General features: G+C 70.6%; 214 protein-coding genes, 2 pseudogenes and 1 riboswitch (2 of these 217 running past the window's edge). Of the genes and pseudogenes, 111 read left to right on the top strand and 105 right to left on the bottom strand.

Going from position 1 to position 228,487, the window contains the following annotated elements; translation table 11 throughout:
• From ASD90_RS02075 to ASD90_RS02050, 6 genes are all read right to left on the bottom strand, one after another.
• Positions 1-755: the 5' end (the start) of a PQQ-dependent sugar dehydrogenase gene (locus tag ASD90_RS02075; RefSeq protein WP_056750974.1), read on the bottom strand. It extends 2,590 nt beyond the left edge of the window; only the first 755 of its 3,345 coding nucleotides appear in the window; it begins with the start codon at positions 753-755; its stop codon lies off the left edge, out of view.
• A gap of 143 nt (positions 756-898) precedes the next feature.
• The gene (locus tag ASD90_RS02070) at positions 899-2,011 is read right to left on the bottom strand and encodes a sugar phosphate isomerase/epimerase (RefSeq protein WP_056750971.1); all 1,113 of its coding nucleotides are present in this window, start codon (positions 2,009-2,011) and stop codon (positions 899-901) included.
• A gap of 95 nt (positions 2,012-2,106) precedes the next feature.
• Entirely contained in the window at positions 2,107-3,339 is a 1,233-nt protein-coding gene (locus tag ASD90_RS02065) for a Gfo/Idh/MocA family protein (protein ID WP_056750967.1), read from the bottom strand.
• Positions 3,340-3,444: 105 nt separating this feature from the next.
• The gene (locus tag ASD90_RS02060; RefSeq protein ID WP_056750964.1) at positions 3,445-4,506 is read right to left on the bottom strand and encodes a substrate-binding domain-containing protein; all 1,062 of its coding nucleotides are present in this window, start codon (positions 4,504-4,506) and stop codon (positions 3,445-3,447) included.
• 85 nt (positions 4,507-4,591) lie between these two features.
• Positions 4,592-5,680 carry an ABC transporter permease gene (locus ASD90_RS02055; RefSeq protein WP_056750958.1) on the bottom strand — a complete coding sequence of 363 codons (1,089 nt, stop codon included), beginning with the start codon at positions 5,678-5,680 and terminating at the stop codon, positions 4,592-4,594.
• Positions 5,677-7,161, bottom strand: coding sequence for a sugar ABC transporter ATP-binding protein (locus tag ASD90_RS02050; protein WP_056750955.1), 1,485 nt, complete (start codon positions 7,159-7,161; stop codon positions 5,677-5,679). Before ASD90_RS02050 ends, ASD90_RS02055 begins: the two co-directional genes overlap by 4 nt.
• A 154-nt stretch (positions 7,162-7,315) precedes the next feature.
• On the opposite strand from ASD90_RS02050, the gene ASD90_RS02045 reads away from it, so the two are divergent.
• Positions 7,316-8,521, top strand: coding sequence for an ROK family transcriptional regulator (locus tag ASD90_RS02045; protein ID WP_056750953.1), 1,206 nt, complete (start codon positions 7,316-7,318; stop codon positions 8,519-8,521).
• Between the two features lie 26 nt (positions 8,522-8,547).
• A complete protein-coding gene (locus tag ASD90_RS02040; protein WP_369793546.1) occupies positions 8,548-9,360 on the top strand; it encodes an HAD-IIA family hydrolase in 813 nt (270 codons plus the stop codon).
• Positions 9,361-9,369: 9 nt separating this feature from the next.
• Here the strand turns inward: ASD90_RS02040 and ASD90_RS02035 are convergent, their stop codons facing one another.
• From ASD90_RS02035 to ASD90_RS02015, 5 genes are all read right to left on the bottom strand, one after another.
• Positions 9,370-11,007, bottom strand: coding sequence for an HAD family acid phosphatase (locus ASD90_RS02035; protein WP_056750948.1), 1,638 nt, complete (start codon positions 11,005-11,007; stop codon positions 9,370-9,372).
• 137 nt (positions 11,008-11,144) lie between these two features.
• The gene (locus ASD90_RS02030) at positions 11,145-12,926 is read right to left on the bottom strand and encodes an NAD(P)/FAD-dependent oxidoreductase (RefSeq protein ID WP_056750945.1); all 1,782 of its coding nucleotides are present in this window, start codon (positions 12,924-12,926) and stop codon (positions 11,145-11,147) included.
• A gap of 115 nt (positions 12,927-13,041) precedes the next feature.
• Positions 13,042-14,220 (bottom strand): helix-turn-helix domain-containing protein, encoded by a 1,179-nt coding sequence (locus ASD90_RS02025; protein ID WP_056750943.1) that lies wholly within the window; start codon positions 14,218-14,220, stop codon positions 13,042-13,044.
• An 85-nt stretch (positions 14,221-14,305) separates the two neighbouring features.
• The gene (locus tag ASD90_RS02020; protein WP_056754236.1) at positions 14,306-14,806 is read right to left on the bottom strand and encodes a DUF1992 domain-containing protein; all 501 of its coding nucleotides are present in this window, start codon (positions 14,804-14,806) and stop codon (positions 14,306-14,308) included.
• 22 nt (positions 14,807-14,828) lie between these two features.
• Positions 14,829-15,170 (bottom strand): META domain-containing protein, encoded by a 342-nt coding sequence (locus tag ASD90_RS02015; protein ID WP_056750939.1) that lies wholly within the window; start codon positions 15,168-15,170, stop codon positions 14,829-14,831.
• Positions 15,171-15,252: 82 nt separating this feature from the next.
• On the opposite strand from ASD90_RS02015, the gene ASD90_RS02010 reads away from it, so the two are divergent.
• From ASD90_RS02010 to ASD90_RS24650, 3 genes and pseudogenes are all read left to right on the top strand, one after another.
• A complete protein-coding gene (locus tag ASD90_RS02010) occupies positions 15,253-15,480 on the top strand; it encodes a hypothetical protein (protein ID WP_056750936.1) in 228 nt (75 codons plus the stop codon).
• A gap of 89 nt (positions 15,481-15,569) precedes the next feature.
• Positions 15,570-16,625: pseudogene (locus ASD90_RS24120) on the top strand (DUF222 domain-containing protein); the annotation flags it as partial.
• Positions 16,626-16,647: 22 nt separating this feature from the next.
• Positions 16,648-16,749 (top strand): annotated as a pseudogene (locus tag ASD90_RS24650) (hypothetical protein); the annotation flags it as partial.
• Positions 16,750-17,196: 447 nt separating this feature from the next.
• Here ASD90_RS24650 and ASD90_RS02000 read toward each other — a convergent pair.
• Entirely contained in the window at positions 17,197-18,072 is an 876-nt protein-coding gene (locus ASD90_RS02000) for a CPBP family intramembrane glutamic endopeptidase (protein ID WP_056750930.1), read from the bottom strand.
• Between the two features lie 61 nt (positions 18,073-18,133).
• Between ASD90_RS02000 and ASD90_RS01995 the strand changes: the two genes are divergently transcribed.
• Together ASD90_RS01995 and ASD90_RS01990 are read left to right on the top strand one after the other, a co-directional pair.
• The gene (locus tag ASD90_RS01995) at positions 18,134-18,625 is read left to right on the top strand and encodes an N-acetyltransferase (protein WP_235506349.1); all 492 of its coding nucleotides are present in this window, start codon (positions 18,134-18,136) and stop codon (positions 18,623-18,625) included.
• Positions 18,626-18,697: 72 nt separating this feature from the next.
• Positions 18,698-19,090, top strand: a complete 393-nt coding sequence (locus ASD90_RS01990) for a hypothetical protein (RefSeq protein WP_056750927.1) — start codon at positions 18,698-18,700, stop codon at positions 19,088-19,090.
• Positions 19,091-19,109: 19 nt separating this feature from the next.
• Here ASD90_RS01990 and ASD90_RS01985 read toward each other — a convergent pair whose 3' ends face one another.
• Positions 19,110-19,433, bottom strand: coding sequence for a hypothetical protein (locus ASD90_RS01985; RefSeq protein WP_157622942.1), 324 nt, complete (start codon positions 19,431-19,433; stop codon positions 19,110-19,112).
• A gap of 115 nt (positions 19,434-19,548) precedes the next feature.
• Between ASD90_RS01985 and ASD90_RS01980 the strand changes: the two genes are divergently transcribed.
• The gene (locus tag ASD90_RS01980) at positions 19,549-19,932 is read left to right on the top strand and encodes a VOC family protein (protein WP_056750921.1); all 384 of its coding nucleotides are present in this window, start codon (positions 19,549-19,551) and stop codon (positions 19,930-19,932) included.
• An 18-nt stretch (positions 19,933-19,950) separates the two neighbouring features.
• Here ASD90_RS01980 and ASD90_RS01975 read toward each other — a convergent pair whose 3' ends face one another.
• Together ASD90_RS01975 and ASD90_RS01970 are read right to left on the bottom strand one after the other, a co-directional pair.
• A complete protein-coding gene (locus ASD90_RS01975) occupies positions 19,951-20,157 on the bottom strand; it encodes a hypothetical protein (RefSeq protein ID WP_056750918.1) in 207 nt (68 codons plus the stop codon).
• A 53-nt stretch (positions 20,158-20,210) separates the two neighbouring features.
• Positions 20,211-21,053, bottom strand: coding sequence for a uracil-DNA glycosylase (locus ASD90_RS01970; protein ID WP_056750914.1), 843 nt, complete (start codon positions 21,051-21,053; stop codon positions 20,211-20,213).
• Positions 21,054-21,185: 132 nt separating this feature from the next.
• Here ASD90_RS01970 and ASD90_RS01965 point away from each other — a divergent pair, with 132 nt between their 5' ends.
• Positions 21,186-21,674: a sigma-70 family RNA polymerase sigma factor gene (locus tag ASD90_RS01965; protein WP_056750911.1), complete on the top strand. Its 489-nt coding sequence runs from the start codon at positions 21,186-21,188 to the stop codon at positions 21,672-21,674.
• Complete coding sequence (locus tag ASD90_RS01960; RefSeq protein WP_056750907.1) at positions 21,671-22,363, top strand: zf-HC2 domain-containing protein; 693 nt, start codon at positions 21,671-21,673, stop codon at positions 22,361-22,363. The genes ASD90_RS01965 and ASD90_RS01960 overlap by 4 nt, the downstream gene beginning before the upstream one ends.
• 217 nt (positions 22,364-22,580) lie before the next feature.
• Here ASD90_RS01960 and ASD90_RS01955 read toward each other — a convergent pair whose 3' ends face one another.
• From ASD90_RS01955 to ASD90_RS01930, 6 genes are read right to left on the bottom strand one after another with little or no spacing between them, the layout of a single operon-like run.
• Positions 22,581-23,618, bottom strand: coding sequence for a glycoside hydrolase family 43 protein (locus ASD90_RS01955; protein WP_082588425.1), 1,038 nt, complete (start codon positions 23,616-23,618; stop codon positions 22,581-22,583).
• Positions 23,615-25,927, bottom strand: a complete 2,313-nt coding sequence (locus ASD90_RS01950) for a family 43 glycosylhydrolase (RefSeq protein WP_056750904.1) — start codon at positions 25,925-25,927, stop codon at positions 23,615-23,617. Before ASD90_RS01950 ends, ASD90_RS01955 begins: the two co-directional genes overlap by 4 nt.
• A 9-nt stretch (positions 25,928-25,936) precedes the next feature.
• Entirely contained in the window at positions 25,937-26,764 is an 828-nt protein-coding gene (locus ASD90_RS01945; protein WP_056750901.1) for a carbohydrate ABC transporter permease, read from the bottom strand.
• On the bottom strand, positions 26,761-27,729 hold the full coding sequence (locus ASD90_RS01940; protein WP_082588424.1) for a carbohydrate ABC transporter permease: 969 nt from the start codon (positions 27,727-27,729) through the stop codon (positions 26,761-26,763). Before ASD90_RS01940 ends, ASD90_RS01945 begins: the two co-directional genes overlap by 4 nt.
• 2 nt (positions 27,730-27,731) lie before the next feature.
• Complete coding sequence (locus tag ASD90_RS01935) at positions 27,732-29,096, bottom strand: ABC transporter substrate-binding protein (protein WP_056750897.1); 1,365 nt, start codon at positions 29,094-29,096, stop codon at positions 27,732-27,734.
• Positions 29,093-30,628 (bottom strand): alpha-N-arabinofuranosidase, encoded by a 1,536-nt coding sequence (locus ASD90_RS01930; protein WP_056750894.1) that lies wholly within the window; start codon positions 30,626-30,628, stop codon positions 29,093-29,095. The genes ASD90_RS01935 and ASD90_RS01930 overlap by 4 nt, the downstream gene beginning before the upstream one ends.
• A 193-nt stretch (positions 30,629-30,821) precedes the next feature.
• On the opposite strand from ASD90_RS01930, the gene ASD90_RS01925 reads away from it, so the two are divergent.
• Positions 30,822-31,835 (top strand): LacI family DNA-binding transcriptional regulator, encoded by a 1,014-nt coding sequence (locus ASD90_RS01925; protein WP_056750891.1) that lies wholly within the window; start codon positions 30,822-30,824, stop codon positions 31,833-31,835.
• Positions 31,836-31,890: 55 nt separating this feature from the next.
• Here ASD90_RS01925 and ASD90_RS01920 read toward each other — a convergent pair whose 3' ends face one another.
• Positions 31,891-32,472: a DinB family protein gene (locus ASD90_RS01920; protein WP_056750889.1), complete on the bottom strand. Its 582-nt coding sequence runs from the start codon at positions 32,470-32,472 to the stop codon at positions 31,891-31,893.
• 26 nt (positions 32,473-32,498) lie between these two features.
• On the bottom strand, positions 32,499-33,170 hold the full coding sequence (locus tag ASD90_RS01915) for an alpha/beta fold hydrolase (protein ID WP_056750886.1): 672 nt from the start codon (positions 33,168-33,170) through the stop codon (positions 32,499-32,501).
• A 53-nt stretch (positions 33,171-33,223) separates the two neighbouring features.
• On the opposite strand from ASD90_RS01915, the gene ASD90_RS01910 reads away from it, so the two are divergent.
• Positions 33,224-33,472: a DUF2630 family protein gene (locus tag ASD90_RS01910; RefSeq protein WP_056750883.1), complete on the top strand. Its 249-nt coding sequence runs from the start codon at positions 33,224-33,226 to the stop codon at positions 33,470-33,472.
• Between the two features lie 3 nt (positions 33,473-33,475).
• On the opposite strand, the gene ASD90_RS01905 is transcribed toward ASD90_RS01910, so the two are convergent.
• From ASD90_RS01905 to ASD90_RS01870, 8 genes are all read right to left on the bottom strand, one after another.
• The gene (locus ASD90_RS01905; RefSeq protein WP_056750878.1) at positions 33,476-35,302 is read right to left on the bottom strand and encodes a glycoside hydrolase family 3 protein; all 1,827 of its coding nucleotides are present in this window, start codon (positions 35,300-35,302) and stop codon (positions 33,476-33,478) included.
• Between the two features lie 40 nt (positions 35,303-35,342).
• Positions 35,343-37,007: a glucoamylase family protein gene (locus tag ASD90_RS01900; protein WP_056750875.1), complete on the bottom strand. Its 1,665-nt coding sequence runs from the start codon at positions 37,005-37,007 to the stop codon at positions 35,343-35,345.
• A 20-nt stretch (positions 37,008-37,027) separates the two neighbouring features.
• The gene (locus tag ASD90_RS01895) at positions 37,028-37,927 is read right to left on the bottom strand and encodes a carbohydrate ABC transporter permease (protein WP_082588423.1); all 900 of its coding nucleotides are present in this window, start codon (positions 37,925-37,927) and stop codon (positions 37,028-37,030) included.
• A 2-nt stretch (positions 37,928-37,929) separates the two neighbouring features.
• The gene (locus ASD90_RS01890; protein ID WP_082588422.1) at positions 37,930-38,940 is read right to left on the bottom strand and encodes a carbohydrate ABC transporter permease; all 1,011 of its coding nucleotides are present in this window, start codon (positions 38,938-38,940) and stop codon (positions 37,930-37,932) included.
• A 4-nt stretch (positions 38,941-38,944) separates the two neighbouring features.
• A complete protein-coding gene (locus ASD90_RS01885) occupies positions 38,945-40,231 on the bottom strand; it encodes a sugar ABC transporter substrate-binding protein (RefSeq protein WP_056750871.1) in 1,287 nt (428 codons plus the stop codon).
• A gap of 69 nt (positions 40,232-40,300) precedes the next feature.
• Positions 40,301-41,380: a LacI family DNA-binding transcriptional regulator gene (locus ASD90_RS01880; protein ID WP_056750869.1), complete on the bottom strand. Its 1,080-nt coding sequence runs from the start codon at positions 41,378-41,380 to the stop codon at positions 40,301-40,303.
• Between the two features lie 314 nt (positions 41,381-41,694).
• Positions 41,695-42,207, bottom strand: coding sequence for a hypothetical protein (locus tag ASD90_RS01875; protein ID WP_056750866.1), 513 nt, complete (start codon positions 42,205-42,207; stop codon positions 41,695-41,697).
• Positions 42,204-42,542, bottom strand: a complete 339-nt coding sequence (locus tag ASD90_RS01870; protein WP_056750863.1) for a VOC family protein — start codon at positions 42,540-42,542, stop codon at positions 42,204-42,206. Before ASD90_RS01870 ends, ASD90_RS01875 begins: the two co-directional genes overlap by 4 nt.
• 118 nt (positions 42,543-42,660) lie before the next feature.
• Between ASD90_RS01870 and ASD90_RS01865 the strand changes: the two genes are divergently transcribed.
• The 5 genes from ASD90_RS01865 (at position 42,661) to ASD90_RS01845 (ending at position 48,287) form a co-directional block, all read left to right on the top strand.
• The gene (locus ASD90_RS01865) at positions 42,661-43,584 is read left to right on the top strand and encodes a sigma-70 family RNA polymerase sigma factor (RefSeq protein WP_056750862.1); all 924 of its coding nucleotides are present in this window, start codon (positions 42,661-42,663) and stop codon (positions 43,582-43,584) included.
• A 75-nt stretch (positions 43,585-43,659) separates the two neighbouring features.
• Positions 43,660-44,661, top strand: coding sequence for a patatin-like phospholipase family protein (locus ASD90_RS01860; RefSeq protein WP_235506347.1), 1,002 nt, complete (start codon positions 43,660-43,662; stop codon positions 44,659-44,661).
• Between the two features lie 118 nt (positions 44,662-44,779).
• Positions 44,780-45,799 (top strand): DNA polymerase IV, encoded by a 1,020-nt coding sequence (locus tag ASD90_RS01855; RefSeq protein ID WP_056750857.1) that lies wholly within the window; start codon positions 44,780-44,782, stop codon positions 45,797-45,799.
• A 33-nt stretch (positions 45,800-45,832) separates the two neighbouring features.
• Positions 45,833-46,630, top strand: a complete 798-nt coding sequence (locus ASD90_RS01850) for an arylamine N-acetyltransferase (protein WP_200958516.1) — start codon at positions 45,833-45,835, stop codon at positions 46,628-46,630.
• Between the two features lie 58 nt (positions 46,631-46,688).
• Positions 46,689-48,287, top strand: coding sequence for an MFS transporter (locus ASD90_RS01845; RefSeq protein ID WP_056750855.1), 1,599 nt, complete (start codon positions 46,689-46,691; stop codon positions 48,285-48,287).
• 20 nt (positions 48,288-48,307) lie between these two features.
• Here ASD90_RS01845 and ASD90_RS01840 read toward each other — a convergent pair whose 3' ends face one another.
• Positions 48,308-48,715 (bottom strand): VOC family protein, encoded by a 408-nt coding sequence (locus ASD90_RS01840; RefSeq protein WP_056750851.1) that lies wholly within the window; start codon positions 48,713-48,715, stop codon positions 48,308-48,310.
• Between the two features lie 121 nt (positions 48,716-48,836).
• The gene (locus ASD90_RS01835; RefSeq protein WP_056750848.1) at positions 48,837-50,258 is read right to left on the bottom strand and encodes a triacylglycerol lipase; all 1,422 of its coding nucleotides are present in this window, start codon (positions 50,256-50,258) and stop codon (positions 48,837-48,839) included.
• A gap of 171 nt (positions 50,259-50,429) precedes the next feature.
• On the opposite strand from ASD90_RS01835, the gene ASD90_RS01830 reads away from it, so the two are divergent.
• On the top strand, positions 50,430-51,062 hold the full coding sequence (locus ASD90_RS01830) for a hemerythrin domain-containing protein (RefSeq protein ID WP_056750844.1): 633 nt from the start codon (positions 50,430-50,432) through the stop codon (positions 51,060-51,062).
• Positions 51,063-51,113: 51 nt separating this feature from the next.
• Here ASD90_RS01830 and ASD90_RS01825 read toward each other — a convergent pair whose 3' ends face one another.
• Positions 51,114-51,914 carry an inositol monophosphatase family protein gene (locus tag ASD90_RS01825; protein WP_056750841.1) on the bottom strand — a complete coding sequence of 267 codons (801 nt, stop codon included), beginning with the start codon at positions 51,912-51,914 and terminating at the stop codon, positions 51,114-51,116.
• Positions 51,915-51,940: 26 nt separating this feature from the next.
• On the bottom strand, positions 51,941-53,515 hold the full coding sequence (locus tag ASD90_RS01820) for a helix-turn-helix transcriptional regulator (protein WP_157622940.1): 1,575 nt from the start codon (positions 53,513-53,515) through the stop codon (positions 51,941-51,943).
• 492 nt (positions 53,516-54,007) lie between these two features.
• On the opposite strand from ASD90_RS01820, the gene ASD90_RS01815 reads away from it, so the two are divergent.
• From ASD90_RS01815 to ASD90_RS01805, 3 genes are all read left to right on the top strand, one after another.
• Positions 54,008-55,168, top strand: coding sequence for a GNAT family N-acetyltransferase (locus ASD90_RS01815; protein ID WP_056754220.1), 1,161 nt, complete (start codon positions 54,008-54,010; stop codon positions 55,166-55,168).
• A 120-nt stretch (positions 55,169-55,288) separates the two neighbouring features.
• Positions 55,289-55,861 carry an SRPBCC domain-containing protein gene (locus ASD90_RS01810; RefSeq protein WP_056750836.1) on the top strand — a complete coding sequence of 191 codons (573 nt, stop codon included), beginning with the start codon at positions 55,289-55,291 and terminating at the stop codon, positions 55,859-55,861.
• Complete coding sequence (locus ASD90_RS01805) at positions 55,858-56,889, top strand: NAD-dependent epimerase/dehydratase family protein (RefSeq protein WP_056750833.1); 1,032 nt, start codon at positions 55,858-55,860, stop codon at positions 56,887-56,889. The genes ASD90_RS01810 and ASD90_RS01805 overlap by 4 nt, the downstream gene beginning before the upstream one ends.
• A gap of 26 nt (positions 56,890-56,915) precedes the next feature.
• On the opposite strand, the gene ASD90_RS01800 is transcribed toward ASD90_RS01805, so the two are convergent.
• Positions 56,916-57,668, bottom strand: a complete 753-nt coding sequence (locus tag ASD90_RS01800) for an SDR family NAD(P)-dependent oxidoreductase (protein WP_056754217.1) — start codon at positions 57,666-57,668, stop codon at positions 56,916-56,918.
• Positions 57,669-57,957: 289 nt separating this feature from the next.
• Between ASD90_RS01800 and ASD90_RS01795 the strand changes: the two genes are divergently transcribed.
• A complete protein-coding gene (locus tag ASD90_RS01795) occupies positions 57,958-58,323 on the top strand; it encodes an antitoxin (RefSeq protein ID WP_056750830.1) in 366 nt (121 codons plus the stop codon).
• An 87-nt stretch (positions 58,324-58,410) separates the two neighbouring features.
• Here ASD90_RS01795 and ASD90_RS01790 read toward each other — a convergent pair whose 3' ends face one another.
• The 3 genes from ASD90_RS01790 to ASD90_RS01780 are packed head-to-tail and all read right to left on the bottom strand — an operon-like array spanning position 58,411 to position 61,198.
• Positions 58,411-59,310: a DUF4097 family beta strand repeat-containing protein gene (locus ASD90_RS01790; protein WP_056750827.1), complete on the bottom strand. Its 900-nt coding sequence runs from the start codon at positions 59,308-59,310 to the stop codon at positions 58,411-58,413.
• An 11-nt stretch (positions 59,311-59,321) separates the two neighbouring features.
• The gene (locus ASD90_RS01785; RefSeq protein ID WP_056750824.1) at positions 59,322-59,963 is read right to left on the bottom strand and encodes a response regulator transcription factor; all 642 of its coding nucleotides are present in this window, start codon (positions 59,961-59,963) and stop codon (positions 59,322-59,324) included.
• On the bottom strand, positions 59,951-61,198 hold the full coding sequence (locus ASD90_RS01780) for a sensor domain-containing protein (RefSeq protein WP_056750821.1): 1,248 nt from the start codon (positions 61,196-61,198) through the stop codon (positions 59,951-59,953). The genes ASD90_RS01785 and ASD90_RS01780 overlap by 13 nt, the downstream gene beginning before the upstream one ends.
• A gap of 254 nt (positions 61,199-61,452) precedes the next feature.
• On the opposite strand from ASD90_RS01780, the gene ASD90_RS01775 reads away from it, so the two are divergent.
• The 4 genes from ASD90_RS01775 (at position 61,453) to ASD90_RS01760 (ending at position 63,852) form a co-directional block, all read left to right on the top strand.
• Positions 61,453-62,004, top strand: coding sequence for a DoxX family membrane protein (locus ASD90_RS01775; protein ID WP_056750818.1), 552 nt, complete (start codon positions 61,453-61,455; stop codon positions 62,002-62,004).
• A 159-nt stretch (positions 62,005-62,163) separates the two neighbouring features.
• Positions 62,164-62,631 (top strand): hypothetical protein, encoded by a 468-nt coding sequence (locus ASD90_RS01770; RefSeq protein WP_056750815.1) that lies wholly within the window; start codon positions 62,164-62,166, stop codon positions 62,629-62,631.
• A 31-nt stretch (positions 62,632-62,662) separates the two neighbouring features.
• Entirely contained in the window at positions 62,663-63,373 is a 711-nt protein-coding gene (locus ASD90_RS01765; RefSeq protein WP_056750813.1) for a dienelactone hydrolase family protein, read from the top strand.
• A 131-nt stretch (positions 63,374-63,504) separates the two neighbouring features.
• On the top strand, positions 63,505-63,852 hold the full coding sequence (locus ASD90_RS01760) for a YciI family protein (protein ID WP_056750810.1): 348 nt from the start codon (positions 63,505-63,507) through the stop codon (positions 63,850-63,852).
• A 2-nt stretch (positions 63,853-63,854) separates the two neighbouring features.
• Here ASD90_RS01760 and ASD90_RS01755 read toward each other — a convergent pair whose 3' ends face one another.
• Positions 63,855-64,463, bottom strand: coding sequence for a helix-turn-helix domain-containing protein (locus ASD90_RS01755; protein ID WP_056750808.1), 609 nt, complete (start codon positions 64,461-64,463; stop codon positions 63,855-63,857).
• 48 nt (positions 64,464-64,511) lie between these two features.
• Between ASD90_RS01755 and ASD90_RS01750 the strand changes: the two genes are divergently transcribed.
• A complete protein-coding gene (locus ASD90_RS01750) occupies positions 64,512-65,417 on the top strand; it encodes a class I SAM-dependent methyltransferase (protein ID WP_056750805.1) in 906 nt (301 codons plus the stop codon).
• Positions 65,418-65,556: 139 nt separating this feature from the next.
• Positions 65,557-66,003 (top strand): hypothetical protein, encoded by a 447-nt coding sequence (locus ASD90_RS01745; RefSeq protein ID WP_056750801.1) that lies wholly within the window; start codon positions 65,557-65,559, stop codon positions 66,001-66,003.
• On the opposite strand, the gene idi is transcribed toward ASD90_RS01745, so the two are convergent.
• From idi to ASD90_RS01725, 4 genes are read right to left on the bottom strand one after another with little or no spacing between them, the layout of a single operon-like run.
• Positions 65,996-66,640: an isopentenyl-diphosphate Delta-isomerase gene (gene idi, locus ASD90_RS01740; protein ID WP_056750798.1), complete on the bottom strand. Its 645-nt coding sequence runs from the start codon at positions 66,638-66,640 to the stop codon at positions 65,996-65,998. The two genes, ASD90_RS01745 and idi, sit on opposite strands and share 8 nt — an antisense overlap.
• A 5-nt stretch (positions 66,641-66,645) precedes the next feature.
• Positions 66,646-67,731, bottom strand: a complete 1,086-nt coding sequence (locus ASD90_RS01735) for an NAD(P)/FAD-dependent oxidoreductase (RefSeq protein WP_056750795.1) — start codon at positions 67,729-67,731, stop codon at positions 66,646-66,648.
• Positions 67,728-68,279, bottom strand: a complete 552-nt coding sequence (locus tag ASD90_RS01730; RefSeq protein WP_056750791.1) for an isoprenylcysteine carboxyl methyltransferase family protein — start codon at positions 68,277-68,279, stop codon at positions 67,728-67,730. Before ASD90_RS01730 ends, ASD90_RS01735 begins: the two co-directional genes overlap by 4 nt.
• Positions 68,280-68,286: 7 nt before the next feature.
• Entirely contained in the window at positions 68,287-69,357 is a 1,071-nt protein-coding gene (locus ASD90_RS01725; RefSeq protein WP_056754214.1) for a type III polyketide synthase, read from the bottom strand.
• Between the two features lie 93 nt (positions 69,358-69,450).
• On the opposite strand from ASD90_RS01725, the gene ASD90_RS01720 reads away from it, so the two are divergent.
• Complete coding sequence (locus ASD90_RS01720; RefSeq protein WP_082588419.1) at positions 69,451-70,269, top strand: UbiA family prenyltransferase; 819 nt, start codon at positions 69,451-69,453, stop codon at positions 70,267-70,269.
• A gap of 23 nt (positions 70,270-70,292) precedes the next feature.
• Here ASD90_RS01720 and ASD90_RS01715 read toward each other — a convergent pair whose 3' ends face one another.
• The gene (locus tag ASD90_RS01715; RefSeq protein ID WP_056750785.1) at positions 70,293-70,694 is read right to left on the bottom strand and encodes a PPOX class F420-dependent oxidoreductase; all 402 of its coding nucleotides are present in this window, start codon (positions 70,692-70,694) and stop codon (positions 70,293-70,295) included.
• A 367-nt stretch (positions 70,695-71,061) separates the two neighbouring features.
• Here ASD90_RS01715 and ASD90_RS22760 point away from each other — a divergent pair, with 367 nt between their 5' ends.
• Entirely contained in the window at positions 71,062-73,254 is a 2,193-nt protein-coding gene (locus ASD90_RS22760; RefSeq protein ID WP_082588418.1) for an ATP-dependent DNA ligase, read from the top strand.
• 3 nt (positions 73,255-73,257) lie between these two features.
• Here the strand turns inward: ASD90_RS22760 and ASD90_RS01700 are convergent, their stop codons facing one another.
• The gene (locus ASD90_RS01700; protein WP_235506346.1) at positions 73,258-73,599 is read right to left on the bottom strand and encodes a hypothetical protein; all 342 of its coding nucleotides are present in this window, start codon (positions 73,597-73,599) and stop codon (positions 73,258-73,260) included.
• 126 nt (positions 73,600-73,725) lie between these two features.
• Here ASD90_RS01700 and ASD90_RS01695 point away from each other — a divergent pair, with 126 nt between their 5' ends.
• Positions 73,726-74,760 (top strand): methyltransferase, encoded by a 1,035-nt coding sequence (locus tag ASD90_RS01695; RefSeq protein ID WP_056750775.1) that lies wholly within the window; start codon positions 73,726-73,728, stop codon positions 74,758-74,760.
• Here ASD90_RS01695 and ptsP read toward each other — a convergent pair.
• From ptsP to ASD90_RS01670, 5 genes are all read right to left on the bottom strand, one after another.
• Entirely contained in the window at positions 74,744-76,450 is a 1,707-nt protein-coding gene (gene ptsP, locus ASD90_RS01690) for a phosphoenolpyruvate--protein phosphotransferase (protein WP_056750772.1), read from the bottom strand. The two genes, ASD90_RS01695 and ptsP, sit on opposite strands and share 17 nt — an antisense overlap.
• A 5-nt stretch (positions 76,451-76,455) precedes the next feature.
• On the bottom strand, positions 76,456-76,725 hold the full coding sequence (locus ASD90_RS01685) for an HPr family phosphocarrier protein (RefSeq protein ID WP_056750769.1): 270 nt from the start codon (positions 76,723-76,725) through the stop codon (positions 76,456-76,458).
• A gap of 76 nt (positions 76,726-76,801) precedes the next feature.
• Positions 76,802-78,859 (bottom strand): fructose-specific PTS transporter subunit EIIC, encoded by a 2,058-nt coding sequence (locus tag ASD90_RS01680; RefSeq protein WP_056750766.1) that lies wholly within the window; start codon positions 78,857-78,859, stop codon positions 76,802-76,804.
• 55 nt (positions 78,860-78,914) lie between these two features.
• Positions 78,915-79,859: a 1-phosphofructokinase gene (gene pfkB, locus ASD90_RS01675; protein ID WP_056750763.1), complete on the bottom strand. Its 945-nt coding sequence runs from the start codon at positions 79,857-79,859 to the stop codon at positions 78,915-78,917.
• On the bottom strand, positions 79,856-80,617 hold the full coding sequence (locus ASD90_RS01670; RefSeq protein ID WP_056750758.1) for a DeoR/GlpR family DNA-binding transcription regulator: 762 nt from the start codon (positions 80,615-80,617) through the stop codon (positions 79,856-79,858). Before ASD90_RS01670 ends, pfkB begins: the two co-directional genes overlap by 4 nt.
• Positions 80,618-80,875: 258 nt before the next feature.
• Here ASD90_RS01670 and ASD90_RS01665 point away from each other — a divergent pair, with 258 nt between their 5' ends.
• Complete coding sequence (locus ASD90_RS01665) at positions 80,876-81,802, top strand: alpha/beta hydrolase (RefSeq protein WP_056750755.1); 927 nt, start codon at positions 80,876-80,878, stop codon at positions 81,800-81,802.
• Between the two features lie 324 nt (positions 81,803-82,126).
• Positions 82,127-82,315 carry a hypothetical protein gene (locus ASD90_RS01660; protein WP_056750752.1) on the top strand — a complete coding sequence of 63 codons (189 nt, stop codon included), beginning with the start codon at positions 82,127-82,129 and terminating at the stop codon, positions 82,313-82,315.
• A gap of 19 nt (positions 82,316-82,334) precedes the next feature.
• Here ASD90_RS01660 and ASD90_RS01655 read toward each other — a convergent pair whose 3' ends face one another.
• From ASD90_RS01655 to ASD90_RS01645, 3 genes are read right to left on the bottom strand one after another with little or no spacing between them, the layout of a single operon-like run.
• Complete coding sequence (locus ASD90_RS01655; RefSeq protein WP_157622938.1) at positions 82,335-83,975, bottom strand: DUF4389 domain-containing protein; 1,641 nt, start codon at positions 83,973-83,975, stop codon at positions 82,335-82,337.
• Between the two features lie 5 nt (positions 83,976-83,980).
• The gene (locus ASD90_RS01650; RefSeq protein WP_056750746.1) at positions 83,981-84,466 is read right to left on the bottom strand and encodes a hypothetical protein; all 486 of its coding nucleotides are present in this window, start codon (positions 84,464-84,466) and stop codon (positions 83,981-83,983) included.
• A complete protein-coding gene (locus tag ASD90_RS01645) occupies positions 84,463-85,911 on the bottom strand; it encodes a cyclic 2,3-diphosphoglycerate synthase (protein WP_082588555.1) in 1,449 nt (482 codons plus the stop codon). Before ASD90_RS01645 ends, ASD90_RS01650 begins: the two co-directional genes overlap by 4 nt.
• A gap of 175 nt (positions 85,912-86,086) precedes the next feature.
• Here ASD90_RS01645 and rocD point away from each other — a divergent pair, with 175 nt between their 5' ends.
• The 3 genes from rocD to ASD90_RS01630 all read left to right on the top strand — a co-directional run bounded on the left by rocD (position 86,087) and on the right by ASD90_RS01630 (position 88,409).
• Positions 86,087-87,346: an ornithine--oxo-acid transaminase gene (rocD, locus tag ASD90_RS01640; protein WP_056750740.1), complete on the top strand. Its 1,260-nt coding sequence runs from the start codon at positions 86,087-86,089 to the stop codon at positions 87,344-87,346.
• Between the two features lie 44 nt (positions 87,347-87,390).
• Positions 87,391-87,630, top strand: a complete 240-nt coding sequence (locus tag ASD90_RS01635; RefSeq protein WP_056750737.1) for a PLDc N-terminal domain-containing protein — start codon at positions 87,391-87,393, stop codon at positions 87,628-87,630.
• A gap of 134 nt (positions 87,631-87,764) precedes the next feature.
• The gene (locus tag ASD90_RS01630; RefSeq protein ID WP_056750734.1) at positions 87,765-88,409 is read left to right on the top strand and encodes a type VI secretion system tube protein Hcp; all 645 of its coding nucleotides are present in this window, start codon (positions 87,765-87,767) and stop codon (positions 88,407-88,409) included.
• A 12-nt stretch (positions 88,410-88,421) separates the two neighbouring features.
• On the opposite strand, the gene ASD90_RS01625 is transcribed toward ASD90_RS01630, so the two are convergent.
• Together ASD90_RS01625 and ASD90_RS01620 are read right to left on the bottom strand one after the other, a co-directional pair.
• Positions 88,422-89,075, bottom strand: coding sequence for a hypothetical protein (locus ASD90_RS01625; RefSeq protein WP_082588417.1), 654 nt, complete (start codon positions 89,073-89,075; stop codon positions 88,422-88,424).
• A gap of 317 nt (positions 89,076-89,392) precedes the next feature.
• Positions 89,393-90,541, bottom strand: a complete 1,149-nt coding sequence (locus tag ASD90_RS01620; protein ID WP_056750729.1) for a hypothetical protein — start codon at positions 90,539-90,541, stop codon at positions 89,393-89,395.
• A 212-nt stretch (positions 90,542-90,753) separates the two neighbouring features.
• Here ASD90_RS01620 and ASD90_RS01615 point away from each other — a divergent pair, with 212 nt between their 5' ends.
• A complete protein-coding gene (locus ASD90_RS01615; RefSeq protein WP_056750726.1) occupies positions 90,754-91,656 on the top strand; it encodes a right-handed parallel beta-helix repeat-containing protein in 903 nt (300 codons plus the stop codon).
• A gap of 36 nt (positions 91,657-91,692) precedes the next feature.
• On the opposite strand, the gene ASD90_RS01610 is transcribed toward ASD90_RS01615, so the two are convergent.
• Complete coding sequence (locus ASD90_RS01610) at positions 91,693-92,217, bottom strand: 2'-5' RNA ligase family protein (RefSeq protein ID WP_056750722.1); 525 nt, start codon at positions 92,215-92,217, stop codon at positions 91,693-91,695.
• Positions 92,218-92,374: 157 nt separating this feature from the next.
• On the opposite strand from ASD90_RS01610, the gene ASD90_RS01605 reads away from it, so the two are divergent.
• The 6 genes from ASD90_RS01605 (at position 92,375) to ASD90_RS01580 (ending at position 96,715) form a co-directional block, all read left to right on the top strand.
• Positions 92,375-92,959, top strand: a complete 585-nt coding sequence (locus ASD90_RS01605; RefSeq protein ID WP_157610988.1) for a hypothetical protein — start codon at positions 92,375-92,377, stop codon at positions 92,957-92,959.
• Complete coding sequence (locus tag ASD90_RS01600) at positions 92,956-94,329, top strand: hypothetical protein (RefSeq protein WP_056750717.1); 1,374 nt, start codon at positions 92,956-92,958, stop codon at positions 94,327-94,329. Before ASD90_RS01605 ends, ASD90_RS01600 begins: the two co-directional genes overlap by 4 nt.
• 72 nt (positions 94,330-94,401) lie before the next feature.
• The gene (locus ASD90_RS01595) at positions 94,402-94,797 is read left to right on the top strand and encodes a PPOX class F420-dependent oxidoreductase (RefSeq protein ID WP_056750715.1); all 396 of its coding nucleotides are present in this window, start codon (positions 94,402-94,404) and stop codon (positions 94,795-94,797) included.
• Between the two features lie 62 nt (positions 94,798-94,859).
• A complete protein-coding gene (locus ASD90_RS01590) occupies positions 94,860-95,828 on the top strand; it encodes an oxygenase MpaB family protein (protein ID WP_056754208.1) in 969 nt (322 codons plus the stop codon).
• 240 nt (positions 95,829-96,068) lie between these two features.
• A complete protein-coding gene (locus ASD90_RS01585; protein WP_056750711.1) occupies positions 96,069-96,401 on the top strand; it encodes a hypothetical protein in 333 nt (110 codons plus the stop codon).
• Positions 96,398-96,715 (top strand): hypothetical protein, encoded by a 318-nt coding sequence (locus tag ASD90_RS01580; protein ID WP_056750708.1) that lies wholly within the window; start codon positions 96,398-96,400, stop codon positions 96,713-96,715. Before ASD90_RS01585 ends, ASD90_RS01580 begins: the two co-directional genes overlap by 4 nt.
• Here ASD90_RS01580 and ASD90_RS01575 read toward each other — a convergent pair.
• The 5 genes from ASD90_RS01575 to ASD90_RS01555 are packed head-to-tail and all read right to left on the bottom strand — an operon-like array spanning position 96,694 to position 103,906.
• Positions 96,694-97,209 (bottom strand): GNAT family N-acetyltransferase, encoded by a 516-nt coding sequence (locus ASD90_RS01575; protein ID WP_056750705.1) that lies wholly within the window; start codon positions 97,207-97,209, stop codon positions 96,694-96,696. The genes ASD90_RS01580 and ASD90_RS01575 overlap by 22 nt on opposite strands.
• Positions 97,210-97,225: 16 nt before the next feature.
• Positions 97,226-97,747, bottom strand: coding sequence for a phage tail protein (locus tag ASD90_RS01570; RefSeq protein WP_056750703.1), 522 nt, complete (start codon positions 97,745-97,747; stop codon positions 97,226-97,228).
• 9 nt (positions 97,748-97,756) lie between these two features.
• A complete protein-coding gene (locus ASD90_RS01565) occupies positions 97,757-98,269 on the bottom strand; it encodes a phage tail protein (protein ID WP_056750701.1) in 513 nt (170 codons plus the stop codon).
• 8 nt (positions 98,270-98,277) lie between these two features.
• Positions 98,278-98,784: a phage tail protein gene (locus ASD90_RS01560; protein WP_056750699.1), complete on the bottom strand. Its 507-nt coding sequence runs from the start codon at positions 98,782-98,784 to the stop codon at positions 98,278-98,280.
• Between the two features lie 10 nt (positions 98,785-98,794).
• Positions 98,795-103,906, bottom strand: coding sequence for an S-layer family protein (locus tag ASD90_RS01555; protein ID WP_056750696.1), 5,112 nt, complete (start codon positions 103,904-103,906; stop codon positions 98,795-98,797).
• Positions 103,907-104,158: 252 nt separating this feature from the next.
• Here ASD90_RS01555 and ASD90_RS01550 point away from each other — a divergent pair, with 252 nt between their 5' ends.
• The gene (locus tag ASD90_RS01550) at positions 104,159-104,677 is read left to right on the top strand and encodes a glycine cleavage system protein R (RefSeq protein ID WP_056750694.1); all 519 of its coding nucleotides are present in this window, start codon (positions 104,159-104,161) and stop codon (positions 104,675-104,677) included.
• A gap of 287 nt (positions 104,678-104,964) precedes the next feature.
• Here the strand turns inward: ASD90_RS01550 and ASD90_RS01545 are convergent, their stop codons facing one another.
• Genes ASD90_RS01545 through ASD90_RS01535 form a run of 3 tightly spaced genes read right to left on the bottom strand, consistent with a single transcriptional unit; the run spans position 104,965 to position 106,195 of the window.
• Positions 104,965-105,396 carry a type II toxin-antitoxin system VapC family toxin gene (locus ASD90_RS01545; protein WP_056750692.1) on the bottom strand — a complete coding sequence of 144 codons (432 nt, stop codon included), beginning with the start codon at positions 105,394-105,396 and terminating at the stop codon, positions 104,965-104,967.
• On the bottom strand, positions 105,393-105,653 hold the full coding sequence (locus ASD90_RS01540) for a type II toxin-antitoxin system Phd/YefM family antitoxin (RefSeq protein WP_056754205.1): 261 nt from the start codon (positions 105,651-105,653) through the stop codon (positions 105,393-105,395). Before ASD90_RS01540 ends, ASD90_RS01545 begins: the two co-directional genes overlap by 4 nt.
• 35 nt (positions 105,654-105,688) lie before the next feature.
• The gene (locus ASD90_RS01535) at positions 105,689-106,195 is read right to left on the bottom strand and encodes a hypothetical protein (RefSeq protein ID WP_056750689.1); all 507 of its coding nucleotides are present in this window, start codon (positions 106,193-106,195) and stop codon (positions 105,689-105,691) included.
• 182 nt (positions 106,196-106,377) lie between these two features.
• Between ASD90_RS01535 and ASD90_RS01530 the strand changes: the two genes are divergently transcribed.
• From ASD90_RS01530 to ASD90_RS01490, 9 genes are all read left to right on the top strand, one after another.
• The gene (locus ASD90_RS01530; protein ID WP_056750686.1) at positions 106,378-106,872 is read left to right on the top strand and encodes a hypothetical protein; all 495 of its coding nucleotides are present in this window, start codon (positions 106,378-106,380) and stop codon (positions 106,870-106,872) included.
• Between the two features lie 44 nt (positions 106,873-106,916).
• Positions 106,917-108,827, top strand: coding sequence for a glycoside hydrolase family 15 protein (locus ASD90_RS01525; protein WP_056754203.1), 1,911 nt, complete (start codon positions 106,917-106,919; stop codon positions 108,825-108,827).
• Positions 108,828-108,893: 66 nt separating this feature from the next.
• Positions 108,894-109,448, top strand: coding sequence for an RNA polymerase sigma factor (locus tag ASD90_RS01520; protein ID WP_056750683.1), 555 nt, complete (start codon positions 108,894-108,896; stop codon positions 109,446-109,448).
• Complete coding sequence (locus tag ASD90_RS23300; protein ID WP_056750680.1) at positions 109,445-110,392, top strand: hypothetical protein; 948 nt, start codon at positions 109,445-109,447, stop codon at positions 110,390-110,392. Before ASD90_RS01520 ends, ASD90_RS23300 begins: the two co-directional genes overlap by 4 nt.
• Positions 110,389-111,288, top strand: coding sequence for an ATP-binding cassette domain-containing protein (locus tag ASD90_RS01510; RefSeq protein WP_056750677.1), 900 nt, complete (start codon positions 110,389-110,391; stop codon positions 111,286-111,288). Before ASD90_RS23300 ends, ASD90_RS01510 begins: the two co-directional genes overlap by 4 nt.
• Complete coding sequence (locus ASD90_RS01505) at positions 111,288-112,238, top strand: hypothetical protein (RefSeq protein ID WP_056750675.1); 951 nt, start codon at positions 111,288-111,290, stop codon at positions 112,236-112,238. The genes ASD90_RS01510 and ASD90_RS01505 overlap by 1 nt, the downstream gene beginning before the upstream one ends.
• Entirely contained in the window at positions 112,235-112,837 is a 603-nt protein-coding gene (locus tag ASD90_RS01500; protein ID WP_056750672.1) for a hypothetical protein, read from the top strand. Before ASD90_RS01505 ends, ASD90_RS01500 begins: the two co-directional genes overlap by 4 nt.
• A 93-nt stretch (positions 112,838-112,930) precedes the next feature.
• A complete protein-coding gene (locus ASD90_RS01495; protein ID WP_056750670.1) occupies positions 112,931-113,545 on the top strand; it encodes an isochorismatase family cysteine hydrolase in 615 nt (204 codons plus the stop codon).
• A 96-nt stretch (positions 113,546-113,641) separates the two neighbouring features.
• Positions 113,642-114,196, top strand: a complete 555-nt coding sequence (locus tag ASD90_RS01490) for a hypothetical protein (protein WP_056750665.1) — start codon at positions 113,642-113,644, stop codon at positions 114,194-114,196.
• 110 nt (positions 114,197-114,306) lie between these two features.
• On the opposite strand, the gene folE2 is transcribed toward ASD90_RS01490, so the two are convergent.
• The 4 genes from folE2 to queC are packed head-to-tail and all read right to left on the bottom strand — an operon-like array spanning position 114,307 to position 116,784.
• A complete protein-coding gene (gene folE2, locus ASD90_RS01485) occupies positions 114,307-115,092 on the bottom strand; it encodes a GTP cyclohydrolase FolE2 (RefSeq protein ID WP_082588411.1) in 786 nt (261 codons plus the stop codon).
• Positions 115,089-115,460 carry a 6-carboxytetrahydropterin synthase QueD gene (gene queD, locus ASD90_RS01480; protein ID WP_056750662.1) on the bottom strand — a complete coding sequence of 124 codons (372 nt, stop codon included), beginning with the start codon at positions 115,458-115,460 and terminating at the stop codon, positions 115,089-115,091. The genes folE2 and queD overlap by 4 nt, the downstream gene beginning before the upstream one ends.
• The gene (gene queE / locus ASD90_RS01475; RefSeq protein WP_056750660.1) at positions 115,457-116,092 is read right to left on the bottom strand and encodes a 7-carboxy-7-deazaguanine synthase; all 636 of its coding nucleotides are present in this window, start codon (positions 116,090-116,092) and stop codon (positions 115,457-115,459) included. Before queE ends, queD begins: the two co-directional genes overlap by 4 nt.
• On the bottom strand, positions 116,089-116,784 hold the full coding sequence (gene queC, locus ASD90_RS01470; RefSeq protein WP_200958515.1) for a 7-cyano-7-deazaguanine synthase QueC: 696 nt from the start codon (positions 116,782-116,784) through the stop codon (positions 116,089-116,091). The genes queE and queC overlap by 4 nt, the downstream gene beginning before the upstream one ends.
• 971 nt (positions 116,785-117,755) lie before the next feature.
• Between queC and dbpB (ASD90_RS01465) the strand changes: the two genes are divergently transcribed.
• From dbpB (ASD90_RS01465) to ASD90_RS01425, 11 genes are all read left to right on the top strand, one after another.
• Positions 117,756-118,889 carry a DGQHR domain-containing protein DpdB gene (gene dbpB / locus ASD90_RS01465; RefSeq protein WP_056750655.1) on the top strand — a complete coding sequence of 378 codons (1,134 nt, stop codon included), beginning with the start codon at positions 117,756-117,758 and terminating at the stop codon, positions 118,887-118,889.
• Positions 118,886-120,124, top strand: coding sequence for a tRNA-guanine transglycosylase DpdA (gene dpdA / locus ASD90_RS01460; RefSeq protein WP_056750653.1), 1,239 nt, complete (start codon positions 118,886-118,888; stop codon positions 120,122-120,124). The genes dbpB (ASD90_RS01465) and dpdA overlap by 4 nt, the downstream gene beginning before the upstream one ends.
• Positions 120,117-121,223 carry a DGQHR domain-containing protein DpdB gene (gene dbpB / locus ASD90_RS01455; RefSeq protein ID WP_056750650.1) on the top strand — a complete coding sequence of 369 codons (1,107 nt, stop codon included), beginning with the start codon at positions 120,117-120,119 and terminating at the stop codon, positions 121,221-121,223. Before dpdA ends, dbpB (ASD90_RS01455) begins: the two co-directional genes overlap by 8 nt.
• Before the next feature lie 1,937 nt (positions 121,224-123,160).
• The gene (gene dpdF, locus ASD90_RS22745; protein ID WP_162260163.1) at positions 123,161-125,839 is read left to right on the top strand and encodes a protein DpdF; all 2,679 of its coding nucleotides are present in this window, start codon (positions 123,161-123,163) and stop codon (positions 125,837-125,839) included.
• Complete coding sequence (gene dpdG, locus ASD90_RS24590) at positions 125,839-126,819, top strand: protein DpdG (RefSeq protein WP_304437893.1); 981 nt, start codon at positions 125,839-125,841, stop codon at positions 126,817-126,819. Before dpdF ends, dpdG begins: the two co-directional genes overlap by 1 nt.
• Positions 126,816-129,863, top strand: coding sequence for a protein DpdH (gene dpdH, locus ASD90_RS01440; RefSeq protein ID WP_056750643.1), 3,048 nt, complete (start codon positions 126,816-126,818; stop codon positions 129,861-129,863). Before dpdG ends, dpdH begins: the two co-directional genes overlap by 4 nt.
• Entirely contained in the window at positions 129,860-130,588 is a 729-nt protein-coding gene (locus tag ASD90_RS23290; protein WP_157622931.1) for a hypothetical protein, read from the top strand. Before dpdH ends, ASD90_RS23290 begins: the two co-directional genes overlap by 4 nt.
• A gap of 29 nt (positions 130,589-130,617) precedes the next feature.
• Positions 130,618-135,108, top strand: coding sequence for a protein DpdJ (gene dpdJ, locus ASD90_RS24585; RefSeq protein ID WP_304437897.1), 4,491 nt, complete (start codon positions 130,618-130,620; stop codon positions 135,106-135,108).
• Complete coding sequence (gene dpdK / locus ASD90_RS22735; RefSeq protein WP_082588408.1) at positions 135,105-135,644, top strand: phospholipase D-like domain-containing protein DpdK; 540 nt, start codon at positions 135,105-135,107, stop codon at positions 135,642-135,644. The genes dpdJ and dpdK overlap by 4 nt, the downstream gene beginning before the upstream one ends.
• Before the next feature lie 2 nt (positions 135,645-135,646).
• The gene (gene dpdD / locus ASD90_RS01430) at positions 135,647-137,854 is read left to right on the top strand and encodes a protein DpdD (protein ID WP_082588407.1); all 2,208 of its coding nucleotides are present in this window, start codon (positions 135,647-135,649) and stop codon (positions 137,852-137,854) included.
• Positions 137,855-138,238: 384 nt separating this feature from the next.
• Entirely contained in the window at positions 138,239-139,456 is a 1,218-nt protein-coding gene (locus ASD90_RS01425) for an ISL3 family transposase (RefSeq protein ID WP_369793577.1), read from the top strand.
• A 1,305-nt stretch (positions 139,457-140,761) separates the two neighbouring features.
• On the opposite strand, the gene ASD90_RS01415 is transcribed toward ASD90_RS01425, so the two are convergent.
• From ASD90_RS01415 to ASD90_RS01400, 4 genes are all read right to left on the bottom strand, one after another.
• Positions 140,762-141,805 carry a glycoside hydrolase family 68 protein gene (locus ASD90_RS01415; RefSeq protein ID WP_056750631.1) on the bottom strand — a complete coding sequence of 348 codons (1,044 nt, stop codon included), beginning with the start codon at positions 141,803-141,805 and terminating at the stop codon, positions 140,762-140,764.
• Positions 141,806-141,808: 3 nt separating this feature from the next.
• Positions 141,809-142,792, bottom strand: coding sequence for a carbohydrate ABC transporter permease (locus ASD90_RS01410; protein ID WP_157610994.1), 984 nt, complete (start codon positions 142,790-142,792; stop codon positions 141,809-141,811).
• On the bottom strand, positions 142,789-143,727 hold the full coding sequence (locus ASD90_RS01405; RefSeq protein WP_056750628.1) for a carbohydrate ABC transporter permease: 939 nt from the start codon (positions 143,725-143,727) through the stop codon (positions 142,789-142,791). Before ASD90_RS01405 ends, ASD90_RS01410 begins: the two co-directional genes overlap by 4 nt.
• A 173-nt stretch (positions 143,728-143,900) precedes the next feature.
• The gene (locus tag ASD90_RS01400; RefSeq protein ID WP_056750625.1) at positions 143,901-145,196 is read right to left on the bottom strand and encodes a sugar ABC transporter substrate-binding protein; all 1,296 of its coding nucleotides are present in this window, start codon (positions 145,194-145,196) and stop codon (positions 143,901-143,903) included.
• Positions 145,197-145,411: 215 nt separating this feature from the next.
• Between ASD90_RS01400 and ASD90_RS01395 the strand changes: the two genes are divergently transcribed.
• The gene (locus ASD90_RS01395; protein ID WP_056750622.1) at positions 145,412-146,431 is read left to right on the top strand and encodes a LacI family DNA-binding transcriptional regulator; all 1,020 of its coding nucleotides are present in this window, start codon (positions 145,412-145,414) and stop codon (positions 146,429-146,431) included.
• Between the two features lie 16 nt (positions 146,432-146,447).
• On the opposite strand, the gene ASD90_RS01390 is transcribed toward ASD90_RS01395, so the two are convergent.
• Positions 146,448-149,891 carry a fibronectin type III domain-containing protein gene (locus tag ASD90_RS01390; RefSeq protein WP_157622929.1) on the bottom strand — a complete coding sequence of 1,148 codons (3,444 nt, stop codon included), beginning with the start codon at positions 149,889-149,891 and terminating at the stop codon, positions 146,448-146,450.
• 311 nt (positions 149,892-150,202) lie between these two features.
• On the bottom strand, positions 150,203-151,888 hold the full coding sequence (locus ASD90_RS01385) for a sialidase family protein (protein WP_235506459.1): 1,686 nt from the start codon (positions 151,886-151,888) through the stop codon (positions 150,203-150,205).
• A gap of 325 nt (positions 151,889-152,213) precedes the next feature.
• On the opposite strand from ASD90_RS01385, the gene ASD90_RS01380 reads away from it, so the two are divergent.
• Positions 152,214-153,818 carry an HNH endonuclease signature motif containing protein gene (locus tag ASD90_RS01380; protein WP_056750590.1) on the top strand — a complete coding sequence of 535 codons (1,605 nt, stop codon included), beginning with the start codon at positions 152,214-152,216 and terminating at the stop codon, positions 153,816-153,818.
• A gap of 56 nt (positions 153,819-153,874) precedes the next feature.
• Here ASD90_RS01380 and ASD90_RS01375 read toward each other — a convergent pair whose 3' ends face one another.
• The 4 genes from ASD90_RS01375 to ASD90_RS01360 all read right to left on the bottom strand — a co-directional run bounded on the left by ASD90_RS01375 (position 153,875) and on the right by ASD90_RS01360 (position 160,388).
• Positions 153,875-155,350 carry a hypothetical protein gene (locus ASD90_RS01375; protein ID WP_157622927.1) on the bottom strand — a complete coding sequence of 492 codons (1,476 nt, stop codon included), beginning with the start codon at positions 155,348-155,350 and terminating at the stop codon, positions 153,875-153,877.
• Between the two features lie 180 nt (positions 155,351-155,530).
• Positions 155,531-156,499 (bottom strand): cation diffusion facilitator family transporter, encoded by a 969-nt coding sequence (locus ASD90_RS01370; RefSeq protein WP_056750585.1) that lies wholly within the window; start codon positions 156,497-156,499, stop codon positions 155,531-155,533.
• A 132-nt stretch (positions 156,500-156,631) separates the two neighbouring features.
• On the bottom strand, positions 156,632-158,968 hold the full coding sequence (locus tag ASD90_RS01365; RefSeq protein WP_056750581.1) for a TIM-barrel domain-containing protein: 2,337 nt from the start codon (positions 158,966-158,968) through the stop codon (positions 156,632-156,634).
• Positions 158,969-159,053: 85 nt separating this feature from the next.
• On the bottom strand, positions 159,054-160,388 hold the full coding sequence (locus tag ASD90_RS01360; protein WP_056750578.1) for an NAD(P)/FAD-dependent oxidoreductase: 1,335 nt from the start codon (positions 160,386-160,388) through the stop codon (positions 159,054-159,056).
• A gap of 109 nt (positions 160,389-160,497) precedes the next feature.
• Between ASD90_RS01360 and ASD90_RS01355 the strand changes: the two genes are divergently transcribed.
• On the top strand, positions 160,498-160,977 hold the full coding sequence (locus ASD90_RS01355; protein ID WP_235506344.1) for a cupin domain-containing protein: 480 nt from the start codon (positions 160,498-160,500) through the stop codon (positions 160,975-160,977).
• Positions 160,978-160,995: 18 nt separating this feature from the next.
• The gene (locus ASD90_RS01350; protein WP_056750575.1) at positions 160,996-161,385 is read left to right on the top strand and encodes an SRPBCC family protein; all 390 of its coding nucleotides are present in this window, start codon (positions 160,996-160,998) and stop codon (positions 161,383-161,385) included.
• Here the strand turns inward: ASD90_RS01350 and ASD90_RS01345 are convergent.
• From ASD90_RS01345 to ASD90_RS01335, 3 genes are all read right to left on the bottom strand, one after another.
• Entirely contained in the window at positions 161,382-163,181 is a 1,800-nt protein-coding gene (locus tag ASD90_RS01345) for a hypothetical protein (protein WP_157622925.1), read from the bottom strand. The genes ASD90_RS01350 and ASD90_RS01345 overlap by 4 nt on opposite strands.
• Before the next feature lie 177 nt (positions 163,182-163,358).
• On the bottom strand, positions 163,359-165,416 hold the full coding sequence (locus ASD90_RS01340) for a bifunctional copper resistance protein CopD/cytochrome c oxidase assembly protein (RefSeq protein WP_056750570.1): 2,058 nt from the start codon (positions 165,414-165,416) through the stop codon (positions 163,359-163,361).
• A gap of 129 nt (positions 165,417-165,545) precedes the next feature.
• Positions 165,546-166,670 carry a transposase gene (locus tag ASD90_RS01335; protein WP_235506457.1) on the bottom strand — a complete coding sequence of 375 codons (1,125 nt, stop codon included), beginning with the start codon at positions 166,668-166,670 and terminating at the stop codon, positions 165,546-165,548.
• Between the two features lie 288 nt (positions 166,671-166,958).
• Here ASD90_RS01335 and ASD90_RS01330 point away from each other — a divergent pair, with 288 nt between their 5' ends.
• Positions 166,959-167,756 carry a hypothetical protein gene (locus ASD90_RS01330; protein ID WP_056750564.1) on the top strand — a complete coding sequence of 266 codons (798 nt, stop codon included), beginning with the start codon at positions 166,959-166,961 and terminating at the stop codon, positions 167,754-167,756.
• Between the two features lie 160 nt (positions 167,757-167,916).
• On the opposite strand, the gene ASD90_RS01325 is transcribed toward ASD90_RS01330, so the two are convergent.
• Positions 167,917-169,065 (bottom strand): hypothetical protein, encoded by a 1,149-nt coding sequence (locus ASD90_RS01325; protein ID WP_056750559.1) that lies wholly within the window; start codon positions 169,063-169,065, stop codon positions 167,917-167,919.
• 1 nt (position 169,066) lies between these two features.
• Positions 169,067-169,444, bottom strand: coding sequence for a hypothetical protein (locus tag ASD90_RS01320; protein ID WP_056750558.1), 378 nt, complete (start codon positions 169,442-169,444; stop codon positions 169,067-169,069).
• Between the two features lie 203 nt (positions 169,445-169,647).
• Between ASD90_RS01320 and ASD90_RS01315 the strand changes: the two genes are divergently transcribed.
• Positions 169,648-170,442 (top strand): hypothetical protein, encoded by a 795-nt coding sequence (locus ASD90_RS01315; RefSeq protein WP_056750552.1) that lies wholly within the window; start codon positions 169,648-169,650, stop codon positions 170,440-170,442.
• Between the two features lie 121 nt (positions 170,443-170,563).
• Complete coding sequence (locus tag ASD90_RS01310) at positions 170,564-172,099, top strand: S8 family serine peptidase (protein WP_056750548.1); 1,536 nt, start codon at positions 170,564-170,566, stop codon at positions 172,097-172,099.
• A gap of 83 nt (positions 172,100-172,182) precedes the next feature.
• On the opposite strand, the gene ASD90_RS01305 is transcribed toward ASD90_RS01310, so the two are convergent.
• Positions 172,183-173,511 (bottom strand): MFS transporter, encoded by a 1,329-nt coding sequence (locus ASD90_RS01305; RefSeq protein WP_056750545.1) that lies wholly within the window; start codon positions 173,509-173,511, stop codon positions 172,183-172,185.
• Between the two features lie 83 nt (positions 173,512-173,594).
• Here ASD90_RS01305 and ASD90_RS01300 point away from each other — a divergent pair, with 83 nt between their 5' ends.
• From ASD90_RS01300 to ASD90_RS01285, 4 genes are all read left to right on the top strand, one after another.
• On the top strand, positions 173,595-174,605 hold the full coding sequence (locus ASD90_RS01300; protein ID WP_056750542.1) for a pirin family protein: 1,011 nt from the start codon (positions 173,595-173,597) through the stop codon (positions 174,603-174,605).
• A gap of 45 nt (positions 174,606-174,650) precedes the next feature.
• On the top strand, positions 174,651-175,667 hold the full coding sequence (locus ASD90_RS01295; RefSeq protein ID WP_056750538.1) for a zinc-dependent alcohol dehydrogenase family protein: 1,017 nt from the start codon (positions 174,651-174,653) through the stop codon (positions 175,665-175,667).
• 99 nt (positions 175,668-175,766) lie between these two features.
• Positions 175,767-176,495, top strand: coding sequence for an alpha/beta hydrolase (locus ASD90_RS01290; RefSeq protein ID WP_235506343.1), 729 nt, complete (start codon positions 175,767-175,769; stop codon positions 176,493-176,495).
• 195 nt (positions 176,496-176,690) lie between these two features.
• Entirely contained in the window at positions 176,691-177,065 is a 375-nt protein-coding gene (locus ASD90_RS01285) for an iron chaperone (protein ID WP_056750534.1), read from the top strand.
• A gap of 12 nt (positions 177,066-177,077) precedes the next feature.
• Here the strand turns inward: ASD90_RS01285 and ASD90_RS01280 are convergent, their stop codons facing one another.
• Positions 177,078-177,473: a VOC family protein gene (locus ASD90_RS01280; protein WP_056750531.1), complete on the bottom strand. Its 396-nt coding sequence runs from the start codon at positions 177,471-177,473 to the stop codon at positions 177,078-177,080.
• 503 nt (positions 177,474-177,976) lie between these two features.
• Here ASD90_RS01280 and ASD90_RS23730 point away from each other — a divergent pair.
• The 3 genes from ASD90_RS23730 (at position 177,977) to ASD90_RS01265 (ending at position 181,015) form a co-directional block, all read left to right on the top strand.
• A complete protein-coding gene (locus ASD90_RS23730; RefSeq protein ID WP_056750530.1) occupies positions 177,977-178,438 on the top strand; it encodes a sortase domain-bontaining protein in 462 nt (153 codons plus the stop codon).
• A 184-nt stretch (positions 178,439-178,622) separates the two neighbouring features.
• A riboswitch (cyclic di-AMP (ydaO/yuaA leader) is annotated at positions 178,623-178,810 on the top strand.
• 4 nt (positions 178,811-178,814) lie between these two features.
• Positions 178,815-179,690, top strand: coding sequence for a CHAP domain-containing protein (locus ASD90_RS01270; protein WP_056750528.1), 876 nt, complete (start codon positions 178,815-178,817; stop codon positions 179,688-179,690).
• A gap of 254 nt (positions 179,691-179,944) precedes the next feature.
• A complete protein-coding gene (locus tag ASD90_RS01265; protein ID WP_082588400.1) occupies positions 179,945-181,015 on the top strand; it encodes an alkene reductase in 1,071 nt (356 codons plus the stop codon).
• Positions 181,016-181,087: 72 nt separating this feature from the next.
• On the opposite strand, the gene ASD90_RS01260 is transcribed toward ASD90_RS01265, so the two are convergent.
• The 3 genes from ASD90_RS01260 to ASD90_RS01250 form a co-directional block, all read right to left on the bottom strand.
• Positions 181,088-181,672: a GNAT family N-acetyltransferase gene (locus tag ASD90_RS01260; RefSeq protein WP_056750526.1), complete on the bottom strand. Its 585-nt coding sequence runs from the start codon at positions 181,670-181,672 to the stop codon at positions 181,088-181,090.
• 95 nt (positions 181,673-181,767) lie between these two features.
• On the bottom strand, positions 181,768-182,658 hold the full coding sequence (locus ASD90_RS01255; RefSeq protein WP_056750523.1) for a potassium channel family protein: 891 nt from the start codon (positions 182,656-182,658) through the stop codon (positions 181,768-181,770).
• Between the two features lie 80 nt (positions 182,659-182,738).
• Positions 182,739-183,206, bottom strand: a complete 468-nt coding sequence (locus tag ASD90_RS01250) for a hypothetical protein (RefSeq protein ID WP_200958514.1) — start codon at positions 183,204-183,206, stop codon at positions 182,739-182,741.
• 105 nt (positions 183,207-183,311) lie between these two features.
• Between ASD90_RS01250 and ASD90_RS01245 the strand changes: the two genes are divergently transcribed.
• The 4 genes from ASD90_RS01245 to ASD90_RS01230 all read left to right on the top strand — a co-directional run bounded on the left by ASD90_RS01245 (position 183,312) and on the right by ASD90_RS01230 (position 186,812).
• Complete coding sequence (locus tag ASD90_RS01245; RefSeq protein ID WP_056750520.1) at positions 183,312-183,626, top strand: hypothetical protein; 315 nt, start codon at positions 183,312-183,314, stop codon at positions 183,624-183,626.
• An 82-nt stretch (positions 183,627-183,708) separates the two neighbouring features.
• The gene (gene yidC, locus ASD90_RS01240) at positions 183,709-184,536 is read left to right on the top strand and encodes a membrane protein insertase YidC (protein WP_056750517.1); all 828 of its coding nucleotides are present in this window, start codon (positions 183,709-183,711) and stop codon (positions 184,534-184,536) included.
• 78 nt (positions 184,537-184,614) lie between these two features.
• On the top strand, positions 184,615-185,277 hold the full coding sequence (locus ASD90_RS01235) for a DinB family protein (RefSeq protein ID WP_235506342.1): 663 nt from the start codon (positions 184,615-184,617) through the stop codon (positions 185,275-185,277).
• Entirely contained in the window at positions 185,274-186,812 is a 1,539-nt protein-coding gene (locus tag ASD90_RS01230) for a sulfatase (protein WP_056750512.1), read from the top strand. The genes ASD90_RS01235 and ASD90_RS01230 overlap by 4 nt, the downstream gene beginning before the upstream one ends.
• 40 nt (positions 186,813-186,852) lie before the next feature.
• Here the strand turns inward: ASD90_RS01230 and ASD90_RS01225 are convergent, their stop codons facing one another.
• Positions 186,853-187,749, bottom strand: a complete 897-nt coding sequence (locus ASD90_RS01225) for a CHAD domain-containing protein (RefSeq protein WP_056750509.1) — start codon at positions 187,747-187,749, stop codon at positions 186,853-186,855.
• A gap of 105 nt (positions 187,750-187,854) precedes the next feature.
• Between ASD90_RS01225 and ASD90_RS01220 the strand changes: the two genes are divergently transcribed.
• From ASD90_RS01220 to ASD90_RS01200, 5 genes are all read left to right on the top strand, one after another.
• Positions 187,855-188,772 (top strand): S1C family serine protease, encoded by a 918-nt coding sequence (locus ASD90_RS01220; protein WP_235506341.1) that lies wholly within the window; start codon positions 187,855-187,857, stop codon positions 188,770-188,772.
• Between the two features lie 65 nt (positions 188,773-188,837).
• Complete coding sequence (locus ASD90_RS01215; RefSeq protein ID WP_200958513.1) at positions 188,838-190,010, top strand: MoxR family ATPase; 1,173 nt, start codon at positions 188,838-188,840, stop codon at positions 190,008-190,010.
• Entirely contained in the window at positions 189,989-191,005 is a 1,017-nt protein-coding gene (locus tag ASD90_RS01210; RefSeq protein ID WP_056750506.1) for a DUF58 domain-containing protein, read from the top strand. Before ASD90_RS01215 ends, ASD90_RS01210 begins: the two co-directional genes overlap by 22 nt.
• A gap of 24 nt (positions 191,006-191,029) precedes the next feature.
• Positions 191,030-192,022, top strand: a complete 993-nt coding sequence (locus tag ASD90_RS24105) for a VWA domain-containing protein (RefSeq protein ID WP_304437892.1) — start codon at positions 191,030-191,032, stop codon at positions 192,020-192,022.
• Position 192,023: 1 nt separating this feature from the next.
• A complete protein-coding gene (locus ASD90_RS01200) occupies positions 192,024-193,157 on the top strand; it encodes a VWA domain-containing protein (RefSeq protein WP_056750504.1) in 1,134 nt (377 codons plus the stop codon).
• Positions 193,158-193,285: 128 nt separating this feature from the next.
• Here the strand turns inward: ASD90_RS01200 and ASD90_RS23285 are convergent, their stop codons facing one another.
• A complete protein-coding gene (locus tag ASD90_RS23285; protein ID WP_157622924.1) occupies positions 193,286-194,179 on the bottom strand; it encodes a hypothetical protein in 894 nt (297 codons plus the stop codon).
• A 928-nt stretch (positions 194,180-195,107) separates the two neighbouring features.
• Between ASD90_RS23285 and ASD90_RS01195 the strand changes: the two genes are divergently transcribed.
• On the top strand, positions 195,108-195,572 hold the full coding sequence (locus ASD90_RS01195; RefSeq protein ID WP_056750501.1) for a cupin domain-containing protein: 465 nt from the start codon (positions 195,108-195,110) through the stop codon (positions 195,570-195,572).
• 66 nt (positions 195,573-195,638) lie between these two features.
• On the opposite strand, the gene ASD90_RS01190 is transcribed toward ASD90_RS01195, so the two are convergent.
• Entirely contained in the window at positions 195,639-196,502 is an 864-nt protein-coding gene (locus ASD90_RS01190; protein WP_162260159.1) for an alpha/beta fold hydrolase, read from the bottom strand.
• Positions 196,503-196,936: 434 nt separating this feature from the next.
• Positions 196,937-197,713, bottom strand: coding sequence for a hypothetical protein (locus ASD90_RS23725; RefSeq protein WP_056750496.1), 777 nt, complete (start codon positions 197,711-197,713; stop codon positions 196,937-196,939).
• A gap of 428 nt (positions 197,714-198,141) precedes the next feature.
• On the opposite strand from ASD90_RS23725, the gene ASD90_RS01180 reads away from it, so the two are divergent.
• Positions 198,142-198,660 (top strand): histidine phosphatase family protein, encoded by a 519-nt coding sequence (locus ASD90_RS01180; RefSeq protein ID WP_056750494.1) that lies wholly within the window; start codon positions 198,142-198,144, stop codon positions 198,658-198,660.
• A gap of 322 nt (positions 198,661-198,982) precedes the next feature.
• Here the strand turns inward: ASD90_RS01180 and ASD90_RS01175 are convergent, their stop codons facing one another.
• Entirely contained in the window at positions 198,983-199,717 is a 735-nt protein-coding gene (locus ASD90_RS01175; protein ID WP_056750492.1) for a hypothetical protein, read from the bottom strand.
• A gap of 418 nt (positions 199,718-200,135) precedes the next feature.
• A complete protein-coding gene (locus ASD90_RS01170) occupies positions 200,136-200,384 on the bottom strand; it encodes a hypothetical protein (protein WP_056750489.1) in 249 nt (82 codons plus the stop codon).
• A 506-nt stretch (positions 200,385-200,890) separates the two neighbouring features.
• Between ASD90_RS01170 and ASD90_RS01165 the strand changes: the two genes are divergently transcribed.
• The 3 genes from ASD90_RS01165 (at position 200,891) to ASD90_RS01155 (ending at position 202,790) form a co-directional block, all read left to right on the top strand.
• Entirely contained in the window at positions 200,891-201,340 is a 450-nt protein-coding gene (locus tag ASD90_RS01165) for a GNAT family N-acetyltransferase (RefSeq protein WP_056750487.1), read from the top strand.
• A gap of 139 nt (positions 201,341-201,479) precedes the next feature.
• The gene (locus ASD90_RS01160) at positions 201,480-201,875 is read left to right on the top strand and encodes a DUF1801 domain-containing protein (protein ID WP_056750484.1); all 396 of its coding nucleotides are present in this window, start codon (positions 201,480-201,482) and stop codon (positions 201,873-201,875) included.
• A 342-nt stretch (positions 201,876-202,217) separates the two neighbouring features.
• Positions 202,218-202,790, top strand: coding sequence for an alpha/beta fold hydrolase (locus ASD90_RS01155; protein ID WP_157622920.1), 573 nt, complete (start codon positions 202,218-202,220; stop codon positions 202,788-202,790).
• 148 nt (positions 202,791-202,938) lie between these two features.
• Here ASD90_RS01155 and ASD90_RS01150 read toward each other — a convergent pair whose 3' ends face one another.
• On the bottom strand, positions 202,939-203,313 hold the full coding sequence (locus ASD90_RS01150; protein WP_056754181.1) for a YciI family protein: 375 nt from the start codon (positions 203,311-203,313) through the stop codon (positions 202,939-202,941).
• 145 nt (positions 203,314-203,458) lie between these two features.
• Between ASD90_RS01150 and ASD90_RS01145 the strand changes: the two genes are divergently transcribed.
• The gene (locus ASD90_RS01145) at positions 203,459-203,968 is read left to right on the top strand and encodes a putative immunity protein (protein ID WP_056750477.1); all 510 of its coding nucleotides are present in this window, start codon (positions 203,459-203,461) and stop codon (positions 203,966-203,968) included.
• Positions 203,969-204,002: 34 nt separating this feature from the next.
• Here the strand turns inward: ASD90_RS01145 and ASD90_RS01140 are convergent, their stop codons facing one another.
• The gene (locus ASD90_RS01140) at positions 204,003-204,947 is read right to left on the bottom strand and encodes an SDR family oxidoreductase (protein WP_056750474.1); all 945 of its coding nucleotides are present in this window, start codon (positions 204,945-204,947) and stop codon (positions 204,003-204,005) included.
• 118 nt (positions 204,948-205,065) lie between these two features.
• On the opposite strand from ASD90_RS01140, the gene ASD90_RS01135 reads away from it, so the two are divergent.
• From ASD90_RS01135 to ASD90_RS01120, 4 genes are all read left to right on the top strand, one after another.
• On the top strand, positions 205,066-205,635 hold the full coding sequence (locus tag ASD90_RS01135) for a TetR/AcrR family transcriptional regulator (protein WP_056750471.1): 570 nt from the start codon (positions 205,066-205,068) through the stop codon (positions 205,633-205,635).
• A 107-nt stretch (positions 205,636-205,742) separates the two neighbouring features.
• Positions 205,743-206,237, top strand: a complete 495-nt coding sequence (locus tag ASD90_RS01130; protein ID WP_235506340.1) for a DUF4440 domain-containing protein — start codon at positions 205,743-205,745, stop codon at positions 206,235-206,237.
• 77 nt (positions 206,238-206,314) lie between these two features.
• Entirely contained in the window at positions 206,315-207,334 is a 1,020-nt protein-coding gene (locus ASD90_RS01125; protein ID WP_056750470.1) for an alpha/beta fold hydrolase, read from the top strand.
• 66 nt (positions 207,335-207,400) lie between these two features.
• Complete coding sequence (locus ASD90_RS01120; RefSeq protein WP_056750467.1) at positions 207,401-208,177, top strand: isoprenylcysteine carboxylmethyltransferase family protein; 777 nt, start codon at positions 207,401-207,403, stop codon at positions 208,175-208,177.
• 24 nt (positions 208,178-208,201) lie between these two features.
• On the opposite strand, the gene ASD90_RS01115 is transcribed toward ASD90_RS01120, so the two are convergent.
• The gene (locus tag ASD90_RS01115) at positions 208,202-208,405 is read right to left on the bottom strand and encodes a hypothetical protein (RefSeq protein ID WP_056750464.1); all 204 of its coding nucleotides are present in this window, start codon (positions 208,403-208,405) and stop codon (positions 208,202-208,204) included.
• A gap of 216 nt (positions 208,406-208,621) precedes the next feature.
• Here ASD90_RS01115 and ASD90_RS01110 point away from each other — a divergent pair, with 216 nt between their 5' ends.
• From ASD90_RS01110 to ASD90_RS01090, 5 genes are all read left to right on the top strand, one after another.
• A complete protein-coding gene (locus ASD90_RS01110; RefSeq protein ID WP_235506339.1) occupies positions 208,622-209,020 on the top strand; it encodes a hypothetical protein in 399 nt (132 codons plus the stop codon).
• A gap of 119 nt (positions 209,021-209,139) precedes the next feature.
• Positions 209,140-210,240 (top strand): DNA glycosylase AlkZ-like family protein, encoded by a 1,101-nt coding sequence (locus ASD90_RS01105; RefSeq protein ID WP_056750457.1) that lies wholly within the window; start codon positions 209,140-209,142, stop codon positions 210,238-210,240.
• Between the two features lie 21 nt (positions 210,241-210,261).
• Entirely contained in the window at positions 210,262-210,879 is a 618-nt protein-coding gene (locus tag ASD90_RS01100; RefSeq protein ID WP_056750454.1) for a dihydrofolate reductase family protein, read from the top strand.
• A gap of 75 nt (positions 210,880-210,954) precedes the next feature.
• Positions 210,955-211,155, top strand: coding sequence for a hypothetical protein (locus ASD90_RS23280; protein ID WP_056750451.1), 201 nt, complete (start codon positions 210,955-210,957; stop codon positions 211,153-211,155).
• 259 nt (positions 211,156-211,414) lie between these two features.
• Positions 211,415-215,086, top strand: a complete 3,672-nt coding sequence (locus tag ASD90_RS01090; RefSeq protein WP_056750448.1) for a DUF11 domain-containing protein — start codon at positions 211,415-211,417, stop codon at positions 215,084-215,086.
• A 21-nt stretch (positions 215,087-215,107) separates the two neighbouring features.
• Here ASD90_RS01090 and ASD90_RS01085 read toward each other — a convergent pair whose 3' ends face one another.
• Positions 215,108-215,569 carry a hypothetical protein gene (locus ASD90_RS01085; RefSeq protein WP_056750445.1) on the bottom strand — a complete coding sequence of 154 codons (462 nt, stop codon included), beginning with the start codon at positions 215,567-215,569 and terminating at the stop codon, positions 215,108-215,110.
• A 200-nt stretch (positions 215,570-215,769) separates the two neighbouring features.
• Between ASD90_RS01085 and ASD90_RS01080 the strand changes: the two genes are divergently transcribed.
• The 5 genes from ASD90_RS01080 (at position 215,770) to ASD90_RS01060 (ending at position 219,692) form a co-directional block, all read left to right on the top strand.
• Positions 215,770-216,849 carry a semialdehyde dehydrogenase gene (locus ASD90_RS01080; protein WP_056750443.1) on the top strand — a complete coding sequence of 360 codons (1,080 nt, stop codon included), beginning with the start codon at positions 215,770-215,772 and terminating at the stop codon, positions 216,847-216,849.
• Complete coding sequence (locus ASD90_RS01075) at positions 216,846-218,162, top strand: NAD(P)/FAD-dependent oxidoreductase (protein WP_056750439.1); 1,317 nt, start codon at positions 216,846-216,848, stop codon at positions 218,160-218,162. The genes ASD90_RS01080 and ASD90_RS01075 overlap by 4 nt, the downstream gene beginning before the upstream one ends.
• A 181-nt stretch (positions 218,163-218,343) precedes the next feature.
• The gene (locus ASD90_RS01070) at positions 218,344-218,598 is read left to right on the top strand and encodes a DUF4287 domain-containing protein (protein WP_056750436.1); all 255 of its coding nucleotides are present in this window, start codon (positions 218,344-218,346) and stop codon (positions 218,596-218,598) included.
• Positions 218,595-219,305 carry a class I SAM-dependent methyltransferase gene (locus ASD90_RS01065; protein WP_235506338.1) on the top strand — a complete coding sequence of 237 codons (711 nt, stop codon included), beginning with the start codon at positions 218,595-218,597 and terminating at the stop codon, positions 219,303-219,305. The genes ASD90_RS01070 and ASD90_RS01065 overlap by 4 nt, the downstream gene beginning before the upstream one ends.
• A 105-nt stretch (positions 219,306-219,410) precedes the next feature.
• Entirely contained in the window at positions 219,411-219,692 is a 282-nt protein-coding gene (locus ASD90_RS01060) for a DUF427 domain-containing protein (RefSeq protein WP_056750433.1), read from the top strand.
• Between the two features lie 15 nt (positions 219,693-219,707).
• On the opposite strand, the gene ASD90_RS01055 is transcribed toward ASD90_RS01060, so the two are convergent.
• Entirely contained in the window at positions 219,708-220,094 is a 387-nt protein-coding gene (locus tag ASD90_RS01055) for an iron chaperone (RefSeq protein ID WP_056750431.1), read from the bottom strand.
• Between the two features lie 145 nt (positions 220,095-220,239).
• On the opposite strand from ASD90_RS01055, the gene ASD90_RS01050 reads away from it, so the two are divergent.
• Both ASD90_RS01050 and ASD90_RS01045 read left to right on the top strand, forming a co-directional pair.
• Positions 220,240-221,208, top strand: a complete 969-nt coding sequence (locus ASD90_RS01050) for a thermonuclease family protein (protein WP_056750427.1) — start codon at positions 220,240-220,242, stop codon at positions 221,206-221,208.
• Between the two features lie 55 nt (positions 221,209-221,263).
• Positions 221,264-222,208, top strand: coding sequence for a phosphotransferase family protein (locus ASD90_RS01045; RefSeq protein WP_056750422.1), 945 nt, complete (start codon positions 221,264-221,266; stop codon positions 222,206-222,208).
• 100 nt (positions 222,209-222,308) lie between these two features.
• On the opposite strand, the gene ASD90_RS01040 is transcribed toward ASD90_RS01045, so the two are convergent.
• Genes ASD90_RS01040 through ASD90_RS01025 form a run of 4 tightly spaced genes read right to left on the bottom strand, consistent with a single transcriptional unit; the run spans position 222,309 to position 227,154 of the window.
• Entirely contained in the window at positions 222,309-223,073 is a 765-nt protein-coding gene (locus tag ASD90_RS01040; RefSeq protein ID WP_056750421.1) for a GNAT family N-acetyltransferase, read from the bottom strand.
• Between the two features lie 49 nt (positions 223,074-223,122).
• Positions 223,123-223,716: a dihydrofolate reductase family protein gene (locus ASD90_RS01035; RefSeq protein WP_056750419.1), complete on the bottom strand. Its 594-nt coding sequence runs from the start codon at positions 223,714-223,716 to the stop codon at positions 223,123-223,125.
• A 30-nt stretch (positions 223,717-223,746) separates the two neighbouring features.
• A complete protein-coding gene (locus ASD90_RS01030) occupies positions 223,747-225,747 on the bottom strand; it encodes a VWA domain-containing protein (RefSeq protein WP_157622916.1) in 2,001 nt (666 codons plus the stop codon).
• Between the two features lie 9 nt (positions 225,748-225,756).
• Entirely contained in the window at positions 225,757-227,154 is a 1,398-nt protein-coding gene (locus tag ASD90_RS01025; RefSeq protein WP_056750416.1) for a sigma 54-interacting transcriptional regulator, read from the bottom strand.
• A gap of 95 nt (positions 227,155-227,249) precedes the next feature.
• On the opposite strand from ASD90_RS01025, the gene ASD90_RS01020 reads away from it, so the two are divergent.
• On the top strand, positions 227,250-228,128 hold the full coding sequence (locus tag ASD90_RS01020) for a DUF429 domain-containing protein (protein WP_056750413.1): 879 nt from the start codon (positions 227,250-227,252) through the stop codon (positions 228,126-228,128).
• 37 nt (positions 228,129-228,165) lie between these two features.
• Positions 228,166-228,297, top strand: a complete 132-nt coding sequence (locus ASD90_RS22710) for a hypothetical protein (protein WP_369793544.1) — start codon at positions 228,166-228,168, stop codon at positions 228,295-228,297.
• Positions 228,298-228,428: 131 nt separating this feature from the next.
• On the opposite strand, the gene ASD90_RS01015 is transcribed toward ASD90_RS22710, so the two are convergent.
• Positions 228,429-228,487, bottom strand: the end of a protein-coding gene (locus ASD90_RS01015; RefSeq protein ID WP_056750407.1) for an MFS transporter. It continues 1,423 nt past the right edge of the window; only the last 59 of its 1,482 coding nucleotides appear in the window; its start codon lies off the right edge, out of view; it ends in the stop codon at positions 228,429-228,431.

Genomic DNA, 228,487 nt, shown 5'->3' with positions numbered 1-228,487 from the left:
GCGCCGCGACGCGAGTCGAAGCCGGGGTTGAAGCCGGGCGCGTTGTTGTTCGGCGCGAAGCCGTTGGCCCCCGGCGCGCTCGCCGGCGTGTTGTCGCCGGTCGAGAGGTAGAGGTTGCCGTCGGCGTCGAAGTCGACGTCACCGGCGACGTGGCAGCACTGGCCGCGCTGCGTCTCCACCTTGAGGATGACCTGCTCGCTCGCGAGGTCGAGCTTGTCGGCGGCGTCGTCCCACCTGAAGCGGCTGAGCTGGTTGTAGCCCTTCCACTGGTCCCAGTAGGAGGCGTCCGCGCCGGCGGGCAGGCTGTTCGGCGCCGACCCGGTCGGGGTCGTCGTCACGTACGGCGCGGTCATGGTGCGCGGCGCGTAGTAGAGGTAGACCCACTGGTTCGTCTGGAAGTCGGGGTCGAGGGTGACGGTCTGGAGCCCGTCCTCCGAGTTGTTGTAGACGGGCAGGGTGTTGATCACCTTGGTGACGCCGCTGTCGGGGTCGACGAGGCGGACGTCGCCGTTGCGGGCGGTCGTCAGCACGCGGCGGTCGGGGAGCACGGCCATGTCGATCGGCTCACCGGTGTCCTTGGTGAGGGTGATCTTCTCGTAGTTCGACCAGTCGAGCGCCGGCTCGGAGCCGTGGTCGACCCCGTCGTGCGCCTGGGCCGGGAGGGTGGCCACGGCGCCGAGCGCCGTGCAGGCGAGGACGGCTGCCGCAGTTGTGGCAACCAGCCTCCTCGCCCTGGATCGCGAAGTAGCATTCATCGGTACGTCCTTCTTGACAGAGACGGGCGAAGCCGGTCCCCGGGGAGTGCGCCGCTGCAACGGCTTCTGCACTCCCCGGGGCCCGGTGTTTTCCGGTATGCCGGCCGCCCCCGGAGGGCGGTCGGCCTGCGTGTGCAGGGGGCTCAGCCGCGAAGGGCGGCCATCGCGTCGTAGCTGACCTTCGAGAGCTCCATCGACTGGTTCGGAGCCGTCGTGGCGTTGCCCGGTGCGGTGTCCATCTCCCACATCGGGTTGTGCGAGCCCTTGGCACCGACCCGGCGCAGGAACGTCGAGTAGTCGATGTCGCCCTGGCCGAAGGGGGCCATGACGTAGCCGTTGGACTGCGTCGTGTCGATCTTGCCGTCCTTGGCGTGGAAGAGCGGGAAGCGTGACGTCTGGGCGGCGACGACCGCGGCCGGGTCGAAGATCGAGGTCACGACCGAGCCGTCCGGGGCGGTGTACGTCGTGTGCTTGTACTGCGCGACGTGGGCCCAGTAGATGTCCATCTCGAGGTAGACGGCCTTCGGGTCCGTGTTGGCCAGGAAGTGCTCGAGGCGGCGGATGCCGGACGAGCGCGTCGGGCGGCCCTGTGCGTCGAGCGGCCCGCTGTCGAGCAGGAAGCTGTACGCGATGTCGTGGTTGTGCGTGTAGAGCTTGAGTCCGTGCTGGGCGGCCCTCTCCCCGAAGAAGTTCCAGCGCGCGGCCGCGGCCTCCCAGTCGGCGACGTAGGCCGAGCCGGTCGGGTCGGACCCGGTGCCGACGTGGCCCATGCCGAGGATGTTGGCGATCTCGCAGGCCGCGTCGAACTGCGCGATCGTCGTGTCCGTGATGGTCGACGGGATCGAGCCGTGGTTGCCCTCGGCCTCGAGCCCGAGCTCGTCGAGCCAGGCGCGCAGCTGCGTGGCACCGGCCACCGTGTTCAGGTCTGCACCGCCCTCGGCGTTGGCGTGCTGGCGGAAGCCGGCGAACTCGATCTGGCGGTAGCCGATCGAGGAGAGCTCGGTGAGCACCTCCTTGAAGCCGGAGGCGTACGGCGAGGTCAGCGGGTCGCGCCCGACCGCGTCACGCACGGTGTAGAGGATGATCCCTCGGCGAGGGGCGGGGATGAGGACCCCGCTGGCGCCGGGGGCGGCCTTGGCGGCCGTCCCGGTCAGGGTCACGGCGGCGGCGACGCCCGTCGTGGCCGCGAAGAACTGGCGACGGTTGAGTCCGAGCTTGCTGACGAGCTTGAGCGGGTTGACGTCGTTGTCGTGCATGTGAGCGTGCTCCTTCAAGGGGTGACAGAGACTAGACGTGCGGTTTGTGCTGGATCTCCTTGTCTGACAAGCGAGGTCGAGTGCCTCCGCAGCGTTCAGGACATGGTCGGCGACGTCGCGTGGGCCCCGTCGATCGGGGTCCAGGACCCCTCCCGCTCCACGCTCGTCTCGACCGCCGACAGGATCCGCTGCACCTGGAGCCCGTCGGAGAAGGAAGGCCGGGGGTCGGTGCCCTCGGCGATGGCGGTCAGCAGGTCGACCGCCTGGTGGGTGAAGCCGTGCTCGTAGCCGAGCACGTGACCGGGCGGCCACCAGGACGCCACGTAGGGGTGGGTGGACTCGGTGACGAGCACCCGGGTGAAGCCGGCGTCGCGGCTCGGGACGCGCCCGTCGAAGACGTGGAGGACGTTCATGTCCTCGAAGTCGAAGGCGAGCGAGCCCTCGGTCCCGTTGACCTCCAGGCGGATCGCGTTCTTGCGGCCGTTGGCGAAGCGGGTCGCCTCGAAGGTCGCGAGGGCGCCACCGCTCATCCGCGAGACGAGCACGGCGGCGTCGTCGACGGTCACCGGCCCGGTGGTGGCCGAGCCGTTCTGCGCGGCCGTGCCGCTGATCCCCCCGGTCCCGGCGGCCGCCGGATCGGCCACCGGACGTTCGCGCACGAACGTCTCGGTCAGGGCGGACACCCCGGTGAGGTGCTCACCCGTCACGAACTGCGCGAGGTCGACGATGTGGGCGCCGATGTCGCCGAGCGCCCCCGAGCCGGCACGCTCCTTCTGGAGGCGCCAGGTGAGCGGCGACTCGGGGTCGACGAGCCAGTCCTGCAGGTAAGCACCGCGGACGTGGAGGATACGGCCGAGCCGTCCCTCCGCGACGAGCTGACGGGCGTACGCGATGGCCGGGACCCGGCGGTAGGTGAAGCCCACCATCGAGCGGACGCCGCGGGCCCGGGCCGCCTCGGCGGCCACGACCATCGCCTCGGCCTCCCCGACCGAGTTGGCGAGCGGCTTCTCGCAGAGCACGTGCTTGCCGGCCTCGAGAGCGGCGACCGCGATCTCGGCGTGGGTGTCGCCCGGCGTGCAGATGTCGATGACGTCGATGTCGTCACGCTCGAGCAGGCGCCGCCAGTCGGTCTCGACCCCGGCCCAGCCGAAGCGGTCGGCCGTGTCGCGCGCGGCCGCCTCGTTGCGCCCGGCCACGGCGACGAGGCGCGGCGCGGCCGGCACGTCGAAGTAGCTGCGCACGTTGCGCCAGGCCTGGGAGTGGGCCCGCCCCATGAAGGCGTAGCCGATCATCCCGACCCCGAGGGTGGGCTTGCTGGGTGTGCTCATGACGTCCTCACATCCGACGAGGGGTGGTACCGCTGACGGTTCGGTCCTGCTGGTGCGGTGGGGTGCCCGCGCCACCTGGCGTGCGGTGGCGCGAGCACCGACCGGTCAGGACTCGAAGCCGAGGGGCAGGTACTGCTCGACGTTCTCCTTGGTCACGACGGGCGCGTTGAGGACGATGCGGTTGGGCACCTCGACCTGGACGAGGTCGCTCAGGCCCTTGCCCTGGGCGATGAGGCGCGCGAGCTTGATGCCGTCGGCGGCCTGGGTCGGCGGGTAGATGACCGTGGCCTCCATCTTGCCCTCCTGGATCCAGCGCATCGCGTTGGCCGAACCGGCGCCGCCGATGAAGGCCATCTCGTGGCGGTTGGCCTGGTCGAGGGCGGCCATGACGCCCACACCCTGGTCGTCGTCGTGGTTCCACAGGACGTCGATCTTCGGGGCGGCCTGAAGCAGGTTGGACGCCTGCTTCTCGCCGGACTCGACCGTGAACTCCGCCGCGACCCGGTTGTCGACGGTCTGGTTGCAGGCCTTGAGCGCGTCGGCGAAGCCCTTCGACCGGTCCTGCGTCAGGGGCAGGGCGTCGATGCCGGCGATCTCGGCGATGACCGGGTTGGCGATGTTCTTGTCCTTGACGATCTTGCAGGCGTAGGTGCCGGCCGAGACGCCCATGCCGTAGTTGTCACCGAGGACCGTCGCCCGCGCGGCGAACGGGCTCGAGAACTCCCGGTCGACGTTGATGACCGGGATGCCGGCCTGCATCGCCTTGGTGGCGACCTCGGTGAGGGCAGCGCCGTCGGTCGGCAGCAGCACGATCGCGTCGACCTTGTCGTTGATGAAGGTCTCGATCTGGCTGATCTGGAGGCTGGCGTCGTTGGTGCCCTCGGCCGACTTGAGCTCGATGTCGCTGTACTTCTTGGCCTCGTCCTGGGCCGACTTGTTGACCGCCGCGAGCCAGCCGTGGTCGGCCGCCGGTCCGGAGAAGCCGATGACGACCTTCTTGCCGGGGGCGTCGTTGTCGCTCACGGCGTCGCTGCCGGTCTGCTGGGTCGAGGCCGCGGGAGTCGTGGCCGGGTCGTTGCTCGTGCACCCGGCGGCGACGAGGGCCGAGCTCAGGGCGATCGCCAGGACGGCGACGCGCTTGGTCGGACGGGAGAGTGATGCGGACACGCTGACTCCTATGTGAGCGAAGAGGGGTGGTGCGAGGTGAGTGGTGCTCTGCCGTGCTGGTGGTGCTGTCGACCGGGCCGTTCGGCTAGCCCGACCTGGTGCGGGAGACCCGCTGCTGGAGCAGGACGGCGGCGACGATGATCGCCCCCTTGGCCACCGCCTGCGTCGACGTGTCGAGGTTGTTGAGGGTGAAGACGTTGGTGAGCGTCGTGAAGATGAGGACGCCGAGGACGGTGCCGACGATCGTGCCGCGGCCACCGCTGAGGAGCGTGCCGCCGATGACGACGGCGGCGATCGCGTCGAGCTCGTAGAGGGTGCCGTGCGTGGACGTGCCGGTCGTCGTGCGGGCCATGATCATCACGGCGGCGATGCCGCAGGCGACACCGAGCAGGATGTAGAGGTACATCGTCTGGCGCTGCACCCGGATGCCGGCGAGGCGGGCCGCCTCGGGGTTGCCGCCGATGGCCAGCGTGCGACGCCCGAACGTCGTGCGGTTGAGCAGGACCCAGCCGACGACGGCGACGATCGCGAACATGATGACGAGCACGGGGATGCCGAGGACGCTGCCGCCGAAGAACTCGATGAAGCCGCGGTCGCGGATGATCTGGGTGCGGCGCTTGGCGATGATCTCGGCCAGGCCCCGGGCGGCGGCGAGCATCGCGAGGGTCGCGATGAACGGCGCCATGCGCCCGTAGGCGATCAGCACCCCGTTGACGAGTCCGCAGACGGCCCCGACGACGAGCGCCGCGATGACCATGACGATCCAGTGGTAGTTCGCGGCCATGGTCTGGGTCGCCACCGTGGTGGCCCAGACCGACGAGAGGGCGACGATGGCGCCGACCGACAGGTCGATGCCGCCACCGGAGATGACGAACGTCATGCCGACGCTGACGACGCCGATGACCGAGCCGAGTCGCAGGATCGTCAGCGCGTTCTCGGGGCTGGCGAAACGGTCCCCGGCCGTGATGATGCCGACGATGACGAGGAGCACGAGGGCCAGCACGAGACCCGCGTTCCGGCCGACGGGTCCGTTGAGGAAGCCGGCGATGCCTCCCTCCCGGCGGGAGGCGGCTCCACCGACCGGTGGTCCGCTCGGGGTGGGCGGGGTGGTCCCGCTCGCGGCTCCGCCGACGGGCTCCCCTGCCTGGTCGACCTTCGTGACGTCGGCGCTCATGCCGCGTCTCCCTTCAGGATGATGTCGAGGACGGCGTGCTCGTCGAGCTCGTCGGCCGGGCCCTCGTGACGGACGGTGCGGTCGGCGAGGACCAGCACCCGGTTGGACAGCCCCAGGACCTCGGGGATCTCGCTGGACACGACGACGACGGCGACGCCCTCGTCGGTGAGGCGGCGGATCAGGGCGTAGATCTCGGAGCGGGCCCCGACGTCGACGCCGCGGGTGGGCTCGTCGAGGAGCAGCACCTTGCAGCCGCGGAGCAGCCAGCGGGCCAGGACGACCTTCTGCTGGTTGCCGCCGGAGAGGGTGCGCGACTCGCGGTGGACGCCGCGCGGGCGCACGTCGAGCGACTCGAGCAGCTCCTCGGCGGCCTCGACCTCGGCCGACCCGTCGAGCAGGCCGCCGTGCGAGAAGCGCGGGAGCGTCGCGAGGGTGATGTTCGAGGCGAGCGAGGCGCCGAGGACGAGCGCCTGGCTCTTGCGCTCCTCGGGGCACAGGCCGATCCCGGCGGCGACGGCCGCGGCGACGGACCCCCCGCGCACCGCCTTGCCGCCGACGCTGACCGTGCCGCTCGTCGCCTTGCGGGCCCCGAAGATCGTCTCGACGACCTCGGAGCGACCCGAGCCCACGAGGCCGGCGAGCCCGACGACCTCGCCGGGACGGACGTCGAAGGTGACCGATGCGAACTCGCCCGCGCGGGCCAGGCCCTCGACGCGGAGGACGGGCTCGGCGTCGACGACGACCTCGGGCTTGGGCGGGAAGACGTACTCGATGGAGCGGCCCGTCATGAGACGGATCAGCTCCTGGGTCGGCGTCGTCTTGGCGTCGAGGCCGGTGGCGACCGTCTTGCCGTCCTTGAGCACCGTGACGCGGTCACCGATCTCGCGGATCTCCTCGAGTCGGTGCGAGATGTAGACGACGGCGACGCCCTGCCCGGTCACCTCGGCGATGACGCGGAAGAGCTGCTTGACCTCGCCGGCGTCGAGCACCGCGGAGGGCTCGTCCATGACGATGAGCTGCGCGTCGCGGGACAGGGCGCGGGCCATGCTGACGATCTGGCACGAGGCGGCCGAGAGCGTGCCGACCTCGACGGAGGGCGAGATCTCGGGGTGGCCGAGGCGGGCGAGCAGGGCGGCGGCCTCACGGCGGGCGGCGGTGCGCTGGGAGAAGCCGAACCGGGTGGGCTCGTGCCCGAGGAAGATGTTCTCGGCGACGCTGAGGCCCTCGACGAGGTCGAGCTCCTGGTACATCGTCGCGACGCCGAGGTCCATCGCCGCCTGCGGGTGGTGCAGGGTGACCGGCTCGCCGGCCCACTCGATGGTGCCCTCGTTGGGCTCGTGGACGCCGGCGAGCACCTTGATGAGGGTGCTCTTGCCCGCGCCGTTCTGGCCGAGCAGGCAGTGCACCTCGCCGGGCTGCACGTCGAGGTCGACGCCACCGAGGGCCACGACCCCGGGAAAACGCTTGACCACGTTCGTCATTCGCAGGAGAGGGGCGCCTGCTACATCTCGCCGTCGAGATTCCATGCGTCACACCGTGACCCACTTTTGTCGGAACGTCAAGCAAAAGTTTTCTCGTGGACACACCAAAGCCGTGTGCATGACATACCGAAGCCGCGTGTGCTTGACTTCGAACGTGCGTCCAGAGTCAACGTCGTCCGCGTATGCCGCCACCGCCGTCAGCGGCGCAGGTGAGCTGCTGCAGCTGCTGCGCGACGAGACCCCGCGCACGCGTGCCGAGCTCGCCAAGCTGACCGGCCTCGCCCGGTCGACCGTGGGCGCCCGCGTCGACGCCCTGCTCGCGACGGGCCTGCTCGCCCCCAGCGGCGAGGCCGCGAGCACCGGTGGCCGGCCGCCGGTCCGCTTCGCCTTCAACCCCGAGGCCCGCGTGGTCGTCGGCGCGGACATCGGTGCCACGCACGGCCGGGTCGCCCTGACCGACCTCAGCGGCCGTCCGATCTGTGAGATCGGCGAGAGCCTCGACATCACCGACGGCCCCGAGGTCGTCCTCGACTGGCTCGTCGCGACGACGCGCCGCCTGCTCGAGCAGGCGGGCCGCGAGCCCCGCGACCTCATCGGCATCGGCATCGGGGTGCCCGGGCCGGTCGAGCACTCGAGCGGCCGTCCGATGCGCCCGCCGATCATGCCCGGCTGGGACGGCTACGACGTGCCCGCCCACGTCCGACGCGACTTCGACGTCCCGGTCCTCGTCGACAACGACGTCAACATCATGGCCCTCGGCGAGCACGCGATGGCCCACCCCGACGTCGAGCACCTCCTCTTCGTCAAGGTCGCGACCGGCATCGGCGCCGGCATCATCAGCGGCGGCCGCCTGCACCGCGGGGCGGTCGGCGCGGCCGGCGACCTCGGCCACGTCGCGGCGCCCCACGCCGCCGAGGTGCTCTGCTCGTGCGGCAACGTCGGCTGCCTCGAGGCCGTCGCCAGCGGACCCGCGATCTCCAAGGCGCTCAAGGAGATCGGGATCATCGCCGACTCCAACAAGGACATCGTCGACCTCGTCCGCGGCGGCAACATCCCGGCCGCCCTCGCGGTGCGCCAGGCCGGTCGCACCATCGGCGAGGTGCTCGCCACCTGCGTCAGCCTGCTCAACCCGTCGGTCATCGTCATCGGCGGCTCGCTCGTCCAGGCCGGCGAGAGCCTCATCGCCGGCGTGCGCGAGGTCGTCTACGGCCGCTCGCTCCCCCTCGCCACCGGCGTGCTGCAGATCGTGCCGGCGACCACCGGCGTCCAGGCCGGCGTCATCGGTGCGGCCACCATGGTCATCCAGCACGCCCTGACGGCCGACCGCGTCGACCTCGCCATCGCCCACTCGGCGTCCTGAGCGGGACGGCGGCCCGACCCGCCACAATGGGGTCCATGACCGATCACCGGCCCGTCGCGACGTGGCTCACCGACATGGACGGCGTCCTCGTGCACGAGGAGGACGCGATCGCCGGCGCCGCCGAGTTCGTCACGGCGCTCAAGGAGTCCGGCCGGAGCTTCCTCGTCCTGACGAACAACTCGATCTTCACGCCGCGCGACCTGCGCGCCCGGCTGCTCCGCAGCGGCATCGACGTGCCCGAGGAGGCGATCTGGACCTCGGCGCTGGCGACGGCGCAGTTCCTCGCCGAGCAGCGGCCCGGCGGCTCGGCCTACGTCGTCGGCGAGGCCGGCCTGACGACGGCCATGCACGACGTCGGCTACGTCATGACCGACCGTGACCCCGACTACGTCGTCCTCGGCGAGACGCGCACGTACTCGTTCGAGGCCATCACCCGCGCGATCCGCCTCATCGAGAAGGGCGCCCGCTTCATCGCGACGAACCCCGACCCGAGCGGCCCGAGCCCGGCCGGCACGCTCCCGGCCACCGGCTCGGTCGCCGCCCTCATCTCGACGGCGACCGGTCGCCAGCCCTACTACATCGGCAAGCCCAACCCGCTCATGATGCGCAGCGCCCTCAACCGCCTCGACGCGCACTCCGAGACGACGATCATGGTCGGCGACCGCATGGACACCGACATCATCAGCGGGCTCGAGGCCGGTCTGCGCACGGTCCTCGTCCTCACCGGCTCGACGAGCCGTGAGCAGGTCGAGCACTTCCCGTACCGCCCGAGCCGCATCGTCGACTCCGTCGCCGACCTCGTCCGCTTCGTCGCGCACGAGGTCGGCGAGCAGCACTGACCCCCGACGTCAGGGCAGGTAGTACGTCGGGTTCGGCAGCTTGACCGCACGGTCGGCATGGCCGCCGATGAGGTCGCTGTACTGGTCGCCGAGGTTGGCGACGACGTCGTAGCCGAGGTCCTGCTCGACGTGCGCACGGGTCGTCGACTTGTACTCGATCGTCGTGCACGTCGGGTAGGCCTTGCAGTGGCCCTGCATGTAGGCCGGCGGCGTCTCGGTCGAGCGCCACTTCGTGAAGTAGAGGTCGTCGGTGAACTGCGGGTAGCCCTGCTCGTGGAGGTTCGCGAGCGTGGCCGCCCTCTGGCCGGTGTTGCGACCCGTCAGGCCGATGACCGTACAGCCGGAGTCGGCGACGGCCTTGACGAGAGAAGGCATTCCGGGTGTGGCGGGGAAGAGCTTGTTCTGCACCCAGTAGTCCTGGCGCACGGGGTTGAAGACGAACTTCATGTCCGCCACCTCCATGTCGTAGGTCCACAGCGTCGTGTCGTCGGCGTCGAACACGACGGCGGGCTTCGTGCCGGCGCGCACGCCCTGGCGGCACTCGCTGACGAGTCGCTGGGTGTTGCGGGCCTCGAGGGCCGCGAGCTCGGTGATGTAGGGCGAGCTCGTCCTGTCGGCAATGCCGGTGCCGGGGTCGCCGTAGTAGGTGGCGATCGTCTTCTTGACCGAGTCGATGTTGGGGATGCCCTCGCCGCTCTCGGTGAGTCCGCTCGAGCCGTCGGGCTCCATCGTGAAGTGCGTGCGCGGGGTGAGGCTGGGCTCCTCGACACCCGGGAGGTTCGGCGACGGGAGGTAGTAGGTCGGGTTCGGCAGCTTGACGTTGCGGTCGGCGTGGCCGCCCTGCAGGTCGGACCACTGGTCGCCGATGTTGAGCACGATGTCGTAGCCGAGGTCCTGCTCGATGTGCTTGCGCGTGCCGGCCTTGTACTCGACCGTCGTGCACTTGGCCGTGGCGCACGTGAGGTAGGCGGGCGGCGTCGACCCGGCCCACTTCGTGAAGTAGTGGTCGGGCGTGAAGGCGTTGTAGCCGACGTCCTTGAGGTTGCCGATCGTCGCGTCCTTCTGGGCCGCGCCGCGACCGGTGAGACCGAAGATCGTGAAGCCCATGGCATCGGCCTCGTTGACGAGGTCGACCATGGTCGGCGTCGCGGGGAAGAGCTGGTGCTGCACCCAGTAGTCCTGGCGCACGGGGTCGAAGACGAACTTCATGTCCGCGACCTCCATGTCGTAGGTCCACAGCGTCGTGTCGTCGGCGTCGAACACGATGGCCGGCTTCGTGCCGGCCCGCTCGGCCGCGGCGTACGTGCGCTTCAGGGACGCGCGGAGGCCGTCCGTGATCGAGCGCATCTCGGAGATGTACGGCGAGCTCGCCCGGTCGGCCCGGCCCGTGCCGGGGTCGCCGTAGTAGCTGTAGATCGTCTTCTTCACCGAGTCGATGTTGGGGATGCCGGCGCCGTCGGCGCGCGCGCCGCTCGAGCCGTCGGGCGCCATGACGAACTGGGTACGCGGGGTCAGGGTCTGGTCGTGACGGCCGCCGGCGTCGCCGTGGGCGAGGGCCGGGGACGCGCTGGCGACGACCAGGGAGCCGATGATCGAGCCGACTGCTGCGGCCGCGAGGCCGGCGGCTCTGGGGGTGGGACGCCTCATGGGTTCACCTCTGGGCTGTTCGGGGTGCGGGTGGGCCGCTCGACCGTAGCCCCGTGCCTGCCCCCGCAGGGGTCTCGCGACCCGCCGCGGGGGCATTCCCATGCACCTGACATGGAACTCCCAGACTTCACTCAGGCTCAGGCCAGGTGGTGGGTCTCCGCGAGGGCGTACACGGGGGTGTCGATGCCCTCCATGCGCGCCTTGAGCTGCATCGCCAGGTAGCGCGAGTAGTGCCGCGACTGGTGCAGGTTGCCCCCGTGGAACCACAGGTTGTCCTGGCGGGTTGGCTTCCACATGTTGCGCAGCTCGCCCTGCCACGGCCCGGGGTCCTTCGTCGTGTCGGAGCCGAGGCCCCAGCACTTGCCGACGGCGTCGGCGACGTCCTGGCTGATGAGCCGGGCGGCCCAGCCGTTCATCGACCCGTAGCCCGTGGCGTAGACGACGGCGTCGGCCTCGAGCTCGGTGCCGTCGGTGAGGACGACGGCGTGCTCGGTCAGGTGGTCGACCTGCCCGCGCACCAGCCGGATCGCGCCCTTGGCGACGAGCTCGGAAGCGCCGATGTCGATGTAGTAGCCCGAGCCGCGGCGGAGGTACTTGAGGAAGAGGCCCGAGTCGTCGTCACCGAAGTCGAGGTCGAATCCGGCCGCCTCGAGAGCGGCGTAGAAGTCGGCGTCCTGCTCACGGATGGCGTCGAAGGCGGGTCGCTGGAAGTCGGCGAGGATCTTGTAGGGGATCGATGCGAAGACGAGGTCGGCGGTGTCGTGGTCGATCCCGTTGGCGACGGCCTCCTCGGAGTAGAGCGGGCCGAGCACCGTGTCCATGAGCGAGTCGGACCTCACGATGTGGGTGCTGGAGCGCTGCAGCATGATCGGCTGGGCGCCGTTCTGCCACAGGTCGGCACAGATGTCGTGGGCCGAGTTGTTCGACCCGATGACGACGACCTTCTTGCCGACGTAGCGCGCGCCGCCGGGGTGCTTGCTGCTGTGGTGCTGGTCGCCCTGGAAGACGTCCTGGCCGGGCAGCGTCGGCACGTTGGCGATGCCGCTCATGCCGGTGGCAAGGACGAGCTGGGCGGGGTGGAGCACGACCTCGCGGCCCTCACGGGTCACGTGCACCGTCCAGGCGCCGGTGGCCTCGTCGAAGGTCGCCGACGTCGCCTCGCTGTTGCTCCAGTAGTCGAGCTCCATGACCTGGGTGTAGCTCTCGAGCCAGTCGCCCATCTTGTCCTTGGGCGTGAAGACGGGCCAGTGGTCGGGGAAGGGCAGGTAGGGCATGTGGTCGTACCAGACCGGGTCGTGCAGGCAGAGCGAGTGGTAGCGGCTGCGCCACTGGTCGCCGGGCCTGGGGTACCTGTCGACGACGAGCGTCGGCACGCCGAGACGCTTGAGCCGCGCGGCGAGGCCGATGCCACCCTGGCCGCCGCCGACCACGAGCACGTAGGGCTCGGCGTCGACGCCGTAGGACTCGACCTCCTGCTGCCGCTTGTCGAGCCAGTTCTCGGTCGAGACGTTGACGCCGTGCTCGGCGCCGCGCGGTCGGCGCGTGCCGGACGGCTCCGGGTGGTCCTTGAGCGCCTGCGCGCTGGTCAGCAGGGTCCAGGCGAGGCCGTCGCGGACGCGCACGAGCCCCTTGCCGGTGAAGATGGCGTTGCCGAAGGTGAACCACGCCTCGTGGACGCCGTCGGCCTCCGACTCGCTCGTCGCCACGATGTCGGTGGGCCACGCTCCGGGCTCGACGCCCGAGAGCATGTCGCCGATCTGCTCGCGGCCCTCGGAGGTGTGGATGTTCCACGTCATGCTGATCAGGTCGCGCCAGTAGCACTCGTCGCCGAAGAGACCGGTCACCCGGTCGACCTCGCCGGAGGCCAGGGCGTCCCCGAACCGCGCGAGCCACTCGCTCGCCGTCAACTGCTCACCCATCGCCAACTCCTTTGTCCACGTGGTGGGGTCGTGGGAGTGACGCTAGGAGCGGGCGGGGTCGCCGGACAGGGTTGCAGAACGTTGCAGGCAGACCCAGAGGGCGTATGCCGGGTGCTCAGGTCGCGTCGGGCCGGACCGTCGCGCGCGTGGTGAGGCGGTAGGGGCGGCTGTCGACGAGGCCGCCGAGGCGCTTGCGCAGGCGCGACATCTCGGCCCGGATCGTCACGGGCGTCGTCGCGCCGTCGAGCCGCGCCATGAGGGCGGCGGTGTCGAGCCCGGCGGGATGCTGCGCCAGCAGGGCGACGATCTCGGCATGGCGCTCGCTGAGCGCGATCTCCACGGTCGAGCCTGCGGAGATGACGAGGACGCGCGGGTTCGGGTGGCGGACGACCTCGAGCGTGGCAGCGGTCGTGGCCGCCTCGTGGAGCACCCAGCCGCCCGAGATCGCCTCGGCGCGGACCTGCCCGATCTCGGGCACCCACACGGTGCCCTCGCGCAGGCTGCCCGGCACCCAGACCCGCTCACCGACGCCGTAGCCCTCCGCCCGGGCCACCCACCCGTGACGGTCGACGACGACGAAACGACCCGACCCGGCACACGACTCGCTGGCACGGGCGACCCGGCGCAGGTCGCGCTCGTGCTGGCCGGCGAGCGAGTCGACGGCCTCGCGGACGGCCATGGTGACGAGCATCAGCGTGTGCGGGTGCGCCGTGCGGAAGGCCCCGCTCAGGGTGACGACACCGAGCGGTGTCCGCGCCCGACGGTCGAGGATCGGGGCGCTCGTGCATACCCACGCGTGCTGGTCCTCGCGGGCGTGCTCGGGGCCGAAGATCTGGACGGGCCTGCGCTCCTCCATCGCCGTTCCGAGCGAGTTGGTGCCGACGTCGCCCTCGCGCCAGCGGGCGCCCTCGACGAAGCCGAGACCGTCGCTGCGGCGACGGATCGGCGAGGGCCCGAACATCCACAGCGGGTAGCCCTCGTCGTCGCTGATGACGAGCTCGTTGCCGGCCTCGTGGGCGAGGGGGAGCAGGCGGTCCTTGAGGACCGGCACGACCGAGGCGAGCAGGCGCGAGCGCTCGCGCCGGGCGAGCAGGGCGTGGTCGGAGATCGGCGTCGAGATCTTGTCGCCCTCGGGCGTCTGCCGGAGCCAGGACCGCGCGACGACACCGCGCGCGCCCGCCGGCACCTCGTGCGTGTGCGCCCAGGAGCGGTGCAGGCGCAGCAGGTCCCGGGCCTTGGCTGCGGGGTCCTCGAACGCAGTCAGGGCCGCTTCGAGTCCGGAGGCTGTGGACATGCGCACCTTTGCGACGGGTGGCCCTGCGCGGGGACACGGCTCCCCGTGATCGTGACACGCGGGACGCCGCTTGGGTAGGGCGCGTTCAACCTCCGAGGAGGCGGCGCCACCACGACGGGCGGGGCTGCTGCGCGGCGGCCCGGGCGGCCGCCGCCTCGTCGCGCGCCGCGCGCTGCTGCTCCTCGAGCGCCTCGCGCAGCGGTCGCCACCGCTGCACCATCTCGTCGACGTCGAGGGTCTTGGCGATGAGCGGCGGCAGGTTGCCGACGGCGGGGCGCAGCCGGTCGGCGAGGACGCGCTTGTTGTAGCCCTCGATGATCTCGCGCACCTGCGCCTCGGTGCGGACGTCGACGAGCGACTCCGGGTAGCCCGCCGCCTCCTTGCGCAGGCCCAGCGCTCCCGGCAGCGCACCGGCCAGGTCGAGCTGCTCGCGGGCCGCGAAGCGCTTGACCCACCAGTCGGGATCGCCCGAGTCGCTGAGGTCGAGAGGCTTGCCGGCGCCCGGCAGGTTGTCGAAGTCCCCACGCTCCTGCGCCTCGCGGATCTGCTTGTCCACAGCGCTCTCCCAGTACGGCTGGCCCGTCATGCCGTCCACGCTAACCGAGGTCCTACCCCTCTCGCGGCCGCACGAGGAGCGCGAGGGTCTCGCCGTCGCCGACCTCGAGACGGTCGCCCGTCACGACGAACGCCTGCGGCGCATCGAAGAGCCCGAGCAGTCGCTGCTCCTGCTCCATCGCCTCGGGCGGGCCGGCCATGCGGGTCGTGGCTGCATCGGCCACCGTGAGCAGGCCGTCCGCCACCTCGTAGCGCCCCATGACCCGGTTGACGCCGGTCGTGCCGGTGACCCGGCCGTCCTCGTCGAACGCCAGCTGCGGCTTCGGGTCGGTCGTGACGACACCGCCGAGCTCCTGGACCACCCACGACGTGCCCGCGATCGCGTTGTCTCCCATGGGCCCACGTTATCCGGGTGCGCTCGTCGGCGGGGTCGGGTAGACCGGAGGGCAGTCAGCGTCCGCGACGACAGGGGATCCCGTGCTCGGACTCGTGCGCCACCAGTTCCGCGTGCACCCGCTCGGGGTCGTGCTCGTCGCCGTCAACGCGCTCTTCGTCTCCGGCGTCGCCGTCGGGGTGCCGTGGCTCGTCGCAGCGTCGTCCACCGTCGACGGGCGCGTGGCCGAGGAGGGGACGCACGACGAGCTGATGGCCGCCGGGGGTGCCTACGCAGAGCTCTTCGAGCTGCAGGCGAAGTCGTACCGCTGAACGCTGTTGAGTCGTAAACCGTTGCGGGACAGTGGGTTTGGTGTGGACAGGTCTTGTCGGGTCGTTCGAACACCTGTACGATAGAGGGTATGGAGCAGAGCCGGACCGCGCAGCAGATCGAGCAGGACTGGGAGCACGTCGCATCCCTGGCCGCCGACCTGCACGACGCGCACGCCCGGCTCGTCGACTTCGTCGCCACCGTCCTGTCGGACGGGTCCTGGCAGGCCGGGGGTCTGCGCTCCCCCGAGCACTGGCTGATGCTCCGCGCGGGACTGTCCCGGGCCCAGGCCGCCGCGGTCATCCTGCTGGCCCGCCGCGCCGGGGATCTGCCCGCCATCGCCGCGGCGTTGCGGGAGGGGCGGATCAGCCTCGACCAGGCCGCGGTCGTGGCCCGGCACACCCCGGCCGCGTTCGACGCGACCGTCGCCGAGTTCGCGCAGCACGCGACCGTCACCCAGCTGCAGCGCTCGGTCACCCGCTACGACTTCACCCTGCAGCCCGACACCGTCGACGACCGCGGCCGCGGCCTGCCCGGCGAGCTCCAGCCCGACGAAGGGTCGCAGGAGGACGCCGCGTCCACGACCGGTGTGAAGCCCGCGCCGGTCGAGCCGGCGCACCTGAGCATGGGTCTGGACGCGGACGGGCGGTTCCGGCTGCGCTACGACGCCCCGGCCGAGGTCGGCGCCCTCATCGAGTCAGCGCTCACCGAGGCGAAGGACCACCTCTTCCACACCCTGAGCCACGACCCCGCCAACCGCGAGGGCGTGAGCGAGGGCGTGAGTGAGGAGGAGAAGCGGGCCCTGAACGGGGACGTGCTGCACCCGGACCGGTGCTGCACCGACGGAGGCAAGCCCCTGGTCACGTGGGCCGACGCGCTGACCGTGCTCGCCACCCGCTCCCTCGACGCCGCCACCACCACGACCGGCAGTCACGCGTCTGCCGGGTCGGGTGGTTCGGGTGGGGCCGCGCGCCGGGCCCGGTCCGCCAGATACCGGGTCCAGGTCCACCTCGACACCGACGGCGGCTGGCTCACCGGACGACCCCGCCTGCCCCAACACATCACGAACCAGCTGACCTGCGACGGGACCCTGACCCCCGTCTGGGAGACCGACGGGCACCCCCGTCAACGTCGGCCGCGCCCAGCGCGTCGTCCCGCACCGCACCCGCATCCTGGTCCTCGACCGCGACCGCGGCTGCCGGTTCCCCGGCTGCGGGAGCACCCGACACCTCGAGATCCACCACCTCCAGCACTGGCGCGACGGCGGACCCACCGACACCACCAACCTCCTGGGCCTGTGCCCGTTCCACCACGACGGACACCACCGCGGCGAGTTCACCCTCACCGGCGACCCCACCCCCCCCGCACCGACACCACCAACCTCCTGGGCCTGTGCCCGTTCCACCACGACGGACACCACCGCGGCGAGTTCACCCTCACCGGCGACCCCACCCACCCCGACGGGCTCACCTTCACGACCGACACCGGGCTGCTCATCGGCCCACCCCAGCGGCCGCCCCGTCTCACCCTGGCCCAGGACCCCGACCCGAAACAGCGTGACCGACGCAGACCACCAGCCAGACTTGGGCGGCGCTACCCCGCCCCCTCGGGCGGACCGCTGCACCTGCACCTCGTCGACCTCACCCCACGGCGGGGCACCACACCGGGAGCGGATCCGCCGCGACCGTGAGACACGGCGCGGGCAGCCCGCGTGGACCTCAGCCCTTCGTGGCGCCCACCGGGTCGTGGACGGTCCCGTCCGTGCCTTGGGCGACGCGCCCCCGGACGAACCACACCATGACCAGTCCCGCGACGATGATGATGAAGCTGAACGAGCCCGCGACGGTCAGCAGGGCGTTCTGGGTCCCGTTCGAGCCCACCTCGTCGATGCCACCCGTTGACAGCAGGACGAACGGGTCGGTCAGCCCGTGGAGCACGATCGCGGGGATGATCGATCGCGTGACGCGCATCGTGAGGTACATGCAGACACCGAACCCGAAGGTGTAGGCCATCGTGACCCCCACGGTCGTGACCGCTTGACCGCTCAGCAGGTTGACCGAGTGGAGCGCCGCGAAGACCAGCGAGGAGACGAGCGCCACGACGCGCTCCGAGTGTCCGGCGTCGCGCAGCATCTTGACCGCGATGCCGCGGGTCAGGACTTCCTCGACGAGGCCGACGAGCAGCCCCGTCACGATCGTGAGCACGATGACGGCGAGGCTGTACTTCCCGTAGTCCGGGCCGATGATGCGCAGCACGATCGGGATCGTGACGAGGGTCGGGCCGATCCACATCCACCGCGACCCGCCGATGGGCTGCGGGCCGAAGACCTCGCGGGTCCAGCCCATCGCCCACAGGAAGACACCGAGGACGACCGCGCCGACGATGAGCGCGAAGGTGACGTCGACGAAGACGCTGCCGACGGTCGTCAGCAGCTCCTCCTCACCTTGTCGGGCGAAGACCGTCGTCGCGAGCAGGCCCGCACCGAGGTAGATGGCGAGGTAGACGACGACGAGCGGCACGAGCCGCCAGAAGCCGCCTCGGTCGAAGAAGCTCCGCAGGCCGCCGAGACGTGGCGCGGCTGAGAGGTCGGACATGTGAACCTCAACTTCCCTGTCGTTCGATGAGGCTGACACGTCCTCGGGTCAGCGAGTCAGCATGATCTTCACCCATCCGCGCTGCTCGGTGCCACCTGGGTTCGTCACGCCGCGGCGCGCACCGGGGTCATACTGCCCGCGTGACCGGGGGCGGTCCTCGGGCTGGCTGACGTCTTCCCTCAGGACCAGCACCGGTTCCCGCGCGAGGCCATCGCCGAACGGTGGCTCCGCGAGATCGACCTTCCCGGGACCGACTGCTTCGTCGTCCTCCGAGGGGGCTGTCGCTGGTTTCGCGGCAACTCGTGGCGACGAGTTCCTGCACTTCGGCATCGCCGTCGACCACTGGGGCAGCGGGCTGGCGACGCTCGCGCACGACGACGTCCTCGACCACCTGCGCGACCGCGGCATCCGGCGTGCCCGGCTCCGCGTCTTCACGGGCAACGGCCGCGGCCGCCGCTTCTACGAGAAGCACGGATGGGAGCCGACCGGAGAGCGCAGCAGGAGCTCGTTCGCGCCCTGCCCAGAGCTCCTCGGCTACGCACGTCCCCTCTGACCGCGCCAGACAGTCCAGGTCGAGTACGCATACGGACGCGGTGCACGGCCAGGAGTCGCGAGGATGACACGCATGGGCGGGGCAGAGCCGGTCGAGAGTCGCTGGGGACTCAGCCTGCCGTGGTGGTCACTTGCCATCGGCGCCCTGACGACGGCGTTTCTGGCCGGCCTGGCGTTCGTGCTGCTGGTCATGCACTCCCTGACCTACGGCTTCGCCTACGTGCTCGATCTGGGCTCGGTCGACGACCCGGACATCGGCCGCTACGAGCTGGCGCTGGCGGTCGGCATCGGCACCAACGTCTTCGGCGCGCTGGGACTGTCGAGACTGACCATGCGGACCCGAGCGGCCGCGTGGCCGCCGGTGCTGGCCGCTCTCCCGATCGCCCTGGTCACCGGGGTCGTGGCCACGACCGGCATGCTCGCCGTCCTGGGGTTCGACCCCTTGCTGCCGTTCGCCGGCCTCTGACGCCGGGGCACGGGCGCAGTCAGCGGCCAGGGTCGCCGGCGTCGCGGCTGTCCGTCGTCTCGACCTCGTCGCGGCCGGCATCGCGCCGGTCGCGGCGCGCGCGCACGACGGCGATGACGAGGCAGGCCACCATGCCGAGGAGGAAGAGCGGCAGCGCGGCCAGGTAGCCGAGGAACAGCACCGTGTCCGCAGGGGTCGGGGTGCAGCCGAAGCCGAGACCGGTGCACTGCCCCGAGGCGTTGTAGTCCGGGAGCGTCAGGTGCAGCACGAGCACGAGGACGGCCGGGACGATCCAGAGCAGGCCGAGGGCGACGATGTACGGGCGAACGCTGCGTGGCTCCACGCCTCCACCATCGCCCACGTCCGCCGGGCCCGCATCGGCGCCCCTACTCAGCACGGCCAGAGCCGGGCCCGCGTCGAGGACGCCGAACATCCGGATCGGCTCCTACGGTGTCGTCATGGCCACTCACTGGACCCTCGGCTGCGACGCCACCGACCCGCACCGGCTCGCAGCCTTCTGGGCGGCGGCCCTCGGCTACGTCGCCGAGCCCGGCTACGACGACCCCGACGGCGCCTCGATCATCGACCCGAACGGCAGGGGCCCCGCGATCGGCTGGCTCCGGGTGCCCGAGCCGAAGTCGGCCAAGAACCGCCTCCACATCGACATCCGCGTCGCGGGCGAGGGCCCGTGGGACCTCGTCGAGCGCGAACGGCTCATCCGCGCCAGGGTGCCCCAGCTCGTCGACCTCGGCGCGACCGTCGTCCGCGAGGAGAGCTACGACGGCGCCCTCGGGCACGTCGTCATGCTCGACCCCGAGGGCAACGAGTTCTGCGTGGCCTGACCGCCAGAGGGGTGGGCGTCACGCGTCGTCGGGCGACGGGGCGGGCGCGCGCCGCTGCGACTGCTGGCGCACCTCGGCGTGTGGTTCGAGCGCGGTCGGGCGCCAGATCTCCTCGAACGGCGCCATCACGTGGCCGGCTCCTCGACGCCGCACGACGAGGGCCGCGCGCCGGAGGAGCAGCCCGACCAGCGCCAGGGCGAGCGCGACGACGAGCCAGGGCATCATCCCGCGATCGTATGCCGTGCGGCCCGGTCGTCCCCCAGTGAGCGCGGTCGCGCTCAGAGGCGCACGATGACCTCGTCGAGCATGGCCTCGGTGAGCTTGCCGGTGAACGTGTTCTGCTGGCTCACGTGGTAGCTGCCGACGAGCCGCACCTGCCGTCCCGTCTCGGTGGTCAGCACGGCCTCGGCGCCGTGGCCGAACCTCGGCTTGGGCCTCGGCACGTCCCAGCCTCGGCGGCGGGCCGCCCCGAGGGCCGCGTCCCAGGCGATCGCCCCGAGCGCGAGCATCGATCGCAGTCGCGGCTCGGAGAGCTCGAGGTCCCGGTCGAGCCACGGCGCGCACGCCGCCTTCTCCTCGGTCGTCGGCTTGTTGGCCGGCGGGGCGCACCGGACGGCGGCGACGATCCGCAGTCCGGTCAGCACCAGCCCGTCGCCCGAGGCGACCGACGTGGGCTGGCTCGCGTACCCACCCCGGTGGAGCGCGGCATACAACCAGTCGCCGGAGCGGTCGCCGGTGAACATCCGGCCGGTCCGGTTGGTGCCGTTGGCCGCCGGGGCGAGTCCGACGACGAGCACCTCCGCCTCGGGGTCGCCGAACGACGGCCCCGGCCTGCCCCAGTACGGCTGGTCGGCGAACGCGGCCCGGCGCCCGTGGGTCGCGACCGACTCGCGCCACGCGACGAGCCGCGGGCACGCGCGGCACACGCTGATCCGGCCATCGAGCTCGCGTATGCCGCCCGCCCCCATCGCGAGCCGGCGCACCTGCGCCGCGGTGGTCGCCACAGGCGTCTCGGCCGTCGCCGGGTCACCCGGCCAGCCCGAGCCGGCGGGCACCGGCGACAGGAAGAGGCCGCCGGTCACGGGGTGCTGGGCCGGGTTCGGCAGGTCGACGGGACACATGGCCCCACGCTAGGCCGGGACCGGGCCGGACGGCATACGGACGTGAGACGGTTCAGGGGTCGGACTGATGAACCGGACGGGGCGCGGAGGCGTCTCTGCAACCGGGAGCACCAGTGAGGAGGTGGCTGCGGCATGCCGCTCGACGACGAGGCGGTCGCTGAGATCTACCGCGAGCACGGGCCGATGCTCCGACGCGTCGTGTGGCGCGCGACGAGCGACGCCAACCGGGTCGAGGACATCGTCCAGGAGGTCATCCTGCGGGTCTGGAAGCAGGCCCCCGAGGCCGACAACCTGCGCGCCTACCTCATCACGACCGCCCGCCACCTCATCGTCGACCAGCACCGCGCCGCCGGACGCCGACCCCAGCAGGCGCAGCTCGTCGACGTCGCCGAGACGGACTCCGCGCTCGACCGCGCCCTCGACCAGGTGCTCGTCGAGGAAGCCCTCGGCCGCCTCCAGTCCAACCACCGCGAGATCGTGCGCTACCTCTACTACGAACGCCTGACCGTCGCCGAGACCTCCGTGCGGGTCGGGGTGCCCGAGGGCACCGTGAAGTCCCGCGCCTACTACGCCGTGCGCAACCTGCGCGACATCCTCGACGAGATGGGAGTGACGAGATGACCACCGGACCGGACGACCTGCACGCGCTGCTCGGCGCGTACGTGCTCGGTGGCCTGTCCGATGACGACCACCGCGCCTTCAGCGAGCACCTGCGCTCGTGCCGGCAGTGCCAGACCGACATGGGCCAGGTGTCCGGGCTCCCCCGCCTGCTCGACCTGGCCGGTCCCGAGGGCGGTCCCCACCTCACCGAGGCCCCGGTCGCTGTGCCCGCCCCGCTCCTGACCGACCACGACGACGAGCGCGTCACCACCCTGCTCGCCGAGGTCGGCCGCCGCCGACGCCGGCGGCGCACGTGGCTCTCGGTCGTCGCGGCCGCGGCCGCGGTCCTCATCTTCGCCGGCGGCGCATGGCTCGGTCCGCTGCTGCTGACACCCGCCACGCCGACGCTGCCGACGACGCACGTCGCCGCCGCTGCCGTCGCCGGCAGCCAGGTCCGGATCGACATCGCCCTCGTGACGCGAGGTTGGGGCACGCAGCTCGACATCGACTGCGAGGACATGCCGACCGACGGCGAGCTCGCCCTCTGGGTCATCGACCGGGGCGGCAAGGCGACGACCGCGGCCTCCTGGCGCGCGACGACCACCGGCTACTCCCGCGTCACCGGAGCGACGGCGCTGCGGCCGAACGAGATCCAGGCTCTCGAGGTGCGCACCGGCACTGGGCGGGTGCTCGCCGCAGCCCGCACCTGAGACCGAGTGGGGCGGCGACCTCGCCGTCCGGGGACACGCCAGAGGGCCCGGCTCGCGACTGATCAGGTCTGCGATCCCGGGCCCTGATGGCGGTTAACGTACCTCAACGGGCCAGCCGCCCAAGCGATTCGGGGTGTGGTGCGGGGCAGCCCCCCTGCCCCGCACCGTTCCCCATGACACTCAGAGACGACGTGGGTGGGGTTGATACACGGCCATCTCAGAGCCCGTCGGGCAGCTGCGTCCGCGGTGGGGTGACCGAGACCTTCGCGCCGTCGAAGGTGACCTCGCTCAGCCACATCGTGCGGCCGGGCACCTCCGAGCCGATCGAGTCGGGTGCCCACGCGTGGTAGACCATGAGCACCCGGCCGCCGGCCTCGAACAGCGCGCAGTGACCCGGCCCGGCCGCGACGTCGGTGCTCGTCAGCACCGGCTCGGGATCCTTGGTGAACGGACCGGTCGGCGACATCGCGGTGGCGTGCCCGACGGCGTACCGGTCGCTGCCGTAGTCGTTGGCGGAGTAGAAGAGGTGGTAAACGCCGTCGCGCTCCCAGACGAAGGGTGCCTCGACGAGCTGCCCCTCCCACGGAAGGTCCTGTCGGATCAGGCGTTTCGGCTCACCCTCGAGTCGCCGACCGTCCGACGAGAGGCGCTGCACGGAGATCCACGTGTCGATCCCGACGGCGTTGCCGTCGTTCTTCCAGAAGAGGTATGCCGTACCGTCGGACGCCACGAACGGTGACGCGTCGATGGAGCCGCCCTGGTCGTGCTCGCAGACGAGCGGCTGGCTGCTCGTGTCGGTGAAGGGTCCCCTGGGGTCGTCGGCAACGGCCAGACCGATGCACTGGATCGTCGGGTCGGGCGCCATCGTCGTGTAGTACATGACCCACCGGTCGCCGAAGCGGTGCGCCTCGGGCGCCCACACCTTGCCCGGCGTGCTCCACGAGGCGACGCGCGGAAGCGCGTCGCTCCCCTGCGTCCACGTGGCGAGGTCGTCACTCGTCAGCGTCTGGACGTTCATGCCGTTGCCGTTGGTCGCGATCGCGACCCAGCCGTCGCCGGCCGGGAGGATCTGCGGGTCGGGGAAGTTGCTCCGCCAGACCGGGTTCGTCGCGGTGGGTGGTGCTGCCTGCGTCGCGGGGGTGGTCACGCGGTCTCCTGTCGGGCTGGTGGCGGGGTCGAGCGCCTGGCAGGCGCCGGTGAGGACGGTCGCGGCGACCGCGACGAGGACGAAGGCGCCCCGGGTGGCAGCGCTCATCCGGCGCCCGGGTCGGCGGGCCAGCTCGACGCGTAGAACCGCAGGTGGTCGACCTCGGCGGTGACGGCCGGGGACGCACCGCCGTGGGCGACGAGCCCGATGCGCGGGTGGGTGTCGGCGCGGAAGGTCCACGTCGCGCCCCACGTCCAGTGCACGCCGTCACGGCTCGTGCCCGCCCGGTAGAGGTGTTCGCCGGCGGCGTTCCGGTGGTGGGCGAGCCGCAGCCAGAGGGTCGGCGCCGACGTGCCGATGATGGCGCCGCCGTAGCTCGTCGGGCCGTCCGGTGCGTCGGGGTCGGCCGCGGTCTCGCGGCCGAACTCGGTCTGGCGGGTGTTCCAGATCGCGACGTTGGACAGGCGGGCGAAGTCGTCGTCGTTCGCGTAGGCGACGAGCCCGACCTGCTGGTAGTTGCGCACCGAGTCGGTGCCGAGGTCTAGCGTCGTCCTGGCCTCGGCGATCCAGTCGCCGTCGCCCGGGACGTCGTGGAGCAGCACGCCCGCGGTGTTGCCACCACCGACGAGGTCGGCGCCCTCGACCGGCCAGCGCAGGCTGCCGCCCGACACGGTCACGGCCGAGTTGCGCCGCACCCACGTGAAGCCGGGTAGGTCCGGCTCGTCGAACTCCTCGGACGACAGGAGCGCCCCGGCCACCGGCACTGGCGCGAGGGCGGCTGCATCCGCGGCTGCCGGGTTGACGACGACGTTGTCGACGACCGCGTTGCTGCTGCTCAGGCGTACCGGGGCGGCAGCGGGCCTGGCGTCGCCGGACACCTTCACCCGGGCCACGACGTCGGCGAGGTCGCTCTCGGTCACCTCGGCGGTGAGCCCGTCTGCCGTCGCCTCGACGGTCAGCGTGCGCCACGCCCCGGTCGGGATCGGGGGCAACGCCGTCGTCGACGAGCGCACGGTGCCGTCGCGCTCGACCTGGGCGGTGAGCCGGCGACCCTTGGGGTCCAGGGTGATCTTGACGGCAGGGTCGCGCCCGAGCAGAACACGGAGCGGCTCGGTGCCCTGGTGGTCGAGACGCACGTGGAGCGGCCCGGCAGGGGCGAACGCCGCCGTCGAGGCGGTGCCGTGGACGAGAGCCGTGTTGCCGGTGACGGGATCCGCCGGTCCCGCGGCCAGGCCCGTGAAGCCGCTCGCCAACGGATCGGTCGGTGTGATGCCGAGCCCCGATTCCAAGGACGGCGCCGGCTGGGGCGTGTCCGACGGACCGGCCCCTGCGCGGGTGCGCGGCCAGCCGTCGACCCAGTCGAGAACGTCGAGGAGCATGGGCCGGCGGTTGATCCCGAAGGGCGTCGTGAGCCACGGGTTCGTCCGGTCGATGGTGTGGTAGGCGATGAAGTCGCGCCCCTGCGCGTCGGTGACGACGGCATGGTGGCCGGCGCCGACGAAGCGGTTGCCGTTCTGCGTCAGCACGGTCGTGCCACCGACGCGCGAGGTGAGCAGCGGCGTGCCCTCGGCGTCGAGGAACGGCCCGAGGGGCGAGCGCGCGCGGCCGGCGAAGACGGAGTAGCCCGTGGTCGGGCCGGCACAGCAGTTCGCCGCCGAGCCCATGAGGTAGTAGAAGTCGCCGTGGCGCACCACGTAGGAGCCCTCGTAGCGGTTGTCGATCGCCACCTGCGTGGCCGCGCCGACCGGCGTCAGGCCGTCCGCCGACATGCGCGTCGCCCACAGGCCGCCGAAGTAGCTGCCGAAGTAGACGTAGCGCTGCCCGTCGGTGTCGGTGAACCCCGCCGGGTCGAAGGTCCAGAGGAACCCGCCACCCGACGCCGGCCGTGGTGGGATGGCCGGCGCGGGGGCGGGAGTCCAGGGGCCCGACGGCGTGGGCGCCGTCGCGGCGCCGATGGCCGAGTCGTCGCCGGGGTGGAGCGTCGTGTCGGTGACGGTGAAGTAGAGGACGTACCGCCCTGCCACGAAACGGATGTCGGGGGCCCACAGGCCCGAGGTCGGGGTCGCCCACGACGGTCGGTTGCCCGCGTCGAAGACGGTGCCGAGGTACTCCCAGCTCGACCAGTCACGGGTGCGCGCCATGTGTATCGCGCCGGGGGCGTCACCTGAGCGCAGCGGGTCGGACGTGGCGTAGGCGTACCACCAGCCGTCGCGGCCGCGGATCACGGACGGGTCGGCGAACGTGTCCGAGAAGGAGTCCGACACGGCGTTGTCGTATGCCGTCGGGAGGGCCGCGGACGGCATACGACCCGCTGATGCCGGTGCCGCGGCGCTCATACCGACGACCGTGACGAATGCTGCGAGACAGGCGGTTCCGCGCCGGAAGGCACGGGCGCTCAGGGAGGTCAGGGGACGCATACGGACTCCTCAGCCCTTGACGCCGCTGTTGGCGACGCCCTCGATGACGTAGCGCTGCACGAAGACGTAGAGCGCGAGGACGGGGATCGCGGCGAGCATGGCGCCGGCCATGACCACGGGGTAGTCGATCGTGTAGGCGCCCTGGAGCCGGCTGAGGCCGGCGGGCAGCGTCAGCCGCTCCGGGGAGAAGAGCACGTAGATCGGCCAGATGAAGTCGTTCCAGTTGGCGAGGAAGCTGAGCACGCCCAGCGTGACGAGTGCCGGCCGTGCATTCGGGAGGACAATGGACCACCAGGTGCGGAAGGCTCCGGCGCCGTCGAGGCGGGCGCTCTCCTCGAGCTCCTTCGGCAGACCGAGGAAGAACTGCCGCATGAAGAAAACTCCGAAAGCGCCTGCCGCCCCGGGCACGACGAGCGCCCAGATCTGGTCGAGCCAGCCGAGCTTGTCGAGCAGCAGGAAGTTGGGCATGAGGAAGATGAAGCCCGGCACGAACAGGGTGAGGATGATGGCACTGAAGATGGCGTTCTTGAAGCGGAACTCCATGCGCGCCAAGGCATAGCCGGCGAGGGAGCAGACGAACAGGACGAGCAGGGCGTGCATCGTGGCCGCCGCCATGGAGTTGGCGAACCAGCGCAGCACCGGGCTTGCGGCGTCCTGGAAGAACAGGACGTCGTAGGCCCGGAGAGTCGGCTCCTGGGGCAGGTACGTCGGCGGGACGGTGCGGGCCTCGCTCTGCGACTTGAAGGACGTCAGGAAGATGAGCAGGAGCGGGCCGACGAAGATCAGGCTCAACGCGCCCATGCCCAGCCAGAAGAGGGGTCCGTTGCGACGCCTCATGACTTCTTCTCCCTGAGCGCCCAGAAGTTGACGAGCGAGATGAGGGCGAGGAAGACCGCAAGCACGTAGCTCATGGCCGATGCCTGACCCATCCGGTACTGCGAGAGGCCGAGGTCGGTGATCTCCATGATCGCCGTTCGCGTCGAGTCGCCCGGACCGCCCTTGGTGATGAGGTAGCTCTGGCCGAACATGTTGGCGCTGGCCAGGATCGTGGTGACGACGATGAAGACGAGGACCGGTCGGAGACCCGGGATCGTGATGAAGCGCAGCTTCTGCCAGGCAGAGGCACCGTCGATGTCCGCGGCCTCGTAGTGCTCGGCGGGGATGTCGGCGAGTCCGGCCAGGTAGATGACGGCGTTGAAGCCCATGGTCCACCAGACCGTCACGCCCGCGAGTGAGATCCATGCCCACGGCTGCGCGGTCGTCCAGGGGGTGTCATCGGGCAGGCCGAGCGCGCCCAGCACACCGTTGACCATGCCGAACGACGGGTCGAGCAGGTAGCGCCACATGAGGCCGACCACTGCGACGCCCAGGACGAAGGGTGCGAAGTAGAGCGCGCGGAAGAAGGTGCGGCCGGGGAACCTTCGGTTGAGCAGGATCGCGAGGAGCAGCGGCAGGACGACGAGGAACGGGACGCTGATGAGCACGAAGAGGCCCGTGGCCTTCATGCCGCTCCAGAACGGCTCGAACTGTGGGGATTCGCTGTCCAGGAGGTCCGCGTAGTTCTGGGTCCCGATGAAGGGCTTGTTCGGCAGGAGGAAGTCCCAGTCGTGCAGGGAGATCCAGATCCCGAGAATTCCCGGAAGCACCACGAACGTGAGGAACAGCAGGAGGAAGGGCGCGAGGAAGAGATATGGGGTCCACGGCGACCCGTGGATCCCTGCTGGGGCTCCTCGGGAGCGGCGCCCGCCCGGCGCGGCCTCCGCTCCCGAGGAGAATCCGGTGGGCTGTGTCGTCACAGCCATGGTCAGCCGCCGTACTTCTTCGCGTTGGCCTCGAGGATCTTCGTCGCGCGGGCAGCAGCGTCGGAGAGGACCTTTGCCGGGTCCTGTCCACCGAGGACCGCCGCGTTGACCGCCTTGTCGAACTCCGGCATGGCATCTCCGATACCGGCAACCGCCGGCAGGAAGTGCAGGTCGTCGATCTGGCTGGCCAGGATCGCCTGTTCCTTGAGGGCCTCGAACTCCGCGGACTCGCGCACGGAGTTGCGAGCCGGCACCTGACCGCCCTTCGCCCACTCGAGGCTCTTCGTGCTGATCCAGTTGAGGAAGACGCGGGCCGCGTCCTGCTTGTTCTGGTCGGGCGTGCGCATCGTCGGCAGCACGAACTGGTGTGAACCGGCCCACGCCGCCTTGGTGCCGCCGATGTTGGGCAACGGGGCCACACCCCACTCCAGGCCCGACTTCTCCTTGAGGGTGTTGATGGTCCAGATGCCATTCCAGTTGAAAGCCGTCTTGGCATTCTCCAGCGCGATGAGGTCGGCGTCCTGGGCGATCTTGCCCGGCGAGTAGCCCTTCGTCACGAGGTCCTGGAACCAGGTCAGTCCCTTGACGCCGGGGTCCTCCGCCCAGAGGACCTGCTTGCCGTCCTCCGAGAAGAGCGAGCCACCGAACTGGTAGATGAGCGCCTGGATCGAGAGACCACCCGTGAACGGGAACGGGCTGGCCCAGTGACCCTGGATTCCCTTGCCTTTCATGGTCTCGAGAGCCGCCATGTACTCGTCGTTCGTCATCGGGGGCTTCTCCGGGTCCAGCCCGCCCTGCTCCATGACGCTCTTGTTGTAGAAGAAGCCCAGTGGGTGCACGTCGAGCGGGATGGAGTAGCGCTTTCCGTTGTAGATGCCCGCCTTCCACGGAACCGGTGCGAAGTCGCTCTCGCTGAGCTTGAGAGCGGCGGCGACGTCGTCCAGTGGCTGGACGACCCTGCGGGCGGCGTTGGTCGCGACGGAGTCGACGTGCATGATGGCGATCTCGGGCCCCTTGCCGGCCGCAACCGCGGCGGGCAGCTTGGCGTAGTAGTCGGCCCACTGCATCGTGTTCATGCTGACGGCGATGTTCTGGTGCTCGGCGTTGAACTGGTCCACGAGGCGCTTCATGTAGGGCCCGTCGCCTCCTGTGAAACCGTTCCAGAAGGCGAGGGCGACCTTGGGACCGGAGTATCCGGTGGCGCCACCGCCGCCCGACACGGCCGGGGCCTGACCGGGGACGCCGCTGGATCCGGAGCCGCATGCGGCGAGGCCCGCGACGCCGGCGATGCCGAGCGCTCCCGAGAGGATCGTGCGCCGGGACAGCGGGGTGAGAGGTGACTGGGGGCGGGGTGTGGTGTTCGTCATTGAACGGTCCCTTCGGTGAGGCGGATGCAGTGCCAGGAGGTGGGCGGCAGGGTTGCCGTGAGGGTGGTGCCATCGGTGCCGTCGACCGCCGCGTCCCCCGGGCGCGGGGTCACCCGGTCGGGGTGCTCCTCGGTGTTCGTGGCCGAGGTGTCGTCGTCGTGCACCTGGAGGTGCTCGACGAGTGCGTATGCCGTGGGGTGCCCCCGCACGGCGGCCGCGACGTCGAGCGTCAGCTCGGCCGTCTCGGTGCGGCTGCGGTTGACCACGAACACGGCGAGGTCTCCGGTGTCGGGGTCGTGGGTGGCGGTGACGACGAGCTGGTCGACGGGCCCGAAGGCCTGGGTCTCCATCGAGTCGCAGGAGACGGCCGGGCGCAGCACGGTGCCACGGGCATGCCTCGCGGTGAGGGCGAAGGGGTGGAAGATCGTCTGCTTCCACGCACCCCTGCCGGGACGGGTGGCGATGGGGGCGATGACGTTGACGAGCTGCGCCTGGCAGGCCATCGAGACGCGGTCGGTGTGCTGGAGCAGCGTGATCAGCAGGCTGCCGACGACGACGGCGTCGGTGACGTCGTAGACGTCCTCGATCAGCTCCGGGGCCTGGCGGATCTCGAGGGAGCTCTCACCGTGGAAGCGCTTCTGGAACCACACGTTCCACTCGTCGAAGGAGACCATGATCCGCTTGTCGGAGCCCTTGACCGCGGCCACGTGGTCGGCCGTGGCGACGACGGACTCGATGAAGCGGTGCATGTCCTCGCCGCTCGCGAGGAAGGAGTCCACGTCGCCGTCGACGGGCTCGTAGTAGGCGTGGGCGGAGATGTGGTCGACGAGGTCGAAGCATCGCTCGAGGACCACGCGTTCCCAGGTTCCGAAGGTCGGCATGCCGCGGTTGGACGAGCCGCAGGCCACGAGCTCGAGGCCCGGGTCGACCCGACGCATGGCCCGCGCCGCCTCCTCGGCGACACGCGCGTACTCCTCGGCGGTCTTGTGGCCCATCTGCCACGGGCCGTCCATCTCGTTGCCGAGGCACCAGACCCGGATGTCGTGCGGCTCGGTGTGTCCGTTCTTGACCCGCCGGTCAGGCCACGACGTGCCGGCCTCGGCGTTGCAGTAGAGGAGCAGGTCGATGGCCTCCTGCACGCCCCGCGTGCCGAGGTTGACCGCCATCATCGGCTCGACGCCGACGCCGCGGGCCCAGTCGACGAAGTCGTCGGTGCCGACCTGGTTGGTCTCGACGGAGCGCCAGGCGAGGTCGAGCTGCGTGGGCCGCTCGGCCTTGGGTCCGACGCCGTCCTCCCAGCGGTAGTTGGAGACGAAGTTGCCCCCGGGGTAGCGCACGACGGTGACCCCGAGCTCCCGGACGAGCCGCGCGACGTCGCTGCGGAAGCCCAGCTCGTCGGCGTCGGGGTGGTCCGGCTCGTAGATGCCCGTGTAGACGCACCGGCCCATGTGCTCGACGAAGGACCCAAAGGTCCTCGGTCGCACGGGCCCCACCGTGAAGGCGGGGTCCAGCCGCACCATCGCTCGTCCCATGCGGTCCTCCTTGACCGTCGGCGTCGGGTCGCACCGCGTCCTACAACGGTTACCCAATAGCGTGTGTGCTGAAAATTACAACGGTTACCGAAAAGTGTCCAGAGGTTGTCCGAGGTCATCACGGCGAGCCACGCCGGGCGCTAGCCTGTTCCTCGACGGGGCTTGCACGGGGGCACGCAGGACGGAGACACGGTTGGCGGCGCGGCTGCGAGACGTTGCGGAACGTGCAGGAGTGTCGGTCAAGACCGCCTCCAACGTCCTCAACCACCACCCACACGTGAAGGCCAGCACGCGCGAGCGCGTCGAGGCCGCGATGGCCGAGCTGCACTACCGGCCCAACCTGTCGGCGCGCAGCCTCAAGCACGGTCGCGCGGGCTTCCTGGCCCTCGCGGTACCGGCGATGGACTCGCCCTACTTCGCCGAGCTCGCGGCCCGCATCACCGAGGAGGCGGCCGCCCTCGGCTTCATCGTCCTGCTCGACGTCACCGGCGGCGACGCCGACGCCGAGCGCGTCGTCCTCGAGGGCATGCGCTCGCACGTCATCGACGGCGTCATCTTCTCGCCGCTCGCCCTCTCCCCCGACGAGATCAGCCGGCGCGCCGACAGCCTGCCGATGGTGCTGCTCGGTGAGCGACCCGTCCCCTCGGGCTTCGACCACATCGCCGTCGACTCCGTCGCCGCAGCCCGAGCGGCGACGGATCACCTTGTGGCGCAAGGACGTCGACGTATCGCCGCCGTCGGACGCGAGACGATGAAGGGCACGGCGTCCGCGCGGCTGCGTGGCTACCGGCAAGCGCTCAAGGCCGCCGGCCTGGCGTACGACCCCGATCTCGTCATCGGCGTGCCCCACTTCGAGCGCGCCGACGGGCACGCCGCGATGCAGCGGCTGCTCGAGCTGCCCGAGCCTCCGGACGCCGTCTTCTGCTTCAACGACCTCATGGCCATCGGCGCGCTGCGCGCCTGCGTCGAGGCCGGCGTGTCGGTGCCGGACGAGATGGCCATCGTCGGCTTCGACGACATCGCCGAGACCCGCTACTCCAACCCCACGATCACGACGATCTCCCCCGACCTCACGGGGCTGGCCCGCGCCGCCCTCGAGCTGCTGTCACGCCGCATCGACGGCGAGCGCGGTGACGCCGAGGAGGTCGAGGTGGCGTGGACGCTCGAGGCCCGCGAGACGACGCTAGGCGTCCCGACCCGCCGGTGACGCCTGCAAGGGCTGCCGTGTCAAGGAGCAGACAACCCGCAAGGTCTGCGCAAGGTCAGGTGCCGGATCCCGCTGCGCGCGCTGCCTGCTCGACCTTCTCCCGGTGAGCAGCCCAGTCGGCCGCGTCGTCGCTCGTCGACACGAGGTCGTCACCGACGACGCCGTCGACCTGTTCGCGCAGGATGTCGGCATGGCCGACGTGACGGTTGGTCTCGGTGAGGACGTGGACCATGAGGTTGAAGAGCATGACGTCCGGCCGCGGCCACCACGGGACGTGGCCGGGGGCGTCGACCGGCAGCGCCTCGATCGTCGCGTCGGCGTGGGCGCAGGCGCGGCGGTAGCGCTCGACGACGTCGGCCCGCGACTCGTCCGCCCTCACCCACAGGTGGTCGCGGCTCACGAATCCCGGGTCGTCGAACTGGGGCAGCGGCTCGGGGAAGGGCCGGCCCATGATGCCGCCGAGGTAGCGGGCCTCGGACAGGGTGAGGTGCTTGACGAGGCCGAGCAGGTTGGTGCCCGTCGTCGTGAGGGGTCGTCGCGCGTCGTACTCCGACACTCCCTCGAGCTTGGCGAGCAGGGACGCCCGGGCCCACCGGAGGTTGTCGTGGAGGTACGCCTTGGCGAAGTCGTCGATCACGCGCGCCAGCCTCGCACGCCCGGTCGTCAGCGTCCCGTCAGAAGGTATGCCGTGAGCTCGGCGGGGTGCGAGAGCGCGGCGAGGTGCCCACCGGGGACCGTGTCGACGTCGAGGCCGAGCCGCTCGTGGGCGACCCGGCGCTGCAGGCCGACCGGGAAGAAGCGGTCGCCGGCGCCGGCGACGACCCGCGTCGGCACCTCGGGCCACGTCACGATGTCGCACGGCGTCTCGAAGGCGCGGTCGCCCTCGGGTCGCTGGTGCTCCTCGCCGCTCGCGGCGACGGCCGGGTCGACGTCGTGGAGGAAGTACGTGTCGAGGTCGAACTCCTCGGGGTAGCCGCCGGCGCGGGCCGCCGCCACCCGGGCGCCCTCCGACCCCACGGCGTCCCACCACGCACCGGCCGTCTCGCCCGGCAGCGGGAGCATGGCGTTGAGCAGGACGAGTCCTGCGACCGGCCGCCGCACCGCGACCATCGGGACGGTGAAGCCGCCCATCGACTGGCCGACGACCACGACGTCGTCGCGGCCCTCGACCGCGGAGGTGACGAGGTCGGCGTACTCCGGCAGCCCGGCATCCGGGTCGTCGGCCGGCAGCTCGACGGCGACGGCCTCATGGCCCGCCTCCTCGATGAGCGGCACGACCCGGTGCCAGTACCAGGCGGCGCCCCCGGCGCCGGGGACGAGTGCGAATGTGGTCACTGTCCACATGCTAGCCCTCGACGGCGCCCCGAGCGGCGTGCGATCGTGGCGTCATGGCTGACGACCCCTCGATCCAGGACCGCATCGGCTCGCTCATCGACGAGGAGCACCGGCTCCGCTCCGCACTCCAGGCCGGTGAGATCACCGTCGACGAGGAGCACGCCCGGCTGCGGACCGTCGAGGTCGAGCTCGACCAGTGCTGGGACCTGCTGCGCCAACGTCGCGCCCGACGCGAGTTCGGCCAGGACCCCGACGGCGCCGAGGTCCGGTCCGAGCGCACTGTCGAGGGCTACACCGGCTGACGCTCAGATCGTGAGGCCGTGGCCGACCGGGAAGAGCGGGTCGTCGTAGCCGGGCACGTCCTCGCCGTGCGCCCGCACCTGGTCCATCGACCGGGGCAGGTCGAACGGCAGGCGACCGGCGGGCGCGATGGTCCCGGTGATCGCGTCGAGCAGGGCGTCGTCGGACGAGCCGTAGCTACCGACGACGGCCGAGGCGAAGCGCAGCAGCGGGGTGAGCACGGCCGGCCGGTCGAGCACGACGTCGATGACGAGCGGGCACACCGCGGCGATGCGCTCGAGCCGGGCCACGAGGCCCGGCGGGAAGTCGAGCGAGCCCTGGTGGAACCACGACTCGAGGAAGAGGTCGGCCCGCGGGTCGAAGGGCGCGGTGAGGCGCACGACGGCGACGTCGGCGTCCTCGGGCCGCTCGACGAGCTTGCCGTGCCGCGCGACCGCCTCGGGTGAGAGCCGCTCTGCGTAGATGCGCAGGCCCTGCTCGAGCGGGAGCCGGCCACCCTCGTTGTGCAGCACGGTCACCGAACGGGCCTGGGCGGCATACCCCTCCTCGCGGAAGTCGCCCCGGCCCACGGTTGCGGCGGCCGCGTCCTCGTCGACGTAGGGGTTCTCGAACAGCCCGAGCCGGAACTTCACCGCGAGGATGCGGCGCGCCGACTCGTCGACGCGCGCCTCGGGGACCCGGCCCTGGGCGACGAGGTCGAGGAGGATGTCGACGCACTCCTCGCCACCGAACTGGTCGGCGCCGGCCTCGAGGATCAGCTCCATGCGGCCGTGCGGGTCGAGGTGCTCGACACCCCATGCGCGGGCGGGGAGCACCTGGTCGCCCACGTGGTTGTCGTTGACGAGCTCCCAGTCGGTGACGACGACGCCGTCGTAGCCGAGCTTCTCGCGGAGCAGGCCGGTGACGACCTGCTTGTTGTAGCCGAAGCCGATCGGCTCGATCTCCGCGCCGTCGACGACGAGGTCGACCGGCATCCCGTAGTACGGCATGATCCCCGCGGTGCCGGCCGCGATGATCGGCGGGAACGGCTTGAGGTGGTCGGCGAAACGCCCACCGGGGTAGACCTGCTCGCGCCCATAGGGGAAGTGCGCGTCCTCGCCGTCCTTCTGCGGGCCGCCCCCGGGGAAGTGCTTGCTCGTGCACGCCACGCTGCCCGGACCGAGCGAATCTCTTTGGAAGCCTTGGAGATACGCGACTCCGAGCTCCGTCACGAGGTCGGGGTCCTGGCCGAACGTGCCGGCCTGGCGTGCCCAGCGCGGCTCGGTCGCGAGGTCGAGCGTCGGGTGCAGCGCGGCCCGGATGCCGACCGCGGCGTACTCCTGCCGCGCGATGTCGGCGAAGCGTCGCACCGCGTCCGCGTCGCGCAGCGCCGCGAGCCCGAGCGGCTCAGGCCACTGCGAGAACGCCCCGGCCGAGAAGGAGACCCCGACGTTCTCGATGAACGCGTGCCGCGGGTCGGTCGACACCGTCACGGGTATGCCGTGCGGCGTGCGCTCGGCGAGCGCCTGCAGGGCGTTGCTCCACCGGGCCGCCGTGCGCGGGTCGTCGAGGGCGTGAACGTTGAAGTGGGTGAGGTGCTTGTCGAGCACGACGGTGCTCGTCGGGGACTTGCTGATGGTGCCCGGGTGCTCGAGCACCGTGCCGTCCGCGCCTGCCTCGATGACGGTCTGGAACATCAGGCCGACCTTCTCCTGGAGGGACAGGCGCACGAGGAGGTCCTCGACCCGCACCTCGACGGCCAGCCGTGGGTCCTCGTAGGGGTCCATCCGGCCGTTGCCGTTGAGGTCGCGGTAGGCGACGCCGTCCTCGGTGGTGCGAAGCTGGGGGCGCACGGGTCGGACCTTTCGTCGATGAGGGACGTTCTGGAGCGGGTCAGGCGATCGGGCTGGCGCCGAACTCCTCGATGCCGATGACGGGCTTGAGCGCGCGCTCCACGGCCGGGGTGCTGAAGCCGCGACGGATGACGTCGTTGCCGAGCACGTTGCCGATCGCGCCCATGACCATGGCCTGGTCGAGCGAGAGGTAGCGCCGGGCGACCATGCCGGACCGGACCGCGACGGCGTCGAAGAACCCACCTCGGTCGTACGCGTCGAAGTCGGCCTGGATGTTCGCGAGGTTCGTGAACGCCTGGTCGGGCTCGTGCATCATCGCCAGGAACGACGCGTGCGGCGTGACGACACCGTCGCCGTACGTCGGAGTCGGGTTCGTGGCAGCACGACAGCCGTCGAAGCCGACGTCGTAGTTCGTCATCTCCTGGTCGGAGAAGTACCCGTTGGCGCCGTTGCCGGGCTCGTTGCCCGGGCCGAGCCCGAGCGGGTCGACGCCGTACTCACGGTAGCCACCGGCGGGGTTGCTCGACGGGCTGAAGCCCCAGTAGCCGTAGTCCGCGTCGACGAGTCCGTGCTCACGCTGCGCACGGACGTGCAGCGGGTGGTTGCGACCCCACGAGCTGGGGGCCCACGTGGCCTCGTCGACGAAGACGTCGGGCATCAGCTCCTCGAACATCGATCCGCCCCAGCCGGGCACGATGTGCAGGCCACGGTAGGTGTACGCACCCTCGTAGACGTCGAGGCCGTAGTACCTGCGGGTCACACCCACCGGCTTCATCTCCTGCCACGACCAGTCGCAGGTGTCCGGGAAGGTGCGCCAGGTTGCGTAGTACGCGGTCGGGTTGATCTGGCCGGTGATGATGCCGAGGTAGGTCGTGATGCGCGTCTCCGACACCGTGGTGTCGTAGTGGTGCGTCGTCAGCCAGACCGGTTCGCCGCCTATGTGGGTGCCCAGGTAGGTCCCTCCGGGCCGACCGTCCTCGTAGGGGTAGAAGCCGCCGTGGACCAGACCACCCGCGCGGACCTGGTGGGCAGGGTCGCTGTTGTCGTTGTAGAACGCCTTCCAGCGCATCCGGTCGAAGATCCGCCTCGCCCACGGGCCGGCGGCGCGGTCGGAGTTGGCGACGACGAGCAGCGCCGCCCCGAGCCAGCCGTTGTCGACGCTCGAGGCGAACGCGTAGACCTTGTCACCCGAACCCGGCCAGGATGTCAGGGCCTTGCCGGTCTCCTCGTCGTACCAGTTGTAGTACATGCCGCTGGGGACATGGTGCTCCATGCGGTAGAGCGTCTTCAGGGTGCGGATGAGCCGCGCCGTGGCCTCACCGCGGCTGATGATGCCGAGCTCTCGCGCCGCAATCGTCGACCAGAGGTAGCCGCCGATGTTGGTGGGTGACGTGTAGCCGGAACGGTCGCCGGGCGCGAGCGACTCGGGGATGTTGTCCGCCGGAAGGCCGGTCTGTGGGTTCGTCATCGCGACGAGGCTGCGCCACGTGTCGGCCGCCCACGTGCGCACCGTCGCGCTCTCCAGGGAGCGGACCGCATTCGGGGCCGTCCGGAGGAACGCGGGCGCCTGACGGGCGGAGGTGGTCGAGGCTGACGCCGAGGGCGCGAGCGCGAACGCGGCGACGGAGGCCGCGCCTCCGACGAGCAGGGCGCGTCGGCTCGGGGTGTGGAGGGTCTTCGGGGTGCGGTCGGTCAGGTCTGCCATGGGCTGTACTCCGTTTCCGATTACTTGAGGCCGGTGGTGGCGATGCCCTCGATGAAGCGCTTCTGGAAGATGAGGAAGACGACGAGGACCGGGATGATGACGACGGTCGCCCCGGCGAGGAGCAGGCCGTAGTTCGTGCTGTTCTGGCCGGTGGAGTAGAGCGCCAGGGCCACCGGGAGGGTGTACTTGTCCTCGGACTGCGCCACGACCAGTGGCCACAGGAAGTTGTTCCAGCTGCCGAGGAAGGTGAGGATGCCGAGCGTCGCGAGGGCGGGACCGCAGAGGGGCAGGATGATCCGCCAGAAGATCCGCAGCTCGCCGGCGCCGTCGACGCGTCCCGCGTCGAGCAGGTCCCTCGGGAGCCCGAGAATGAACTGGCGCATGAGGAACACGCCGAACGGGCTGACGAGCCACGGCAGGAAGAGACCCGGGATCGTGTCGACGAGGCCGGCGTTCGCGACGAGGACGAAGAGCGGCACGAACGTCACGACGCCCGGGATCATGAGCGTCGTCATGACGGCGACGAAGATGACCCGCTTGCCCTTGAAGTCGAGCATCGCGAGGGCATATCCGAGCATCGAGCAGAAGACGAGATTGCCCGCCGTCACGACGACGGCGACGACCGTCGAGTTCGTGAAGTACTGGCCGAAGTTGAGCTTGCTGAACAGCTGGGTGTAGTTGTCGAGCGAGGCGTCCTGGGGCCACCACGTCGGCGGGATCTGCCTCAGCTCTCCTTCACCCTTGAAGCTGCCGAGCACCATCCACACGAAGGGCGCGACGACGGCGGCGAGGGCGATGACGAGGATGACGTAGAGCCACCAGTGCCCGCTGCGGCTGGTCCCGACCATGCCGGAGCGCGGCGTGCCGGACTCCTGCTGGGGCGCGGCCGCGGGCTGACGGGGTGCGGTGTCGACGGACATGGTCAGCTCCTCTCTCGCAGCAGCCGGAACTGCAGCGCCGTGACGATCGCGATGACGACGAAGATGAGGTAGCTCATCGCCGACGCGAGGCCGTAGTTGCCGAAGCCGAACTGCTGGTACGTGTTGTACGTCACCGTGATCGTGCTGTTGAGCGGCCCGCCCTGGGTCATGACGAACGGCTCCTCGAAGACCTGGAGGTAGCCGATGGACGTCGTGACCATGACGAAGAGCAGGGTGGGTCGCAGCAGGGGCAGGGTGACGTGGCGGAACCGCTTCACCGCTCCGGCGCCGTCGATGGCGGCCGCCTCGTGCAGCTCGGCGGGCACGGCCTGCAGGCCCGCGAGGAAGATGATCATCCCCGTGCCGAAGTTGCGCCACGCGGCCATCATGATGAGCGCCGGCATCGACCAGTTCGGGTCACCGAGCCAGTTGGGCCCCGTGATGCCGAACCACCCGAGCACGGTGTTGATCAGGCCACCCGGATCCTGCAGCAGGAAGCGCCAGACGACCGCCACCGCGACGATCGAGGTGATGACCGGCATGTAGAAGCCGAGGCGGAAGACCGCGCGGAACCGCGTGATGCCCTTGTCGAGCGCGACTGCCGCGGCGAGCGCGAGGAGGAGAGTCAGCGGCACCCCGACGAGGACGAAGTAGGCGGTGTTGGCGGCAGCCTTGCGGAAGATCGGGTCCGACAGCGCCTTGGTGAAGTTGTCGAAGCCGACGATGTTGACGCTGAAGGGGTGTCGCAGGTCCTTCGCCTTGGTGTCGGTGAAGCTCATGAAGAGCGACTGGACCACCGGCCACGCCGTGAAGGCGAGGAAGAGCAGGCAGAAGGGGATCGCGAGGATCCAGGCGGCCCGCCCCTCCCGCCGGCGGCCGGACCCGACCCGTCCGGGGGAGCCTCCGTCGCCCGCCCCCCGGGACGACCCGTGGTCGGGCCGTCCCGGAGCGGTGACCGGAGGTGGCGTCACAGGTCCTGTGGGGGACCCGGTCGTGCCGGTCTGGGCAGTCATGCGATCACATGCCCGTGCCGATGGAGTCGGCCTGCTGCTGCGCCGTCTTGAGGCCCGTGGCCGGGTCCTCGCCCGTCTTGGTGATCTTCTCCAGCTCCGTGTCGAGTCCCTTGACCGCCTGCTCCCACGTCGGGAAGGACGGCGGCGCCTTGGCCGTCTCGAGCTGCTTTCCGAAGACGGCGAGCTTCTTGTCCGAGGCGAGCGCCGGGTCCTGCCACGCGCTCTTGACCGACGGCAGGTCGGTCGAGATCGTGTACCACTTCGACTGGACCTTGGGCTCGGCGAGCCACTGGACGAACTTCCACGCGGTGTCGCGGTTCTGCGTGTTCTTGAAGACGACGAAGTTCGAGCCGCCGACGAACGACGACGAGCCGGCCGAACCGGCCGGGATCGGCGCGACGTTGTACTTGTCCTTGAAGCCGGCACCGCCCACCTTCTCGACCGCGGACATCATCCACGGGCCGGAGATGAACATCGGGACCGTGCCGTTGACGAAGTCGGGCTCGGTCGTCGGCGTCGCCGGGGCGCTCTTGTTCGAGATGCCGTCGGTGAAGTACGACTGGTAGTACTGGGTCGCCTTGAGCACCTCCGGGCTGTCGAAGTTGTACTTCTTGCCGCCGTCCTTGGTGAGGTCAGCGCCCTCGCTCCAGGCGAAGGGCATCAAGGTCTGCCACGAGCCGTCGCCGCCCGCCTGGAGGCCGATGCCCCACTTGGCGCCGGCCTTGGTCTGCATGGCCTTGGCCATGTCCTTCAGTCCGGCCGCATCGGTCGGCACGGTGTCGTAGCCGGCCTTCTTCGCGAGGTCGGTGCGGTAGAAGACGACACGGGTCTCGACGTACCACGGGATGCCGTAGGACGTGCCGTTCACCTCGGTCGTCTTCTGCGCACCTTCGAAGAAGGCGGACTTGTCGATCTGGGCAGGCGTCGGGTCGATGGCGTCACTCCCGGCGAACTCACCCATCCACGTGGTGCCGACCATCGCGACGTCGGGCGTCTTGCCCGCCGTGATCGCGGTCGTGAACTTGTCGTGCGCCGCGGCCCACGGGATGGACGTCACTTTGACGCTCACCCCGGGGTTGGCGGCCTCGAAGTCCTTCGTCAGCTTGGACAGGTTGTCGCCCTCGGCGCCCATCGCCCAGACGGTGATCGTGCCCGTGGCCTTGCCGGTGCTGACTGCGGCGCCCGTCTGACCGGCGGCGGAGCCGCCGTCCTCGGCACCGCGACCACACGCGGTCACGGTGAGGGCCGCGGCGGTCATGCACGCGACGGAGATGACAGTGGTGCGTCTCATCGGTCTCTCGCTTTCTCGGGTCTCGTTCGAGACGTTGGGGGTTTCGTTTGCTGTGGTGAAGCACTGCCGTCACGGCTGCTCGTCATCCGTGACGCCGCTCCGTCCGGGATGGGTGTTTCGCGGGCTCGCGCAGCCGCACGAGCCGCGGATGATCACCCGGGTCGCGAGCACCTGCCGCTCGGCGTGGGGCTCACCCCCTTGGACCCGATGGTGAAGACGGTCTGCCGCCAGGACCCCGAGTTCCCTGACTGGCTGACTCACGGTGGTCATACCCGGCCGGACGTACCTTGACGCCATCACGTCGTCCCAGCCGACGACGGCGACGTCGCCCGGGACGTCTCGGCCGGCGTCCTGCAGGCGGCTCATGATGCCCAGCGCGAGCTCGTCGTTGGCGCAGACGAGCGCGTCGGCCTCGATCTCGCCGGAGAGGATGCGCTCCGCGACGGCCTCGCCCTCCCCTTCACGGAACGGCACGCGGACCGGAGCAGCGGGCTCGGCGCCCCGCGCCCGGTGGGCGGCGACGAAACCGGCGTGGCGCTCGTAGATGTCGGGTGCACCCTCGGGGTCACCGACGAAGACGAGGCGGGTGCGCCCGTGGGTGAGCACGTGCTCGGTGAGCTGCTCGGCGCTGTGGGCGTTCTCGGCGCCCACGCTCTCGATGCCCTCCTGGGGCGCACCGGCGATGATGACGACGGGCTTCTGGCCGTGCAGGGCGCGGGCGACGGCGGGCGGCATCGCGGCCGAGCCGAGCACCGCGATGGCGTCGACGCGGGTGGCGAGCTGGCGCACGGCACGGGCGAGGTCGGCCTTGCCGTCGGTGAGCATCAGGGTGACGCTCTGGCCCAGCTCTGCCGCCCGCGACTCGAAGCCCATGAGCAGCTCTGAGTAGTACGGGCCGGTCAGCTCGGGCAGCACGAGCCCGTACGCCTCGTGGTGCCGAACGGCGAGGCTGCGAGCGGCCCCGAGCGGCACGTAGTTGAGCTGCTCGACGGCGTCGAGGACCTTCTGCGTCGTCGTCGACGACACGGTGCCGGCGCCCTGGAGGACGCGGGAGACGGTGGCGATCGAGACGCCGGCGCGCTCGGCGACGGAGTAGATCGTGGCCCCCACCGAGGGGGTGTCCGGGCCGTGCTCGCGTGCTGTCGCCATGGGTCCCACCTCTCGCGTCTCGTCGTTGAGTGATGTGTCGCGACCAGGCCCCTGACCGGGTCTCCCCGGCTCTGTAAGCGCTTACATCTGCTCTCCCATACTGCACAGGTCACAGCGAGGGCGCAAGACCCGACTAAGGCTCCGGGCAGCGCGGAGGGCCGGGTGGGCGTCGGTGACACCCCTCCCGGCCCCTCGTCGTGCGGCCGTCGCCGGCACCACGTGCGTATGCCGTCACGCGCCTCGGGAGCAGCAGCTCAGTCAGCCTGCGGTTGGCATGGGATCGACTGCGGCACAGTCGGATCCGGCGTGATGGCTCAGTCGGTCGATCCGAGCCACCGTCCGTCGCGCATCACGTCGCGACCACGCAGCTCGTTCTCCTCGCGCCAGGCCTGGATGCGGCTCGGGACGACCCGGAAGAAGAGGTAGGAACCGGAGGTCTCCCGGGGGTCGAAACCCGTCCGCTGGGCGAAACGGTCGGCCTCGGCCGGGTCGAGGTCGGCCGTCGGGACCACCCCGACCGACCCGTCGACCATGACGACGTCGCGTGTCCCGCCGAGCCCGATCCGCACCCCCGCGCCGGAGGCGAGACCCCTTCCCGCGACGCTGCGTTCGCCCGTCGCGAGCAGCAGCGTGCTCCCGTCCCAGTCGAACGACAGCGGGACCAGGTGCGGTGCGCCCGTCGCCGGGTCGGTCGTGGCGACCCAGCAGTCGATCTCGCGGCCCAGCAGGTCCCTCGTGTCGCGGACCCGCGCTGCGGTGGGGCGTGGCGGAGGAGGCGACGCGGGCACCTCGGCGGGCGGACGGCATACGTCGTCGGGGGCCGTCATCCCTGCATCACGCCGATCATGTTGCCGTCGGCGTCGGCGAGCACGGCCACGGTGCGTCCGCCACCGACCGCCGTCGGTCGCTGGCTGACGGTCGCCCCGGCCTCGGTGAGCGCCGCGACCGTCGCCTCGAGGTCGTCGACCGACCAGTAGGGCGTCGCCCCGGTGAGGCCCTTGCGGTGGCCGCTCGGGTCGAGGGCGATCTCCTGGCCGTCGACGTTGTAGCCGACGTAGTAGGACTCGTCGGTGTGCGGCTCGGTGCCGAGCAGCGTCGTGAAGACCTGCTTCGCGGCGGCGAGGTCGGCGACGGGGTAGATGAGAGTGTTCACAGCGGACATCGTGGTCTCCTGGGTGGTCGCGTGCTACTGGTGGTGGGTTGCCGAGCCGTTGGTGTCACATCGGGTGGTTTGGGCTCGTCAGTGCTATGACGGATCCCGAGTGGAGGATGTGACGACCATGGACGACGACACCCGCGAGCAGTGGCTCGCCCGCGACTTCGAGCAGCAGCGGCCGCGGCTGCGTGCGGTCGCCTACCGAGTGCTGGGCTCGGCGGCGGACGCCGACGACGCCGTGCAGGAGGCGTGGCTGCGGCTCAGCCGGAGCGACACGACCGAGGTCACCAACCTCGCCGGCTGGCTGACGACCGTCGTCGGGCGGATCAGCCTCGACATGCTGCGCTCGCGCAGCTCCCGGCGCGAGGACAGCTGGGACGCGGGGCTCGCCGAGCTCGTCGCGGGTGGGGCCGTGCGCACCGCCCCGACCCAGCCGACCCGACCGGCCCCCGACCCGGCCAGCGAGGTCGAGCTCGCCGACAGCATCGGTCTGGCCCTGCTCGTCGTGCTCGACACCTTGGCCCCCGCCGAGCGGCTCGCCTTCGTGCTCCACGACCTCTTCGGGATGCCGTTCGAGCAGATCGCCGACATCCTCGACCGCTCCCCCGCCGCCACCCGCCAGCTCGCGAGCCGCGCCCGCCGCCGGGTGCGCGCGGCCGACGCCGACGCGGCCGCGCCCGCCCGCACCCGGCAGCGCGAGGTCGTCACGGCCTTCCTCACCGCGGCCCGGGGCGGCGACTTCACGGCGTTGCTCGAGATGCTCGACCCGGACGTCGTGCTGACCTCCGACGAGGCCGCGGTCGCGATGGGCTCGCCCGAGGTGCTGCGCGGGCCCGAGGCCGTGGCCCAGCGGTTCAACGGCGGCGCCAGGTCGGCGCGGCTCGCGGCCTTCGACGGCGGCATCGGTGCGGTCTGGACGCTGCGGGGCGAGGCCATGGTCGCGTTCCGCTTCACCGTCGACGACGACCGCGACATCGTCACCGGCATCGAGATGGTCGCCGACCGGGCGCGGCTGGACGCGATGGAGATCTGGTTCCTGACGTCCTGACCTCCTGGCCTGAACTCGTGACCTGACCTCGTGACCGGCGAGCGACCCCTCCGGGGGGCGGGCTATCGTCGGAGCGTGGCTGAGGGGATGCGTGCGGCGGTCGTGCTCGGGTCGGGCGGGGCGCGCGGCTACGCCCACATCGGGGCGCTCGAGGTGCTCGCCGAGCGCGGCTTCGAGGTTGTGTCGATCGCGGGCTCGTCGATGGGTGCGCTCGTCGGCGGCGTCGCGGCGGCAGGCAAGCTCGACGCCTACACCGAGTGGGCGCGGAGCCTGACCCAGCGCGAGGTGTGGCGCCTGCTCGACCTCAGCATCACCTCGCCCGGCGGCGCGATCCGCGCGGAGCGGATCATCGCGAAGGTCGGCGAGATCCTCGACGGCGCGACGATCGAAAGCCTGCCGATCCCCTACACGGCGGTCGCGACCGACATCAACGCACGCCGGGAGGTGTGGTTCCAGCGCGGACCCGTCGTGCACGCGATCCGGGCCTCGATCGCGATCCCGGGCGTCATCACGCCGGCGGTCATCAACGGACGGGTGCTCGTCGACGGCGGCCTCATCAACCCGATCCCCATCGAGCCGACCGCGGCGGCCAACGCGGACGTGACGATCGCGGTCTCGCTGTCGGGGATGCGGGCCGCCGGCGGCCCGACGACGCCGGTCAAGGAGTCGTCGGAGGCCGTCCCGCGCGAGGAGTGGACGACCCGCCTGCGGCGCAGCGCGACCGACGTGCTCGAGTCCGAGCGCATCCGAGCCATCACGAGCCGCCTCGGCGGGCACGGCCGCGACCTCGACCACCACCAGACGATCCCGCCCGAGGCGATCGCCGACCTGCCCCCGACCCCGACCGAGGCGCTCGTCGTGCGCGCCGCCGACGTCGGGCTCGTCGACCTGCTCAACATGTCGTTCGAGACGATGAGCGCCCTCATCTCGCGCTACCGGATGGCGAGCAACCCTCCCGACGTGCTCGTCACCGTGCCCTCGAACGCCGTGAAGACCCTGGACTTCCACCGGGCTGCCGAGATGATCGAGCTCGGCCGCCAGCTGACGACCGAGGCCCTCGACCACGCCGGCTACTGAGCCCCGTTCATGAACCTGCGGATGAAACTGCATCCGGTGGGGTGATCACCACACCGGATGCCGGACCATCACGCACTTCACCCTGCGTTCTGTCGGTAGTCGGGCGGAGACTGTGCCCGTGGTGATCCTGCACGCCGATGCCGACGCGTTCTTCGCCTCGGTCGAGCAGCGCGATAACCCCGCGCTGCGCGGCCGGCCGATGGTCGTGGCCCACGAGGTCGTCGCGTGCCCGTCCTACGAGGCCCGCGCGCTCGGCATCCACGCAGGTATGCCGTTGCGCCAGGTCCAGCGGCGCTGGCCCCAGGTGCTCGTGACCGGCTACCGCTCGGGGGCCTACGAGGAGGCATCCGCACGGCTCTTCGAGGTGTTCCGCCGCTTCACGCCCCTCGTCGAGCCGGGCTCGGTCGAGGAGGCCTTCCTCGACGTGACGGGTCGCGACCGGGGCGACCCGCGCGGGATGGCCGCCGCCCTCCGCGCCGCCGCCAGAGCCGAGGTCGGGATCCCGGTCTCGGTCGGGGTCGGGCGCACCAAGCTGATGGCCAAGCTCGCCAGCCGGCGCGCCAAGCCCGACGGCCTCGTCGTCGTCGACGCCGAGCTCGAGGCACGCGTGCGACCTCGCCTGCGCCTCGACGAGCTCTGGGGTGTCGGGCCGACGACCTACGAAAAGCTCCACGCAGCAGGGCTGTTCGTCGTCGCCGACCTCCACGGCCTCGACGAGGACGACCTCAAGCGCCTCGTCACCACGGCCATGGCCCGCCGCCTCGTCTCCATCGCGAGCGGCACCGACGACGCGACGATCCGCCTTCCGGGACCTCGCCGTTCGGTGAGCGCCAGCCGGTCGCTGCCCGCGACCCGGACCCGGTCGAAGGTCGTCGCCGTGCTCGACGGCTGCGTCGACCGTGCCGTCTCGCGCGTGATCGCGCTCGACGGGCCACCCCGCCTCCCCCGCCGGCTCGAGGTGCTCGTCCGCTACGACGACGGCACCCAGGTGCTCGAGCGCGGACCCCTCGACGCGCCGACGGTCGACCCCGCCGCCCTGCGGACCGCGGCCGGGCACCTGCTCGAGCGGACGGCATACGAGTGGGACGGGCGCGGCGTGACGATGGTCGGGGTGACCCTGCCGCTGCCGACCCCTTGACCTCAAACAGGCTGGAGGTCGCAGGATGACCGGGTGACCCCACCGACCACGGCCGACGCGCTGACCACGCCGGAGGCGGCCGCCTACCTCGCGCGGATCGGCGCCGCCGCCCCCGAGTCCCCGACCCTGGGCGCCCTCGCGTCGCTGCACCGGGCGCACCTGCTGGCCGTGCCGTTCGAGAGCCTCGACATCTCGCTCGGCCGGCCGATCCGCCTCGACCGCGCGGCCCTGCTGGCCAAGGTCGTGGACGCCCGACGCGGCGGCTACTGCTACGAGCTCAACGGCCTCTTCGCCCTGCTGCTGCGCAGCCTCGGGTATGCCGTCGACCTCGTCTCCGCGCGCGTCGCCACCGCGGCCGGCGGGCTCACCGACGACTTCGACCACCTGGCGCTCGTGGTCGCGGGTGGGCGGCTCGAGGAGCCCGTGCTCGCCGACGTCGGCTTCGGTGACGGGTTCGTCGAGCCGCTGCCGCTGCGCGACGGGGTCGAACGCCGCGAGCGCGGGCACCTCGTCGGGCTCGTGCGGCGCGACGGCACGTGGGTCTCCCGCGAGCGCCGTGACGGCGAGGACTGGCGCGACGGCTTCGTCTTCACGACGACACCCCACCCGCTGAGCGACTTCGCCGCGCGCAACGAGTGGCAGCAGACCTCGGCCGAGAGCCACTTCACCCGGTCCCGGCTCGCGTCGGTGCTCACCCCGACGGGACGGGTCACCCTGAGCGGCGACCGGCTCATCACGACCACCCACGGCCGCCGCGAGGAGACCCGGCTCACCGACGAGGACGCCGTGCGGGCCGCCCTCGCCGACCACTTCGGCATCGTCCTCGATTGACCAACGCGTCCGGTCGACCTCGATAGACTCCGGACCATTCGGTGACCGAGAGGGAGAAATGACGCAGAGTCCCGCCCCAGGATCGGATCCCGACGCCTCGGGGAGTCGCCGCCTGATGCTGCTGCTGGCCGCGGCGATGTTCGTCCTCGTGGTCGACACGTCGTTGATGAACGTGTCGATCTCCGCGGTCATCGTCGACCTCGACACGACGGCCAGCGGGGTGCAGTCCGCCATCGCGCTCGAGGCGCTCGTCTCGGCCGCGTTCATCCTCATCAACAGCAAGGTCGGCGACCTGATCGGGCGCAAGCGGGCCTATGTCCTGGGTCTGCTCGCGTATGCCATCGGGGCGCTCGCGATGACGCTCGCCCAGAGCCTCACGGCGATCATCATCTTCTGGGCGATCATCGGCGGGCTCGGCGCATCGTTGCTCCTGCCGGCCATGCAGTCGCTGATCCACGGCAACTTCGTCGGCACCGCGCAGAAGCAGGCCTACGCCCTCGTCGGCGCCTCGGCCGCCATCGCCGCCGCGATCGGTCCACTGCTCGGCGGCTTCGTCACCACCTACCTGTCGTGGCGGGTCGGGTTCGCGCTGGAGGTCGTCATCATCGTCGTCGTCCTGAGCCAGATCCGGCTGGTCCGCGATGTCGCATACACCGGTTCACGCAAGGTCGACGTGGTCGGCGCGGTCCTGTCCGTCTTCGGCATGGGAGGCGTGGTGCTGGGGATCCTCGTCTGGCAGGAGGGCGGTGAGTTCGTCGGCCTCCTCATGGCCGTCGGGGCCGTGGCTCTCGTGCTGCTGGCCCGGTGGCTCATCCGGCGCAAGCGCGCCGGGGCCGTGACCCTGCTCGACCCGGACCTGTTCCGTCATCCGAACTTCACGGCCGGTGTCTCGGGACAGCTGTTGCAGCAGGTCACCCTGGGCGGCGCGATGATCGCCCTCCCGCTCTACTTCCAGATGACCCTCGAGTACAACGCCCTCCAGTCCGGCCTGTCGCTCGCCCCCCTGTCGCTGACGATGTTCGGGGCGGCCCTCGTGGCCGGCAGGAAGGCCGGTGACCGGCGACCTGCCGCGATCATCCGCGTCGGCTTCGTCCTGAGCAGCCTCGGTGTCGCGATCATCATCCCGTTCGTCCCACGCGCCGACAGCGGGTGGTGGTTCGTGGTCCCGCTCGCGATCACCGGGTGCGGCCTCGGCCTGTTGGTGTCGCAGCTGAACAACTACACCCTCGCACCGGTCGAGGAGGAGCGGGTCAGCGAGGCCGCCGGAGTCAACTCGGCCGCCGGGTCCTTCGGCCTCTCCTTCGGTCTCGCCATGGCGGGCGGCCTCATGCTCGCCGCGCTGTCGCTCAGCTTCACCCAGCTGTCCGAGAGCAGTCCCGTCATCCCGGCCGCGCAGCAGCAGCAGATCGCCCAGGCCCTCGAGCACGACGCCGAGATCATGAGCAACAGCCAGCTCGAGCAGCAGATCTCCGGCCAGCCGGCCGAGGTGGAGGCCGAGGTGCTGGCCATCAACGACGAGGCCCGGAACCGCTCTCTCCAGATCGCCCTGCTGGTCCCGCTCCTGGCCGGCCTGCTGGGACTCGCCAACTCGTTCCGCATGCTGCGGCTGCCCGACCAGAAGCCCTCGACGTCCCTCGACGGACTCGACTTCGGCTGACGGTCGGAGGCCGCCGAGGCTCAGCCCCAGGCGTCCTCGGTCGGGCGGCACAGGCAGAACGGGTGGCCGGCCGGGTCGGCGTACACGCGGAACCCGCGCTCGGGTTCCGGCCGTGGCGGCTCGACGGGGTCGAGCGCCGTGCCGCCGAGGGCGAGCACCCGCTCGTGGGCGGCAGCGATGTCGACGACGACGAAGTCGAGGTGGGCCTGCTGCTGGCCTCGCGGCCAGTCGGGCGACTCGTGGTCGGGAGCGAGCTGGGTCGCGATGCGCGGGCCGTCCCACAGCACGTTGAACCAGTCGCCGTCCGGGTCGGCCTCGACGCGGCCGCCGAGCAGGTCGGCGTAGAACTGCGCGACACCGGCTGCGTCGGCGCAGTCGAGCGCGACGCAGTCCCAGCCGATCGTCGATGCACTGATCTCTGAGGTCATTCCCTCACTCAACCACCAGTCGCGGACACCAGGTCGCGCGCGAGGTAGCGCAGGATGTGTCGCTCGGGCGCAGCTGTGGCGCGATCAGGTGCAGGATCACGCGGACGACCAGGCGCGTTCCTCAGCGCGTCGGCTTCGGCCAGACGAGCGTCGTCGACGTGACCGGGCGCACCGTCGACGTGGGTCCCGAGCCGGTGACCGTGACGGTGTGCGTGCCGGCCGGCAGGTCGTCGAAGGTCGCGACGCCGTGGCCCTTGCGCAGCGCCGGCTCGGCCGTGGCGAGCACTTTGCCCTTCTCGCTGCTGACCGTCACCGTCACGGCCTTGTGCGGTGGGTCGGCGCCGAGGTCGTCCGACTCGAGGTCGAAGGCCACCTTGAGCGGCTGTCCGGCCGTGACGAGGTCGGGCACGACGGCGCGCACGTTCGTGTCGGTGATCTCCCGCCTCCGGACGGGCTTGGCGCTGAGGATCTCCTGCACCTGGTCGAGGACGAGCTGGTTGCACTGGAGGTTGGTGTGCTGGTCGGGCACGCGCACGGCCAGGTTGGTGTCGAGCGCCTCGCCGAGACCCACCGCCCCGGTCAGCGGCACCGTGCCGTCGCCGAAGTCGTTGTCGGTGCCGAAGTCCTGGTAGGCCGTGGCCGTGCCGCCCGAGAGCTGGACCGTGGTCGCCGTCGGCTGCCGGATGCCGACGATCATGTGGGCCGACGTGTGGCTCTCCGGGCGGGTTGCCTCGGCGGCCTGGAGGTCGGTGTGGAAGGCCATCGCGTCGGCCACCATCGCCGTGCTGACGTTGGGCACCGACACCTCGGTCGTCTTCGCGTAGCCGCCGGCGTTGCTGATGCACGCGAACTCGGGCAGCAGCTGGAAGAGCGAGGGCATGCTGCGCGAGAAGTCCGTGAGGTCGATCGACAGCGGGCCGATGCCCTTCTTGACGCCGTTGACGAGCTGCGTGAGCGCGTCGGTGGCACCCCGCCACGGGGTGCCGAGGGTGATGAGCTTGCGGGTCACCTCGGCCCCGCCACACTTCTCGATGTACCAGCGGGCGACGAGCCCACCCATGGAGTGGCAGACGAAGACGACCTTCGCGTCGGCATACGCGCCACCCTGCGCCCGCAGCTGCTCGAGGGCGGGCTCGACGACGGTCTTGAGACGAGCGCCGTTGTAGCGGTTCGAGAGGCGCCAGTCGTAGGCGTACGTGATGAGCGTGGCCGGCTTGCCGCCGGTGCCCCGCTGGTAGCCCTGCTTCTCGAGGGCGCTGACGAGCACGTCGTAGCCGCGGATCGGCGTCCAGATGCCCGGCAGGACGTGGACGTCCGGCATGAGGGCCACCGGCTCGACGCCGTCACCCGGGTGGTCGTCGCCGATCCCCTCGGGCAGCACCTTCTTGAGGATGGACTGGCTACCCGTCAGCAGCTTCCACACCGCGCCCGCGCTGGGGGCCCAGATGAGGTTCTCGCTCGCCGGCGAGCCGTCGTCACCCCGGACCCCGAGCGTGCTGCCGGTGATCCCCGGAAGCACCACGACCAGGTCGTTGCTCGTCATGCGGACCCACCACCCATCCTGCGTCGCTGAAGCGCGTCGGTGAACTCTCCCGACCAACGGTGGCACCAGCCGGGGCCGGTGATACGCGAAACGGCCAAGCCCGCGACGTCCAACGGGTATGGATGCGGCACAGTGGATCCGGAACCCGCCGGACGACAGAGAGGCCCTCCCGTGGACATCACCGACGTCATCCTCCGCCAGCACGACGAGCAGCGACGGATGTTCGCCGTGCTCGAGGAGTGGCCGCGCGACGACCACGAGGGCCTGGCCGCGGTCTGGAAGCGGCTCGAGATCCTCCTCGAGACGCACGCCGAGGCCGAGGAGCTCTACTTCTACCCGGAGCTGCTGCGCATCGGCACGGGCGGCGCCGACGCCGAGTCCGTCGACGAGGAGGTCGAGGACGCCGTCAAGGACCACAACGACATCCGCAAGTCGGTGCGCAAGGTGGGGCGCTGCCGCACCGGCTCCGACGCGTGGTGGACGGCGGTCGTCGACGCCAACGTCCACAACAGCGACCACATGGGCGAGGAGGAGCGCCAGGACCTCGCCGACTTCCGGCAGCGCGCGAGCCTCGAGCTGCGCCACGAGATCGCCGTGCAGTTCCTGCGCTACGAGGCGGTGCGCTGGGCCGAGGGGATCACCCCGAAGGACAAGGACCCCGAGCGCTACGTCGCCGCGAGGAAGACGACGAAGGCGTCGGCCACGGCGAAGAAGGCCGCTCGCGACGCGCGGAAGGCCGCCAAGACCGCGCCGGCCCGCGCGGCACGCTCGAAGAAGGCGTCGGCGGCGGCCTCCGAGGAGTGACTGGCCGGTGAGCCGGTACCGGAGCCGCGGGCGTGCCACGTCAGCGGCGGGTCAGGGCAGGTGGGCGCTCGAGGCGAGCGCACGGCATACGTGGTCGTATGCCGTGGGGCTGCCGGCGGCGACGAGCCCCGGGGGCGCGGTGTCGCGGGGGGAGTAGACGACGCCCTCGGTCGTGCCGAGCAGACCACCGGCCTCGGCGAGCAGGAGCGAGCCGGGCACGTGGTCCCACGGAGCAGCGGACGCGTAGAGGATGTAGTCGGCCTCGCCCTCGACGAGCTTGGGGTAGTCGATGCCGCACGAGACCCACGTCAGCGTCATCGGCTCGAGGCCGTGCAGCGCCTGGCCGATCCACTTCCGGCGTGACGTGCGGCCCCGGAGGCCCGCGGCGGGTGGCTCGGGGATCGTGAGGCGACGCGACCCGTCGGCGTCGTGGCGCCAGGTTCCTGCTCCGCGCTCGGCGACGAAGCCGACCTCGTGCTGTGGCTGCCAGATCCACGCCCGCACGGCCTCCCCGGCCACGGTCTCGGCGACCATGACGGCGTGGTCCTTGGAGCCGTGGACGAAGTTCTTCGTGCCGTCGACGGGGTCGACCGTGAACGCGTGGTCCGCGGCGGCATACCGCTGCATGAGCGCCGGGTCTCCGGCGAAGGTCTCCTCGCCGAGCACGACGGCGTCGGGGTAGGCGGCGACCAGGGCGGCGGTGATGAGCACCTCGGCCTCGCGGTCGGCGTCGGTCACGAGGTCGCCGGGACGCTTCTCGTGGATCTCTCCGGCCGCCAGCGCCCGGAACCGCGGGTTGATGACCTCGTCGGCCACGTCCTTCAGGAGGCTCAGCACCTCGTCCGTCTGCACGCCCCCAACCTATCGACCCCGCCCCGTCACCGCTCCGGCCGCAGGTGCTCGGGCACGTCGAGCCACCAGCCGAGCGTGGCGCGGGCCTGCTCGGCCATCGCGAGCGGGTCACGCCCCGACACGGGCAGGGCCTCGACGAGGGCGGCCACGAGGTCGTAGCGGCCTCGCATGCCGAGGGCGTAGACAAGGCCACGGAGCAGCTGGGCGTCGGGCTCGCCGCCGCCGGTCGCGACCAGCCCGGCGATCCGCCGGGCGACGGCCTCCTCGCGCTCCTCCCGCCGCCGGCCGGCCGGCTCCAGCGTGTTGCCCACGACGTAGCCGGCCTCCTTGGCGACGTCGGGTGCCGAGGCGGGCGACAGCGCGACCCGCTCGAAGAGGTCGAGGTCCTCGGCCTGGCCCATCCACGTCAGCACGGTGAGGCTCTCGTGCGCGGCGACGTGGTCGTGCCGCGCGAGGGCGTCGGCGAAGGCCGCGGCGTGGACCCGGCCGATGATCCGGCTCTGCGGCGAGAGCATGAGGATGCCGAGCGCGTAGGCCCGGTCCTCCTCGTTGGTCTCGCCGAGCGCCGTCTGCAGCAGCTCGCCGAGGATCGGCTCGTGGGCGGCCGCGTGCCCGTCGGCCGCCTCGAGCTCGCCCCGGATCCGCAGGTGGGCCTCGCGGATCGCCTGCGCCGTGATCGCCCGGCCGTTGCGGACGATCGAGGCCGCGGCCCGACGGTCCTCGGCCGTGAGACCCGTCGCGACGCGGTGGCCCTCGGGCCCCAGCGTGCGCACGAGGTTGGCGGCGCCGCGGTGCACGAGGTAGGGGTGCGAGGGGTCGCGCAGGTGCTGGACCGCGAGCCGGACGGCGTCGAGACGCGCCTCGGGGTCGAGGCCGGTGCCGCGCACGAGCGTCGTCAGCACGCTGAGGCAGGCCCGCAGCGAGCTGGCGTTGGTCGGCTCGCGCAGCTGTCCGATGAGGACGGAGAAGCCGCGCGGGGCCTCCATGAAGCGCAGCAGGCCCAGGGTGTCGACGTAGAACTGCGCGTCGGGCCGGCCCACCACCTCGGCGGCCAGCGCGGCGACGACGCCGGCGCTGCGGGGGTGCCCGGCCAGGCGGGCCATGGCCTCGGCACGCTGCACGTAGTCGAGGTCCAGCCCGAGGCTGACCTCCTGGAGGAGCCGGCGGATCAGTCCCTCCCAGTCGCCGGCTCGCACCATGGCGTGGGGCATCCGGCCGAGGTGGTCGGAGAGCCGGTCCCAGTCGAGCCCGCTCATCCGTTCGTCGGCGAGCGCTCGCTCGAGCAGGTCGAGGGTGCCGTCGACGTCGGGCGGGGTCGGCGGTGGGAGCGTGGCGGCCGGGCGCACGGGCTGGTGGGAGCGCGAGAAGAGGTCGACGGCGGCGAGCAGCTGGCCGTCGGGCAGGTCGAGCACGGTCTCGTAGCGGCGCACGAGCGACCGCGTCAGCTCGACGCGGCCGTTCTCCCAGCGGCCGACCTGGGACCGGTGCACCGGCTCGGCCCGCCCCGCGCCGTGGGCGAACGCCGCCGCGCTGCGCAGTGCGGGGTCGGCGGCCTGGAGGCGGGCGTTGCGCAGCACCCACTGCACCTGTTCGTTCAACACGAGGACACCCCGGCGTGAAGCCCTGTTGCGCGCGGCGCCCGCGTGCGCAACAGAGACGCGTCACGGCCCACGACCTTCGTATCGTGACGACTGGCACCGGTGGGCCGGGGCGGGAGTCGAGGCCAGGGGGAGACTTCCGTCCCGCCACCGGCCTGTCCTCGATCCGAGAGCGCCGGGCGTCGCGCGCCCCCCTCGGCCCCTGTCACCACGGCAACCCTTCCTCGCGTCGGGAGCCGGTCGGCTCCCCACGCATCCTCCCCCGAGTTGCGTCGTCCAGGGCCGCCCGCAACGCGTGTTCGTCCGGACGACCCATTGGGTACGGTAGAGGCCGGTACGCAGCCTGTGGAGGGGAAGCGGGCCTTTGGACCGGGAGCCGGCACGCCGGCTCCCGGTCCTCTCTCGTTCCCGGGCACGTCCCGGGAGGTCTGCGCTACCGCGCCGGCACCCGGAATCGCCGTGACGGGGCCGTATGCCGGCTGGCAGGCTGACGCCGTGACCGATGCCTCCCAGCCGCCCGCCGTTCACCCCCTGACCGACGGCGTCGTGACGCTGCGCGCCCACTCCGTCGACGACGCCGAGGCGATCGTCGAACAGAGCACCGACCCCGAGAGCCTGCGGTGGACGACGGTGCCCCGGCCCTACTCCGCCGAGGACGCCGTGACCTTCGTCGAGGGCAACCTCGCCGCCTGGGGCGAGGCCGGCGCCAGGCGCTCGTGGGCGATCGAGTGGACCGACGAGACGGGTGCGGCCCGCTACGCCGGCACCATCGACCTGCGACCCGGCGCCGCGGCGTCCGTCGGTGAGCTCGGCTTCGGGCTGCACCCGGATGCGCGTGGCCGGGGCCTGATGTCGCGCGCCGTCCGGCTCGTCGTCGACCACGCCTTCGCGACACCGGTCTGGGGCGTCCCGGTCCGTCGCGTGCACTGGCGGGCGGTCGTCGGCAACTGGGGCTCGCGACGAGCCGCGTGGGCCGCGGGCTTCACCTTCCACGGCACCATCCCGGCCAGCCACCCGGACCCCGAGGGCGGCTCCGAGGCGCTCGACACGTGGACCGGCAGCATCACCCCGGGCGACCCGCTCACGGCGCAGACGCCGTGGTTCGCCGCGACGCCGACCGAGGGCGACCGGGTCCGGCTGCGCCCCTGGCGGCCCGAGGACGTCGACGCCATCGAGCTGCGCGACGACCCCGTGCACTGGATGCCGTCCCGGTCGATCCTGCGCCGCGAGACCTTCCCGGCCTGGCTGCTCACCCGGCAGGAGCGGATGTCCGAGGGCACGGCGATCGACTGGTGCGTCGCGGACCTCGAGACCGACCGCGCCCTCGGCGGCGTCACCGTCTTCAGCCGCGGCGGGGCCATCACCGACACGGCCGAGCTGGGCTACCAGTTCTTCCCGAGCGCCCGCGGTCGCGGCGCCGCCAAGGAGGCCGCCCGGCTCGCCGTCGCCCACGCCCTGGCCCCGACGAGCGAGGGCGGGCTGGGCCTGCGCCGCCTCGTCGCCGAGACGGCCGCCGACAACGCGGCGAGCAACGCCGTGCTCCGGTCGGTCGGCTTCGTGGAGTTCGGTCGGGAGCACGCCGTGGACCGGGTCACCGACGGCGGCTGGGGCGACGGCCTCTACTGGGAGCTGCTGCCCTCCGGCGCCGGCGACTGAGGGGCCACCGGCCCACGCCCTGGACCGGGCCGCCTCTGCCGCGGGCCGTACGGGTATGCCACGGTGGACGAAGCGCCGCCGGCCACCCACCGGGCGGCGCGGCCGACGGGAGGACACGCGATGAGACTCGGGCACGAGCAGGAGCTCGACGCACCGCGCGACGTGGTCTGGGCGCACTTCATGGACCTGCGCCGGATCGGCCGGTGCTTCCCGGGCGCGAAGGTCACCGAGGTCGACGGCGACGACTTCGTCGGTGAGATCAAGGCCAAGCTCGGGCCGCTGTCGATGTACTTCGACGGCACCGGCTCGATGGTCGAGCGCGACGAGGACGCCGGTCGCGCGCGCCTGACGGCCTCGGGCCAGGAGCGGCACGGTCTCGGCAGGGCGACCATCGACATCACGCTCACGCTGCACCCCGTCGACGCGGACGGCGACGACGACCGGGACGGCGACCGCACCCGGGCGCACCTCGTGACCGACCTCGTCTTCCTCGGCTTCCCGATGGACTTCGGCACCGGCCTCGTCCAGCGCGCGTCCGACCCCCTCATCGAGCGGTTCCTCACGTGCATGTCCGTGTCCGGCCCCGTCCCGGACGCCGAGGCCGACGACGATAGCTCGCTCGACCTCGTCCGCTCGGCCACCGACCTCTTCGGCTCCCTCCGGCGCGACCGGCGCGAGCGCAAGCGCCGATGAGGGTCGCCGTCGTCGGCGCGAGCGGCTACGTCGGCTCACGCCTCGTGCCCGAGCTGCTCCGTCGCGGCCACGACGTCGTGGCGACCCACCACCGGAGCCCGGCGACGGCGTACCCGTGGTCGGCTGACGTCGCGTGGCGGCGCGTCGACGTCCACGACGAGGACCGCGTCGTCGAGGCCCTCGAGGGCGTCGACGCGATCTGCTACCTCGTGCACGGTCTCGACTCCGACGACTTCATGCAGCGCGACCGGCAGGCCGCCGACAACGTCGCGTATGCCACGGGCGTCGTCGGCGCGGGCCGCCTCGTCTACTTCTCGGGGATCGTGCCCGACCTGCCCGACGACGAGCTCTCGGACCACCTGCTGTCGCGGCTCGAGGTCGAGGAGATCCTCGCGACGGCGGACTGCCCGGTGCTGACGCTGCGCGCGTCGATGGTCGTCGGGGCCGGCTCGACGAGCTTCGAGGTGATGCGCCAGATGTCCACCCGGCTCGGGGTCGTGCAGACGGTGCCGGCGTGGATGGGCAGCTCGGTCATCCAGCCGGTCGCCGTCGCGGACGCGGTGTGGTTCCTCGCCGAGGCGGTCGAGCGGCCCGACGTGACGGGACACCTCGACGTCGTCGGCCCCGACCGCCTCAGCTACGTCTCCCTCCTCCGGACGTATGCCGCCCGCGCCCGCCTGCTGCGCGTGCAGGTCCCCGTGTGGCTCSCGCCCGTCGATGCGGTCGCCCGCGTGGCGGGCGCCCTCGTCGACGTCCCGAGCGGCACCGTGGAGTCGCTCATCCCGAGCCTCGGGCACGACATGGTCGCCGAGCGTGACGCGGCCGACGTGCTCGGCGAGCCCCCGGAGGGACGGCTCCGGGTCTCCGACGCGGTGTCCCGGTCGCTCGCGACGACGCGGGCGGGCGACGGCGCGCCGGACGGCGCCGCCGTCGACGGTGACCCCCAGGCGCCGTCGGTGGGCGACCCGTCGTGGGCCCGGCACCGGACGGCGCTCGACTGGGCCTGGTCGAGCGCCCGCGGACGCTAGCGGGCCATCGGTCAGCGGGCCATCGGTCAGCGGGCCATGTAGCCGCCGTCGATGTAGAGCTCGAGGCCGGTGACGAACGCCGCGTCGTCGCTCACGAGGTAGGCGACGCCGGCCGCGATCTCGTCGGGCTGCCCGAGGCGACCCATCGGGGTCAGGTCGATCATGGCCTGCTCGAAGGGGGTCCCCCGTGCGCCGTCGAGGATCGGGGTGTCGACGAAGCCCGGGTGGATCGAGTTGACCCGCACGCCCTCGGTCGCCCAGTGCAGCGCGACGTTCTTCGTCAGCGTCCGCACCGCGCCCTTCGCCGCGTGGTAGGCGGGCGAGGTGCCGAAGCCGCCGCTCGTGCCGAAGATCGAACTGATGTTGACGACCGCGCCGTGGCCCGAGGCCTTGAGCTGGTCGGCCGCCGTCTTCATGCCGAGGAAGACGCCGGTCTGGTCGATGGCGATGGTGCGCTCCCAGTCGGCGAGGCTCGTGTCCTCGATGGGCAGCAGGTCGCCCATGCCGGCGTTGTTGACGAGCACGTCGAGCGCGCCGAACTCCTCGACCGCCTTGGCGACGGCGGCCTCCCAGTCGGCCTCGCTCGTGACGTCGTGCCGGAAGAATTCGACCGTGCCTCCCGAGGACCGGATCTCGTCGGTCGTCGTGGCCCCGAGGGCCTCGTTGACGTCGGTCAGCAGGACCGCTGCGCCCTCGTCGGCGAGACGCCGCGCCGTGGCCTTGCCGATGCCGCTCGCCGCGCCCGTCACCAGTGCCACGCGTCCGTCGAGTCGCTTCATGGTGATCACTCCAGTTCAGTTGTGGGGCAGGCAATCCGCCTGCTCCTCAAGTCTCCGCCCGGCGTGCCGGGAGCGCAGTTCCCCCGGTCACAGAAGCGCCGACGTGACCGACGAGACAGTGGCGACGGCACGTCCCGGGACATGTCGGACATGCCGCCCACGGCCCGGGCAATCAGGGTCGATCGGGGTCGATCTCGGGGTCGACCCCGGTTGCGGCGGACCACCGTCGGGTATGAGTGTGGATGCAGTGAGCCGACGTGGGTCGGCCAGTGCGAGACGAGGAGACACCGTGTCATTCGGTGAGCAGCTGAAGAACAAGGCGGACGAGGTCCACCTGCAGGAGAAGGCCAAGGACTTCGGCGACGCGGTCGTCGAGATGGCCAAGGCCGTGATGTCGGTCGCCGCCGGCTACGCCCACGAGAACCGTGGCAAGGTCGACGGGGCCCTCGACAAGGCCGAGGCCAAGATCGACGAGAAGACCAGCGGCAAGCACGCCGACACCGTGACCAAGGTCCGTGCCTCGGTCGACAAGGGCATCGACAAGCTCGTCGAGCACCACGACAAGGCGGCTCCTCCCACCCCCGCCGCCTCTGGCGTGCCCGACGACAAGCACGCCGCCTTCGACGAGGACACCCCAGCCGGCAACCCCACCTGAGCCGGCACCTCCCAGGGCCGTATGCCGCCGAACCCCCTCGGCGGCATACGGCTTCGTCGTGTGCCGGGGTGCGGGGCTGCGGGCCGGTCAGCGGTAGTCGACGGCGATGTCGCCGGAGCCGGTCCGGATCCGCAGGGTGGACGTGCTGTCCGGGTTGGTCGGGACGCTGACCTCTGTGTCACCGGACCCCGTCTCGGTGTTCACGGCATAGACGGTGTGCTGCGGCAGGCGCACCGCGACGTCCCCAGAGCCCGCGATGACCGACACGGGCGAGGCCGCCGTCGCGAGCGCGAGGTCGATGTCGCCGCTGCCGGTCTTGGCCGTGAGCGTCGAGGCCGCGAGGTCCGAGCCCTCGACGTCACCCGAGCCGGCGTCGAGGCTGACGCCACCGAGTGCCCCGCTCACGCTGATGTCGCCGGAGCCGTTGCGCACCGTCACGGTCGTCGCGTCGGGGACGGTGACGACGTAGTCGATCGAGCACGACGACAGGAACGCGCCGTCGCACCCGGCGTCGATGGTCAGGTTGCCACCGGCCCACGTCTCCTTCGGCGCCGGCTGCGACGCGCCGGGCCCCCAGCTGAGGTGGCGCTCGACGTGGACGGTCCCCGTCGGGGCGCCACCGCGGACCTCGACGTCGCTCGACCCGCCCGCGAAGGTCAGCTCGCTCACGTCCTGGTGGTAGGTCTGCTGCTCGTCGGCGCTGCGCCAGAGGCCGCCGGTGGCCGCGCCCCATGTCGTGACGCCCGCGACGCTCGCCAGCACGAGCGTCGCACCGAGCCCGGCGACCAGCCACCCCGCGCGTGCCGACGGGGCAGGCGGGGTCGGGTGGTCACCGGCACCGCTGGGCCCGGCAGCCGCCCCTTCGACCGGCTCGGTCGTCAGCGTGGGCCGCAGCCAGGAGTCGCTGTAGGGCGCGGCGCCGGGCACCGCGTCACCGTGGACGCGGTCGTCGGGGACGGAGGTGGGAGTGGGGTCGTGCATGGACATGGGTGGGTCCCCTATTCCGAGAGGTACTGGAGAACGGCCAGGACGCGGCGGTGGTCACCGGCCGTCGTCGGCATGTCGAGCTTGGTGAAGATGGCGTTGACGTGCTTGGCGATCGCGCTCTCGCTGACGTGCAGCGCCCGGGCGATGCCGGTGTTGGAGCGGCCCTCGGCCATGAGCGAGAGCGTCTCGCGCTCACGGTCGGTGAGGCGCTGGAGCGGGCTCTTGTCGCGGCGGAGCAGCAGCTGCGCCACGACCTCGGGGTCGAGCGCCGTGCCACCGTCGGCGACGCGGCGCAGTGAGTCGACGAACTCGTCGACGTCGGCGACGCGGTCCTTGAGGAGGTAGCCGACGGCCGAGGTGGTGCTGGCGAGGAGGTCGGCGGCATACCGCTCCTCGACGTACTGGCTGAGGATGAGCAGGGCCACGTCGGGCCACTGGGCGCGGATGACGAGCGCGGCGCGCAGCCCTTCGTCGGTGTGGCTCGGCGGCATCCGCACGTCGAGCAGGGCGAGGTCGGGCTGGTGCCGCTCGACGGCGACGAGCGCTGCCTCGGCGTCGCCGACGGCCTCGACGACCTCGATGCCATTGGCTGCGAGCAGACGGATCAGCCCGTCCCGCAGGAGGATCGAGTCCTCGGCGATCACGACACGCACGGCATCTCCGCCCTGAGCACGGTGGGACCGCCGACCGGGCTGGTCACGGTGAGGGTGCCGTCGACGGACGCCACCCGGTTGGTCAGTCCGGTGAGGCCGGATCCGGCGCCGGTCGTGGCACCACCCCGGCCGTCGTCGCTGACCTCGACGACGAGACGGTGTGCGTCCGAGGTGACCCGGACCGCGGCCCTCGTGGCTCCCGAGTGCCTGGCGACGTTGGTCAGGGCCTCCGACACGACGAAGTAGGCGACGGCCTCGAGGGTCCGCGGGGGACGCTGGGCGAGGAGGACGTGCAGGCTCGTCGGCACCGGCGAGCGGGCCACGATCCCCGAGAGCGCTGCGTCGAGCCCTCGCTCGTCGAGGACCGCCGGGTGCAGGCCGCGGACGAAGCCGCGCAGCTCGGCGAGCGCCTGCTTGGCCTCGTCGTGCGCCTCCTCGATGGCCCGTCGCGTCGCGGGCGGCGCGTCAGGGGCCAGCGCGGAGCGGGCCATGCCGAGGTTGAGCGCGAGGGAGGTGAGGCGCTGCTGGGCTCCGTCGTGGAGGTCACGTTCGATGCGGCGACGTTCGGCGTCGGCGGCGTCGATGACCCCGGCGCGCGTCTGCTCGAGGGCGGTCACCCGCGGCGACAGCTGCTCGCCCCGGGTCTGGCCGAGCATCGGCCGCAGGATCGCGATGTCGAGCGCGGAGAGCCAGCGAGCGGCTCGTGGGGCGATGGCGAGGAGGCCGAGGCCGACGGCGGTCGACACCCAGATGCGGCCGACACCCTGGAGGAGGCCGCCGGGCAGCGCGACCACCTCGGGGCTGATCCGCGACCACAGCGGGGAGGTCACGAGCACGAGGCCACCGCCCCAGCAGAACGCCACGAGCCCGGCAGAGGCCGCGAGCAGGGTGGGTCCCACGAACGCGTGGTAGGCCAGCTGTCGCCAGGTCGTCGCCCGGCCCAACCGGGCCAGCCAGCCGCGCCAGCCCGGCTCGGCCCCGCTCGCTGGCGCGTCGACGACGACGCCGAGGAGCGCGGCGGCGCGGGCCCGGTGCCAGCGGCTCAGACCCTCCGACGCCAGGAGCAGCAGCCCGACGAACGCGACCCCGACGACGACGACGAGCAGTCCCGTCGCGAGGCTCGCGAGCGTCCACATGACCGGCGCCGCCAGGGCACCGACGACACCGCCGAGCACGACGTATGCCGTGTGGCGAGGGGCGAGGCGCCGCTCGACGCGGCTGCGGATCGTGGTCACGCGACCACGGTAGGGGTCGTCAGGGGCCCGGGACCATGACGTTCGTGACCCTCCGGGGGTGGAGAAAAGTACAGGTGGTCGGGAATCCGCTTCCATGTCAATCGAATTGATGTCATCGACGATCGGGTCCGATTTGCCCGCGTCGGGTCCTGTTTGGTCTAGGTAGATCGACTCAACCCGGCGGCGCGGCGTATCTTCCGGCGGCCCTGCTCCATCTGAGGTCTCGACAGTTTCGACTTCAAGGAGCAACCACCATGTCGCAGTACGTCCTCGACCGGCCCGGCGAGTCCGGGCCCCACCGATCCATCCCGTCCACCCGCCTCGGCTCCCTCCGGGGGACCGTCACGGGTGTGGCCGTCTCGGCCGTCGACCGCCTCCAGGCGTTCCTCGTGGCCTACAGCCTCCAGGCCCTGCGGATCAGCCTCGGGCTGGTCTTCCTCGGCTTCGGCGTCATCAAGTTCGTCCCGGGCCTCAGCCCGGCCGAGGCCATCGCCTCGGCGACGATCGACCGTCTGACCCTCGGCCTCGTCTCGGGCCACACCGCGGTGCTGCTCACCGCCGTCACCGAGACGGTCATCGGCCTGACGCTCGTCACCGGCAAGTTCCTGCGCGTCGGCATCGTCGTCCTCGGCGGAGCCCTCATCGGGATCATGTCGCCGCTCGCGCTCTTCACGGCCGAGCTCTTCCCGCACGGCCCGACGCTGATGGGCCAGTACGTCCTCAAGGACATCGTCCTGGCCGCGTCGGCCCTCGTCGTCGCCGCCTACGCCCTCGGCGCCCGGCTGCACGCCGGCTCGGACGACTGAGGACGACCGACCGACGCGAGGTGCCCACTCGAGGCAAGCAGTCGTTCGAGTGGGCACCTCGCCGGTACCTCGTCCGGTCTCGCCCCATCCCGAACCCGCCCATCCGCCCGTGGCCCGGGCGCCTTCACCCACATCACCCCGAACCCCGGAGGCACCACCATGACCGCCCTGCCCGCGATGCCGTTCCCCGGCCCCGCCCACCTGTCCCCTCTCGTCGACGCGCCCACCGACCACCGGCGTCGCTTCGGTCTCGGTGAGGGTCGCCAGGTCCACCGCTTCCCCGCCGCGACGTTCCTCGACCGCGCGGTCGCGCGGGAGGAGCTCGCGGTGGCGCGCGACGCCCTCGCGGCGTCTGACCGCACCGCCTCGCGCCGCCTGGCCGGCCTGGGCACGCTCGCCGCGCTGCTCCTCGGAGCGATGATCGGCATGCTCGCCACCGGGCACGGCACCGGCACCGGCACCGGCGCCACCGGGTTCCTCACCCTCTGGGGCGCAGGGGCGGGGCTGGTCGTCGTCGTCCTGGGCCTCGTCGCGGTACTGCGCCAGCATCAGCACGAGCTCGACACGCTCACCAAGCGGGTGCACGTGTACGAGGCCAGACTGGAGCAGCTCCGCGCGCTTCGTTGAGTCGTGCCGGCCGACGTACATACTGGGCCGCATGGACGATGCCGTGACCATTCCGACCGATACCGGCGAGATGCCCGCGCACCTCTGGCTCCCCCCAGCCGGACACGGCCCGGGGATCGTCGTGCTGCAGGAGATCTTCGGTGTCAGCGACTACATCCGGCGCCGCGCCGCCCAGCTCGCCGAGCAGGGCTACGTCGTCGTCGCGCCCGAGATCTTCTGGCGGCTCGGCGTCACCTCGGCCGTCGAGGGCGAGGACGCCCTCCAGCAGGGCATGGGCCTCGTGCAGCGCCTCGACTGGCAGGCCGCCGTGACGGACGCCGCCGCGACCGTCGAGTGGCTCCGCGACCGCGACGAGGTCACCGCCGGTGTCGGTGCGGTCGGCTTCTGCTTCGGCGGCGGGCTCGGCTTCAACGTCGCCGCCCACCTCGAGTCCGACGGCTCGGCGCCGATCGACGCGCTCGTCAGCTACTACGGTTCGGCCCTCCCGGGCCTGCACGACCTCATGACGGTGACCGCGCCGAGCCTGCACCACTTCGGCCTCGCCGACTCGTTCATCGACACCGAGACGGTGCGCCGCATCGAGGCGAGCGTGACCGAGCAGCCGGGCACCGTCTTCGAGACCTATGCCGGCGCCGACCACGCGTTCGACAACGACGACATGCCATGGCACGACCCGGCGTCCTCGGCCCTCGCATGGGCGACGACGACCGAGTTCCTCCGCGAGCGCCTGCCCGTCGGCTGAGCGCTCCCCCGGCCTGGATCTCCCTCGTCGAACGGTGTCGAGACGGCATCGGGCCGTTCGACGTGCGGGTGAACGGGAGCCACACCGGCACCCGACCGCAGCACAGCCGACCATCGACCAGGAGCACCGAGATGACCCAGTACTTCCTCTCCGTCCACCACACCGTCGGCGACGCCATGCCGTCCGATGACGAGATCCAGCGCATGTACGCCTCCGTCGACGCCTTCAACCGCAAGCTCCAGCAGGACGGGGCGTGGGTGCACGCCGCGGGCCTGACCGACGTGACCCAGGCCAAGGTCGTCGACGCGTCGGCCGGCGCCGGGTCGGTCACCGACGGGCCGTTCAGCGAGGCCCGCGAGTGGCTCGGGGGCTTCTGGATCGTCGAGGCCGCCGACCTCGACGCTGCGCTGTCGCTGGCCCGGGAGGGCTCGGCGGCCTGCGGCGCGCCCGTCGAGGTGCGGGCACTGCAGGCCGAGTGAGCCTAGGCGTCGGTGTCGACGCCGGCGCCGGCGCCGGCGTCGGCCGGCGCCGCGTCGAGGTGGGCCCGCCGACCGTCGCGGTCCAGCACGACGATGACCTCGACCGGGCCCTCCGGAGCGGTGATCGCGTGCGGGACCATCGTCGAGAACTGCGCCGACTGGCCCTCCTCGACGAGGACCGTGCGGTCGCCGAGGTGGAGCCGGGCGGTCCCTGACAGCACGGTGAACCACTCGTGGCCCGGGTGCACGCCGAGCGGGGCAGTGGGACGGCGAGCCGTGATCCGCATCTTCGCGACGACGAGGCCGTGCGGCTCGTCGTCACGGGTGAGCAGCCACGTGGTGCGGCCGTGGGCGGTGTCCCGCCGCGGGTGGATGACGACGTCGTCGTCGCCCGCGAGCTCGACGAGCTGGTCGATGGTCGTGCCGAGGGCCCGGGCGATGGGGGCCAGCTGGTCGATCGCGATCCGCCGGTGCCCCGTCTCGATCCGGCTCAGGGTCGAGGGGCTGAGACCGCATCGTCCGGCCAGGGTGTCGAGGGACCAGCCGCGGGCGATCCGCAGGCCACGGACGCGGGCGCGGATGACGGCGTCGAGATCGAGTTCTTGCGTCATTGGCAAGATCGTATGGTGTCGGCGCAAGGATCTCCTACCGTGTCACGTATGCCGCACTCCCACCACCACGACGCATCCGACCTCCACGAGGGTGTCGGTCACACCCACGACCACGACTCCGCCGAGCTCGAGTCCGACGGTGCCGACCTGCTCGACCTCGACGCCCAGGTGCTCCACGGCTACTGGGACTCCGCCCTCGACCTCGCCACGGCGGCCCTGTCGGAGCGGGCCGCGCGCGGGGAGCGCTCGCCTGCCCGCGTCGTCGACCTCGGGGCCGGCACCGGCACCGGTGCCCTGGGCCTGGCGCGTCGGCTGCCGGACGCCGAGGTCGTCGCCGTCGACGTCTCCGAGCTGTCGCTGGCCCGCATCCACGCCAAGGCGGAGGCCGCCGGGACCGGCGACCGGGTCCGCACCCTGGTGGTCGACCTCGACGCCGGGTGGCCCGACCTCGGCCCCGTCGACCTCACGTGGGCCTCGATGTCGCTGCACCACCTGGCCGATCCCACTCGCTCGCTGTCCGAGCTCCGCCGGGTGACCCGGACCGGAGGGCTCGTCGCGGTGGCCGAGTTCGACGAGCCGCTGCGCTTCCTGCCGGATGACCTGGGTGTCGGTCGTCCCGGCTTCGAGACGCGGGCGCTCGACGCGCTCTCCGTGGTGCACGCCGAGGCCGTGCCGACCCTGGGGGCGCCGTGGGCCTCGATCCTCGGCGACGCCGGATGGACGGTGACCGGGCAGCACGACCTCGTCATCGACGAGTCGTCACCGGAGCACCCGCTCGCCGGACCGTACGCGCGCGGCTGGTTCGACCGGCTCTCGCACGGTCTCGCCGACCGCCTGGACGCCGAGGACCGCCTCACGCTCACGACCCTGCTGGGTGACGGCCCCCTGAGTCTCCTGCACCGGACCGACCTGCACCTGCGGGGCGTGCGCACCGTGACGGTCGCCCACACCTGAGGGCGTTTGCGTCGGTTCGTGGCAGAAGCGACCACGCCGACGCCTTCCTTCTGGGACAATACGGGTGGGCCGGCGCCCGAGCGGGTATGGCCCGGTGGGCTGCTCCTGCAGCTCCGCCCCGGACCGTCGAGGAGTACCCGTGAAGCTGCACCCGGTCGAGGGGCTGGTTCCCGGCATCGCCGCGCGCATCGCGGGCGCCGAACGCGGGGAGGCCCGACGCTTCGCCTTCCGTGTCGCACGCCTGGCGTGCGCGGTCGCGGGGGTCCATGACCGCAACGCCCTCGAGGTCGCCCGCGGTGGTCTCGAGCACTATCCCGAGACCGAGGACCTCGTCGCGCTGTGGGACCTCGAGCGCGACCTCGACTCCGCCTGCGAGGCCCACCTCGGCACCCACCCGAGCACGTGCAACCTCGACCAGATGCGCCTGCACGACGAGTGCATCGAGGCCCGGGCGGTCGGCGCGGTGATCGCGGCGCTCAAGCCGGACGCGCTCGTCGCCGCTCGGCAGGCCACACAGGAGGCCCTTGCCGCCGGGTGCGAGACCGCCGCGCTCGAGGCCCTCGCCGACCAAGTCCTCGTCAGCTGACTCCACTCCCACTCGAGTGGGAGGTCATGGCGGGTGGGAGGTCGGCGGAGTCGGCGGTCGGCCAGGCGGCCGGGTCGGGGCCGAGGGCGGCCAGCTCCGTCACCTGCTCGCGACACCACGTCGAGACCACCCGGGTCCCGGCCAGCACGTCCGGGGCCAACTCGTCCCACGGCAGCCATGCGGCGCCCTCGACCTCGCTCGGGTCCGGATCGACCCGGGGTGCCACACCGGCCACCCGCCCGACGAGGACGGGGCACAGCTCCAACTCGACGACGCCGTCCATCTCGGCGCGGTAGGAGAAGCGCGGCAGCACGAGCCGCAGGCCATGCAGCTCGAGGCCGAGCTCGTCACGGGCGCGACGGCGTACGGCATCCTCGACGGGCTCCCCCGGCGCCGGGTGGCCGCACGCGGAGTTGGTCCAGACCCCCGGGAACGTGGCCTTGCCGAGGGCGCGCTGGGTCACGAGGAGCGAGCCGGCGTCGTCGAACAGGTAGACGGAGAACGCAAGGTGGAGCGGGGTGTCGGCGTGGTGGACCGTCGCCTTCGGCGCCGTGCCGATGGCCCGGCCGTCCGGGGACACGAGGACGACGAGCTCCTCCGAGGGGTCGGTCGGGTCGACCGTGCGGGTCGGCTGCATCCCGGTCAACTCCCCGGCCTCGCGAGCTCGTTGACCGCCCCGTGGAAGACCGGGGGCAGCGTCGCGGCGGCAGGCACGAGCAGCCGCCGGGTCCAGGTCGGTCGGGTCACCTGGACGAGGGTGTGGGTCAGCAGGGAGTAGCGCCGGCTGGCCAGGCGCCAGGACCGCTCGTAGGACTGAGGGTCGCCGGCGACGAAGGCTGCCACCGCCGCCCGCGCGTGAGCAAGGCCGAGCGAGATGCCTTCCCCGGTCAGGGCGTCGACGTAGCCGCTCGCGTCACCCGCAAGCAGGACGCGTCCCGCGACCCGGCGCGTCGTGCGCTGACGCAGCGGTCCGGCGCCGCGCACCGACGTGACGACGGGCGCTCCGTCGAGTCGCTCGCGCAGGTGTGGGAACTCGGCGAGGCTGTCGGACAAAGGGTTCCGCTGCTTGCTGAGGACGGCCACCCCGACGAGGTCGTCGGAGACCGGCGTGACGTAGGCCTCGCCGTGCGTGCCCCAGTGCACCTCGACGTGGTCTCCCCACGGGCGTATGCCGTAGTGCTGGCGCAGCCCGTAGCGGCGCAGTGGGCGCATGCCGGCCATTCGGCCGACGGCGCCGTGGTCGCGGTCGAGTCCGAGGGAGCGGCGCGTCGGAGAGTGCAGCCCGTCGGCCGCGATGACCCACGGAGCGGTCAACACCGGCCCGGCGGTGCCCGAGTGGCCGGTGCGCACCGTCACGGCGGCGTCGTCCTGCGTCACCTCGATCGCGCTGAACGGGAGCATCTCGATGCCCGCCGCGGCAACGGCCTCGCGCAGGGCGTCGTGGAGGGTGGTGCGTCGCACGCCGCGACCCGGGCCTGCCCTGAAGTCGGCTTCGACGACGCGGCCCCGGGCGACGTAGCGGATGCCGCGCAGGTCGTGGCCCTGCGGGTCGACCCCGAGCGCGCCGAGGGCGAGAAGGCCCCCGGGCATGAGGCCTTCACCGCACGCCTTGTCGATCGTGCCGGCCCGAGGCTCGAGGACGACGGGAGCGAGACCCGAGCGCGCGGCGTACAACGCCGCGGCGAGCCCGACGGGGCCCCCACCGATGATGATGACGTCGGCACTCATGCGACGGCCCCGTCGGAAGCGCCTACGGGAGAGGCGATCTCGCGCAGGGCGGCATTCTCGACCCGGATGCGTACGGTGAGCAGTGCCGCGTTGGCGACCGTGAAGACGAGCGCTGTGAGCCAGGCCGTGTGCACGAGCGGCAGGGCGAAGCCCTCGACGACGACCGCGACGTAGTTCGGGTGCGGGATGAGGCGATAGGGGCCGCGTCGCACGAGCGAGAGCCCCGGCACGACGATGACGCGGGTGTTCCACTGGTTGCCGAGGGTCGTGATGCACCACCAGCGCAGGGCCTGGCTGGCGACGACGAGGGCGAGCATGACCCAGCCGAGGACCGGGACGAAGGGACGGTCGGCCACCCAGACCTCTGCGACGGCGCCGACGAGCAGGCCGGTGTGAAGCCCCACCATGAAGGGGTAGTGCGACTGGCCAAGCTCCACACCACCGCGCGAGAACGCCCACGCCGCATGGCGTTTCGACACGACGAGCTCGGCGACGCGTTCGAGGCCGACGAGCACGACGAGGCCGGTGAAGAGCCACTGGGAGGTCATCGGCGCCTCAGTCGGCCGCGCGGAGCAGGACGAGCTCGAGGCAGAAGCCGGGGCCCATCGCCATGAGGACACCCCACGAGCCGGGCTCCGGTGTGTGGTCGGCGAGGGTGTCGGCGAGCACGTGGAGCACGGAGGCGGAGCTGAGGTTGCCGATGCGGTCGAGCGAGCGCCACGTGACGCCGAGGGCCTCCCGGTCGACCTCGAGCGCCTCCTCCATCGCCTCGAGGACCTTGGGACCGCCCGGGTGGGCGACCCACCAGCCGATGTCGGCGCGGGTCAGGCCCTGGCCGGCGAGGAAGCGGTCGACGTCGTCGCGGACGTTCTCGCGGACGAGGTCGGGCACCTCGGCGCCGAGGACGATGCGCAGCCCGGTGGCTCCGACGTCCCAGCCCATGGCGCGCTCGGTGCCAGGGTAGAGCCGGCTGCGGGTGGCGACGACGCGCGGCTGGGCGGGGGCGAGGGCCGCGGCGCGGTGGGCCCCGACCATGACGACCGCGGCCGCGCCGTCCCCGAACAGGCCGCTGGCGACGAGGTTCGCGGTCGACCGGTCGTCGCGCTGCACGGTGAGGCTGCACAGCTCGACCGAGAGGAGCACAGCGATGTCGTCGGGGTGGCCGAGGAGGTAGTCGTGGACGCGGGCGACCCCTGCAGCGCCGGCGACGCAGCCGAGTCCGACGAGCGGGACGCGCTTCACGTCGTCGCGCAGGCCGATCTCGGCGGCGACCCGGGCCTCGATAGACGGGACGGCCAGCCCGGTGATCGTCGTCGACATGATGAGATCGACGTCCCGCGGAGTGAGACCGGATGCCGCGAGCGCCTTGGTGACGGCGTGCGAGCCGAGCTCGGTCCCGACGCGGATGAACTCGTCGTTGGCTGCCCCGAAGTCCGCGAGCTGCCAGTAGCGCTCGAGGGGCAGCGCGAGGTGTCGCTGGCTCACTCCCGCGTTGGCGTGGAACCGCTCGAGCAGTGCGCGGTCGGACCCGGTCGAGCCGAGCACGTCGGCGAAGGCGGCCGTGACGTCGGCCTGCGCGTAGCTGTGGTCAGGCAGGACGCCGCGGACGGCCGCAAGGTGGCTCACCGGGCCAGCGTAGGCGCCGCGGGCGCCGGTGGGGCCTGACACTGGACACGCTCGTCCCCGGGACGGTCCCTTCGGGGCGCCTAGGCTCGGCCCGTGGCGGAGGTTCAGCGGGTCGGGCGGACGGTGCGTGCACTGGTGCTCGCCTGCCACCCCGGCCCGACCCTGGCCGTCACCGTGCTCACCGCCCTGCTCGCCTGGTCGGCCGGGCACACCCTGACGCGCGGTCTCCTCGTGACCACGGCCGTCCTCACCGGCCAGCTCTCGATCGGGTGGTCGAACGACCTCATCGACGCGCGCCGCGACCGCGCCGTCGGGCGCACCGACAAGCCCCTCGCCGCCGGGGACGTGACGGAGACGGTCGTCCGGGCCGCCTGCGGCGCTGCCCTCGTCGCCTGCGTCGTGCTGTCGCTCGCGTGCGGCTGGGCCTCGGGCCTTGTCCACCTGCTCCTCGGAGTCGCGTCCGGCTGGGCCTACAACCTCTGGTTCAAGCGCACCGCGCTCTCCCCGCTGCCGTATGCCGTCGCGTTCGCCGCGCTGCCGGCCGTCGTCACGCTCGCCCTCCCCTCCCCCGTCTGGCCGCCCGCGTGGGTGCTCGTCACGGGCGGCCTGCTCGGCGTCGGCGCCCACCTGCTCAACGCCCTGCCGGACCTCGCCGACGACGAGGCCACGGGGGTGCGCGGCCTGCCGCACCGCCTCGGCGAGCGGGTCGTGCGGTGGCTGGCACCCGCGGTGCTTCTAGCGGGGTCGGTCGTGGCGGCATTCGGCCCCGGCCTGGACGCCACCGGGCTGGCACTGCTCGTCGCGTGCGCCGCCCTCGCGGTCGTCGCCGTCGTGGCGCGCGGGCGCGTGCCGTTCGTGGCGGCGGTGCTCATCGCGCTCGCTAACGTCGTCAGCCTCGTGGCGCGCAGCTGACAGCCGGCCGGTCTCAGCCGTTCTCAGTCGGTGGGGGTGATCCGCACGACGACGCGGTTGCTGTTGCCGCGGCGCGCGACCCACTCGATGGCCATGAAGATGCGGAACTCGACGCCGTACTTGCGGGCGAGCCGGCGGTTGACGGCCTCGGAGGCGGCCGAGTCGCGGATGATCTCGGCTCGTCCGTCGACGAGGGGGGCGTCGGGCTCGACGTTGCCGCGGCGGTCGCACGGCTGGATCGTGACGCGCGGGTCGTTGCGCAGGCGCTTGAGCTTGCCGGCGCCCTCGGGGGTGCTGACGATCGCGGCGCCGGCGTCGGGGAGCACCCACACGGGCGTCGGGACCGGCTCGCCGGTGCGGCGGTAGGTCGTCAGCAGCACGAAGCGTTCGCCGCCGAGGTTGTGGAGCGTGGGCGCCTGGGTCATGGCGAAGACGTACCCGCTCGGCGCGGATGGCGTGCAGCGCCTCGGATCAGGCGCCCGGCTCGACGTCCACGACGTACGCGTCGTGGTCGGACAGGTGACGTCCGGACTGCGTCATCTCGACACGGCGGGCCGGGGCCGTGACCTCCCACGCGGTGGGGATGGCCACGTGGTCGAGGACGGAGACGATCGCGTCGCGCCCGGCCGCCGTTCGGACGTTTCGGGGCTGTCGGCCGCCGGACGCTGTGCGTTGGGTCGCCACGTGACTCAGGCCGCGGCCCGCGTGCTCCACGCCGGGCTGAGTCGCCCCCTGACCCAATGCACAGCGCGGCCCGGCCCCGACGTCGCACCGCATCGCTACGATCGCCGGGTGAGCGCCAAGCCCGCTGTCGTCGAAGCGCCAGGTCCGTCCGGGGTGCGGGAGGTGCGCGTCTCGAGCCCCGACCGGGTGCTGTGGCCGGCAGCCGGGATGGCGGACGGCCAGCCGGTGACGAAGCTCGACATGGCGCACTACCTCGTCGCCGTCGCCGACCCCATGCTGCGCGCGCTCGGCGACCGACCGGTGACGCTGCAGCGCTTCCCGGAGGGCATCGAGGGCGAGGAGTTCTTCTCCAAGAACCCGCCCAAGGGCGTGCCCGAGGGGACGCGCACGGTCATGTGCACCTATCCGTCGGGCCGCAAGCACCCGCAGCTCGTCATCGACGAGATCGCCGATGCCGTCTGGGCGGCGCAGATGAACACCATCACCTTCCACCCGTGGCCGGTCCGCACGGCCGACGTCGACAAGCCGGACGAGCTGCGCATCGACCTCGACCCGCAACCGGGCCGGGGCTTCAAGGACGCGGTCGAGGCCGCCCTGGCGCTCCGCGAGGTCATGGCCGAGATCGGCCTCACGGCGTGGGCCAAGACGTCCGGCAACCGCGGCGTGCACGTCTACGCGCGGGTCGCGCCGACCCACGAGTTCCTCGACGTGCGTCACGGCGTCATCGGCATCGCGCGCGAGCTCGAGCGCCGGCTGCCCGACCTCGTGACGACCTCGTGGTGGAAGGAGGAGCGCGGCGAGAAGATCTTCGTCGACTTCAACCAGGCCTGCCGCGACCGCACCATCGCATCGGCCTACTCCCCCCGGCCGCTCCCGGGCGCGCCGGTCTCGACGCCGGTCACGTGGGACGAGCTCGGGTCGGTCGACCCGAAGGAGCTCACGGTGCGGACCGTGCCGCAGCTCGTCGCCGACCGCAGCGACGCCTGGGCCGGGATCGACGATGAGGTCGGTGACGTGGCGGCCGCAATCACCTTGTGGGACAAGGACGTCAGCGAGCGTGGACTCGGTGAGCTGAACTTCCCGCCCGACTACCCCAAGATGCCGGGCGAGCCGCCGCGCGTGCAGCCGAGCAAGCGTCGCCAGGACAAGGCCGACACCGAGTACATGGCCCCCAAGGCCGAGCGCGACGCCGACCTGCGCACGACGTGGGGTATGCCGGTGGTCCCTCCCGTGTCACCGATGCTGGCCAAGCCGGTCAAGGACTTCTCGGCCGTCAAGGTCGACGTGCTCTACGAGCCGAAGTGGGACGGTTTCCGGTCGATCATCTTCCGGTCCGGTGACCTCGTCGAGATCGGGTCGCGCAACGAGAAGCCGATGACGCGCTACTTCCCCGACGTCGTCGAGGCCGTCCTCGCGAACTTCCCCGACAAGTGCGTCATCGACGGCGAGATCATCCTCGTGGCACCGGAGTCCGGCGACCGTCTCGACTTCGACCTGCTCCAGCAGCGCATCCACCCGGCGGCCTCACGCGTCAAGAAGCTCGCCGCCGAGACGCCGGCGTCGTTCGTCGCCTTCGACCTGCTCGCGCTCGGCGAGGAGTCCTACCTCGACAAGCCGTTCGCCGAGCGGCGCGCGGCCCTCGAAAAGGCACTCGCCACGGCTGAGGCACCGATCCACCTCACGGCCGCCACCGCCGACCGCGACGTCGCCACGGGCTGGTTCACCCAGTTCGAGGGCGCCGGGCTCGACGGCGTCATCGCCAAGCCCGTCGACATCGCCTACGAGCCCGACAAGCGACTGATGTTCAAGCTCAAGCACGAGCGCACCGCCGACTGCGTGGTCGCCGGCTACCGCGTGCACAAGAGCGGCCCCGACGCCATCGGCTCGCTGCTGCTCGGGCTCTACGGGGCGGACGGGCAGCTCGCCTCGGTCGGCGTCATCGGCGCGTTCCCGATGGCTCGCCGCAAGGAGCTCTTCGAGGAGCTCCAGCCGCTCGTCGCCGAGTGGGACGAGCACCCCTGGAACTGGGCGGCTCCCGCGGAGGACGCCGGCGGCGTACGCACTCCGCGGTCGTCGGAGTACTCCCGCTGGAACAACCAGAAGGACCTCTCGTTCGTGCCACTGCGACCCGAGCGCGTCGTCGAGGTGCGCTACGACCACATGGAGGGCACGCGCTTCCGGCACACGGCGCAGTTCGTCCGGTGGCGCGAGGACCGCACGCCCGAGTCGTGCACGTTCGACCAGCTCGAGGAGCCCGTCAGCTACGACCTCGCCGACGTGCTCTCCGCCGGGTCCGACTGACGCTCAGTGACGGGGCTGGCGAGGACGGCGGTCGTGGTGGCGGTCGGCGGCCTCGCGCAGCTGCGACACGACCTTCATCTCGGCGTCGTTGAGTGCGGCCTTGGTGTCGGTGAGGTTGGAGACGCCGATAACGGTCGGCAGGCCGCTGATGCAGACCTCGACCGAGGTGTGCATGCCGGGCTGCCCGCGGTCCTTGACCCTGAGCCCGATGTGGACCATCGAGGGGTCGAAGCGCTCGAGCTGGGTGAACAGCTGGGTCAGCGCGTGCTCGATGAAGGGGAGGTCGTCCTCGTGGTAGCCGTCCTCGAGACGGACCCGATCCATGAAGAGGCTGGACGTGCTCATGCCGAGCTCCTTTGCCGCGTGGGCGCCGGTGTCGACGTCCACCTCGAGTCTATCGAGCCGCCTTGGCCTGCAACCGTTCCAGACCTATGAGGGTGGTCACGGCCCTTTCTGGAGGACGATGGCGAGATGGACGTGACGCCTGACCTCAGATCGTTGATCACCGGCTTCCGGACGTCGGCGGCAGTCAGCGCAGCCGCCGAGCTGGGGCTCAGTGACGAGCTCGCGCTCGGCCCGTTGCCCCTGACGCAGCTCGCGGGACGCGTGGGCGCGGACGAGGACACCCTCGATCGGCTCATGAGGGTGCTCGTCGCACTGGGGCTGTATGCCGTGTCGACCGAGGGCGCCTACACCGCAACACCGCTCGGGGCCGGCTTGCGTACCGACGTCGCCGGCTCGCTGCGGCCTCTGGCCCGCACGCTCCAGGACCCGGCGACGTGGGCGGCCTGGGGGCACCTCGCCGACAGCGTGCGGACGGGCGACAACGCGTTCGAGGCCCTGCACGGCGAGGACGTCTGGACCTACCGGGCCTCCCACGCGGAGGCGAACGCGATCTTCAACGACAACATGACGGCGCTGACCTCGAGGGTGGCGGCGGCGGTGGCTCGAGCGTATGACTTCGGCGGGCTCACCTCGGTCGTCGACGTCGGTGGTGGACACGGGGTGCTGCTCGAGGCCGTCCTGGCCCGGCACGAGCACCTGCACGGCACGGTGTTCGACCTGCCCCAGGCCATACCGGGCGGTCCACCCTCCACTGCGAGCGAGTCGGTCGCGTCCCGATGGTCGGTCGCGGCGGGCAGCTTCTTCGAGGCAGTCCCGTCCGCCGACGCCTACCTGCTGAAGAAGGTGCTGCACGACTGGTCCGACGAGCGGTGCGTCGAGATCCTGCGCACGTGTCGTCGCTCCCTCGAACCGGGCGGAGTGGTGCTCGTCGTCGAGCTCGTGCTCGACCGGCCGGGCCACGAGCTCGAGTCCGCCCTGTCCGACCTCAACATGCTCGTGCTGCCGGGTGGGCGCGAACGCACGGCGGCGCAGTTCGACGCGCTGTTCGTCGCCGCCGGCTTCGGGCCCGCACGCCTGGTGGAGACCGACGCCGACGTCGTGATCCTCGAGGCACGCGCGAGGCCGGTGACCGAATCGGGCGGTGTCAGAGCAGGTCGGTGAGCTCGGTGCGGGCCGCCTCCCGGACGGCGGTGAGGGCGTCGATCGCGGTGCGCGCACCGCGGGCCGCGGCCGCGAGGGCCTGGCACTCGGCGACCGAGTGGAGGGACAGTGCCAGCCGCACGACCGGGACCTTGCTCGGCGCCATCGACAGCGACGAGACGCCGAGCCCGACGAGGACGAGCGCGAGCAGCGGATCGCCGGCCGACTCGCCGCAGACCCCGATGGGTCGCTCGGCCCGGGCGGCGCCCTCGCACGCGAGCCCGACGACGTCGAGGACGCCCGGCTGCCACGGGTCGAGCAGGTCGGACAGCGCGCCCTGCATGCGGTCGGCGGCCATGGTGTACTGCGCGAGGTCGTTGGTGCCGAGCGAGCCGAAGTCGACCTCACCGAGGACGTCATGGGCCCGCAGGGCGGCTCCCGGCACCTCGATCATGACGCCCGCCTTGGGCAGCCCGTTCTCGCGGACCCGTCGGGCGAACCACGCCGCCTCCTCGGCCGTGGCGACCATCGGGGCCATGACGCGCACGTCGGCCCCGGTCTCGCGGGCGGCGACGGCGAGCGCCTCGAGCTGGGCGTCGAGCAGGTCGGGTCGCTCGGCCGAGAGCCGCAGGCCGCGACGCCCGAGGGCGGGGTTCTCCTCCGGCCCGAGGTCGGCGAACTTGAGCGGCTTGTCGGCGCCGGCGTCGAGGGTGCGCACGACGACGCGCCGGCCCTCGAAGGGCGCGAAGACACCGCGGTAGATCTCGGTCTGCTCCTCGACCGTCGGGGCCTTGGTCGCCGAGAGGTAGACGAACTCGGTGCGGAAGAGCCCGACACCTTCGAGGTCCTGGGCGCCTGCGGCGACGGCGTCCTCGACGCCACCGATGTTGGCGAGCAGCGCGACCTCGGCGCCGTCGGACGTGCGACCCGGTCCAGAGAGGTGCGACAGCGCCTCGGCCCGACGCGCCGCCCGCTCCCGCTGGGCGGTGACGAGCTCCATGTCCGGGGCGATCGTCACCTCACCGGTGTCGCCGTCGAGCGCGATCGGGGTACCTGCCGCGATCTCGGTCGCGCCGGCGAGCTGGACGACAGCGGGGATGCCCATCTGCGCGGCGAGGATCGCCGTGTGGCTCGTGCGACCGCCGGCCTCGGTGACGATGCCGACGACGAGTCGCCGGTCGAGCGTCGCGGTCTCGGCGGGCGCGAGGTCCTCCGCGACGATGACGCTGGGCTCCGTGAAGGGGGGGACGCCGGGGGCCGGGACCCCGAGCACCGCTGCGACAGCGCGTGACCCGACGTCACGCAGGTCGGCCACCCGCTCGGCGAAGTAGCCGCCGAGAGCCTCGAACTGGGCGGCATAGGTCTCCACCGCGTTGGCGATGGAGTGGGCCCGCCCGTGCCCGGCGGCGAGCTCCTTGGCCGCGGCCTTGACGAGGCCCTTGTCGCGCGCGATGAGGGCGGTCGCCTTGAGGATCTGCTGGGCCGTGTCGTCGACCCGGGTCGCCCGCTCCTCGAGCGAGACGGCGACCGACTCGAATGCCGCGCGCACGTCGGCGAGCGCTGCCTCCTCGTCGTCGACGGCACCCTCGTCGGCCGGCGGGCGGACCGGTGGTGCGACCTGCACCACCGGCCCGTAGGCCGTGCCCGGGCTGACACCGATGCCGTGCCTGGTCTCCGACTGGGTCTGCGACGGGGTCTCCGACTCGGCCATGCTCGTTACTCCGCGTCGAGGTCGCGCGACAGGAGCTCGACGAGCGAGTCGAGCGTCTCGTCGGCGCCGTCGCCGTCGGCCGTCAGGACGACCTCCTCGCCGTGCCTGGCCCCGAGGGCCATGACGCCGAGGATGCTCGTCGCGTCGACCGGGTCCTCGCCGGGCTTGGCGATCTCGACGTCGAGCCCGGACGCGCTCGCCGCCTCGACGAAGAGGGCGGCCGGGCGGGCGTGGAGGCCCACCGAGGAGGCGATGGTGACGGTGCGGGTTGCCATGGACGTGCTCCTTCTATGGATTCAGAGTGGTCGTGCTGTCGATGTGGATCAGACGGCGATCGAGCTCACGCCCTGATCAGACCGTAGCGCTCGCGTCGACCTCGGCAAGGTGCGTGTCGCGGGACTTCAGGCTGACCACGATGGCCGTCATGACGAGGACGCCGATGACGAGAGCCAGCAGGAAGAGCAGGAAGTTGCCGATGAGGGGCAGCACCCAGATGCCGCCGTGCGGGGCCCGGAGCGTCGCGCCGAACACCATCACGAGGCCACCGGTGACGGCGGAGCCGATCACGGAGGAGGTGATGATGCGCACCGGGTCGGCCGCGGCGAACGGGATGGCGCCCTCGGAGATGAACGAGGCGCCGAGCAGCCAGGCGGCCTTGCCGTTCTCGCGCTCGGGCTCGGAGAAGAGGTGCGGGCGGACCGTCGTGGCGAGGGCCATGGCGAGCGGCGCGACCATGCCGGCGGCCATGACGGCCGCCATGATCTTCAGCTGGGGAGCGTCGGCCACCGTGCCGGCCGTGGCCAGGCCCGCGGTGGCGAAGAAGTAGGCCGCCTTGTTGACTGGGCCACCGAGGTCGAAGCCCATCATCGCGCCGAGCACGATGCCGAGCAGCAGGGCGCTCGAGCCGCTCATGTTGTTCAGGCCGCTCGTCAGCGCGTCGCTGAGGGCCTTGATCGGACGGCCGAGCACGGTGATGAACAGGCCTGCCGTGATCAGGGTCGACAGCAGCGGGATGACGACCACCGGCATGACGCCGCGGACCCCCTTGGCCACCTTCCAGTGCGCGATCCAGCGGGCGACGAAGCCGGCGAGGAAGCCGGTGGCGAGGCCGCCGAGGAAGCCGGCGCCCATCGTCGCGGCGATGGAGCCACCGACGATGCCGGGCACGAGGCCGGGGCGGTCGGCGATCGCGAAGGCGATGAAGCCGGAGAGGATCGGGACGAGGAAGCCGAACGAGGCGCCGCCGATGACGAAGAGCAGGCCGGCCCACGACTCGAGGCTGAAGGCGCTGAAGCTCTGGGTGATGTTGTACTTGCCCTCGGCCGTGAGGCCGTACTTGACGATCTCGATGGGCCCCTGCTCACCGAGGGCGATCTGGGCGAGCATGAACGACAGGGCGATGAGGATGCCGCCGGCTGCGACGAACGGGATCATGTAGGAGACACCCGTCATCAGCCACTGGCGGATCTTCGTGCCGGTGCTCGCGCCGCTCTCGACCTTCGAGGTCAGGCCACCGGATGGACCAGCGGCAGCGGCTGCCGCGACGGCGGCCTCGCGCTTGCTCGGGTCGGCGTCCCACTCGGTGACGAGCTGCTCGGCCTGCGTCACGAGCGCCGGGCCGTCGGAGATGCCCTTCTTGACGCCGACGTCGACGAGGGGCTTGCCGGCGAAGCGGCCGGCGTCCTTGACGGGCAGGTCATGGGCGAAGATCACGGCGTCGGCGGCGGCGATCTCGGCCGCGCTGAGTGGCGTCGAGCCCGCGGAGCCCTGTGTCTCGACCTTCATCGTGTGCCCGGCCGCCTTCGCGGCGTTCTCGAGGCCCTCGGCCGCCATGTAGGTGTGGGCGATGCCGGTCGGGCACGAGGTGACGCCGACGAGGTTGAGCGCGCGCTTGGCGGCCGGCGCTGCAGCGCCCGTGGTGTCCGCCCCGCCGGCGGCTGCCGCGGGAGCGGCGGCCGGCTGGTCGAGCTCGACCTCGGCGCTGACGATGCGGACGACCTCGGCCTCCGTCGTCGCGGCGGCGAGCGCGGCCTTGAAGTCCTTCTTCATGAGGGCGCGGGCGAGCTTGGGCAGCATCTGCATGTGCGCGTCGCCGCCGGCCTCGGGGGCCGCGATGAGGAAGACGAGCGTCGCCGGGCCGTCCTTGGCGCCCCAGTCGATGCCGTCACCGGAGCGGCCGAAGACGAGCGAGGGCTCGGTGATGGCGGCGCTGCGGGCGTGCGGGATGCCGATGCCGCCGGGCAGGCCGGTCGCCATCGTCTCCTCGCGCTTGCGCACATCGCCCAAGAAGGCGTCGAGGTCGGTGCACCGGCCGGACGCGACGAGGCGCTCGCCGAGCCTCCGAGTCGCCTCGTGGCGGTCGGCACCGACGAGGTCGAGGACGACCTGGTCTTCGGTGATCAGGGACATGGGATTTCCTTTCGGAGGATCTGGACGATCGAGGTGTTCGGCGTGGGTGGGCGCGTCAGGACAGGACGCGGTCGAAGTCGGGCTCGCGGGTCAGCACAGCGCGTATGCCGTCGAGGTCCTCGGGTGCGGGCACGCGGCTTCCGGGGAGGGTGACCGCCGCGGCGCCCCACGTCACCCCCGTCATGAGGGCGTCCGCCGGGTCGAGGCCGGTGGACAGGCCGTGGAGCAGGCCGGCGAGCATGCAGTCGCCGGCGCCCACGGTGGACAGGGGTGCCGTGATCGTCGCGCGTGCATGGGCGCACTCGTCGGCGGTCACGAGCAGGGCGCCGTCGCCGCCGAGGCTGACGGCCACGACGTCGATGCCGCCGGCGACGAGCTCACGGGCTGCGTCGCGGACGTGGCCCAGGGTGGGCAGGTCGTGCTCGACGAGCTCGGCGAGCTCCTCGTGGTTGGGCTTGATGAGGTGCGGCTTCGCGGCGACGGCGGCGGCGAACGGTGCGCCGGACGAGTCGATGGCGACACGTCCGCCGCGCTCGCGCACCCGGCTGACGAGGCCGGCATACAGGTCGGTCGAGGCGCCGGGCGGGAGGCTGCCGCAGCCGACGGCCCACTGCGCGCCGTCGGCGCGCTCGAGGGTGGTCGTGAGCAGCGCCTCGACCTCGGCGGCGGACAGGTCGGGGCCGGGCTCGTTGAGCTTGGTCGTCGTGCCGTCGGGCTCGAGGACGCTGATGTTCATGCGGACCGAGCCGTCGACCGGCACGGACACGTAGCCGACCCCGGCGGCGTCGAGCAGCTCCTCGAGCAGGTGGCCCTCGGGACCTCCGCTCGGCAGCACGGCGACGGTCGGGCCGCCCTGCGCGGCCAGGGCGCGGGAGACGTTGACGCCCTTGCCGCCCGGGTCGATGCGGCTGCTCGTGGCGCGGTGCACCTCGCCCCGACGGAGCGCGTCGATGAGGACGGCGCGGTCGATGCTCGGGTTGGGTGTGAGCGTGACGATCATGCGGTCACCACTTCCGGTCCGGCCGCACGGATCTCGGCGGCGACGTCGTCGTCGAGGTCGGTGTCGGTGATGACGACGTCGACGTCGGCGAGCTGGGCGAATCGGTGGAGGTGGTCGTCGCCGGCCTTGCTCGAGTCGGTGAGGACCACGCACTTGCGGGCGGCGCCCACCATGGCGCGCTTGACGAGGGACTCGGACTGGTCGGGCGTCGTGAGGCCGCGGGCGACCGAGAGGCCGTTGGTGCCGATGATCGCGACGTCGACGACGACGTCGGACAGGGCGCCCGTCGCCCAGTCGCCGACCGCGGCACCGGTCGTGCCGCGGACGCGTCCGCCGAGGAGGTAGAGCTTGATGCCGGGGTGGGTCGAGAGGACCGTGGCCGCGGCGAGGCTGTTGGTGAGGACGGTGAGGTCGAGGTCGGGCGGGAGCATCTCGGCGACGGCGAGGGTGGTCGACCCGCCGTCGAGGATGATGCTGCCGCCGCTGGGCAGCTCGTCGAGGGCGCGGGCGGCGATGCGGCGCTTGACCTCGGCGAGCCGGCCGGAGCGGGTGGCGAGCGTCGGCTCGACCTCGAGGCGCTCGACGGGGATCGCGCCCCCGTGGACCCGGCGGAGGGAGCCGCGGCGCTCGAGGGCGGTGAGGTCGCGGCGCACGGTCTCGGCGGCGACCCCGAGGGAGTCGGCGAGGGCGGTGACCTCGACCCGGCCGGCACGACGTGCCTCAGCGATGATCCGCTGCTGCCGCTCCGCTGCGTACATCGGACTCCCTCGTCCTGTGTCGTTGCCCATCGTGCCCTGTCGGGCTCGTGACACAAGGAAACCACCGGTTCGGCGTGAAGTAAATAGACTCGGGCACCCGTTTCTGTGGTTTTCTGTGATCCGGTCCGGCGAAACGGGCAATCCGGACGGGCGACGCGGTTGCCCGAACCACGTCGTGAGCGGACCCTCCCCCGGCACCTCGGTGACGGCATACGCTGCCGCTCGAGAGCCAGACCGACGCGAGATCGAGGACGATCCATGCAGAGCAGCACCTTCACGGTCACCACGCCCGACGGCACCGACGTCTTCGTCAACCGCTGGCTGCCCGAGGGCGACCCCAAGGCGATCGTGCAGATCGCGCACGGCCTGGCCGAGTACTCGGGGCGCTATGCCCGGTTCGCCGAGCGCCTGACCGCGGGAGGGTATGCCGTGTACGCGTCGGACCACCGTGGGCACGGGCGCACGTCCGGCGCGCGAGGGGTCTTCGCTCCGAAGGACGGGTGGCAGAGCGTCGTCGACGACCTCCACGCGGTCACCGAGAAGGCCCGGGAGGAGCACCCGGACCTCCCCGTCTTCCTCATCGGGATGAGCATGGGCTCGTTCCTCTCGCGGTCCTACGCCGCGCGCTTCGGCTCCGAGCTCGCCGGTCTCGTGCTCCTCGGGACCGCCGGGGGCGCCGGCGCCATCGGGAAGGTCGGCCTGGCGATCGCCAGCGCACAGGCCAGGGTGCGAGGTCACGACCACGTCAGCACCCTGCTGAACTCGATGTCGTTCGGTCGGTTCAACGCCGCCTTCAAGCCGACCCGGACCGACTTCGACTGGCTCTCGCGCGACACCGCGGAGGTCGACAAGTACGTCGCCGATCCCGACTGCGGCTTCATCATGAGCACGGGTGGGCTCGCCGACATGGTCCGAGGCCTCGCCGACGTCAACACCGACCGGTCGGCATCCCGCGTGCCCAAGGACCTCCCGATCCATCTCGCCTCCGGGGACCGGTGCCAGGTCGGCGAGGACGGCAAGGGCCCGCGCGAGGTCGCCGACCGGTTCCGCGAGGTCGGGGTGCAGGACGTGACGCTCACGCTCTGGCCCGGGGCCCGGCACGAGATCCTCAACGAGACGAACCGCGACGAGGTCGAGGTCGAGCTCGTCGACTGGCTCGACGCGCACCTGCCCGCCAAGGCCTGACCCGCCGGGTCTGTGACGTAGGACGAGCCGCCGGACCCGCTCCGCTCGCTACGTCAGTGCTGCACGGGGTGCAACAGTGACGTAGGACGAGGCGCCCGACCCGCTCCGCTCGCTACGTCAGTGCTGCACGGGGTGCAACAGTGACGTAGGACGAGGCGCCCGACCCGCCCCGTTCGCTACGTCAGTGCTGCACGGGGTGCAACACTGACGCAGGGGTCACCGGACCGCATACGACCGTTGTAGCGTTCTCGGCGAGCGGCTGGTGACGCGACGGGTCGCGGGGACGTAGCGTCAGGACATGAGCACCGGTCTGCGGGTCCTGTCGTGAGTCGTCCCGTGCGCGTCATCGTCGGCGTCCTCGTGCTGCTCGTCGGCACGCTGTGGACCCTGCAGGGGCTCGGCTACGTCAGCGGCAGCGCCATGTCGGGCGTGACCCTGTGGGCGGTCATCGGACCGATCGTCGCCGTGGCGGGTCTCGGGCTGGCGCTGTCACGACCGCGCCGCCGGCCCTGACCCCGCCGGGAGACGTCGTCTACTTGGCCTGAGGTGGCGGCCCGACCCGGTCGTCGGCCACCGGCGGCGGGAGCGTGGGTGGCGGGAGTGTGGGCGGCGGGAGCGGCACCTCGGCGCCGCCCTCGTCGAGCTGGAACGGCGGGTAGACGTCCGTCATGAGCGCGGCATACGCGACGACGCGGTAGACCCAGCGGTTGAGTCCGGCGACGAGGTCGAAGAGCGCCCGCGGGTAGTGGCCCGCGAAGAGGAGCGAGAGGCCCGCGACGAGGACGAGGAGGCCGAGGAGGCCACCGCTCAGCACGTTGAGGCGGGAGCTCCCGTCGATGTCCCGCGCCCACGTCCACGCCCACGATCCGCCACCGACGAGCAGGCCGACGATGAGGTAGTGCGGGATGGCGAGCAGCCACCACTTGACGAGGACGAGGCCGCGCGAGAGCCGCTCGGGATAGGCGATGTCGAGCCGTGCCGGGTACTCCGGCTCGGCCTGGAGGCTGAACGGCGGGTAGCGGTCGGTGCCGAGGCCTCCGCTGCTGGCGTAGTAGGACACGCGCCACGTCCAGCGCAGGACGCCCAGGTTGAACTCGAAGAGCCCGCGTGGGTAGCGCCCGGTGAAGAGGATCGCGAAGAACGCGATGACGCTGACGATCATGAACGCGAACCACAGGAAGCCGAGCACGACGTAGTGCGGGATCGCGAGGAACCACTTGACCAGCCACAGCCACCGCGAGAGCGGCTCGTCGAGACGCGCGTCGAGCGCGACCGGACTCACCGCACGGGGGTGCGGCAGCTGCGACACGGGTGCCCCGACCAGCGGTGCCGCGGTCATCGGCGCCGCGGTCGTCGAGGGGCCAGTCGACGATGCGGGCGGCGTCGCGGTGCCGCTCGCGGAGGGCCTGCTGCCGCTCGCACCACGGACGACGAGCGCGACGGCGATCCCGGTCACGACGAGGCCGATCCCGAGCATGAGCAGGGCGACGGGCAGGAGGAAGCCTGCGCGCACGCCGATGGTCGACGCGACCGCGACACCGGGGCTGCCGTCGGCGTTCATGATGACGGCGGCCCACTCGCCCCCGGTCACGCGCCAGGCCAGCTCCTGCCGGCCGGCGCCGGTGGCCGACACGGTCCAGAAGGTCTGGGTGGTCGGCGCGGCCACGGTCGAGACACCCGGGGTCGCCTGCAGGACAGCGGCGCTCGCGCTCCCGTTCCGGCCGCCGGCGATGCCGACGACCTGTTCGTGCGCGACGCCCTTGAGGTATGCCGTGAGGCTGCTGGCGGGTGCGACGCCGAGGAAGACCTCGCGCCCGGACACGAGCGGGCGTGCGGTGAGCCTCAGGTCGACGTCGAGCCGGTCGAGCACCCAGGACGGCACGTCGGGACCGGTCTCGACGACGATGTCCTCCGCCGTGATCGCCGGCGACTGGCTGGTGAGGGCGGGGAGCGTCAGGGACAGGTAGCCCGCGTCGTCCCGTCCGACGGCATACGTGACCGCGAGGCCGGCGCCGCCGAGGAGCAGGCCCAGGCCGGGCAGGATGAGGAGGCACCCGATGATGAGCGCGACGAGGTGCCGGCTGGCCGGATGCGTCCGGTCGGGCGGAGCGACCGGGCTGGCGATCGGGTCGGGGCTGACGGGGGCCGGGCCGGTGGGCGTGGTGGAGGTCATGGCGATCACATCCTCGGGAAGCGGCCGGTGACGAGTCTGACGATGGCTTCGACGATCCCGACGAGGCTGCCCACGAAGCCGATGGCGAGCAGCACGCGCGCGACGACCTCCCAGCCGGTGCCGATGACGTCGAGCGGGAAGACCTGCCAGACCTGGGTGATGGCGATGAGGCCGAAGCCGATGGAGATGATGTCGCCGAACGCCCGAGGGCGCGGCCGGTCGACGACGACGTTGACGAGGTCGGCGATCGCCCGGGCGATGATCGAGGCGTTGACCGCCCCGATGACGAGGACCGTGCGGGCGGTGAGGAACGGCACGGCCTCCCAGCCGGGCCAGACGTTGACGAGCACGAGCATGACGAGGCTGACGACCAGCGAGCCGAAGGATGCGCCGCGGCGGCCCCCCACGGGCGCAGGGGCAGGCGGGTCGAGCTGGTGGCCGGTGTGGTGGTCGCGCGAGTCGGAGGGCAGGTGCTCGGTCGGCGTGGTCATGACGCGCTCCCGGCGAACGAGGCGCCCGCGTGGGCGCCGAGGACGGTGAGGACGTCGAGCGGCAGTGCGGTCCGCACTGCGGCGGCAAGGCCTCCGGGCACGACCTCCCGCAGCTCGTAGCGGGCCCGCACGAGGGGCGCCGGGACCGACAGCACCCGGGTGAGGTCGATGGGCGTGCCGCTGACGACGGCGTCGCACTCCCCCGCGTCGACCGCGGCCCGGATCGTCGCCTCGAGGTCGCGCACCTGCTCCGCTCCGTAGCCCATGGCCGGCAGGACACCCCGCGCGTTCGGGTACTTCGCGTAGGTCGCGGCGATGGACCCCACGGCATACGGGGTCGGGTCGACGAGCAGGGCGGCACCGGCCGCGCGGGCGCCGACCACGCCGGCGCCGTAGGTCATCGACCCGTGCGTCAGCGTCGGGCCGTCCTCGACGACGATGACTCGGCGACCGTGGACGGCGGCCGGATCGTCAACGGTGACAGGGCTGTCGGCGCGCAGCACCGTGGCGCCGGGGTTGAGGTCACGCACGGACGCCTCGACGGCCTCGATGTCGGCCGTCCGTGCCGAGTCGCACTTGGCGATGACGACGACGTCGGCCATCCGGACGTTGGCCTCGCCCGGGTGGTAGGCCGCCTCGTCACCCGGTCGCAGCGGGTCGGCGAGCACGACGTGGAGGTCGGGGACGTAGAAGGGCAGGTCGTTGTTGCCGCCGTCCCAGAGGATCACGTCGGCCTCCTGCTCGGCCTCGCGCAGGATCCGCTCGTAGTCGACGCCCGCGTAGACGACGACGCCCGCGTCGAGGTGCGGCTCGTACTCCTCGCGCTCCTCGATCGTGCAGTCGTGGAGGTCGAGGTCGGCATACGTTGCGAAGCGCTGGCACGCCTGGGCGGCGAGGTCGCCGTAGGGCATCGGGTGCCGGATCGCGACGACGCGCAGGCCGAGGTCGATGAGCATCCGCGCGAGGTAGCGGGTCGTCTGGCTCTTGCCGACGCCCGTGCGCACGGCCGTCACGGCCACGACGGGCTTCGTGCTGCGCAGCATCGTGCGCCGCGCGCTGTGGAGACGGAAGTCGGCGCCGGCAGCGATGCACCGGGACGCCAGGTGCATGACCTGCTCGTGCCGCACGTCGGAGTAGGCGAAGACGACGACGTCGACGTGCTCGCGTTCGACGAGGTCGGTCAGCTCAGACTCCGTGACGATCGGGATGCCTTGCGGATACAGGGATCCCGCGAGCTCCGGCGGGTAGCGGCGGCCGTCGATGTCGGGGATCTGCGTCGCCGTGAAGGCGACGACCTCGTAGGCCGGGTCGTCGCGGAACACGACGTTGAAGTCGTGGAAGTCGCGTCCAGCCGCGCCCAGGATGACGACTCGCGTCCGTGGGGCGACGTCGCCGACGGCTTCAGAGGCGGCGCGGGTCGTGACAGGCGTGCTGGGGGCGCTCATGACCATCTCCATGGCTGGGTCACCGACGTGACCGACACACCCCACCGCGGGTAGTCCTGGCTGCGGGACCCGCCTCTGCCAGTGTCCCACCGGGGTCCGCGGCCGGCGGCGGTCCGAGAGGCGGATCACCTCACATTCCGGTGCCGGACAGGCGGCTCGGTGCCACGATCGAGGGGTGAGCGACACGGCCGCACGAACCGGGGCCAGCGAGCAGACCAGCCCGACCCCGGGTCCCCGCACCACCACCCACGAGCACGTCTCGCTGGCGCAGAGCTGGGTGGCCAACAACTACAGCCCGCTGCCCGTCGTCATCGCGCACGCCGAGGGCGCGTGGGTCACGGACGTCGAGGGACGCCGCTATCTCGATGCCCTCGCCGGCTACTCGGCGCTCAACTTCGGGCACCTCCACCCGACTCTCGTCGCCGCAGCACGGTCGCAGCTCGACCGGCTGACGCTGACGAGCCGCGCCTTCCACAGCGACCGGCTCGGCCCCTTCTGTCGTGACCTCGCGACGCTCGCCGGCAAGGAGCTCGTGCTGCCGATGAACACCGGCGCCGAGGCCGTCGAGACCGCGATCAAGACCGCCCGGAGATGGGGCTACGAGGTCAAGGGCGTGCCCGGCGGCCGAGCCCGGATCGTCGTCATGGCCGGCAACTTCCACGGCCGCACGACGACGATCATCAGCTTCTCCGACGACCCGCTCGCCCACGACCACTACGGCCCCTACACGCCGGGCTTCGACATGGTGCCGTTCGGCGACCTCGAGGCCCTCGAGGCGGCCATCACCGACGAGACCGTCGCGGTGCTGCTCGAGCCGATCCAGGGCGAGGGCGGCGTCATCATCCCGCCCGAGGGGTGGCTGCGCGACGTGCGCGCCCTCACCCGGGAGCGCAACGTGCTCATGGTGGCCGACGAGATCCAGTCGGGGCTGGGCCGCACCGGCACGACCTTCGCCTGTGACGTCGAGGGCGTCGTGCCCGACGTCTACCTGCTCGGCAAGGCGCTCGGCGGCGGCATCGTCCCGGTGTCGGCGGTCGTCGCCGACCGTGATGTGCTCGGCGTCTTCACGCCGGGAAGCCACGGGTCGACGTTCGGCGGCAACCCGCTCGCGGCCGCGGTGGGCCAGGCGGTGGTGGGCCTGCTGTCGACCGGCGAGTTCCAGCAGCGGGCACGGTGGCTCGGGGCGCAGCTCGAGACCGGGCTGCGCGAGCTGCTCGGCCACGGCGTGGACGCGGTGCGCTGCCGCGGCTTGTGGGCCGGCGTCGATATCGACCCGCGGCTCATGACCGGGCGCGAGGCGTCGCACCGCCTGCTCGAGCACGGTGTCCTCGTCAAGGACACGCACGGCTCGACGGTGCGCATCGCTCCCCCGCTCGTCATCGGGGAGATGGAGCTCGAGATCCTCCTCGACGCCTTCCGGAACATCCTGCACTGACCGTCGTCCTGCACCGAGAGCGTGAGAGTCCCTGAGGAGGGGGCATGGCCCAGAAGAAGAAGTGGTCGGACCTGACGAGTGGTCAGCAGACGGCGATCCTCGTGGCGGGATGCATCCAGCTGTCCCTGGCGGCGACGGCCTGGGCCGACCTGGCCCGGCGACCGGCGAGTCAGGTTGCAGGGAGCAAGGCGAAGTGGGCCGCCATCATCGCGATCAACTTCGTGGGCCCGCTCGCCTACTTCGCACGCGGGCGCAAGGTGGCGGTCCCGGAGGTGCCGTCCTGACATCGGTCGACATGCCATGACATCGCGCCATCCTCAACTCTCGGGGTTTGTTGAGTTTGACTGCGGCTCATTGTTTTTCGCGCCACGATCGGAGTCCGTGGCCAGTCAGGCCACCTGATCGATGTGAGGCAGTCATGGTCGACGGCAACGATGCATTCACCACCACCCGCCGCGGGGCTCTCAAGACCGGGGCCCTCGGCCTCGGTGGCCTCACCAGCGCCATCGCGCTCGGTGGCACCGAAGCGGCCTCGGCTGCCGCCCTCCCGTCGATGGACACGGTCGCCGCGCTGGCGGGCGTCTCCGGAGGTTCCTACTTCCTCCAGCTCGATGGGATCCCCGGGGACAGTGTCGATGAGCGGCACCTCGCGTGGATCGACGTGGAGAGCTACTCCTGGGGAGCCTCGAACTCGTCTGCCGTCTCGGGATCGGGCTGGTCGTCGAGCAAGGCCAGCATCAGCAATCTCAATCTGTCGACACAGTTCGGTTCCGCCAGTCCGCTTCTCTTCCTTCGCACCATGAATGGCAAGCACGTGTCGACGGCCGTGCTCCAGGGCATGACCGGCGGGGACACGCCGAGAAAGTTCCTCGAGCTCGAGCTCAAGGACGTCGCCGTCATCTCCTACCAGTCGTCCGCGTCAGAAGGGCCCCCCTTCGAATCGCTCTCGCTGGCGTTCGCGATCATCAAGTACACGCTCTTCCTCCAGAGTGCGACCGGTGGGGTCGGCGAGACCATCTCGGCGACGTGGAACGTGCGCACCGGCACAGGCTCGGCCACCTGAGTCCCGCCGTCGTCACACGACGGGCGCGCGGCCCGACGACTCGGCCGCGCGCTCGGCGCGGTCACGGATGCCGCGCAGCATCTTCTGGCTCATCAGCGAGCTCGCGGCCGACACCGGCTCGACGAGGAACGGCGACCACCGGTGCGTGTAGGCGAAGCGCTCGCGGGTGATGAGCCGGGTCGCGAGGTGCGGGTGGCGGCGCAGGACGAACGACCACGTGAAGTCGTAGGGGGCCGCCGCCGGGTCGCCTGGCATGGCGGGTGCCGCGTGGAGCACGAGCGACCGCCCGGGGTCGACCGACGCGACGGCGAGCGCGACCTGCGGGTGGAGGCGGACGACGTCGCCGGCCTCGAGGTGCTGCCACTCCTCGACGACGTTCTCCGCACTGTGCAGCCGGCACCCGGCGAGGTTCTCGAGACGGTCGTAGCTGTAGAAGCCACCGCGGTCCGCGCCTAGCTGGACGACCCAGGGCCACACGTCCTCGGGCGGGGCTTGGACCGTGATGGAACGGGTGGCGACGAGGCCGGCGACCGGGAGGATCTCGTCACCCGGCAGGTGCTCACGCGTCTCCTCGGTGGTGGCGCCCCAGTGCAGGGCCGACCAGCGCAGCGTCACCACGGTCACGACCGCGGCGCCGACGACCACTGGTGCGACCAGGCGCCTCATGCCTTTCACGGTAGTCCGGAAACCGTTGTCGGGCCGCGAGATCCGCGCCACCCTCCCCCAAAATGTGTTGGAGCCCGGCTCGCGTTCGCGATGCCGGGCTACCAGTGACGGTTCACGTACCACAACGGGCCAACCGTCGAAGTCTCGGTCTTTCCTGAGAACGAGTGTCCCGCGCAGGAGCGACCGAGACAGAGTGACACGCCGGTGTCGGCGCACGTCGTCGAAATGGCGCACCATGGTGCAAAAGGACCACCGGTGACTAGTCCCGCCGGCCGCCGGCCGCCGGCCACCGGTCGCCGGCCGCCGGTCGGCCATCCTCAGGTGATCGGCGTTCCCGTCGCGAGACCCGCGAGGGCCCCGTCGGGCACGACACGCACGCAGCCCCACTCGAGGCCGAGCCGGTCCATGACGGCCTGGCTCGTGACGTGCCGGAGGCGTCCGCCGTCGACGAGCCACACCGGGTCGGCCGACCGCTCACGCAGCAACGTCCGGTCGAGCGGCATCGAGCGCAGTCCGGCGAGCGTGCCCTGCGGGATCTCGCGGACCTTCCCCCAGTCGAGTCCCAGCCCTTCGAAGACCTCGGGCGACGGGATCCAGAAGGCCTTGCCGCCGTAGACGACGTGGATCGGGTCGGTGCCGCGCTCGCGGACGAGCGTGCCGTTGCCCGGGTGGGTCGCGACGTGCGCCATCGAGCCCGACTTGGCGGACACGACCGCGTCCCAACGGAGCCCGCACGCGTCGAACTCGGCCGGTGACGGCACCCAGAACTGCCCGCCACCGCGGATCACCATGATGCGCGGGTCGGTGGAGTCGTGGATGACGCGACCGTCGGCGAGGTAGCTCGGGACCTTGCGGGTGTAGCTCTCGACGAAGAGGCCGCGCCACGTCTTGCCGTTGCTCCCGGTGATGGCCCGCTCGGCCGGGTCGTCGACGGTGGTGAGCCTGAGCCGGACCTCCTGGCCCGGGTTGTTGTTGTCGTAGACGAGGACGTAGGTGTAGCGGCTGTCCTGCTCCCAGCCGTAGGCGACGACCTGGTGGTCGTTGCCGAGCTCGGTCACCGAGCGGGCCTGGGTCAGGCCGAGGAGCACGGGCTGTCCCGAGTTGAGCCGTGCCTTGAGCTTGGGCAGCTCGTCCTCGCGGGTCATCCGGGCGACGCCCTTGCCGCGCAGCCAGGTCGGGTGGTCGAGGCTCGTGGCGTACTGGACGAACTTCAGGCCGTTGTCGACGAAGGTGTCCATGAGCCGGGCGTAGACGTAGTCGCCGACGAGCGAGCCGTCTTGCGGGAGAGTGCCGTTCGTCGACATGGCCAGGCCGGCGTACCAGTAGTCCATGGCGGCGGCCGCCATGCCGCCACAGCGGCCGCGGGTCGTGATGTCGACGCCGACGGCCGGGACGCGGAGGACGTGGTTGGTGAAGCCGTTGCTGAAGGCGAAGCCGTTCTCGGCGGGCGTGAAGCTGATGCGCATGATCGTGTGTCTTTCCCCGAAGGTTGGTTGGTCGGGGAGAAGAGCGACGGGCGTCCCGATCGATACTGGGCATTCGTACTCAGAACGCCCACCGCGGATGCCTGGAACCGGCAATCCCCAGCGATGCCGGTCGCGCTGGGCGCACACTCGGTGGGCGGACACGGTTGCCGCTGGGGAGAGGTCTCAGGCCGTGGCTCGCGGGGAGGAAACCCATGTACACGTTCACCTTGCGCCGCACCCTCGGGGTCGCGGCCGTCGCCGCGCTCGGCGCGACGCTCGCGACCGGATCCGCGCAGGCCGTCGCGCCGGTCGCGTGCGGAGACGTCATCACGTCCAGCACGGCGCTGACCACCGACCTCGTCTGCACCGGCACGGGGGACGCGCTCGTCATCGCCGCCGACAACGTCGTCCTCGACCTCAAGGGACACAGCATCACCGGACCGGGCGCCGGCCCGAGCGAGGGCGCGGGCATCAGGGCGGTCGAGCGCACTGGCGTCACCATCACCAACGGGACGGTGTCGGGCTTCGAGACCGGGGTGGTCGTCGACACCTCACACTTCACCACGGTGTCGAAGGTGTCGGCCCACCACAACATCCGCGGCATCAACATCGCCAACGGGGACAACCTGCTCGTCACGAAGAACACGGTCTGGGCCAACGAGGGCGACGCGATCCGCGTCGGCGGGTCCGACGCGAGCATGGTCACCCAGAACGTGGCCACCGACAACGTCTTCGGCATCTACGTCGCCGACTTCGCGGGCACCGTCAGCGTCACCCGCAACGTCGTGACGGGCACACGGAACGCCGGTCTCGCCGTCTTCAGCGGCACGACGGGGATCACGCTCAGCCAGAACACGGTGAGCAGTGGTTGGGCGGACGGCATCAACGTGGCCGCGGACACCACCAGCACCCTGGTCGGCCAGAACACCGTCACGCTCAACGGCGGCGACGGCATCGACGCGGCGGGGACGACCACGCTGGCACAGAACCTCGCGACCTGGAACGGGCAGCTGGGCATCCGCGCGACGTCCGACGTGACGGACGGTGGGGGCAACAAGGCGGCCGGGAACGGCGACCTCGCCCAGTGCCTTGGCGTCGTCTGCTCGGCGCCCTGACGGACGCCCCGTAGAGGCGCCATCACCGGACGGTGCTCACGGCACGACGGGCAGGTCCCACGTGGCCCCGTCGGTCGTGTCGATGAGGGCGGCCCGGTCGCACCGGAGGGTCAGCGGCAGCCGGTCCGACACGGCGTCGACGACGCCCTGCAGGTGCGAGCCCGGAACGCCGGTCGTCGCGGACACGTGCGGCATCCAGTGGCCGGGCTCGTAGTGCCGGTGGATCGTCGCTCCAGTGTCGCGCAGCGCCTCGACCACCCGGGCCTGCCGCGTCGCGAGATCGACGGAGGCCGACCCGGCGAGCGCCACGCGCCCTCGGGGGAAGACCACCGTGCCCTGCACCGACACCTCCACCGGCCCACCGTCGCCCAGCCCGGCCACGGCGCAGCGGACCGCCTCGCGCTCCCAGGCCAGCAGGACGGCATACGACAGGTGGGGCACGTGGTGACCGTGGGTGTGGGTGAGCAGCGTCGGTACGCCGTCCGCCTCGAGCCGCTCCCAGAGCGCGCGGACGGCGCGGTCCGACCTGCGGTCGAGCAGGAGGCAGAGCGCGAGCGCCATGGCCCATTGTGCGCACGGGCACCCCGCGAGACCGGCCGGCGGCCGGATGTATCACCGGCCCCGGCCGCCACGTCCGATGGGAAGAGGCGCAAAGAGGCACCGACGAGGTGCCCGGCACGAGGAGGGCGAGCCGATGCCCGAGCCCATGGACGACCACATGACCACGAACCCGCCGGACCGCACGAGGTGGCGCTGGACCGCGGTGCTCGCACTCAGCGTGGTGGCGTCGGCCCCGCTGTCGCTCGCGGCGTGCTCCTCGGCGAGACAGTCGGGTGCCACGCCGACGCTGACGACCGTGACGGTCACGCACACCCCAGCACCGCGACCGGTGTCCACGCCGCCCTCCACGACCTCCACCCCGACCTCCACCCTGGGTCAGCTGGAGGGCACGTGGCAGAGCCTCGACCAGGGGTCGGCCGAGGTGCTCTACACCTTCCGGCCCGACGGCCGGTTCGAGCGGGCCGAGGTGCTCATGCAGTCGCGGTCGAGCGGCACCTTCGAGTTCGCCATCGGCACCAAGGGGGTCGTCGAGGTGACCGGCTCGACGCTGACGCTGAAGCCCCAGGGTGGCGTGCAGACGCTGCACGACCCGGACTCGCCCTCGGGCAGCTACGACGGCCGCCCGCTCGATGACCTGTCGCCGGAGACCTACTCGTGGTCGAGGCAGGGCGAGGACCTCGTCCTCGTGGGGAAGTTCGGGGCCGTGACCTACGAGCCGGTGACGCAGGAGCCACCACGGTGAGCGGCGACGACGCGCTGACCGAACGTGCCGCAGCACGCCTGCACGACTGGGCTGCCCGGGTCCGCTCGAACCCGGCGCAGGTCGTCGTCTCCGTCCTCATCGCCGCGCTTCTGGCTGCGGGCACCTGGCTCGCCGCCCAGGCGAGTGGCGACTGGCTGCAGTCGACCCGACTCGAGACGCGCTCGATGGCGCTCACCGTCGAGGAGCTGCGTCACCTCTACCAGGACCAGGCGCCGGTCGCGCTCGACCTCGCGCTGCTCGAGGTGCGAGCCGATGCCTTCCAGGACGCGTCCGACACGGTCACCTCGCAGGGTCTCGCCACCCCGGGCAGCCGGCTGGCGGCCGCGGAGGCCGCGACGCTGCGCAAGGCCGCCGGTGAGCTCCGGGCCGGGCTGCAGCAGGCCGGCAGCTCCTTGCTGTCCGCCGACTACGAGCGGGCCGACCACGGGTATGCCGTGAGCACCCGTCTCGCGGACGCGCTCACCACCGCCGGGGCCGACCCGCAAGGCGTCGAGGACGCCGTGGCCGACGGCGACGAGCGAGCGGCGTGGGCGTTGCGCCTGGCTGCCCTGTCGGTGGTCGCCGCGGCCGCGTTCGTCGTCCTGCGCACCGCTGGCAACCGGCACCGACCGCAGGCGGACCCGGCGGCGGGGTCGACGGCGAGGTCGGCGTCCGGCGGCTCGTCCCCCGGCGACGGCGAGGACGTCGGGCTCGTCCCCCAGCCGTGGCAGGAGCGGACGCGTGCCCAGCGGGTGGGCGCAGGCGTGGCCCTCGTCGCGTGGCTGCTGCTCCCGGTCCTGACGGCGGCGCAGCTCGTGCTCTCGAGCGGGTCGGCTCGCGACGATGCTGAGTCGTCACGGCGGGCGACGACGATCACGGGCTCACTGCTCGCGAGCCAGCTCTTCAGCTCGTTCGCGCTCCGGAGCCAGCACCAGCAGGTGCAGCTCGGGATGCTCTCCCTCGCAAGGCAGTTCGTCGCCGTGGGCGACGACGTGCCGGGTCAGTCAGAGCTCGCGAGCGCCGACGCCGCAGCGGCGTCCACGTGGGCGCAGGTCGCGACGGCGATGACGGCGCCGCCGAGCGAGTCCGACGGGGTCCCGCCCGCCGTCGTCGCGATGGTCACGTCCGAACCGGCCGACTACGACGCGCTCCTCGCCGCCCAGCACGAGGCCGTCGACTCCTCGCAGCGACGTGGTGACGCGGCCAACCTCATGAACCTCGCACTGCTCCTCGCGGCCTTCACGACGACGGCCACCGTCCTGGCACGTCGCCCGGGTCGCGGTGGTGCGACCGCCACGACGACTGCGGCTCTGATGGCGGGGACGGCCCTCACCATCGGCGTGGTCGCGGTGGTCCGCACGCTCGTCTGAGGCGCCGGCTCGGCACCGTGCCGGCGTGCGTCCACGGGCGACCACACGGCATACGCTGGCGGCGTGAGCCCCATGCCGGACGACCTCGACGTCGTCAACGCCAACCGCTACGTGTCGCTGACGACGTTCCGCCGGACGGGGGTCCCGGTGTCGTCGGCCGTGTGGATCTCGCGTGACGCGGGCGAGCTCGTCGTCGTCACCGTCGACCCGAGCGGCAAGCTCAAGCGCCTCGCGCACACGTCGCGGGTCGAGCTACGGCCGTGCGACATGCGTGGGCGCGTGCCCGACGGGGCCCCGACGTATGCCGGCACGGCCGTCGTCGACCGCAGCTCGGAGGGCGTCGCCGCGGTCAAGCGCGCCATCGGCCGCAAGTACGTCATGGCCCGGCTCGGCGACGCCGTGGCGGCGGTCACCGACCGCGTCCGACCCCGCGGTCCACGCGCCGGCATCCGCATCACCCTGGGCTGACGCGGACAAAGGGTGGACAGGTCGTTTCCGCACGCCGCTGACCTGTGGTTATGGTCTCGACCATGAGCCACACCGCAGGTGCCCGGCTGGTCCAGCGCCGGCTCGGCCTCATGCTGCGCAGCAGGGTCGCGGGCGATGACGCGCCCGACCGTGCGCAGCGGATCTGGGGTGCGGAGGGCGAGCGGTGGTTCACCCCCGAGGACCCGGTGTGGCGCGTGCACGCCGACGCGTCGATGTTCCCGGCCGGCGTCGCGTCGCTGCTCCTGCAGATGCTGCACCCGATGGCGATGGCCGGGGTCGCCGGCCACAGCGGCTACAAGAGCGACCCGTGGGGGCGCCTCCAGCGCACGAGCCACTACCTCGCGACGACGACCTTCGGCACGGTCGAGCACGCCGAGGAGGCCATCGCGATGGTCCGCTCGATCCACGAGCGGGTGCGCGGCAAGGACCACCTCGGCCGGCCCTACCGCGCCGACGACCCGCACCTGCTCATGTGGGTGCATGCCGCCGAGATCGACTCCTTCCTCCGGGGCTATCAGACCTTCGGCGACGAGCCGCTGACCGATGCCGAGGCCGACGTCTACGTCGCGCAGGCCGGCATCCCCGCCGGGCGCCTCGGCGTCGTCGACCCGCCGACCTCGGTCGCCGAGCTGCGGACCGTCCTCGCCTCCTACCGACCCGAGCTCGAGTCGTCACCGGCCGCACGCGAGGCCGCGCGCTTCCTGCTGCTCGATCCCCCGCTACCCTTCTACGCCCGCCCCGGCTACGGGACCCTCGCCTCCGGCGGCGTGTCCCTGCTGCCCGGGTGGGCCCGCGAGATGCTCGGCATCCCGCTGCCCGGCGTCGTCTCGACGCTCGTGGCGCGACCGCTCGGGCACCTCGGCACGGCGGCGGTGCGGTGGGGCATGGCCGGTCTCGCCGAGCGCCGCCCGTCCGACGCCGCGCCCCTCTCCGCACCGGACTCCTCGCCGGACACCCCCAGACCCCCCGACGAGACGGATGACCTCGTCGGGGCCCGGGCCGCCCGCTGAGCGGCCACCTTTGACCGGGCCGGGTGGCGCTCAAGAAGCGGGCGCACCCGGCCCGGCGCCTCCCTGCTCGCCACCTGCCGAGTTGCCCGATGGCGTATGCCGTTCGGCTGACGCACGCACGCCCGCGCGGGATGATGCGAGGGTGCCGGAGAGCCCCGGCGCCGCGGGGGTGTCGAGAGGCGTACGGACATGGTCGTGATCAGTCGTCGACGAGTGCTTCAGGCCGTTCCCGCAGCCGCGGTGGCCACAGCTGTGACGGCGGCAGGCGCCGGCACCGCAGCGGCAGCCAAGGCCCCGGTCGACCTGCTGAGCCGGTCGCGATGGACCCCCCTGGTCGGCAGCTCCTTCTCGGCGAAGTCGGCGACGTCGGCCTGGACCGGCCGGTTGTCCGCTGTCAACGACCTGCCCGGGACGCCGGGCTCCGACCGGCGCTACGCGCTGCACTTCACCTCGACGATGGGCTCGCGCGAGGACACCTACGGCGTCAGCCGATCCGGCTTCACGACGACGCCGCTCCACCTCGTGCCCGGCCCGACGGGCAAGACGTGGACCGCCGTGGTGAACCGCCTGTGACGCTCGACCTCGCCGGGGTCGGAGCGGGCGACTTCGAGCCGCACGTCGGGTCCGCGTTCGCCGTGTCCGGCTCAGGGGATGGCGACGGCGGCGGAGGCGGCTTCTCGGTCGTGCTCGCGGAGGTCAGCCGCGGGCGTGCCGGCGGGCCGACGCGGGAGCCGTTCACCCTGACCTTCGCGGGCGGCCCGAATCCCCCGTCGGCACAAGGCATGCACCGTCTCGAGCACGATGCCCTCGGCGGCTTCGACCTCTTCCTCGTGCCCATCGGCCCGGGCGCCGACGGCCGGCACCGCTACGAGGCCGTCTTCGGCTGACGGGCCGGACGGCTCAGGAAGAGGTAGACGCCGCCGAGGTCCTCGCCGACCTCGAAGCCGAGCCGGGCATAGAGACGCAGCGCGGGGTTGTGGCGCTCGACGTGGATCGTCACGGGCAGACCGTCGCGGTCACCCTCGGCCAGCACCGGCTCGAGCAGCGCCTCCCCCACGCCACGACCACGGTGCTCGGGCAGCAGGGTGATGTCGAGGACCCGGATCTCGTCCGCCGTGCGGTCGACGTAGAGCCGCCCCGCCGACACGCCGTCGACGAGCACCACGTTGCGCTCGGCATCGGGACGCTGCTGCGACCACGCACGGTCCTGAGCCTCGAACTGCTGCGTGACGAAGGCCGTCTTCGTCGCCTCGTCCCAGGGTACGAGGTCGAGCTCGGCCGCTCGGGTGGATCGGTAGACGGCGAGGAGCAGCTCGCGGTCCGCGTCGGTCGCGCGGCGCAGCGTGACGGCCGGCGACCTCACGTCGGGGGCGGACGGCATACGCTCTCCGCCCACCTCAGGGCCGCTGCGGGAAGATGCCCTGCAGCGCGATGACGAAGGTCACCACCAGGGACGGCTGCAGGTTGTTGTGCGGCAGGTTCCCACCTGCCGCACCCGTCATGGTGGGCGCCATCTGGGCGGGGGCGCCGGGCGGCGCGTACGAGTTGATGCCGCCTGCCTCGGCGGCGGGCAGGCTGGCTGCGGGACTGCGGTCGCCACCCTCGGCCTGCGACGCCGCCACCCCATGGTTGTGGACGGGCATCTCGCCCTGGATGAGCGTCACGTTGGGCTCGCCGCCGACCTCACCGAGGTCGCGCGGCGTCAGGCCGGGACCTTGCCCGGGGTGCATGGGCGCTGACCCGGCAAGGTTGGGCAGCGCGAACGTAGACCTGCCGTCGCCGCCGTAGAAGGTGCCGAGCAGGGAGAAGAGGGCGGTGTTCTGGCTGATCGGGATGAGCTGACCGTCGCAGGTGGCCCAGCCGCTCGGCGCGAAGTTGAAGCCGACGATGCGGATCTCGGCCAGGAAGGGGTCGGTCATGGCGGTACCTCAGTTCTGGCTGGGATAGATGCCCTCGGTGGCGATGATGAAGGTGATGCACAGGTAGGGCTGCATGTTGTCGTGCGGCTGGAAGCCGCCGCTGGGGGCCACCGTGGACGGGTGCAGCGTCGTGTGCGGCTGGTCGGTGCCGTAGGCGAAGACGGTCACACCCGCGGTCGTGGCCGGGACGTTGCCGGTGGCTGAGGTGACGGACGCGGTGGCCGAGGACCCCATGACCGGGTGGGTGTGCGCCGGCATCTGCGAGGTCGTGAGGGTGACCGACTCGACGCCTCCCGACTGGCCGAGGACGTAGCCGGAGCCGTCGGCGTGCACCGGAATCCGACCGCGCAGGTCGGGCACGGCGAACGTCGTCTGACCGTCGCCGCCGTAGGTCGTGCCGATGAGGTTGAAGAGGGCGTCGTACACGCCGATCGGCAGCAGCTGGCCGTTGCAGGCCAGCCAGCCGACGGGCGCGAAGGTGCCGCCGAACAGGCGGATCTCGCCGATGTAGGGCTCGCTCATGGTCTCTCCTAGTTGCGCGACGGGAAGATGCCGACGAGGGCGATGCACATGAACATGGCGAGGTAGGGCTGCCGGTTCTCGTGCGGCTGGTTGCCGCCGACGGTGGTGAACGCGCCCCCGTCCATGGCGACGAGGTTCTGCGCCGGTGCGTAGGCCGGCGACCCGGCGCTCGTCGCGAGCGTCACGTCCACGCTGGGGGCCTCGGTCGTGGCGCCGGCGCTCGTGGCGGTGACGGGGTGCAGGTGCGCCGGCAGCTCGCTGACGATCAGGGTGTGGCTGGCCTCGCCGAGCACCTGCCCCTGCGTGAGGCCCTGCCCGGTGTGGAGCGGGACCCGGCCCCGGAGGTCGGGCAGGGCGAAGGTGGTCGTCCCGTTGCCGCCGTACATCGTCCCGAGGAGGGAGAAGAGTGCCTGGTTCTGGTTGATCGGGAGCAGCTGCCCGTTGCACAGCGCCCACCCCTTCGGGGGGTAGCCGAAGGCGACGAGCTTGATCTCGCCGATAAAGGGATCGGACATGTGGCTCCTCCTAGAAGGACAGGGTGCACGGGATGAAGCTGCTGCCCGAGAGGACGGCCGTGCCCCCCGTGCCGAAGGTGCCCGCGGCGCTCGCGGGGTTGAGGCCGGAGACGTAGGCCTCGGTCTGCGGACCCGTCGCGGGGTTCGGGCTCAGGCCGACGACGCCGAAGTCGTTCGTCGTTGCCACGGTGCCCTGCTTGCGCAGGCCGATGCCCGGCGTGGTGGTGCCGACGGCTGTGTTGCCGGCCGTCGTGTTCGACGAGATCTTGAGGCACACGGTGGTGTCGATCGCGGCGCTGGAACCAGTCCCGGAGTCGACGCGGATGCCGGGCACGCTCGCCACCGTGGTGGACAGGGGCGCCGCCACGGTGTTGCTCTCGATCTTCGCGTTGAGCGTCCCGCGCGAGTTGGCCAGGAAGCGGATGCCCGACCGGTCGGAGGACGAGACCGTGTTGCTGCTGATCGTCGCGTTGAGGACGGCGCTGTCGAGGACGCTGGTGTCGGCGAGCAGCCTCTGGTCCGTGCCTCCGGCGATGCCGAACGCGCCACCGAGCTGGGCCTGGGGCTTGACGACGTTGCCCGTGATGGCGCTGGTCAGGACGTGGGCGCCGTCGACGTCGACGGAGACGCACGTGCCCTTGTTGAGCCCGAGCGGTGCGGCACCCGTGCCGTTGCCGGTGACGTCGACGTAGCTCGTGCCGCGACCGGTCAGCGCGACCTGGATGCACTGCGTCGACATCGGGTTCGCGCTGCTGGCTCCCGCGACGAGGTTGCTGCCGATGAGCACGTGGGCACCGCTGGTGCCGAAGTCCGCGACGGGGGCCGACGCGCTTTCTGGGTTGCCACCGAGCAGGATGATGCCGCCGCCGTTCGGGTAGCCCGTGATGGTGTTGCCGGTGACCGACCCCGTGCCGATCGTGGCGGTCGTCGTGGTGGAGCCGGAGAGGTTGAGCAGGACGCCCGAGCCGACGGAGTCGGCGGCTGCGGCGGGGCTCTGCACGGTGTTGTTCGTGACGGTGACCGACGAGAGTGCGCCGCTCCGGTTGACGACGTGGAGTCCGCCGCCGTAGCCGCCGGTCAGCACGGAGCCGGACACCGTGAGTGATCCGGTGACGTTGGCGACCGTGGGTCCGTCGTCGTTGAAGGCGATGCTCGAGTGGAGGCCACTCGCCTTCGCCGTGCCGCTGCCCGAGACGGTGCCGTTGGTGAAGGAGAAGCCGGCGACTGCCGTCCCGTCGATGCCCGGCGCGTTCGGGGTGCCGCTGACCGTGAGGTTGGTGAGGCTGACGCCGGCGGTGTTCGTCAGCAGGACGCCCGCTCCAGTCGTGTTCTGGATCGTGCCGCCGCTCGCGTTGCCGCCCACGGAGGTGTTGCCCCCGCCGACGACCGTCAGCCCACCGGAGCTGCCGGTGGCGTTGAGCCGTATGCCGTTCGCCGCGCCGTTCGCGCTCACCGACCGGAAGCTCAGGCCCGCAGCACCGATCGTCGTGCTGTCGACGACGAGGGTCGAGCCGGTCGTGCTCGTCAGGGTCGAGGTGAGGTCGCTGGCCGTGACCGTGCCGCCGCCGGTGGCGCTGAAGGCGCTGGCCGTGCCGGACGAGATCGTCAGCGGGGCGGTGAAGGTGACCGTCGCTCCGGTGTTGGAGGTCAGGGCGATCCCCGATCCGGTGATCGCACCGGAGAAGGTCGTCGTGCCACCACTGCGGTTGCTGACGGCGACCGAGCGACCGGTGCTTCCGGTGACCGTCGCGCCGACGGAGATGCCGCCCGAGGCCGCGCCGGTCAGGTCGATGCCGTCCTGGGTGCTCGCGCTCACCGTGACGGTGCTGCCGATGGTCGCGGTCGTGACGGCGTCGCCGTGGATGCCGTCGGCGGAGGCGCCGGAGACCGTGAGGCCCTGGACCTCGACCCCGTTGGCCAGGGTCAGGCCGTTGCCGGCGGCGTTGGTGATCGTCGGCGCGGTGGCACCGGCGGGCACGAGGGTCGTACCGCCGATCGCGAGACCGAACTTCTGCCCGTAGAGCCGCTGGTTGGCCTCGAGGGCCAGCCCACCGGCATACGACCCCGGGGCGGCGTAGACGAAGACGTAGTCGCCCGTGCCGTCGGGGTCGCCCGCGCCGCCGGCCCCGTTGAGCGGGGTCAGCGTCGTGAAGGGGGCCGTGGAGCGGCCGTCGCCACCCGGGGCTGCCGCACCGTCGACCCACCAGACGCGGTCGGCGCCGATGGCGACGCTGATGGTGCCGGTGGAGGTGAGCAGACCGTCGGTCACGGTGTAGGTGAAGGTGTCGGTCTGGCTGACGTCCCCGACCCCCGGCAGGTAGCTGAAGGTGCCGTCGGCGTTGATCGTCGCGCTGCCACCACCGGTCGTCGCGATGGTGCCGGCGACGACGGAGAGGGTGGCACCCTCGGGGTCGGAGTCGTTGGCGAGGGGCAGGTCGCCCGTCAGGGCCGTGCTCGGGCCGGTGGCCGTCACGCCGCGCACGGCGAGGGTGTTGCCGATGGCGCCGGAGTAGCTGTCGCCGCCGACGACGGGCGCCTCGTTGACGTTCGTGACCGTGATCGTGAGGACCTTGTCGAACGTCTTGACGGGGCTGCCGCTGTCGGTGGCGCGCACGCAGACGCTGTAGGAGGACTTCGCCTCGAAGTTCAGGGACGCCGCGGTGACGAGCGACCCGGTGCTGACGCTGAAGCTCGCGCCGTCCGCGTACGTGCCCCCGCAGCCCAGCGAGGCCACGGTGACGACCGAGAACGTATGCGTCTGGTCGGCGTCGGGGTCCAGGGCACCGAGGGTGCCGACGAGGGTGCCGACGGGCTGGTTCTCGGGGACCGAGCTGTTGGTCAGGGTGATGTCGGTCGGCGCCTCGTTGACGTCGGTGACCGTGATGGTGAACGTCTTCTCGAAGAAGTTCCCGGCCGAGTCGATCGTGCGGACGCGGACCGAGTAGGACGCCTTGGCCTCGAAGTCGAACGAGGCGGCCGTGCGCAGCTCGTCCCCGACGATCGCGAAGGAGGCGTTGTCGGTGTCTCCGGATCCGGCGACCCGGGCGTAGGTGAAGGTGTCGCCCGGGTCGGGGTCGGTGCTCGTGAACGTGCCGACGGCGGTGGCGGACGGCTGGTTCTCGGCGACGGTCGACGGGGAGAGCGAGAGGGCGGTCGGCGCGCTGTTGGCGGCCACGGCGAAGGTAGCCGTGACGGTGCCGACCATGGTGTCGGGCGGGTCGACCGTGTCGACGTCGTGGATCTGGCTGCCGGTGATCGTCAGGGTGCAGTCGGTGGCGGCGGGCAGGAGCCCGGTCGGGTCGAGGGTCCAGACGGCGGTGCCCGACCCGCTCAGCGAGAAGGCGGTCGTCGTGCCCGTCGGGCACTCGAGACCGAAGGCGTCGGCGTCTGCCGTGACCGGCTCGCTGAAGGTGACCGTGATCGTGGCCCCCGCCGACACGTTGGTGGCACCGTCGGCCGGTGACGTCGAGACGACGGTCGGGGCGGTGTCGACGGTGGTGAAGCCGGCCGTGTAGTTCGCCGCCATGGTGTCGGGCGGGTCGCCGGCGTCGACGTCGTGCACCTTGGTCGCGACGACCGTGAGGATGCAGGATGCCGCGCCGGGCAGGGCGCCGGTCGGGGTCAGGGTCGCGGTCGTGGTGCCCGAGCCGCCAAGGGTGAACGCGACGGGCGTGGCGTTGCAGGTCAGCCCGAAGGAGTCGAGGGCGACGGTGACCGGCTCGTTGAACGTGACGGTGAGCGCGCCGGTTGCAGGCACATCGGTCCCTCCGTCGGCCGGTGAGCTGCTGACGACGAACGGAGCCGTGTCGACGACGAAGGAGAAGACGCGGTCGGCGGCCGGATGGTCGGGCGGGTCGACGGCGTCAACGTCGGAGACCTTGGTCTTGTCGACGGTGGCCGTGCACGCGTCGCCCTCGGTGAGGGCCGAGGTCGGCGTGAAGGTGTAGGTGATCTGGTCGGCCGTGCCGGGCGTCGTGGTGACGGGGCCGCTGTCGCAGCTGAGGGTGAGGGCGCCGGCGGCGAGCGTGACCGGCTCGGAGAAGGTGACCGCGAGCGCGGCGGTCGTCGAGACACTGGTCGCGCCGTCGACGGGCGTCGTCGCGACGACCGAGGGCGCCGCGTCGACGGTGACGAAGGTGACGCTGAGGGCGGCCGTGAGCGCGTCGGGCGGGTCGCCGGCGTCGACGTCGGTGATGGCGCTGGCGGGCGCCGTCAAGGAGCAGGTCGCGGTCTGCGGGAGGTTTGCGGTGGGGTTGACGGTCACCGTCAACGTGCCCGAGCCGGTGACGGCATACGCCAGGTTCGGGCCGCCGCAGGAGAGCGTGAAGGCGTCGGCGGCGACGTCGATGGGCTCGCTGAAGGTGAGCACGATGTCGGTGGACGTCGCGACCCCGGTGGCGTCCCCGACCGGGCTGGACGAGACGAGGGATGGAGCTGTGTCGGTCGTGAACGAGACGGTGCGGTCGGCGGCGGGGTTGTCGGGCGGGTCGAGGGTGTCGACGTCACTGATGCCCGCGGCATACGCGGTGACGGAGCAGGCGGCGCCCTGCGGCAGGGATCCGGTCGGGTGGAGCGTGACGGTGGACGTGGTGGATCCACTGATGCTGAAGGGGATCGCCGCGCTGTCGCAGTCGAGCGCGAAGGAGGCGACGGTCGCGGTGACAGGCTCGCTGAAGGTGAAGGCGGGGGTGACGGACGTGCCGACGTGGGTCGCGTTGGTGGTCGGCGACGTCGACGTGACGCTCGGCGCGGCGTCGTTGGGGGTCACCTGGACCTGGACCTCGCCGGTGAGGCACTGGCCGGGACCTGTGACGTAGCGCAGGGTGCCCGAGGGCAGGGCCGCGCAGAAGTACACGGTGCCGGCCAGCGGCGGGAGCGTCTTGAAGGTGGCCGGCGGCTTGCAGTCACGGGCGTTCTTGGTCAGGCGGGTCGAGCCGGACGGCTGGATGCAGACGAGCACCGGGCCGGGCTTGAAGGCCACCTTCGTCTCGGTGCTCTTGCACTCGCCCAGAGAGGTGACGGCACGGAGGAGGCCGTTGCTCTTGAGGGCGCACGCATACGACATCTCGCCGGTGCTCGGTGCTGCCGAGGCGCTGCCGGCGGGGCCGAGCAGGGCCGCCACCAGGAGAAGCGCACACGCGGCGGCGATGCGGTGGAAGCGGTGGAAGGGGGTAATGGGACGGGCAGTGGTACTGCCACCGGCGCGTGACATCGCGACCTCCGATCGGAGCCCGCTGCCACGGTTGGCGCAGCCCGCGGGCAGGGTCCCCGTGCAACCCTCCCTTGATAGCACCGCCGTTCGGCGCGGCGACGAGGAATGGCGAGAATCCGCAGGCCCGGCGGCCGTATGCCGTCGGGTCAGTAGGCTGCTGACGTGCCCAGACTCGTGCTCACCGTCATCGGCGACGACCGCGCCGGCCTCGTCAGCGCCCTAGCGGACGTCGTCACCGCCCACGACGGCAACTGGGAGGACAGCCAGCTCGCAGAGCTGGCAGGCAAGTTCGCCGGCATCGTCGTCGTCGGGGTGCCGGCCGAGCGCGTCGACGAGCTGACCGCGGCGCTGCGCGAGCTCGACGGGCTGCTCGAGGTGACCTCGCACCCGGGGGCCGAGGCTGATGGCGTGGCGGACGACGCCGATGCCCAGCGGCTGACACTCGACCTGCTCGGCAACGACAGCCCGGGCATCGTGCGGGAGGTGTCGTCGGTGCTGAGCCGGCACGAGCTGTCGATCGAGACGATGACGACGGGGACGCGTGAGGCGCCGATGGCCGGCGGGCTGCTCTTCGAGGCGCACGTCGTCGTGCGGGTGCCCGGCGGGTCCGACTCCGCGGCGCTGCGCGCCGACCTGGAGCGGCTGGCCACCGAGCTGCTCGTCGACATCGCTCTGGCCTGACGGGCGTCCCTCCGACCCTCGTTGCGGGGGCTGTGCATTGGGTCATCAGGTGACTCAGCGAGTCGTGAGGCCCGCTATGGGGATGACGATGGGGCCCGCCTCGCGTTGCGAGCTCGGGCCCCGTGACGGTTCACGTACCACAACGGGCCAACCGCCGAAGTCTGTGTCGTCGGTGGACGACTCCTCCTAGTGGAGGCCCGGCAACGCGGCGAAATGTCTGAATTCGGGAGACGTTGCGGGACTCTTGCAGCGCGCTTGCGGAAGCGGACGGCATACGCCCCTCTGTCCTACGTCGCGGCGTGGATGTCGCACGTCGCGATGGGCGCCGCATGCCAGGTGGCGAGAAGCGATGTGTCGCCCGAGGCGGCCAGCCCGTCCGGCCCCACGACGGTGAGCGCGGTGGCGGCGTGGACGGCGTCGTAGCCCCGTAGGCCGTGGGTGGAGGCGAGGTCGGCCGCGGCCGTCGAGAGCCGGTCGTCGACGACCACGAGGTGCATCTGCTCGGTCAGGTCGGCGACGGCAGCGAGCAGTGTGCGGTGCTGACGAGCGGTGATGCGGCCGGTGTGCCGGGCCCCCCAGAGTCCGGAGGCGGCCTCGGCGCGCAGGGCCACGGAGGAGACGACGTCGTCGGCGTCGTCCCAGAGCCGTCGGCAGAGGGCAGAGGTGGGTTCGGCGACGAGGAGCGGCACGAAGGCCGACGTGTCGAGGTAGAGGATCACCGGCTCTGGTCGGCGACGAGGTCGCTGATCCCGCCCTTGACGGCGAGGGGTTCGGGGGCAGGGCGCTTGGGGCGGGCGGGAGTCGCCAGGCCTTCGGCGACGAGGGTCTCGAGCGTCGTGCGACCGGAGAGCGGTCGGATCTCGGCCACCGGTCGGCCGCGGTCGGTGACGACGAGCGTCTCCCCAGCGCGGGCGCGATCGACGAACTCGCTCAGTCGGCTCTTCAGCTCGCGGATCCCGACCTGTTCATGAGTCATGGTGACCACCTCACGAGCCATTGTAGTCACCTTGGTCACCATCCCTGGGGGTCGCCCGCGACGAGCGTCTCGGTGGTGATGACGTTGTCGACGGCTCGGATCAGGTAGAGCTCGCGGGTGTCCCCACGCTCCGCCGCGAGGACGCCGTTGACGACGTGGTCGAAGGTGAAGTCGTCGAAGTCGGCACCCGCGCCGCGGGCCAGCCCGTCGGGCCTGAGGAAGTGGTCGACGAGGTGCTCGAGCCAGGGCACGGCGTTGTTGGACTTCTCGACCTCGCTCCAGCGCAGGCAGCACCCCTCGACGCAGGGCTTCCAGTCGCACATCCCCCAGGGCGTCGGGATCTCTGACTCGGGCGGCTGGACGGGACTGGTGCGGGAGCGGCGGGCTCGGTCCACCCGCTCGGCCCGAGGGTTCGGCGGAAGGTCGTAGCCGTGCGCTCCAGGGTCGATGAGCTCGGCGTAGGCGCGCAGCCACTCGATCTCCGGCTCGCGCAGCACCGGCGTGATGTCGAGCCGGCCGAGGTAGTGCGTGCTGTAGCCCATCGGTCCTCCGTGTCGGTCGCCGCGCGTTGGTGTCGGGATGCGGTGGTGTCGTGGCACCGACCCAAGCACCGCACGCCCGGGGTCGGAGGGCGTCGTCCACAGGCAGCGGCTCACCGGTGGGCCGCGCCAGGGGCTGGGGACAACGCGAGCACGGGCCCCCGCGTCGCTGGCACGGTCGGGGCATGACCAGACCTCGTCAGCGTTGGGAGCTCGAAGACCCGGAGCTCGTCCTGCGGTCCATCGACGACGTGTGCCCGCTCGTCTCCGGCAGCGTCGTCATGGCGGCCCTCACCCTCGACAGCCAGGAGCTGACGGCAGCGGCCTACGTGCCGGATCCTGCTGAGTCGCAACCGTTCTGGGACCCGCACGACGCGAGCTCGCGGCTGAGCGAGGTCGCGCTCCAGCTCGTCCCCGAGAGCACCGGCGCGGGCGCGAGGCCGGGGCGGAGTCCCGTCACCCACCTGCTGGTCACAGTCGTGTGCCGTGAAGGGCGGGTCATCGACACGATTGCCGAGCACCGGTGGTTCGGGGCGTGGCGCTACAGCGACCACCTTACGAGCGCCGTCGACGGCGACGTCTACGTCGTGACCCCGCACGGGTGGACCGGGGTCATGGACCATCGCGCGGGGCACCAGCCTCGCCTTCGCCCGCGGCTCACCGTCGCACCGGATCCGTAGACGCGGGTCTTGTGATGGCGGCGGCCTTCGAGCAGTCTGAGGACATGGACGCTGCAGCCGACGTCGCGACCTCGTACGCCCCGACGGGCCCGGCGGGTCATGTGAAGGCCGTCCCGATCGCGGACTACGGGTTCCTCTCCGACGGCGAGGTGACGGCGCTCGTGGCGCCGGGCGGCGACGTCGACTGGATGTGCCTGCCGCGCCTGGACTCGCCGAGCGTCTTCGGGGCCGTGCTCGGTCGGCACTCGGGGCGCTTCCGGCTCGGGCCGTCCGACGTCAGCGTGCCGACGGCGCGGCGCTACCTGCCGGGCACGATGGTGCTCGAGACGAGCTGGGGCACGCCGACCGGGTGGATCATCGTCCGTGACGTGCTGCTCATCGGGCCGTGGCGGCACGACGACGACGTCTCCCCCAAGCACCGGCGTACGCCGATGGACTACGACGCCGAGCACACGCTCCTGCGGACGATCCGGTGCGTCTCGGGCGAGGTGCAGACGGTCATGGAGTGCGAGCCGGTGCTCGACTACGGGCGCCGGCCGGTGACGTGGACGTACACCGACCGCGGCTACCACCAGGGGCAGGCGTCGGCCGAGGGGTTCGACCTCACGCTCACGCTCACCACGGACCTGCGGCTCGGTTTCGAGGGCGGGCAGGCCGCGGCGAGAACGCTCCTCAGGGAGGGCGACGTCCGTTACATCGCTCTTTCCTGGGGCGCCCACCCGCCGCCCACGGACTTCGGGCAGGCGTACTCGCGGCTCGTGTGGACCGCGCACCACTGGCAGCACTGGCTCGCCCGAGGACGCTTCCCCGACCACCCGTGGCGCAGCTATCTCCAGCGGAGTGCGCTGACGCTGAAGGGCCTGACGTACGCGCCGACCGGCGCGATCGCCGCGGCGTCGACGACGTCACTGCCGGAGACCATTGGTGGAGAGCGCAACTACGACTACCGCTACACGTGGATCCGTGACGCGACGTTCGCGTTGTGGGGGATGTACTCGCTCGGGTTCGACTGGGAGGCCGTGGACTTCTTCTCGTTCATCGCCGACATGGCCGAGCGTGACGAGGACCTGCAGATCATGTACGGCATCGGCGGGGAGCGCGAGCTGCCGGAGTTCGAGCTCGACCACCTGTCGGGGTATGCCGGGTCGCGCCCCGTGCGCATCGGCAACGCCGCGCACTCGCAGGTGCAGCACGACGTCTGGGGCGCGCTGCTCGACTCGGTCTACCTGCACTCCAAGGTCGCCGACCACCTCGACGGGCGCATCTGGCCGATCCTCGGGAAGCAGGTGAGGACGGCGCTCAAGCACTGGCGCGAGCCCGACGCCGGCATCTGGGAGGTGCGCGGCGAGCTCAAGCACTTCACGTCGTCGAAGATCATGTGCTGGGTCGCGGTCGACCGTGGCGCGAAGCTGGCGTCGATGATCGGCGAGGACTCACAGGCCGCGGAGTGGGAGTTGGCCGCCGAGGAGATCAAGGCCGACATCCTCGAGCACGGCGTCGACTCGCGGGGCGTCCTGACGCAGTACTACGGCACGGACGCCCTCGACGCGTCGCTGCTGCTGGCGCCGCTCGTGCAGTTCCTGCCGTCGGACCACCCGGTCATCAAGGCGACGGTGCTCGCGATCGCCGACGAGCTGACTCTCGACGGGCTGGTGCTGCGCTATCGCGTCGACGAGACCGACGACGGCTTCTCCGGCGAGGAGGGGACGTTCACGATCTGCTCGTTCTGGCTCGTGTCGGCGCTGTCGGAGATCGGCGAGCACAAGCGGGCGCACGAGCTGTGCGCCAAGCTGCTGTCGTTCGCCGGGCCGCTCGAGCTGTATGCCGAGGAGATCGACACCCACACGGGCCGCCACCTCGGCAACTTCCCGCAGGCGTTCACCCACCTGGCCCTCATCAACGCGGTCATGCACGTCATCGCCACCGAGACGGGCGGCGACCTGCCTCCCCGCTGACGCCCCGCAGCGCGCTTCGTCGCCATACCGAGAACCGATCCGGCCCTCCGGGTCGACAGTAGAGATGTGTCACCACTCGTCGCTCCCGACGACCAGAGCCTCCTCGAGGCGCTGGCCTCCGGGGACGTCGGCGCCCTCGAGAGGCTCTACGAGCGCCACGCACCGTGGCTCTCGGTCCGGCTGATGCGACGCTGCAACGACCGTGAGGTCGTGGCCGACGTCCTCCAGGACACGTTCGTCGCCGTGTGGCAAGGGGCCCGGCGCTACCAGGGGACGGGCGAGGTCGGCGCCTGGATGTGGGGGATCGCGATCCGACGGCTCGTCAGCCGTCTCCGGTCGCGCCGGGACGTCGTGCTCCTGCGCGACCCGGGCGCCTCCGGCCCTGCCTCGCCGACCGCCGAGGACGAGCTGCTCCTCGGCGTCGAGTACGGCGACCTCGGTCGGGCAATGGCCACCCTCTCCCCCGAGCTGCGGGCCGTCATGCAGGCGACCGTGCTCGACGGCCTCACCACCCGGGAGGCCGCACGCCTGCTGGGCATCCCCCAGAACACCGTCAAGACGCGGGCCCACCGCGCACGGGCGCGCCTGCGGGCGAGCCTGCTGGAAGGAGCGTCGTCATGAGTACGCGCCACGTGCGGCCGGACGACCTGCGCGCCTGGGTCCACGGCGAGGCCGACGCCGTCACGTCGATGTCGCTCGAGCAGCACCTCCTGCGGTGCGCGCAGTGCCAGGCGGGTGTCGCGGCCGAGCTGCCATCGATGGCGTATGCCGTCAGCCCCCTTCCCGACGTGACGCCCCTTTCGGACGCAGCACGTCCCGGGCAGCCTGAGCCACCAGCCCTTTCCGACGTTCCGGACGCGCCTGACCCGCTGGACGCGCCCGACCTGCCGGACTTGGCGGCCGTCTGGACCGCCGTGCGCGACGAGATCGAGGTGCCGCGCGTGTCGGTGCTGGAGCGACTCCTCGGGCGGCTCGGCCTGCCGCCCGGCGACGCGATGCTCGTGGCCGCGGCGCCGGCGCTGCGCGGGTCCTGGATCTGCGCGGTCGCACTCGCCGTCGCCTTCGCGGTCGGCGGGGCCGTGGCGGCGCGCAACGGCAGCGTCATGATCTTCCTCGTCGTGGCGCCGCTCGTGCCGGTGCTCGCCGTGGCGACGGCCTTCGGTCCGGAGGGCGGGCCGGCGCTGGAGCAGGAGAGCTCGGCGCCGTACCCGCTCGCACGCCTGCTGCTGCTCCGGACCGCCGCCGTGCTCCTCGCGGCGCTCCCCGTCGTCCTCGTCGGCCAGTTCGTCTTCCCCGAGTCGGCGGCGTGGGTGTGGCTCCTCCCGGCGCTGGGCTTCACCGCGGCGGTCCTCGCCCTCTCGACGTGGTTCGGGCCGTGGCGCCCGGCGAGCGCCATCACCGTCGTCTGGGTCATCGCCACCGGCGCGGCCTCCCGCCTCGACACGATCTGGGCCGTCTTCGCGCCGCAGTACCTCGTCCTCTACGTCCTCATGCTCCTCATCGGGCCGCCCGTCCTCGTCCTTCGAGCCCGGCGACTCGGCACGATCGGAAGGATCGCGTCATGACCGCAACCAGCTCGACCCCGGTCTCCCTGCGCGGTGTCACCAAGCGCTACCGCTCCCTCGCGGCCCTCGATGACGTCGACCTCGACCTCGGGCCCGGCATCACCGGACTGCTCGGTCCGAACGGCGCAGGCAAGACCACGATGCTCCGCGTCATGGCGACGGTGCTGCGCCCCGACGCCGGCGAGGTGCGGCTCCTCGGTCGCGACCCGAGCCAGCCGGATGCCCGCACCGAGGTCAGGCGGCGGCTCGGCTACCAGCCGCAGGAGCTCGGCTTCCCGCGCGGTTTCTCGGCCTTCGCCTTCGTCAACTACATGGCAGTGCTCAAGGAGTGGGCCGACCGTGGGACTCGCACGACCGAGGTGAGACGCGTGCTCGACCTCGTCGGCCTCGGCGACGTCGCGGCCAAGCGGATCAGTCGCCTCTCGGGTGGTCAGCGGCGCCGCGTCGCTCTGGCCCAGGCCCTGCTCGGCACACCGGAGCTGCTGGTCCTCGACGAGCCGACGACCGGGCTCGACCCAGAGCAGCGCGCGTCCTTGCGAGGCGTGCTCGCCGACATCGCCGCGACGTCGACGATGGTCATCTCGACGCACCAGACCGAGGACGTCGCCGCGCTGTGCCGCCGGGTCGTCGTGCTCGATGCCGGGCGCGTGCACTTCGACGGCACGGTGCCCGACCTCGTGTCGCTCGCGGCCGGACGTGTCTGGATGGCCGCTGGGCCGGATGCTGAGGCGCAGGCGTCGTGGCGCACCGCGTCCGGGCGCTATCGCAACGTCGGGGAGCACGTGCCGAACGGCGCCGAGCTCGTCGAGCCCAGCCTCGAGGACGCCTACCTGCTGCTGCGGGGCGCCACCAGCACCTCATCGGATGACGCCACGACCTCGGCGGAGGTGGCGTGATGACCAGCACTCCGCAGGACGCCCTCGCCGTGACGACCGCGCTCTCTCCGCGCGGCGGCTACCGGAGCCCGTTCCCGGCGCTCGCCCGCATCGAGGCGTGGCGCTTCGCGCGACACCCCATGTTCCTGGTGGGCACGGCGCTCGGCGTCGTCTTCACCGTCATGGCCCTCAACGAGCAGGCACACCAGGTCACCAGCGACTCTCTCAGCCTGCCCGTCGTCGCCCTGACAGTGGGGGTGGCCTCGATGATCACCGCCTACCACCTGACGCGGTCGTTCCACGGGGCCGGTGAGCTGCTCGAGGCGTCGCCCACCTCCGTCACCACCCGGACGGCCGCGCTCTGCCTGATGGCTGGCGTCCCTGCGCTCGTCGCCTCAGCGTGGCTCGTCCTCTACTACGCCATCGGCCCGTCGGGGTTGAGCGCGCCGGAGTGGATGTACGGCCCCTTGTCTCACGCGGCGGTCGCGGCGGTCCTCGTCGAGAACTCGGTCGCGACGGCCGTCGGCGGCACCCTGCTCGGCATCGCAGCCGGCCGGTGGTGGCGGTTCCGTGGGGCGTCGGCGGTCCTCGTGCTGGCGGTGGTCGTCTGGACGATCGGCGTCCTCGGCGCCTTCAGCACCACCGAGGGGGCACCGCCTGAGTGGTTCCGCTGGGTTCGCCTCTTCGCCCCCGTGGGCTACTTCTCGTCGGCATCGGCGGACTACCTCACGGTCACCAGCCTGACCGGGTCGCCGGCGTGGTACCTCGTCTGGGTCATCACCCTCTGCGGCCTCGCGGCCGTCGCCGCACTGCTGTGGCGGTCGGAGGGTCAGACCCGGCGGCGGCTCGTCCGGATGGGCGCGGTGACCCTCGCGCTCTCGGTGATCGCCTATGGCCTCGCCTCCGCCACCGGCCTCAGCCAGCCGGTGCGCTCCTACCCCGACGGCCACAGCGTGGTCGTGACGCGATGATCCATTCGCGCGTCCTCGGGCCCGCCGCGGGCATCCCGTGGCGGCCCGTGGCGGCCCTGACCTCAGTGGGACTGCTGCTTCTGGGGGTCGCGGCGACGTGGACCACCAGCGCCGTAGCGGGCACGGCGCTCGTGGTGGGCGTGGCCGCCCTCGCCGCGGCGACGGCATACGTCCTCGACGAGGCGGCAGCCGAGGCAGTGGGGGCCGCGCCCATATCCCTGCGGAGGCGCAGCCGAGCCCGACTCCTCGTGGCTGGTGCGGTGCTCGTCGCGGGGTCGATGGGGGTCGCCGCCCTGGCGGTCAGGAGCGGGTTGAGCGCTCGGCTCGGGGTCATGGTGTGGCTGACCGGCTCCGTGCTCGTGGCCGTCGCCGCGGCCGCCGCGTGGCGACGGCACGTGACCGAGCCCGGGGACGCGGTCGGCGGCGCACTGCTGACGGTGGTCATCGCGCTGGCCGTCGTGAACCCGCTCTCGCGCTGGGTCGACGTCTTCCCGAGTGAGCCGGGGCAACGTTGGACGGGCTCGTTCGTGCTCTGGGGTGTCGTGGGCGCCATCTGCCTAGTGGTCCTGGCGCGTGCGACCCGGGACCCCCTCGCCTGACGAGTGGCGGCGCTGCTGTTCGATTCCTCGGTGGCTATGGGCCGGCGAGCCGTAGCGTGCACGCAGGGGCCCGACGCGACCGGAAGGCGCACCATGATGCAGTTCGAGGTCGACCCGCGCCGGATGGCCCTGCTCAACATCGACGTCCAGAACGTCTTCGTCGAGATGGCGGCGAACGCGCCCGCCGTGGTCGAGCGCATCAACCGCCTGGCGGAGGTATGCCGCGTGGCCGGCACCCCGGTCATCCACGTCCGGCACGCGGTGCCTGCGGGCGCCGACCTCGGCATCCTCGGGGAGATGTTCCCGCCGGTGCGAGAGGGGATGCTCGACCGAACGTCCCACAGCGCCGCCTTCCACGAGGCGCTCGTCATGGATCCGTCCGACCACGTGCTCGAGAAGCCGCATTTCGGTGCCTTCCACGACACCGACCTGCTGGCCCGGCTCGAGCTGCTCGGTGCCGACACCATCATCATCACGGGCATCGAGACGAACGTCTGCTGCGAGACGACAGCTCGCGAGGCGATGGTGCGCGACGTGCGCGCGTTCTTCATCAGCGATGCCACGACGACCGGCGGGGTGCCCGGCCTGGAGGTCTCGGAGGTGCAGCGAGCCTCCCTGGCCACGGTCGGCACCTTCTTCGCCCAGGTCGCCACGACCGGCGAGATGATCGCCTGGATCGGCGCTGCGTCTGAGTCCTCCACACGTTGAGGATTGACTCATCGGTGGGTGGGTGAGGGCCGCCGAGGCGATGGGTGGAGACTGGTATCTCATCGAGAGAACCACGAAGGAATCGAATGGCTCACCATGTCTGACCACGAGACGTTCGTGACTGCGAAGTTCGCCCAGCCCTACTGGGCGAAGCACGCGTACGAGGTGCTCGTGGAGACCGCCGGCCGCTACAACGCCGTCATCACCTACTCCGAGCTCGCCGAGGAGGTCCAGCGCCGCTCGGCGCTGCGGACCAAGTCGCAGATGCGCAACTGGATCGGGCCTCTGCTCGCCGATCTGGTCAAGGTCAACCACGTACGCAACGAGCCGCCGCTCGCGTCACTGGTCGTCCGCAAGGACGACGGGCAGGTCGGCGCCGGCTACGACGAGGCGCTGCGTGTTGCTGGCGAAGCCCCCATCACGGATCCGCTCGAGCGCGAGAACAGCGCGGCCGCGGCGCGACTCGAGTGCTACCGCCATTGGGGAGCCGACGTGCCCGCCGACGCGGTGCCGACGCTGACGGCCAAGGCGCGGGTCGTTCGGGCGAGCACACCGCGTGCGACGGCGGCCACGGAGGCTCGCCGCGGCGCAGTCTGCCCGACCTGCTTCATGGAGATGCCCGTCTCCGGCCCCTGCCCCAACTGCGACTGAGCGAACGCGTCAATGGCTTCAGGTCCGATGACAGAATGCGCTGGCAGACGGCCCGAAGCCTAGCGGCGCAACTGCCCAACTTCGGCGGTGCGAAGGCAAGAGGAATCGCCTCATGTGCCAGGGCACCACGAGACGGTTGTGACGGCGTCGTGACTATGGATGCTCTCCAGGTTGCGAATGCGCACCTTGTGCGCGACATCCTGGCTCCTCAAGCGGCCAGAGAGATCTCGCGCCATGTCCTCCACGAACGCCGGATGGTCGAACGCAGTCATCGTTATCGAACGCTCATCGGGGCGCTTCACGATCGGGTAGACGGGGCACGACCCCGTGCTGCGAATTAGCTCCACCAGGGCTGCAACTGGGACTGGATACGGGCTGTCGTCTCGACCATGCACATCAACGGAGACCACGCTGCGCTGATTATGAGCGCCGTAGTCACTGATTGCCTTGCTGCATGGGCACAAGCTGGTGACCTCGCTCGAGACGGTAGTCACCAGTTCAAAGGCGTCCCCTCGCAGCTTGGCCCGCAGACTCAGATCACTGGCCTGCCAGGACTTGCGACCCGACGCCGGCGACGTCACCTGAGTTGCGAAGGGGAGAACAACGCTGATGGAGGCGGCTGAAACCTCCAAACGGGCGGCTGCCTGCTTCAGGACCGTCGCGAGATCGCGAGGATCGATGACCTGTAAGTGCTCGTGCACCAACTCGACCATGCGGCTCATGTGCGTGCCTCGCCGGTCCGACGGCAGTTGGACGAGGACCTCGAACGAAGCGACGCCGGGTTGAACCGTCTCCCCGTCGGAAAACGTGCTTGGCATCCTCACGCCGTCGATACCGACTTCATCGAGCGTGATGCCGCGGGTATCCACTTGATCCTGAATATCAGGCAGGATCATCGCTCCCCCCGGTAGATGCAACCGGACGTACAGGTCTCTCGAACCTGTACCGCGCTGAGACCGTCAACGTGATCGATCAGTCGGTCCCAGATCCAGCGAGCGAGCACTTCGCTCGTCGGGTTCTCTAGGCCGCCAATCTCGTTGAGATAGTGGTGGTCCAACTGATCCTCGAGCGGCTTGAAGGCGGCCTTGATGTCGCCAAAGTCCTGCACCCACCCGGTCTGGGCGCCGACGTTCCCCGTGACGTGCACCTGAACACGATACGAATGCCCATGCAGACGCGCACACTTGTGGTCCTGTGGAACGTTCGGTAGACGGTGCGCAGACTCGAAGGTGAACTCGCGATAGATCTCGGCGGTGTGGCTCACGGGATTCCTAAGTACTTGTGCGTTTGAAGGCTGAGGTTCCAGTTGGGGTGGTCGAGGCAGAATTTGACCGCTGCACTCACGTTGGCGTCTAGATCGGGACCGTCCATCGGCTGGACCCGGTAACTCTCGAAGGCCAGCGATTCGAACTGCAAAGGGTCGGCGTTCAGCTGCGGGTACACGAACTTGAGTTCCTGCCCGCCGCTGACGACCAGGTCCGCCCCAATCTTTGGGCTGACACACAACCAATCGATGCCGGGTGGCGGCACCCGTGTGCCGTTGGTTTCGACAGCCACGTAGAAACCGCGGGCCTTAAGTGCCACGACGGCCGCCTCGTCCAACTGCAGCAAAGGCTCGCCGCCCGTGCAGACAACCATTCGGTCCTTGGTCCACCCTGACGGCCATGCAGCCTCGACTGCGTCGGCCAGATCATCAGCGCTCTTAAATCGGCCACCGCCTTCCCCGTCAGTTCCAACGAAGTCCGTGTCGCAGAACTGACAGATCGCTCGGGCCCGATCCTCTTCCCGCCCCGTCCACAGGTTGCAGAGGCTGAATCTGCAGAACACGGCTGGCCTGCCCGCGTGGGCGCCTTCGCCCTGGAGGGTGTAGAAGATCTCCTTGATTTTGTACGTCATGCCGACTCTTGATAGCTGATCGGGTCCATTGATCCCGCTTCCGCGAAGCCTCTGAGACGCAACAAGCAGGAATCGCAATGCCCGCAGGACCGACCGGCCTCATCAGGGTCGTAGCAGGAACTCGTAAGGCCGTAATCAACGCCCAGGGCCAAGCCCATTTCAACGATCTGCGCCTTGGTCTTGTCCATCAGAGGCGTGTGAATCTTCAACGTCGAGCCCTCAACCCCGGCACGCGTCGCGAGGTTGGCCATGTGTTCGAAGGCCTTGATGTACTCCGGACGACAGTCGGGGTAGCCCGAGTAGTCGAGAGCGTTCACGCCGATGAAGATGTCTGCCGCCCCGACCACCTCGGCGTACGCCAAGGCGAACGAGAGAAAGATGGTGTTTCGGGCAGGCACGTATGTGACCGGGATGTCTTCGGCCACTTCCTCTGCGGTGTCGTGCTTCGGAACATCGATGTCGGCAGTCAGAGCCGATCCGCCGAATGCCGTGAGGTCTATGTCGCAGATGGTGTGGCCCTCGACCCCTTGCGCCGCGGCCACGCGACGGGCAGCCTCGAGCTCGACAGCGTGCCGCTGGCCGTAGCGAAAGCTGAGCGCGTACGGCTCATAGCCCTGACTCTTCGCGTAGGCCAACACAGTCGTTGAGTCGAGCCCGCCACTGAGGAGAACTACGGCCTTCATCTCATCCACCAACCTTCATAACCAACACCGGGCGTACGATCTGACTCTACGATTTACTGTGGTCTACAGTAGCGTCAACACACCGACAGTTTTCAAGTCAGGGGCCGAGACGTGACCAACCAGATGACGATCGTCGTCACGTGTACTGACCGCAAGTCGCTCCCGGTGTCCGACGACCTCAGGATTCGAAACCTCAGCCCCGGCACGGTCGAGTCCCGCGCATCGGCCTGGGACGAGAGTCTAGGTCGGGCGACTGACCGGAGGACGCTCCGCGCGCTATACCAGGGCGAGGCCTGGTCTCAGGTGCTTCGTCTCGAGGGTGCCGCCCGCGCGGCGGGCTACGACCCGGTTGTTCTAGTTGCTTCCGCTGGCTTGGGCCTTCGCCCACTCGACCACAGGGCGCCTGCCTACGCAGCGACGTTTTCCACAGGCCACGATGACTCCGTCGCGTTGACCGTCGAACAGGCGCAAGGGTGGTGGCAAGCAATCAGCGCCGACTCGCCCTCAACGTTGAGCGGGCCCATGTTGTGGGTGCTGTCAAAGGACTACTCAAAGGTGATCGCTGACGACATGCTTGCCCGAACAAACGGCGATCCACTGTTAGTGTTCGGTGGCTCAGTGGATGTTCCATCCGATCGACGCGTCCCATCCAATCGGCAGCTCCGCCGGACCCTTGGGGGCACAGCGAATAGTCTGAATTTGCGGATGGCTGTGCAATGGCTGGAGCTTTCAGGCGCCTGCGGGGCCTTCTCCGCGGAGGCGCTTAAACGGTGGCATGACTGGTGCACGAAGGCGGCACGCCCTGAGTCGTATAACCGGGATCGGATTGCCGATGAAACCATCTTGGACCTAATCCGTGCTTTTCGTGAAATGGACCCCGGCATCACGAAGTCTCGGGCCTTGCGCCAGTTGCGCGACTCCAATCTTGCATGTGAACAACGCCGATTCGGAACTCTCTTTCAGCAGACGGAGGAGGTCTCATGACCGAGGGTTGGATCGAGAGACGCGCGTTGAAAGTGCTGCAGAACACTGAGGTCCCATTATTCCTCTTCACACTCGCGGCTGAAGAGATCGACCTGGTGGCCGATGTCTCTCGGATTGGTCGCGACGAGGCAGGCAAATTAATTGGCTACCAGAGACCCGAGAAGCAAAAGCACGTCAAGCAGATCCTGGACTACCTCGACTCCGGCGACGTGCTGTTCCCGAATGGGCTCATCCTGGCGCTACCGCCTGAGACACGTTTCAAGTCCAGCCGTGGCCCAGGCACCAGTGATGGCCTGGCCGTCTCTGGCACGTTAGAGATTCCGACTTCTCCGGAGGGCGAAGGCCCACGCCCGGCCTGGATCGTGGATGGGCAACAGCGCAGCCTCGCGCTTTCACGGACCAAGAATCGTCGCATGCCGGTGCCCGTTGCCGGCTTTGTGACGCAAGATCTGGACGTTCAAAGAGAGCAATTTCTGCGAGTCAATACCGTGCAACCCCTACCAGTGGGTCTGGTCACAGAACTGCTGCCTGAAATCGCACGCGTCCCGTCAGCCCGGATGGCGACCAGGCAACTCCCCTCCGCTCTCGTCGACATGCTGAACCAAGATCCTGACTCTCCCTTCTACGGCATTGTCCGGCGCGCCTCGACGTCCACGGACAACAAGCATGTGGCGGTGGTGACTGACACGGGCCTTGTCGAAGCCTTGCGCGAGTCGATCGAGTCGCCGTCGAGCCTGCTGTTCCCATACCGAAACATCGCCACCGGAACGACAGATACCGAGGGCATCCGCCGTGCACTCCTTGCCTATTGGGGCGCCGTGCGTCAAACCTTCCCGGGAGCGTGGGGATTGCCTCCCACAGAGTCGCGCCTCATGGGCGGGGTGGGCATCAGGGCGATGGGCCGACTCATGGACCGCGTGATGGCACATGTAGACGCGAACGCCGTCGATGCCCGCGAGCAAGCTTCCGCCGAACTGGCCCTTATCGCGGACAGATGCCGCTGGACGGACGGCACGTGGGAGGACTTAGGGCTCACATGGAACGACTTGCAGAACACGCCAAGACACATCAGCGCACTTTCGAACTACCTCGTACGCATCTATTTGTCAGCGCGGATGAGTAGAAAATGAGGTTCTACTTTCCCGACAGCCAGGACCTCGTCAGCCCCACGTATGACTTCCAACGTGACGAATACTCCCCACTACGGGTGAGGCAGCGCGATGACCGTTATGCCCACGAGGTGCTGGACGAGCATCCCTACCACGGACTTCTGGTGAGCAAGTCCATCGTCGATGGCTCGATCAGGGGCGCTGGCAAGTACACAGGAGCTCAGCGAGCACGCCTGTATCGCTTGGGCGTTCGTGAGTTCTTCCGACTGACGCCCGAACTCGTGACACTCGGCGACAACGGCGCGTTCAATTACGCTGACGAACTCGTTCCTCCCGTCACCGTAGATGAGACGCTCGACTTCTATGAAGGGTGCGGCTTCGACGCCGGGGTGAGCGTTGACCACATCATCTTCGGCTATGCACCCGAGGCGGACTTCAACACGGTCGATCCTGCTTGGGCCCAACGACGACTGCTGACTCTCCGACTCGCCGAAGAGTTCATCACGCGGGTCGCCGATCGGGGTACCGATTTGGAACCCGTCGGCGCCGCCCAAGGCTGGAGTCCGACGAGCTACGCGGACAGCGTAAAGCAACTCCAGGACTTCGGATATCGCCGCATTGCCCTCGGCGGCATGGTGCCCCTCAAGACTCGGCAGATCGTAGAATGTCTTGAGGCGATCGACGGAGTGCGCGCACCCGAGACGGAATTTCATCTCCTCGGCATCACGCGGGTCGAGTCGATGGGGCGCTTCGCTGAATTTGGGGTGACGAGTTTCGATAGCACCTCGGCGTTCCGGCAGGCCTTCATGGACGACCGGCTTAACTTTCACACCCGTGACGAAGCGTATGTGGCTTTGCGCGTCCCGCAGGTTGACGGCAATCCAACCCTTCGCAGAGCCGTCTTGGCTGGCAGAGTGTCCCAACGAGATGCCGTGAGCGGTGAGCGCGAATGCTTGCGGGCACTACGCGCGTATGACGGAACCGAGTCCAGTATGCGTGAGGTTCTGGCGGCGCTCGCCAGGTACGAGACGATTTGCCAGAGCAAGAAGAGCTACCTCTCCCAGTACGAAAGGACCCTGCGCGCCGCGCCCTGGGCAAAATGCTCATGCTCGATCTGTCGCGAACTCGGCATCGAGGTGGCCATCTTCCGAGGCACCGAGCGCAACAAGCGTCGCGGATTCCACAACCTGTCAGTGCTCGCACATAAGATTCAGAACCTCTCACTTCCCCATCCAACCGAGGACTCACATGGCTGACCGTTACGAACTGCGCCTTCCTGCTTTGAGGATTAGGCAGGGACAGAAGTACATCTATTCATTCGCAGTTGATGGTAAGCGCATCCACGATTTCGCCACGGTCTCGCGGGTCCACCGAGACGATGCGAACCTAAAGGGATACCAGCGGCCGGAGGTGCTCACGCACATTCGGGCCATTCGCCGGTACCTCGAGTCCGATGGTCCGCTCCTTCCCAACGCGGTCGTCTTTGCCTTTGACGACCGCGTGAAGTTTGAGGCGTTCAGCGAAAAATCTGCGGTCGACTACTCGTCGATCGGGGAGCTCGTGATCCCGATCGACGAATCAATCCCGGAAGAGGCGAGGCCCGCTTGGGTTGTCGATGGCCAACAGCGTAGTGCCGCGATTCGCGACGCGGATCTTGCGGAGTTCGCGGTCGCAGCGGTCGGATTCATCGCTGATGGCGAGGAAGAGCAGCGTTCGCAGTTCATCCTTGTGAACAACACAAAACCCTTACCCAAGGGCCTAATTCACGAACTGCTGCCTGACACCACGGGGCATCTACCCCCGGCCTATGCCAGGAAACAATTGCCGGCGCAGATCATGACACGACTCAACGCCGGTCCGCGCAACTTGAAGGGCCAGCCCTTCGCGGGTCGAATTGCTACGCCGACACAGCCAGATGGGTACATTAAGGACAATAGCGTTCTTAGGATGATTGAAAACAGCCTGTCCGATGGCGCGCTCTATCAATACCGAGACCCTGCAGACGGATCTGCGAACGTGGACAACATGGTTGCGCATCTCGTCGCTTTTTGGGACGCGGTTCAGACTACTTTCTACGAGCCGTGGCAACTCGAACCCCGCAAGTCCCGTCTTACGCACGGCGTTGGGGTTCAGTCCCTCGGCTACGTCATGGACGCCCTGACGGAAGGCTTCAACGTCGACGAACTTGATGACCTGGATCTCAAGAGCCAACTGGCGCAACTTCTTCCCTGCTGCGCTTGGACGGAGGGAACCTGGGCATTTGCTGACGACGACATCCGGCGCTGGAACGGCCTCCAGAACACCCCCAGCGACATAAGACTGCTCACTGGACACCTCTTGCGCGCGCTCCGCTAGCCGTCTCCCCGGACTGAGTCTGCTTCGGCGGACAATCGGTTCGGCACTGGCAAATCGGTCGCTCGAGAGACCGACAAACTCATCCTTAAGCAGGAGCACACTCCCGGGCGCGCGCCGTCCGACCACTACCGGAAGGCGGTTTCTCGGGCCAGCGTCTCGCGTCTGCCGTTATCCCCCGAGTCGACGCTGCCGAGGGTCAGGGTGACCTCGAACGGGGTGCAGACTGCGGCGAAGTCCTTGCAGGTGTACCAGACTCCGTGATCGGAGTTAAAGATGGAAGCACGCAGCCACCCGGCCATGAGCATGAATGAGGGTACGTCAGTGCTGCTCGGGATGGAGGACGAGTTCCGCGTCCTGAGTTCGACCGAGTTGACCCGGACATGGTGCATGTGGTTATCGAGTTGATCGACCGGAGGGCCCCGAACTGCGGGATGCCCGCCTCGAGGATCAAGGGGGTCCCCTAGTGCAGTTCAAGGGTATGCCCGTCTCGGGCCAGCGCATAGAGTTGTGGTGCCTCAAGCGACGCCTCACGTGCCGCGAAATAGTTCATGCGACAGGCACGTTCATGCAGCAATCCACCGCCGCGCCCGCACGATCGCGGATCACGACCCGGAGCGGGAGACGGGTCGGCTCGCTTGACAGTCGCGTCGGACCAGCGTGCGGTCAGGGAGGTCGCTGGGGGTACCAGGTTGGGTGGTCGACTGCGCAAGGCGCTGATCGCCCTCGCGGCCCGGTGGCTACCGGCACCGGAACCGATCCGGGGTCCTAGGAATCGGTGAAACGAGGGCCAGGTCGGTGCGCTGAGTGTCGACGAAGCCGGGTGGAAGCGGTCGGAGCCGTGAATGACAAGCTTCGTGACCGCTGACGCAGCTCGGCGGGGGTCTCTCGGGCCGACCCCAGGTCGTTCCGGGCGTGCGTCATCGAGTGGCTAGGGCTGCACATGCCGGCGTTCCGCGGGGTGTCGAGTTGGGCGTGATCGCCCTATGCCGCGCCCCACGCCGGCGAGATCCGCTCCGCGCTAACGGACGCGCGGATCGCGGTCGACAAGTGGCATCTCGTCGCCCTCGAGAACCTGTCGGTCACCCACATCCGACAGGGGATCAGTTGGCAGTTGCATGGCACGGGGGGTCGCCGCCGACCAGGTTTGGGCCCTCGCGGCGGCTGGCTTCTCAGCGGGTACGAGCACCTCTCACCCAAGCAACGGGCCCGGTTCACCGCGGCCTGCCACGGAGGACCCGACCAACGAGATGGGACGCCGCGCACGCCGTCAAGGAACGCCTCCGCATGCCGCTGTCCGAGTCTGACCCGCACCGGATCCGGGGTTGGCTGTACGGCTTCCAAGACGCCGCTGCCAGGGCCCACGCCGAGGCGACCACGCGCCAGGCCACCACCATCGACACGTGGTTGGTCGGTGGTGGTCGTCGCGCTCAGCGAGAACGTGACCAACGCCCGCGCGGAGGGCCTCAACCGAAACCAGCGCCCGCCCCGCTCAAATGCGAGAGCCTTGTCTCCGCAGTGGCGCGAGTGAGGACATGGGCTTGTGCCGGATAACACCGAGTGAGCATCTTCAACACTCGGCGGAGCGTTCCTCGGGCATGATGCGGTCCGCTCTGGGACGGGTCGAAATCGACGGGTTTGGGAGTCATGTGGTGCACGCGCTCACGGTGGACGAAGTGCGTGGCTCCCGTGGTTGGTTTGTGCTGGCGCGCTTCTGCACCGCTCATCGAACCCCAGGAAGGGGCGTAAATCTTGGACCGTCGACAAGGAGACTACGTCGCGTCGTGCAGTTCCTATGCCCGCAAAGCGCGGAACGCATGTCCGCCACCGGCCGCCAGATGGCCGTGACCGGAGCGTTTGGAGTTGTAGCTGACACCACCGTGTGTACCTGGCGCCGGATTCGGTACATTCGCTACCGAGTCGAAAGGGGAGGAAACGCAATGGACGAGACCAACGCGGGGCAGCGCACTGATCCCTCTTCGGAGTTCCTCGTTCTGCGCACATGGCTTCGAGACTGGCCCTCGCCCCTCCCACGCATGACGTTCGCGTTCGGACCCCACCGGCGACTCTTGGACGCAGTCGAGGGTAGTGATGGCCTGGCTGACCTTGCACTGGTGGGCCCGCTCGACGTGGCCACCCTCGTCAGGCATGCACTCCTTGCGCAAGAGGCGAGACATAATGCGCCCTTCACCTTGGTCGTCCCGAGCGGACCAAGATGGCCGACTCACCACCACTGGGGTGTCGTCGGGTGTCACGCGGTCGACGCCGGTCCTGGCAGACTAGAGGTCTCCGCGGGGCCATGGATGCCGGACTGGCTTGCGCACTCCGGAGGACTTCCGATCGGCAAGGAAGCGTTCGCAGCAGGCGACATGAGGCATCGGCGCCGTCCCGATCTCACAATGCCAGGCGACCCCTATCTGGAGGCGGCAAGCCTCGGCCAGTACCAGAGATATACGTCGGCCGGGCAGCGGCAAGCGCTCCGCGCGGTTCTCCTTGCGCCGCCCGGTTCGACAACGCTAATCAACCTGCCCACAGGTGAGGGCAAGTCCGCGGTCGCAACCATCCCCGCGACCCTTGAGGCCAGGCATGGCGGCCTGACACTCTTCGTCGTCCCTACCGTGAGCCTTGCCCTAGACCAAGAAGCGCGGTTGCAGGCGCTGGACGAGCCGACCTACCAACGCGCGCTCGCTTACGTCGGCGGAAAATCTGATGCAGATCGGGAGCGTATCCGGCGAGGAATCCTGGACGGCTCGCAGACACTGGTGTTACTCAACCCTGAGTCGGCCATTGCAGGCTTATCACATGCCCTGACAGTGGCGGCACAAACGGGACGATTGCGCCTGTTCGTAATCGATGAGGCGCACCTTGTCGAGCAGTGGGGTAGCGACTTCCGACCTGCCTTCCAACAGCTGAGCGGGCTCAGGAGGCACCTGCTTCGAGAGGCCGCCGCCAACGGGTACGCGCTCTTCAAAACAGTGCTACTTTCGGGCACTCTTGGCAGGTCTTCTGTAGAACTCCTCGGCCAGTTGTTTGACGAGCCAGGTCCCTTCGAAATCATTTCTTCGTCAACACTGCGTCGTGAGCCAGATTACTGGGCCTCCGCCTGTGTCGATTCCACTCAGCGCGCAGTGCGACTAGCAGAGGCTGTCGCTCACCTGCCGCGCCCTATGATCATTTACACCGCCCGCAAATCGGATGCCGCCTATTGGGTTGAACGACTGCGTGACGAGGGGTATGCGCGCGTGGGGCTCCTGACCGGAGATACCCAGGGCGAGGTCCGACAGGACGTCCTGCAGCGCTTTCAGGGTTCATACACCAGACGGGGCGTAAAACGGACCGAGTACGACATCGTTGTTGGCACGTCCGCCTTCGGGCTAGGAATCGACCAAAGTGACGTCCGGACGGTTATCCACGCGTGCATCCCGGAGACCGTAGATCGCTTCTATCAAGAGGTGGGTCGCGGGGGCCGCGACGGCAATCCCTCAGTCTCTCTGACACTGTATGAACCAGGCGATCGGGCAGTGGCTAGTAGTCTTGCCAGCACAACCCTAATCTCGGAAGAAGTCGGCTATCCCCGCTGGGAGGCTCTTTGGGCGTCGGCGGGTGGATCTGCACCCGACGGACGCGCACGAGTACGACTCGACGCCCTTAGAACTGAAACGCGGAGCGGCAGGCCTGGCCTCTTCGCCTCCTCCGATCGAAATGTTGAGTGGAACGAACGGACGATGGCCCTGATGGTGCGCGCCGGACTCATCGAGTTCGATGCCGACACCCCGCCAAACCGCCGTGCCGGAGAGAGCGAATCTGAATGGGAGACGAAGCGCGAAGACGCCTGGAGCGAGTACCTGGGGACCGCCGTAATCCGGCTAAGACATGGGTCGATCACGGCCGACGAATGGGGGAAGGCCGTCGCCCAGGTGGCGACCGAGACGCGTCGCAGGGACCGGATCAACTTGACTGGCATGCTAGAGGCTCTCACCGGGCAGTCGAAAGTGTGTGACCTGCTCCTCGACACTTACACGCTACCGCCAATGCCTGCGCGGCACGGCGAGGGTCATTTCCCGGTTAAGGCGTGCGGGGTATGTGACTACTGTGGCCACCCAGGGTCTTGGACATCGGGTACCCCGACTCCCCCAACTATTCCCTTCGTCGGCCCCGTCGCGGAGTGGCTCTCAGAGCGGGCAGGAAACGAGGGTCGACTATTCACCTTTTACGACCGGCCGAGATCACCCGCGCAACTGCAGGACTGGGTCGACCTCCTCGAGACACTCATCCCGACTCTCATGAGGCACGGTGTGCGCACCCTAATCGCATCCGGCCGACTGCTCGGGATGGGCCAATTCCAGCGTGCCCATGTCCACGTGCCAGAACGGTTCGTCTTCCTCCACGACTACCGAAATTGTGTGCGCGATGACCTCCCTCCGGTGGCGACGGCGGCCTTCCTCGGGCCTTTGGATGACGTGAATGAGTTGCCGTCATGGCTGTGGAATGCGCGACTACGGAGACCGACCGTATTCATCCTGCCCAAGGATGTGGAAGACCCCGACGCGCCGTCTCAATTAGCCGTGGTTCGACGCTTTCCTCAAATTTCGCTTTCCACTCTAGTCAGGGGCCACTAGTGACTCTCATAAATCGTCCGAATGCGCTCCCGAGCGTTGCTCTAGTTGTGTATCGGTACTTGTCGTACGCGACTGATGCAGTCACGGAATCGGACCTCGCGCGTGCAGTCGCGCCGACCGCCATCTCGCCACCCACTTCCAGTGAGGCCTCTGAAGAGGAAACGGCGGGCACACGAGCGGTTGACGAGACGGTGTCACTAATGAGGGCGTTGGGCACCATCCTCGTTGACAATGAGTCCCGATTGACGCTAGACCGGGCACTTCCCAGGGCAAGCCAGACCGACGAGGACGTCGCTGTGCTGAGGGGCCATCTGCGGTCACAGATCCTTTCGGACCGCCAAAACGGCGGTGAGAAGTTGGACCTTTGGGCGTCGGACCGGGACATGCGTGACTTCACACGCGCGGTCTCGTGGTTTCTCGTCCAGGACGTGTGGGCCCCGCCCGGACGCTTCAGCGCCGAAGACCCAACAAGAAGCGCTTTCCACGAGCAAGCGCGCCAGTTTCCCGATGTTGGCACGATGGGCAAAGCAGCAGACGGCAAGAAGGTCGCGTTGTTCAACACCGGGATCCGCTGGAATGCGTTTCAGCGATGGGCAGTGTTTCTGGGCCTGGCGACAACGGATACCACGGGTGGCCGAGAAGAGATGCTCGTGCCGGATCCGACCGTAGCCATTCGGGACGTCGTGCACTCGATGGCAAGGCCAGCGACATTGAGTGTCCGCAACTTCGTCAAGCAGCTGACCAACGAGTTGCCTGTGTTGGACGGCGGCCGTCTGCAAGAAGTGGTCACACAGAGGATGGCCCAGGGTATGAACCCAGTGTCGAGGGAACGACTTTCCCCAGCCCTGTCACACGCCCTGCAACGCCTCTCCGACGAAGGAACGCTCAGCCTTGAACCAAGAGCGGACTCCCCGGACGTTATGGCCCTCGCGAACCCAATTGGACATGGCAAAGTCGTTTCAAGGGTGGTGCTCGCATGACTGTCAGTGAGTCGTTTAGCCAGTACCTGTGCTGGAACCCCAGTGAGGTCGAGAAGACGGTCTTTGTGGACGCGGTGTCACCTTCCGATGCTGTGTTCCTTGCAACGCACCAACCCATGAGGATCATCCGGACCTCGTTTACCGGTTCGGGAGACTCAAAATACGTCACTGAGCAAGAACTTCTGCAGGAGTTCCTTCGCGAGAATGAGTCGATGATGCTCCTCCCCATCCGGGGGGAGTCGGGCGCGGGTAAGTCGCACCTGGTTCGCTGGATGGGGGCGAAGATCGGCGATGGGAACGAACGTAGGCGGGTTATCTATGTGCCCAAGTATGGCACCAACCTCCGCAAGGTCATCGAACTCATCCTTGACAAGATGGAAGGGGACGAGGTTCCAGAATTGCGCGCGGCGCTCCACGAAGCGACCACCAAACTTGACGAGAAGGCGGCTCCATCAGCGCTGCTTGCGGCCCTAGCCGATCGAATCGAATACTCGAACTGGCCCTCTCCGGCGACCTCGGACACACAGCAGACCAAGGACGAACTCCAAACCAGACTCCCCGTGCTTTTACGTGACGTGTTCTTCCGCGACTGGTTCCTGAGGAAGGACGGCCTGATAGCGCATTTCGTACACAGCGCGCTCAGTGGCACGCGTCAGGGCGACCACGAGAAACCCTTTGAGTTCACGACGGATGAACTCCCCACGCGCTTGGACGACCGGGATGCCGCCAGGGCCGCTCGTGACGTAAACTACTCACTGAAGTACCCGACCGCGGCGCGTATCGCCGTGGAGATGATGACCACGCAGCTAGGCCCTGCCATCCAGACGGTTTTCGGTCTTGAAGGAGCAGTAAGCCTGACCGATGTTATGATGGAGACACGCCGAACCCTTGCAAAGCAGGATATGGAACTCGTCCTGTTGATTGAAGATTTCACCATCCTGCAGGGCATCCAGCGTGAGTTGCTCGATGCCATCGTCGAACCCACCAAACGACCGAACGAGCCGGATCTCTGCGGGATCCGAACGACGCTGGCTGTGACAAGCGGATACTTTGATTCATTGGCTGACACAATCAAGACCCGCGCCGCGTTCGCCAGTCACGTCTACGACCTCAATGTGCCCTTCTCATCAGGTGATACCGAGGGGGAGCGGACAACTCTCGACTTCGTTGGGCGCTATCTAAACGCCACGAGAGTTGGTTCGGCCGGACTGGAGGCTGCGTGGAATAGGTCAAAGAGGATCGACGCCGACTGGATTCCTAATGCCTGCGAGGGCTGCGGCTTCAAGAAACCGTGTCATGAGAGTTTCGGACAGACGTCCGACGGATATGGGCTATACCCATTCAATGACGTTGCCGTCAAACGGACGGTCTATGCGGTGACGTCGTCTTCCTTCTTCGACCCTAGAGCGGTGCTCGGCCAAGTGATTCGTCGCACGATCGAGGCAGAGGCCGCCGACATCAAGAATGGACTTTTCCCGTCCAAGGAGTACGGCCAGTCCTTCGTTTCCGCAGCACGGCCGCAGAAGGCGTTGCCTGCCAACGTGTCGATGGCAGTCAATGACTTCCCCAGCCCGGAGCGCCGTCGGGTGCTTCTCACCCTGTGGGGCGATAGCCCGGACTCCATAGTCAACCTGCCGCCCGGAATCCACTCTGCTTTCAGCATTCCCATCATCACGGAGGTGCCGACGGAGACTCCGGAGTGGCACGAGACCGAGGCGGCATCTCAGCCGACACTGAAGCCCGACGGCTCGTCCGAGCGGTCAGCGAGGCAGATCGAACTGATCGACCAGTGGGCGACAGGAAATGGACTGCTCGATGCAGATATTGCAAGGGAACTGCGCCAATACCTTGCGGACGCATTGCGGACGCGGGTGGACTGGGACATCACGCTCATGCGCCCGGGGGCGGCCTTCGTCCGGGAGGCCATCGATCAGGCATCCTTCGAAATTGACCAAGCAGCTGGAGGCCGCAGTGCGGGGCCACGAGTGTGGAAGACGTCGATCGGCCCAAGTGAGATCAGCGGGGCTATCCTGCGAGCGATCGTTCAGCACCGGACCCTCGGCTCATGGGTGTTCCCCGGCGGCCCTGATGCGTATCGGCGGCTGTGCAACCTCCTCGACTCGTGGGCCGTGGAGGTGGTTGACCACTGCCGGCGCCTCACGGACGTCGAAACCGGCGCATCCCTCGCAACTGCCATGCAGGCCCTTGTCGTCGGTGCTGCGTTCATGGGGGTGGCCGAAGCGGCAAGCGACGATCCCCTCGACTTGCTGTCGGCAGCATTCACCCCCAAAGCGCAGGCCCACCTTCATGAAACTATCGGCCGGGACGGCGCCACGGGAACTGCTGCGCGGGCTGCCATTGAGGAGCGTCGCAACGACATCATCGAACGTGTGCTCCTGAGTTATGGTGCCCGCCAAGGGGGAGGTGCGATGGCGCATGCGATTGATGCAGTTCCCATGCTGCAGGCAATCGAAGATCTCGTGAGCCTGGGCGATAATGCAGCGCCGGCCGAAGAGGCCAGTCCGTTCGTGGCAGGCTATGCAAAGGCCTTGCTGCGACAATGGTCGGGACCTATTGCCCTCGAAGTGAGTCAAATCCGTATAGCGGTGGAGCAGATCAATAGCGCGCTCGGCGGCACCTCGGATCTATACGAGTTGGGCAATCTTCTGGCGGATGCGGCCCGCGCGGCAGGAGACGTAAAGACATTCTACCCAGGCCACGAGATGCTGAAATTCACACAGGAATGCGAAGCCTTGACGGGCGCCGGTACTCTAGATGCGGTCTATGACATCGAGGACCACCTGAAGAACCATGCCGAAGGGTCCGAGCGAGCGACACTGGTGTGGCTAGCGACGAGGCCGACGGTCCGCCTGTCACCTCTCAGGACATTCTTGATCAGAGCAGGCAACGTCTTGGGGGAAGCACACCAGCGAGGGCAACTAGCGCTCAACGCTCAAAGCGGAAGCACAGGCGTGGGAGATAGTCATAATGCAGCGCTTGAACAGTTGGTGCGAGCCATGCGCCGAGCAGGAGGAATACTGTGACTTCCCTGGTCGATGTCGCGACTGCGGTCATCAAGCAGTCAGATGCACTCCGCCAACTGAACAGTGAGAAGCACCTGCGGGACCGCGTGCTCGAAGTGTCCTCCACGATCGCCACGTTAGCCACCGAACTAGCCTCGGCCGCGTCCTTCGCCGAGCAGTGCGCGGAAGGTGGGATTACCGAGCGACCACTTGTGAGTCCGACTGCGAAGACGGCGGTGCATCAGGTGGAAGCCCTTGCGGCTGCCGCTGTGACAGACCCCTTGTCTGTCATTGGACACCATGACCTGCCAACAATCCGTGCTGATGCTACCCGCGCCACGAACGAACTCAGGGCTGGGGGGCGCGAGGCTTGGCGCGAATACTGCGACCGCCATGTACCCGTGCCCCAGACAGGACTCATTGAACTCGTCGAGCGGCGCGCGGGCGGACCCACGGCGTCGACCGAGCAACTCAAGCATCTCGATGCCAATCTCGCCGTGCTGCGCGCTATGGACCCGACCGATAGGCCGGGCTCAGTGTCTGCACTTTTGAAGACGCTTAAGGAGCGAGGAGAGCTTTGGGCTTCGTTTGATCTGGATCACGTGCCCCCCGCAGTGCGTGACTTCCTGGACCTTTGCGCCGCAGACGGCGCCCCGCTATCTCAACTGTCCTCAGAGGTTACGCATTGGCTAGATGAGGAAGGACTGCTCGATCGCTACGTCGTTGTGCCGGGTGATGACGCGTGAGCGAGGATCTCGCCACCCAACTGCTGGGAATGCTTGAGCGACGGGAAGCAGAACTGCTCGCATGGGGAATTGTCGACGGTGCCTTCTCTCGAGCGGAACTGCGAGAATTGGCGGCGCATCTTGCCACGTCTGATCCTTCCGGTCCGTTTGTAGAGCCCGATCAGTTGATCGATGACCTGCACCAACGCACATTGCTGTTTGCTGTGCCCGGTACGTCCCCAGTTCTGTTCCGTACCCGATCGGCGGAAACGATCCGGTTGCTGCAGTACCTCAGGCAGTGGTTCCCGGGCCAGGACTGGATCCGCACACCGCAACTGGTGTCCGACTTCCGCTATCAACTGGGGCCCAGGCTCTACCCGAGGAGACACATCACGTCAGCATCGTTCGATGCCGGTCTCTCGAGGGCCCTCAGTGGTCATCCTACTGCTGTTCGTGATGCAACTCTGGCCTTGATCGATCGAGGGGTGGACTATCGTTTTGCCGATTTTCAGCAGGTCGCCACAGCCCAAGTCCTTAGCGACATAAAGGCTCCCAGTTCGCGCGGTACCGTAGTCGCTGCTGGCACAGGAAGTGGCAAGACCTTGGCCTTCTACATCCCGGCGCTTGCTTGGGCGGCAGCCAACGTGTCCGGACCGGCCGCAACGCGTGTAATGGCCCTGTATCCGAGAATCGAGTTATTGAAGGATCAATTCCAAGCGGCGTATCTCGAATGTCGTCGCCTGGACGAGGTAACGCAAAGGATTGCCAGTCGTCCTCTGCGCATTGCTTCCCTATACGGTGCCACCCCACTTAGCGCGAAGGACGTACCCACTACACCCGGTTGGGTGAGGCGGCCGGAGGGTTATGTCTGCCCAATGCTCCGGTGCCCCTACTGCGGCGATGGCGTACTCGTGTGGCGGCATGAGGACCTTCGTCAAGGGGTCGAGCGGGAACGACTGGCCTGTACGGCGGAGGGTTGCGATGGCCACACCAAGGAGGGCGAACTCCTGCTTACGAGGCGGTCGATCCAGACGACGCCCCCCGATATCCTTTTTACGACGACGGAGATGTTGAACCGGCGCTTCACGGACTCGTACTCGCGGCACGTCTTTGGTCTCGGGCCCCTCGGTCGTGCACGACCGCCCCGACTAGTACTGCTCGACGAGGTCCATGTGTACACGGGCACGACGGGGGCCCAAACCGCGCTTCTCCTGCGGCGGTGGCGGGCTGCCGTGAACGCGCCTGTGACCTTCGTGGGCTTGTCCGCCACTCTCATTGATGGTCAAGGCTTCTTCGCCGATCTCACGGGCCTTGCTGAACAGGCCGTGACCGAGGTGTCGCCTACCGCTGGCGACATGATCGCCGAGGGCATGGAATACTCACTCGCACTCAGAAGTAACCCAGCGTCTGGCACGAGCCAACTCTCGACAAGTATTCAGACCCTCATGCTGCTTCGGCGCATGCTCGACACCGCCGCCGCCACAAGTGGCGGTATGTACGGCCAACGCGTGTACGCCTTCACCGATCAACTCGACAGTGTCAATCGATTCTTCTGGGATACCCTGAGCGCGGAAGGTTGGCTTTCGGAAAAGAAGCCTCTCGGGAGGCTCCCTCGCAGCTTGGCCGCTCTGCGGTCTCCGCACCGACCGGACACCAATCACTTGCTGCGAGTCGCGGCAGGGCAGTCTTGGGACGCCCCAACGGCTATCGGTCATTACTTGGGGAACACAGACTCACTTCGAGTCCGACGCACAAGTTCGCAGGACGCTGGCGTTGATCTGACTGCCGACGTGATCATCGCGACGGCCTCACTCGAAGTTGGATTCGATGATCCTCTTGCGGGCGCGGTGTTGCAGCACAAAGCACCTCGCGACAACGCCTCCTTCATACAGCGTCGTGGTCGAGCAGGTCGTACACGCGGTATGCGTCCATGGACCGTGACGGTTCTTAGCGACTACGGAAGAGACAGGCTCGCCTACGAGTCGTACGAACAACTCTTCTCGCCAAGCCTCAGTCGCTTGCCTCTCCCCATCGCCAACCGATACGTCCTTCGAATTCAGGCAACGTATGCCCTATTCGACTTTCTCGCCACACAATTACCCCCCCAACTCAAAGGAAATGTCTGGAACGATCTCGCGCGACCAGCAAAGCATGGCAGGATGGCGGACCTCGAGCGCCAAGAGCGACTGGAGAAGATATGTCTGCGCCTGCTTGAGGAACGGAATGAGCAGGATCGACTGTGCGCGTACTTGTCCCGCGCCCTTCAGGTGACCCTCGATGAGGCAACCGCACTGGTATTTGAAGGGCCGCGATCACTTCTCCTCGAAGTTGTCCCAACAGCCTATAGACGACTAGCCAGTCGTTGGGGCAGCAATGAGGCAAGGCTGGAAGGGGACTGGCGCGCAACGCCACTCCCAGAGTTCGTTCCTCCGAATCTATTCAGTGATCTGCTGGTGCCCGAAGTTCAGCTGGACATTCCGCATAGGGACGACGAGAGGCAGGCAGAAGCACTTCCCATCGTCCAGGCCCTCAGCGAGTTCATCCCAGGCCGGGCATCCAAACGCTACGCTGTTGAGTTCGGCGCGCAATGTCATTGGCTCCCTGTACCACTCCAAGCAGGGGATCGGCGAAAACTGGACCTCTCGGATCTAGTCATAGGGGAACCATTGGGCGTCTTCACCGGGAACGTCGATGGCCATCCGCACCAAATAAAGTGCCTTCGACCCCTGAGGCTAAAGCTTGAAGACTTGCCGAAACAGTTACGCGACTCATCTATGTCCGCGCCCAAATGGCTCCGCGAGTTCGTCGTTAAGGCTGAGCCGCTCATGGCTTCGGTGCCCGATCCGTCCGCATGGAGCACGCTCGTGCGAGATGTTCGATTTTTTCTCCACGCAGACGGAACGGACATTACGGCTCGAAGGTTCGCCCCAGGGTGCAACGCAGACTTGAAGTTCCAGGATGGAAGCACCGAACGCTTCGAGGTTGACTTCGTTAACGAAACGGAAGAACCTGTCGCCCTGGGATTTGAGATAACGGTAGACGCGGCCCGCATCGAAGTCGATCTCAACCTTCTGACCGAACTGTCTACCACGAGCCTCAGCCCTGAGGCGTGCCGGGGAGCGGTAAGCGACGCCTTCGTTTGGTCCGTCAGGGACTCGAGTCGAATTCCGAAGGAGGCCAACAGCTTTAAACGAGATTGGCTTGCGTTCCTCTTCCTGTCCGCGATCGCCGAACGTTGTGCGACTGAAGGCTGGGATCTGCAGACCGCGCTGAATTCCCTGAAAGTCGACGACGTCGTTGACGGCATGTCAGAAGTTCTCGAGGTGACGTTCGCAACATTCGCTGGTGAGCCAGAGAGGGATAGCGACATGGCTGAGGAGCCGCAGCGCCAGCGTTTGCACGCGGATCTGGCCGACCTGGCACGTGTGCCCGAAACCGTGCAAGCTCTGATCAGCCTGCTGTCCGAAGCTCGGCATTGGCAAGACACAGAATATGGAAGATCGTGGGCTAGGAGTCGAACGCTGAGCACTCTTGGGGCAGCCATCGTGGACGCCGTCGCCCGACTGTGCCCCGAAATAGACACAGATGGGTTGGTCGTCGACACAGGCGATGCGGATGAGTTCGGCAAAGGTTCTTCGCCGACCGTCTGGATCTCTGAATCGTCAACGGGCGGTGTCGGATTCATCGAACAGATTAGTCGCAGGTACGACGACGACCCCCGTCGGTTCTGGCGACTCGTCGGGACCGCCTTGCGGGAGACGGACGCTGAAGGTGTTGATCGTGAGATATCGCGCTTCCTAGAATTGGCCCACACAGATCATGGAATCGCCACCCTGGTTTCCAGTGTTCGTCAGGCCAGCCGGGAAGGCAACGCGGCGCTCCGGGATGCGACCTCCACGCTCCTGAGTGAACTGAGGCTGCGAGGGATGACGTTGAGCCATGCAGTTGTCGCGGCCCTCAACACACGTGTTCTGAGGCCAGGATCCTCACCTCGCTCCGACGCTACAACTAGGGCGGTCATGGAAACATGGAGAGGCATTGAGGTCTCGATGGGAATGGACATTGACGTCCGCACTGCTGCCTTCATCGCTAGTGGCGATACCACACTCCACTTTCCCGGCCTATCCGGCCCGAACCTGCAGCAATCAAGCCGAGCGCAGCGTTTCGCCATGATGTTAGGAACTCTTTGGCCCCGGGGAGTAAACGCGCGGGCTTCGGCACTTCGTGCGCAGAATCGTTTCCAACGCCTTTCTGGCACGGACCGACTCCTCCTCGCGCCACTGACGGAAACGGAGGCCGCGATTGTCGATGTTCAGGACCCGGACTGGGAGCGCATCGTCGCCGAGAGGCTCACAACTGGCGGAGCGGTGCGACTGACCAACTCGATCGGCGAGACAACGGCCTTGGCGGCCGCCCTGGTTGAACTGCAAACCGCCCCCCTCGACGTCGGGTGGATACTGGCCTACCCCCGTGTTGTGGGCACTGGGCGACGGAGCGATGTTGCCTACGTCGACTTGGAACTCTCGGAGTCGCCCCAATGACTCGCCTTATTTTCACCGAATCCAAGGGCTTGCAGGCGGAGATCCGAGGACTCCTGTCAGCGCTCCTCGTAGCCGAGTTACTATCGCCAAGCAGGGAACTTTGGCTTATTTCGCCGTGGGTGAGTGATATCCCGGTCATCGACAATCGCAGCGACGCGTTCGCTTCTCTGAGCGAAGAATGGCCGACGCAGGAGATCGGACTGGCGCGTGTCTTCGTGTCATTGGCCGAACGTGGAACCGCTGTGCGCCTTCTCACGCGCCCGGACGCGCACAACCTGAGGTTCATCGAAACCACGAGGGCGCGGGCGCAATTGCGAAACGTTGGTGAGCGGTTCCAGGCCAAGACGGGACAAGTTCTTCATGAGAAGGGACTCCTCTCTTCCGCATGGTACGTCAGCGGTTCTATGAACTTCACGCGCAATGGAATCCTCATCCTCGAAGAAGCACTACGCTTCGACTCAGACCCTAGAGTGATCGGGGAGGCACGACTAGCATTCATGAATCGCTGGACCAACCCCGAATATGTGGCGGTCTGACCGTGGACGACCAGACCGCACGCGTCGTCTTCCTCGATGAGTTCTTCGGTCCTGCGAACTCGCTGAACATCGACCCGCATGCAATCGCATTCGCTGACCCGTCGCACAACTTCCTCAAGGAATTGATCCGAGATATCGTTGACGGCGCCCCGTGGCCGTGGCTTCTTCCACGGCGGACCGGCCAACAGCAACAGCCAACCTGGTACGCCGTCACATTTGACTACGCCGACTTCCGACGACTGGGCGCCGAGTTGTTAGCTGTGGCCGGTGATCCATACTCGGACTTCACCCCGGAACCTGCCTCCTTGAACATCGCCGACAAGGTCGAGGCCGCCATCGCACAACTGGGACCCGACAGACGCGTCTATCGCTTTGCGCCTTTGCCCGGCTATACCGCAGCGCTTCGTGCCGGCCTCGAGCGACTCCACAGCGCTTGGGCACATCGACCCCAACGCAGTTGGGTGCGGATCCGGCCGCTCGGCCGCATCCTTCGGGACTTCGAACTTGCCTTGACCGGCCGGCATCACCAACACGCGGTTGAGGCACTCGCTGAGATTGAGCGCAATCGACAACTCACGGCGTCAAACCTGCTCTTCCTCCGTTTCCGACTCGTGGCTACTTTCGAGACCACGCAGAACGCAACCAACTTCCCAGATCTCGCCACCCTTATCGCGATCCGCCGTCCTCGCGCAGTCACAGTCGCATTGCAGCGACTGATGTTCGACGCATACCTGGTCGTAGACAATCAAGCCCTGCCCGTCGACCAGGCGATAGAGCGATTCAAGATCGAGGTCTCCCAACGCTACGGCGCACTCTTCACAGTTCTGAGCCCAACCGATGACCCATCGGCCGCTCGCCTACAGATGCTCGCGGCCTCGACTGCTGAGATACCCAACGAAGGGTACGCCGAGGACGTACTTTCCCGCCCCTGGAGCCTCGAGGTCTCCGCCTGGCTTCAAGCTGTCTGGGCTCGCAGACGCCAAGAACCCCAGCCGCAGCGAACTGCATTGCAGGTGTACCAACTGGGCGACCTCGACGCCGCCTTCACCGCAGCGCTAACAGACGCGCCCGGGCTCGTCCGCACCAAGATCGTCGTTATCACGGCGGTTTCCATCGGCACCCAAGACGCGGCCATAGCCGCGGTTGAAGCCTTCGACACGCTTCCTGAGGACGAGCAGGCCGACCTCCTCAACGACGCGCTCGTCAGGCTTGCCCTTCACGAACTACGCGGCAGGACGAGGTTCTTGCCAGGTAATTGGACGGAATGGTTCCAGCGTCTCGAAGGGGACCCTAACCGCGAGACCATAGAGCTTCTGGACGAAGCATTGGCTGGGTGGCAGGCGACGGTCTTGGATTCCGATCAAGCCGTCCGGGCACTCTCGGATTTGTTTCTAGCTACTCGCGGACCCGCACAGATGACTCTGGTTGCTGACGCCGTGCCAAGAGCACTTGCGTACAGCCAGCGTTCCGGCGCCTCGGGCGCACGACTCGCGCCCCTTCACAATGCGCTCCTGGCCGTCCTCACATATGAATCCGACCTCACAGCCACGGACTTGGGGGCGATATCTGATCTCGCTTCAACCGTCCTGAACACCGGTATGGAGACCGCGCAGTACAAACAACTCCTCTTAGACCTTCTTGACGTTTGGACACGCGTCAAGTCATGGCGCCGATGCGACTGGGCAGCCGACATTCTGGACGCCGCCCTTGCTTCCCCGGCACCTGATCCGGTCAGCCGCGACGCGTTCGTCATCGAGTTGTACTCGCAACTCACGGCGTACGCCGATCGAGTCAGTGAGGCGCAGAGGGTTCTACTCCGCCTCCTTGGCCGCGAGGCCAGCCAACCGATCGAGGTCTGGCACGCGAAATTCGACGACAACGCGGAGGACCCGCCATCCGAAGCGCCAACCCTGGACGGACTCGCTATCGGCATCTACACCCTCGACGAGGGTGCAGCCGCAAAGGCCCGCTCATGGATCCTCGAGATTGCTCCTTCGGCCAAGGTGGTACTAAACCACGAGCACGACGCTTCAGAACGACTTACCGCCATGGTTAGGGGGAGCGACATCGTCGTCATCGGATGGGCCACGGCAAAGCACGCCGCTACCAACCACATTCGTGACATCAGGAGGGGCGGCACGATCGTCGCGATGGCTGAAGGGCGGGGTGCTACGGGGCTGTTACGCGCTGTCATGTCGGCAGTGATCTAGGGTTCAAGCTACAGCGGCGCAGCGAAGGGTTCTGACTCAATACGCCACGGGCGCAATTGCGCCGCCCTCGGAGAACATGACCGCCAGGAAGAAACCGGCGCGAATCCCTCTCCACGACAACCGTAGCGACCACAGCGCACAGCCGGCAGGCCCTTCAGTCATGCAGGCCCTCAAACGGGCTCATCACAAATGAGGGTGTAGGAGTTGGCGGCCCGTCGCTGGCTGGGTAGGCGTCGAGGTCTCCCGAAGATGGAAGTTCTCACACTGCCCATCTGGAAGACCTCGACGTGTGCGACGCTACCTTCGCCTGCCCTGACCTGACGACTTTCACCCGGCTCGACGATCTCGGGCTCGCGGTCACCGGTCAACGACTTGAGCCTGACCGTGCGGTGCTGGCCTGCCGCGTCGTCGAGCCGGACCAGTGGTGCCGACGGTGCGGCTGCGAGGGCGCTCCGCGGGACACCATCACCCGGGAGCTGGCGCACGAGCCGCTCGGTTGCGACCCGCGACGCTGCTCGTCACGGTCCGTCGCTACGGGTGCACCGGGTGCGGGCACGTGTGGCGCCAGGACATGACCCGAGCGGCCGAGCCCCGGGCGAAGCTGTCGCTGCGTGGGCTGCGGTGGGCGCTGGAGGCGATCGTGTGTCAGCACCTGACCGTGGCCGGGTCGCCGAGGGCCTCGGGGTAGCCTGGAACACCGCCAACGACGCTGTCCTGGCAGAAGGGAGACGCGTCCTCATCGAGGACCCGGGCCGGTTCGACGCGGTGGCAGTCGTCGGGGTGGACGAGCACGTGTGGAGGCACACCCGCCGCGGGGACGAGTACGTCACCGTCATCATCGACCTCACCCCGATCCGTTGCGGTACCGGGCCGGCCAGGCTGCTGGACATGGTCGAAGGCCGCTCGAAGGCGGCGTTCAAGGCGTGGCTTGCGCAACGGGATCCCTCGTGGCGCGACGGGGTGGTGGTCGTCGCGATGGACGGCTTCACCGGGTACAAGACCGCCACCTCCCAGGAGCTTCCCGACGCGGCAGCCGTGATGGACCCCTTCCACGTCGTCCGGCTGGCCGGCGACGCGCTGGACCGGTGCCGGCGCCGGGTCCAGCAGGACCTCCACGGGCACCGTGGCCTCCGGCAACCCGCTCTACCCTGCGAGGCGGACCCTGCACACCGGCGCCGACCGGCTGACCGACCGGCTGACCAACCGCAGGCGGATCGGCTGGCGATGCTGTTCGCGGTCGAGGAGCACGTCGAGGTCGAGGCGACCTGGGGCATCTACCAGCGGATGATAGGCGCCTACCGCGAACCCGACCGGCACCGCGGCCGCGAGCTGATGCATGCCGTCATCGAGTCGGTCAGCGCCGGCGTCCCGGCAGCGTTGACCGAACTGCGCCGGCTGCGGCGGACCCTGAAACAGCGAGCAGCCGACGTGCTGGCCTACTTCGCCCGGCCCGGCACCTCGAACGGACCAACGGAGGCGATCAACGGCCGCCTCGAGCACCTCCGCGGGTCCGCACTCGGCTTCCGCAACCTCGCCAACTACATCGCACGATCCCTGCTGGAGACAGGCGGATTCAGACCACGACTACACCCTGGATTGTGATGAGCCTCTAAAGTCGTTTCATGGCAGGGAAACCCACGATGCTCAAGCTCCTGAGGAGCCGGATCACCGACCTCGAGGCCCCCTACCCAGGGTCCACCGCGACGAGTGCCGAACGCAGGGACTGGACCGACTGGCGCTAATCCAGTTCCTGCAGGTCGCCCAGACGATCACGGTCCACCACCGCACTGGAGTACCTGCTCGGCGTGTGGCGGCGTGGTGCCCCTATAGGTCCGGAGCTGCGATCCGGGCCATCGCCATCTAGGAGTATCCGGTGCAGCGTCCGATCCCGATCCTCGAGGTCGCCGATGACGCCCGGTCGAGTGGGCACCCGCAACCTGAACGGTTACCACGAGGCGGCGGGTCACAAGTTGACGCGGGCAGGGACGCGCCACACACGGCGGTCTACTTCGAGCGGCGGTGGAACTCGACCCGCTGGTATTCCTCCAAAGTCCCATCTGGGCGCTGGCGTCGTCCCTGCTCGAGTGCAGCAATCTCACTCTGATCGGTGTCAGTGGATGGGACCAGAGACGTCCCGACGACACGCGCCGCCGCCTTGACGTCGTCGTACAGAACCGTCGGTACTTGGCGGTCTTGCTCGCTCGGGGTCACTTCTGACTCACAAGGGGCGTCATAGAGATCATGCGGCTTCGGCACTGCGGGCAATACTCGGGTGTTCCACTGTCGCGGTGGCTTGTCCACTCGTGCTTGCAGCCTTGGCACTTGCAGCGGTAACGGATAACGGGCATGCGGTCCTCCACGGGCGTCGTGTGAAATCTACCTGGTGAAATTTACGCCCGTTGAATCCCGGAGGAGGCGGTTTGCCAAACATCCACGAGCAGCGATTCCTCGGCCCGTAACCGGTCTGCTATCTCCACGCGCTCCTCGGCGGAGAGGAACGCGCAGAGATCCGGAGCGCTCCACCACCGGTCGAGCGCCGGCACGAAGCCGACCAACTCACCCTGGCGGAACAGGTTGTAGCCGTTCTTCCACCGGTTTCCCGTGGTTCGACTTACCCCGCCTCACGGCGGGCGGCGACGCTCCACCCCTTGGAGAGCAACCGCGTGAACTGTTCACGCTTGCCTGACTGCGGCCGGCGACCGGGTCCCTTGGCGACACGACGAGTGGACAACACGACTCCCAGAATCAAGCAGGCGTTGCCTCGATCGGTGGAAACCCCCCCGCCGTTGACACCGCGCTCTCGCCGGTAAGCACCCAGCTCGCGGTGACGGCACAGGTTGCGCCCGGAGAATCATCTGGCTGGCGGCCGGCCGCGTGCTCACCTCGCCATCCAGATCGCAAGGGTACCTAGCCCTCGAACACACCTCTTAGCGCGCGGGCGCCGAACGAATCGTTCGTCGACGCCTCCGTAAGCGGGCCAGCGTCGAGCACCAGCCGGTCGCCATCCAAGCGGGCCGCCACGGGGTCGGTGATCTCGCCGATGAATTGGCCGCCGGTCTCGTTGCGGAAGGCGAGGAACTTGGTCTCGCCCGTCTCGCGGCCATCGATGAACTTGCCGACGTAGAGGGTCGGGTCGTCGATCTCGCGAGCGCCGGCGATGTCATACGGCCCCAGCACCGACTCGGCCGACGCGATCCACACCCCGCCCGTGATGCCGGCCGCCCGGGCCGCCTCGGGCATGTCCCCGACCGCGCAGTTGAAGAGCAGCACCTGCTTCCCGTCCACGACGTGCGTCTGGAACACCTCGAGCTGCCCGAAGCCGGCCCCCGGCGCCGACAGGGGCTCCCGCAGCTCCCACGTCTCCAGGTCAGCGGACCACGCATGCCCGACCACGCCCCGGTCCACCCGATCCGAGGGATCGTGGGCAGGCCCGACCGCCGACCGAGCCGTGATCAGCATGTGCCAGCCGTCACCGTCCGGGTCAGCCACCACCCACGGGTCGCGGAACGCCTCGTCGTGCCAGTTCCCCTCAGGCGCCGGCGCGTACTTCTCGTACCACCTCCCGTCCGCCTCCAGCACCGGCCCCGGCGCCTTGTCCCACACGTAGAGGTCAGAGGACACGGCATACCCGATCGACTGCACGTTCGCGCCGTGCTCGTTGAGGCGAGCCCCGGTGTAGAACATGAACCACCGCCCGTCCGGGTGTCGCACGACCGACCCGGTCCACGTCGCGAGCTCGTCGAAGGCCGGCGCGTCCGACCGCACGAGGGCGTCGACGACTCGCTCCCAATGAACCAGGTCAGAAGACACCGCGTGCCCGATCGACGCCCGGTAGTGCCGGGCGTGCGGATCGCGCAGCGCCCGCGACGCGTAGAGGAAGAAGAGGTGGTAGTCGGTCCCGTCGTCGACGAGCCAGAAGTCCCAGACCCAGGCCTCAGGGAGACGAAACACGAGTCAGCCTTTCACGCCACTGCTGGCCATGGAGTTGATGAACGATCGCTGGAAGGCGATGAACAGGATGAGGACGGGCGCGGTGATCATCGTCGCGTAGGCCATGATCTGCCCCCACGAGGTGTTGAGCTGCTTGAAGTAGTCGATGCCGACCATCACCGGTCGCAGCTCCTCGGTCTGCACCGACATCAGCGGCCAGAGGTACTGGTTCCACATCGGCAGGAAGGTGAGGATCGCGACGGTCGCGATGGCCGGGCCCGACAGGGGCATGACGATGCTTCGGTAGATCCGGAACCACCCCGCGCCGTCGACCTTCGCCGCCTCGTCGAGCTCCTTCGGGATGGAGTCGAAGTACTGGTAGAAGAGGAAGATCGAGAAGGCGTTGGCGATGAACGGGATGATCTGCACCTGGTAGGTGTCGAGCCAGCCCTGGCTGAACCCGTCGGGCCCGAGGAAGGGCAGCTGGTTCGCCCACCACAGCAGCGGCAGCGCGAGGGTCTCGAAGGGGACGATGAGGGTCGCAAGGATGATGCCGAGCACGATGCCGCCGCCCTTGAACCCGATCCGGGCCAGCGCGAACGCGGCCATCGAGTTGACGAGGATGCCGAGCACGACGGTGACCACGGTGATGATGACCGAGTTCATCATGAACTGCGCGAACGGGACCCGGTCGAAGACGCCCGTGTAGTTGTCCGCCGAGATGTCGCCGGTGGGCAGGAACGCCTTCCAGCTGCCGAGGTCGTCGAAGATCTGCAGGTCGGGCTTGAAGCTGCTGACGACCATGAACAGCAGCGGCAGACCGAACACGAGGCAGAGCACGATCCGCAGCAGCAGCCCTAGCCCCGCCCGGGCTGGGTGCGGCCGCTCCCCGCCCCGGTGGTGCTCGGGGACGGCGGTCTCGGCGACGTGGGCCAGGGTGCCGGTGCCGGCAACAGTGCCGGTGCCGGCGGCGATGTCAGTGACAGGGCCGGTCGGGGTGGCGTTCATCGGACGACGTCCTTGTCTCTGGTGAAGTAGCGGTTGACGAGGGTGACGGCGAGCACGAGGACGAAGAACGCGAGCGAGATCGCCGAGGCGTAGCCGGTCTGTTGCTGCTGGAAGCCGGTGCGGACCGCCATGAGCACGAGCGTCGAGGTCGAGTCGAGCGGGCCGCCCTGGGTCATGATGTTGACCTGCGTGAAGAGCGCGAACGCCGAGATCGTGATGGTGATGAGGATGAACGTGCGGGTCGCCTGCAGCCCCGGCCACGTGACGTAGCGGAACTTCTGCCACGTTCCGGCGCCGTCGAGATCGGCCGCCTCGTAGAGGTCCGCCGAAATGGTCTGGAGCCCGGAGAGCCAGATGACCATGTGGAAGCCCATCGCCTGCCACGCCGACATGAGGATGATCGCGAGCAGCGCGGTGTGCGGGTCGCCGAGCCAGTCCGGCCCCTCGATGCCGAACTTGAGGAGCACCTGGTTGATGAGGCCGTTCTTCTGGTACATGAACAGCCACAGCATCGACACGACGACCATCGAGGTGACGACGGGCAGGAAGTAGACGGTGCGGAAGAAGTTGACCCCGCGCATCTTGACGTTGACGAGCAGCGCCAGCCCGAGCGCGCACGCCGACTGCAGCGGCACGATGACCACGGCGAAGACGATCGTGTTGCGCAGCGACTTCCAGAACGTCTCGTCCTGGAAGAGCCGCACGAAGTTGTCGGTGCCGATGAACTCCGCCGGTCGGGGCGAGATCAACCGGGCGTTGGTGAACGCGAGCCCGAACGTCAGACCGATCGGGATCAGCAGGAACGTGATCAGCAGGACCGCCGCCGGCACCAGCATGAGCAGCGCCGTCGTGGTCGAGGAGCGGGAGCCCTTGACGGGCTTGCGCTCCGGGGGCGTGATCGCCGAGGGGTTCTCGGCCGCGGTGATGGTCGTCATCGTCCATCCCCTTTCGTGAAGGTCCGGGTTCAAGCAGGAGCTCGCGTATGCCGTCCGCCCGGGTCGGCGGGAGGGGCGGCAGTCACGCTGCCCCTCCCACCGCACGCGGCGGCATACCCTCGCGGTTCAGTGACTCGGCTCAGTGGCTCAGCCGGATGGCTGCGCCCAGCGGGTCACTGGAAGTAGCCGTTGGACTTCTGGTTGGCGTCGATGTTCTTGACGGCCTGGTCGAGCGCCTGCTTGGGGTCGGCGCCGTTGAGGATGTCCTGCGCGGTCTTCGTGAACTCCGTCGCGATGAAGGGGTAGCCCGGGGTCACGGGTCGCAGCAGGGCGAACTTCTTCGCGTAGTCGAGGAAGATCTCGTTCTCCCCGCCCTTCTCGTAGCCCTTGACCTGCGCGGCCGCCGCATCCGTCGCCGGGATGTTGTTCGTGTCCCGGGCGACGCTCGCCACGTACTTGTCCTGCGCCGCGAACTTCATGTAGTCGAGCGCGCCGGCCTGGTCGGAGCAGTTCTGCGAGATGCCCCACTGCCACGAGCCGCCACCGATCTTCGGGCCGGTGCCGAGGTCCGGCGGCGGGAGGAAGAGGGTGTCCTTGCCGAAGGCCTTGCGGGTGTCGACCGCCGTCCACGTGCCGTTGTAGAGGATCGCGGTCTTGCCGTTGATGAAGTCCTTGGCCGGGTCGGCGCCGGACTTGAGCGGGACCAGCCCGTCGGTGACGAGGCTCCGGAACCACGTCGCCCACTCGACGGCCTTCGGCCCGTTGAGGGAGCCCTCGGCCGTCTTGTAGCCGTCGCGGTTGATGAGGTCGCCGCCGAAGCTCTGGAGCATCGGGGAGTACGCGTAGGGCCACCACTCGCCGGTGAAGCTCGTCGCGATGTCGAGCGGGTTCTGGAAGTCGCCGGACGCCTTGATCTTCTTCAGCGCCGCGTCGAACTCGTCCTTCGTCCACGGGGAGTCGGTGGTCGGGACGCGGATGCCGTACTTGTCGAGGATCGTCTTGCGCGTGACCATGACGAGCGCGACGTCGTAGTAGCCGTAGGAGTACGTCTTGTTGTCCCACTTGCCGAGCACCGTCGGCAGGTACTTCGAGAGCGTGGCGTCGAGCCCGTCGAGCGGCGCGAGGTAGCCGGCCCACGCCCAGTTCGGCACGTTGGGGCCGTCGATGTCGAGGATGCAGGGCAGCTTCTTGGAGGCCGCCGCCGCGACGACGGACTGGTTGTAGGAGTCCTGCGGGAAGGCCTGGATCTTGACCTTGTACTTGCTCTGGCTCTTGTTGTAGTCGTTGACGATCGTCGTGATGGCCGCGAGCTCGGCCTTGTTGCCGGCGTTGTGCGTCCACATCGTCAGCTCGCCCCCGGCGCCGCCGGAGCTCGAGCTGGCGCCCTTGGTGCAGGCGGCCATGGAGAGGGGCAGCGCCGCGGCGAGGAGGCCGACGGCGACGCGCTTGGTGGTGGGGGTGAGCTTCATCGGTTCCTCCGGGGTGGGAAGGTCCAGCGCCACTGCTAAAACCTTTCAGCACCGGACGGTAGACCTTGGACAGCACCCTGCACAAGGGTTTGCTAAATCCTTTTCACCAGCAGAGACCCGGCCGCGACCGGCCTACCGTGGGGTACGCTCTCGGCAGGGCACCCACGGAGGGTGCCCAAGGCATACGCGACCAAGGGACGACCGACGGGGGGACGATGAACAAGCGACCGACGCTCGCCGACGTCGCAGCCCGCTCCGGCCTGTCGAAGACGGCCGTCAGCCTGGTGCTCAACGACCGCCCCGGGTCACGGCTCTCACCGGATGCGATCGCCCGCATCCACGAAGCCGCACGCGAGCTCAACTACCGCCCCAACCCCGCGGCCCGGTCGCTGCGCATGGGCACGACCGGCACCATCGGCTTCATCTCCGACGAGGTGACGATCACGCGCTTCGCGTCCGCCATGATCCGCGGCCTGCTCGACGTCGCCGACGAGCGCGACCAGGGCGTCCTCATCGCCGAGACCGGCCACCACCCGAAGCAGCGCGCCAAGGCGCTCGAGTTCATGATCGACCGCCAGGTCGACGGGCTCGTCTTCGGCTCGATGGCCGCCCGGCTCCTCGACCTGCCGCCGCTGCCCGAGTCGATGCGCATCGTCACGGCCAACAGCGCCGGCGCCGGGTCGTCCGCCTCCGTCCTGCCGGCCGAGCACGAGGCGGGCCGCGCCATGATGCGACTCCTCCTCGAGCACGGGCACGGCGAGGGCATCGGCATCATCGGCAGTGCCCCGAGCGCTCCCGCCGACCGGCGCGCCTCGGTGACGATCGGTGCCCGCTTCGCCGGCATCGACGAGGCTCTAGCCGAGGCCGGTGCGACGCCGGTCGCGGTCGTCGACGTCGGCTCGTGGGAACCGGCCAACGGCTACGCCGGGACGATGCAGGTCCTCGACGCCGGCACCCCGGTGACCGCATTGCTCTGCCTCAACGACCGCGTCGCGTTCGGTGCCTACCAGGCCCTGGCCGAGCGAGGCCTGCGCGTGCCCGACGACGTGTCCATCGCATCGTTCGACGACGACGAGATCGCCTCCTACCTGCGGCCCGCGCTCACGACGGCCCGGCTGCCCTACGAGGAGATGGGTCGGCGCGCGATGGAGCTCGTCCTGGGCGACGAGCCACAGGGCGAGCACCTCGTCGAGATGCCCGTCCAGTTACGCGCCTCGATCCGCTCCCTCACCTGACACGCGCCGTCGCGCGTCAGTGCGACGTCACCACCTTGACGCGGCCGGCCACGACGCACGCGTACGTCGACGGGCACTCGAGCTCGTAGACGCGGTCGGCGGGCTTGTCCCAGACGTCGTAGAGGCCCGTCTCCTGGGCGGCCGTGTTCCACGCCGTCCCGTTGAAGGTCGCGACCGACCCGCCGTTGAGCAGCGCCGAGCAGAAGCTCGTCGTCGGGCAGGCCACGTCGTAGGCGCCCTCCAGCTGGTAGTCCGTGGGCGCGACGAGGCGTCGCCACGTCGTCCCGTCGAACCGGAGGCTCGTGCCGCCCTCGTCGACGGCGAGGCACATCGTCGTCGACGCGCACGACACGACGGCACTGCGGTCGGTGCCGCTCGCCAGGTCCGTCTGCGTCGACCACGTCGACCCGTTCCACCGCGACCAGTAGCCGCTGCCGCCGTGGACGGCGATGCAGAACGTCTTGCTCAGGCAGTCGACCGCGGTCGGCGCCCCGCCGTTGTAGGTGAAGACCGTCTTGTAGGCGCTCCACGACGTGCCGTTGAAGGTGCTGGCGTGGCCGAAGGAGTCGAAGGCGACGCACCACCCCGCCACGGGGCAGTCGGCGTCGCCGAGGTCGGCAGGAGCGGCCCCGTTGGCAGACCAGGTCGACCCGCTCACGCTGCGCCACGTGCGCGCCGAGGACGCGTTCGTGAGACACCACGTCGAGCTGGCGCAGGCTGCGTTCGAGGCGACGGACGAGATGGTGACCGGGTCGGCCCACGACGTGCCGTTCCAGCGGTAGGCCTTGCCGCGCTCGTCGGTGGCGAGGCAGTTCGTCGTGGCGCCGCACGCAAGGTCGATGATGCCGCCGCGGGTCGCGTCGAAGCTGGTCAGCGTCGACCACGACGTTCCGTTGAAGCGGGTGTAGCGCCCCAGGGACTCGGCGCCGATGCAGGTCGTGGAGACGCAGGACAACGTGAAGCCCCGAGGCGCTCCGAACGCCGTGACCCGGCTCCAGGTCGTCCCGTTCCACCGTGAGTAGCCGCGCTCGTAGTCGGCGGTGATGCAGAACGTCGTCGAGGAGCACGACACGTCGTAGCCCTGGAATCCGTTGGTGGAGTCGAAGGTGGGCAGGGTCTTCCACGACGACCCGTTCCAGCGGACCGACAGTCCCCCGCTCGAGGTCGCCATGCAGAAGGTGGCGCTCGTGCACGACACGTCGTAGGTGGACGAGCCGTTGGGCTGGATCTTCGTCGACGTCCACGTGCTGCCGTTCCAGCGGGTGGCCCATCCGGCGCCGTACATGTCCTGGCCGATGGCCACGCAGAAGGTCGTGGACACGCAGTCGAGCCGGCCCGTGGGTGCCGTCAGCTTGGTCGCAGCCGTCCACGACCTGCCGTTGAAGCGTGCAGTCCAGCCCTTCCAGCTGTCGTCCTGCCCGACGGCGACGCAGAAGGTCGTCGAGGTGCAGGTGACCGACGCGGCCACCAGCTCGAGGCCGGTGGTGCTCTTGATCCGGGTGACGGCACTCCAGACGCCGCTCCGGTAGGTGACGATCCCGCCGCTGTCCGCGACCGCTGCGCAGAACGACGACGACACGCACGACAGCGACGAGAAGCCGCCGTCCGTGTCGGTGTCCGCGAGGGTGACGGCTCGCTTCGGCGCGCTCCAGGCCGTGCCGTTCCACGTCAGGAACTGGCCGGACGCATCGCCCACCATGCACCACGTGGTGGTCACGCACGAGATGGTGCGCGGAGCCCCGACGTAGGGCGCGACCCGCACGGGGGCCGACCACGCGAGCGCCGTCGTGGCGCGCGAGTCCTCGACCGGCGCGGAGATGTTCGGGAACGAGTCGTGCGCCCACACCGAGTAGCCGTAGGTCGTGCCGGGCGCGAGGTTCGTGTCGGTGAACGTCGTGCCGGTGGTCTCGGCGACGACGGTGCCCTCGAAGGGGTCGCCGGTCGTCGCGCCGTCGGCGACCCGGCGGATCGTGACGCCGCTCAGGTCCCCGTCGGTGGGGTTCTGCCACGAGAGGGAGATCGAGTTCTTCGTCGGCTGCGTCACGGTCAGCCCCGTCACCGAGCCCGGGGGCTGGACGTCGGCGGTGGGGCCGGTGACGTAACCGACGATGTCGGCCACGAGGTCGACCGACCCCGAGGACTGCACGAGGAGGTCGACCCAGCCGTCGGCCGACACCGGGGCGAGGACGAGGTTGGCGTCGTTGCGTCCCTTGGTGAACTGCACCTGCGAGCCGGTCGGCAGGTTGCTCGCGCCCGGGAGCACGCTGACGCGACCCTGCGCGGTCGCACGCGTCGCGGTGACGTTGAGCAGGACCGCGTGCACGCCGCCGTACGGCACCCCGGCGACGCCCGTGACCGGGATCTCGGCCCAGCCGTTGTTGTAGACCTGCCCACCACCATCGGTCCTCGTGTCGAGGAGGCGCACCGGCGCGACGGCCGCCATGGACCCGTCTGCGACCGGAGTTCCCGTGCGCACCCAGCCGACGACGTCGGCGATCGCGTGCACCGACCCGTTGCTCGTGACCCGCAGGTCGACCGAACCCGTGTCCGACAGCGGAACCAGCACGAGGTTCGCGCGCACCTGACCGGCGTTGTAGTTCAGGTTCGAGGTCGTGGCGTCACCCGTCAGGGTCGGCGCCACGGTGAGGAAGCCGGCAGCCGTACCGCCGACCGCCGTGACGTTGAGCAGGACCGCACCCGCGCCCTCGGCCGGGACACCACCGCGCCCGGCCACCGCGAGCCGCACCGTGGAGCCACCGGCCAGGATGCCCTTCGGGGCACCCGTCCCGTCGCGGGTGTCGAGGAGCCGCTGCGGGGCCAGCGGGGAGTACGCGCCCGGCTCGGTCCCGTCGCCGGCCTCGACCCAGCCGACGACCTCCGCGAGCAGCTGCGTCGACCCGGAGCCGCCGACGCGCAGCTCGGCGCGTCCGTCGGCCGAGAGGCGAGTGACGACGAGGTTCGTCGCGACGTCACCCGTCGCGTAGTTGAGCGACGACGCCGTCGGCACCGGCGACGCCGCGGCGTACGCCGTCACGAACCCCGGGCCGGTCGGTGACACGACCGTGACCGTCAGGGCCACCGCGCCGACACCGGTCGCGGGCACGCCCTCGCGCCCGGTCACCGGGAACGACACGCTCGAGCCGGCGGCGACCGCCGCCTTGGCAGCGCCGAGGCCGGTGCGGGTGTCGAGGAGGCGGTGCGCCGGCAGCGCGTGCATGCCGCCCGGGAGTGATGCTGCCGAGACCGTGCCGGCGGCCGTGCCCGTGCCCGTGGCCGTGGCCGTGCGGGCTCCGTCGGTCGGCGACGGGGCAGCGGTGGCGTCGTCAGCCGACGTCGAAGCCGAGGACGTCGTCCGTGGGGTGCGCTGCGGCGTGGCGGCGGTCGAGTCGGTCGGGGCAGCCGCACGCGTGGTCGTCGAGCGGTCCACCGAGCCGGCCCGCTCCCGACGGGTCTGTGACACGTCTCCAGCCGCAGGTGCTGTCGAGGAGGCTGTCGCCGCCCGAGCGGGGGCACCCGCTGTCGGGACGGCGATGGTGGTCAGCGTCAAGGACGCCGCGAAAGCAGCCGCGACGGCGCGCAGAGTGGGCATGCGTTGGATCCCCTGTGTCGGGCCGCCCACCGTGGTGCGGCGGGCTCAGGATAGGGGCACGATCCGCTCCTTGGTGCCATTGCCGACGAAACCGGTGGGCCCGGACGAACCCGGCGCACCGGCATACGCCATCTGCGCGTCAGCGCCACGTCAGCGCCACGTCGGCGCTAGCAAGCGCTACCTCAGCGCACGCGCACCGACGACGTGTAGACCTCCTGGTTGGGCGTCGACCCGGTCAGCGTCGGGTTGCCGCGGAAGTCGGTCCACACCGGGTGGGCGACGAGGTCGCTGCCCATCGCGATGCTCGTGTAGTCGCCGATGAACGCGCCCTGCAGCTCCTGGCCCGACACGGCGCCGATGGTCACGAACTGCACCTGCGGGTTGCTCGTCGCGGTGGTCACGCGTGTCGTCGGCGACTTCTTGAGGTTGCCGATGCCGGTCGCGCCGTTCATGACGACGTCGAGGCCGACCCCGTTGGGGTTGTACGAGCGCGTGTAGGTCGAGACGGCGACGCGCCCGTTGTAGGCGGCGACGGCAGGGAAGACCTCGTCCGCCGCGGAGCCGAGAGCAACCGGCGCCTGCCACTGGACCCCGTTGCCGGAGGTCGCGACGAAGACGTCACCGTTGGTCCTGATCGACTGGCCGGAGCTGTCGTAGGAGCCGTTCCGGTCGTCCGCCCACGCGACGTAGAGGCGGTTGTTCGTCCGGTCGATGGCGAGCGACGGGTAGCTGTTGATCCGGAAGTTCTCGCCGGTCAGGGCCGGGGTCTGGAGGTCCCGGTTGAAGGGGAAGTCGTAGTCGGCCGACACCTCCCGGCTGCTGAAGGTCGCGCCACCGTTCGTCGACTTGGCCACGACGACGGCGTCGTGGTCGGTGGCCTGGTCGCACGCGAGGGACTGGCAGACCGATCCCTCGTAGGCGATGTAGACGGCCCCGTCGGACCCGACCAGCGGGAACGAGCCCTGGTCGAAGGGCGTGACGCCGCCCGGGGTGAAGGTCGGCGTGACCGAGGTGCGCGGGCTCCACGTCGCGCCGCCGTCGACCGACTTCGACACGACGATGGGCGATGCGGTCGAGTCGAACCGGGTCCACGACACGTAGGCGGCGCCGCTGCTCTGGTCGACCCCGATCCACTCCTTGTCGTTGAAGACGTCGGTCGGCACGGGGTTGCCACTCGCGTCCGCGCCGTCGAGCGCCACGATCGAGGGCTCGCCCCACGTGACGCCGCCGTCGTGCGAGACGTTGACGGTGATCGCGCTGCCGTCGTTGAGCCGGCTGAAGGCGATGTTGGCGAAGTAGACGGTGTTGTTGGGTCCGAAGGCGATGGCGGGGTCGCCCGCCCCGTCCATGTCGGATAGCGCACCGGTGGCCCCCGTCGAGAAGGTCAGGTGCGGCAGCGCGACGTTCGTCCACGTGGCACCCCCGTCCATCGACGTGTAGGCGAAGCCATAGGAGTCGTTGCGGCCCTCACGCGAGTTGAAGAGTCGGTAGTCGTTCGCGCCGGCCACGATGTTGCGCGGGTTGGCCGGGTTGACCGCGACGGTCGTCTCGTTCTGCGCGGCCGCGCAGCCCGTCTGCGAGCCGGCCTGCACGATGCTGTCGCCGACGATCGCGTCGACGTTCGGGGCCGGGTTGCCGTAGGGGTTCGGCGCGCCGAGGTAGCTCTGGCACAGCGCCGAGAGGCTCGGTTCGGCGGCACCGTTGTCCTCGTCCTGACCGTCGAGCAGCGCGTTGACCCTGAGTGGCTGGGCATGCTTGAGGTGCGGGGAGGCGTGGGCGTGTCCCGGCGGCGCCGCACTGGCCGACCCACCGGCCGGGATCGCCGTGAACGCGATGGAGACGAGGCCGAGGCTGGCCAAGACGGCCACCCTCCGCCGACGGGTGTTGCCCATGGTGCACCTCTTCAAGGTCTCGTGAACGGTGACGATCCCCCGATCCTCGGAACGTACTCTCGGCCCGTCGCGCCCGTGGCCGAACGCGAATCCCGCTGTGGCGCAGGTGATTGCGTATGCCGTGTGGTGGCGGGCGATCGGCGGGCGCGGCTTCGTCGGGGCTGGGTGCGGGCTGGGCGCGGACTGGTGGACGGCCGGATGAGGGCTGGGTGCGGGCTGCGCGGGGACTGGGTGAGGGCTGTGCTGCCGAGGGCGGTTCGGAGGTCGGGGCACTGTCGGTGGTCGCCTCTAAAGTTGTTTCATGGCAACGGAACCCACGACGCTCGAGCTCCTGAGGAGCCGGCTCACCGACCTCGAGGCGCGCCAGCGTGCCACGGGCGGTGTGGCCGAGGGCGGGTTCTGGGAGCGCTTCTCCGGGCGTGTGCCGTCTCCCCCGTCCCGGACCACCGGACCGTCCGCGCGGGCGGGCGCACTGGCGGGGGCACGGGGCCCGCGCGTGGCGCCCCACGTTCGACCGGAGCCGCGGCCGGGTGGGCCGTGGTCCGGGCTGGCGCTCGATGACGCGGACGCTCTCGAGGGGCCCGACCTGCGTCGGGTGCCACGGCTCGACGCCGCCGCCTACGAGCAGATGGTCGACGACCCGTCCTGGGTCGAGGCCACCGCGGCGCGAGGGGAGGCCCGGGCGGAGCGTGAAGCGGAGGTCGACGGCCGACGCGCTCAGCAGGAGGCGATTGCCTTCGAGGCGGCTGCCGGGCTGGGCCTCGCGGCACACGCCGAGGCCGAGCTCACGGCCGCGGCCGAGCGGGTCGCACACCAACGACGCGCCCACGAGGTCACGCTCGTCACCATCGTCTCCGAGCTCGTGTCGCGCGGCATCGAGCCGCCCGACGGGCTGTCGCGCACCGACTGGCTGCGCAGCCACGACCCGAGCCTGACGGCCGGGCAGGCGAAGGCGTTCGTCACGGTCGGCACGGCCCTGGCCGAGGCACGCTGGGCGCGGCTGCGGCTGCTCGTGGCGACCCAGCAGGTCACCGTCGGCAACGCTGCGCAGATCGTCGAGTTCGACGCGCGCACGACGCCGGTGGCCGACCCCGACGACCTCGTCACCGCGCTGGCCGACGTCACCGAGCAGGCACCGCGGCTGCGGCCCGAGGAGCTGGCCCGTCTCGTCCGGCACCACGCCGAGCAGGTGCGGCCGCCTCGCGACGAGGACAGGCTCGACCGAGGGCGCCGCGAGGCCCGTGGCCTGTGGTTCACGCCGCCCAACGCCAACGGCATGGTCGGCCTGCGCGGCGTGCTCGACCCCGAGGGCGCAGCCGTGCTCAAGGCCGCGATCGACCCGCTGTCGATCCCCTGCCCCGAGAAGGACGAGCACGGCCGCACGGTCACGCCCGACGACCGCACTCCCGCGCGACGCCGCATGGACGCCCTGCTGACGATGGTGCAGCGCGGGGTCGCGTCGGCCGACGGCGTCCCGACCACCGACAAGGCCAAGGTCGTCGTCCTCATCGACCTCGAGTCACTCGTCGACGACGTCCGCGGCTCCGGCAGCACGCTCACCGGCGACGTCCTGTCGCCCGCGGTGGTGCGCCGGATGGCCTGCGACGCCGAGATCATCCCGATGGTGCTCGGCCGTGACAGCGAGCCCCTCGACGTCGGGCGCAGTCAGCGCCTCTTCACCCGAGGCCAGCGCCTCGCACTCATCGCCCGTGACCAGGGCTGCAGCTTCGACGGGTGCACGGTCCCCTCGACCTGGTGCGACGCTCACCACGTGACGCATTGGCGGCACGGCGGCCGCACCTCGGTGAGCAACGGGGCCCTGCTCTGCCCGAGGCACCACACCGAGGTCCACGACCGCGACCTCACGGCGACGGTCACCGCCACCGGCGTCACCTGGCACACCTGACTCGCCCGCCCCGCACCCCGCCGACCAGGGCGGGGGTCAGAGGCATGCGTGGGCGATCAGCGCCCGACGGACTCGTCAGGTCCTTCGCCGGAGCTGTCCGCCTCGCCCTCGTCCTCGGCGACGGCGGCGGGTGGGGGCTCCTGGGTGCTCGGCTCCGGGGCTGGCGCGTCTTCTGTCGTGGCGGTGTCGGGAGTGGACTCGCGCGACGTCGTGGACGAGGCGGGTGTGGCGTTCTCCCCACCGTGCTCGTCGGTGCCCGGACCAGCCGCCGACTCGCGGTTCGCGTCAGCCTCGGTGTTCCGACCGTTCGGCTGCTGCGCCTCATCGTCACCAGTCTCCAGTCCGACCTGCGATGGCGCTGCATCACCCGTCACTGTTGCTGCGGTGCCTGTTGCTGCGTCGCCTGCGGCTTCGGTCGTCTCGACTCTCACGCGCGACAGCTCGGCCAGGGCCGCCTGGGCGGCAACCGCCATGGCCTCGACCGCCTTGAACGCCTGAGTCGACCGCGCGAGTCTTGCGGCTGCCTCGGTGTCCGGGAATGCCACCGGCGCAGCCGTTTCGGACGTCCCGACAAAAGGATCGCTGACCAGGGGAACTTCGGCTCCTGGGGTCTTGGCTGCGCCTTCGGTCTGAGCCGTGTCGGCGTCGGCCTTCCTCGCCGCCTCCTCAGCCTGAGCCTTCTCCGCCTCGGCCTGCTTCGCCGCCTCCTCAGCCTGAGCCTTCTCCGCCGCCTCCGCAGCCTTGGCCTTGTCGACTTCGGCCTGCTTCGCCGCCTCCGCAGCCTTGGCCTTCTCGGCTTCGGCCCTCTTCGCCGCCTCCTCGGCAGTGATCTCCTCACCCTCGCCGTCGTCCGCCGCTGGACGCCTGGGGTTCACCGTCTCGACCGCGTTCGTGACCGTCGACGCCCCGAAGTAGAAGGCGGCGATGGCGACCACGAGCGTCGCGAGAGTCGTCAGCAGCTGCTTGGACAGGTCGTCGAAGGACTCGTTGGGCGCCGCGACAAGGACCACGTCATACAGACCGGACCCGTCCGAGGTCTCGACCTTCGACAGCACCTGGTCCACCGGGATCGCGTCGACCTGAGCGGTGGAGAGGTTGTCCAGCTTGCGCCCCTCAAAGCCGCCACGCTGCGCCGACCCCACGAGGAAGACCGACACCACGCCGAAGAGGAGCACGAGCATGAGCGCGAGGATGGCCCGGATGCTGCCGTCCGGCAGGCCCATCGCATACCGCTTGTCGGCCAGCGCCAGTCGCTTCAGCACGATGGAGAGGCAGGCGACACAGAGCACGAGTACCAGCGCTCCGAGGATGACGACGAGCGCGATCGCGATCTCGGCGGGGATGAAGTTCTGGCTGTTCATCCACGTCAGCACGAACGCGATGGCCACGACCGAGACGATGCCGACAAACATCGCCAGGCTGATGGCGGTCAACGCACTGCGCCCTGCGTAGCGTGGACGGAACACCCGGTCCGCCAAGCGACTGCCAAAACGCCGGTTGTCCTGCACGACTGGAGGCTGGTTCTGGCTCACGTGGTCCCCTCACGCTCGCATCCCTGTGACCGCTCGGCGGCGGTCCTTCCACCGAGTGTGGCGCACCATATGCAGCCATGTGCACACTTCTGGGGATTTCGTACGGGGGGAGCTCAAGCCCTCGCCTTCCCGTCGGCTCTACGCGCAGTCCTGGGGACTGTTGAGCCCGCCGAGAAACTCCTAGGCGACTGCCGGGCGCTCGATGCTCGGCGCGTCCGTCCGCGACAGGGTGACCATGGCCAGCTCGACGAGCTCGTGCTTCTCGATCTCGTGCCCGAGCACCGCCAGACGGTCGGCCACCTTCGACTCGGTGTCGTCACCGGTCAGGTCGACGGCCGCGACGAGGAAGACGCGCCCCGGCCCGACGAACTCGAGGTGCAGGAAGGTGATCCGCTCGACCTCTGGACTGTCGTGCAGGGCGTCGAAGGCCCGCGCCCACAGCTCCGGCCGCACGGCCTGCCCGACGAGGTAGTCGCGGTTGCGGCTGATGAGGAAGATCGCGACGACACCGAGCAGCAGGCCGACGAGGATCGAGCCGAGCGCGTCCCAGACCGCGTTGCCCGTGACCTGGTGCAGGAAGATCCCGAGCCCCGCGATGAGCAGACCGATGAGCGCCGCGGCGTCCTCGGCGAAGACCGCCCGCAGGGTCGGGTTCGACGTGTTGGCGATGAACTTCAGCGGCCGCAGCCCGAGAGCCCGCGCCTCGGACCGCGTCTGCCGCGTCGCCTGGACGAACGACACGCTCTCGAGCACGAAGGCGATGGCGAGCACGGCATACGCCCACGTGTACGACGTCTCCGGCTCCTCGTGCCCGAGCACCGAGATGCCGTGCCAGACCGACACGACCGCGCCGGCGCCGAAGAGCCCGAACGCCGCGAACATCGACCACACGTACGCCTCTCGGCCGTAGCCGAAGGGGTGCGTCGTGTCGCGCTTCTGCCCCGCGCGACGCTCAGCGATGAGCAGGAAGATCTCGTTGCCCGCGTCGGCCCACGAGTGGGCGGCCTCGGCGACCATCGACGCCGACCCGGTGATGATCGCGACGACCGACTTCGCCACGGCGATCAGGGCGTTCATCGCCAGCGCGATGATGACGGTGAGCAGACTCTCGCTCTTCTGGCCCTGCTCGCGCTCCGCCGTGTCAGCCATGGTCGCCAGTCTTCCGTTCGGGGGTCACCCGCTCAAGGGGCGCTCGAGCGGACTGCGCCGACGGCATACCCGATGGGGGCGTATGCCGTTCGCTGCAGTCCCAGCGAACGGGCCGCCCCGTCCTGGCGTCGTCTACGACTCGTGCGCGCTGTGGCGCACGACGTCGAAGCGGGTCCGCGCGTGACCGGCATACCCGGGTCCCGACGTCTCGTGCTCGACCGACACCTCGCCGCCCGAGCGCTCGACGACGACGGTCGTCGTGAGGCGCTCGGCCTCGCCGTCGGCGACCGTGAGGCCGTCGTCCTCGACGAGCACCGACTCCCAGCGGCCGTCGACGACCGGGTCGAAGACGTGCAGCTCGACCGACTCGGGCCGGTAACCGTCCGTCGAGGCGGGTGCCTCGGCCCACATCGGGATCGCGGCGCCGGCGCGCGCGTAGAGCGGGAGCCGCTCGAGCGGGGTCTCCACCGTGATCCGCTGGCCGCCGTGGTGCAGCTCGCCGGTGTGCCAGTCGTACCAGTCGCCCTCCGGGAGGTAGACGGTTCGCGACGTCTGCCCCTGCTCGCTCACCGGCGCGACGAGGAGGTCGCGGCCGAAGAGGTACTGGTCGTCGATGTCGACGACGGCCGGATCGCCTTGGTAGTCAAGGACGAGCGGACGCTGCACCGGCTCCCCCGTCTCGGTCGCCCGGACGAACGCCGAGTAGATGTAGGGGATGAGCCGGTAGCGCAGGCGCACCGCCTCACGGGCCAGGTTGTGGATCTCGGGCCCGAACGACCAGGGGTACTGGTCGATGTTGTTCGTCTCGGAGTGGTTGCGGCAGAAGGGAGTCAGCACGCCCATCTGCATCCATCGCAGGAAGAGCTCCGGGTTCGTGTCGCCCTGGAAGCCACCGATGTCGGCGCCGACGAAGGGCTGGCCCGACAGTCCGAAGCCGCACGCCATCGGGGTGCTGACCCACAGGTGGTCCCAACGGGCCTGGTTGTCGCCCATCCAGTTCGCGGCGTAGCGCTGGATGCCTGCGAAGCCGGCTCGCGACAGGATGAACGTCCGGGCCTCCGGCCGGGCGGCCCGCAGGCCCTCGATCGTGCCCATCGCCATGAGCAGGGCGTACTGGTTGTGGTAGCGCTCGTGCTTGGCGCGACCCTTGTCAAAGAGCATCGCCTGGGGCGCGATCTCGCCGGTGGCGGGCTCGTTCATGTCGTTCCAGATGCCCGCCAGACCCGACTCGACGTGCCGGGCGTTGAGGGCGCCCCACCACGAACGCGCCTCGGGCGTCGCGAAGTCCGGGAAGACCGTGTTGCCCGGCCACACCTGGCCGATGTACGTGTCGCCGCCCTCGGTGCGGCAGAAGACGTCCTGCGCCAGACCGTCGTCGTAGACCGCGTAGCCGGGGTCGTGCTTGACGCCCGGGTCGACGATCGAGATGGCCCGGAAGCCGTGGTTGGCCAGGCCCTTGAGCATGCCGGCGGGGTCCGGGTATCGCTCCGAGTCCCACGTGAAGACGCGGTAGCCGTCCATGTAGTCGATGTCGAGCCAGATGGCGTCGCAAGGGAACTCGTCGTCGCGGTAGCGCTTGGCGATGACCTCGATGTCCTGCTGCTTGTACGCGTGCCACCGGCAGTGGTGGTAGCCGAGCGCCCAGATCGGAGGCAGCGACGCACGGCCGGTCAGCCACGTGTAGCGCTCGAGGATGCCCGCCATCGAGGGGCCGGCGAAGACGTACTCCGTCCACTGTCCGCCGTGGAAGGTGACGCGGTACTCGTCGTCGCGGCTGAACTCGTACTCGCCGCGGTAGCCGTTGTCGACGAACGAGCCGGCCGCCGCCCCGGTCGAGGCGTCGCGCTGGTAGAAGAACGGGATCGTCACGTAGTACGGGTCGAACTCGGCGCTCGTCATGTCGGCGCGCGGGTCGTCCGCGTCGAGCCCCGCGCGGAACTCGGCCGTCGCGTGCTCGTTGAGGACGTCGGTGTTCCACATCGTGAAGTCGCGGCCGCGCCGGTTGTGGTGGCCGCCCTTCTCGCCGAGACCGTAGATCGCGTCGTCGCGACCGATGCGCCGGCGCGTCGTCCACGCGTCGTTGAGTGTCGCGTAGGTCCAGTAGCGGCCCTCCGAGTCCGGGATCGACTCGATGACGACCGACCCGTCGGTGCGGTGGATGTCGACGCGGAACGGGTCGAGCCAGAGCGTCACGACGAGGTCGTCGGTGACGAGCCGCCACGCACCCTCCGACTCCTCCGCCCGCCACGTGACGCCGCCCCCGCCGTCGGTCACGGCGAGCGGGTCGATGCACACGGCATACGTCGGCTTCTCGTCGAGGACGCCGCCACGGCTCAGCTGGACGCGCACGACGTCCGAGCGCACGGCGTCGACGCGCAGCTGCTCCCCGTGCAGGCGGGCCAGCAGGCCGCTCGCCGTCTCCTCGACGGAGTCGACACGCTCGAATCGGATGAAGTGGTCGGTCCTCATGCGTCCACCCTGTCAAAGAAGTGCCCCGGTGACACAGCGGTCCGTCACGACCACACCCCAGGTCGAGTCGGCAGGTCCCCGTGGCTCAGCCGGCCGGGTGCGGGCCCACGGTCGGGTGGCGCACCTCGGCGCCGGTCACGACCGGCGACCTCCGCGAGGCGCGGAGCACCCTCGCCACCATCGACGGCCGCAGGAGGGAGGCCGGCGGGTCCTCGAGCTGGAGGACCCGGTTGAACGAGCGGGCCACCGGCAGGGACGCGTGGGCCGCATAGATGACGCGCACCATGTAGCCGTTGAGCTGGGCCGTGCCGACCGGCCGGTCGCCGACGGTCTCGGGGTGGCCGAAGTCCCCACCGACGGCGATCCGCCATGGCGCCTCGATGATGCGGGCGGCCTTGCGGTGGAAGCGTTTCGGCAGCTCGTCCGACAGGATCCCGACGCGACCCGCGACCGCGCCGAGCGCAGCCGCCTGGAGCGCCGACGACGTCATCCCCTGCCCGTAGATCGGGTCGAAGCTGCTCGACGCGTCGCCGAGCGTGACGAGCCCCGGAAGCAGTGCCCGCACCTTCTCGTAGTGCCGGCGCTGGCTCGACGGGAAGCGGTAGGTGTGGATGTCCGAGACCCGCTCGCACTGCGCGATGAGCTGCGCGACCGCGGGTGTCGAGAGCGTCGCGGCGAAGTCCACCAGCCCGTCGTCGGTCGCGGGCGGCACGTCGCCGTGGACGCCCGACAGCGTCACCTGCCACCGGTCGCCCTCGACGGGCACGACGGCGCCGCCGCGGAACGATCCCGGGTTCTCGATGCTGACGAGGAACATCCCCTCGAAGTCCTCCGGTGCGCGGCGCAGGAAGAAGGAGGAGTAGCCGATGTCGATGCCGACCTTGGTGACGGGCGGGTCGAGCAGCCGGGCGGCCGCGAGGTCGTGGGCGATGCGTGAGCTGCGCCCGGAGCAGTCGACGACGAGGTCCGCGGGTCGCGCCTCTCCGGCGACGACCACGCCGGTGACGCGACCCTGCCGGACCCTGAGCGACTCGACGGTCACTCCGTCCTCGATCGTCACGGAGGGCAGCGCGGCCACGCGCCGCCGGACGACGAGCTCGAGGAGGGGGCGCGTCATGCCCAAGCCGGGGCGTCCCCAGTAGCCGCGGGCGCGATACGCACCGCCCTGGTGCACCCACGCCCCGAAGCCGTCGACCGGGACCGCACCGAGCGACGTCAGCTCCTCCTCGATGCCCGGGAACCACTGCCGTAACCGGTCGAGGCCGGCCGAGAGGAGCACGTGCAGGTGCCGGCCCTGCGGCACGCGGCCGCGAGGTGCGACCTCGTCGGACAACCGCTCCCGCTCCAGCACGACGACCGACTCCGCATGGTCGGCGAGGGCCCGGGCCGCGAGCAGCCCGGCCATGCTGCCGCCGACCACGACGACCCGACCTGCACGCCCTGCCCGACCTGCACGCCCTGCTCCCACAGCCCACCTCATCTCGCTGACGGACACGACAAGGCTAGAGCTCCGGGGGTTTGATGGGGGCATGACGAAGCACCCCGACCTGCCGACCGCCGCCGCCGAGCCGTGCAGCCACGTCGCCGGCAACGCCCTGAGCCCTGCCGACCCGACACCGGGGATGAGCCGGCAGGTCGCCCTGCACACCGAGTCGATGTGGTCGGGCACCGTCGACACCGAGGCCGGCGCCGTCTCCGGCTGGCACCACCACGGCGACCACGACACGACGCTCTACGTCGTCTCGGGCCGGATGCGGCTCGAGTCGGGGCCGGGCGGCGAGGTCGTCGTCGAGGCCGGCCCGGGCGACTTCCTCCGGGTGCCGGCAGGCGCCGTGCACCGCGAGTCCAACCCGGGCGACGGCACGTCCCGCGCGGTCATCGTGCGCTGCGGGTCGGGCACGCCGACGGTCAACGTCGACGGACCCGCCCCCACCACCGACCCCGCCGCTTCCCCTGACACGTCCCCTCACACGTCCCCTCACGCGTCCCCGGACGCCGACCGCACCTGAGCGACGAGGGAGCCCACCATGCGCGCGACGATCACCGCAAGCGGCGGAGCCGACCCGGCCGTCGCCTGGGCCCGCTACGAGAACCTCGAGCTCTGGTCGACGTGGTCGCCGCAGATCCAGGAGGTCATCGCCGCCACGCACCGCCTCTCCCCCGGCCTCAACGGCCTGGTCGTCGGGCCGCTCGGGGTGCGGGTGCCGTTCGAGGTGCTGGCCGTCGACCCGGAGGCGATGGAGTGGAGCTGGCACGTGCGGCTCGGCCCGGTGCACGCCAGGCTCGACCACGTCGTCCGGCACGCACCGGGCGGCTGCATGACCGAGGTCGTCATCGACGCACCGGCCTTCGCGGTCGTCGGCTATCGCCCGCTCGCCGCGCTCGCGCTGCGCCGACTCGTTCGGCGCGACCTCTAACCGGCTGGTGGGACCGACCCGCCTGCCTGCCCCCGCCGCGCCAGCTGGAGTCGCGCCGCCTGGGCATCCGCGGCCCGGCACGCGTCGACGATCTCGCGCAGCGCCCCGTCGACGTCGGCCGCGTGGTCGAGCGCGGTGACCTCGCGCTCCGGACCGTGGATGCGTATGCCGTGTGGCACCGCCGAGCTGATGACGAGGGGTAGCGGGTCTGCCTCGGGATGGCGCAGGGACGCGTCCTCGCGGTCGAGGCGCCCGACGTAGACCGGCTCGACGCCCCGGCCGTTGCGGGTCGGGCGCACGACGACGACGTTCACGTCGTCGGTCGCCGGCGCGATGCTGTCGACCTGCTTCGCGGCGGCGAGGACGACGGAGGCCAGCCCGGCGGCATACACCCCGTTGCGCTCCCACGCCGTGCGCGCCCGCCACGTCGTGCGGCCCGACGGGCTGACCTCGCGGCCCTCCTCGGCGACGATGCCGATGGTCGCGAAGCGCACGAGGACCGTCACGTAGGCCCGTTGCGTCACCGGGTCGGTGCCGGCGTCGAGGCAGGTGAGGTCGTTGCCCGAGAGCCGCAGTGCCTCGTCGACGACGGCGACGACCGCGGCCGGGTCGTGCGCCTCGAGGAGCTGCCACGCACCCGACGCGAGGGCCTCGCGCCGGTCGGCGATCACCCGGCGCGCGACGTTGCTGGCGCGCACGAAGGCGTCGGCCCGCTCGGCGGCGAGCGCCTTGAGCTCGGTGCTCTCGGCGCGTGAGAGGCCCTTCGCCGTGGCACCGGTGGCGGCGAGCGCCTTCTGCCGGATCGCCGACGTCTCCGAGGCGGTCACGGGCTCGAGCGGCGTCACAGCGGGCGGGCGGATCGCGAGGAACGCCTGGCGGTGCACGGAGCACAGGTCGCGCTCCACCCCGAGCGCCGCGTCGCGGTCCGTCTCGCGTCGCGCCTCGAGGGCTCGACGCGCGAGCTCGCGGATGGAGAGCGCGCCGGCCCCGGGGTGCCCTCCGGAACCTGCCCCCGCAGAGGTGCCACCCGGGAGGTCGCCGCTGTCCCGACGCCCGCGCCGCAGCAGGCGCAGGCCGCCCTGCCGCCCGCCGCGTCCGCCCCGACCGGACCTCCCCTGCTGCCCGGACTGGGCCGACTGCGTCGCGGTCATGCCGGGAGTGGCCGCCTCGATGGCGGGCGTCATGACGTCGGCGAGCGCCGCGGCCACGGGGCCACCGACCCGGAACTGCACGCGCAGACCGGACGGGTGCGCCACGAGCCGCAGGATCGGTGACAGCCGGATGCCCGGCGCCACCTCGCCCTCGTCGCCAGCGCCGCCGACGTCCGCCCGCGCGTCCGGCTGCACGAGCAGGCGTCCGGCGGGCGCCGGTGCGGAGCCGTTGAGGACCGACCCGTTGCTCGGGTCGGTCACGCTGCCTGTCGCCGCGCCGCCCACCCCCCGTGGTTGGTAGTACTCGCGTCCCGCCTTGGTCGCGGGCGCCGCATCGCCCCCCGACGAGCTGCCGTATCCCCCGTAGGTCGCACCCCCCGCCTGCCGAGCCCGCTCCGGGAAGAGGGCGGCGAGCGACACCGTCGACTGCGCCGCCACCGTCGCGAGGGGGAAGGAGACCTTGCTCAGGCGGCCGCGTCCCTGCCGCTTGGACCTCCCCGACCGGGGCTGCTGCTCGGTCACCGACCAGAACGTCCAGTCGGCCGGCGGCTCGGGCCACTCGGGGCCGGGCAGCCACTCGTCCGGCGGCACCCACGTCGCAGGTGGCGTCGGCCACCCCGGCGGTGGGTTGAAGTCAATGGTCACAGCACGGCCCCCCTCGGCCACCCCTCATGGCCCTCCCCGCCGGGCATCATCGCGCATCGACGGGCCCGCGACCGAGGGATGGTCCAGACGTCCGCGCACCCGTCGTCGCAGCGTAGCGCCGGAACCGCCGCCGTGGTCGGCTCGTGAGGGGCGTATGCCGTCCGCCGCGACGCGCCCTCAGCGACCTCGGGCGCGCGGCCCCCGCGGCGTCCGGGCGGCCGCGACGACGGCGAGCAGCACGCACACCGGGACGACGACGAAGAGGATGACGGCTCCGGCGCGCACCTGGTCCGCGGCGAGGTCGGGCAGCCAGGGCAGGTCGAGGCCGCCGAGCGGCTCGGCGGCGAGGATGGTGGAGCTGCGGGCCAGCCAGGCCGCCGTGGCGAAGGCACCCACCACGAGAGCGCCGAGACACAGCAGGACGGTGCGCAGGGGGCCACGCGCCGGCGAGTCGGGAGCTGCGGTCATCGCCGTGGCCCAGAGGACTCCGACGGCGAGGGCGGACGCGACCATGACGAGATGACCGGGGTGGGTCGTGAAGGCGAGGTCGAGCAGGCCGCTCGCGTGCAGCACCACGAGCCCGGCGACGAGCAGCACCGTCGCGACGACCGGACGCGTCAGCGCGCCGACGACGCCGGAGCGCGCCAGCCCGACGACGACCTCGCGCGGGCCGAGGGTGCCGTCGTCGCGCGAGGCGAGCGCGCGCTCGGCGAGCCTGACGGGTGACCCGGCGACGAGCGGCAGCGGCACGACGAGGGCGAGCACGAGCAGGAGCGCCGTGTGCCACGCGAAGGAGACGCGACCGTAGGTCCCGAGGGGCCCGCTCGTCGTCCAGACGAGCAGCAGGCACCCGAGCACCCACGAGGTGGTGCGCAGGCGGGACCAGCCGACCACGGCCTGCGCCCGTCGGCGCCCCGCGCGGCTGTCCTCGAGGGGTTCGGCACGACTCCCGTCGCGGTGCGACTCGACCAGGGCCCGCGCGGAGGCCACGCGCGCGGCGACGACCCCGGCGGCATACAACCCGATGGCGACGACGGCCACGGCGAGCCAGAGCCAGTCGGTGCGCCAGGTCGCCCACCATGTCACGGTCGCGGGGTCAGGTGGCGCCGGGAAGCCGGTGACCGCGAGCGCGGGGGTGGGGTCGGGCAGCTCCTCGGGCACGGGCGGCGCACTGCGCGACAGCGCGGCGGCGACGCCGAAGGTCGCCCCCATGACCGCCACCTCGCCGAGGGCGAGCCGCACGAAGGCGCGCTGACCGACCCCTGCGTCGAGGCCGTCGAGCGTCGAGCGCCGGTGCCACCAGCCGGCCGCGCCCAGCGCCACGAAGGCGAGCGACTTCACGACGATGAGCAGGCCGTAGGGCGTGCCGAGGTCGGACCAGGAAGCAAGGCGCGTCGTCGCCGCCAGCACCCCCGAGAGCCCGACGGCGACGAAGGCGGCGAGCGCCAGCGTGGAGTAGCGCCGGGCCGTGACGCCCAACCGCTCGCCGAGCCAGCGATGAAGGACGACGAGCACGACGAGGCCACCGACCCACGTCGTCGCACCCACCAGGTGCAGCCCCATGGCGTTGACCGACGTCTCGTGGTCGTCGGAGGCGCCCGTGTGGCTCGCGAGGCCGAGGACCCCGATCCCGGCGGCGGCAAGGGCTCCGAGCCAGGCGGCTGCGGTGCGGCTGCGCGCGAGGGCGGCCCCGGTCGCGACGACGAAGGCGCAGGCGCCGCTGATGAGCCCGATCCGCGTCGCGTCGATCTGCCACACGAGCGCTTGCAGCTGCTGGACGAGCGCGGGGCTCGACAGCGGCAGGCCTGCGGCGTCCGCGAAGGTGAGCACGGCCCCCGCGAGCGCGGTGACGAGCCAGAGGAAGCCGGCGCCCACGGCGAGACGCAACGGCGCCGTCGGGGCGGTGGCGCGGATCCGCGGCCCCGAGCGGACGGGCGCTGGCACGAGGCAGGCTGCGAACGCGAGGGAGGCGACCGTGACGGCCGCTGCGACGTCGTGGACGACGCGGACGAGGGGCACCGACCACCGCACGAGGGGCCCGGCGTCCTCGACGAAGACGAGGGGGTCCATGGCGCCCGTGGAGCTCGCGGCCACGACGCACGCCACGAGACCGGCGACGACGGCGACCACCGGGGCGACGGCGGGCGGCACGGAGCGCCGCGTGGCCGGCGCCCGTGGCACCGGACGCAGGTCGTCCCCGGCTGCCGAGGCGTCGGGCCGCACGGGGCTGCTCATGTCGGGATGCTCATGTCGGGCTGCTCATGTCGGGCTGCTCATGTCGGCCAGCTCATGTCGGCCTGCTCATGTCGGCCTGCTCATGTCGGCCTGCTCATGTCGGCCTGCTCAGGTCGTGCACGTGGATGCTCATGTCGACGAGTTGACGAAGCCGATGAGGATGGCGCCCCACCACCCGACCTGGGACACGACGGTGGCGGTCATCATGAGGCGCCAGTCGCGGCGGGGCAGGTTGCCGGGCGTGACGTACGCCGGCAGCTGGGCCATGCGGCGACGGAGCGCGGACATGGCTGCGCCGTTCCAGGCGACGGCGAGCACGAGGACGAGCTTGGTGACCGTCAGCGGTGACGTGAGGTTCGGGTGGAGCAGCGCCCCGGACACGATGAGCCCGGCGAGGCCGCCCCAGATGAGAGGACCGGCGCCGGCCGCGAGCCGCGTCGACTCGGTCAGGCCGCGACGTCCGGCGAGCCAGAGCAGCCCGTGCCAGTCGATGACGAGGACGGCCCCGAACGAGACGACGAGCGCGAGGACGTGGAGGGAGAGGACCGCGGGGCGCAGGGCGTAGTCGGCGGGCACCGCCCGCGACAAGACGATGGCGGCGAGCAGGGCGCCCAGGATGATCGGGAAGCGGTAGACCGGCAGCAGCCTCGACAGGGCCGGGAAGATGTCGTCGCCCGGGTGCAGCGGGATCCGGTCGGCCGGGGCGGCGGCGTCGCGCTGCTCACGCGGACCGGGGACGTCGAGCTCGTGGCCCGCGGGAAACGCGCCGGGGCCGGGGAACATCTCGAGGATCGCGTCGAGCATGGCGATGACGTGCGAGTCCTCGTGCCGCGCGGTCCCCGAGGGTGCGGTCACCGAGGCCGCGGTCCCGGCGGCGCCCGAGCTCGGCGACGGGCGCCCGGCGACGATCGGAGCGGCCGGGTCGGGCGGCGGGACGGACGGGACCGGCGCGAAGGGCACGTCGGGCGGGGCCGGCACGTCCGGCGACGCCGCCGGGAGGGGCGTCGTCAGTGCGCCCGGAGAGTCGGACGACGCGGGGGATGCGGGGGACGCGGGGGTCGCACCGTCGTGCGCCTTGACCCATCGCCGGAGCGTGCTGGCGCTGACCCCGAGGTCCGTGGCCACGACGGAGAGCCGCGCGTCGGGCGCTTTGGCCCGTTCGACGGCATTTGCCCGAAATACACTGTCGTAGTGACGTTTCGAACTCTGGACACGCGGACCGGGTGCATCCTGACCCTCGCCGGGGGGAAGCACGGTCACGACCACCACCCCCGCTCCACTCCCCGAGCACCACCGGATGAACCATGACACAACAGGATTCGCTCGGAGGATAGCGCCGAACCCTGTCGCGGCATCACCCCTGGCCACCCCTCGGGCAGCGCCGCCGCTACGGCTGCCGCGGGGTTGATATGCCGTATTCGACCAGATCACAAGGGGTTTCGGTTCGGGTACGCACGGGTAGCGCGTTATCGTGCAAGCGAGGTCGCAAGTGCCGGTGGGGGCCGGGGCATCCGCGCGACCGGCGGCCGAGTAGGGGATGGGATGGGTCAGCAACCGCAGACGCGTCGGGCGATCAAGGAGCAGCAGCGGGGTCGACGGGGGATCCTCCCCGTCCTCATCGGCGTGCTCGCCGTGGTCGTGCTGGGCGCCGCCGTGTGGTTCGGCAAGGGACTGTTCACGTCGGCCGAGCCGACCGGCTCGCCGAGCGCGATACCCGGCGTCGCAGCCCCTCTGACGACGACGCCCGCCCCCAGCACGACCCCGTCGACCACGCCGTCGGAGACCACGGGGGCCACCGAGACGCCGGAGGTCGACCCGATCGTCAAGGCCGTCGCGTCGTGCCGGGCGAAGTGGGCCCTGCAGTCAGCGGCGCGCGCCGACGCCTACCGCTCGCTCTCGCAGTGGGACCGGCACCTCAAGATCATGAACGACCTCCAGGCCGGGAAGCTCACCCTGGCCGAGGCCAAGGCTGCCTGGCCCGCGACGACGGAGAAGGCCGCCGACAACATCGTCGCCTTCCGCGCCGCCGACAGGGCCCTGGCCGCCTCCAAGGACGCCTGCGCGGTCGCCGCCGGGGCGACCGGGGTCGATGCGGACGCGATTCGCCGCTGCGCGGCCTCACTGAAGGCCGTGGGCGGCGTGCTGGCCCAGGCCCGCGTCGCCATCGCCCCGTGGGAGACCCACCTCAAGGACCAGTCCCACTTCAAGGCCGGCGGCATGACCCCGGCTGCGGCGGAGGCTGCGTGGCGGGCGCTGTGGCAGAAGGGTCTGGCGACCCTGCCCGGCTACCAGGCCGTCGCCCCCCAGGGCCAGTCCGCCGCCTGCACCCTCCCCTCCTGACCCCCCACCCACCTGACCCACCACACCCGACCCCGCCCCTCAACCGTCGAGAGGCCACGTTCGGCCCCCTCCCAACCGTCGAAGGGCCACGTTCGGCCCCCTCCCAACCGTCGAAGGGCCACGTTCGGCCCCCTCGCGACCGTCGAGGGGCCACCGACGTTCAGGCGTGGCCGGTCTCCAGCAGCCCGTCGAGCTCCTCGTCGCCGAGCGCGTCGACGCACATCTGCACGATGCCCATGACGTCGGCCTCCGGGGCCGCGGCCACGAGATCGTGGGCGGGACCGTCGAACTGCATGGGCCGAGCCGCGGACCCGAGCAGCAGCGGCAGCGGGTCGGCGAGCGCCGGACGCAGCGTGACGGCCTCCCGGCTCAGGCTGCCGACGTAGATCGGTTCGAGCCCGTGGCCGGCCTCGGTCGGCCGGACGATGACGAGGTGGATGTCGTCGGCGGCGACGGCGACACTGATCGACCGCCGGGCCGTGGCCAGGGCGAACGACGCGAGCCCGCTGAGATAGAGCGCATTGCGCTCGGAGCGCGGGCGGCGACGCAGCATCCGGCGTCCGCTCGACGAGACCCCCGGTCCTCGCTCGGCCACGATGTCGAGTGAGGGGTAGCGGCCCACGATCGTGACGTAGCCCCGTGAGGTCTCTGCGTCCCAGCCGGCGTCGACGCACGTGCAGCCGCACTCGGCCGCGGCGAAGTCGGCATCGAGCTCGGCGATGACGGCGCAGCGATCGTGTCCGGCGAGGTGGTTCCACTGGTCGTCGAGGGCGGCGGCGCGGTGCTGGGAGACGACGACGTGCGCGAGGTCGAGGGCGCGACTGAAACCGTCCGCCTGGGTCTCGGCGATCGCCTTGGCCTTGGCGCGCGCGGCGCGCTTGAAGACCGACACCTGCGGCAGTGCAGCGTGGAAGGCCTTGCGCTCGAGCAGGCTCCGCTCCTTGGCGGAGATGGCGGCCGCCGCCGGCGGCTCGGGGCGTCGGCGGGGTGGATGGTTCTCGAGGTGGAGCGCTCCGAGAGCCTCCTCGATCGACCGCAGGGCGTTCAGGTCACCCGACTCCTGGGCCAGGCGCGCGCGCACCTCGAGCTCTGCCAGCGTCGCGGTCCCGTCGGAGCCTCGGTCGGAGCCTCGGTCGGAGCCACGGTCGGAGCCCCGGTCGGAGCCCCGGTCGCCTCCCGTCGACGCCGACGTGCGCGCTCCGACGCCGGTGCCCACGCGCGTACCGGCGATGTCGTCGAGGAAGGCGCGCAGCCCGGACGTGGCGGAGCCGAGTCGCACCTCGGGTGCGACCCTGAGCGTCAGGTCCACCTCAGAGGTCCAGCCGGCCTGCAGACGTCAGGAGGCCGTCGAGCTCCCACGAGCTGTCCGCCACGGCCCGCGCCGGCTCGACGGCAACGCCGGGAGCGGTCGTGAGGGCGTCGGCCGCGGCCCGGGCGCGCAGCCCGGCGAGCCAGCTCCCACGGTCGGTGCCGTAGGCGCGGTAGGTGGCGGCGGTCGTGCGCCGTGGCGTGCCGAAGCGCGGCGTGCCGGCCTCGCCCGGGGCGCCCAGCGCTCGCCGGTCGACGATCCAGAACGTCCAGCCGCGGGGCGGCGTCGGCCAGCCGGGGTCCGGCATCCAGTCGTCACCGGGAGCCCACGACGACGACGGAACCGGCCATCCCGGAGGAGCGTTGAAGCGCACCGACATGTCTACCCCTTTGACCAGAGCCTCGACGGGGCCGACCCTGACCTCGGCCCCACAGTCGCACGGTACGACCCAAAGGTGGTCAAAGTCTTCGAAATGGACAAATAGGCAACCCCTTGGACACGACCGCTCTCAGGGACCGTTCGGGGACGTCTCGGGGTCGACCCCGATGGGCACCGTCACCGCCGACGGCCACGCTGGGACACATGACGCCGAGCACGCTCTCCCCGGCCCGCCCCACCGGCCCTTCGAGCGCCCACACACCGCCTGCGTATGCCGTCACGCCGCCAAGGGCGCAAGCCAGCCGTTCCGCCTCCGCCGCCACCATCGACCTCCGGGCCGACTCACCGCTCGCCACGTCGGCGACGGCGTCGGCGCCGGCGACGGCGCCGGCGTCCGCGTGGGTGTCCACGCATGCGGCCTCCACGGGAACCCGGACGACGACGGACCGCACGCCGCTGCTGGCGCTGCTCGCACCGCTCCTGCTCTTCACCTACGGCATCGTCGACTGGGTCGACGGCCTCGACAACCTCGACGGCCTCCGGGGTCTGGGCGGTCTCGGCGGGGTCGCCGCCGCGCGCGACCAGGGCGCCCTGTCGGTGGCCGCCGGCGTGCTCCTCGTCCTGTCGGTCGTCGGCTTCGCCTGGCTGACGACGAGTCTCGGCGCCCGGCTGCGCCACCTCCCGCTCGCGGTGCCCACCTCGCTGCTCGCGGCGTTCGGCGCCGGCGCGACCGGCGCGGTCTGGCTCGGTCACGTCACGGGGCTGCTCGGCTACGCGGTCCCGTCGGCGCTCTCGTCCGGCGGCGCGGTCCTGACCGCCGTGGCCCTCGCGGTGGTGCTCGTGGCCCTGGCGGTCGAGGGGCTCCTGCCCGTCGGGTCGCTCGCGCTCGCGTCCCTCGCGGCCGCGATCATGCTGCTCCCGTGGAGCCTGAGCCCGCTCGCCTCGCTCGTGCTCCTCATCGCCCTCGCCCCGCTGACCCACCCCGCCGGGCCGAGCTGAGCCGGCACGGCGGCACCTGGTGCCAATCTCGGCGCGCGCACCCGCGAGTTCGGTCCGAGGATGTGGTGGTGCGCCCGATCCGGGCGCCGGCACCGTCCCTCACACCACGGGAGCTCACCACATGCGCCACCCCAGCCTGACCAGACGCGGCATCGTCGCCGTCGCGTCGCTCGCCCTCGCCTCCACCGCAGCGATCGGTGGCGTCGCCGTCGCCTCGACCGATGCCGAACCGGTCTCGACGCCCGTCACCATCAGCACCCCCGACGACCGGCTCATGAGCTACGTCGTCAACGCCCGCATCGTGGGCCCCGGCCAGACGCGCCTCGTCGAGACCGCGGTCAAGGCGGCGGGCGGCGTCGTCGTCCAGTCGTGGCCGCAGATCGGCGTCGTCATCGCGCACTCGAAGGTCTCGACCTTCCGCGCCGACGTCGTCGCCATGGGCGGCAACGCCGTCGAGTCCGTCGGCGCGACCCGCACCGTCGCCGTCTCCGAGGGCACGCCCGAGGTCGCGGGGGCGTCCTGGGGCCGTGGCGCGTCCGGCTACATGCAGGGCGCGAAGAAGGCCTTCAACGGCGACCTCGAGTCCGACGCGACGCCGGCCGACGCCACCGACCCGCGCGAGACCGAGCAGTGGGACATGCGGATGATCAAGGCCGACCAGGCCCACGCGATCACCGACGGCTCCCGCGACGTCCTCGTCGGCGTCCTCGACAGCGGCATCGACCCCGACCACCCCGACCTCGCCGCCAACATCGACGTCGCCGACTCGGTCAACTGCACCGACGCCGGCCGGCCCGACCTCTCGGCCACCGGCTGGAACCCGACGACGAGCGACCACGGCACCCACGTGGCCGGCACGATCGCCGCGGCGCGCAACGGGGTCGGCATCGTCGGCGTCGCCCCGAACGTGCGGATGGCTGCCGTCAAGGTCGTCAACGACGCCGGGTTCATCTACCCGGAGTACGCCGTGTGCGGGTTCATCTGGGCCGGCCTGAAGCACATGGACGTGACGAACAACAGCTACTACGTCGACCCGTTCGAGTTCTACTGCGAGGACCAGCCCGACCAGTACGCCGCCAAGGAGGCCGTGCGCCGCGCCGTGACCTGGTCGACGGAGCAGGGTGTCGTCCACGCGGCCGCCGCCGGCAACTCGGCGCACGACCTGTCGGACAAGTCGTCCTTCAAGGACACGACGAGCCCCGACGACCAGCCGGCGTCGGGCTTCGTGACGCGCACCCTCAACAGCGGGTGCGAGGACATCCCGACCGAGCTCGACGGCGTCGTGACGGTGAGCTCGATGCAGCGCTTCCCGGCCGGCACGATGGACAGCCGACTCTCATCGTTCAGCAACCGCGGCCTCGGCACGATCGACGTCGCCGCCCCCGGCTCGACGATCCTGTCGACGGTCGTCGCCAACAACGGCTACGGCACCAAGAGCGGCACGTCGATGGCGTCGCCGCACGTCGCCGGCGTGCTCGCGCTGATGAAGTCGGTCCACCCGACGTGGACGCCCGCGCAGATGGTCGAGAAGCTGCGCTCGCAGGCCGACGACAAGGCGTGCGGCACCACGACCGGCGGCCCGGTCTGCGTCGGCCCGGTCGAGGACAACAGCTACTTCGGTGAGGGTGTCGTCGACGCCCTCGACGCCGTCAGCTGACCAACCGCACCACCGCATCGCACTCGAGTGGCCCCGTCGTCCCGCGACGACGGGGCCACTCGACGGTGGAGGGGTCCTCCCCGTTACTCGAGTGGCCCGGTCGTCACACGGTCGGGGTGGAGCGTGCGGACGGTGCGGGCGAGGAGGACGAGCGCGACGAGCTGGCTCACCGCGACGACACCGACCAGGACGGGCAGCGACCGGTCGTAGAGCCAGCCGGACACGAGCCCGCCGACGATCGCGAACGCGCCCTGCACCCCCGCGAAGACGCCGTATGCCGTCGCGCGCCTCGGGGCCTCCACGACCTCCGCGACGAGCGCCTTGACGGTCGAGTCCTGCACGCCGTAGGCCAGGCCCCAGACGGCGACCCCGACGAGGGAGAGCGCCACGGACCCCGACAGGGCGAGCGGGGGCACGAGCGCGACGAGCACCGGCACGGCATACAGCACGGCGCCGCCGTGGCGGTCGTAGACGAGGCCCACGCCGAGGGCGGCGAGCGCCTCGACACCCATGGCGCCGGCATACACGATCGGGACGGTGGCGACGGGGACGAGCCCCTCGACGGTGAGGTGGTAGCCGATGATGCCGAACGTGACGAGGCCACCGGTCATGAGCCCGGCCGCCAGGGCGTAGCCGAAGAACTCGCGCGGCAGGCCCGAGCCGACGGCGTCGGCGAACCAGCCGCGCAGCCCGCGACGCGCCGGCTCACCACCCGGAACCGCTACTGCCACGGGCGTGCTCGACGTGCTCGCCGCCTCCGGGGCGTCGACGTCGTAGACCGACGGGTCGGGCACGTGCGAGCGGATGACGGCGAGGAGCAGCATCGCCGCCGTGCCCGGGATCGCGAGGACCGCCATGCTCGGCCAGATGGCGCCAGTGGCCGCGATGACGCCCGCGACGAGCAGCGGTCCGGCGAAGGCCCCGACCTGGTCGAGCGCCTTGTGCACCCCGAAGCCCCGGCCGCGACCGACCGCCGACGCGACGTGGGCGAGCAGCGCGGACTTCGACGGGCTCCGCACGGCCTTGCCCGACCGCTCGAGGAGGATGAGGACCGAGGCCAGCACGAGCCCGGCACCGCCGACGAACGGCGTCACGGCGAGCAGCGGCACGCAGACGGCGGTGAGGCCGTAGCCGATGATCGTCAGGCCCCAGTAGCGGCCGGTCCGGTCCGCGAGCGGTCCGAAGACGAGGCGCAGCACGAGCGCCATGGCCTCCCCGGCGCCGGTCACGAGGCCGACGACGACCGCGGTCGCGCCGAGCGAGGCGAGGAGCGGGCCGTACATCGAGCGCGCGCCCTCGTAGACCATGTCGGCGGCGAGGCTGACGAAGCCGAACCACCAGACGACCCGCCACGCCGACCAGCGTCCCGGGCCGACGCCGGTGGTGGGGGCGCTGGCGGCCGAGTCGGTCATGCCGGGCAACCTAGCAACCGGACCTGCAACCAGAAGCACACCAGACCTGCAACCAGACCCGTCGCCGGGCCTAGCCTGAGGGGGTGAGCAACCCCGACCGCCACCCCACCGAGCTCGTCTGCGGCGACGACGAGGTCCCGTCGTCGGGGCCACCCACAGCGGTCGTCCTGCCCTACCGCGAGGTGCCCCTCGGCGGCCCGCGCGCGATGCCGGTCCGACGCAGCCTCCCGCAGCGCGAGCGCTCGCTCCTCGGCGCGTGGTGCTTCGTCGACCACTACGGGCCCGACGACGTGTCGCAGACCGGCGGCATGGTCGTGCCCGGCCACCCGCACACCGGCCTGCAGACCGTGTCGTGGCTCTTCTCCGGCGAGGTCGAGCACCGCGACACGACCGGCGCGCACGCCTTCGTGCGGCCCGGCGAGCTCAACATCATGACCGCGGGCTCGGGCATCGCCCACTCGGAGTACTCCACCCCCGATACGACCGTGCTCCACGGCGCCCAGCTGTGGGTCGCGCTCCCCGAGGCCGACCGCAACGCGCAGCCGGGCTTCGAGCACTACGCCCCGCCCGTGACGGAGGTCGACGGCGCACGGGTCCTCGTCTTCCTCGGCACCCTGTTCGGTCAGACCTCGCCCGTGACGATGTTCTCCGACCTCGTCGGCGCCGAGGTGACCCTCGAGGCCGGCGCCTCGCTCACCATCGAGGTCGATCCGACCCACGAGCACGGGCTGCTCTGCGACACAGGCCTGCTCACGGTCGGCGACGTCACGGCGAAGCCCGGCGAGCTCGCCTTCCACGCCACCGGCACCGAGCGCATCGCCGTCGAGGCAGGTCCCGACGGGCCGGCACGCTTCCTCGTGCTCGGCGGCGCGCCCTTCGGCGAGCAGATCGTCATGTGGTGGAACTTCATCGGCCGCAGCCACGACGAGGTCGTCGGCTTCCGCGAGGACTGGCAGCGCGAGCGCAGTCCCCGCGAGGAGGGGTCGTATGCCGCCGCGCAGCCCGGCGCGCGCTACGGCACCTTCCCCGAGGCCTGGGAGCACACCCTCCCGGCGCCTGGCCTGCCCAACCTCAGGCTCCGCTCGCGCGGCTGACCGGCGGGTTTGGGGTCGCGCCCCGGTCGGGAGAAGGATGGGCGCATGCGCGCGACGACGATCCATGCCCCCGGTGACATCCGCCTGACCGAGGTCCCCGACCCGACGATCGAGGCCCCGACCGATGCCATCGTGCGCGTCGTGGCCGGCTGCATCTGCGGCTCGGACCTCTGGCCCTACCGCGGGGCCAACCCGATCACGGCCGGCTCGACGATCGGCCACGAGGCGGTCGGCGTCGTCGAGGAGGTCGGCGGCGACGTGCGCACCATCCGCACGGGCGACTTCGTCGTCATCCCCTTCGTCCACTGCGACAACACGTGTGCGCACTGCCGCGCCGGCATGACCTCGGTCTGCGACCACCAGGGCTGGACCGAGAGTGGCCAGGCCGAGCTCGTCCGCGTCAACCAGGCCGACGGCAGCCTCGTGACGACCGACGGGATGCCCGACGACGCCATGCTGCCCTCGCTGCTCACCCTCGCCGACGTCATGGCCACCGGCTGGCACGCCGCCGTCAGCTCGCGCGTGCAGCCCGGTGGCACCGCCGTCGTCATCGGTGACGGGGCCGTCGGCCTCTGCGGCGTCATCGCCGCCAAGGAGCTCGGCGCCGAGCGGATCGTCGCGATGTCGCGCCACGAGCCGCGCCAGGCCCTGGCCCGCGAGTTCGGCGCCACCCACGTCATCGCCGAGCGTGACGACGCCGGCGTCGAGGCGGTCATGGAGCTGACCGACGGCATCGGCGCCGACTCGGTGCTCGAGTGCGTCGGCACCGACCAGTCGATGAAGACCGCCTTCCGCATCGGCCGGCCCGGCTCGACCGTCGGCTTCGTCGGCGCCCCGCACGGCGTCGAGCTGCCCGTCCGGCAGATGTTCGTCCGCAACGTCGGGCTCGCCGGCGGCATGGCGCCCGTGCGCACCTACCTGCCCGACCTGCTGGGTCGCGTCCTCGACGGCCGCATCGACCCGGGCAAGGTCTTCGACCTGACGCTCCCGCTCGACGAGGTCGCCGAGGGCTACCGCGCCATGGACGAGCGCCGCGCCGTCAAGGTGCTCCTGCGCCCCTGAGCGGCCCTGAGCAACCCTGGACAGCCGCCTGAGGGCGACACCGATCGGGTATGCCGTGTGGGCACCAAGCCGGTGACGCGCGCGCTCCGAAGCACCGGGGTGACCCGCGAACCCGAGCACACGGCATACCCAGCGGCGGCAGAGGAGCGAGACGTGACGCACGCCCGGCTCATCGACACGGCGGCCCCGAGCGCGCCCCGCGGCGTCGTCCTCGTGCTCCACGGGGGCGGAGCCCGACGCAGGCCGATGCGCGTCAGCCCCACCCAGCTGTCGGTGCTGCGGATGGTGCCGATCGCGAGCCGGATCGCGCGCGCCGCCAAGGGCGAGCTCGCCGTGCTGCGCCTGCTCAACTCGACGCGTGGCTGGGACGCCCACCAGACGCCGGTCGACGACGTGCGCTGGGCCCTGGGCGAGGTCGCCGCCCGCTTCGGCCCCGACCTGCCCGTGTGCCTCGTCGGGCACTCTCTCGGGGGACGCGCGGCCCTGCTCGCCGCCGGGGAGGACCCCGTCGTCAGCGCCGTCGCGCTCAACCCGTGGCTCTACCCGGACGAGGGACGGCTCGACCTCACCGGCCGGCGGGTGCTCGTCGTCCACGGCGACGACGACCGCGTCGCCCGGCCGACCAGCTCGGCCGCGGTGGCCCGCGACCTGGCCCGCACCGCGGAGGTCGGCTACGTCACCGTCGAGGGCGGCAAGCACGCGATGCTGCGACGGCACGACGTCTTCGACGGGCTCGCTGCCGACTTCGCCGCCGCGACCCTCCTCGGTCGGCGGCCCGCAGGCGTGGTCGGTCGGGTCCTCGCCGGTGAGGCCTGGGTCGACGTCTGAACGGCCGGACACGAACACGGATGGCGGGGGCGCTCCCCGCACGTCTTGCGGGCCACCGCTCCGCTGAATGCACGTTTTGTAGGTTTATGACCAGTTGATTCCTAATTGTGTGCTTACTTTGCAGTCGTCCGTTTCGTTGAATACAGTCAGGACACCCCTCCAACGACCGGTCCGGAACTGAAGTGAGGACCACGATTGGCCCCGAGATTTGCGTCAGTCGATGACTACATCGCCTCCTACCCCGAGGAGACGCGAACTCAGCTTGCGGGAGTCCGCCGCGCGATCCGCGAGGTAGCCCCTCACGCGGGCGAGAAGATCAGCTACGGCATGGCGACGTTCACCGTCGACGGCAAGCCGCTCATCTACTACGCCGGCTGGAAGAACCACGTCGGCCTCTACCCGGTCCCGACGGGCGACGCGCGGTTCGAGGAGGCGATCAGCCCCTATCGCCGCGCCAAGGACACCGTGCGCTTCCCGATCATCCGGCCGGTCCCGCTCGAGCTCGTCTCCGAGATCACCGAGCTCTGCCTCAGGCGCCGCGCCGCCGTCTCCGAGGGCCACGACGCCTGAGGACCGGACGGGTCAGCCGGGGCCGGGCGCCTCGATGACGGACAGCACGTTGCCTGCCGGGTCGGTGAACCACGCAATGAGCGGTCCGCCCTTGCGGAAGATGCCCTTCGCGTCGGTCTCCATCGGCGTGCCCTCGTACTTCTCGAAGACGACGCCCCCCGCGGTCAGCTCGTCGACCGCTGCTTCGATGTCGTCGACCGGGAAGTTGAGGATCGTGAACGACGCCGGCTCGTGGTTGGGCTTGGGGTAGACGAGCGTCGGGCGGTCGCCGCCCTCGCCGGCGAGGTGGAGCGTCAGCATGCCGTTCTCCTCGGTGACGCGCAGGCCGAGGGTCTCGGCGTAGAACGCCCGGGCCGCGGGGATGTCGTCGACGGAGAAGCCGCTGAAGGCGTGGGAGCTGGTCAGCACGGTCGGTCCTGCCTTTCTTCTTGCTTCGGCACTTCTTCTGCTTGCTTCCGGATCTGCATCTTGCGTCCGGTTCTGCGGCGGGCGCGGTGCGCGCCCGCTCCACCCAGTCAAGACCCGTCGGCCGTGCACCGGGGGCCCCGACCGGCGAAATTTCGCTGGAACCCCAATCCAACCGGCACCGGGCCGCGAACCACGCGCGGAGACGGTCGACGACGACCCCCTGTCTGAAGCAGAGAAGGATGGACGGTTTGTCTCCCCGGACTCTCCTCGGCCGGACCCACGGCCACGGCGAGCCCGTCCACCAAGGGCTCGTCCAACCCGAGCCCGTCGGCGTCCCCCGGTCAGGGTGGGACGCCGGCAGGCGGAGGTGGGGCCGCCGTTGCGGGCGCCGGCATCGGCGACTTCCTCGAGGCGTCCGAACCGACCTCGATCGAGATCCCGTCGATCGGGGTGCGGTCGTCGCACTTCGTGCCGCTGCGCGTCCAGCGGGACGGACCATCTCGGTGCCGGGCACGGCCCAGGAGGTCGGGATCTACGACGCCGGCCCCACGCCGGGACAGCTCGGCCCGTCGGTCCTCGCGGCGCACGTCGACACGCCCTCGGGGGTGCCGGGCATCTTCCACGAGCTCGGCAGGGTCAAGGCCGGCGACGTCGTCACGGTGTCGCGCCGCGACGCCTCGCACCTGACCTTCACTGTCGACCGGGTCGCGGCCTACACGAAGACGCAGTTCCCGACCGACCTCGTCTACAAGGGCGACGTCACCAGGGCCGAGATCCGGCTCGTCACCTGTGGCGGGCCCGGCCCGACAGCCGCAACGAGTACCGCGACAACGTCGTGGTCTTCGGCCACCTGTCGAGCGCCGGCTGACGCGCCGGCTGACGCGCCGGGGCTACCGAGGGTCCCGCCGGTCGGGACCCCGCGGCGTACCCATGGGGGGCTTGTCCGATACGTCCCCAAGGTGTGATCCACGTCTCACCCGGCGGAAGGTAAAGCGTTGGTATAGACGTACACAACGGACTTTCAAGGGCGTACCCCGCGCGTCGCCGTTACCGTGGCGTGACATTTGCCAGTTGCCTCGTCTAGTCTTCCGGGAGTCCGGCCACCTGGTCGGGCTCTCGTGAGGTGGACCGCCTAGTCCTGTCACCGCCTGACGAGAGAGATCAAACCTTGTGACAGGAGCGGAGGAACCACACGTTTCTCCGGGCGTCCGGCGCAACGACTTCGGACGTCCTTGGGGTGAAGACTCACCCGCCACGCGACCGGTTCGCGAGGCAGGTGGCCCGGGCACCTTTCCGCCCGAACCCGACAGCTAACTTCGTAGGCGCGGAGAGGTAAGACGCGTGAACACTGAGATCATCCGCGGTCGCCACCGTGCGCCAGGCCGCCACAACCCCCTCAACGAGCTCAAGCTCCTCGCCCGCGAGTCGGCACAGCCGGCCATGAAGGCGGGTGCCGTCGTCGCCGCCACCGGTGGACTGGTCGCCACCTTCGCCAACCCGGCGAGCGCCGACACCCTGTCGCCCAGCTCGGGCGACGTCGCGGCTGCTGCCGGCGTGGACGCTGCGGCTCCGGCCGCTGTCGGCCCCGCCACGGCCGCCGCTCCCGCCGCCTCGACCGCACTGTCGAAGATCGGCTACGCCCCCGCCGCGCAGCAGGCCGTCGCCAAGCGCGTCGCCAAGCCCAAGCCGCAGGTCATCGAGGACGTCAAGGTCAAGACCGAGCGCGCTGCCGCAAAGGCCGCCGCCGAGCGCAAGGCCGCTGCCCAGCGCGCCTCGCGTGACCTGACCCGCAAGACGCTGACGACGAGCACCTCCTCGTCGAAGTCGAGCAGCAACGGCTCCGTCCCGAGCGCCTCGTCCGGCATGCGCGCCTCGTCCAACTGGGCCACCGACGGCCAGTGCACGTGGGGCGCCCTCAACAAGTGGTACCAGTCCGAGGGCTACTACCCCGGCGGCTGGACCGGCAACGCGATGGTCTGGGACACCGGTGCCGCCAACGCCGGCTACACCGTGAGCGGCACGCCGCGCACCCGCTCGATCCTCGTCATGGAGCCCGGCGTCCACGGCTCCTCGAGCGTCGGCCACGTCGCGTGGGTGACCGCGGTCAACGGCAACGAGGTGACGATCGTCGAGATGAACGCCCTCGCCGGTGCGTACAACTACAACACCCGCACGCTGACCGACGGCCCCGGCATGAGGTACATCTACGCGCCGTGACCCATCAGGTCGCGACCGTGGAGCTCTCCGCGAGCTGAGCGCGTACGAAGGGGAGGATGCCTGCGCATCCTCCCCTTCGGCATACCCGCACGTTCCCCTCGGGCCGCGTGTGATCCCCCACACGCGCAACCCTGGACACCGGGGAATGATCCACCGGCCCCGCTCCTTGTCGACTGGGTAGTTGAAGGCTCCACCGGTCGCCGGCGGAGCCGCCGACCGCCACCACAGTCCCCGAGAACGTGAGGAGCAGGCCTGTGTCCACGGCCTTCGAGAGCATCCGCATCGGCCGCTGGGACCTTCCCCAGCGCTTCGTCATGGCACCCCTGACGCGCAACCGCGCCGGCGAGGGCCAGGCGCCGACCGAGCTCAACGCCGAGTACTACGGCCAGCGCGCGAGCGCCGGTCTCATCATCACCGAGGGCACCCAGCCGAGCGCCGTCGGGCAGGGCTACCTCGACACCCCCGGCATCCACTCCGACGAGCAGGTCGCCGGCTGGCGCCTCGTCGCCGACGCCGTGCACGCGGGCGGTGGCCACGTCGTCGTCCAGCTCATGCACGCCGGCCGCGTCGCCCACCCCGACAACAAGGGCGGGCTGGAGAGCGTGGCGCCGAGCGCCATCGCGGCCCCCGGCGAGGTCGTGACCCCCAGGGGTCAGCAGGCGTATGCCGTCCCGCGGGCCCTCGAGACCGATGAGATCCCCGCGCTCGTGGCGGAGTTCGTCCACGCTGCGCGCCAGGCCGTCGCGGCCGGGCTCGACGGCGTCGAGGTGCACGCCGCGAACGGCTACCTGCCGCACCAGTTCCTCGCGCCGTCGAGCAACGAGCGCACCGACGGCTACGGCGGAGCGCCCGAGAACCGCGCCCGGCTCGTCGTGGAGATCACGAAGGCGGTGGCCGAGGCGATCGGCGCCGACCGTGTCGGCATCCGCATCTCGCCGTCGCACAACATCCAGGGCGTGCTCGAGCAGGACGAGGCCGAGACGGCCGCGACCTACGAGTCGCTCGTCGAGGGCATCGCGCCGCTCGGGCTCGCCTACCTCAGCATCCTCGGCGACCCGGAGTCCGACATCGTCCGCGACCTGCGCAAGCGCTTCGGCGGTCCGGTCATCCTCAACACGGGCTTCGGCAAGGTGACCGAGCTGGCCGACGTCGAGGACATCCTCGAGCGCGACCTCGGCGACCTCGTGGCCGTGGGGCGCGAGTTCCTCGCCAACCCGGACCTCGTCCGTCGCTGGCGCGAGGGCGCGCCGCTCAACGAGCCGAACCCGCAGACCTTCTACGGCGGCGGCGCCGAGGGCTACACGGACTACCCCGCCCTCCCCTGACGTCCCGCCACCTCCCCGTAAACCCCGTCGAGTGCGCTCACTCGACGGGGTTCACGGGCATCAGGTCCGGTGTCAGGTCGGCTCGGGTGGGTCCTGGCCCGCGAACGCTGACGGGAGCGGGTCGCCGAGGGGGCGCTGGACCCAAGCGACGTCGTGCGAGGCGCCGAACTTCCAGCCGATGTCGCGGTAGGTGCCGACCGGCTCGAAGCCCATCGACGCGTGCAGCCGTCCGCTCCCCTCGTTGGGCTGTGTCATCCCGGCGGCGGCCATCCGGTAGCCGCGGGCGGTGAGCCGCTCGAGCAGCGCCTCGTAGAGCCGGCGGCCACCACCGCGGCCGCGCCGGCCCTCGGCGAGGTAGACCGACACCTCGCACGACCACCGGTACGCGGCGCGCTCCTTGAACGGGCCGCCATACGCGTAGCCGGCGACCTCGCCCGCGTCGTCCAGCACGAGGAACGCGTGACGCGCCTGGGCCTTGGCGATGCGCCGGACCATCTCGGCGACGTCGGGCGGCTCGGTCTCGAAGGTGACCGTCGTCCCGGTGACGTAGGGCGCGTAGATGCCGGCGCACGCTGCGGCGTCGTCGGCCGTCGCGTCCCGCACCCGAAGCGGTTCCAGCGGGTCGGAGGGTTCGAGCGGTTCGCGCGGGTCGGCCATGCCGCGATGCTAGGCCGCCCGTGTGTCGGCGGCGTGAACCGCGTCCGGCACGGTCGGTCGGGGAGAGCATCGACCTCGGCACCACGAGCTGACGCTCAGGCCCGGTCGGGCCCCCCGTCCTCCTCGTCCTCGTCGGGGTCGGGGTCTGGCGGCGCCTGGTTCGACCGGGACGCGTCCAGCGCCTCGAACAGCGTCCGCGGCACGGGTCCCGACCGGGGCTCCACCGGGGCACCCGCCGAGCCGCGTGGCATACCCGCCGCGAAGCGGGACACGATGAGGGCGACGAAGGTGACGAGGTAGACCTGCCCGATGACGGCCTCGCTCGCAGCCGCCATCCGGCCGAGGTCGCCCACGGCCGCGACGTCCCCGAAGCCGACCGTCGAGATGGTGACGAGGCTGAAGTACATGTACGTCGTCGTCGACACGTCCTCGCCGAAGAAGGGGGTGACGGTGTAGGCGTCGATGGTCTGGAAGAGGAAGGCGTAGGCCACCGCGAGCTGCAGGTAGGCCGCGACCGAGCCCATGATCGTCTGGATCGTGACGACGGTGTGCTGCAGCACCCGGCGGGCGATGAGGACCGGCGTCAGGGCGGCCGCGAGCAGCCACGCCGTCTCGGGTGGCACGGTGGACGACCCGTCGGCGCGATGCCACGACAGGGTCGCGACGCTGATGATGACGACGACGCCCACGAAGACGTAGACCGCGTGGCGCCAGCGCCGCCGGGCTCCCGAGGCGCGGACCGCGGCGATGAGGGCGAGCCCGCTGATGGCGTGCGCGAAGAGCTGGGCGAGGAGCGAGCCGCGCACGTCGACGAGGCCCTGGACCGCGATCGTGATGAGCACGAGGATGAGGACGAGCCCGAAGCGGTCGAGGAGCGGGGCGCGGATCAGTCGGTCCCGCCGGCCCTGGCGACTCTCGCGGCTCGGCCGGGCAGGGGTCGTCGGCGCGTCCGCGTCGCCCTCGTGCCCGCTGCTGGGCTCGGCCATGCCGCCCTCCTCGAGGGTCGCGGGGATCTGCTCCCCGAGACCGAGGATAGGGCGAGGAGGCCGCCAGCGCCCGGAGGTCGTCAGAGACCGCGCCGACCGAGGTCGTACGCGTGGGCGAGCACCCGCCCGGCGGTCTCCTCGGGTGTGAGCGCGGACGTGTCGAACCACCAGCCGAGCTCGCCGAAGGTGGCGCGCATCGTCGCCACGAGCGCCTCGTGGCCGTCGAAGAGGAACCGCTCCTCCGGGACACGCAGCTCGTTGCGGCGGCGGCACACGTCACCACCCGGGTCGAGCACGACGAGCGCCAGGTGACGCTCGCCGAGGCCCTCGACGTAGAGGTCGAGCTGGGCACGGTCGGGCACGACCCAGTCGATGACGGGCGTGAAGCCGGCGTCGGCGAAGGCCGCCGCCAGCCCGACGATGTTGTCGTTGCAGAGTCTGGTCTGGCGGTCGGCTTCTTCGGCCGGCTCACCGAGGGCCCAGACAACGTACGGAGCCCCGCACGGGAGGGCAAGGGGATAGCCGCGCCACCCGGCATACGCCCGCATGGGTCGTGTGCCGCCGCGAGCGTGGTCGAGCGAGCGCGTGACGTACGCTCGTGGTGGGTCGACGACCCGCTCCCGGCAGCCAGACCCTCACGGAAGGAGACGAGCATGAGCGCCCTGCGCCACCGCCTGTCCTCCGACGTGGGCGCCCTTCCCGCCGTCGCCGCGAGCCTCGCCGCGACGGTGGTCGTCCTCCTCGGCACCGTCACGGGCGCGGGCGCCGGACAGGCGCTCGTCACCGCCGCGACCGTCGGCGTCCTCGCTGTCGTGCTCGCCACGACCGCGGTGCGCATGGTGCGGCCGCTGCCGGTGCGCGTCCACGCGTCGGGGGTCCCCGGCGCGGTGCCCGCCTCGACGGCGTACTGGTGCGCCCTCGACGCGCCGCGCTGCCCCCAGCGACCCCGGGCTCCGGGTCGGCACTGACCCCGTTCGTCGCACCTGCGACGTCCGGGCCTCTGCCCACCCATCCCCGGCCCCACGCGGGCCCGAGCCGAGGAGCTCACCCATGCCTGACCTGCTGTCCCCCATCACCCATGCCGTCGCCGCGGTGCTCGCGGCCACCCACGACGTCGCCGGCTCGCTCGGCCTGAGCCCCGGGTCGGCGGGCGCCTGGCTGCTCGCCGTCCTGCTGCTCGTCGTCGCCGTCCGCACGGTGCTGCTGCCCGTGACGATCCACGGGGTGCGCTCGTCGCACGCCCGCGCCCACGCCGCACCCCAGCTGCGCGAGCTCCGCCAGAGGTATGCCGGCAGCCGCGACCTCGAGCAGCTGACTGCGATGCGCGCCGAACAGAAGGCGATCCACGCCGAGCACGGCGTCTCAGGCTGGAGCCTCGCGCCCGCGCTGCTCCAGCTGCCGCTCTTCTACGCGCTCTACCGCGTCGTCTCGGACCTCACGGCCGGGCACTCGGTCGGGGCGCTCGACGCCGGGCTCGTCGCGTCGGCGTCGGCCGCCTCGCTCGCTGGTCTGCACCTGACGAGCCACCTCGGCACGACGCTCGGGTCGAACCCGGTGGCCGGGCTCGTCCTCGTCGCCGTCGCCGTGGGTGCGGCGGCGCTGAGCCTGCTGACCCAGCGCTGGTTCGTGCTGCCGATGACCGACCCCACCGACCTCCCCGAGGGGATGGCGACGGTCCAGCGGCTCCTGCCGTGGCTCGGCGCGGTCGGAGTGCTGGCCGCGGCGGTCGTCGTGCCGGCGGGCCTCGTCGCCTACTGGTTCTTCAACAACGCGTGGACGTTCGTGCAGCAGGGAGTCATCTGGCGGTTCGCACCGACGCCGGGCTCACCGGCGGCGAGGCGACGTGACCTGGCGGGGCTGGAAGGGGCTGCGTCCTGACGACCGGGCGACACGGCATACGCCGGCGGTGGTCCTCATCCCTCGCCGCCGTCGGGGGCGGCGTCTAGCGTGGTCGGCGTGAGCGCGACGCCGAGCGGGACCAGTGCTGTGAGCGGGACGAGTGAGTCGACGCGGGTGAGCGGACCCCACCTCGTCGACGACCTCCTGCGCTACCTGCAGGAGGGGCGCGACGGGCTGCTGCGCGCGCTCGACGGGCTCGACGACTACGACGTGCGCCGGCCGATCACCCCGAGCGGCACCAACCTGCTCGGGCTCGTCAAGCACGTGGCCGGCGTCCAGCTCGCCTACCTCGCCGACTCCGTCGGGCGACCGTCGCGCGAGCGGCTGCCCTGGGTCGAGGACGGCTCGATCTGGGACTCGGCCGACATGTGGGCCACGGCCGAGGAGTCCCGCGCCGACCTCGTCGGGCTCTACGAGCGGGCGGCGACGCACTGCGACGCCGTCGTGCGCGAGCTCGGGCTCGACGCCCCGGCGAGGGTCGCGTGGTGGCCCGAGGAGCGTCGCGAGACGACCCTCGGGTCGCTGCTCGTCCGGTGCGTCGCCGAGGTGTCGCAGCATGCCGGGCACGCCGACATCCTGCGCGAGTCGATCGACGGGCGCGGCGGGCGGGACCACGACCACATGGGCGACGACGCCTGGTGGAGCGACTACGTCGCCCGCATCCAGGCCGCCGCCGACGCGCACCGCACGGTGCCGGCCGGCGGCGGGGGCGGCTCGTGAGCGAGCGCCGCCCCAACATCGTCTTCGTGCTGAGCGACGACCACGCGGCCCACGCCATCGGCACCTACGGCTCGGTCGTCAACCGCACGCCGCACATCGACGCCCTCGCGGCGGCGGGCGTCCGCCTCGACAACCTCTTCGCGACGAACTCGCTGTGCGCGCCGAGCCGGGCCTCGATCCTCACCGGCACCTACAGCCACGTCAACGGCGTGACGACGCTCGACACGTTCGTCGACGCGTCGCAGCCGACCTTCGTCACGGCGCTCCGCGAGGCGGGCTACCGCACGGCGTTCGTCGGCAAGTGGCACATGGGGCAGGGCTCGAGCGACGGTGTCGACCACGACCCGCAGGGCTTCGACCGGTGGGACGCGCTCATCGACCAGGGCGAGTACCACGACCCGCGCTTCCTCTCCCCCGACGGGCTGCGCGTCGAGCCGGGCTACGCGACCGACCTCATCACCGACCTCGCCATCGACTGGGTCGAGTCCCTCGACGAGGGCGACGACGGCGGGGGCGGGGGCGACCACGACGGCGACGGGGAGAGGGCGCCGTGGTGCGTGCTCGTGTGGCACAAGGCGCCGCACCGGCCGTGGGAGCCCGACGCCGCGCACGCGGGGATGTATGCCGAGGGCGGGCCCGCCGGGGGCACGCCGATCCCGGTGCCGGCGACGTTCACCGACGACCTCGCGGGTCGGTCCGACACGGCACGCCGCGCGGCCATGCGGATCGCCGACCACCTGACCGAGGAGGACCTCAAGCAGCCGGTGCCGCCCGGGCTGTCGGCCGACGAGGAGGCGCTGTGGAAGTACCAGCGCTACATGGAGGACTACCTCGCGTGCGTCGCGTCCGTCGACGACAACGTCGGCCGGCTGACGTCGTGGCTCGCCGACCGGCGCGAGCTCGACGACACCGTCGTCATCTACTCCTCCGACCAGGGCTTCTTCCTCGGCGACCACGGCTGGTTCGACAAGCGCTTCATGTACGAGGAGTCGATCCGGATGCCGTTCGTCCTGTCCTACCCGCGCGCCGTCGCGACGGGGCAGGGGCTCGACCGGATCGTCACGAACGTCGACATCGCGGCGACCCTGCTCGACGCGGCCGGCGTCGAGGTCCCCGAGCGGATGCAGGGGCGGTCGTTCTGGGGCGACCTCACGGATCCGGCTGGGGCGCAGCGCGATCGGGAGAGGGAGCGCGAGGGCTTCTACTACCGCTACTGGATGCACGACGACCGCAGCCACCACGTCGGGGCGCACTACGGCTACCGCACCCACCGCTACACGCTGATCTTCTTCTACAACGACGGACTCGGTCTGCCCGGCTGCTCGGACCGCCGGTTCGCGCAGGAGTGGGAGCTCTACGATCTCGAGGCCGACCCCGAGGAGCTCGTCAACGTCGCCGACGACCCGGCCTACGCGCAGGTGCGCGACGAGCTCGAGGCGCGGATGTGGGTGGCCCAGCAGGAGGTCGGCGACGAGCCCCACCCCGACCAGCCCGTCCCCCGCCTGGTCGCGGAGGGCCGCGCCCTCTCTCCCTGAGCCCGACCCGGCCCCACCCGGACGTCGAGTGGGGCGGTGTCTACGCGAGGGCTCGGTCAAGGGCTCGGTCGAGACGCCTGAGCGCCTTGCCGCCGCGACGCTCGAGGCGCTCCGCGGCACGCTGCTCGTCGGCGTCCAGGTGGCCGAGCAGGAAGGCCGCGGCCACGCCCGCGTCCTCGTCGATCGCCAGGTGGCGCAGCGTCGCCCGAGTGACGACGGCGTCGTGGTGGTCACCGAGCAGGCCCTGGACGTCCTCGGCACGCTCGGCGACCCGGCGCACCTTCGACCCGGTCATCGGAGCCACCGCCTCGGCGGCGTAGCGCAGCCGCTTGGCCGCCTTGCGCACGTCGTGGAGGCACGCCGCCCGCAACTCGGGGTCGGCCGCCGCGTCGGCGACATCGGCCAGCTCCACCCTCTCGCGCACCCGCTTGCCCTCCTTGCGCAGCACGGTGCGGACGACCTTCGCGACGCTCCGCTCCGCCTCGTCGGTGAAGGGCGGGTGCGTGACGACGCTGTCGAGCAGGGCGGTCATGGCGGCATACCGGGTCGACCCGAGCGTCTCGTCGATGACCTCGGTGGCGGCGGTGGCGTCGAGGTGCATCCGGGCGCGGAGGCCGGTCACGGCCTCGTCGAGGCCGACGAGGCCGGCGGGGCCGATGTCGTCGAGCAGCGTGTCGACGAGGTCCTGGACGACCTCGGCGTCCCGTGCCTCGCCGAGGCGGCCCGCCGCCCAGCGCAGCTCGTCGCGGAGCGGTTCGGTGACAGCCGGGTCGACGAGGGCGTGGAAGCTCGCGAGGGCGCTGCGGATCCGGCGCATGGCGACGCGGAGGTCGTGGACCCCTTCGGGCTCGCCCGCGCGCACGTCGGCCTCGGCGGTCGTCAGCGCCTCTCGCTGCTCGCGGAGGTGCTGGCTGAGCAGGGAGGCGGCAGACGGCATACCTCTCTATACCCGTCGTCGGGGCGGCCGTCCTCGGTTCTCGCGATCCTGTGAAGACTCGACAGCCTCTGCCGCTCGGGTCTCAGGAAACGTACAGTCGAAAAGGTGGCACGGGTCACCGCTCCCCCTGCGATCGACACCGCCGTCGCCCCAGGCGCCAGGCTGCTCCTCGGCACGCCCGCCCCGGAGCCCGAGCCTCCCCCGCCCGGTCGGTGGCAGCGTCTCCGCGACCGTCTGGCCCGAGTGTCGCGCCGTGCCTGGTGGGGCATTGTCGCGCTCCTCGTCATCGTCGCGCTCGTGACGACGTATGCCGTCACGCGGCCTCCGGCACCGCACGTCCTCACGCAGCGCGACGTCGACACGAGCGTCCAGCGCGGCATCGAGAAGCAGGCGGAGGCCGACGCCGCCGCCCCGGCGGACGGGTCGGTCGCGCACGCGGCGATCGCACCGTCGCTCGTGCTCATCGAGACCCGCGACACCGTGGACGGGGTCGAGCAGGAGGGCAGCGGCGCCGGGGTCGTCGTCAACGAGGACGGCACGGTGCTGACGGCGCTGCACGTCGTCGACGGGTCGACGAACATCACCGTCACCTTCGCCGACGGCACGACCTCGCCGGCGAAGGTCGCGAGCGAGAAGCCGGAGAGCGACATCGCGACCCTCACCCCGTCGACGCTGCCCGAGACGGTCGTCCCGGCCGTGCTCGGTGGTGGCGTCGCCGTCGGGGCGCCGGTCTTCGCCGTCGGCCACCCGCTCGGCCTGACCGACTCGCTGTCGGCCGGCGTCGTGTCGGCGCTCGACCGGACGGTGCGCGTCGAGGGCGACCGCAAGCTCGAGCACCTCATCCAGATCGACGCAGCCGTCAACCCTGGCAACTCCGGTGGGCCGCTGCTCAACAAGGCCGGGCAGGTCGTCGGCATCGTCACCGGCCTCGCCAACCCGACCGACGAGACCCTCTTCGTCGGTATCGGCTTCGCGGTCCCGATCGCGACGGCGGGAGGGGCGGCGGGCAGCCCACCCCGCTGAGAGGACGCCCCCACGCGGGGGGCGAGCACACGGCATACGCCATCGACGAGCGTGACCCAGCAGGCGTGAACGAGCAGGAGGACGGCATGGACGGACAGGCACCCACTGGTCGGCACGCGCTGGAGCAGGCGCTCTACGAGGTGAAGCGGACGATCGTCGGGCAGGACGTGCTCGTCGAGCGGATGCTCGTCGCGCTGCTCGCACGGGGGCACCTGCTCGTCGAGGGCGTGCCGGGGCTGGCCAAGACGATGGCGATCAAGACGCTCGCGCAGGCCATCGGCGGCGACTTCCAGCGCATCCAGTTCACGCCCGACCTCGTGCCGGCCGACCTCGTCGGGACGCGGATCTACAACCAGAAGGACGGCGAGTTCCAGGTCTCGCTCGGGCCGGTCTTCGCCAACCTCGTGCTCGCCGACGAGATCAACCGCGCGCCGGCGAAGGTGCAGAGCGCGCTGCTCGAGGTCATGCAGGAGCGGCAGGTGACGATCGGCCGCGAGACCTACCCGGCGCCCGACCCGTTCCTCGTCATGGCGACGCAGAACCCCATCGAGTCGGAGGGGACATATGCGCTGCCCGAGGCGCAGGTCGACCGCTTCATGCTCAAGGTGCTCATCGGATATCCCTCTGCCGCTGAGGAGTTCGTCGTCGTCGAGCGGCAGATCTCGGCCGCCGTGGCGACGGTCAAGGTGCTCGACCCGGAGATGCTGCGCGGCTTCCAGCGCGAGGCGGACGCCGTCTACGTCGACCCCGCGGTCATCGAGTATGCCGTCCGGCTGGCCACCGCGACGCGCGAGCCGGCGGGCGTCGGCCGGGACGACCTGGCCCGGCTGCTGACGTACGGCGCGAGTCCGCGCGCGTCGATCAACCTCGTGCTGGCGGCGCGGGCGCTGGCGTTCCTGCGGGGGCGGGACTACGCGCTGCCCGACGACGTGCGCGACCTCGCACGGGACGTGCTGCGGCACCGGATCGTGCTGTCCTACGAGGCGCTGGCCGAGGACCTGTCGGCCGACGACCTGCTGACGCCGATCCTCGAGGCCGTGCCGGTGCCGACGGCTCCGCTGCGCGAGCGGGTGGGCGGTTTCGACGGGGCCGGTGGGTCTGGTGGATCTGGTGGGTCGGCTTCTGTGGCGGGCGCTTTCGGGGCCGAGCTTCCGGGGGGACCTGGTGGTTCTGGTGGTCCCGGTGGTCCTGGTGCCGCCGGTGGCGGTGACGCGACATGGGCGCGACCTCCACGCTGAGCGCCGAGAGCCTGCTGCGGCGCCTCGAGTGGAGGGTGGTGCGGCGGCTCGACGGGCGACTCCAGGGCGACTACCGGACCCTCTTCCGGGGTGCCGGGCTCGACTTCACCGACCTGCGTGAGTACGTGCCGGGCGACGACCTGCGGCACATCGAGTGGAACGTGACGGCGCGGCTCGACGAGCCCTACGTGAGGGAGTTCGTCGAGGACCGTGAGCTCACGGCGTGGCTGCTGCTCGACCACTCCGCGTCGATGGGCTTCGGGCCGGTCGACCGGCAGAAGGACCTCGTGCTCGCCGAGGTGGCGACGACGCTCGCGCACGTGCTGACGCGTGGCGGGAGCCGGGTCGGGGCGATCGTCATGGACACCGGGGTCGACCTCGTGATCCCGCCGTCGTCCGGCCGCAACCAGGTGCTGCGGATCGCCAAGACGCTGCTCGACCGCCGAGAGGCGCGCGCTGCTGAGTCCGAGGTTGCGGCGGCGGCCGGGGCCGGCGGGCGGGGCGAGCGCGGGTGGCTCGGGCGGCGGAGGGCGCGGACCGCGGGTGGGCGCGGACCTGGCGGGACGGCATACGCAAGCCGTGGGGTGACCGACCTGTCGGTGCTGCTCACCGCGGCGGCGGGGATCGCGCGGCGGCGGTCGCTCGTGCTCGTCGTGTCCGACTTCATCACGGCGGACGGGTGGGAGGCGCCGCTGTCGCGGCTGGCGCGGCGTCACGAGGTCGTCGCGATCCAGGTCGTCGACCCCCGCGAGAGCGAGCTGCCGGACGCGGGCGCGGTCTACGTCGAGGACGCGGAGACGGGCGAGCAGATCTTCGTCGACACGAGCGACGTCGGGTTCCGGGCGCGGCTGGCGGCGGCCGCGGAGGCGCGACAGGCGGACCTCGAGACGCGGGCGCGCAAGGTCGGCGTCGACCTCTATCCGGTGCGGACGGACGACGACCTCGTGCGGTCGCTGCTGCGGATCTCCGAGCTGCGGCGGAGGCGACGGCGATGAGGTGGTCGCGATGAGGTGGTGGCGGTGAGCGAGCTGTCACTGATGTGGCCGTGGGCGCTGGCGGGGCTGCTCGTCGTGCCGCTGCTCGTCGTCGGCTACCGACGGGTGCTGCGGGCGCAGGGGGCCCGGCGGGCGGCGCTGGCGGCGGACGGGCTCGTCATGCCCGCGCCGGCACGGTCGCGGTGGCGGCACCTGGGTCCGGCCCTGCTCATCGCGGCGATGGCGGTCATGGTGCTGTCGCTGACGCGACCGGTGGCGTCGGTCACCGAGCCGCACCGGGACGGCACGGTCGTGCTCGCGTTCGACGTGTCCAACAGCATGGCGGCGACGGACGTGAAGCCGTCGCGGCTCGAGGCGGCGAAGGCGGCGGCGCGGGGGTTTGTCGCGAAGCAGCCGGCGTCGGTGCGGATCGCGGTCGTCGCATTCGGCGGAACCGGGCTCGTGACGCAGCGGCCGACGGACGACCGGTCTGCGGTGCTGGCGGCGATCGCGCGGCTGAAGCCGGCCGGTGACACGTCGCTGAGCGACGGGATCCTCGGCGGGCTGAGCGCGATCGTCGGCAAGCCGGTCAAGGCGCCGGGCGATGCCGAGAAGGGGACGGACGAGGAGACGCCGGTCGGCTACCACGGCGGGACGGCGATCGTGCTGCTCACCGACGGCGAGGACACGACGAAGGACGGGCCTTCGGGCGCAGCCGAGCTCGCGTCGGCGGCGGGGGTGCGGATCGAGCCGATCGGGCTCGGGACGCCGGCGGGGACGACGATCAAGGTGGACGGCTTCAGCATCGCGACGGCGCTCGACGAGTCGTCGCTGCAGGCCATCGCGGAGACGACGGGCGGGACGTACCGACGGGCGTCGGACGCTGCGACGTTGGCTGCCGTCTATGACGCGATCGAGCTGCAGTGGACGACGCGGACGGTGCCGCACGAGGTGACCTCGTGGGTGGCGGCGCTCGCTGCCCTGTTGCTGCTGGGTGGGGCGACGGTGTCGGTGCTGCGGCAGGGGCGGGTGATCTGACGTGTCGTTCGGGGTGCCGCTGCTGCTCGTGACGCTGGTCTTCGTGCCGGTGCTGCTCGGGATCTACGTGTGGCAGCTGCGGCGTCGGCGGCGGCAGACGGTGCGCTACTCGAACGTGGCGCTGCTGCGTGCTGCCGGTGCTGGGTCGGCGTCGTGGAAGCGGCACGTCCCTGTGGGTCTGGTGCTCTGCGCCCTGGCTCTGCTGGGGCTCGCGAGTGCGCGGCCGACGGTGCGGGCAGCGGTCCCGACGTCGAGCTCGACGATCATCCTGGCGCTCGACGTGTCAGGGTCGATGTGCGCGACCGATGTCGTGCCGAACCGGCTGAGCGCGGCGCAGGCGGCCGTGCGGACGTTCGTCGAGGGGCAGGACGACGAGACGAAGGTCGGGCTCGTGGTCTTCTCCGGGTTCGCGCAGCTCGCGGTGGCGCCTACCGCGGACCGGGGAGAGCTGCTGGCGGCGATCGACGCGGTGACGACGGGGCGTGGGACGACGATCGGGGCGGCGATCCTGAGGTCGATCGACGCGATCGCCGAGCTGGACCCGAACGTGGCGCCGGCCGACCCGGTCGAAGAGCCGACGACGGACGGGCCCGGTCTGGCGGACCCGACTCCTGTGCCCACCCCTTCTGTTGGTGGGGGTGTCGGTGGCGGCTCGGGTAGCGGCAGTGGTGCGGCAGTGGATGTGGCGCCGGAGATCATCGTGCTGTTGACGGACGGTGCGAACACGCGTGGGGTGACGCCGGCCGAGGCTGCTGACCAGGCTGCGGCGCGTGGGGTGCGGGTCTATCCGATCGGCTTCGGCACGACGAACCCGACGCAGATGGCGTGCACGCGCGACCAGTACGGCGGCTTCACGCCTCGGACGCGTGACTTCAGTGGTCCCGGTGGTGGGTCGTTGGGTGGCCGCAACTTCCTCGTGGTGGACGAGGCGGCTTTGAAGGGCGTCGCTCAGAGGACGGGCGGCGAGTACTTCGCCGCGACAGACGCCGACGGCCTGACCAAGGTCCTCGCCGACCTCCCCAAGCACGTGACGGTCAGCGAGCAAGACATCGACCTCAGCGCAGCCTTCGGCCTCCTGGCGGCAGCGCTGCTGCTTGCAGGACTGGCCATCTCATTCCGCCGGTCAACCTCTTGAGCAGCTCCGCAGTCACAGCGGAGTGGCTCCACCCCCCAGCCTTCAGCTCAGGCGGGAACCTGCGGGACCTGTCCCCGTCACGACTCCACGCTTCCCAAGGATTGAAGCCTCCCTAAACCCGGGGCGGCTCAGCCTGCCCGCCCGGAGTGAGTTGGATGCGGCTTCTTCGTGCGCGTTGGCGTAGGCGTGACTGTCACCGTGGGCGGCGGCGTTGTGGTTGCCGTAGGCGCAGCAACAGCGTTGTGCTCAGCCATCACCTGCTGCAGCGCGGGCGAGTTCACCAGGGTTGGGTTCGAGGATGACTGGTTGCCCCATGAGTATGAGTAGTCCATGACCGGGTCGGGCAGGTACTTGGCCCACTCAGCCAGCATGGCGCGCAGCTGTGTCGCCGTGGGCAGGGTGTAGTAGCCACCCGAGATGTTGTTCTGCCCGAAGCACTGGAAGGTCGGGACCAATTGTGATCGTGGGATACCTGCTGTGTCTGCCCAACCCACCCGCTGTCCGATCTTGGTCAAGTCACACTGGGGGTTGGCGATGCTGCACGGGTACGGGTCCAGGCCGACCAGATGAACCCCAGTGACAGCGGGACGGAACGGTGTCATGTCCACCTGGTCATCCAGCACGATGAAGGTGTACTGGCTGGAGTTCTTGCTCCTGATGTAGTCCGTTCGTGACTTCAGGGCCGCCGGGCCACCAGGGCAGTCTGAGATGTGGGGTTCGTCGCTCAAGTAGTAGCCGAAGACCCCTTCATTGGTACTGAGATTGTCGATGGCGCTCCGAAAACTTGCATCTGCCGTGGTGGGGCACTTCTGTCCCAGCCAGACCAGGCCTCGTACTCCACTGGGAAGATTCCCCACGTTGCTGGGACTGGTGTCGAACACGTTGTAGCCGAGGGCAGCTGGTGCTGTGCTTCCCCCAAGATTGGCGATGAAGTGCGCCGTGGTCGACGCGCCGTTACTCACGGCCGCGAAGGGGATCAGGGCCAGAACCATAACCAGGGCCAGTGACCCTGCGATCCTCACGTGTGTGGCTCTCACGTTCTACTCGCCTGTCCTCGCTCGTTCACTTCAGTCAGGGACTTCCTCAAGGCTTCGTTGTCAGCGCCCTGTGCACTGATGCGTGTCATCTCGGGCTGCTCGTTGACATCGAGCAAGAACGCGTGAGTGGCACCAACGACGTTCCTGGAGGATGCCTCCCCCTCGTCCGCTGGACGTCTGGTCTCTGGTTCCATATCCCCTCCAACTAGAACAAACTGCTCATATTTTCGGGTTCTCCCGCCAATAGCGGCGTCCAAGGATATCGGGTTTTGTCTACGTATTTGCGTTTGCCGGGCAGTGGTAGTGGTCGACCTCATCAGCCGGGCCGCGACAGCGCACTGGGCCACCCCGGCGCAGGTCGCCCTGGCCTGGCTGCTCGAGCAACCCCTGGATCGTCCCCAACCCCGGCAACCCCGCCGGCTCGAGCGCCCTCGACCAGATCGGCGCCACGCAGCCCGAGCCCTCCTTACGCGATCGCACCGCACTCGGCGAGACCGAGACCGAGACCCGGGTGCCTCTCGGATCCCGGCTACAACGAAGACGTGCACGAAGATGACCGGGCTCTGAATACCCTCATGTCGCGAGGTGCGCGTCATACGCGAACGTCCGACATTTCTACAATCCGCTGATCAAGCGATGGTCGGGCAATGTGCTGGTAGTCGAGTCAGGTGCCGGGCATTGAGGTGACCACGGATGTGCCGTAGACGAGGCGTGCGCCGGGGCGCGAGCAGCAGACCGAGGGTGCGTCACATCGGCCGCGACCGGGCAGACCCTCCGGCCACCTACCTTCACTAGGGAACGTCACACCCCCCTAGACGGGCGTTTCCTCGTTACGGAGGCTGCCTTCAGCGCGTGGCAACCGCCTTGGTTGGGAAGCAGTCCATCCACGCTCGGGCGAGGCTAGGGTCGAACCATGAGCATCGCTGACAGCGGCCCAGGTCCCCAGGCGTTCAACCTGGAGAGGGAGACGCTCGAGAACCCGAACTACCGCACCGTGGTCTGGAGCGGCACGTACCTGCAGGTCACGCTCATGTCGATCCCGGTGAACGGCGACATCGGACTGGAGAAGCACCCTGACACCGACCAGTTCATCCGGCTCGACAGCGGCCGCGGGCGAGCCCAGATGGGGCCCAGCAAGGACGAGCTGACCTTCGACCAAGAGGTGACCGACGGCTGGTGCGTCATCGTTCCGGCCGGCAGCTGGCACAACGTGACCAACATCGGTGACGAGCCATTGCAGGTGTACACCGTTTATGCGCCGCAACACCACCAGCCGGGCAAGGTGCACCAGACCAAGGCGATCGCCGACGCCGACACCGACGACGAACCCGCGGACTGGTCGGTACAACCAGCCTCGGCCGCGGACCAGCGCGCCTAGCCTGAGCCGCCTGACCAACATCTCCGCTGCGACGAGCGTGCTACTGCCGCAATGGGTCCGTTTTGGCTAATCGACGACGAAGTCGTGGATGGCGTTGGATAGAGCCAGCCGGCCGGGGCCCACCCAGTAGAAGTGGCTGGGCGCGTTGGTGTCGAACAGGTGGGTCCTGGGTACCGTGTGCACGAAGTCCTTGGCGTGTTCGAAAGTCACGCCACGATCATGTCGGGACGCCGTCACGAGGGTTGGGCAGGGAACCGACCGCAGAACCGCGTGGCGGTAGCACGCCCGGTCTGCCGCGCCTTGCCGAAGGTCCGTGACAAACCCCGATCCGGAACCCATGGCCGCGAAGGTCGCCCGAGCCGATGCGCGGTCCGCAGGCGTCCACGTGTGCCACCACGAGTCGACCGGGAGCGTCGACAACGTCGACATCATCAGACGCAGACCCCTGTCCGACGACGTCATCGCGCGGATGGCCCGCCAGGTGAGTCGTTGGGTCCCCGGAGAGAATCCCAGCGGGCCCGCCGCCGCCTCCAGCCTGCTGTCGGGGTAGGGCAACGTCGACGGAGCGCAGCTGTGCAGTACCAGCCGAGGCGCCAGGTGCCCCAGCGCGACAGCGACGTGCACCGCCTGGAGTCCCCCGAAGCTGATTCCCACGGTTGCGGCCGCTTCGCTGATCCCAAGCCCGTCGCAGACCTCCGCCACAGCAGGGACGAACTCGGCCGCCATCAGCGGACCCACGCGCGTGCGGCCGTAGCCAGGCCGGGAGAAGGCCAAGACCCGAAACCCCAGGTTGGTGTAGAGGTCTGAACCGAGCGGAGTGCCCGCCGAGGCGTGTCCCCCGGGAAAGGCGAGCACGACGGCTCCGCCGACGGGACCGGCCAAGGACACTTCCACAGGACCGAGTGACGTCGACACCACCTGCGTCTTCACACGCCGAGCATGCCACCGCCTGGAACGCAACACAGGTGGCGACTCGACAAGCTCCGAAGCGGGACCTGAGCGCCGACCCCCTGCGTCTGTCCGCCGCGTGCAGGGGTCTTGCCGAGTGCGTGGGTGGAACCGCTTGGAATTCCAGCGACGACCCCACACCAGAGGGTGTGGACGGCGTCATGGACGTGTAGTCGTCACGTCGTGGGGTGCCGGTTCCGGCGCCGTGGTCCCGGCAGCGGGAGGAGTGCGTCACACTGGTCGCGCGTGGGGTCAGCACCTGGGATTCGCCGCCCGACGCGGAGCCGAGCTGGCGATGCTCTTGGACGCTATTGCCGATACAGCCTCTCAAGCGGTACCACAATGGGTCTGGTGATCCGGCCGCTCACATGACGAGGCGCTGTGCGTGTGCCCTACGTGCGATGCCTCATCTGGCCTCATTCGCCGCCCCCGCAGCCTCCGCCCCCGCAGCCTCCGCCCCCACAGCCTCCGCCGTCGCCACCCCCGTCGCCACCCCCGTCGTCGCCACCTCCGTCGCCACCCCCGTCGCCACCCCCGCCGTCTCCACCCCCGCCGTCTCCACCCCCGCCGTCTCCGCGGCGTCCGACTCGCGCGTGACGGCGGCGGCGTGCCGGCTCCGGCTGCACCGGCCCGCCCAGCTCATGCTCGACGCATACGACGTCGTCCGACGTGGTGCAGGCGTCCCCCGAGCCGCACGTGGCGACATACGTCCGGGCCTCGTCGATGCCCGCCCAGAGGTCCGCGGCGAACAGGGTTGGCGCGGTACGCGTCGTGTCGGGATCCAGCCCGGCGCTCAGGCACGCGGTCCTCCAGGTCCCACGTAGGACCGTGGTCTGGTTGGCCGTGGCCTCCGACGACGCCATCAGGTACTCGGGCTCGTGGTGCAGGAACCTGCCGAACGCCCGCTGGCAGAACGTGTCGTACGCCCTGGTGAAGGTGATGAACTCGTGCCACGCCTCGTCGACGACGCGCGACGGCATGCTGGCCCGCAGGTCGGGATCCGCTGCCGCAGCGAGGAAGAACTGGCGCAGGCCGGCCTCGAGGACCGGGGCCCTCGCGGACTCGGGGCATCGCGCGAGGGCCCGGTCGATCATGCCCGGCGGGAACGCGTAGTCGGCGATGAACTGCGGGTCGGCCGCCGCTCGGTTCCCGCCTCGGACGATGGATCGGACCATCTCTGACATCGTGTTCATGCCACGAGGGTCCCGGTCCTGCGGGTGCCCGTCTGTGCCGACGGCGACATTCACGGCAATCGCGCGGGAAGCGAGCGCGGCCGCCCGAACCAGCGAGAACGCTGTTGTCGGAGCGGGTCAGCCGCAGATCCGGTCGCCGGCGATGCTGAGGAGGATCCACCAGATCCCGTGGGGCACCCACGCCCCCTCCAATGCGTTCTAGGTGTCCGGCCGCGTTGGCGGCGTAGCCCGGTCAGGCTCGGGACCGCGACAGATAGAGGTGCCGACGCGGAATGACATACGGTCCGCCCCTTGGAGCGTTAGCGCGTCCTTCCACCCCGGTCAACGCCTCACCCGCACGATGCCGGGGGCCGTCTCCAGCCATGCCGCCCCCGCGTCAACGGAGTCCTTTGCTTGTGCCCTTCGCGATCCTGTGTCCACGATGAGGGATGCGCTACGTGGAGCTTCGGCGGCACACCGACAACGACGGCGACGAGTTGACCGCACAAGGTGTGGCGGATGCGGAGGCGATCGGCCGCGAGGGACTCCACCCGCCGTACGCCGCATTCATCTCCTCCGGCGCGGCCCGCGCCACCCAGATGGTCAGGATCCTGCGCCGCGCCGCCGGGCAGGACGACTCCCCCATCTCCGAGGTGATAGGGCTGCGCTCGTTGGTCGAGGACCGCTGGCGGGCCGCTGCCAAAGCAGCGGGTAAGGACGCCACGGCCGAGCAGATCCGCGGGATCGACCCAGACCTGGTCGAACACGAGGAGCGGCTCCTCGGTGCAGCGCTGCGAGGCGTCGTCGAGTCACTTCCGGAGGGCGGCCGGGCCCTCGTGGTCGGACACAGTCCGACGAACGAGGCTGCAGTGTCAGGCCTGACGGGTGAGACCGTCGAACCGCTCGGCAAGGGTGCCGGCGTGCTGCTCATCGAGGACGACGGCAGGTTCACCATCAGCCCTTTGTAGGAATGCCGCGGACCCCCTACCGCCGCTACCCGGAAGGCTCACCGATCTAGTGCATCGCGTTCTGTTGGGCGCTCTGGCGTCGTCGTCCGCTTGCCAGCCGAGTGCGTCCTTCCGCCGCCTTCCGGCGCAGGTGGTTCTTCAGGCCGTGAGTAGGGCTGGCGCTTGCGGTTCATCTCGCCGCCGGCTTCGGCGGCTATTGGGCCCTCTCTGCCTGGAGTTGGGAGTAGAGCTTGTTGGGCCATCGGGCCTGCGCGGCACGGGGTCTCGTGGGCTCGCCTTCGGAGGTCGCTGCCAGGACTCGGCTCCCGATGTGGCCGGCTCCTTATAGGGCCGGCGGTGTGCGGCCAAGGAGGGCCGTCGCTGCGAAGGCCAGCCCCCACGCGATCACGACGATGCTCAGGAGCACCCCGAGGCTTCCGACCACGTCGGGGTAGAGCGCGCACACGGATCCGAACCAGATGGCCGAGACCGAGGCCGGAAGCGCACTGAGTCGAGAGCCTTTGGCTCCGACCGCTCGGGCGACCACAGCGATGAATGCCGCTGCCGCGACCGCGAACCCGAACGCGGCCTGCATGGGCAGGTGCATCAGTTCCCACGTGTTGTCGTCTACCGCGTTCGACCGGACCGCGGCCACGACCGCGACCGCGTGAGCGATGCTCCCGATCCCGGCGATCGTCGCCAGGACGAGCGGCGTGGCGGGACAGGCCCGAAGCCTGGGCCGTGCGGCTGGCCACAGCGAGCGCATGGACATTACGAGAGGTGCGGCGGCCGACAGGATGACGAGGGCTCCCGCGAGGGCCTGTCCCGGGATACGTCCGACCAGTCCGACGAGGAGGACGGCGCAGCCTGACGCGCCGACGATGTGGAGGAAGATCCACCATCGGGCACGCACCGCGAACATTACGAGAGGCCATGCGACAAGAGCTGTGTACAGCAGCCCCCATGAGGTTCCCACAACGTAGTGCGCATTGAAGCGCGCATCCTGAAGAGGGACGACCAGAAGGTCGATGAGCCCGAAGAAGAGGACTGACCAGAAGAGAGCGGCGATGGCAGCCACCGTCCGGGCTAACCAATGCGGCGAGGATATTTCAGGGGCGACTTCCCTTGTGTGCACTGTCATTTCTGACCTTCCTTCCCGTTAGTCGATTGTCGGCCTGAGAGCGCTGCGCGTCTGGTGTTGAGCAACATGAGGATCTGATTCTGGATCCGGCCGTTGTCGGCCGGTGAATCGTGGTCCTCGCGCCAAAGAAGCCGTGACGTCGCGCCCCGTTCTGCCGCATGTATAGGCCCGCTCAGGACATGGTCCGCTCGTTCAAGCGGGGTTGTCAGAGGTGCGTAACACCGCCGCGAGCGGACGAGGTAACCCGATCGGGCTACCGTCGGGCTGTAGGGCTGCGTTGCTTGTCTGGGCTGGCGCCCGACCCGGCAGCACCAACCGAGGTCACGACAGCGGTCGGCCACTGCGCACGAGCTGGTCAGCCAAGACCGCCGCCGAACCCTCCGCCGTCGAACCCTCCGCCGAATCCACCGCCGGAGAGGAAGTGTGCGGGGCCAGGACCCGAGGCGCTGACGGTTCCGCTGCCTGCCTCGTGGTCCGGGTGGATCGAGGCGTCGAAGCGGGGGCTGCCGCAGTCGACGCAGATCCGTTCGTGCATGTCTGCGATGGGGGTGGGCTGCCAGCGGTGCCGACCGATGGCGCATCTGATGCTCTTGTTGGTGTTCATGCAGTCAGGGTGCGCTTCGGGCCCGGTGCTGTCTGTGCGCTGGGTGACGCAGGGCGAAAACGCCAGGATCCCCGAGTCGGTTCCTGTGAGATCTCCTGGCGTGCGTCGCCGGCGGGTCTCGAAGCGCGCAGAAGATCCCGCACGCCTCCCTGACCATCGTTCCCGGCGGCGACCACCCTGCGGCAGGCGCCCGGCTACTGCTGCGGCGCCTCTCCGCTGCCCTCGTACGTCGTCGCAATCAGTGCCGGATGGCCCGGCAGGTTTCCGGACCAGCCGTGATGCCAGCGAATGTAAGGCCCGAGCGACACGGCGAGTGCCGGACTCCGGGAGCCTCGTCGCTGGCTGCGGCGGACGCGTGGATGCGTCTAACCGCCGCGATACGGTCTCTTCGGCATCGATGCGGTGCGGAACTGGGGATAGTGTTCTTCGCTGTCGGAGCGACGCATCTCGTGGGTCTCCGGTGAGGATGTGAGTGGCCGTGTCGACAGACTGCTGACGCTGAGGAACTGGCCTCGGTCCACGTTCAGGCGTGGCGGGAAGCCTACAGAGAGCTGCTCCCAGAGCATTTCTACGATGACGCCGCGCGCGAGAGTCGGCAGGTGATGTGGTCGGGTCTTCTCTCGGAGGAGGATGCCGGGGAGCGGTTCCGTGTCGCCCGGCGCGAAGGCCGAATCGTGGGGTTTGTCATGCACGGTCCGGCCGCCGACCACCAAGGGCACCCGCCGGAGCGCGATGAGCAGCTGTACGCGCTCTACGTGCTGTCCAGCTGCTACGGCCACGGTGTCGGTCAAGCTCTCCTTGACCAGGCTCTCAGCGAGCGGCCTGCACAACTGTGGGTGGCCAAGGGCAACGCGCGGGCTCGCCGGTTCTACGAGAAGAACGGATTCACAGCCGACGGGACCGAGCAGGTCGATCCAGATCTCGACGGGCTGGTCGAGATACGCATGGTGCGATAGGCGGACACCGCCGCCCTCACGACAGCGATGTCCGACATGCCGCACCACCGCCAAGTGGTCGCGTCCTTTCGCCGCCAGCCGGCGCACTGTCAGTCGGCCGCAGTGGAGTCCCAGGCCGTGGCCGACTTACGGTGGGTCGATGGGAGAGCTTGCGCATCCGGGAGTCGACACCTACATCGACCGCCTCCCGCCGTGGCAGCGGGACATCTGCACCGAGCTGCGAGAGATCATCTGGGAGGCAGACACGGACATCACAGAGACCATCAAGCGGTCGGTCCAGCCGTACTTCGTTCTGGACGGCAATGTCTGCGCCCTCCTGGCGACGAGAGACCACATCAACCTGTTCCTGTACGACCCGACAGTCCCTGACCCAGACGGCATCATCAACCAGGGCGAAGGCAACAAGACGGCCCGCGCCATACAGATCTACCGCGGCAATCTGATCAACCATGCGCCGCTGCTCGCGGTCCTCAGAGCCATAGTGAGCAACAACCGAGCCGGCGGTTGGCGACGGATCCAGAGGGCCAGCGGCTGACCAGCTGCGCCGGCCGTAACGTCACTGAGCCGCTGCCGGGCATCTTGGAGAAGCATCAACGTCGCCTAGACACGGGCTCGCCCGACGGCTGCTGTGCACCACCCATCGTGAGTCAATGCGCTTGCTGCCCCAAGATCCTCGGGGCTCGGAAGCGTCCACCGCGCTGGCGTGCCCTGTCTGCGGGGCTCTGAAGCCTTCGAGGATGCCGACACCCCTGTTCACACCGTTCTGATCCCGGGCCTGTTGTGCTCGGCCCGACTGTACGACCAGCTGCTGCCGATCGTGTGGTCGTACGGCGGGGTCACGATCGCCGACACTCGTCGCGACAGCACGGTGACCGGAATGGCGCAACGGCTGCTTGCCGCAGCGCCCGGCCGGTTCGCGCTGGTCGGTCTCAGCATGGGCGGCTACGTCGCCCTCGAGGTCATGCGCCTCGCACCGGAACGGGTCTCGGGGCTGGCCCTCATCGCCACCTCGGCACGTCCGGACTCCCCCGAACAGGTGGCCAGCCGACGCGAGCAGGAGCGTGCCGTTGCCGCAGGCCGTTTCAACGAGCTCGTCGATGCCGTCTACCCCGTCCTGGTCGACGCCGACACCGTCGCGCGCACGGACCCGGCCGACGCCTGGCGAACGCTGGCGCTCGAGATCGGTCCCGACGCCTTTGTTGCCCAGCTCGAAGCAGTCATGAGCGGTCCGGACTCACGCCCCGACCTCGCGGCGATCCGTTGCCCGACGGCTGTCATCCATGGCACGGGCGACCGGCTCATCGCACCGGAGAACGCCGTCGAGATCGCTGACGGCGTCCCCGGCGCCCAGCTCACCCTCGTCCCAGACGCCGGCCACATGATCGCCCCGGAGCAACCGGGTGCTGTGGAAACGGCCGGCAGGGGGCTGCTCGAAGCAGCGGCCCCATAGCCTCTCGACGCGTCCAGCAACACGAGCCCGGTTGAGAGCGCGGGCCGGGTCGGCCTGCCACGTCGCGACGATGGCATCGTTTCGAGTCGTGCGGGCCGGCGGTGGCCCAGACCCACGGCCGTCCCGAAGCCAACGCCATGGCTGGGCCTCAGTCGCCGGGCGCGTCCGGGCCGGTGGAGATCTGGCGCAGGGTCGAGATCACGGTGACCTCAGGCCAGTACTTGGCATGCAGCTCGGCGAACTTCCGCTGGTCGGCCACGGCCTCCTCGACGGTGTCGTACTGCATGATCGACCACCCTCCGATGACCTCCTTGGACTCGGCGTACGGTCCGTCGTGCTGGGTGATCTCGCCCTGGCTGACCACGAAGTTCACGGCGTCCTCCGTCCCGTACAGCCCGCCGCCGTCGAGGAATACTCCTGAGGCGGCCCGTTCGCCGATGTGGACGTCCATGGCATCGAAGAGTGCCTTCGGCGGTGTGCCGATCCCCTCTTCCATCCTCACGAATCCCATGAAACGCGGCATGTCGATCACTCCTACTCGTTGCTCGGGTGTGCTTCGTACTCCTACGTCGACCGGCCGGGGAGGTCTTCGACATCCTCCTCGAGATTTCTTCACCAGCCTGCAGACGGATCCCGCTTCGGGCCATGAGGGCTGGGAGGCTAGGTGCATGATCCTGCCGGACGTTCGCGACCCGCGCCTGGTCACGATCCGCCGTGGAGGCCTGCTCAGGGACGCGGATCACCAGCTCCTGGCCCTGTGGGCCGCCCGGTGTGCCGAGCACGTGCTGCATCTGTTCGAGGCGGAGGAGCCGTCGGACACTCGCCCGCGGGACGCCATCGACGCGGCGCGCGCGTGGGCCCGCGGCGAGATGACGATGATGGATGCCCGGGCCCGCGGCGGACACGCGATGGGGGCCGCTCGACCTCTGCGGGGAGCCGCCCGGTTCGCGGCCTACGCCGCGGGTCAGGCGGCCTGCGTGGGCCACGTGGCCGAGCACGACCTCGGCGCCGCCGCCTACGCGATCAAGGCCACTCGAGCTGCACACCCGAACGAGATCGACGCCGGACGGCTCGAGCGTGACTGGCAGCGCGACCAGCTCGACGAACGGATCCGGGCACTGGTCCTCGAGGACCAGGCTCGCCGGAACGCCATCTGCTGGTCGGTCTTCGAGGACTGACCACACGCCGCGACCGCGCCAAGGCGCCCGAACGTCAGCGCGACGGAGCCCAGTCAGCCTGCTCCGACCTGGTGTAGTGGCCGGCGTCGAGGTCCTCGATGAGGCTGGGCCCGGTCGGCTGCCAACCCAGCAGCTCGCGGGTAGCCGCGCTCGACGCGAGAGAGTCCAGGCCGATGAAACCGCCGAGCCAGCCGAAGTGAGCAGCCGCGTCGGCCGGGTCGATGGAGGTGACGGGCACGTCGAGCCGGTGACCGATGGCTTCGGCGATGTCGCGGAAGCTCACGCCCCCCTCCGCGACCGCGTGCAGCGTCGAGCCAGGCGGCGCCTGCTCCAGCGCCAGGCGGTAGAGGCGGGCGGCGTCGGACCGGTGCACCGCCGGCCAGCGGTTCGAGCCGTCGCCGACGTAGGCCGAGACGCCCTTCTCCTTCGCCACCCCGACGATGCTGGCCATGAAGCCCTCGTCGCCCTCACCGTGCACGGTGGGGGCCAGACGCACGGTCCCGGAGCGGACGCCACGCTCGGCGAAGGACAGCGCGAGCTCCGCGTTGAGCGCCCGAGCCGCCGGACCGACGGCGGAGGGGTCGATGTCGTGCCCGTCCGTCTCCGTCGCCACCTGGCCCGGAGCCGTCAGACCAAGCACGCCGGAGGCGATGAAGAAGGGCTTACCCGTCCCTTCGAGCGCCGACCCGAGGGTCTCGATCGCCGCACTGTCCGCGGTCGCCGCGCCGGCGTAGTCACCCGAGAAGGCGATGTCGTGCTTGAAGGCGAGGTGGATGACGCCGTCCGAGGCGGCGGCGGCATCACGCAGGACGTCGAGGTCGTCGATGCCGCCGCGCACCACCTCGGCGCCGGCCTGCTCGAGCGCTGCTGCCGACGCGTCGGAGCGGGCGAGACCGACGACCGAGTGGCTGTGTGCGAGGAGCTCGGGGACGACGGCCGAGCCGATCCAGCCGGATGCTCCGGTGACGAAGACGCGCATGGTGATCCTCCTGATCGTGACCGACCGGTCGCCGCCGTTCGCGCCGCCGTGATGTCAGTCTGTGACATCAGCACGATAACCCCTGATGTCAGTCCCTGTCATCGCTAGGATTCACGACATGGGTCGCTGGGAGCCGGATGCACGCGGTCGCTTGATGGCGGCGGCGATCGAGCTCTTCCTCGAGCACGGCTTCGAGCAGACGACCGTCGCCGACATCGCGGCCCGCGCCGGCCTGACCGAGCGCACCTTCTACCGGCATTACGCCGACAAGCGCGAGGTGCTCTTCGCCGGGCCGATCGACCTGCACGCCCTCCTCGCGGAGACCATTGCGGCACAGAGTGACTCGGCTGCTCCCATTGATGCTGTCGCCGCAGCGCTCGACACCGTGGGCGGCCTGCTCCAGCAGAACCGGGAGGGCTCGCGGCTGCGTCAGCGCGTCATCGACGCCAACCCGATGCTGCGCGAGCGCGAGCTCATCAAGCTCGCCTCGCTCGGAGCCGCCATGGCCGACGCCCTCCGGGCCCGTGGCGTCACCGACCCGACCGCGAGCCTCACCGCCGAGGCCGGGATCGCGGCCTTCAAGGTCGGCTTCGAGACGTGGATCAACGACGCGACCGACGCGCACGACCTCCAGCACCACGTGAGCGAGTGCTTCGACCAGCTCAAGGCCGTGACCGCCGGCCGCTGAGCCCCAGCCCAGCCCCAGTCCCAGCCCCCACACGACGCCACGCCACCCACCGACCCGGGCACACGGCATACGCCATCGGTCGGGGTGGCGCGGCTAGCGTGTGGGCCGTGACGACGGGAGCCGCGACATACGACCGGGCCAGCGACCAGGCCACCATCCAGGGCATGGTCGACGCGTTCTTCGGCGCGTTCGTCTCGGGGCCGGGCTGCTCGGAGCGGATGGACGGGCTGCGCGCGCTGCTGCTCCCCCGGGCCGTCATCGTGCGCACCTGCGGCCTGGAGCCGGCGGTCATGGGCGTCGAGGAGTTCATCGCTCCGCGCGAGGCGCTGCTGACCGGGGGCTCGCTGACCGGCTTCCGCGAGTGGCCGGTCGCGGGGCGCGTCGAGGTCTTCGGCGACATCGCCCACTGGTTCGGCGGCTACGCCAAGGCGGGCACGCAGGAGGGCGAGCCGTTCACCGGGCGCGGGATGAAGACGATCCAGTTCGTCCGCACGGCCGACGGGTGGCGCATCAGCGCGGCCGCGTGGGACGACGAGCGCGACGGCCTGAGCCTGCCCGACAGCCTGAGCCTGCCCGACAGCCCGAGCCCGCCCACTGACTGAGCCTGCCGCCCGACGCCCCCTGACTCCCCCACCCTGAACCGGGCGACCCCACGCCGTCGTGCGGTTCACTGGACCCCGTGGCTGCGCAGCGCCTGGGGACGGCCCCCCTGACTGGCGGGGGCCGAGTGGCGTATGCCGTCACGGGGAGTGGTCCGTTCCTCGTGGTCGCCCCCGGATGGCTGAGCCACCTCGAGATGGGATGGGCCATCCCCGGCGAGCGGATGTTCCACGAGGCGTTGTCGTCCGGACGCACCCTGGTGCGCTACGACCGACCGGGCTGCGGCCTCTCCGACGCCTACGACGGCCCCCGCACGATGGAGCTGGAGGTCGCCACGATCGCTGCCGTCACCGACGCTGTCGGCGCCACCCGCTTCGACCTGTTCGGCTGGTCACTGGGGGCCGCGGCGGCCGTTCAGTGGGCCGCCGAACGGCCGGAAACCCTCTCGCGCCTCGTGCTCTACGGCGGCTGGCCCATCGGGAGCGCCATCGGTGACGACCACAGCCGGCAGCACGTGCTCGGCCTGCTCGCGACCCATTGGGGACTGGGATCGGACCTGCTCACCGAGGTCTTCGCCCCCGATGCGGACGCCGGCACGCGACGGACCCTCGCCCGCTACCAGCGCGCCGCCTCCTCGGCCGAGACGGCGGTCGCATTGCTGCAGCTCGCCTACGGACTCGACGTCACCCCGGCCGTCGGGCGCGTCCGGGCACCGACCCTGGTGCTGCACCGTCGTGGAGACCGGGCCGCCCCGCTGGCCGGCGGCCGGGCTCTCGCACAGGCGATCCCGGAGGCCGAGCTCGTCGAGCTCGAGGGCCGCTCGCACCTTCCTGCCATCGGCGATGCGCAGTCGGTCGTCGACGAGGTGCGGCGTTTCCTCGGCCTGCCGGCGCTGCGCCGCGCCGTGCCGACCGGGCTCACGACGCGCCAGACGGAGGTCGCGGGCCTCGTGGCAGAGGGCCTCACGAACCGCCAGATCGCAGACAGGCTCGGCATCTCCGAGCGGTCCGCCGAGTCGCACCTGGAGCGGATCCGGCTGCGACTCGGGTTCAGCTCCCGCTCGCAGGTGGCGGCCTGGTACGTCGCGCGGACCCCGTAGAGGACGCCGTAGAAGTGGGGTAGTTCCACGGCTGTGCCGCCGCCCGCGCGTCGACAACCTGTAGAGATGTCCCGACGCATCGCGTTTCTCGTCATCTCCGCCGCCGCCTGGTGCGGGTTCGTCGCCATCACCGTGTGGACGATGGTCTTCCTCGCCGGCATCGCGATCCCCCGCACCGTCGACGGGCCGGCTCGCGCCAGCACCGGCTGGGCGGTCGCCGTCGACCTCGCGCTCCTGCTGCTCTTCGCCGTGCAGCACTCGGTGATGGCACGTCGACCGGCGAAGGCCTGGCTCCGCAGACAGGTCCCGGCCGAGCTCGAGCGCACCACCTACGTCCTCGCCACCAACGCGTGCCTCGCGCTCCTGCTGGCGCTGTGGCAACCATGGGACCAGCTGATCTGGCACGTCGACGGCGTGACGGCATACGCCCTCTGGACGCTGTGCGCGGCGGGCTGGGTGCTCGCGATCGCGGCGACCTTCGCCGTCGACCACCTCGAGCTGCTCGGGCTCCGGCAGGCCGGGTGGGGCTCTCGCACGCAGCCGTCCCACGGGCCCGCGACGCTGCAGGTCGGCGGCCTCCACGCGATCGTGCGGCACCCGCTGATGACCGGGATGGTGCTCGCGTTCTGGGCCACCCCGCAGATGAGCGCGCCGCACCTGCTCTTCGCCGTCGCCGCCACCGGCTACATCGCCGTCGGGATCACCTTCGAGGAGCGCGACCTCCGCCGCACGTTCGGGGCGGCGTACGACGCGTATGCCGTCAGCGTCCCCGCGCTCGTCCCCGGGCTCCGTCTCGGGCGTGGCACCCGGACGGCCGCACCGTCGGGTCGCGAGCGGCCCTGACCCACCTCACGGTCCGCGGGGCGGTCACTCGCCGCGGATGCGGTCCGGCTTGAGGATGACGAGGGCCAGTGCGACGAGCAGCCCGGCGACGATGCCGACGACGAGCCCGCGCCCGACGTCCTTCGTGAGCGCGCCACCCATGAGCCCGGCGAGCGCCCCGATCGACGCGCACCCGGTGAACGTCGCGATGACCTTGGCCCAGAAGGGCGCCTGCACCTGACCAGCCATGCCGCCACAGTAGCGGCGCGCGCGTCGGGACCACGCCGATCCCGTATGCCGTGGGCGACGTCCGCGCCGCCCGTGGCCACCTAGGCTGGCTGGGACGACAGACGACAGACGACAGACGACAGACGACCGACGACGCGGTGATCGCGAGGACCGCATGACGACGACCTCCCAGCTGACGGCGCGGGCCCCGCGATGAGGCTCGCCCGCTCGGATGCCATGACGCGACTCGTCGCTCACGACCACGGCGTGCTCTGCACCCTCCACGCCACCCGCGGTGTCGACGCCGTGCCGTGTGTCTACGCAGTCGACGAGGACGGCTTCGTCGGGGTGCCGATCGACCGCGTCAAACCCAAGTCGCTGTCCCGGCTCCAGCGCGAGCACAACCTCGAGTCCGACTCGCGCGCAACGCTGCTCGTCGAGCAGTGGGACCGCGACGACTGGTCGCGGCTCTGGTGGGTGCGCGCCTCGCTGGAGTGGGACGCGGCACCGTCGCCCGAACGCATGGATGGTCTCGCGGCGTTGCTCGCCGACCGCTACACGCAGTACCGGGACCGCCCCTTCGACCGCGTCCTCGTCCTGCGCATCGTCGACGTCACCGGCTGGGCCGCGAGCTGACCCGACCGGCCACCCTGCCACCACCCGGTTCGAGCCACTCCCTCCGCCCGTGCACGAGCCACAGGAGAGGTGACCGCCCCGACCACCGCGTGTCGGCGGGGCTGGCTAGGGTCTCCGGCATGGTGGTCCACCAGCTCACGAGCGAGCAGGCCCGTCGCATCGCGGTGCACGCGCAGCTGCTCGACCTGCCGCGCCCGACCGACCTCGTGCAGACGGTCGAGCGGCTGACGTTCCTCCAGATCGACCCGACCGCAGCCATCGCTCCGAGCGCCGACCTCGTCCTGTGGAGCCGCCTCGGCAGGACCTACGACCCCGCCGACCTCACGAAGGCCATCGAGCACGACCGCACCCTCGTAGAGACCGTCGCCTACGTCCGCAGCCCGCACGACGTGCCGGCCGTGATCGCCGAGGTCCGCGACGCCGAGCCCTACCCGTTCATGGCCGACTGGCTCGCCGCCAACGACTCGTTCCGCCGCGACATCCTCACCACGCTGGAAGCCGACGGACCCCTCCTCTCACGCGACATCCCCGACACGAGCGTCGTCCCGTGGCCCTCGACCGGCTGGACCAACAACCGCAACATCACCAAGATGCTCGAGGCCATGGCCCTGAGAGGCGAAGTCGCGATCGCCGGGCGCAAGGGCCGCCAGCGCTACTTCGACGTCCCCGAGCGTGTCTATCCGCCCGACCTCGCGTCGCTCAGCCTCGACGAGGCGATCGCACACCGCAACGAGCGTCGCCTGGCCTCCCTCGGCATCGCCCGGGCCAGCGGCACCGTCATGCCGGGCGAGGGCAACTACGTCGGCGACGCCGGCGAGCCCGCCGAGGTCGAGGGCGTGCCAGGGACGTGGCGCGTCCACCCGGCATACCTCGACGTCGCCGACAGCTTCAGGGGACGCACCGCCCTCCTCAGCCCGTTCGACCGGCTCGTCCACGACCGCGTGCGCGCCGAGCAGCTCTGGGGTTTCGAGTACATCCTCGAGATGTACAAGCCGAAGGACCAACGCCGGTGGGGCTACTTTGCGCTGCCGATCCTCCACCACGACCGGCTCGTCGGGAAGCTCGACGCCCAAGCCGACCGCAAGGCCGGCACGCTCGTCGTCAATGCGATCCACGAGGACGTCCGCTTCACCAAGGCCATCACGACCGCCGTCCACCGCGAGATCACCGACCTCGCCGTCTGGCTCAACCTCACCCCCAGCGGCCCCGCAGCCCCGTAGCCCCACCACCAGGAGACCGCCGTGCGCCGGATCGTGCTCTACACCATCACCTCGCTCGACGGCTCCGTCGACGACCCCACGCGCTGCTTCCCGCCCGACGTCGACCCCGACAAGCCCCAGCCGCCGACGTTCGACGACGTCCTCATCGAGCGCGAGACGGCCCTCATCGAGCGGCAGGACGCCGTGCTCCTCGGCCGCCACATGTACGACGAGTGGTCGCGCTACTGGCCGACCTCCGACGAGCAGCCCTTCGCCGACTTCATCAACGGCGTCAAGAAGTACGTCGTCACGTCCAGCCCGCTCACGACGCAGTGGGGTGACGCCGAGGTCGTCCAGGGCCCCCTCGCCGACGTCGTCCGCGACCTGAAAGCCTTGCCCGGCAACGACATCGGCGTCCACGGCAGCATCGAGCTCGCCCGGTCACTGCTCGCCGAGGGCCTCGTCGACGAGCTCCACCTCGCCGTCGCGCCCGTCCTCGACCCCGAGGGTCGCCGCCTCTTCGACTGCCTGGCCGAACTCCAGCGCCTCACCCTGGTCAGCGCCACCCCGACCCCGACCGGCGCACTCTGGCTCGTCTACCGCCCGGCCGGCTCGACCGCCGAGGACCGTCCCCGATCCGGCGTCCCGTTGACGCGGTAGCCGCGCACCGCCCGCTTCGACTGCGCCGACAGGACCGACCCGTCGCTCTGGTGCGAGAGCACCGACAGTCGCGACATGTTCGACAGCAGCGAGAGCGCGCTCATCGACGACCCGATCGACAGGAACGACGCGAACGAGCCGACACTGCCGATCGAGAGCACCGACCCCGCGCTCCCGATCGAGAGCACCGATCCCGTCGACCCGATCGACAGGAACGAGTCCCGGGACGCGATCGACCACTTCCCCGCGCGTGATGTCGCCATGACCGCAGCCTAGGCACGTCGGCGCGACCGAGGCGTATGCCGTGCGGCCGGCCGCGGGACAAAGTGCACTCCGCTGCGGTCCCGCCCCACGCATACGCACCGTTCCCACAGACACCCCCACCGTAGCGGCGCCCCTCAGGTATCACCCGTTTCATAACGAATTGTATTGGTACGCAAGAGTTGTGGGCATTTCGGTGATGCGGCTGCGGCTCGAAACAGGCCGGGGCAACACTGAAAGGTCGCTCAGTCCAACCAACGGGGAAGGAACGGACATGACAGCGCATCTCATCCCGCGCGTGCTGGCGGTCACTCTGATGGCGGCATCGCTGCCGATGACCTCCGCACTGGCCATCACTTCGAGCCAGGGCACGGTGATGCAGAGCGGCAGAGAACCGGGGCCCTACGTCAGCCAACCCTTCGCGGCCGGGAGGACCACGACGCCGCTCAAGAAGCTGAGCCACCACCCCAGCGCGACGCGCGTCGACCCGGGCGAGGGCCTCGGGCGCGGGCACGCGAGCGCCACCACGAAGACACCGGGCGCCAAGGACCCCGTCCTCCAGACGAGCAAGACCCTCGCCTCCGCGACGACCAAGGCGGCCCCGTCCTTCGACGCCGGCCAGGAGCTCACCGCGCCGCTCGTGTCCTTCGCCGGACAGACGAGCCCGTTCACCCCGCCCGACCCCAACGGTGACGTGGGGCCCAACCACTACGTCCAGATGGTCAACTCCCAGATCCAGATCTGGAACAAGCAGGGCACCTCGCTCGCCGGCCCCACCAACATCAACGTGCTCTGGCAGAACGGCACGACGGCCGGCACCGGCTTCGACCAGTGCCGCAACCAGAACGCCGGCGACCCGATCGTCCTCTACGACCAGGAGGCCGACCGGTTCATGATCAGCCAGTTCACCAACCCGAACTCGGCGACCGGTCCCGGCGGCACGTTCCCGATGTGCATCGCCTACTCGCAGACACCCGACCCGACGCAGAACTGGTTCCTCTACCAGTTCAACCTGCCGCGGTCGCACGACTACATGAAGTACGGCATCTGGCCCGACGGGCTCTACATGTCGACGTACGAGGGTGGCGCGGTCGGCGCGTACGCCTTCGACCGTGGGCAGATGCTCTCCGGCTCGCCCGCGACCTTCCAGTCCTTCAGCGTCGGCGTCGGCGGCGGCGTCGACGGCCGCGAGCGCCGCATCGTCCCGGCCGACTGGGACGGCGCCAACCCGCCGCCCGCAGGTGCGCCGAACCCGTTCGCGATGTCGTTCGACGGCGCCTTCGACGGCGGCAACGACCGCATCGAGATCCGGTCGTTCCACGTCGACTGGGCCACCCCGGCCAACACGACGTTCACGCTGACCGACACGGTCAACACGGCGGCCTTCGACACCGACCTCAGCTGCACACCGACCTTCCGCGACTGCATCCCGCAGCCCGGGACGACGCAGAAGGTCGACGGCATCACCAACCGCCTCATGGCGCGCCTGCAGTACCGCAACTTCGCCGACCACCAGGCCATGGTCATCAACCAGACCGTGGACGCCGACGGCGCCAACCGCGCCGGGGTGCGGTGGTACGAGCTGCGCAACACCGGGGCCGGCTGGTCGATCTTCCAGCAGGGGACGTACGCGCCGGTCGACGGCGTGCACCGCTGGATGGCGGCCGCGGCGATGGACGGCCGGGGCGACATCGCCCTCGGCTACTCGGCATCCGACGGCACGACGACCTTCCCGTCGCTGGCCTACACGGCCCGCAGCGTCAACGACCCGCTCGGGTCCATGCCGCAGGGTGAGCAGACGATGACCGCGGGCACGGCCTTCCAGGCGGGATCGAACCGCTGGGGCGACTACGCCGGCCTCAACGTCGACCCGGTCGACGACTGCACCTACTGGCTCACGGGCATGCACGACAACGGGCTGACGACCATCGGCTCGTTCCGGATGCCGTCGTGCCTCCAGAGCGACCTGCGCATCACGAAGACCGACTCGCCCGACCCGGTCGTCGCCGGTCAGGACCTCACGTACACGCTGACCGCGACCAACGACGGTCCGGCGACGGCGCAGGCCGTCACCGTCACCGACGTGCTGCCGGCCGGTGTGAGCCTCGTCAGCGCACCCGGCTGCACCAACGCCGCCGGCACCCTGACCTGTGCCGTCGGGACCCTCCTGCCGGCCCAGTCGGTCGTCATCGGGATCCAGGTCCACGTGCCGTCGAACTTCCTCGGCACCAACGCGTCCGGGCTGATCACCAACACGGCCTCGGTCGCGGCGGCCAACCAGACCGACCCGACACCCGGCAACAACACGGCGACCGCGACGACGACGGTGCTGGCCAAGGCCGACCTCGCCGTCACGAAGGTCTGCAAGCCGGACACCACGGCACCCGCGGGCACCGAGGCCTTCTGTGACATCCACGTCGACAACCTCGGACCCTCCGACGCCGTCACCGTGACGCTCACCGACGTCCTCACCTCGAGCACGCCGTTCTCGGTCACCGGGGTCACCGTGACCCCGTCCGGCACGTGCGCACCGACGGCCGCCGGCCCGGCTACCGCGATCACGATCACGTGCGACCTCGGCACCGAGCCGGCCGGGGGGCGCACCACGGTGCGCGTCCTCGTCACCGCAGCCGACGTCGCCGAGGTCAACGACGTCGCCACCGTGTCGAGCCCGACGCCCGACCCGGTCACGGCCAACAACCAGGCGACGGGCAAGGTGGTCTTCACCGGCTCCGCCGACCTCCAGGTGACGAAGACCGGGCCGGCCTCGGTCGTCGCCGGCACCCCGATCCAGTACGTCGTCACGGTGACGAACAACGGTCCGTCGCGGGCCGTCGGCACCGTCGTGACCGACCGGCTGCCCACCGGAGTGACCTTCGTGTCGGTGTCGACGACCGTCGGCACGTGCACGTACGGCCAGCCCACCGGGCACGACCTGACGTGCAACCTCGGCAACCTCAACGCCGGGGCGAGCGCCGTCGTCACGGTCAACGGCACCGTCGCACCGGACGTCACGCCCGGCACGATCCTCGTCAACGAGGCCGTCGTGTCGAGCACCACGGCCGACCCGGACAACGCCAACAACCGGGTCAGCGTCCCGACGGGCGTCACGGCCTCGGCCGACCTCCGGGTCACCAAGACCGACTCGCCCGACCCGGTCATCGCCGGCGGCCTCCTGACGTGGACCATCACGGCCACCAACGGCGGTCCGTCGACGGCGACCTCGGTCCTGCTGACCGACACCCTGCCGACCGGCGTGACGTTCGTGTCCGGCGTCGACAACAACGGCCAGACGGTGTGCACGCTCGTGCAGACCGCGAGCGTCGAGTGCGCCGTCGGCACGCTGCAACCGAGCCAGACCGCGACGGTCCAGCTCACGGTGCGCGTCGACCCGTCGCTCGACCCGGGCACGGTGCTGACCAACAGCGTCGTGGTGAGCTCTCCGACACCCGACCCGGTGCCGGGCAACAACACCGCGACGGCGGGCACCACCGTCAACACCCGCGCCGACGTCTGGCTCGACAAGCAGGCGAGCAAGCGGTCCGGCAACCCGTCGCCGACGCTCATCTACACCCTCGTCGTGCACAACGACACCGGGTGCGAGACCGACGCCCAGTCGACGCAGACCCCGACGTGCGGCACCGGCGGCCCGTCCGACGCCCGCGACATCGTGGTCACGGACGCGCTCCCGCTGACGAACAAGAAGCTCGTCGTGCAGTACGTCTCGCCGCAGTGCACCTACACCAAGGCCACCCACACGGTCCGGTGCACCTCCGCCAACGTCCCGGCCGGCGCCTCGGTGACCTTCGTCATCGAGTCGCAGGTGTCCGGCAGCGTCGGCACGATCCTCAACACCGCGTCCGTGACGAGCTCGACGCCCGACCTGACGCTCGGCAACAACACCAACGCGGCGTCGATCGTCATGAAGGGGGGCACGGGCAAGTAGCAGCGCGAACGCGAGTCGTCCCTACTGCATGGACGACTCGTAGACCAGGGTGACCGTCGGCATCGGCTCGGTGCCGACGGTCACCGACGTCGGACGCGGGGTGATGCGCGGCGGTGGCGCAGGCGCGGCGGTCAGCGTGTAGGTCCCGGGAGCGAGGGCCAGCGACACCCGCCCGTCCGCCGCCGTCGTGCCCCGCGCCACCACCGTCCCGTCCGCGCCGGTCGCGACGACCTCGACGGCGCCCACCGGCTCCTCGGGGCAGGCCGGCGCCGATGATCCCCCAGCAGTCGGCCGCGGCTCGGGCCCGCACACGGGCCGGTAGACGGCGACGACCTCGAGCACGCCGGACGTCGCACCCCCGGATGCACTGCTGCTCGACGACACCGGGGGGCCGGCGCTCCCGCCCGTGGCCGACCCGTCGCCGCCCGAGCAGGCCGCCACCGAGAAGGCGCAGACGGCCAGGGCCGCCGCGATGCGGAGCATCCTCGATTATCGCCCCGCCCGGCACGGGCGCACGAGCGCTGGGTACGCGTACCCAGTTTCGAGGGCGTATGCCGTCCCGCGCGCTCCCCGAGGTATCACCCCCTCCGGCCGCTCCTCCTCTCCTGCAACGGCGCCGCACCGCGACTCATGAAGCGGCTCCTCCCGAGCCACACGGCATACGCAGACCCCTCAGGAGCACCGTGAGCAGCACGTTCGCCTTCACCGTCCACCCGCGGGCCCGCCTCGGCGAGGACCTCGCCCGCGTCTGGTCGCCGCTCGGCCGGGTGCCGGACCCCGTCTACGACACCGCCCTGCGCCGGCTCCCGCTGCGCCCGATCTCGATGGCGGGCATCCATATCGGCGGCTCGCGCGTCGGCCACGTCGTGCTCGTGCCGTTCGGGGCGCGCCACCTGCTCACCTCCCCCAGCGAAGGCCGGGCCCGCGTTCACCGTGCGGTCGACAAGGCCCGCGCCCTCGGCTGCGACGTCGTGGGGCTCGGCGCCCTGACCGCCACGGTGACCGCGGGCGGGGTCTCGCTCCGCGGCCGCACCGACATCGGCGTGACGAACGGCAACGCCTTCACCGCCGCGATCGTCGACGACCAGGCCCGCCGCCTGCTGCGCGACGCCGTCGACCACCCGGCCGACCCGCACGTCGCGATCGTCGGCGCGACGGGCAGCGTCGGCGCTGCGGTCACCCGGCTGCTCGCCCGCGACCGGGCCGTCGCCCGGCTCACCCTCGTCGCCCGCGGGGCCGGACGGCTCGACGTGCTCGCCGCCGAGGTCGGCCGCCAGGTCCCGACGACGACCGCCACGACGATGGACGCCGTCGCCACGGCAGACCTCGTCATCCTCCTCACCGCCTCGGCCGACGCGCTCCTCGGCGCCCAGCACCTCGCGCCCGGAGCCGTCGTGCTCGACGCGACCCAGCCCCGGAACACCTCCCCGTCGCTCGTCGAGGAGCGGCCCGACGTCCTCGTCGTCGACGGCGGCGTCGTCGACATCCCGAGCCTGCGCCTCGCCGGCGGCAACATCGGCCTCCCCGACGGCCGCTCCTACGCGTGCTTCGCCGAGACCGCGCTCCTCGCGCTCACCGGCCACCGCGGCCACTTCTCGATCGGCGTCCCGACGCTCGAGCTCGTCGACCGGACCCGCGGGATGGCCGCCGACCTCGCCCACCTCGGCTTCCGTGCCGCGGAGCCGACGACGTTCGGGCGCCCGGTCGCCGTCGGCCGCCCCGCCACCACCACCGCCGTCTCCACGCTGGCGGTGGCGTCGTGACCACGCTCGTCCGCGGCGGCCACCGCGCCCGCTACCGCGTCGTCCTCCTCGGCGGCGGCTACGTCACCCTCCACGCGTATGCCGGCCTGATGCGTCACGCCGGACGCGCGGTCCGCGCGGGCGACGTCCAGGTCGTCGTCATCAGCACCGACGACGCGCACAGCTTCCACGGCTTCACCGGCGAGGTCCTCGCGGGGCTGCTGCCCTACGACCGGACGCGCACGCCGCTCGTCGACGCGATGCCGCACGCGCACGTCGTCCTCGGCCGCGCGACGGCGATCGACGCCGAGCACCGGGTCGTGCGCTACGTGCTGGCCGACGACGAGTCCGATCCCCGGCCTGGTTCGCCCTCCGACACTGGCTACGAGCGCGTCCTCGACTACGACGCCCTGGTCGTCGGCACCGGCGGCCGTGAGCCCGCGACCACCGTGCCGGGCCTCGCCGAGCACGGCTTCACGCTGCGGGCGCCCGGCGACATCGCCGTCCTGACCGACCGCGTCCGCGAGGCAGCGGCGCACCGCGGTCTCCGCCGTCACACCGTCGTCGTCGCCGGTGGCGGGATGGCCGGCGTCGAGATGGCCGCGGCCGTCGCCGACCTCGGCGGTGCGCGCGTCCGCGTCGAGCTCGTCCACTCCGGCGACGCGATCCTCCCCGAGCTGCGCGACGACCAGCCCCGCCTCGCCCGTCGCGCCGACCAGGAGCTGCGTCGCCTCGGCGTCCGGGTGCGCCTCGGGGTGCGCCTCGCCTCGGTGACCGAGGACCACGCCTACCTCTCCGACGGCACGAGCCTCCCGGCGAGCACCGTCATCGCGACCATCGGCCAACGTCCCGTGCAGGTCCCGGGGCTCGACGCGCACCGCGACCCGCGCGGCCGCCTCGTCACCCGGCCCGACCTCTCCGTCGTCGACGGCGTCTGGGCCGCCGGGGACGCCGCGTGTGTCGTCCACCCGACGAGCGGCGAGCCCGTGCCGGCCAACGCGCTGTGGGCGATCAAGGGCGGCGAGCACGTGGGGCGCAACCTCGCGCGGACGTTCCGCGGCCGCCCGACCAAGCCGTTCGCCTACCGCGGGCTCGGCCAGGCGGCCTCCTTCGGCGTCGGCCGCTCGATCTCCGAGCTCTACGGCATCCCCTTCACCGGCTGGGTCGCGTGGGTGCTGCGCCTGACCTTCTTCCTGCGCTTCATGCCGTCGCGGCGCAAGGCGGGCCAGGTCGTGGCCGACTTCGCCCGCCACGCGGCACACGGCCGCAGCACTCCCGTCCCGGAACCCGCCGAGGTCGCGGTCGCCGGCCTCGCGACCGCCCGGACCGCCTAGGCCACACAGCCGACCCGAACCGGGACGGCCGGCTGGCAGCTCGACAGGGGCCGCGCCTTCCCGACGCGCGGCGGGGGCCCTGCTGCCAGCCGGTCGTCCCTCCCGTGCGGGTGCCACCGGAGTGTCGAGATGCGGGCCGGCCGTTCGACGTGGTGGCATGACGACCACTCCAGGAGGACCCATGAGCACCCAGCCCACCGCCGGCCCGGACACCAGTCCCGCCCCCAAGGGACCGGCGTCCTACTTCCCGTCGATCGAGCGGAACCACGGCCGGCCGATCGAGCACTGGATCGGCCTCGTCCGCGAGCAGCACGCCGCCGGCACGGTCAAGCACGGCGAGCTCGTCACGTGGCTCAAGACCGAGCACGGCTTCGGGCACGGACACGCGACCGCCGTCGTCGCGCACACCCTCGGGCTCATCAAGGCCGAGGCGTGACCGAGCCGGTCCACCTCACCCGGCCGGTCCACGCCAGCGAGCCCGTGACCGAGCCCGTGCACGTGACCGAGCCCGTGCACGTGACCGAGACGCGGGCGGCCTACGACACGGTCGCGGCGGACTACGCGAGCCTGCTCGAGGGCGAGCTCGAGCGGAGCCCGCTCGACCGGGCGCTGCTCGGCCACTTCGCCGAGCTCGTCCGGCTCGAGGGCGGCGGACCGGTCGTCGACGTCGGCTGCGGACCGGGGCGCCTCACCGGGCACCTCGCCGCCCTCGGCCTCGACGTCAGCGGCATCGACCTGTCGCCGGGCATGGTCGCGGAGGCGCGTCGGCGGCACCCCGACCTCGACTTCCGCACGGGCACCCTCGCCGCGCTCGACCTCGCCGACGCCTCGGTCACCGGCGTCGTCGCGTGGTACTCGGTCATCCACACCCCGGCGGCGCTGCTGCCCGACGTGTTCGCCGAGCTGCACCGCGTCACCCGCCCGAACGGGCTGCTGCTGCTCGCCTTCCAGACCGGTGGCTTCTCGGTGCGGCACGAGCAGGCATACGGCCACGCGGTCACCTTCGAGGCTCACCGCCATGACGCCGACCGGGTGACCGCGCAGCTCGCCGACGCGGGCTTCCGCGTCACGGTGCGCACCGAGCGGGCCTCGCAGGACTACGAGAAGACCCCGCAGGCGTTCCTCCTCGCCCGCCGAGACTGAGCGTTGCCCCGGCTGAGGCTGTCCAACGTTCGGAAGGATTCGACCCGCCCCGGAGTTGTCGGTGAGGACGTCCCACCCCGGGACGCGAGCGACAAGGAGCTCAGCGTGCGTGCGATCTGGAACGGCAAGGTCATCGCCGAGAGCGACGACACCGTCGTCGTCGAGGGCAACCACTACTTCCCCCGCGAGTCCGTCCACGACAGCGTGCTCGTCGAGAGCGGCACGCAGACCGCCTGCCCGTGGAAGGGCGAGGCCTCGTACTTCTCCCTCACCGTCGACGGCGACACCAACCGCGACGCCGCATGGTTCTACCCGACGCCCAAGAGCGCAGCCGCGCAGATCCGGGACCGGGTCGCCTTCTGGCGCGGCGTCACGGTCACCGACTGAGGTCGGCGCTCGTGGTCACCCCGAGTGGCGTGCCGCGAGCGCCCGGGCGACCCGCTCGATGAGGTCGAAGGGCACGGGGTCCTTGTAGAAGAACTGCACCGTGTCCTTCTTCGCTCGGTGCGGCGCCACCTCCGCCTCGAGGTCGGGATCCAGCTCCCCCACCGGGTAGAGCCCGACGTGCTTCTTCCACCCCGCGAAGTGGATGCCGTAGCGGCCGCTGAACATGATCGCCGGCATGCCGTAGCGGATCTTCTCCTCGCCGCCGGGCACCGCCCGGCGGAGCGCCGCGGCCACCTGCTCGAGCACTTGGCGCGGCCCGTCCGGAAAGCCCTGGACGTAGGCGTCCACGGTGGTCGGAGCGCTCGTGGCCTGGTCGGTCGGTGTGGTCTCCGGCTCGCTCATCGGTCCCCCTCGTCGTGCTTCGTGACAGGTCCCCCGTCCCCGCCAGTGTGACCGACTGCAGGCCCCACGACCATGGCCGATTCGCCGGACAGGGCGGTACCGATCACCTACGGTGAGCCCGATCAGCAGGGGACCAGGGAGCAGGATGCGCAGCCGCAGGACCAACGGACTCGTCATCGTCGCCGCCCTCGTGGCGCTCGCCGCGATCGGTGGCACCGCGGCGCGAGGCTCCGACGAGAACGCTCTCGCCGGTGCCGTGGCGGAACCCGTCGTGACGGCCACGCACACGCCAGCTCCCACGACCCCGGTCGCGACGGTCGACGCGGATGCCGCCCGGCGCGCCGACGAGGCCAAGGCCGTCGCCGACCAGGCTGCCGCGGACCAGGCTGCCGCCGCGAAGAAGGCCGCCGACGCCAAGGCTGCTGCTGCCCGAGCCGCCGCGGCCAAGGCTGCCGCCGACAGGGCCGCGCAGGCCACGGCCGCGGCCGCGAAGGCGAAGGCGGCTGCAGCCACCTGGGCCGTGACCACGGTCGTCGACGGCGACACGATCTGGGTCTCCCGGGCCGGGGTGTCACGCAAGATCCGCTTCATCGGCATCGACACCCCCGAGACCGGCCAGTGTGGCTTCACCGAGGCCCGCAACGCGCTGCGCGGCATCATCGGTGGCCAGCGCGTGACCCTCACCGCCGGCGCCCAGGACGACGTCGACCGCTACGGCCGACTGCTCCGCTACGTGGACGTGGGTGGGGTCGACGCCGGCCTGCGCCTCGTCAAGCGGGGGTATGCCGTCGCCCGCTACGACTCGGGGGACGGCTACGGGGCCCACACGCGCGAGACGGCGTACGTCCGCGCGGACGCCGCGAGCCCCACGGCCGCGTGCGTCGACCCGAACGTGGGCGCCACCGGTGGAGCGGTTGGCAGCGGCTTCACCGGCTCGTGGCCACAGGCGGGCGACAAGTCCCCGTGCCCGCAGTCGCGCCCGGTCAAGGGCAACGAGGACTCGATGATCGCCCACGAGCCGGGCGACCGGTACTACAACGTGACCAAGCCCGAGCAGTGCTTCGCGACGATGAGTGACGCCGAGTCCGCCGGCTTCCGCCCCGCCAAGGTCTGACGTCCTCGCGCGTTGTCGACTTGAGCCTTGTCGTCCCACTCGGCATGCTCGCCCGATGGGTGGTCACGCGGTCGGCGTCCGGATCGGCTTCGCTCAGGCGCCCGCTCGGATGCGGCAGTGGGTCGAGCGGCGACTGGGCGGCGAGGTGGTCGGCGTCGTCGACTGTGTCGGCGGCATGTCGCCGGGACCTGCCGCGCGGGTGCGCACGGCATCAGGGACCGCCGCCTTCGTCAAGGCCTGCGGCACCGCCCTCGACCCGGCGACACCCGAGCTCCTGCGTGCCGAGGCTCGGGTGCTGGCCGCCCTTCCCGACCACGCGTGCCTGCCGCGGCTGCTCGACGTCCACGACGACGGCGACTGGGTCGTCCTCCTCGTCGAGGACCTGCCGGGGTCACCTCCCCCAGCCCCCTGGAGTGGCGCAGACCTCCGGCGCGTCGGCGATGCGCTCCACGAGCTGCGGCCAGTGCTGGACGCGGTCCACCTCGACGGCCTCCCCGCGGCACGGGACTCGTCCCCGATCTTCCTCACCCGGTGGCGCGGGCTGGCCGACCGCCTCGACCTCGTCGACCCGTGGTGGGCCGAGCACCACGACGCGCTCGCCGTGCATGCCGACCGCGCGGCGGACCTCATCGACGGGGATGCGCTCGTGCACTGGGACATCCGGGCCGACAACATCGTGCTGACGGCTGACCGGACCGTGCTCGTCGACTGGGGACAGGCCAGGCGTGGCGCGGCCTGGATGGACCACGCGCTGCTGGCGCTCGACTGCTCCATGACCGGCAGCGAGGTGCCGACAGCCCAGCTGGCGCGCACCGACCCGGCCCTGCGCGACCGCGACCCCGCAGACCTCCTCGCCCTCGCGGCCGCGGCGTCGATGTCGTTCGTGTCCCGGTCGACCGAGCCGGCCCGGCCGAGCCTGCCGACCCTCCCGGCGACCTGCGCCCGCTGGGCCGATGCCCTGCGCCCCTACCTCGCGGACGCCCTCGCCGAGGTCGGCTGACCGGGGGGCGCCGGAGACGCGACGGCGACCCGAGCTGTGCGTCAGTGCTGCACCCAGCGCAGCAGTGACGGAGGGCGCTCCCGGTGATGCTGCTCGTGCCTCAGTCGTCGAGCTCGAGGATGCAGGCCGTGCCGACGTCGACGAAGCCGACCCGGCGGTAGATCTCGCCCGCCGCGTCGGACCCGGCGGAGAGGAAGACGACCTCGACGCCCTGCTCGCGGCACGCGGCGACGAGGGTGCTCGTGATCGCCGTGCCGTGACCGCGGCCCCGGTGGCCGGGTGGCACGGCGATGCCCATGAGCTCGGCGACGTCCCCGCGCGGTGCGGCGGACCCGGCGCCGCAGAGACGGTTGCCCTCGAACGAGGCGACGACGAGGAGGTCGCCGCGCTCCATGAGCTCGGGCCGCCTGCCCGGGTCCTTCGGCTCCACCTCGTCGCACCCCTCGAAACCTGCCGACACCGCGCCCATCGCCAACGACAGGTGCGGCTCGGCCGGGTGCAGGGTCCGTGCCCGCGGGTCTGGCGACACCGGCACCTCCGGCGGCATGACGAGCAGTGGGTAGCGGTGTGGCTCGTGACCGGCTCCACGCACGGCGGGCAGCAGCGTGGGCGTCACCTCGTCGACCCACTCGAGCGCCCGCGGCACCCCGAGGGCCTGCTGGTGCTCCAGCACACGGCATACGTCCTCGGGGGTGAAGACGCCCCGACCGCCCAACCGGGGCCGCGCGTAGAACTGCCACCCGGTGCCCTCGTCGGCGACGAAGAGCGTGAAGGGGCCCACCTCCTCGACCGCCGCGACAGCGCGCGGGACCCGGTCGTAGTAGGCCTCGATGCGGTCCAGCCGCGCGTCGTGAGCTCGCCCCATGGCGCCACCATGACAGCCGGTGACCCGTGCGAGCGACCGGATTACGGCGTCAGCCGCGCTGCGCCGGATAGACGAGGTGCGTGACCCGCTCGCCCTCGACGACGGTCGTCGGGTTTCCGAGCACGACCTGGCCGGCGGCCTCGGTGAAGTAGGGGCGCCCGACGCCGAGGAAGCACGGCACGAGGTCGATCGCCACCTCGTCGAGCAGCCCCTCGGCCACGCACTGGCTCGCGATCTCACCCGCGGCTACACCGACGTCCGCGTCGCCAGCGATCTCGCGGGCCCGCGCCACCGCATCGTGCACGCCGCCCGTCACGAACTCGACCGTGCCGCCGGGGTAGCCCCAGCCGTCCGGCGGCGCGTGGGTCAGCACGACGACCGGGACACCGAGCGGGTGCGTGCCCTTCCAGCCGTCGGTGATGTCGAAGAGGTGCCGGCCGACGACGAGCGCACCGAGCCGTCCGACCCACGACCGCCAGTAGTCCGCGTCGGTCTGCGTCAGGTGGAAGGTCATGTCACCGCCCGCCGACTCCCACGGCACCTCGCCCGCCTCGTACCAGTCGAAGAGCGGCCCGACCTCGTCGTTCGGTCCCGCGACGAAACCGTCCAGCGACATCGATGCCGACGACACGACCTTGCCCATGCTGCTCTCCTGTCCTTCGTGTCCCGCGACTCAGCGGCGTCCGCGGCGGGTGCGCAGGTAGTCGGCGACGACGTACTCCCCGAGCCGTGCGATGTCGGGCGTGAACACGCGCCCGCCGGCCCGCCGAGCCACCGCGTCGACGAAGCGCCCCAGCCCCGGGTCGTCGCCCAGCATGAAGATGTTGAGCTGCGCCCCCGAGCGGCGCAGCTCGTCGACCTGCGCGACCGTCGCGCGCACCGTCTCCTGGGTCGCCGGCCAGTGGAACGCCGGCCTCCCGTCGATCTCGATGTGCGCCGTCGGCTCGCCGTCGGTGACGACGAGGACCACCGGCTCGGCGTCGGGGTGCCGGCGCAGGTGCCGCGACGCGAGCATGAGCGCGTGCTGGAGGTTGGTCCCCTGGACCCACTCGGGCTCGGCCTCGGTGAGCTCGGTGGGCGTGAGCGTGCGGGCCGCGAGGTTGAAGCCGATGATCTGCAGCGCGTCGTGCCGGAAGCGGGTCTGCACGAGGTGCGAGAGCGCGAGCGCCGTCTGCTTCATCGGCCCCCAGCGCCCCTCCTGCATCATCGAGAACGACATGTCGACGCACAGCGCGACCGCCGCCACCGAGCGCCGCTCCGTCTCGGCCACCTCGAAGTCCTCGACGAGCAGCTCCACCCCACCGCTGGCTGGAGCCGATGCCGTGCTCCGCTGGGCCGCGTTGCGCTGCAAGGCGTTCGAGACGGTGCGCACCGTGTCGATGGGCAGCTCGTCGCCGAACTCCCACTGCCGGGTCAGACCCGTCGGCTCGTCGGCCTGACCGGCGGCGCGGTCGTCGTGGTCGCCACGTCCGGCGGCCTCGACGCGCTCGAAGACCCGCTTGAGCGCGGTCTCGCCGAGGCGACGCACGGCGCGGGGCGTGAGCCTCAGCCCGTCGTCGCCGCGGGAGACGTAGCCCTGGCGCTCGAGCTCGCGCTCCAGCTGGCGCAGCGCCTCCATGTCGCGGGCGGCGTCGGCGCCGAGGTACTGCCCGAGCCGTTCGACGTCGACGTCGTCGAGGGTCGCGCCGAAGTAGCCCTGCCCGAGCTGCTCGCCGAGCTGCTCGAGGTCGGCGAGCTCGGCCACCGCGCCGACGGCGTCGCCGTAGCCCATCGGCTCGCCGCCCTGCCCCTGCTGCACCGGGCTGCGCCGGTCGAGCCCGGGCCGCAGGGCGCGGAGGTTGTCGGAGAGCTGCGCCATCTGCGACGCGAGGTCGGGGTCACCGAGTGCGTCGGACATGAGCTGGCCGAGCTGCTCGCGCTGCTCGGGCGTCAGGGAGGCCATCAGCCGGTCGGCCGCGGCCTGCCTCCGGGCGAGGGCGTCGATGAGCTCGTCGACGTTCTCGGGCTGCTCGGGGAAGAGGTCTCCGTGCTTGTCCATGAAGTCGCGGAACTGGTCCTCGGTGTCCTCCCCCCGGGCGTGGGCGGCGAGGAGCTGGTTGAGGTCGGCGAGCATGTCCTTGACGGCCTGCATCGCCTCGGGGTCGTTGCCCGACAGCGCCTGCTTGAGCCCTTCGAACTGCGCCCCGACGACCTCGCGCTGGAGCATCTGCTGGATCTGCTCGTAGGTCTCGCGTGCCTCCGGCGAGTGCCACGCGTAGTCGCCGAGCGCCCGCACCGCACCGGCGACGTCGTCGGGGATCGTCGCGAGGTCCATCTCGGCGAGCCGGGCGTCGTCACCGTCCTCGCCCGCGAGGGTGTCGCGCTCCTCGGCGAGCGCCTGGTCGAGCATCGCGCGCACCTGGTCGAGCGTGCCGCCGAGGTCACCGCGTCGGCGCGCGGCCTCCCGCAGGCGGCGTACGCGTTCGGCGAGGTCGTCGAGACCGCGGCGACCGTCCATGCCCCGTCGCATCAGCTCACGCAGCGCCTCGCGCAGCGACCCGCCGGACAGGACGTCGTGACCGACCTCGTCGAGGGCCGACCGCACGTCGAAGGGCGGGGCGAGCGGGTCGGGCCCGCCCGACCACGGCGCATAGCGGAACCGTCCGTGCACCTCGTCCCCGTCGCGCGGCGTCATCGGCACGACCTACACCCCGTAGACCGTGCGGCCGGCGACGGAGTCCTTGTCGATGCGGCGCGTCAGGTGAAGCCCCTCGAGCACGAACTCCACTGCGGCAGCAACCTGCCCGGGCGTCGCGTCGTCGCCGTGGCCGAGCCGGTCGAGCACCTTCGACAGGCCCGGCACCGGCCCCACCTGGGCGAGCAGGTCGGCGCCCGGCACGAGCTCGCCGGTCTCGACGACGGCGCCCTCGGCGAAGAGGTTCGTGAACCCGGTGAGGTCGAGCCCGGAGAGCCTGGACCGGTAGGTCTCGGCGACGGCGAGGCGCAGCAGGTGCGCCAGCACGTCGCGCTCGCGCCCCTCCTCCCCCATCTCGAACTCGACCTTGCCGAGGAGGGTGGGCACGACGGTGGGGACGTCGCAGACGCGCGCGACGGCATACGCCTCCCCGGAGCGGGCGGCGCGGCGCAGCGCGGACCCGGCCACCCCCTCGGCCCCGGCGATCGCGAACCGCGCCGACACGCCGGACCGCTGGTCGACGGCGGACGACTCGCGCAGACCACGCGTGAATCGCGCGATGACCTCGAGGAGGTGCTCGGGCACGTCGGCGACGAGCGCGGACTCCTGCGCGATGAGGGCGACCTCGTCGCTGACCTCGGTCGGGTAGTGCGTGCGGATCTCGGCGCCGAAGCGGTCCTTGAGCGGCGTGATGATGCGCCCGCGGTTCGTGTAGTCCTCGGGGTTGGCGGTCGCGACGAGGAGGAGGTCGAGCGGCAGCCGCAGCGAGTAGCCGCGGATCTGGATGTCGCGCTCCTCGAGCACGTTGAAGAGCGCCACCTGGATGCGCTCGGCGAGGTCGGGCAGCTCGTTGAGGCCGAAGATGCCGCGGTTGCTGCGCGGCACGAGGCCGTAGTGCACCGTCTCCGGGTCGCCGAGCGTGCGGCCCTGCGCGACCTTGACCGGGTCCACGTCGCCGACGAGGTCGCCGACGCTGGTGTCGGGCGTCGCGAGCTTCTCGGTGTAGCGCTCGCTCCGGTGCCGCCACGCCACGGGCAGGTCGTCGCCGAGCTCGGCGGCCAGCCGGCGACAGCGCGTGCACGACGGCGCGTGCGGGTCGTCGCCGATCTCGCAGCCCTCGACGACGGGGCTCCACTCGTCGAGCAGCCCGGACAGCGTGCGCATCAGGCGCGTCTTGCCCTGGCCGCGCTCGCCGAGGAGCACGAGGTCGTGGCCCGCGAGCAGCGCCGTCTCGAGCTCGGGCAGGACGGTGTCCTCGAAGCCGACCATCCCCGGGAACGCGTCGTCACCGGCGCGCAGCCGCGCCAGGAGGTTCTCGCGGATCTCGCTCTTGACGCTGCGGTGGACGTGGCCCGAGGCGCGGAGCTCGCCGAGGGTGGTGGGACGACCGGTGTCGGGGTGGGTCATTGCCTCACGCTACGTCCGACTCCCGACGGTGTCGAAGGGTGCGTCGAGGGCTGGGCGCTCACCACGGTCGCGCGGCGATGGGGTTGAGTGGTGCCATGGAGACGGACGCGCAGCGGATCCGCGAGCTCGCCGACGGGCTGGCGTCCGGTCTGGCCGGCGCGACCGACGACGAGGTCGCGGCCGCCCTCGCCGAGAGCGTCACGTCGCTGCGACGGCTCGCCGACGTGGTCGAGCGGCGGTCGGACGCGCTCGCAGCGACCGGGCGGCTCGCACCGGTCGAGGTCGTCGTCCCCGTGCTCGGCGTCGACGGCTGCTCGGCCGGCTGGGTCGGAGCGCTGCTCGAGCCCGGAGCCCCACGTCCGCGCATCGTCGTCGCGCCGACGATCGCCGACCTCGTCGCCATGGTGCGCGAGTCGACGGGCATCCGCGTCGTCGCCATCGACATCCCGATCGGCCTGCCCGACAACACGATCCGTCAGGCCGACGTCCTCGCGCGCCAAGCCCTGCCGGGCAAGGCGTCGTCGATCTTCTCCACCCTGACCCGCTCCGCGTACGCCGCGGCGACGCGCCTCGAGGCCGACTCGGTCAACCGTGGTCTCGTCGGCCAGGGCGTCGGTGCGCAGGCGTTCGCCCTCCGCGACAAGATCGTCGAGGTCGACGCCTGGCTGCGCACCCGGCCCACGGTGACCGTCCTCGAGGTCCACCCCGAGGTGTCGTTCGCCGCGATGACGGGCGCACCGATCACAGCAAGCAAGAAGACCGACGAGGGACGCGACCAGCGGCTCGCAGCGCTCGCCGCCGGAGGCATCCCCCGCCCCTCCGTGCTCCAGGGCCAGGGGTACGCCGTCGACGACGTCCTCGACGCCTGCGCGGTCGCGTGGTCGGCCGCGCGTCACGCGTCGGGTCTCGCGCGCCCGCTGCCGGACCCGCCCGAGGTCTTCTCCGACGGCATCCCGGCCGCCATCTGGGCCTGAACGTCGAGCGCCCCCAAAGGTGCCGGATGACAGGGCGATGCTGATCACGCTCGACGACTGCTTCGCTCCGGCGCGGGCGCTCTACGCCGCGGACGGGTTCACCGGGTGCGGACCCTTCGGCTCCAAGCGACCCGACCCGCACAGCACCTTCATGACCCTCGAGCTCTGAGCCGCCGCGCGACCACACCACGACGCGGAGCGCTCAGTCGAGTGGGGTCGGGCGCTCACTCGAGAGGGGGTGACGAGGTATGCCGTCGCGACCGGGCGCGACGGCATACCTCGTCCGGTCTGGGCCGGGACTCAGGCGGCAGCCGCCGGCTCGGGTGAGCGCCGGATGAAGAGGACGACGACCGCGGCGA

It is taken from the genome of Terrabacter sp. Root181, from assembly GCF_001428505.1.
Taxonomy (GTDB): domain Bacteria; phylum Actinomycetota; class Actinomycetes; order Actinomycetales; family Dermatophilaceae; genus Terrabacter.
Note: the sequence above shows the minus strand (reverse complement) of the source record. Positions and strands in the feature narration are given on the sequence as shown.

Bases quoted from the DNA above. Each gene is read 5' to 3' on its own strand.
- ASD90_RS02070 (WP_056750971.1), bottom strand. From the start codon at position 2,011: ATGCACGACAACGACGTCAACCCGCTCAAGCTCGTCAGCAAGCTCGGA.
- ASD90_RS02065 (WP_056750967.1), bottom strand. From the start codon at position 3,339: ATGAGCACACCCAGCAAGCCCACCCTCGGGGTCGGGATGATCGGCTAC.
- ASD90_RS02055 (WP_056750958.1), bottom strand. From the start codon at position 5,680: ATGAGCGCCGACGTCACGAAGGTCGACCAGGCAGGGGAGCCCGTCGGC.
- ASD90_RS02050 (WP_056750955.1), bottom strand. From the start codon at position 7,161: ATGACGAACGTGGTCAAGCGTTTTCCCGGGGTCGTGGCCCTCGGTGGC.
- ASD90_RS02040 (WP_369793546.1), top strand. From the start codon at position 8,548: ATGGGGTCCATGACCGATCACCGGCCCGTCGCGACGTGGCTCACCGAC.
- ASD90_RS02035 (WP_056750948.1), bottom strand. From the start codon at position 11,007: ATGAGGCGTCCCACCCCCAGAGCCGCCGGCCTCGCGGCCGCAGCAGTC.
- ASD90_RS02030 (WP_056750945.1), bottom strand. From the start codon at position 12,926: ATGGGTGAGCAGTTGACGGCGAGCGAGTGGCTCGCGCGGTTCGGGGAC.
- ASD90_RS02025 (WP_056750943.1), bottom strand. From the start codon at position 14,220: ATGTCCACAGCCTCCGGACTCGAAGCGGCCCTGACTGCGTTCGAGGAC.
- ASD90_RS02020 (WP_056754236.1), bottom strand. From the start codon at position 14,806: ATGACGGGCCAGCCGTACTGGGAGAGCGCTGTGGACAAGCAGATCCGC.
- ASD90_RS02015 (WP_056750939.1), bottom strand. From the start codon at position 15,170: ATGGGAGACAACGCGATCGCGGGCACGTCGTGGGTGGTCCAGGAGCTC.
- ASD90_RS02000 (WP_056750930.1), bottom strand. From the start codon at position 18,072: ATGTCCGACCTCTCAGCCGCGCCACGTCTCGGCGGCCTGCGGAGCTTC.
- ASD90_RS01995 (WP_235506349.1), top strand. From the start codon at position 18,134: ATGATCTTCACCCATCCGCGCTGCTCGGTGCCACCTGGGTTCGTCACG.
- ASD90_RS01990 (WP_056750927.1), top strand. From the start codon at position 18,698: ATGGGCGGGGCAGAGCCGGTCGAGAGTCGCTGGGGACTCAGCCTGCCG.
- ASD90_RS01980 (WP_056750921.1), top strand. From the start codon at position 19,549: ATGGCCACTCACTGGACCCTCGGCTGCGACGCCACCGACCCGCACCGG.
- ASD90_RS01975 (WP_056750918.1), bottom strand. From the start codon at position 20,157: ATGATGCCCTGGCTCGTCGTCGCGCTCGCCCTGGCGCTGGTCGGGCTG.
- ASD90_RS01970 (WP_056750914.1), bottom strand. From the start codon at position 21,053: ATGTGTCCCGTCGACCTGCCGAACCCGGCCCAGCACCCCGTGACCGGC.
- ASD90_RS01965 (WP_056750911.1), top strand. From the start codon at position 21,186: ATGCCGCTCGACGACGAGGCGGTCGCTGAGATCTACCGCGAGCACGGG.
- ASD90_RS01960 (WP_056750907.1), top strand. From the start codon at position 21,671: ATGACCACCGGACCGGACGACCTGCACGCGCTGCTCGGCGCGTACGTG.
- ASD90_RS01955 (WP_082588425.1), bottom strand. From the start codon at position 23,618: ATGAGCGCTGCCACCCGGGGCGCCTTCGTCCTCGTCGCGGTCGCCGCG.
- ASD90_RS01950 (WP_056750904.1), bottom strand. From the start codon at position 25,927: ATGCGTCCCCTGACCTCCCTGAGCGCCCGTGCCTTCCGGCGCGGAACC.
- ASD90_RS01945 (WP_056750901.1), bottom strand. From the start codon at position 26,764: ATGAGGCGTCGCAACGGACCCCTCTTCTGGCTGGGCATGGGCGCGTTG.
- ASD90_RS01940 (WP_082588424.1), bottom strand. From the start codon at position 27,729: ATGGCTGTGACGACACAGCCCACCGGATTCTCCTCGGGAGCGGAGGCC.
- ASD90_RS01935 (WP_056750897.1), bottom strand. From the start codon at position 29,096: ATGACGAACACCACACCCCGCCCCCAGTCACCTCTCACCCCGCTGTCC.
- ASD90_RS01930 (WP_056750894.1), bottom strand. From the start codon at position 30,628: ATGGGACGAGCGATGGTGCGGCTGGACCCCGCCTTCACGGTGGGGCCC.
- ASD90_RS01910 (WP_056750883.1), top strand. From the start codon at position 33,224: ATGGCTGACGACCCCTCGATCCAGGACCGCATCGGCTCGCTCATCGAC.
- ASD90_RS01900 (WP_056750875.1), bottom strand. From the start codon at position 37,007: ATGGCAGACCTGACCGACCGCACCCCGAAGACCCTCCACACCCCGAGC.
- ASD90_RS01895 (WP_082588423.1), bottom strand. From the start codon at position 37,927: ATGTCCGTCGACACCGCACCCCGTCAGCCCGCGGCCGCGCCCCAGCAG.
- ASD90_RS01890 (WP_082588422.1), bottom strand. From the start codon at position 38,940: ATGACTGCCCAGACCGGCACGACCGGGTCCCCCACAGGACCTGTGACG.
- ASD90_RS01885 (WP_056750871.1), bottom strand. From the start codon at position 40,231: ATGAGACGCACCACTGTCATCTCCGTCGCGTGCATGACCGCCGCGGCC.
- ASD90_RS01880 (WP_056750869.1), bottom strand. From the start codon at position 41,380: ATGGCGACAGCACGCGAGCACGGCCCGGACACCCCCTCGGTGGGGGCC.
- ASD90_RS01875 (WP_056750866.1), bottom strand. From the start codon at position 42,207: ATGACGGCCCCCGACGACGTATGCCGTCCGCCCGCCGAGGTGCCCGCG.
- ASD90_RS01870 (WP_056750863.1), bottom strand. From the start codon at position 42,542: ATGTCCGCTGTGAACACTCTCATCTACCCCGTCGCCGACCTCGCCGCC.
- ASD90_RS01865 (WP_056750862.1), top strand. From the start codon at position 42,661: ATGGACGACGACACCCGCGAGCAGTGGCTCGCCCGCGACTTCGAGCAG.
- ASD90_RS01845 (WP_056750855.1), top strand. From the start codon at position 46,689: ATGACGCAGAGTCCCGCCCCAGGATCGGATCCCGACGCCTCGGGGAGT.
- ASD90_RS01840 (WP_056750851.1), bottom strand. From the start codon at position 48,715: ATGACCTCAGAGATCAGTGCATCGACGATCGGCTGGGACTGCGTCGCG.
- ASD90_RS01835 (WP_056750848.1), bottom strand. From the start codon at position 50,258: ATGACGAGCAACGACCTGGTCGTGGTGCTTCCGGGGATCACCGGCAGC.
- ASD90_RS01810 (WP_056750836.1), top strand. From the start codon at position 55,289: ATGAGACTCGGGCACGAGCAGGAGCTCGACGCACCGCGCGACGTGGTC.
- ASD90_RS01800 (WP_056754217.1), bottom strand. From the start codon at position 57,668: ATGAAGCGACTCGACGGACGCGTGGCACTGGTGACGGGCGCGGCGAGC.
- ASD90_RS01790 (WP_056750827.1), bottom strand. From the start codon at position 59,310: ATGTCCATGCACGACCCCACTCCCACCTCCGTCCCCGACGACCGCGTC.
- ASD90_RS01775 (WP_056750818.1), top strand. From the start codon at position 61,453: ATGTCGCAGTACGTCCTCGACCGGCCCGGCGAGTCCGGGCCCCACCGA.
- ASD90_RS01770 (WP_056750815.1), top strand. From the start codon at position 62,164: ATGACCGCCCTGCCCGCGATGCCGTTCCCCGGCCCCGCCCACCTGTCC.
- ASD90_RS01765 (WP_056750813.1), top strand. From the start codon at position 62,663: ATGGACGATGCCGTGACCATTCCGACCGATACCGGCGAGATGCCCGCG.
- ASD90_RS01760 (WP_056750810.1), top strand. From the start codon at position 63,505: ATGACCCAGTACTTCCTCTCCGTCCACCACACCGTCGGCGACGCCATG.
- ASD90_RS01755 (WP_056750808.1), bottom strand. From the start codon at position 64,463: ATGACGCAAGAACTCGATCTCGACGCCGTCATCCGCGCCCGCGTCCGT.
- ASD90_RS01750 (WP_056750805.1), top strand. From the start codon at position 64,512: ATGCCGCACTCCCACCACCACGACGCATCCGACCTCCACGAGGGTGTC.
- idi (WP_056750798.1), bottom strand. From the start codon at position 66,640: ATGCAGCCGACCCGCACGGTCGACCCGACCGACCCCTCGGAGGAGCTC.
- ASD90_RS01735 (WP_056750795.1), bottom strand. From the start codon at position 67,731: ATGAGTGCCGACGTCATCATCATCGGTGGGGGCCCCGTCGGGCTCGCC.
- ASD90_RS01730 (WP_056750791.1), bottom strand. From the start codon at position 68,279: ATGACCTCCCAGTGGCTCTTCACCGGCCTCGTCGTGCTCGTCGGCCTC.
- ASD90_RS01715 (WP_056750785.1), bottom strand. From the start codon at position 70,694: ATGACCCAGGCGCCCACGCTCCACAACCTCGGCGGCGAACGCTTCGTG.
- ASD90_RS01700 (WP_235506346.1), bottom strand. From the start codon at position 73,599: ATGAGCACGTCCAGCCTCTTCATGGATCGGGTCCGTCTCGAGGACGGC.
- ASD90_RS01695 (WP_056750775.1), top strand. From the start codon at position 73,726: ATGGACGTGACGCCTGACCTCAGATCGTTGATCACCGGCTTCCGGACG.
- ptsP (WP_056750772.1), bottom strand. From the start codon at position 76,450: ATGGCCGAGTCGGAGACCCCGTCGCAGACCCAGTCGGAGACCAGGCAC.
- ASD90_RS01685 (WP_056750769.1), bottom strand. From the start codon at position 76,725: ATGGCAACCCGCACCGTCACCATCGCCTCCTCGGTGGGCCTCCACGCC.
- ASD90_RS01680 (WP_056750766.1), bottom strand. From the start codon at position 78,859: ATGTCCCTGATCACCGAAGACCAGGTCGTCCTCGACCTCGTCGGTGCC.
- pfkB (WP_056750763.1), bottom strand. From the start codon at position 79,859: ATGATCGTCACGCTCACACCCAACCCGAGCATCGACCGCGCCGTCCTC.
- ASD90_RS01670 (WP_056750758.1), bottom strand. From the start codon at position 80,617: ATGTACGCAGCGGAGCGGCAGCAGCGGATCATCGCTGAGGCACGTCGT.
- ASD90_RS01665 (WP_056750755.1), top strand. From the start codon at position 80,876: ATGCAGAGCAGCACCTTCACGGTCACCACGCCCGACGGCACCGACGTC.
- ASD90_RS01655 (WP_157622938.1), bottom strand. From the start codon at position 83,975: ATGACCTCCACCACGCCCACCGGCCCGGCCCCCGTCAGCCCCGACCCG.
- ASD90_RS01650 (WP_056750746.1), bottom strand. From the start codon at position 84,466: ATGACCACGCCGACCGAGCACCTGCCCTCCGACTCGCGCGACCACCAC.
- ASD90_RS01645 (WP_082588555.1), bottom strand. From the start codon at position 85,911: ATGAGCGCCCCCAGCACGCCTGTCACGACCCGCGCCGCCTCTGAAGCC.
- ASD90_RS01635 (WP_056750737.1), top strand. From the start codon at position 87,391: ATGGCCCAGAAGAAGAAGTGGTCGGACCTGACGAGTGGTCAGCAGACG.
- ASD90_RS01630 (WP_056750734.1), top strand. From the start codon at position 87,765: ATGGTCGACGGCAACGATGCATTCACCACCACCCGCCGCGGGGCTCTC.
- ASD90_RS01625 (WP_082588417.1), bottom strand. From the start codon at position 89,075: ATGAGGCGCCTGGTCGCACCAGTGGTCGTCGGCGCCGCGGTCGTGACC.
- ASD90_RS01620 (WP_056750729.1), bottom strand. From the start codon at position 90,541: ATGCGCATCAGCTTCACGCCCGCCGAGAACGGCTTCGCCTTCAGCAAC.
- ASD90_RS01615 (WP_056750726.1), top strand. From the start codon at position 90,754: ATGTACACGTTCACCTTGCGCCGCACCCTCGGGGTCGCGGCCGTCGCC.
- ASD90_RS01610 (WP_056750722.1), bottom strand. From the start codon at position 92,217: ATGGCGCTCGCGCTCTGCCTCCTGCTCGACCGCAGGTCGGACCGCGCC.
- ASD90_RS01605 (WP_157610988.1), top strand. From the start codon at position 92,375: ATGACCACGAACCCGCCGGACCGCACGAGGTGGCGCTGGACCGCGGTG.
- ASD90_RS01595 (WP_056750715.1), top strand. From the start codon at position 94,402: ATGCCGGACGACCTCGACGTCGTCAACGCCAACCGCTACGTGTCGCTG.
- ASD90_RS01590 (WP_056754208.1), top strand. From the start codon at position 94,860: ATGAGCCACACCGCAGGTGCCCGGCTGGTCCAGCGCCGGCTCGGCCTC.
- ASD90_RS01575 (WP_056750705.1), bottom strand. From the start codon at position 97,209: ATGCCGTCCGCCCCCGACGTGAGGTCGCCGGCCGTCACGCTGCGCCGC.
- ASD90_RS01570 (WP_056750703.1), bottom strand. From the start codon at position 97,747: ATGACCGACCCCTTCCTGGCCGAGATCCGCATCGTCGGCTTCAACTTC.
- ASD90_RS01565 (WP_056750701.1), bottom strand. From the start codon at position 98,269: ATGAGCGAGCCCTACATCGGCGAGATCCGCCTGTTCGGCGGCACCTTC.
- ASD90_RS01560 (WP_056750699.1), bottom strand. From the start codon at position 98,784: ATGTCCGATCCCTTTATCGGCGAGATCAAGCTCGTCGCCTTCGGCTAC.
- ASD90_RS01540 (WP_056754205.1), bottom strand. From the start codon at position 105,653: ATGACTCATGAACAGGTCGGGATCCGCGAGCTGAAGAGCCGACTGAGC.
- ASD90_RS01535 (WP_056750689.1), bottom strand. From the start codon at position 106,195: ATGGGCTACAGCACGCACTACCTCGGCCGGCTCGACATCACGCCGGTG.
- ASD90_RS01530 (WP_056750686.1), top strand. From the start codon at position 106,378: ATGACCAGACCTCGTCAGCGTTGGGAGCTCGAAGACCCGGAGCTCGTC.
- ASD90_RS01525 (WP_056754203.1), top strand. From the start codon at position 106,917: ATGGACGCTGCAGCCGACGTCGCGACCTCGTACGCCCCGACGGGCCCG.
- ASD90_RS23300 (WP_056750680.1), top strand. From the start codon at position 109,445: ATGAGTACGCGCCACGTGCGGCCGGACGACCTGCGCGCCTGGGTCCAC.
- ASD90_RS01510 (WP_056750677.1), top strand. From the start codon at position 110,389: ATGACCGCAACCAGCTCGACCCCGGTCTCCCTGCGCGGTGTCACCAAG.
- ASD90_RS01505 (WP_056750675.1), top strand. From the start codon at position 111,288: ATGACCAGCACTCCGCAGGACGCCCTCGCCGTGACGACCGCGCTCTCT.
- ASD90_RS01500 (WP_056750672.1), top strand. From the start codon at position 112,235: ATGATCCATTCGCGCGTCCTCGGGCCCGCCGCGGGCATCCCGTGGCGG.
- ASD90_RS01495 (WP_056750670.1), top strand. From the start codon at position 112,931: ATGATGCAGTTCGAGGTCGACCCGCGCCGGATGGCCCTGCTCAACATC.
- ASD90_RS01490 (WP_056750665.1), top strand. From the start codon at position 113,642: ATGTCTGACCACGAGACGTTCGTGACTGCGAAGTTCGCCCAGCCCTAC.
- folE2 (WP_082588411.1), bottom strand. From the start codon at position 115,092: ATGATCCTGCCTGATATTCAGGATCAAGTGGATACCCGCGGCATCACG.
- queE (WP_056750660.1), bottom strand. From the start codon at position 116,092: ATGACGTACAAAATCAAGGAGATCTTCTACACCCTCCAGGGCGAAGGC.
- dbpB (WP_056750655.1), top strand. From the start codon at position 117,756: ATGACCGAGGGTTGGATCGAGAGACGCGCGTTGAAAGTGCTGCAGAAC.
- dpdA (WP_056750653.1), top strand. From the start codon at position 118,886: ATGAGGTTCTACTTTCCCGACAGCCAGGACCTCGTCAGCCCCACGTAT.
- dbpB (WP_056750650.1), top strand. From the start codon at position 120,117: ATGGCTGACCGTTACGAACTGCGCCTTCCTGCTTTGAGGATTAGGCAG.
- dpdF (WP_162260163.1), top strand. From the start codon at position 123,161: ATGGACGAGACCAACGCGGGGCAGCGCACTGATCCCTCTTCGGAGTTC.
- dpdH (WP_056750643.1), top strand. From the start codon at position 126,816: ATGACTGTCAGTGAGTCGTTTAGCCAGTACCTGTGCTGGAACCCCAGT.
- dpdJ (WP_304437897.1), top strand. From the start codon at position 130,618: ATGCTTGAGCGACGGGAAGCAGAACTGCTCGCATGGGGAATTGTCGAC.
- dpdK (WP_082588408.1), top strand. From the start codon at position 135,105: ATGACTCGCCTTATTTTCACCGAATCCAAGGGCTTGCAGGCGGAGATC.
- ASD90_RS01410 (WP_157610994.1), bottom strand. From the start codon at position 142,792: ATGAACGCCACCCCGACCGGCCCTGTCACTGACATCGCCGCCGGCACC.
- ASD90_RS01405 (WP_056750628.1), bottom strand. From the start codon at position 143,727: ATGACGACCATCACCGCGGCCGAGAACCCCTCGGCGATCACGCCCCCG.
- ASD90_RS01400 (WP_056750625.1), bottom strand. From the start codon at position 145,196: ATGAAGCTCACCCCCACCACCAAGCGCGTCGCCGTCGGCCTCCTCGCC.
- ASD90_RS01395 (WP_056750622.1), top strand. From the start codon at position 145,412: ATGAACAAGCGACCGACGCTCGCCGACGTCGCAGCCCGCTCCGGCCTG.
- ASD90_RS01380 (WP_056750590.1), top strand. From the start codon at position 152,214: ATGGCAACGGAACCCACGACGCTCGAGCTCCTGAGGAGCCGGCTCACC.
- ASD90_RS01370 (WP_056750585.1), bottom strand. From the start codon at position 156,499: ATGGCTGACACGGCGGAGCGCGAGCAGGGCCAGAAGAGCGAGAGTCTG.
- ASD90_RS01365 (WP_056750581.1), bottom strand. From the start codon at position 158,968: ATGAGGACCGACCACTTCATCCGATTCGAGCGTGTCGACTCCGTCGAG.
- ASD90_RS01355 (WP_235506344.1), top strand. From the start codon at position 160,498: ATGACGAAGCACCCCGACCTGCCGACCGCCGCCGCCGAGCCGTGCAGC.
- ASD90_RS01350 (WP_056750575.1), top strand. From the start codon at position 160,996: ATGCGCGCGACGATCACCGCAAGCGGCGGAGCCGACCCGGCCGTCGCC.
- ASD90_RS01340 (WP_056750570.1), bottom strand. From the start codon at position 165,416: ATGAGCAGCCCCGTGCGGCCCGACGCCTCGGCAGCCGGGGACGACCTG.
- ASD90_RS01330 (WP_056750564.1), top strand. From the start codon at position 166,959: ATGGGTCAGCAACCGCAGACGCGTCGGGCGATCAAGGAGCAGCAGCGG.
- ASD90_RS01320 (WP_056750558.1), bottom strand. From the start codon at position 169,444: ATGTCGGTGCGCTTCAACGCTCCTCCGGGATGGCCGGTTCCGTCGTCG.
- ASD90_RS01315 (WP_056750552.1), top strand. From the start codon at position 169,648: ATGACGCCGAGCACGCTCTCCCCGGCCCGCCCCACCGGCCCTTCGAGC.
- ASD90_RS01310 (WP_056750548.1), top strand. From the start codon at position 170,564: ATGCGCCACCCCAGCCTGACCAGACGCGGCATCGTCGCCGTCGCGTCG.
- ASD90_RS01305 (WP_056750545.1), bottom strand. From the start codon at position 173,511: ATGACCGACTCGGCCGCCAGCGCCCCCACCACCGGCGTCGGCCCGGGA.
- ASD90_RS01295 (WP_056750538.1), top strand. From the start codon at position 174,651: ATGCGCGCGACGACGATCCATGCCCCCGGTGACATCCGCCTGACCGAG.
- ASD90_RS01260 (WP_056750526.1), bottom strand. From the start codon at position 181,672: ATGGCCGACCCGCGCGAACCGCTCGAACCCTCCGACCCGCTGGAACCG.
- ASD90_RS01255 (WP_056750523.1), bottom strand. From the start codon at position 182,658: ATGGCCGAGCCCAGCAGCGGGCACGAGGGCGACGCGGACGCGCCGACG.
- ASD90_RS01250 (WP_200958514.1), bottom strand. From the start codon at position 183,206: ATGCGGGCGTATGCCGGGTGGCGCGGCTATCCCCTTGCCCTCCCGTGC.
- ASD90_RS01245 (WP_056750520.1), top strand. From the start codon at position 183,312: ATGAGCGCCCTGCGCCACCGCCTGTCCTCCGACGTGGGCGCCCTTCCC.
- yidC (WP_056750517.1), top strand. From the start codon at position 183,709: ATGCCTGACCTGCTGTCCCCCATCACCCATGCCGTCGCCGCGGTGCTC.
- ASD90_RS01225 (WP_056750509.1), bottom strand. From the start codon at position 187,749: ATGCCGTCTGCCGCCTCCCTGCTCAGCCAGCACCTCCGCGAGCAGCGA.
- ASD90_RS01210 (WP_056750506.1), top strand. From the start codon at position 189,989: ATGGGCGCGACCTCCACGCTGAGCGCCGAGAGCCTGCTGCGGCGCCTC.
- ASD90_RS01195 (WP_056750501.1), top strand. From the start codon at position 195,108: ATGAGCATCGCTGACAGCGGCCCAGGTCCCCAGGCGTTCAACCTGGAG.
- ASD90_RS23725 (WP_056750496.1), bottom strand. From the start codon at position 197,713: ATGAACACGATGTCAGAGATGGTCCGATCCATCGTCCGAGGCGGGAAC.
- ASD90_RS01180 (WP_056750494.1), top strand. From the start codon at position 198,142: ATGCGCTACGTGGAGCTTCGGCGGCACACCGACAACGACGGCGACGAG.
- ASD90_RS01170 (WP_056750489.1), bottom strand. From the start codon at position 200,384: ATGAACACCAACAAGAGCATCAGATGCGCCATCGGTCGGCACCGCTGG.
- ASD90_RS01160 (WP_056750484.1), top strand. From the start codon at position 201,480: ATGGGAGAGCTTGCGCATCCGGGAGTCGACACCTACATCGACCGCCTC.
- ASD90_RS01155 (WP_157622920.1), top strand. From the start codon at position 202,218: ATGGCGCAACGGCTGCTTGCCGCAGCGCCCGGCCGGTTCGCGCTGGTC.
- ASD90_RS01150 (WP_056754181.1), bottom strand. From the start codon at position 203,313: ATGCCGCGTTTCATGGGATTCGTGAGGATGGAAGAGGGGATCGGCACA.
- ASD90_RS01145 (WP_056750477.1), top strand. From the start codon at position 203,459: ATGATCCTGCCGGACGTTCGCGACCCGCGCCTGGTCACGATCCGCCGT.
- ASD90_RS01140 (WP_056750474.1), bottom strand. From the start codon at position 204,947: ATGCGCGTCTTCGTCACCGGAGCATCCGGCTGGATCGGCTCGGCCGTC.
- ASD90_RS01135 (WP_056750471.1), top strand. From the start codon at position 205,066: ATGGGTCGCTGGGAGCCGGATGCACGCGGTCGCTTGATGGCGGCGGCG.
- ASD90_RS01120 (WP_056750467.1), top strand. From the start codon at position 207,401: ATGTCCCGACGCATCGCGTTTCTCGTCATCTCCGCCGCCGCCTGGTGC.
- ASD90_RS01115 (WP_056750464.1), bottom strand. From the start codon at position 208,405: ATGGCTGGTCAGGTGCAGGCGCCCTTCTGGGCCAAGGTCATCGCGACG.
- ASD90_RS01110 (WP_235506339.1), top strand. From the start codon at position 208,622: ATGACGCGACTCGTCGCTCACGACCACGGCGTGCTCTGCACCCTCCAC.
- ASD90_RS01105 (WP_056750457.1), top strand. From the start codon at position 209,140: ATGGTGGTCCACCAGCTCACGAGCGAGCAGGCCCGTCGCATCGCGGTG.
- ASD90_RS23280 (WP_056750451.1), top strand. From the start codon at position 210,955: ATGTTCGACAGCAGCGAGAGCGCGCTCATCGACGACCCGATCGACAGG.
- ASD90_RS01090 (WP_056750448.1), top strand. From the start codon at position 211,415: ATGACAGCGCATCTCATCCCGCGCGTGCTGGCGGTCACTCTGATGGCG.
- ASD90_RS01085 (WP_056750445.1), bottom strand. From the start codon at position 215,569: ATGCTCCGCATCGCGGCGGCCCTGGCCGTCTGCGCCTTCTCGGTGGCG.
- ASD90_RS01070 (WP_056750436.1), top strand. From the start codon at position 218,344: ATGAGCACCCAGCCCACCGCCGGCCCGGACACCAGTCCCGCCCCCAAG.
- ASD90_RS01055 (WP_056750431.1), bottom strand. From the start codon at position 220,094: ATGAGCGAGCCGGAGACCACACCGACCGACCAGGCCACGAGCGCTCCG.
- ASD90_RS01050 (WP_056750427.1), top strand. From the start codon at position 220,240: ATGCGCAGCCGCAGGACCAACGGACTCGTCATCGTCGCCGCCCTCGTG.
- ASD90_RS01045 (WP_056750422.1), top strand. From the start codon at position 221,264: ATGGGTGGTCACGCGGTCGGCGTCCGGATCGGCTTCGCTCAGGCGCCC.
- ASD90_RS01040 (WP_056750421.1), bottom strand. From the start codon at position 223,073: ATGGGGCGAGCTCACGACGCGCGGCTGGACCGCATCGAGGCCTACTAC.
- ASD90_RS01035 (WP_056750419.1), bottom strand. From the start codon at position 223,716: ATGGGCAAGGTCGTGTCGTCGGCATCGATGTCGCTGGACGGTTTCGTC.
- ASD90_RS01030 (WP_157622916.1), bottom strand. From the start codon at position 225,747: ATGACGCCGCGCGACGGGGACGAGGTGCACGGACGGTTCCGCTATGCG.
- ASD90_RS01025 (WP_056750416.1), bottom strand. From the start codon at position 227,154: ATGACCCACCCCGACACCGGTCGTCCCACCACCCTCGGCGAGCTCCGC.
- ASD90_RS01020 (WP_056750413.1), top strand. From the start codon at position 227,250: ATGGAGACGGACGCGCAGCGGATCCGCGAGCTCGCCGACGGGCTGGCG.
- ASD90_RS22710 (WP_369793544.1), top strand. From the start codon at position 228,166: ATGCTGATCACGCTCGACGACTGCTTCGCTCCGGCGCGGGCGCTCTAC.